The sequence below is a fragment of the Brevundimonas pondensis genome (assembly GCF_017487345.1).
Taxonomy (GTDB): Bacteria; Pseudomonadota; Alphaproteobacteria; order Caulobacterales; family Caulobacteraceae; genus Brevundimonas; species Brevundimonas pondensis.
This window is the reverse complement of the sequence record NZ_CP062006.1, coordinates 1,148,950-1,370,456: the sequence shown is the minus strand read 5'-3', so window position 1 is coordinate 1,370,456 and position 221,507 is coordinate 1,148,950. Positions and strand designations below refer to the sequence as shown.

Genomic DNA, 221,507 nt, shown 5'->3' with positions numbered 1-221,507 from the left:
CCCGAGGAAATGGGCGAGATCTGGGGCCGCCTGATCGAGATCGACGCCGACAGCGCACCCTCGCGCGCCTCGGAAATCCTGGTCGGCCTGGGTTTCAGCCAGGACGACATGCAGCGCCCGATGGCCGAGTTCTCGGGCGGGTGGCGGATGCGCGTCGCATTGGCTGCCGCCCTGTTCGCCGAGCCGGACATGCTGCTGCTGGACGAACCGACCAACTACCTCGATCTGGAAGGCGCCCTGTGGCTGGAACAGCGGTTGAAACGCTATCCGCACACGGCCCTGATCATCAGCCACGACCGCGAGCTGCTGAACGGCGTCTGCACCCACATCCTGCAACTGTCGAACCGCAAGCTGGACCTTTACACCGGCAACTACGACACCTTCGAAAAGACGCGGGCCGAACGCCTGCGGCTGATGGAGGCCAACAAGACCAAGCAGGAAGCCGAGCGCGCACACCTGCAGAAGTTCATCGACCGCTTCAAGGCCAAGGCGTCCAAGGCCACGCAGGCCCAGTCGCGCGTCAAGCGGCTGGAGAAGATGCAGCGCATCGAACTGCCGCCGGAAGAGCGCGTCGCCCCCTTCACCCTGCCTTCGCCCGAACGCCCCCTGCCCCCGCCGCTGATCCGGCTGGAGAAGGCCAACGTCGGTTATGAGTCGGGCAAGCCGATCCTGAAGAACCTAAACCTGCGGATGGACCTGGACGACCGCATCGGTCTGCTGGGCGTCAATGGGGCGGGCAAGTCGACCTTTGCCAAGTTGATCGCCAAGGCCCTGACCGTCGAGACGGGCGAGTTCCATCGCGACGGCAAGATGCGCGTGGGCTGGTTCCACCAGCACCAGATCGAGGCGATGGACCCCACCGACACGCCGTTGGAGATCATCCGCCGCGCCATGCCGGACGCCTCGGAGAGCAGCCGCCGCAGCCGTCTGGCCCAGTTCGGCCTGCCGTTCGAGAAGCAGGAGACCACCGTCGCGTCGCTGTCGGGCGGCGAGCGGGCGCGCCTGCTGCTGAACCTGGTGGCGATGGATGCGCCGCACATCCTGATCCTGGACGAACCGACCAACCACCTGGACATCGACAGCCGCCGCGCCCTGCTGGACGCGCTGAACGAATATACGGGGGCGGTCATCCTGATCACCCACGACCGCTCGCTGATGGAGCTGGTGGCCGACCGCCTTTGGCTGGCCGCCGACGGATCGGTGAAGCCCTTCGAAGGCGACATGGACGACTATCAGAAGTTCGTCCTCGACCGCGCCAAGCAGGCGGGTATGAAGCCGACCCAGGTGCGCGAGGAGGTCTCAGCCGCCGCCCCGGCGCCGGCCACGCCCAAGGCCGAAAAGAAGAAAGGCCCCTCACCTTCGACCCTGCGACATGCGGTAAAGAAGGCCGAGGAAAAAATGGCCCAGTTGACCGCCGACCTCGCCCGCCTGGACGATGACCTGGCCAACGCCGCCGTCAGCGACCCGAAGAAGCTGGAGGGCCTGACGCGTGCTCGCGCCAAGGCCCAAACCGATCTGGATCAAGCTGAAGCCGACTGGATCGCCGCCGAGGAAGCCCTGGCCGAGGTCGCATGATGAAGAAACCGGCCGCGACCGTCCTCACCCGCGAAGAACAGCAAGACGCCGCCAGCCGTCTGCGCGCCTATCTGCGTGATGAAATGGATGTCGAGGTCGGCCAGCTTCCCGCCGAAATGCTGGTCGAATTCATCGAGCGGGACATCGGCCGGCTCTTCTACAATCGCGGCCTGCGCGACGCCGAGACCGTTGTTCGCCAGAAGGTAGAGGACGTCGCCGACGCCCTCTACGGCCTGGAGCGCTGAGGCCTGATCAACCGCAGCTGACGCGCGTGATCAGATTGCTGCTGTCGTCATAGGTGAAGGTCACGCGGTTATCGCGATAATCCATCGTGGCCGCGCAGCTGCTGCACAGGACGCGGAAGATGCGGCCGCGCGGCGCATCGGCGGGAATGGTCGAGCGATTGCGGCCGACATATTCCTGATAGTCGCCGGCCTTGCAGGCCACGGGCGTCGCTTCCCCGCCCGGCGCGGGCGCGGCCTCCTAGGTCGGGGCGCAGGCCGACAGCGCCACGGCGCCTGCGAAAGCCGTCAACAGCAGCATGGTCTTCATGGGTATGTCTCCGTATAGGCCTAGCCGCAGCTCACGCGCTCGACGATGCCGGTTTGCTGATTGTAGAAAATATTCAATCGGTAAGGCGAATAATCTTCGGTGACAGGACAGGTGCTGCACGCCACCCGACGGTTCACCACATCGACCGGAACGGGAATCTCGCTTCTGGGTTTCCCGACCAGCCACTGAAGCTCCCCCGCCTTGCACATGTCGGCGTCAGCGGAACGCACCCCTGGCTCGGACAGATAGGGGCGCTCGGTAGAGGAGGCGCGCGGCGTGCTCGTCGGCTGACTGGGTCGCGCTGGCGGCGGAGAAGCACAGGCCGAAAGGGCGAACAGGCCCACGCCCAGAATCAGGCCGCCTTTTCCCAGCGCCCTTCGTCCGTCTGTTTCCAGTAGGCCAGATTGGCGTTCGCAGCCTTCAGCGTGCGCCAACGCTCGCGCGCCTGCTGCAACGCCTGTTCGTTGCGACCGTCGAATATGATGAAGCATCGCTCATACGCCTCCGTGGCCCCCAGCTCTGACTCATCGACGATGAACAGCGCCTGAGCACCATTCAGGTTCTCGCCTGATTCGGACAGGAGGATGGGCTGACGGAAGGCATGGTCATCCGACGCTCGGCCGTGCGGCAGGAAGCTGTCGGGGCGCCAGGTCCACAGGTGCTCGTCTATGTCGTCGAGGCGGTGCGAAACCGCCCCGCGCACAAGAGCGCGCCAGCCCCGCTGGAGGGTCTTCTCCAGCAGGCCCGGCAGCACCTGGTCCAGCGTCGAGCGCTCCAGGTGGTAGAACCAGATTTCCGGCTTGGCGTCAGACACCCGGTCCTACCCTCTGAAGACGTCGGATCAGGCTTCGTATTTGTCGGCGACCATGCGGTCCAGCAGACGCACGCCATAGCCCACGGCGCCATCCGGCACGGTCGGGTTGCGGCTGTCCTTGACCCAGGCGGTCGAGGCGATGTCGATATGCGCCCACGGCACGCCGTTGGTGAAGCGTTGCAGGAACAGGGCGGCGGTGATCGAGCCGCCGGCGCGACCGTTGCCGGTGTTCTTCACATCGGCGATCGGGCTGTCGATGTGACGCTCATAGGCGGCCGGGATCGGCAGGCGCCAGACGTTCTCGCCGACCTTGGGACCGGCGGCCAGGATGCCGTTCGCCAGGTCGTCGTTGTTCGAGAAGACGCCAGCGTATTCCAGACCCAGCGAGATGATGATGGCGCCCGTCAGGGTGGCCAGGTCGATCATGAATTTCGGCTTGAAGCGCTCCTGCGTGTACCAAAGCGCGTCGGCCAGAACGAGGCGGCCTTCGGCGTCGGTGTTCAGGACTTCAACCGTCTGGCCCGACATGGACACGACCACGTCGCCCGGACGCTGGGCCTTGCCGTCAGGCATGTTCTCGACCAGACCGAGGACGCCGACCACGTTGACCTTGGCCTTGCGGCCCGCCAGGGCGTGCATCAGGCCGGCCACGGCGGCGGCGCCGCCCATGTCCCACTTCATCTCTTCCATGCCGTCGGCGGGCTTCAGGCTGATGCCGCCGGTGTCGAAGCAGACGCCCTTGCCGACGAAGGCGATGGGGGCCTCGCCCTCCTTGCCGCCGTTCCACTGGATCACGGCCAGCTGGCTTTCACGCTCCGAGCCCAGGCCGACGCCCAGAAGGGTGTGCATACCCAGCTTTTCCATCTCGGCTTCGCCCAGGATCTCGACCTTGGCGCCCAGGGCCTCCAGTTCCTTCACGCGGCGCGCGAACTCGGCCGGGTAAAGGACGTTGGCCGGTTCCGACACCAGATCGCGCGAGAACAGCACGGCGTCAGCGACGGCCGACAGCGGCTGGAAGGCGGCTTCAGCGGCAGCGGCATCCGAGGTGACAACGCGCACGGTCGTGACCGAGGGAATCTTCTCGGCCTTCTGCTTGGTCAGATATTTGGCGAAGCGATAAGCGGCCAGACGCACGGCGAAAGCGACGCGAGCGGCCTGCTCGGCCGACAGATGGGCGGCGTCGATGGTCAGGACTTCAGCACCCGACAGCTTGGCGGCGTGATAGGCGGCGGCGGCGGCGGTTTCGACCGCCAGATCGTCGAACTTGTCGGCCGCGCCGGCGCCGACCAGCAGAACCGAGTTCGCATCGACGCCAGCCGGGGCCGCGACCGTCAGGTGGCTGTTGATCGCGCCGGTGAAGCGGCTGTTGGCCATGGCCTTGGTCAGAGCGCCCGAAGCGGCGGCGTCCAGGGTCGGCCCTGTGCCGGCCAGGGCGCGGCCATCGTGAACCAGAACGGCAAGGATTTGAGCGGCGCTGGGGGAAGCGACGAACTCGATTTTCATGAAACCTACTCCAGGCCGAGGTTCTGTGCCCCGGTCGTGCTTGAATCAGACATAACGCAGCGGCTGTTTCACCGTCGCGTTGGGATGTGTATTACATGGCCCGCATCGCTCGCGGCTGCAACCAAGTCGCTCCTCGAAACACTTCCTTTCCCGACCATGACGCTGATTCAGGGCTATCTTTTCCGCCAGATCGGTCTGCCCGTCGTGGCGGCGTGCGCGGCGCTGGCCGGAATCGGCCTGCTGAGCCAAAGCCTCGACCAGTTGGAAGTCATCGTCGAGCGCGGCCAGAGCGTCTGGGTCATGGCCAAGCTGACCCTGCTGGCCCTGCCGCAGCTGATCGCCGTCATCCTGCCCATCGGCCTGTTCGTCGGCGCCCTGATCGCCCTGACGCGGTTGCAGCGCGAACAGGAGCTGACCGCCGCCTACGCCGCCGGCGTCAGCCGCTGGTCGCTGATCCGGCCGGCGATCCAGATCGCGGTCATCGTCGCGGTGGTCGCCCTGATCACCAACGTCTTCGTCCAGCCCTGGGCCCAGCGCGAGGCGCGGCGTCAGGCCTTCGCCATCCGCACCGACCTGGCCGCCCTGCTGGTCGAGGAAGGCCGCTTCGTTCAAGGGCCCGGCGGCCTGACCGTCTATGTGCAGCAGATCGAACAGAACGGCCTGCTGAAAAACCTGTTCGTCTATCTGGACAACGGCAAGACAGTGACGACCTGGGACGCCGAAACGGCCCGCTTCGGCCGGATCGACGGCGTGCCGATCCTGACCATGCAGAACGGATCGATGCAGCGCTATTCGTCGCGCGACGTGCTGAACCAGCTGTCCTTCGACCAGCAGGTGTTCGATCTGTCTCCCTACGCCAAGACCAGCGAGCGCATCCGTTTCAAGCCGTCGGACCTGTGGCTGACCGAGCTGATCGACCCCACTCCTGCCCAGTTGGAAAGCGCGGGATCGCGCGGCGAACTTCTGGCCGAGGCCCACTCGCGTCTGTCCTCGCCTCTCTACGCCCTGGCGGCCATGGCCCTCGCCCTGACGGCCATCCTCGGCGGTTCTTTCAGCCGCACCGGCTATAGCGGACGCATCGCCAAGGCGGCCGGCGTCTTTCTGGTGGTGCGCGTCATCGGCTACGGACTGGTCGCCGCCAGCGCCTGGAACGGGGCGTTGAACCTGCTGCAATATCTGCTGCCTCTGGCGACCTGTTTCGTGGCCCTGCGGCTGTTGTTCCGCGCGCTGAAGCCGCATCGACGGCGCGTCTGGGCGCCCTATGAACGCTTCAAGGCGAGGTTCGCATGAGGATCCGTCTCGGCCGCATCGAACGCTACGTCCTCGCCCAGCAGCTCCGCGCCCTGGCTGTCGCCCTGGCCGTCATATCGGCCCTGGTGATGCTGATCGACTTTGTCGAGGTGTCGCGCGGCCTGAACTCGTCCGGCGAATTGTCCGGCGCACGCATCTTCGGCCTGGTGCTGCTGAAGTCGCCGACCGTCATCATCCAGCTTCTGCCCTTTGTCTTCCTGTTCGGAACCTTGGCGGCCTTTGTCGGCCTGAACCGGCGCAGCGAGCTGATCGCCATGCGCGCGGCGGGTGTCTCCGCCTGGCGATTCGTCTTGCCGGCCGCAGGCGCCGCCCTGGTGCTGGGCGTTCTCAGCGTCACCGTCTTCGGTCCCATGGCCGCCGCCGGCGACGGGCTATGGCAACGTGAGCGCGGCCGCATCTCAGGCTCGACGCCAGGGTCCGACGCGCAGCAGGCCGTCTGGCTGCGTGAAGGCGACGCCGCGCGTCAGATGATCATTCGCGGGGGCCAGCAGGACCCGGCCAGCGGACGCCTGCTGGACGCCAGTTTCTTCATCTACACCACCACAGCGGACGGCCGCCGCACCTTCTCCGAACGGATCGACGCCACTACAGCCTCGCTCACCGCCGGCCGCTGGCGTCTGACCAACGCCACGGGCGCCCAGACGGGACAGCGCGCGGTGCGCTACGCCACCCTCGACCTGCCGTCGAACCTGGCGGACGAGGAAGCCTTCCAGCGTTTCGCCCGGCCCCAGTCGACGCCCTTCTGGTCCTTGCCGAACCAGATCCAGCGAATCGAGGACGCCGGCTTCGCCTCGACCGCCTATCGTCTGCGCCTGCAACAGCTGTTGGCCACGCCGCTGATGTTCGCCGCCATGTCGATTCTGGCCGCCGCCTTTTCACTGCGCCTGATGCGCCTGGGTGACCTGGCCAAGATGACCGTGGCGGCTGTGGTGCTGGGCTTCGCCTTCTTCTTCGTGAACCAGTTTTCGTCGGCGATGGGCTCGGCCGAGGTTGTGCCGCCCTTCCTGGCGGCCTGGCTTCCACCGGTCTTGACGGCCCTCGCCGCCTTTACCTTGCTGTTCTATACCGAAGACGGCTAATCGGACGGTTTCCGGTCGCCCCGGCAATGAGTGGATTCCGCATGAGTGATCGCCGCATACCCCGAGAGGGAGCCCTGCGCGTCCGGCTCCTGGCCGGCGTGGCGCTGATCGCGTGCCTGCCCGCCTTGCCCACCCTGGCCCAGGACGCCAATGCGCCCGCGCCGACTCCGGTCCCCGTAGCCACGCCAGAGCCCGGCGCGGACGGGCTGACGCCCGGCAGCCTCTATGTCAACGCCGAGGCGGCCAGCCGCGAGGGCGACATCGTGACCGCCAGCGGCACGCCCGAGGATCGCGTCTTCGCCCGGACACGCGACCACAGCATCCGCGCCGAGGCGGTCACCTATGATCTGAAAAGCGGTGTCGCGACCGCATCCGGCCACGCCGAAGTGGTTGCGCCTGACGGTTCGGTTCTGCACGCCAGCCGCGTCGAACTGGATGGGGATTTCAAGGCCGGGGTGGCTACGGACCTGGCCATGCGCCTCGCCAACGGCGCCAGCCTGATGGCCGCTACCGCCGTACGCCGTTCTGAAAACGTCAGCGAACTGAACCGGGTGATCTTCACGCCCTGCCCGATCTGCGACGTCGACGGGCCGAAGCAGCCCAGCATCTCGATCGAGGCCGACAAGGCGGTCCAGGATCAGGACCTGCGGGCCATCCTGTACCGCGACGTCGTGTTCCGGATCGGCGGCGTGCCGGTCTTCTATCTGCCGGCCTTCGCGCATCCCGATCCCAGCGTCGATCGCGCCTCCGGCTTCCTAATCCCCCGCGTGGACTGGGACGAAGGCCGCGGCGGCTCGGTCGAGATTCCCTACCTGCTGGTGGTTTCGCCGTCCGAGGACTGGTTGTTCAGCCCGCAGATCAACACCAAGGTCGCCCCCTTGCTGAATCTGCAATGGCGACGCCGGTTCGACAACGGAACCATTGTGGCGCGCGGCGGCTACACCTACGGTCGCAGCTTCGGCGATTTCGATCTGGACGGCGACGGCGACACTGAAAGCAACGTCCGCTTCGGCGACCGCACCAGCCGCAGCTACCTGCTGGCCCACGGCAAGTTCGATCCTGAAGGTCCCTGGCGCTTTGGCTTCACCGCCGAACGGGTGTCCGACAAGACCCTCTTCGACCGTTATGACGTCAGTTCGCCCTATCAGGACAACGGCCTCTATTACGGCGATCGCCGCCGCCTGATCAGCCAGGTCTACGCCGAGCGCCAGAGCGAACGATCCTATGTGTCCATCGCCGCATTCTCGATCCAGAGCCTGCGCCTGGACCCGCGCTACTCGGCGACCGACTTCCGCGACCCCGACGGCTTCAAGGTCTTCGAGCGCGAGAACACGCTCCCGCTGGTGGCCCCCATCGTCGATGCTCGATGGGAGCCGGAAGGCCCGGTGTTCGGCGGACGACTGCGCCTGCGCGGGTCCGCCGTCGCCCTGACGCGCGACGCCTATGTCGGTTTTCCGACCCTGCGGCCGGAACTGATCCCGAACGGCCCGACCGACGGCTTGCCCGGCGTGGACAGCCGTCGCATCACCGGACAGGTGGATTGGCGCCGCACCATCATCACGCCCTCGGGCATACGGTGGGAACCCTTCGTGGACGGTCGCATGGATGTCTATTCCGTGGACGACCTGCCGCCGATGCTGGCCCAAAAATCCGACGTTCTCACGCGCGGCCGCGCCAGCGTCGGCGTGGACGTCAGCTACCCGCTGTACCGCCGGCTCAGCGCCTCCTCCGACCTGATTCTCGAACCGATGGCCCAGCTTTCGGCTTCAACCGACGCCGATCTGGACCCTCGCATTCCCAATGAGGACAGTCAGACGTTGGAACTGGACGAAACCTCCCTGTTCCGCATGGACCGCTTCCCGGGGCAGGATCTGATGGAAGGCGGACTGCGGTTTACCGCCGGCGCCCGCGCTACCCTGCACTGGGACGACGTGCGTTCGGCCAGCCTGTTCATCGGGCGATCCATGCGTGCGGACGATCAGCGAGAGTTTCTTACGCCTGTTCCCGACGATCCGGCGAAACTCTACGATCCTTCCGGCGTCGCATCACGGACAACGGACTGGGTTGTCCAGGCCACCTTCTCTCCATCCGACCGCATCCGCGGCTGGTTCCACGCCACCGTGGACGGCAATGCCGAGGTCCGCCGCGCGGAAACCACGGTCGATGGACGCTGGGGACGCCGCAACCTCGCCAGCCTGAGCTACATCATCGATCGCTCAAATCCGGTCAGCGGCCCGCTGAACCGCAACTATGAGTTCGTTCAGCTTTCCGGCCAGCAGTTCATCCACGGCAATTGGGGCGTCGCCGTAAACGGCATCGCCGACCTGGAACGGGATGTCGTCACACGGTCGGAGATCGGCCTGTTGTTCGACGACGACTGCTTCCGGTTCGAACTGGGATGGCGCCGGGATAATACGACCGTGCGCCCGACAGGGCCCTCGGAAGGCGTCTATATCAGACTTAACCTCGCCACTTTTGGAGGTTCAGGCTATGATCGAAATGATATGCGGTAAGCATGGCGTGCAGGGGCGTGCGCCCTACAGGGCCTGGAACGCTCGAGGGCGTCGCCGGGACCGGGTCAAGACCGCTTAGGGAATCAGGACTGAAGATGCGTTTGATGCGTTACACGACCGGCGTTGCAATGGCCGCGCTCATGGCCTGTACGGCTGTCGGACAGTCAGTGGCCCAGACGGCCCCGGCTCAGCCCGCTCCGGCTGCCGGCAATCTGAATCCCGCCGCTGAGGAAGCCCCGCAGCGCGTCGCAGCGGCCGCACCCCAATTCCGTATGGCGGACGGGATCATCGCCACCGTCAACGACCGCATCATCACCGGCTATGACCTGCGTCAGCGCATGCTGGTGCTGATGGCCATGACCCAGGTCCAGCCGACCGAAGAGAACATCGGCGCCATCCAGCAACAGGCGTTGAACGACCTCATCGAACAGCACCTGCAAGCGGCCGAAATCGCCAAGTTCGAGCAGCTCAAGATCAGCGACGCCGAAATCGATCAGGAAATCGCAGGCATGGCCCGTGAGGCCGGAGCCTCGCCGGAAAGCTACATGGCCTTCCTGGAACAGGGGGGCATTCGGCCTCAGCCCTTCCGGGAATTCCTGCGCACGGAGATCGGCTGGCGTGATCTGGTTGGCGGCCGTTTCCGTGATCGCGCCAAGGTGACCCGCGCCCAGGTCAACCAGGCGATGCGCCAGATGACGGAATCTGCGACCAAGCCCCAGTACTTGGTGGGCGAAATCTACATCGAAGCCAACCGCGTCGGCGGCATGCAGGAAGCCATGAACGGCGCCCGGCAACTGGTGCAGCAGATGATTCAGGGCGCGCCCTTCATGGCCGTGGCCCGTCAGTTTTCCGCAGCGCCGTCGGCTGCGCGCGGCGGCGATGCCGGCTGGGTGGTTCAGGGTTCGACCCAGCCCGCCCTGCAACAGGTCATGGAGACTCTCGAAGTCGGCCAGTTGTCAAATCCCATCCCCGTCGATGGCGGCGTCTACATCCTGTACATGCGCGACAAGCGTTCGGGCGCGGCCACCAGCTTGGTGCAGATGAAACAGGTCATGGTCGAATTGCCGGAAACCGCCAGTGAGGCTGATGTGGCCGCTGCGAGCCAGCGTCTGGAAACCATCCGCGCTGGCCTGACCTGCGATAACATCCTGGAACGCGCACGCACTGAGCAGGGTCTGCTGGGCGCGGATCTCGGTGAAAGCGATGTCGCCAATCTGCTGCCGCAGTTCCAACAGGTCGCGCGTTCGGCCGAGATCGGCTCGATCAGCAGCGTGGTGCGCAGCCCTCTCGGTGTTCACCTGCTAGCCGTCTGCGGCCGTCGCCTGGGCGGACCGGAAGCCCCCTCGGCCCAACAGGTCGAATCCCGCCTGCAAAATCAGAACTACGCCATGCTGGGCCGACGCTATCTGCGTGACCTGCGGGCGGACGCCCTGATCGAGATCAAGCAGTAATGACGATGCGGCCGCTCATCGTCACGATGGGCGACCCCGCCGGCGTGGGGCCGGAGATCATCGCGCGCGCCTGGCCCATCCTGGCTACGCAACCCGGTCCACTGGCCCCCGTCGTTCCCTTCGCCGTCATCGGCGACGCTGACGTCCTAACGGCCCAGGGCGCACCGGTCGAGCAGGTCTTCAGCCCCTCCGAAGCCGCCGCCGTCTTCGGTCGCGCCATCCCGGTCCTTCACGCCCCCGCCCCGGCGCCCGTGACGCCAGGACAGCCCGACCCGCGCAATGCTCCCGCCGTGGCCGACTGGATCGAGCGCGCCGTCGACCTGACCCTCTCTGGCGAGGCCTGCGGCATCGTGACGGCCCCCATCGCCAAGGCGCCCATGTACGCCTCGGGCTTCCGCTTTCCCGGCCACACCGAGTTCGTCGCCGAACTGACCGCCGACATGCCCTTCAACGGCACCCGCGGCCCGGTCATGATGCTGACGGCCAAGGATCTGCGCGCCTGCCTGGTCACCATTCATGTCGCCATTGATCAGCTTCCGGAACTGGTGACCGCAGAACGCGTCATGCGCGTCGCCCATGTCGTCCACGAATCCATGAAGCGCGATTTCGGCATTGCCGCCCCGCGCCTGGCCATGGCCGCCCTGAACCCCCATGCAGGCGAAGGCGGCTCGATCGGGCTTCAGGAAGTCGAGGTCCTGCGCCCCGCCGCCGCCGCCCTGCGCGCCGAAGGGATCGACATCACCGATCCGCTGCCCGCCGACACCCTGTTCCATGACGAGGCTAGAGCCCGCTATGATGCGACGGTCTGCCTCTATCACGATCAGGCCCTGATCCCCGTCAAGACGCTGGACTTCTGGGGCGGGGTCAACGCCACCCTCGGCCTGCCCATCGTCCGCACCTCGCCCGACCACGGCACAGGCTTCGACATCGCAGGCAAGGGGATCGCCCGCGCCGACAGCTTCATCGCCGCCGTGCGACTGGCTTCAGAGATGGCGGCGGCGCGCGCCACGCGCTAAGGCCTCCGTATGACGGACCTTCCCTCCCTTCGCGAAACGCTCGACGCCCACGGCCTGCTGGCCAAGAAGAGCTTCGGCCAGCATTTCCTGCTGGACCTCAATGTGACGCGCAAGATCGTCCGCTACGCCGGTCCCTTCGAGGGCCGGTCCGTGATCGAGGTCGGCCCCGGCCCCGGCGGCCTGACTCGCGCCATTCTGGAAAGCGACGCCGGCAAGGTGGTGCTGGTCGAGAAGGACCCCCGCTTCATCCCGTTGCTCAGCGAACTGGACGACGGCTCGGGCCGCCTGACCATCGTCGAGGGCGACGCCCTGAACGTACGCGAAGCCCAACTGGTCGAGGGCCCGGCCCATCTGGTGTCGAACCTGCCCTACAACGTCGGCACCCCCCTGCTGATCAAGTGGCTGACCGGCCCCTGGACGCCCTGCGCCCTGACCCTGATGTTCCAGAAGGAGGTGGCCGAGCGCGTCGTGGCCGCCCCCGGCGACGACGCCTATGGCCGCCTGGCCGTCATCACCCAGGCCGTGGCCGAGGCGCGCATCGTCATGCACCTGCCCGCCGCCGCCTTCACCCCCCCGCCCAAGGTGGCCTCTGCGGTTGTCCACGTCGTGCCGAAGGCCGAACGCCCCTCGCCCGAGCGGCTGAAGAAGCTGGAACGCGTCACCGCCGCCGCCTTCGGCCAGCGCCGCAAGATGCTGCGCTCCAGCCTGAAACAGCTCGGCGGCGCCGCCCTGTGCGAGGCCGCCGGCATCGAACCCGACGCCCGCGCCGAAGTCATCGACATCGCCGGCTTCCTGCGCCTGGCCGATGCCCTGGCACCCACTAAGCCGTGAAGCGATCCCCATCGTTGGGAGCTGGCATTCAGATCGCATCCTTCGTGCTGGTCATGATGGCGGTCGGCCTCCAACTTCTGGCAGAGTACGTTTTCTATGGAATGGGGTCGGGCTTCTCACGCGCAAGCAGCAGCTTCTCCATATGGCCTGTCATCCTTGCGCCGTCATTGGCGGTCGCCTTTCTCGGCTCCTTGCCTCAGGGGCGCAGGGCTGCGGTTCGCAGCCTCGGCTACGCCTTGGTTTGCCACACCCTCGCTGCGGCCTACATCTGGCTTTGCCTTTCCACGCCCTATGATGATTGGGTAGGCAACCCGGACTTCTGGCTGGATCAGAACCCCCGTATCGCGGGCGGTCTGCTTGCGGCTGGCGGCGCCGCCCTATTCCTGTTCTTGATCGCTACCGGACGTCTTCCGGGGAAGATTGCACGACGATGACCGCAGTAACCATTGACCCCTTCCGCGCCATTAGCGTCAGCCGTCTGGCCCATGAACTGAAGGCCCAGGGCCGCTCCATCATCCACATGGAGTTCGGCCAGCCCTCGACCGGCGCGCCCGCCGCCGCCATCGCCCAGGCCCACCGCATTCTGGACAGCGAGCCCGGCGGCTACTGGGAAAGCCCTTCCTTACGCGCCCGCATCGCCAAGCTGTACGACGACCGTTACGGCGTAAGCGTCGATCCCGAGCGGGTGGTCATGACGGCGGGCGCATCCCCCGCCCTGGTGCTGGCGCTGATGATGCGTTTCCAGCCTGGCGACCGGGTGGCCATCGCCCGTCCCGGCTACGTCGCCTATCGCAACACGCTGAAGGCCCTGCACATGGAGCCGGTCGAGATCGACTGCGGCCCCGAGGTGCGCTTCCAGCTGACCGCCGAGGCCCTGCGCGCGCTGGACCCGGCCCCCGCCGGCGTCATCATCGCCAGCCCCGCCAACCCGACCGGCACCATCATCCCCGAGGCCGAGCTGAAGGCCATCGCCGAGGTCTGCCGCGAGCGGAACATCTCGGTCATCTCGGACGAGATCTACCACGGCCTGTCCTATGTCGGCCCGACCCCGTCGATGCTGCAGTTCGAGCCGAACGCATTGATCGTCAACAGCTTCTCCAAATACTGGAGCATGGCGGGCTGGCGTCTGGGCTGGCTGATCCTGCCCGAGGCCGAGGTGCCCCAGGCCCGCGCCCGCGTCGGCAACATGTTCCTGACCCCCGCCACTCTCAGCCAGCACGCCGGCCTGATCGCCATGGACGAGGAGGAGGAGCTGGAGGCCAACATCGACGTCTATCGCGCCAACCGCGCCTTGATGCTCGACGCCCTGCCCGCCATGGGCCTGCGCTCCATCGCCCCGCCGGACGGCGCCTTCTACATCTACGCCGACATCGGCCATCTGACCGACGACAGCATCGGTTTCTGCGAGGCCCTGCTGCGCGAAACCGGCGTGGCAACGGCGCCCGGCGTCGACTTCGACCCTGTCAACGGCCACCGCTTCATCCGCTTCAGCTTCGCCGTCTCGACAGCGCAGGTTGAGGACGCGCTCAACCGCGTGAAGCCCTTCTTCGCGGCGCGAACGGCGGCTTCCGAGGAACGCCTCAGCGCCTAGGGACGTTCGACAAGCCCCGAAACCTTCGGAGCTTTCATGCTGAAATCGCGTCTCGTCGCCTCCGCCGCCCTGCCCTTCGCCCTGGTCGCCCTGACCGCCTGCGGATCACCCGCCGAGACGCCAAAGCCCGAACAGCCCGCCGCTGCCTCGACGGTTCCCGCCCTGTCGCGAGAGGCCATAGAGGCGGCGGTGTTCGAGGCCGCCCCTCCGCCCGCTGCGAACGGCGCAACTACGCCTGCCGCGCCCGATCCCGCCATCGCCCGCGCGCAGATCCTGCTGGACCGCGCCAACTTCTCGCCGGGCGTGATCGACGGTCTGGGCGGCGACAACACGCGTCAGGCCATCGCCGCCTTCGAGAAGGCCGCCGGCCTGCCTGAGGACGGCGTTCTGGACGCCGAGGTCTTCCGCCGCCTGACCGCAGGCGACAACGGCAAGGTGCTGGCCGACTACGTCATCACCGCCGCCGACCTGACCGGCCCCTTCATTGGTCAGGTCCCGTCCGACCTGCAGGCCATGTCCAAGCTGGCGACCGTCGGCTACGCCACGCCGCTGGAAGCCTTCGCCGAGAAGTTTCACATGACCGAGGGCCTGCTGCGCGTCCTCAACCCCGGCGTCGATTTCGGCAAGGCGGGCCAGACCATCGTCGTCGCCGCCGTCGCCCAGACGGACCTGACCGCCGACGTGGCCCGGATCGTGGTGGACAAGACCGAACGCTCGGTCCGCGCCTATGACGCCGACGACAAACTGCTGGCCTTTTATCCGGCCACCATCGGCAGTTCGGCCCGACCCGCGCCCTCGGGCGACCTGAGCGTGGTCGGCGTCGCGCCCGAACCCAACTACACCTACGACCCCGACCGGGTAGCTACGACCGGGGGGACCGCAAGGTCATCGTGCCGCCGGGGCCGAACAATCCGGTCGGTTCGGTGTGGATCGACCTGTCGCGCGACACCTATGGCATCCACGGCACGCCGGACCCGTCCAAGGTCGGCAAGACCTTCTCCAGCGGCTGTGTCCGCCTGACCAACTGGGACGCCGAGCAACTGGCGTCGCGGGTCAAGCCGGGCGTGCGGGTGGTCTTCCGCTAGGCGATCAGACCACTTCCTTCATCAGGGCGCTCTTGTAGGCGTCGACCCACAGGTTGCGATGACGACGGCTGCGCTCGGCGTGATAGATGTGGGCCAGCTCAGCGTAGGAACGGTCGAAGTCCTCGTTGACCAGGACGTAGTCGAACTCGTCGCAGTGCTCGATCTCGCCCTTGGCGTTGGCGACGCGGCGCTCGATCACGTCCTCGGCGTCCTGCGAGCGCGTCACCAGACGGCGGCGCAGCTCTTCCAGGCTGGGCGGCAGGACGAAGACGCGGACGGCGTCGCCAGGGCATTTCTCGGCCACGTCGCGGGCGCCTTGCCAGTCAATGTCGAACAGGACGTCGCGGCCCTCGGCCAGGGCCCGGTCCACGGGCGCGCGCGGCGAGCCGTAGCGGTTGCCGTGCACGTCGGCCCACTCCAGGAAGGCGTCGGCGTCGATCAGACGCTGGAATTCCTCATGGGTGACGAAGTGATAGTCGCGGCCGTCGACCTCGCCGGGGCGGATGCCGCGCGTGGTCATCGACACCGACAGCTCCAGCCCCTTGTGGTCGGCCATCAGGCGGCGGCACAGCGAGGTTTTCCCGGCCCCCGACGGACTGGCCACGATCAGCAGGACGCCACGGCGGGGGGTGCGGTTATTCGACATTCTGAACTTGTTCTCGAAGCTGCTCGATGACGGCCTTCAGTTCGAGGCCGATTCCGGTGAGCGGCGTGGTAGCGGATTTCGAGCAGAGCGTGTTCGCTTCGCGCATGAATTCCTGCATCAGGAAGTCGAGTTTTCGCCCGGCGGGGGGTTGCTGCAACAGTGTGCGGGCCGAGGCGACGTGCGCGCTCAGGCGATCCAGCTCCTCGCGCACGTCTGCCTTGGTGGCGAGAGCCGCGGCTTCGAGGAAGATTCGCTCGTCCAGACCCGGCGCGTCGGGGGCCAGTTCGCTGATCCGGCGGGTGAAGCGTTCGCGGATCGCCTCGGTCTGGCTGGAAGCCTCCAGCTCGGCGCGCGCCGTCAGGGCCTCGATGGTCCCGACGAAGTCGTGGATGACCGGGGTCAACTGCTCGCCCTCGCGCTGACGCGACAGCTTCAGGGCGTCCAGCGCCTGTTCGATGGTGGCTGTGATGGCGGCCTCGACGGCGGCGTGGGCCTCAGGGTCCTCGACCTCTTCGGCCGCCTCGATGACGCCGCGCAGGGAAAGAAGGCCGTCGGCCGAGGGCGGGGTCGCCCCCTCCTCCGCCAACTGGTTCGCCAGCTTCAGATAGGTCGCCAGAACGGCCTCGTTGACGCGCGGCGCGGGCTCGCCGCCCTCGGCCCGCTTGGCCTGAACGCCCAGCGTCACCTGTCCGCGATTCAGACGCGCCTGCGCCGCCGCCTTTGCCAGTCGTTCCAGGTTCTCGAAGGTTCCCGGACCGCGATAGCGGACCTCCAGCGAGCGTCCGTTGACCGAGCGCGCCTCGACCGTCCAGGTCCAGCCGTCCAGCGCCCCGTCGGCTCGACCGAAGCCGGTCATGCCCGAAATCGTGCTCATTGCGGGACCGCCGCGGGAACCGAGATCACCTTGGCGCCCGGCGGAATGACCACGGGCGCAGCCGCCGGCTCGCCCATCGGCGTCGGCGCGGCGCCGGGAACCGAGGCGGCCTGGCCCGGCGGCAAGCCCGCCTTACGGCGCTCGATCTCGCGCCAGCGCGCCACGTTCAACAGGTGCTCGGGATAGGTGCGGGCGAAGACGTGGCCGCCCGTGCCGTCGGCGACGAAGAAGACGTATTCCGAACGCGGCGGGTTCAGCACGGCCTTCAGCGCCTCTTCGCCGGGGTTGGCGATGGGCGTCGGCGGCAGACCGTCGATCAGATAGGTGTTCCACGGCGTCTGGGCGCGCAGTTCCGAGGCGCGGATGCCGCGTCCCAGCGGACGGCCCTTGGTCACGCCATAGACGATGGTCGGATCGCTCTCCAGCCGCATCCCCAACCGCAGACGGTTGGTGAAGACCGCCGCCACCTCGGGTCGTTCCGAGGCCAGGCCCGTCTCCTTCTCGACGATGGAAGCCAGAACAAGAGCTTCTTCCGGCGTCGTGACGATGCTGGCAGGCGAGCGCGTCGGCCACAGGGCGTCCAGCTTGGTCTTGGCGGCGCGCTGCATGCGGGCAATGACCGAGGCGCGTGTCTCGCCGCGCGAAACCTCATAGGTGTCGGGCCACAGGCTGCCCTCGGCGGGCACCTCGACCTCGCCGGTCAGGACCGGCTGCTTCATCAGGATATCGACCGCCTGGGCGCTGGACCAGCCTTCCGGAAGGGTCACGTAGTGGCGCACCGCCTTGCCGTCGACCAGCAGGCCCACCACCGTCGCCAGAGAGGCGCCCGACGGCACCTCATACTCGCCCGCGCGGATCTTGCGGTCGGCGCCGCTCAGGCTGACGGCGGCGCGGAACAGGTCGGTCGAGCGGATCACGCCCGCCGACTTCAGGCTCGCCGCGATGGCCGGAACGCCCGCGCCTGACGGCAGGGTGACCACGGTGGCGTCGCCCTCTTTCGCTGACGGGCCCGGTCCCCAGTAGACGACCCACAGGCCGATCAGGGCGGCCAGGACAAAGACGCCCAGCGTCCCGGCAGCGGTGATCAGGCCGACGCCCAGGCTGGATTTAGGTGCTCCGCCGCCCCGTTTCGGCACGCGGTTCTTGGGAATGCGAACCTTGGGGGTGCGACGCGACGGAGCCTTGGCCAAATCAGTCGACCTTCTTGAAGATCACGGCCGCATTGGTGCCGCCGAAGCCGAAGCTGTTGGACATGGCGACATCGATCTTCATCGGCTTGCCCTTGTGTGGGACCAGATCGATGACCGTCTCGTGCTCGGGATCGTCCAGGTTGATGGTCGGCGGGGCGATCTGATCGCGGATGGCCAGGACCGAGAAGATGCTCTCGATGGCGCCGGCGGCGCCCAGCAGGTGGCCAGTCATCGACTTGGTCGAGGACACGGCCACGTCCTTGGCGTGGTCCCCGACCAGACGCTCGATGGCCTTCAGCTCGATCCAGTCGGCCATGGTCGAGGTGCCGTGGGCGTTGACGTAGTCCAGGTCCGACGGCTCCATCCCGGCGCGCTTCAGCGCCATCTTCATGGCCCGCAGACCGCCGTCGCCGTCTTCCGACGGGGCGGTGATGTGATAGGCGTCGCCGCTCATGCCGTAGCCGACGACCTCGGCGTAGATCTTGGCGCCGCGCGCCTTGGCGTGTTCGTACTCTTCCAGCACCATGACGCCCGCACCCTCGCCCATGATGAAGCCGGCGTGGCCGCGGTCATAGGGGCGCGAGGCCTTCTCGGGCGTGTCGTTATAGGCGGTGCACAGGGCCTTGCAGGCCAGGAAGCCCGCGATGCCGATCGGCACGACCGAGCTTTCGGCGCCGCCCGCCACCATGACCTCGGCGTCGCCCAGGGCGATCATCCGGGCCGCGTCGCCGATGGCGTGGGCGCCGGTGGCGCAGGCGGTGACGACCGAGTGGTTCGGGCCCTTCAGGCCGTGACGGATCGAGATCTGACCCGAGGCTAGGTTGATCAGGGCCGAAGGGATGAAGAAGGGGCTGACCCGGCGCGGCCCCTGTTCCTTCAGCACAATGGCCGTGTCGGCGATGGGGCCCAGGCCGCCAATGCCGGAGCCGACCATGACGCCGGTCGCCTCCTTGTCGTCCTCGGTCTCAGGCTTCCAGTTGGCGTCAGCCAGAGCCTCGTCGGCGGCGGCGATGGCGTACAGGATGAAGTCGTCGACGCGCTTGCGGTCCTTGGCCGACATCACCTGGTCAGGGTCAAAGACGCCCGGCTGGTCCGGCGCGCCACGCCCACGCCCGTCCACGGACGGCACTTCGCCGGCGATGGTGCAGCCATAGCCCTCGGTGTCGAAGGCGGTGATCGGACCAATGCCCGAGCGGCCCTCGACGATGCCCTGCCAGACATGCTCCACGCCCGAACCGAGCGGAGTGACAAGGCCGAGGCCCGTGATGACGACGCGGCGCATGGTTCGCGCTCCTTGGACTGCAGAATCGTGACCGAAAACAATAATGGCCGCCGGACGGTCCCGCTAGGGGCCCGCCACGGCGGCCATCATTTAGGAAGTGCGACGGATCGCAGCTGAATTAACCAGCCAGCTTCTCGTCGATGAACTTCACAGCGTCGCCGACGGTCTGGATGTGCTCAGCGGCGTCATCCGGGATCTCGACGTCGAATTCTTCTTCGAAGGCCATGACCAGCTCGACGTTGTCGAGCGAGTCAGCGCCCAGGTCGTCGATGAAGGAAGCCTTTTCCGTGACCTTGTCCGGATCGGCGTCCAGGTGGTCGATAACGATCTTGCGGACGCGTTCGAGGGTGTCGGACATGAGTGTCTCTCTGCCTGTTTGTTGGTCGCCGTGAAGGCGGGGTCTCAGTGTTCGCCGTGTCACGGCAGCCCCTTGGAAGCAAGACCCGAAGGGACTCACCACCGCGAAGCGTTCCCGCCCTTTAGCACAGCCATCGGGGCGGGAAATAGATTGTTGCGCGTCGTGATCGCGACGCGCAACGCCTTAGATCATCGCCATGCCGCCGTTCACGTGCAGGGTCTGGCCCGTCACATAGGCGGCTTCGTCCGACGACAGATAGACGGCGGCGGCGGCGATTTCGTCGCCCGTGCCCAGACGGCCCGACGGAATCTTGGTCAGGATGGCCTCGCGCTGCTGGTCGTTCAGCACGTCGGTCATCGGCGAGGCGATGAAGCCCGGCGCGATGCAATTCACCGTGATCCCGCGCGAGCCGACTTCCTGAGCCAGCGACTTGGAGAAGCCGATCATGCCAGCCTTGGACGCCGAATAGTTGGTCTGGCCGGGGTTGCCGGTCACGCCGACCACCGAGGTCACGCCGATGATGCGGCCCGAACGGCGCTTCATCATCCCCTTCACCGCGGCGCGGGTCAGGCGGAAATAGGACTCCAGGTTGATCTGGATGACGGACTGGAAGTCCTCGTCCTTCATCCGCATCAGCAGGCCGTCCTTGGTGATGCCCGCATTGGCGACCAGGATGTCCAGCGGACCGCCGGCGGCGGCTTCAGCCGCAGCGACCAGATTGTCGACCGACTCGGGGTCCGACAGGTTGGCGGTGGCGAAGTGAGCGCGCTCGCCCAGTTCCTTGGCCAGATCAGCCAGCACCGCTTCACGCGTGCCCGACAGCACCACCGTCGCGCCCTGGGCGTGCAGCGAACGCGCGATGGCCCCGCCGATGCCGCCGGTCGCGCCGGTCACCAGGGCGATCTTTCCCGAAAGATTGAACATTGTTTCTATCCCTATGAAATCAGAGCGACTTCGCGAACGCTTCGAGGTCTTCCGGCGTGTTCAGCGCCAGGCTCTCGGCGTCGGGCGCGATGCGCTTGGCCATGCCGGTCAGGACCTTGCCCGAGCCGATCTCAGCGAAGCGGGTCACGCCGCCTTCCGTGGCCATCCACTCCATGCTCTCGCGCCAGCGCACGCGGCCCGTGACCTGCTCGACCAGCAGGCGGCGGATGACCTCGGCGTCCGTTTCCGGGCGGGCGGTGACGTTGGCGACCACCGGTACGGCCGGAGCCACGATCTTCGCATCCGCCAGAGCCGCAGCCATTTCATCGGCGGCGGGCTGCATCAGCGGGCAGTGGAAGGGCGCCGAGACGTTCAACGGGATCGCCCGCGCGCCCAGTTCCTTGGCCTTCTCGATGGCGCGGTCCACGGCGGCCTTGTCGCCCGAAATGACGACGTTGCCGTTGTTGTTGTCGTTGGCGACGACGCAGACGCCGACTTCCGAACCGGCCTTGGCCGCTTCTTCCGCCAGAGCCAGATCGGTCTTGGGCCCGATCAGCGAGGCCATCGCCCCCTTGCCCACCGGCACGGCGCGCTGCATGGCCTGACCGCGCAGTCTCAGCAGGCGGGCGGTGTCCGACAGGCTGATCGCCCCGACGGCGGCCAGAGCCGAATATTCGCCCAGCGAGTGACCGGCGACGAAGCCGGCCTTGGTCACGTCCACGCCGAACTCGACCTTCAGCACCCGCGCCGCTGCGGCGGACACCGCCATCAGGGCCGGCTGAGCGTTCTCGGTCAGGGTCAGCTGGTCTTCCGGGCCTTCACGCATCAGGTCGAACAGCTTCTGGTTCAGCGCGTCGTCGACCTCGGCGAAGACGTCGCGTGCGCTGGCGAAGGCGTCCGCCAGGGCAGCGCCCATGCCGACGCTCTGGCTGCCCTGACCGGGGAAGAGAAGCGCGAGGGTCATAGAGGAACGATCCGTGGTCCGTTGATTCAAGGCGCCGAGGGGTAGGCGAAACCCTCCCCTACGGCAAGAAGAACGGCGGATCGTCCTCTTCTAGTCCTTGATTTCAGCCGTACAGGGCCGGTCGTCCGGCCCTGCCGCGCCGTCGCAACGGCGCAGCGCCAGCAGGCTCTGATCGCTCTCGGTCAGCCGATTCCGACCGTCCGCGCCCCGCGTCAGGGTGAAGGCGTCATACAGCTGTCCCGTAGCGGTGAAGGCCCGGAACGACAGGCGATCCGCCTCAACGTCGATCAACTGATAGAGCTCTGTGTTCTCGGCTGCGCGCACCGGCTGGGTGTCCGCCCGGTCGTTCAGGCCGTACATCTTGGAGCCGGTGACCGAGACGACATAGACCGGCCCCTGCGGACGCCCCGCCGCGCTGTCGGCGTGAGAGGCCTCGGCCCCGGCGGGGTTGGAAACGCGGCCATAGCAGTGGTCGTGCCCCTGCAGCACCAGGTCGATGTTGCGAGCGTCGAAGATCGGCTTCCAGGCGGCTTTCAGCTCTTCCGTGTCCTGCGGTCGGGCGCAGGTGTAGATGGGCTGATGGAACAGGGCGACGTTCCAGCGCGCGGGGCTGCTGGCCAGGGTGGCGTCCAGCCAGCGCGTCTGCGTCTCCAGCCCGCCCAGATCCAGCGCCGCCGTGCCGTCCAGCACGATGAAGCGCACGCCCTGATAGTCGACGAAGTAGCTGGTCGCCTTCACCCCCTCGGCGCCGTTGTCCGGCAGGGCGAACTGCAGGGCCCAGTGCGGGCCCAGCACCCGCGATTCCTCGCCGCCGGGCAGGATGTGATCGACATATTCATGATTGCCGGTCGCCGGCAGCTGCGGCGTCATGGCGAAGGCGCGGCCGCCCGCCTCGGTCCACTCGCCCCACTCGTCGTCGTGAACCTTGACCTCGCGCTGAGCCACCAGATCGCCCGCATGGACGACCAGCGCCGCCGGCCCCGCCTCCTTGAAGGCCGAGCGGATCACCCGCGAGCCGATCTCCAGAATGTCGTTCTGCGTGTCGCCCAGATAGATGAAGCGGAAAGGTGCGAACTCCGCCTTGGCCGTGCGGAACGGCAGCCATTCGCTCCAGCCGTCGGCGGCGCGGACGCGATAGACGTAGCGGGTATCGGGCTTCAGGCCGTCGAAGCGGACCTGATGATAAAGGGCCTGACCGTTCTCGTTCTGGATCGGCCCCGTGGCGCCGGTCACCGTGCGAGCCGTATAACCCAGCAGAGGCCCGTCGATCTCCTCGGCGATCTGGGCTTCAGCGGCGGTCTGGCGGGTGTCGGTGCGCCACGCCACGCCTGCGCCGCGCGCGGCGTCGGCGGCAGGGCTCAGCACGATGCGATCAGCCCAGCCCTTGGCGGCCCAGCGTCCGTTCGGCGCGTGCAGCGGCGCCGGCAGCGGATCGGGGTCCGGCGGCGCGACGATCTGGGCCATCGACGGCGCGGCGGCCGTCAGGACAGCGGCGGCGGCCAGAAAGGCGGCGGACAGTTTCATGGAAGTCTCCCCGAGAGTCTGGGGCGAGGACCTAGCCGTCTATTGCAACGGTTCGCGGGGGATTTTGTGAAACTCCTGCGAGGATTGCACCGCCTACGACGGGATCAGGCCAATCAGTTCCTTGCCCGCCAGCACGGCGAACAGCAGGGCCGCCGCCGCCAGCAGCGTGTTGGACACCCAATGGCTGCGCCACTCCCTCGGCACGCGGTCGCTGTTCAGCATCCATAGCAACGTCCCAGCCAGGAAGGGCATGAACAGGCTGCCCAGCACCCCATAGGCCACGATCAGGCCGAACGGCCGCTCCATGAACAGCAGGGCCATGGGCGGAAAGGTCAGCCACAGGGCGTATCCCCGGAAGGCCCGGCTCTTGTCGCCGCGCACGGCCTCCTCGCCCGCCCTGCCCCGCACATGGGCGGTGAAGTCGGCGAATATCAGGCTGACGCCCTGCCAGACGCCCAGCAGGCTGGAGAAGCTGGTGGCCCAGAAACCGACCAGGAACAGGATGGAGACCGGCCGCCCGAACCGCTCGCCCAGCACCTGATCCAGGTCCAGCAGGCCCCGGTCGCCGCCTTGCAGGGCGATGCCCGCCGCGTGCAGCAGCTCGGCGCCCACGATCAGCATGGCCACCACGAAGACCCCGGTCACGACATAGGCGACCCGGTTGTCCAGCCGCATCACCGACATCCAGCCCGCCCCCTTCCAGCCCTTGGCGTTCAGCCAATAGCCATAGGCCGCCATGGTGATGGTCCCGCCCACCCCGCCGATCAGGCCCAGGGTATAGAAGACAGAGCCCTGCGGCAGGCTCGGCCACAGGCCAGTCAGCAGGGCCGGAATGTCCGGGGTCACGATCACGGCGAGGCCTACTACGGTGACGAACATCACCCCGACGCAGGCCGTCATCACCTTCTCGAACAGGCCGTAACCGCCAAACCAGACGAAAGTCAGCCCGATCAGGCCGCTCAGCATCCCCCAGGCCTTCAGGTCCAGCACCGGGAACAACGCCGCCAGTGGCAGAGCCGTCGCCGTCATGGCCGCCGCCCCGTACACAAAGCCCCAGATGACCACGTAGACGCCGAAATAAAGCCCGGCCCAGTTCAACCGTCCGCCGATGACGCCGGGCAGCAGCCCCCGCCCCAGGCTGGACCAGCCGTCGAAGATCGTTCGCTCGCTGGCCAGGGTCCATCGCCCCACGGCCTCGGCCAGGGCGATCTTCAGCACCGTCCCGATGATGGCCGCCCACAGCAGGGCGTAGCCAAAGCGTGACCCGGCGATCAGGGTCGCCACCAGGTCCCCCGCCCCCACGCCCGTCGCCGCGACGACAATGCCCGGTCCGATCAGGGACCAGCGCTTCTTGAGGGCGGCGTTCGGCTCGGACGAGGTCATGCGGCGTCTCCGGTCAGGTCGGAACCCTCCGCTGTTTCGGCCGCGCTTGGCAACGCCAGCCGGCCAGCCCTGCTCTATCCTTGCTCTCGCGGGCTTTTTCGCCTATACGCGCCGCCTTTCCAGGGCTTCGGTCCTGTTGCGGAACGCCAAAGGGTTCGGGAAGTCATCCCGGCCGCCGCTTCAGGAGCCATCGTGGGATTGGACTTTACCCGGTCCGCCCCGCGCCGATGCCCACAAGGGAGACTACCGCATGGCTCTTTACGAGCACACGGTCATGACGCGCCAGGATATCTCGGCGCAACAGGCCGAAGCGCTGAACGACACCATCAAGGCTCTGATCGAAGAAGGCGGCGGCAGCGTCGCCAAGATCGAGTACTGGGGTCTGCGCAACCTGACCTACCGGGTCAAGAAGAACCGCAAGGCTCACTATTCCCTGCTCGCTCTGGACGCCCCGGCTGCCGCCGTGGCCGAAGTCGAACGTCAGCTGTCGCTGAACGAAGACGTCCTGCGCTGGCTGACCGTCCGCGTCGAGGAACTCGACCTGGAACTGTCGCCCCTGCTGGCTCGTCGTGAACGCGAGCGTGACCGCGATCGCGGCCCGCGCGCCGACGAAGCTGCGGCCTCGGAATAAGGAACCGGATCATGACCGACACCACCGCTCCCATCCCGGGCGCCCCGGCCGGCTCCGGCTCGGCCGGCCGTCGCCCCTTCTACCGTCGCCGCAAGGTCTGCCCGTTCTCGGGCGCCAACGCGCCGAAGATCGACTACAAGGACGTGAAGCTGCTGCAGCGTTACGTCTCCGAACGCGGCAAGATCGTGCCCTCGCGCATCACCGCCGTTTCCGCCAAGAAGCAACGCGAACTGGCCAAGGCCATCAAGCGCGCTCGCTACCTGGCCCTCCTGCCGTACGTGGTGAAGTAAGATGAAGGTCGTTCTGCTGGAACGCGTCGAGAACCTCGGCGCCATCGGCGACGTCGTCACCGTCAAGGACGGCTTCGCTCGTAACTACCTGCTGCCGCGCGACAAGGCTCGTCGCGCGACCTCGGCCAACCTGAAAGCGTTCGAACTCGACCGCGCCGCCATCGAGCAGCGCAACGAGAAGAACAAGGCCGACGCACAGAAGGTCGCCGACAAGATCGACGGCCAGACCTACGTCATGATCCGTCAGGCCGGTGAAACCGGGCACCTGTACGGTTCGGTCGCCGGTCGCGACGTGGCTGAAGTCATTCAGTCCGAAGGCGGCAAGGTCGAGCGTTCGCAAGTCGTGCTGAACGTCGCGATCAAGGCCCTGGGCGTCCACGAAGTGCCGGTTCGCCTGCACCCGGAAGTCCGCGCCACGGTCAAGATCAACATCGCGCGCTCGGCCGAAGAAGCCGAACGTCAAGCCAAGGGCGAGGATGTCATCCGCGCCCAGTTCGACGACGAGCGTAACGCCGCCGAACAGGCCGCCCAAGAACTGATCGAAGGCGGCGCCGGTCAACAAGAAGGCTTCGGCGACGAAGCCTGATCTGTCGACTGACGGTATCGATCTAGGGGCGCGTCCTTCGGGGCGCGCCCCTTTTTCTTGGCCGATCCGTTTAGCTTTTCTAAGCGTCACGTCACAGATTCTCGATATGCCGCGCCGCTTTCGCACCGCAATATCGTCACAGCTCATCCTCCCCTTGATGAGCGGGAGATGACGATGCGAATGCGCTTCTACGCCGACATTCATCGTCCGGTCCTTCGACCGGCGCGATGTCCAGCCCGCCGTTGACCCCTTTCGGGCCGGTCCGCCGCCGGCCCTGACCACCCAGACAATCGATGCAGCCCCACGACGCCCTGCGGCGCCGTATGCGCCCTCGCGTCCAAATCAGAAAAGCTGACGTCTCGAGATGACCTTCGCCTACCGTTCCAGCCTGTTTCTCGCCGCCTCCGGCGCCGCCCTGCTGATCGCGGGTGCAGCTTCCGCGCAGGAAACGCCCGACGACGCCACCTCCGTCGACGACATCGTCGTCACCGGCACCCGCGTGCCCAACCGTTCGCGCCTCGACACCCTGGCCCCTGTCGACGTTGTTACCGCCGAGACCCTGTCCACGCGTGGCACGACCGAGTTCGCCGCCGCCCTGGCCCAGAGCGTACCCTCCCTGGTCTTCGCCCGCCCCTCGGTCGTAGACGGCACGGACTCCATTCGCCCCGCCACCCTGCGCGGCCTGTCGCCGGACCAAACCCTGGTGCTGCTGAACGGGACGCGCCGTCACGCCTCGGCCCTGGTCAACGTCAACGGCTCTATCGGGCGCGGCTCGGCCGCCGTCGACCTGAACGCCATCCCGACCGGCGCCCTGGATCGGGTCGAAGTCCTGCGCGACGGCGCCTCGGCGCAATACGGCTCGGATGCCATCGCCGGGGTGATCAACCTGCGCCTCAAGGAAGCCCGCGAGGGCGGCGGCGCCAGCGTCACTTATGGCCAGTATTTCACCACGGTCGAAACCGCGCGCGGCGAGCGCGACGAGACTGACGGCCGCACCGTCACCGCATCGGCCTGGCAGGGTTTCGGCCTCGGCTCCGACGGCTTCCTGACCCTGTCGGCCGAGTATCTGAACCGCGAGCCGACCAACCGCTCGGACTACGACCCGCGCGTCACCCCGACGGCGATCACCGCTCGGGCGGGCGACCCCAAGGTCGAGCAATGGACCGTCTTCGCCAATGCCGGCAAGTCGCTCAATGCGGATTGGGCAGCCTATGGCTGGGCCGGCTATCAGGACCGCGACAGCGAAAGCGCCGCCTTCCCGCGCCTGCCCAACAACGCCAACAACGTCGTCAGCATCTATCCCAACGGCTTCCTGCCCAAGATCGCCGTCAACTCGCAGGACCTGTCGCTGGCCGGCGGCGTGAAGGGCGAGATCGCAGGCTGGAGCGCTGACATCAGCCTGGTGTACGGCCGCAACGCCCTGGACTTCCGTACCGAGGACTCCCTGAACTCGACCTATGGATCGGCTTCCCCGACCAGCTTCGACTCCGGCGGCCTGACCTATGACCAACTGGTCTTCGGCGCCGACTTCACCCGCCAATTCGAGGTCGGCCTCACCGGCCCGCTGAACTTCGCCTGGGGGCTGGAAGCCCGCCGGGAAGGCTACAAGATCGACGCCGGTCAGCCGGAGTCCTGGAATCGCGGCCCGCTGGGCTCCAACACCGCCTTGGCCGGCGGCGCGCAAGGCTTCGTCGGCTTCCAGCCGTCGAACGAGGTGGACGACGACCGCGACGCCGTCGCCCTCTACGCCGACGTGGAAATCCCCCTGACCGAGAAGTTCACGGTCGAGGGCGCCCTGCGGGTCGAGGACTATTCCGACTTCGGCGACGCCCAGACGGGCAAGCTGGCCGCCCGCTACGATTTCAGCCCCAACTTCGCCCTGCGCGGCTCGATCTCGACCGGCTTCCGCGCACCGTCGCTGCAACAGAGCTTCTTCACCTCAACCTCGTCGGTGATCCAGAACGGCGCCGTGGTCGAGACGGGCACCTTCCCCGCGACGAGCGCCGTCGCCACGGCCCTAGGCGCCAAAGCGCTGAAGCCAGAGACCTCGACCAACTATTCGCTGGGCGCGGTCGTTCGCCTGGGCGACTTCGACCTGACGGTGGACGCCTACAAGATCACCATCGAGGACCAGATCGTTCTGTCGGAACTGATCAACCGCAGTTTCTCGGGGCAGGTCGCCGGTCTGCTGGACCCGCTGGGCGTTCAGGCCGCGCGCTTCTTCCTCAATGGCGTGACGACCGAGACCGAGGGCGTCGACATCGTCGGCCGCTATCGCCTGCGCACCGAAAGCGCCGGGAACTGGGACTTCACTGTCGCCGCCAACGTCAACGACGTCAGCGTGACCAAGCTGCCGACCTCCTCGTCGGTGCTGAACCCGGTTCCGACCCTGTTCGCCCGCAGCCGCATCCTGACCATCGAGGAAGGCACGCCGGACACGAAGGTGTCCGGTTCGGTTGACTGGAGCCTGGGCCGGTGGGGCGCGACAGCACGGGCCACCTATTACGCCGACGTCCTGCAGCCCGGCTCGACGGCGGCCAGTGACTATTCGACCGGCGCCAAGACGACGCTTGATCTGGAAGGTCGCTTCCAGGTCACAGACCGCGTCGGCCTGGCCGTAGGCGTGGACAACGTCTTCGACGAATATCCGGACTTCGTCCCCGAAACGCTGAACAGCAACGGCGTTCTGGGCTTCCCCTACTACTCTCCGTTCGGTTTCAACGGGCGCTACGGCTACGCCCGCCTGAGCGTGAAGTGGTGACGACAGCAGAGACCGGGCGCGAGGGAGCTCTCCCCTCCGCTTCGCGCCGGGCTCTGCTGGTCGGGGGCGGCGCAGCGGCTGCGGCGGCGACCGCCGCGGTCGCTGCGTCCCGTCCGGCCGAAGCCGCGGTTCAAGTGGGCGACGAGAGCACCCTCAGCCCCTGGGGCGCCAATCCGAAGGGTCCGCCCGAGCCGTTGCCACGCGGTATTGACCTGCCGCCTGCGCCGCGCGCCTACACCGAGATCAGCAGCTATCACGCGCACATCTATTTCAACGAGGACACGGCCTATCGCGCGGCGCAACTGCGCGACTGGGTCATCCATCGCTTCAAGGTCGAACTGGGTGAGTGGAACGAGGGGCCGCGCGGCCCCCACACCACGCCCTCCTTCTACTTCGGCTTCGCCAACGAGCAGGTCCCGACCGTCATCCCCTGGCTGATGCTCAATCACCTGGGGTTGAAGATCCTGATCCACCCGAACACCGACGATCCCTACGCCGACCACCTGATAAACGCCCTGTGGATCGGCGAGACCCAGCCGGTGAACGCCTTCCGCATGGCGCGCTCCGCCAAGGCGGCGGGCGGCGACATCGAGCGGGTCCATCCCAACACCTTGCCGACCGTCCCGCTGGAGACCTGACAGCGTTCATCGAGCATTCATCGCAAGAGCAACAAGCTGGGCCGTTCCAATCGGAGGGGGTCCGCATGAAGAAGGTCACGCTCATCCTCGCTGCTGTCGCCAGCCTCTGGGCAAGCGGCGCCAGCGCCATGACGGTTCAGGAGTTCCTGACCTCGGCCAGCCGTATCCCGCGCAATCCGACCGCCCTGCTGCGGTCGGACACGCGACGCCTGATGAATGAAGTCCAGCAGGCCTTCTCTGCCGTTCGCGGCGAACAGGACGCCGCGCGGACAGCCGGCCGCCGCCCCGCCACCTGCATGCCCGAGAAGGTCAGCCTGTCCGCAGACGCCCTTCTGGCCCGTTTCAACGCCATCCCGCCGGCCCGACGCAGCATCAGCGTGACCCAGGCCGTTCGCGAGTGGATGGCGGCGGAGCATCCCTGCCCTGACTGATCGCGCTCCGCCTCACTGATCTGACAGGGGTTTTCGGGACCGTCCACAGACGCTCATTGATGGTCCACGACCAAGGCGGCGCCCGCATCTGACGCAGGCCTCGCTTAGGTCTATGCAACTCTCATGAACGCCTTCGCTCCCATGCCCTACGGAAACACCGACCAGGTCTCCGTCTCGTCCATGCCCCATAACCTTGAGGCGGAGCAGGCGCTGCTGGGCTCGCTGATGTTCGACAACGCCGTGTTCGAGCGACTGAGCGACCGTCTGCGCGGCACGCATATGTACGAGCCTTTCCACCAGCGGCTGTTCGAGGCGATCGAGGACCACATCCGTCAGGGCCTGCTGGCCGAGCCGACGATCCTGATGGAGCGCTTCAAGCAGGACCCGGCCTTTCACGAGTTCGGCGGCCTGCGCTACCTGGCCGATCTGGTGGATCGGGCGCCGCCGGCGGCCAATGCGCCCGACTATGCCCGCGTCATCTACGACCTGGCCCTGCGTCGCGACCTGATCCGCATCGGCGGCGAGATGATCAAGGAGGCGCCCAACCCCGAGACGCCCGCCGACGAACAGATCGAACAGGCCGAGCAGACCCTCTATTCCCTGGCCGAGACGGGCAAGCCCTCGTCGGGCTTCGTCAACTTCTCGACCGCCCTGGCCGGCGCCGTCGAAATGGCAGGCGAAGCCTATCAGCGCGAAGGCAAGCTGGCCGGCCTGGCCACTGGCCTGATCGACCTGGACCGCAAGCTGGGCGGCCTGCACCCGTCTGACCTGCTGATCCTCGCGGGCCGCCCGTCGATGGGTAAGACCGCGCTCGCCACCAACATGGCCTTCAACGTGGCCCGCGCCTATCAGTGGGAGCCGACGCCGGAGGGCCGCAAGACGGTCAACGGCGGGGTGGTTGCCTTCTACTCGCTGGAAATGAGCGCCGAACAGCTGGCCATGCGTATTCTGGCCGACGCATCGGGCGTATCCTCGGACAAGCTGCGCAAGGGCGAGATCGACGCCTCTGACTTCGGCAAGCTGCGGGACGCGGCGGTGGAGATCGGCGAAAGCCCGCTTTATATCGACGCCACCGGCGGCATCTCCATCTCCAAGCTGGCGGCGCGTGCGCGACGCCTGAAGCGGATGGAGCATGGCCTGGACCTGATCATCGTCGACTACCTGCAGTTGGTGACCGTAGGCGAAGGCGGCGGTCAAAAGAACCGCGTCCAGGAAGTGTCCGAGATCACCGGCGGCCTGAAGGCCCTGGCCAAGGAACTGGGCGTGCCGATCATCGCCCTGTCGCAGCTGTCGCGTCAGGTCGAGCAACGCGAGGACAAACGGCCCCAGCTCTCCGACCTGCGGGAATCCGGCTCGATCGAGCAGGACGCCGACTGCGTCATGTTCGTCTACCGCGAGAGCTACTACCTGGGCCGTGCCGAGCCGCGGGAAGGGTCCGAAGAACACCTGCAATGGCAGCAGGACATGGACCGGCTGCAGGGTCAGGCCGAGGTCGTCATCGGCAAGCAGCGTCACGGCCCCATCGGCATCGTCAAGCTGGCCTTCGACGCCGACACCGTTCGATTTGGCAACCTGGCCCACGACGGTCGCTACGGCGGCGCCTATGCGGATATTCCCGAGTAATTCGCCCCAAAGGTCGTGGCGCCGCACAAATCTTGCGGCATAAGGGCTTCATGTCCCTCCCCGCCTCCCTCACCGTCGATCTCGGCGCCCTTGCGCGCAATTTCCACACCCTGCAGGGCCTGATCGGCGTGCCGGTCAATCCGGTCGTCAAGGCCGACGGCTACGGCCTGGGGGCTGGTGCGGTGGCTAGGCGGCTGATGGCCGAGGGCGCGCGGACCTTCTTCGTGGCGCGGGCGACCGAAGGCGTGCTGTTGCGTGACGCCATCGGGCCTGAGCCGGTCATCTATGTACTGGACGGCTGCCACGGATCGTCAGCGGCCATGATCAAGGCGACGAACCTGCGCCCCGTGCTGAACCAGCCGGCTCAGATCGCGGCCTGGACGGCGGCGGGCGGCGGCGCCTGCGGCCTGCAACTGGACACCGGCATGAACCGGCTGGGCTTCCGCGTCGAGGACGCGCCCGAGCCGTTCGCAGGGCTGGAGCTGGTGATGACCCACCTGGCCTGCGCCGACGAACCCGCCCATCCGCTGAACCGCATCCAGCGCGACGCCTATGCGGCGGCGGTCACGCGCTATCCAGGCGTGACGCGGTCCTTCGCCAACTCGGGCGGTTGCTTCCTGGGACCGGGCTTCGCCTTTGACGTGGCGCGTCCCGGCATCTGCCTGTTCGGTGGCGGTCCCGAGGGCAAGCCGGACGACCGCATTGCGCCGGTGGCCACCCTGAACGCCCAGATCATGCAGGTGCGCGACGTGCCGGCGGGCGAGACCGTCGGCTATTCTCAAGGCTATCGCGCCGAGGCGCCGATCCGCGTGGCGACCTGCGGGACCGGCTATGCCGACGGCGTGATGCGCGCCAACAGCCCGCGCGGTCAGGTCTGGGTGGAGGGCGAGCTTCGCCCCATCATCGGTCGCGTGTCGATGGACGTGCTGGCGGTGGACGTCACCGGCCTGGACGTGGCGGCCGGCGACACGGTCGAGATCTTCGGCGCCAATCGTCTGGTGGACGACGCGGCGACGGCGGCGGGAACCATCAGCTACGAGATGCTGACCTCGATCACGCCGCGCGTGCCGCGCCTTTACGTCGGTTGAGGGGTCAGCTGAGGGCCAGGGCGCCCAGGCCGACCGTACCGACCACGAAGCTGGCGACTACGCCCGCGGCGATGGCGCCGACCACCATCCACAGCACGATCGCCGAGACGACGACGACGGCCGTATAACCCAGGGCCTTGTCCTGCGGCGCCTTCATCACGACCGGCAGGCCGAGATAGAGCAGATAGAAGCCGTAGAGGCCCAGCAGCCCGCCCAACCAGGCCAGGGCCGGGAAGAGGTTGAAGATCGACGCGACCCAGGCCGCCGTCATCGAATAGACGGCCACCTTCATCGACTGCACCTTGTCCTTGGCGCCGTTGAAGGTCGGCGCCAGGGCGTCGATGATCAGGCCCAGCACGAAGACCGACAGCAGCGACAGACCCCAGGTGACGATGGCGCCCAGCAGGCCGCCGATCATCGGGGTGCGCATCACCGAACCGAAGATGTGGATCGGGAACAGCTGGCCGCCAATCAGGCTGGCGACCGGGCCGATCGCCGCCAGGATCATGGCGTAGCGAGCAAACAGGCTGCGCGTCGTGGCGTATTCGGCGTCGATGACCGGCCACTCCAGCTTGGGCCGCATCAGCAGGTTCTGCACGCGGGCGACAAGGCCCGGATCAATGGCGGGCGGGTTCGGAGCGTTCATAGAGGCCTCGGCGGGGGTTGAGTCGTAACGACGCTATAGCCTGGCAGGATGACGGGCATATGAGGCTCAATGCAACCCGCGCGCGTCGTCTTGCGTCAAAACCGGTCGCACGCCTGCGCATCCTCCCTCGCCCGCGCCGCGATTCCTGCTAGGTCAGGGTCATGGCGCGCGACACCCTTCTCTATGTCTGTCAGTCCTGCGGGGCGGTTCATTCGAAATGGGCGGGCCAATGCTCGGCCTGCGGCGAGTGGAACTGTCTGGCCGAGGAGTCCAAGTCGGCCCCGCCCGGCGCGATGAAGCCCGCCTCGACCGCGCGCGGACGCGGCCTGCAGTTCGAGACCCTGCAGTCCGACACGCCCGAGCCGCCGCGCATTGTCACCGGCGTGACCGAGTTCGACCGGGTCTGCGGCGGCGGCGTGGTGCCGGGCTCGGCCATCCTGCTGGGCGGCGACCCCGGCGTGGGCAAGTCGACCCTGCTGCTGGAGGTCACGGCCAAGGCGGCCCGCAACGGCGCCCGCGTGGCCTATATCTCGGGCGAAGAGGCCATCGAGCAGATCCGCGCCCGCGCCAAGCGCATGGGGGTGGCCGACGCCGCCGTGTCATTGGCGTCCGCGACGGCCCTGCGCGAAATCCTGACGACGCTGAAGCGCGACAGGTTCGACATCGTCATCATCGATTCCATCCAGACCCTGTGGTCCGACGCCCACGAGGCCGGCCCCGGCTCCGTCACCCAGGTCCGGGCCTGCGCCGCCGAACTGGTGCGACTGGCCAAGGACGGCGGCCCGGCCATCGTCCTGGTCGGCCACGTCACCAAGGACGGCCAGATCGCCGGGCCGCGCGTGGTCGAGCACATGGTCGACGCCGTCCTCAGCTTCGAGGGCGAGCGCGGCTATCCCTTCCGCATCCTGCGTGCGGGCAAGAACCGCTTCGGCGCCACCGACGAGATCGGCGTCTTCGAGATGAGCGACGTCGGCCTGCGCGAAGTCACCAATCCCTCCGCTCTGTTCCTGGGCGAAGGCAAGGACCGGGCGCCGGGCGCCGCCGTCTTTGCGGGCATCGAGGGCAGTCGCCCGGTGCTGGTGGAGATTCAGGCCCTGGTCGCCCCATCCGCATACGGCACGCCCAGACGGGCGGTCGTGGGCTGGGACAACGGCCGCCTGGCCATGCTGCTGGCCGTGCTGGAGGCGCGCTGCGGCCTGGGGTTCGGGGACAAGGACGTCTATCTGAACGTGGCCGGAGGTCTGCGGATCAACGAGCCCGCCGCCGACCTGGCCGCCGCCGCCGCCCTGATTTCATCCGCGCTGGACAAGCCCCTGCCGCAAGGTTGCGTCGTCTTCGGCGAAATCGGCCTGTCGGGCGAGGTTCGCGCCGTCAATCGCGCTGAAGCCCGGCTGAGAGAAGCGAAGAAGCTCGGCTTCGACCGCGCCCTCGCCCCATCCCAGGCCAAGGACAAGGTCAAGAAGGGCGACGTCGCCGTCACCGCCGCCGGCCTGCTAACCGAGGTGGTCGAGCGAATCTCGCAAAACCGCTATTGAGGCGGCGTCTTCTTCTCCAGCGATTGCAGCGCGCGTGACCGGCTACGACGTCTTCGTCATCCTTGTGCTTCTGGCCTCTGGCGCCGCCGGCTGGTTCCGGGGCGGCGTGCGCGAGCTGACGGCCTTCTTCAGCTTCTTCCTGGCTGGACTGCTGGCCCTGATCACCCTGCCCTGGACCGCGCCGTTCGGGCGGTCGCTGGTCGATCCTGACTGGGCCGGGTCGGTGCTGGCCGTGGGGCTGACGTTTTTGATTCTCTATTTCGGCCTGCGCTTCCTCGGCTCAGCCATTTCCAAGGGCGCGCGCGGCAACGCCCTGGGCGCCTTCGATCAGGTCTTCGGCCTGGCGCTGGGCGCCGTGCGGGCCCTGGCTCTGATCGGCGCCGTGCACCTGACCATCATGGGGGTCATGTCCGACAATCCCCCGCGCTGGCTGACCGGCGCGGCCCTGTCGCCGCTCAGCGAAGGCTCGGCCAAGGCCATTCAGGTCGTCCTGCCGACGCTTGGAAAGGGCGCCGACGCCCTGACGCCCGTGGTCGGTTCTTCCGTCCGCGAAGGGTTTTCCGATCAATGAGCCTTGCCCTCGACGCAATGGCGGACTACGTGCGCGGCGCCGCCGCCTGAGTTATCCTGTCCCGGTCATCGGAGCCTGACGATGCGCCACCATATCGCCGATCCCATCGTTCACCGCGAACACTGGCGCGAGCCGGAGGATGACCAGCTGCGGCTGGAATGCGGCGTCTGCGGCGTCTGGGGCGCGCCCGAGAACGAAGCCTCCTCTATCGTGGCTCTGGGCCTGCACGCCCTGCAGCACCGCGGCCAGGAAGCCTGCGGCATCGCCAGCGTCAGCGACGAACGCTTTTACACCGAGCGCCATCAGGGCCTCGTCGGCGAGGCCTTCGGCAACGCCGAATTGACCACCCGCCTGCCCGGCGGCGCCGCGGTCGGCCACACCCGCTACTCCACCGCCGGCGGCAGCTTCCTGCGCAACATCCAGCCGATGTTCGCCGATCTGGACCAGGGCGGCATCGCCATCGCCCACAACGGCAATCTGACGAATTTCAAATACCTGCATACGCAACTGGTCTCGGAAGGCGCGATCTTCCAGTCCACCTCGGACTCCGAGGCCATCCTTCACCTGATCGCCCGCAGCCGTAAGGCCAAGATCGTCGAGCGCTTCATCGACGCCCTGGGCCGGATCGAGGGCGGCTACGCCCTGGTGGCCCAGACCCGCTACAAGATGATCGGCGCCCGCGACCCACTGGGCATCCGCCCCCTGGTCCTGGGCAAGGTCGGCGAGGCCTGGGTTCTGGCGTCCGAGACCTGTGCGCTCGACACCATCGGCGCCACCTTCATCCGCGACATCGAACACGGCGAAGTGGTCGTGATCGACGAGGACGGCCTGACCTCGATCAAGCCCTTCCCAGCCCGCGCCGCCCGTCCCTGCCTGTTCGAGTATGTCTATTTCGCCCGCCCCGACAGCGTGGTGAACGGCCGCTCGGTCTATAACGTCCGCAAGGAAATGGGCCGTCGTCTGGCGCGTGAGTTCGAGGTCGAGGCCGACATCGTGGTGCCGGTGCCGGATTCCGGCGTTCCCGCCGCGCTCGGCTATGCTCAGGAAAGCGGCATCCCCTATGAAGTGGGCATCATCCGCAGCCACTACCTGGGCCGCACCTTCATCCAGCCCAGCCAGGGCGCCCGGCAGAAGGGCGTGCGCATGAAGCACAGCCCCAACCGCTCGGCCCTGGAAGGCAAGCGCGTCGTGCTGATCGACGACTCGATCGTGCGCGGCACCACCTCGCTGAAGCTGGTCCGCGCCGTCCGCGCGGCGGGCGCCAAGGAGGTTCACCTGCGCTCGGCCAGCCCGCAGATCCTCTTCCCCGACTTCTACGGCATCGACATGCCCGAGCGGACGCAACTGATGGCCGCGACCCATACGATGGACGAGATGCGCGCCATCCTGGAGGTCGACTCCCTGGGCTTCCTGTCCATCGACGGCCTCTATGACGCCATGGGCGCCGGGCCGCGCGATCCGGCCCAGCCGCAGTTCACGGACCACTATTTCACGGGCGACTATCCGACCCGGCTGCTGGACCGCGAAATCGCCGAGGGCGGCCGTGATGCGAAGGGCGGGCAACTTTCCCTGCTGGTGACCGCTTAAGGCGGTATGGTTCAACTCGGCTACTTCACGCTCGATACGCCCGACATCGAAAAGGCCCGCGCCTTCTATGCGGGTCTGTTCGGCTGGACCTTCGACGAAACCGCCTCGCACCCGACCTACGCCCACATCAGCGGCTCTGATCCCGCCTTCGGCATCACCAAGGGCGAGCATCGGGCCTTTCCCCATCTCTACTTCCGGGTGGACGACATTCACGACGTCTGCGCCCGCGTAAGGGCGCTGGGCGGACACGCGGCCATGCCGGCCCAGAGCCCGTCCGGCCTGTCCGTCGTCGTCGCCGACGACCAGGGCGTCAGCTTCAGCCTGTGGCAGCCGGCGCCGGGCTATTGAACTGAGCCTTTCGCCCGACGACGGGTCGCGCTATCAGCGGGCCATGCTCGAACACGCTTCCCTTCCCCTCGCCAACCGCATCGCCCTGGTCGTCGGCGCCTCGCGCGGGATCGGCTATGAGACCGCCCTGGCCCTGGCCAAGGCCGGCGCCCACGTCGTGGCGACCGCCCGCACCCAGGGCGGCCTGGAGGAGCTGGACGACGCTATCTTCGCCGCTACCGGCCAGCACGCCACCCTGGTCCCGTTCGACCTGGTGGACGGCGGCGCCATCGACCGCCTGGGCGGCGCCCTGTTCGAACGCTTCGGCAAGCTGGACATCTGGGTCCAGGCCGCCGCCACCATGGGCCCGTCGGGCCTGACGCCGGTCGCCCACGCCGAGCCGCGCGAGTTCGCCAAGGTCGAGAAGATCAACTTCACCGGCGTCTATCGCCTGATCCGCTCGCTGGAGCCGCTGCTGCGCGCTTCGGACGCGGGACGCGCCGTCTATCTGACCACCAGCGTCGCCGCCAACCCACGCGCCTTCTGGGGAATGTATGCGGCCACCAAGGCCGGGGCCGAGAACCTGGTCAAGTGCTGGGCCGATGAGGTCGAAAGCACGCCCATCCGCGTCGCCGTCGTCGATCCGGGCCGGATGCGGACCCAGATGCGCGCCCAGGCCTTCCCCGGCGAAGACCCGGAAGTCTTGCCGCATCCTTCGGAAATCGGCCCGCTCATGGTCGAACTGACCCGTCCCGACCTCACCCCGCCCCTGACCGTCAGCTTCAAGGACTGGAAGCAGAACTGACAGCAGATCGATCAGGCCGGATCAGAAAGCGATCAGGCCTTCCGGTCCGGCCCGACGACGCTCACATGCGGCGTAGCGCGTCGCTGCAGTGGCGTAGTCGTTCAGGTCAGCTGTGTAATTGTTCAGTTTGTCGACGTAGTCAGTGAATGCACGCCCAGCAGCGTCCATTTCAGCATTGTAGGCGTTGATGATGGCTGAGCGGCAGTTGTGGCGGCCCCGCGCCTCGTCCACGCAGGACGGCGCCGTGGGCCGGGTCGGCTTGATCGGACGGATTACTGCCGGAGGCGTCGGAACGGCGCAATCGGCGGGCGCGGCCTCTCCCGACGTCGCCTGAACAAATGCCGCCATAAACACTGCAAAAATCATCAACATAGCCCCCTCGAAGAAGGATTAGCTATCGACGTTCTTTGCATGTCGTCAAGCCATGGCTGGAACCGATCTGCGACTATGTCGTCACCAGGATCTGCGCTGTCATGGCCGCATGGAAACGACAAAAGTAGTCGAAGGTCCCCAAGGTCTGCATCACGGTCGTTCCGGTCCCGCCCGGCGGCAGGTCTACGTCAAAAGCGTGGTTCCGCGCCGTGGCCGAGTGCCGAAAGATGTCGCGGTTGACCCAGGTCACGGTGTCGCCGACGCGCACGCCCGTCGGCGCGGGCCCGAACTTCATTTTCTCGACAAAGATCGTATGCGTCCGGGGCGGAGCGATCGTCAGGAGCGCCGGCGCGACAGCCAACGCCCCCGCCGTCATCAGGAGCTGTCGCCGGGAGAGGCGCTCCGATCTCATGTCAGTGGAACTCATGGGCCAGGTGCTCGGCGTGGGCCTGATGCTGCTGGAACAGCTCCAAGCCGGTCTGCAGCAGGGACTTCAGCTCGGCGTTGTCGGCGTCGGGGATCAGGGTCCGGCGCAGGGCCTCGTTGACCGTGCGGTGATAGGCGACCTCGTTATCGACATAGGCCTTGTCGAAGGCCGCGCCCGACAGGCCGGCCAGCCTCTGGCGCGTCGCCGCCGCCGCGTCGCTGAGCGAGGTGCTGGTGGGATTGGCTTCCGGGGTGACGTGCAGACGCGTGACCAGGGCCAGGGCCTGCTGGTTCACCGCCGCATGGTCGCGCTGCATGGTCTCGGCGAAGGCGCGGACCTGGGGGTTGGTCGATTTCTCCAGCGCCTGCTTGGCCGCGTCGATGTCCAGCTGACCGGCGGTATAGGCGATGTGGGCGATCTGGGGGTCGGTCGGTCCGGCGCTCTGGGCCAGGGCGGGCGCGAACGGTGAGAACATCAGGACACCGGCCAGCAGGAGGGCTTTCGACATGGGCTTCTTCCTTTGCGGCGACGGCTTGAGCGCCATCGTCACAGCATTGGACTTCAGGCGGCGGGAAAGGTTCCCGCAGGCGCCAGCCGCCCTTCCCGTTCCATCCGGGCCAGCACCGCCTCGGTGATCCGCACGCACCGTGCGCCCAGGAAGGGAAAGACCCCGACCATGGTCGCGCCCAGCTGGGCGTCCAGGGCCTGTCGCAGCAGACGTCGCGCGCGGTGCAGGCGGGTCTTCACGGTTTCCGGCTTCAGTTGCAGGTTGGCGGCCGTCTCTTCGATGCTGCACTCCTCGATGTCGCGCAGGATGAAGACCATGCGGAAGGGTGCCGGCAGGTCGTCCACGGCCCGCTCGATCAGGCCCCGAATCTGCATCCGCGCCGCATCGACCTCGGGGCTGCCGCCGCCAAAGGTGTTTGGGAAAGGGATGACCTCGGCCTGCTGCTGCACCTGTTCGAGCACGTCCAGATCGACCGTCGGTCGGCGCCGCCGCACCCGGTCGCGGGCTTCGTTGAGGACGATGCGGGTCAGCCAGGTCTGGACGCCGGCCTCGCCGCGAAAGCCGCCGATAGCGGCGAAGGCGCGGGCGTAGGCCTCCTGCAGCACGTCTTCCGCCTCGGCGTCGTCGCGAACCACGCCGCGCGCCATGCGGAACAGGCGCTGATTGCCCTGCTGCATGATGACGCGAAAGGCCTCACGGTCGCCAGCCTGGGCCAGGCGCACCAGATCGGCCTGATCAAGCGCAACATAGTCGTTCGGTTTCCGCAGACTCATGACGCGCTCCATCCATGGACTTGGACGCGCGACGGGGCCGCAAGGTTCCCGAAAAGGAAAAGGGCGAGCCGTCATTCCCGACCGCTCGCCCTTCAACTGTCGCAGGCCGCTATCGCGGTCTGCCTATTTCTTCGGCGCGTGCTTCTGGCCGGTGCGGATACGACCCGAGCGCGACACCTGACGGGCGCCGCCGCGGGCCCCCTTCTGGACCGCCACGCTCTGCCCCGCCTTCTTGCTGGCGCCGGCCTTCAGCCCGCCCAGGGCCTTCACCTTGGGTTTGACGCCCGACTTCTTCTGCTCCAGCGCCTTGCCCGGCAGGTTGGACAGGGCCTCGGCGGCCTTCTCGGCCTTCTGCACCTTGCGCGGCGCGGTCTTGGCTGTGCCCTTGTAACGTTCGGGACCGGACTTGGCGCCGCCCTCGGCATAGGGGTTGGCCGAGCCGGACTTGACCGTCAGTCGGATCGGCGTGCCAGGCAGATCAAAGCTCTCGCGCAGGCTGTTCACCAGATAACGCTGGTAATGCTCAGGCATATCCGAGGCGCGGCTGGCCATCAGCACGAAGGTCGGCGGACGGGCCTTGGTCTGGGCCATGTATTTCGGCTTCACGCGCTTGCCGTTAACGGCGGGCGGCGGGTGCCTCTGGGTCGCCATGGCCAGCCAGGTGTTCAGGTCCTTGGTCTTGACCTTCACCGACCAGGTTTCATAGGCCTTGATGATGGCCGGCATCAGCCGCTCGACGCCACGCCCGTTGTGCGACGACAGGGCGACGAAGGGCGAACCCTTCAGCTGCGGCAGCTTGTCCTCCGCCAGGCGCTTCAGCTCGGCCATCTTGGACTGGGGTTCTTCTTCCAGGTCCCACTTGGACGCGACATAGACCAGGGCGCGGCCTTCGCGCTCGACCAGGTCGGCCAGTTGCAGGTCCTGGGTGTCGAAGGCGTCGTCCTTGTCCATCACCAGCACGACCACCTCGGCGAAGGTGATGGCGCGGATGGTGTCCGCGACCGACAGCTTTTCCAGCTTCTCCTGAACGCGGGCCTTGCGGCGCATCCCGGCGGTGTCGACGAAGCGGATGGCCCGACCTTCATATTCCCAGTCGACCGAGATGGAGTCGCGAGTGATGCCCGCCTCGGGTCCGGTCAGCAGGCGATCTTCGCCCAGCATACGGTTGATCAGGGTCGATTTACCCGCATTGGGGCGGCCGATGATGGCGATGCGGATCGGCTTATCCGGTTCGTCGATCTCTTCGATGAAGATGTCGGCCGAGGCCGCCAGCAGGGCCTGATACAGATCGGCCATGCCCTCGCCATGCTCGGCCGAGATGGCGACCGGCTCGCCGAAGCCCAGGGCGTGAGCCTCGCCCACGCCGCCGCCGCTTTCGCGGCTTTCGGACTTGTTGGCCAGCAGGATGATCGGCTTTTGCACCTTGCGCAGGCGATCGGCGAAGATGCGGTCCAGCGACGTCACGCCCTCGCGGGCGTCCATCATGAACATGACGACTTCGGCGTCATCCAGCGCAGCCTCGGTCTGCTCGCGCATCCGAGCTTCCAGGCTGTCGTCGGTGACGTCTTCGTAGCCCGCCGTGTCGATCAGCGTCAGATCCATGTCGCCGATATTGCCGTCAGCATAGCGACGGTCACGGGTCACGCCCGGGCGATCATCGACCAGCGCCAAGCGCTTGCCGACGAGGCGATTGAACAGTGTCGACTTGCCCACGTTGGGGCGGCCGACGATGGCGACCTTAAGAGCCATGTCGGCTTTCTAACTCAAATTCAGGAAAAAGATCAGCGAATGCTGACCAGTTCGCCCTTGTCCGTCAGGACATAGAGGGCGCCGTTGTAGGCGGCGGGAGCGATGAAGGCGGCGGACCCCAGGCGAATGCTGGACTGCTGCGCGCCGGTCTTTGGATCAAAGGCCACGGCCTCGCCGTCCGAATTGACCAGGACCAGACGATTGGAGGCCAGGATCGGCCCCGACCAGGTCGGACGCACTGTGCGTTTGCCGAACCCCAGGAAGCCGCCTTCGCGACGCACACGGCCCTCGTTGAGGTCGCGGGTCCAGTAGACCTGCCCCGAGTCGCGATTGACGACCGTCAGCTCACCCGACTTCGACACCACATAGACCACATCGCCGACCGGCAGGGGCGCGTTGACGCCCGCGACCGGAAGCGACCACTTGGGCTGACCAGAGCGCAGGTCCATAGCCTGAAGCACGCCCGAGTGGCTGACGGCATAGACGAAGCCGCGGCTGATCACGGGGCGGCCGGCGATGTCGCGCAGTTCGGACAGGGCGCTGGTGCGGCTGGTGCGCGACAGAACTTCCTGCCAGACAGGCTGACCGTTCGAGGCGCGCAAGGCCACCAGTTCACCCGAAGAGAAGGGCGCAACAACCGTGTCGCCGCTGACCGCCGGGCTGGAAGCGCGCATGATGCGAGCCGGCTCGGTGATGCCGCGATAGGACCAATCCTGCTGTCCCGTGCTCACGTTGAAGGCGATCAGCTGATTGTCGACGTCAATCACGAAGACGCGCTGGCCGACGACGGTCGGCGCACCATGGATCGGCAGATCAACCGAGGATTTCCAGACCACCGCGCCCGTTGCGGCGTCCAGCGCCGTCATCGTGCGATAGCCCGAAGAAACAAAGACCTTGCCGTCGCCGACGGCCACACCGCCGCCAAAGGCGCCGCCGCCCGAACCGCCACCGAAGCCGATGCCGAGGAAACGCGAGCCCTTGTCGCTCTCGTCGACCTTGACGTCAGCCTTCCAGAGGATTGCGCCGGAGGTCGCATCCACTGCGGTCACGCCGGCTTCACCGTCCAGAACGAAGACCTTGCCGCCGTCAGCCACCACCGGAGACATGACCTGACGCGTACGCCCCGAACCGACGCCGATATCGCGCTTCCAGGCGATGGCGAAGTCCTGGGCCGCGATAACGTGTTCGACGGAGTTTTCCGCATTGCCGCCGGGCTGCGTCCAGGCCGTTGCAGCCTGAGGCCCCGGCAGGAAGAAGTCACGGCCGGACAGAGCGGCCGAAGGCGCCAGTTGTTGCTCGAACTCCAGAACCGAAATGCGCTGCCCGTCCGAGGCCTTGGCGACATCCTCCTTGGCGCCGCCCAGACCAAACGGCAGAGCGTTGCGGACAGTACCGCACGAGGCGACGGTCAGGGCGAGGCCGCAGAGCAGGGCGACTTTCAGCGTACGATTCATGGATGAGGTCCTGAAAGCGTCGATTACTGGCGAGCGGCGGCGGGAGCCGGAGCCTGGGTTTGGGCAGGAGCGGCAGTCGGAGCCGGCGCCGCAGCGGCGGCGCGCACGATGGCGGCCAGCCCGGCGGCGGAACCGGAATCGACCGATTCGACGCCGATCTGGGCGCGCTGGCGAATCGAATCGGGCACGTCCTGACCCAGTTGCAGTTGGACAAAGATCTGGCGGGCGTCGGCGGCCTTGCCGTGTTGCAGCAGGGCCATGGCCTGGGCCTCCTGAGCGAAGGCGTGCAGCGGACGCTTGTCGTCAGCCAGCGGCTCCAGACGCTTCTGGATGTCGGCCAGCGGGGCCGTGTCCATGATCAGGAAGACCGCCTTCAGCGCGGCGGCGTCAGCGATGATGGGATCACCGGCGGCCTTGGCGGCGTCGTCGAACAGCTTGACGGCGTCCTCGGTCTTGTTGGCCGAAACGGCGATTCCGGCCTGCTGCATCAGGGCCAGGGCCTTGTAGGCGCCATTGCCCGACTTGGCGGCTTCGGCGAAGGCGGCGTCGGCGCCCGACGGATTATTGGCCTGCAGGGCGGTCATGCCGCGGTCATAGGCGGCCGAGGCCTTGTCGGCCTGATTGGTCTGATAGCTCTGCCAGCCCCACCAGGCCAGGGCGGCGACCAAGGCCACCACCAGAAGCCCCGCCACGATCGGCAGCCAGGTGCGGGCCATACGCTTGTATCGATCGGAGCGAAGCTCCTCCTCGACCTGTTCGAAGACATCAACCACGAAACGTCGCCCCAAAAACCGCTGCCAAGACTGGTCGCTAAACCGGCGCGACCCTAGAGGGTCGTCGTCCCGCCCGCAACGCAGGCGTTTACGCCGCGACCTGAAATTTCAGCAGTAGGTCGCGACTTCGTCAGGAAAACGGCGCTCAGATTTCCTGAGACAGCTTCACGACCCCGGCCGCCAGCAGCGCGACCAGCACCCCGGCGGTGGCCCAGAACAGCTGCATGCCGCCCATGGAGCCCATGTCCAGTCCCGACACGCCCACGCGATCCAGCAAGGATTGAACGGCCTGCGCGGCGTCCACGCCCGCCATGCTCAGACCCTGTGCGGCAGGCTGTGAACCCGCCGATGCGGATACGGACGACGAGGCAAAATCGAAGTTGACGCCGAGAACCTCGCGCACGGCGATCACGCCGCCTGCCAGGCCTGCGACCGAAAGAGCGACAGTGCGAAAACGCGACGACTTGTTCAGCTTCGCGGCCACGCCGGCCTCAAACTGGGCCGAATCGGCAAAGCCCGGCGCCCGCGCGAACAGGCGCTCGATGGCAGGGTCGAACTCATCAACCGACATGGGAGGCGCTCCCGTGAGCAACCGGTTCCGGCTGGAGCCGGGCCCGAAGTTTATCCAGACCACGCTTGACATGAGATTTCACCGTTCCAAGCGGCAAATTAATGGCGGCCGCGATTTCGGGGTGGGACAGGCCCGCCCCGTGGCACAGGGAGACACAAAGCCTCTCCGGTTCAGTCAGCCCCTTCATCGCCTCGTCCAGGTCCATACGCCCGGCGCTGTCGACATGGGGCGCTGCCTCGTCGTTCTCCACCTCGGCCACATAGCGAGCGTCCTTCGAGCGGCGCTTCAGATACAGGCGCGCCGCGATGCGCTTGATCCAGGCGCCGAAGGTCCCCTCGCCCCGAAACTCGGCGCATTTCTCGAACGCCAGCAGAAAGGCGTCCTGAGCCACGTCGTCGGCCAGGGCGGATTGCGCCCCCATCCGACGCAGCAGCCCGCGCACGGCCGCGCTGTGGCGGCGCACCAGTTCCCCGAACTCGCGACGCCCGCCCGCCGCCGACAGGGCGGCGAGCTCGACATCGTGCAAGTCACGTAAAGGCTTGGCCATGACGGTTTCCCCTCCCCGTCGCCCCTCAGCCCTTGTTCTTGTTGAAGAAGCTCAGGACGATGAAGGCCAGACCGATCATGCCCGGAACCGCCGCGCTGCCCGCGATCGGGTAGAAGGCGTCCATCTCGGCGAAGCTGACCATGTAGCCGAAGAGAGCGATGCCCAGGCTGACCGCCAGCAGGATGACGCCGACGCGCAGGTCGCGAGCCGCCGTCGCCGGGGGCTTGATGTTATCCTTGCTCAGCGAATCGATGACTTCCGGCGGCAGCGGCTGACCCTTTTCGATGGCCGAGCGCAGGGTCGCCTGCATCTCCTTGCGTTCCTTGCTCTTCAGCCAGTTCGGCACGATCACGATGGCGCCGATCATGATGAAGAATGCGATGGGAATGAATTCTTCCATGGGTTTCCCCCCTTCTTGAACAGTGGAGCCGAGCGTGACGCTGCGGCCTTCTGATCACAAGAGGCGGTGATCGCGCCGATCAGATGCAGAATCGCGCATGAACTCTTCGTAAGGCGCGTTTTTCAGACTCCGCCGCCATTTCAGGCCGTTGGCATGACCAGGAATTAACAAGCCTTGCCGTAAGAGCGCGCGCTTTGCGCCGTCCTGTTGACCGGCCCGGCCACGCCGGAACCAGGAGACACCATCATGATGATCGCCAGCCTCGCCCTCGCCCTGTCGGCGTCAGTCTCACCTGCGCCGGAGCTGAGGGTCCAGATATCCGATCTGGACTTTAGCCGCCCTGAGCAGGCCATGACCTTTATCCAGCGCGTCGATGCGGCCGCCCAGGTCTTCTGCGACCAGCACCGGGCCGTCGTCACCCCCCTGAGCCTGCAGGGAACTCGGGCCTGCGAGACCGAGATGCGCCGCTTCGCCGTCAACCGACTGGACCGCGAACGCTGGACCGCCGCTCACCGCGCCGCCCTGGAGCTGCGCCGGGAGCGCTAACGTCACCACAGCGTGACTCGACAGCGGCCCCGGGGCCGATCAACGGTGACAGTGCGACGTTGTTCGCGTGTGCAGTGGCCTTGATCCTTCCTCCTGACCCTGAGGTGTCCGCCATGCTGCCCCAACTGTCTGCACTGGGCTGGTTTCATACGCTCGGCAGCCTGCCCGCCGTGCCCATCGGCCTGATCCTGCTGCTGACGCATGGGCGGATCGATCCCGCCACACGGCTGGGCAAGGCCTATCTGGTCTTTATGTTCGTCGGCGCGATCTCGGCCGTCTTCGTCATCAAGAGCCCGCCGGGAGCCGCGGTCGCCGCGCTCAGCCTGATCTCCCTGACGGTCGGCGCCACGGTCGGCTACATCAGACCGTTGGCCCGCTATCGCTGGTCGATCGAGACCATTGCGCTGAGCATTTCCTATTTCACCCTGCTGCTGCCAAGCGTCACCGAGACCCTGACGCGGCTGCCGGCGGGCGATCCCGTCGCCTCCGGCGTCGAGGACCCCCTGGTGGTCGGCTTCCAGCTGACCACCCTGGTCCTGCTGGTCCTGGGCGTGACCCTGCAACTCCTGTCCCGCCGTCGTCGCCTGTCGTCGACGGCTCTTGCCTGAAGGAAACCGCGTGACCCGTATCGTTTATCGCATCGTCCCCCACGACGGCGGCTGGGCCTACAAGCTGGGCGACAGCTTCTCGGAAACCTTCGCCACCCATGACGCCGCGCGCGCCGCCGCCGTCGCCGTCTCGCGCGAACAACAGGTGCCGGACCGCACTTCATGGATCGAGTTCGAGGACACGGCGGGCCAGTGGATCACCGAGCGCGCCGACGGCCACGACCGCCCGGAAACCTCCGTCGAGGATTAGGCGACGAAGGCTTCGGCGTAACGCTCGGGCTTGAAGCCGACCAGGGTCCGCCCGTCGCCCAGATCCAGCACCGGCCGCTTGATCATCGACGGCTGGGCCAGCATCAGGGCGACGGCCTTGTCCGCGTTCAGGTCGGCCTTGTCCGCGTCCGACAGCTTGCGGAAGGTGGTCCCGGCGCGGTTCAGCACCGTCTCCCAGCCATGCTCGACCACCCAACGCTCCAGATCGACCTTGTTGGCGCCTGCGACCTTGTAGTCATGGAAGGCGTAGTCCACGCCCTGCTCGTCCAGCCAGACGCGCGCCTTCTTCATCGTGTCACAGGCCTTGATGCCGTACAGGGTGATGGTCATGGGGCGCTCCCTCGCTTTGCTGAGGGCCGCGATCTCGCATCGGGAGGCGGAGGGGTCAAATTTCCGCTGTCGGCTTGAAGCAAGTGCCAGCTTTCAACCCATAGCAGTCGTTGCCAATTCGGCTAAGCTTTCACCATGACCGCCCCAAATCGCAAACTTATTTACGGGCTGGAGCCCACCATCGCCGTTGTCGCCTTGGTCGTGGCGAGCATCGACGCTGTCATCATCCCGCTGTCGTTGTTCTCCCCGCTGCTTCCCTCTGCGTTGCTAAGGATGATCGCGATAGCTTCGGGCTCGGTTGCGTCCTTCGTGTTCCTGAGAATGCTATTCTCTCCCCAAATTCACTACGCGATCGACCGTGCCAATGACGCCATGAGTGAAGGTCAATGGCTCCGATCGAAACCCAAGAAACTCACAGATCAGGAATGGGGGCTGACGGGTGCAAAGATGGGAAAAGGCTATCTGATCCCTCTCCGGCTTGTTCTGATGGTAGAATATCTAGCCGTCGTTTTTCTCGCGCGCGAACAGTGGACATCACTCTTGGCGTTCAGTGGCGCCGCGCTGCCAATCATGCTTACGCTGAGCCAACTGACGGCCCACTTTCCCCGCCCGACGGAATTACCGCCGCTCACCCATTGCTGACTCTTGGAATGTCCGCAGACGGCCATCACCGTCCTGAAGGAGACGCCCATGAAGCTCTACGCCCATCCCTTCTCGTCCTACTGCCAGAAGGCGTTGATCGCGCTGTATGAGAACGACGCGCCGTTCGAGTTCCGGCTGCTGGAGGGCGAGGCCGCCTTCGTCGAGCTGGCGGCGCTGTGGCCGGTGCGGAAGTTCCCGGTCTTGCAGGACGGCGACCACACGGTCGTCGAGGCCACCGCCATCATCGAGCATCTAGCCGTGCATCATCCCGGCCCGGTGCGGCTGATCCCCGCCGATCCAGGCGCCGCCGTCGAGGTGCGGATGATGGACCGGGTGTTCGACCACTATGTCTCGACGCCCCAGCAGAAGCTGGTGGCCGACGCCCTGCGACCCGAGGGCGACCGCGATCCCTATGGCGTGGCCGAGGCCAGGCGGATGCTGGAAACATCCTACACCTGGCTGGACGAGCGGCTGGCGGGGCGGGAGTGGGCGACCGATCACGGCTTCAGCCTGGCCGACTGCGCCGCCGCGCCTGCGCTCTTCTACGCCGATTGGTCGCACCCGATTGATGAGCGCTTCAAGACGCTGAAAGCCTATCGCGCCCGGCTTCTGGCCCGGCCGTCGATGGCGCGAGCCGTGGACGAAGCTCGACCTTACCGCGCCTACTTCCCGCTGGGCGCGCCCGACCGCGACTAGGCCGCCTTCTGGCTCCACAGGTCCAGATCTGCCTCGCGTCCGATCAGGGCCAGGCCCGAGGCGATGGATTCGAACTCGCCGCCGGTCTCGATGCGGTCGGCGCCGAAGCGGCGGATGAAGATGTCGCGCACCGCCGGCACGAAGGAGGTGCCGCCGGTCAGGAAGACGCGGTCGATCTGCGTCCCGTCCAGACCCGACTGAGCCATGGCCTCATCGACCGCCGCCTCCATGGCCTGAAGCTCAGGCGCGATCCAGCCTTCGAAGTCGGTGCGCTTGACCGGCTTTTCGATCCGCACCGATCCGGCGATGAAGGAGAAAACCGCTTCCTCATCGCGCGACAGGGCCTCTTTCAGGGCGGACACCGCGCGATAGAGGGCATAGCCGTGGTTGTCGTCCAGCACCTCGATCAGGCGCTCGATCTTCTCGGGCTCCAGCGCCGTCGCGGCTAGGCCGCGAATGTCGCGCATATCCTTGGACGCCCGCAGCAGAGCCAGTTGGTCCCAGCGGGCGAAGGCGCTGTAGTAGCGCTGGGGGATCGGCAGGCGGTTGTCGAAAGCGCGGTACAGGCTGCCCTTGCCCAGTTCGGGCGACACCAGCTGATCGATGATCCGATAGTCGAAGGCGTCGCCCGCCACGCCCACGCCCGAGCGCGCCAGCGGCGTGGATTTCAGCGCGCCGTCCGCCCGCTCGAACCGCACGATGGAGAAGTCGCTGGTGCCGCCGCCGAAGTCGGCGACCAGGACATTGGCGTCCTGCTTCAACTCGCGCGCAAAGAAGAAGGCCGCGCCGACGGGTTCATAGGCATAGCGAATGTCGGTAAAGCCCAGACGGGCGAAGGCCGCCTCATACCGCTCCAGCGCCAGGGCCTCGTTGGGATTGCCGCCGGCGAAGGTCACGGGGCGGCCAACGATGATGCGCGGCGGCAGGTCGTCCATCGCCCCGTCCGCATGATACTTCAACCGCAGCAGGAAGGCCGACAACAGGTCTTCGAAGCGATAGCGACGGTTATCGATGCGCGTCTCGGTGAAGGCGGCGCTGGCGGCGAAGGTCTTGAACGACTGGATGAAGCGCGTCTCCAGCGGGTCCTCGACGTAGGATTCAATGGCCCAGGGCCCGGCCTCGATCACCCGCTCGGGCGAGCCGCCGTCGCGCGCTTCATGCAGTTGGAAGCTGAGCGCCGAGCGGAAGGCGAACAGGTCCTTCTCCTCGACCTGGAACCGCACCAGGGTCGCGGGGCCATCGCCGTGGGTCAGGGACACCACTGTATTGGTCGTGCCGAAGTCGATGCCGATGGTGGCGGGCGTCGCGGACGTCATGGGGAAGAACCTGCGGGGAGAGGGGTCGGGGTTCCTAGCCCCCTGCCCGCCCGCGTCAAGAGTGAACCGGTCTCCCGGACTAGAACCAAAGGCCTAGTCCTTGCTGGCAGGGGCGTAGTCACGTCCCGCGAAAGACCTAACCCGACTGGACAGATCGACGTTCTTCCAAATGAGCCGGATAGTCATCTCATAAGGGAGGCCTAGCGCCCGACCAACGATCTCGTCACTTCGACCGGACGCCGGGGACGTCTCGCCGCTGCCGACCTCGCTGAGCCCAGTGCTGGCCTTCCAGGCATTTTCGCCCGCTGGAGGCTATGATGGTCGCGCTCGTCAAACATGATCTTGAGTTCATCCTGAAGCAGATCAAGATCGCCGAGGCTCATGCCAACGGCATCCCGCTGACCGAAATCCGGCTGAACGCCGCCGGACAGGTCATCACGGATCGCGCCTGGTACACCTCGGCCGCTTTCGACTCCACGCTGCCTCTTGCCATTCCTGACGCCAAGACACCCTTCGGCCTGAGGACGGTCGACGGCAGCTACAACAACATCGTCGAGGGTCGTGAGCACTGGGGCGCTGCAGACCAGCCCATGCCCCGACTTCTAAACCCCAACTTCATCAATGAGGGCGACGATTCCATGGCCCTGGGCGGCGGCCAGACCGTCACCAACAATGACTACGGAACGGTCGGGACGCCCACGCCGGGGGCCAATGGCGGTCATTCGGGCAATGTCGTGGACGCCGACCCGCGGCTGATCTCGAACCTCATCGCCGACATGAGTTTCAACAACCCGGCCGCCATCGTCGCCGCCCTGACCTTCGCGGGATCAGCTGATGTCTATGCTGACCTGGCCGTGGTGCGCGCCGCCCATGCGACCCTGATCAGCACCATCGTCGCCATCAATGCCGACCCGGGCCTGGATGAGGCCGCCAAGCAGGCCGGGCGTGACGCGGCCCAGGCCGATTTCGATCTGGTGCTGGAAGCCAAGGGGATCGAAGCTGAAAACGGTTCGATCGTTCTGCCCAACGTCGCCGCGGACGAGGGCCTGACCGCACCGTTCAACAGCTGGATGACCTTCTTCGGCCAATTCTTCGACCATGGCCTGGATCTCATCACCAAGACCGACAACGGAACCATCTATATTCCTCTGGCGCCCGACGACCCTTTGCGCACCCATGGCGCGGACGGCATCCCCGGCACCGGAGACGAGGTCGGGCCGCAGAACGCCTTCATGGTCCTGAGCCGCGCCACGCCGGTCGCCGGACCCGGCGCTGACGGCGTCCTGGGTACCGCCGACGACACGTCTCACGAAGCCGTCAACGTCACCACGCCCTTCGTCGACCAGAACCAGACCTATACCTCGCATCCCTCGCATCAGGTCTTCCTGCGCGAGTACGCCACGGTGAACGGAAAGACGGTGGCCACGGGTCATCTGCTGGACGGCGTGACGGGCGGTCTGGGCACCTGGGGCGACGTCAAGACCCAGGCCCGCACCATGCTGGGCATCGAGCTGAGCGATCAGGACGTGTTCAACGTCCCCCTGCTGCGCACAGATCCCTATGGGCGCTTCATTCCCGACCCGATCACCGGCTACGCTCAGGTCATTGTCGGCCTCGGCGCCGACGGCACGCCCAACACCGCCGACGACATCGTCATTTCTGGCACCGCCGCCAATCCGATCAACCTGATCGCCATGGCGACCACGCCGATCAATATCGGGGGCGTCGACTATTTCGGCCCGATCCGCACATCCCACGCCTTCCTCGACGACATCGCCCATAACGCCGCGCCCGGCTCGGTGTTCGACGCCGATGGAAATCCCGCGACGCCCGGCGTTCTGGTCGTCCAGGCCGACGACGACGACGTGGCCGGCAACGCCATCGCCACCGACTTCCGCGGTCGCAAGGTCGCCTATGACGACGAACTGCTCGACGCCCACTTCGCCACCGGCGACGGGCGCGGCAATGAAAACATCGGTCTGACCGCCGTCCACCACGTCTTCCACTCCGAGCACAACCGTCAGGTCGAAGCCCAGAAGCTGACCATTCTCCAGTCGGCTGACATCGGCTTCATCAACGAGTGGCTGGCGAGCGACATCGCCGGACTGCCCTCCAACTTCGCCTCCTTGTCAGCCCTGGATCAGCTGGCCTTCGCCAACACCCTGAACTGGGACGGCGAGCGCCTGTTCCAGGCGGCCCGTTTCGCCACGGAAATGCAGTACCAGCACCTGGTCTTCGAGGAGTTCGCGCGTCAGGTGCAGCCGCTCATTGATCCCTTCGTCTTCAACAGCACGACCGACATCAACCCCAGCATCTTCGCCGAGTTCGCTCATACGGTCTATCGTTTCGGTCACTCGATGCTCACCGAGAACATCGGCCTCGTCGATCCCGGCACAGGCGTCCAGAGCGAAATCGGCCTGATCGAAGCCTTCCTCAACCCCGGCGCGATGAACGCCCTGGGCACAGCGGATGAGGCCACCGCCGCCATCGTCGCCGGCATGACCCGCGTGCGCGGCAATGAAATCGATGAGTTCGTCACCGGCGCCCTGCGCAACAACCTCCTGGGCCTGCCGCTGGACCTGCCGGCCATCAACATCGCACGCGGTCGGGACGCCGGAATTCCGTCGCTCAACGACGCCCGCGCCCAGCTCTATGCGGCGACCGGCTCAACCTTCCTCGAGCCGTACAAAAACTGGGTCGACTTCGCGGCCAACCTGAAGAACCCGCTGTCGGTCGTGAACTTCATCGCCGCCTATGGCACGCACGCCACCATCACCGGCGCCACGACCTCGGCGGACAAGCGCGACGCGGCCTGGGACCTGGTCTTCGGCGTGGCGGGCGAGACCGCGAGCGAAAGGGCGGCGCGCATCGCATGGCTCAATGGCCCGGCGGCCACCACCGGCGTCAACGCCATCGACCTGTGGATCGGCGGTCTTGCCGAAAAGAAGATGCCTTTCGGCGGCATGCTGGGCTCGACCTTCAACGCCATCTTCGAAGCCCAGTTGGAGAACCTCCAGGACGGGGACCGCTTCTATTATCTGACGCGCACCCAAGGCCTGAACTTCCTGAACCAGCTTGAGGAAAACTCCTTCTCGAAGCTGATCCTGAAGAACAGCGCCCTGTCTGATCCCGGCCCCGACGGCATTCGCGGCACCGGCGACGACATCGTCGACCGGCACCTGGGGGTCAATGTCTTCGCCAACTATGACTTCTATCTGGAAGTCAACGCCGCCATGCAACTGGGGGCCGACCCGACCGGCAACGACCCGGTTCTAGAAGGTCTGGGGCGAGGAAAGGTACAGCGTGATGACCCGCTGACTGCGGCGATTGAAACCAACTTCCTGCGCTTCACCGGCGGCGAGCACGTCTCGGTCGGCGGCACCAGCGGCGCCGACACCATCATCACCGACTTCGGCGACGACTCCGTCTGGGGCGGCGCCGGGAACGACCGGATCGAATCCGGCGCCGGCGTCGATCTGGTCAACGGCGGCGACGGCGACGACATCATCACCGACAGCGGCGACAGCGGCGATTTCCTCAAAGGCGAAGGCGGCAATGACGTCATCGCCAACTCCAACGGCCTCGACATCCTGATGGGCGGGACCGGCAAGGACGTCTTCTTCGTCGGCGTCGATGATACCGAGGTGTTCGCGGGACAGGGCGATGACTTCATCCTGGGCGGCGACGGCGTCGACTTCCTGATGGGCAACGAAGGCGACGACTGGATCGAGGCGGGCGCCGGTTTCGACACTACCGCCGGCGACAACTCGGAGCTCTTCTTCAACTCGACCATCATCGGCCACGACGTGATGTTCGCCGGCTCGGACGAGCATGACTTCGACGCCGAGTCCGGCGACGACATCATGGTCCAGGGCGAAAGCGTCATGCGCAGCGAAGGCATGTTCGGCTTCGACTGGGCCACCTTCCAGGGCGCCAATATCGACGGCTACGCCGATATGCGCATCAAGATCTTCACCACCGAACAACAGGACATCCTGCGCAACCGCTTCGACAAGGTGGAGGCCCTGTCTGGCTGGAGCCGCAACGACACCCTGATCGGCGACGACCGCACGGCGGCGGCGAACGACGGCCCCGTCGGCCCGATCACCCCCGATCTGGTCGCCGCCAACGAAGGCGTCTTCTTCAACGACGAGTTGACCCAGGCCGGGGTGAACCGCATCGACGGTCTGCGCGCGCTGCTCAGCGACCTGATCGACACAGCCCCGGTCGGCGCCACGGCCGAGCAACTGGAAGCCCTGGTCGCCTTCAACAGCGGCAACATCCTGCTGGGCGGCGGCGGCAGCGACCGGCTGCAGGGCAATGGCGGCGACGATGTTCTGGACGGCGACCGCTGGCTGAACGTGCGCATCCGCATCACCGCCCCCGATCAGGCCAACACGGCAGCCAACGAGATCGGCACGATCACCAGCCTGAAGCACGTCTTCGGCACGAGCGCCGACATCCCCGCCGCCTGGCAGGGCAAGTCGGTGTTCCAGTTGATGATCGACCGGGTGATCACGCCGACCCAGTTGCATATCGTGCGCGAGGTCCTGAACGGCGGGCAGACCGGCGACATCGACACCGCCGTCTTCTGGGATCTGCGCGACAACTATGAATTCACCCAGGCGGCGGACGGCGGAATCATCGTCACCCATGTGACCGTGACGCCCGGCCTGGGTCGGGTGTCCGACGGCGTCGACCGTCTGTACAATATCGAGCGGCTGCAGTTCGCCGACGTGACGCTGAACACGGCGGGCCTGTTCAACACCCCCGCCGTCGGCGCCCCTGTCATCAGCGACACGACCCCGACCCAGGGCCAGCCGCTGACCCTGAACTTCGCCGCCATCAGCGATGCTCAAGGGATCAACCTGTCCAGCCGCACGATCCAGTGGCAGGTGCAACTGCGCGACGGAAGCTGGGCCGATATTCCCGGCGCCACGACAGCGACCTTCACCCCCGGAGCCGGCCAGGTGAACCAGGTGCTGCGCGCCGTGGTCAGCTTCAACGACAATGCCGGAAATCCCGAGCAGGTCGTTTCGGCCCCAACCACGCCCGTGGGCCTGCTCTACAACGGCACCGGCGGCGCCAATAATGTCAGCGGCACCCTGTTGGGCGCCGACATCATGAACGGTCTGGGCGGCAATGACACGCTCAACGGCCTGGGCGGCGACGACCTGCTGAACGGCGGCGCTGGCAATGACACGCTCAACGGCGGAAACGGCGCCGACATCCTGAACGGCGAGGCCGGGACCGATACTCTCAACGGTGATGCCGGAGACGACACGCTCTCGGGCGGCACGGGCAATGACACGCTCAACGGCGGCGCCGGCGACGACACCATCATCTGGAACGTGGGCGATGGCCGCGACACCATCAACGGCGGGCTCGAAGGCCCCGGCGGCGACACTGTCGTGATCAACGGCGACGCCTCGGCCGAGACCTATCACGTCTGGACCCGCGCGGCCTGGGCCAGCTTCAGCCTGGCCAACGGCCTGGCCTCATTGGGCCTGGCGCCCGGGGTCGAGATCATCGTCACCCGCAACGGCACCAACTTCGCCTCGATCATCACCCAGATGTCCGAAATCGAGGAGATCGTGATCGCCGGCGGCGGCGGCGGGGACACCTTCGTCACTCACGGCGACTTCGCCCCGACCTCTCTGTCGACCAGCACCATCACGCTGAACGGGTCGGCCGGAAATGATGTCGTCGATATTTCGGGCCTGCAGTCCTCGCACCGGATCGTCTTCCGCTCACTGGGCGGAGACGACACCATCATCGGAACCTTGCGATCCCAGGACGTGCTTGAGCTGCCCGACGGCGTCAGCCTGCAGGACTGCACCCGGACCAGAAACGCCAACGGCAGCACCACCCTGTCGACCGGCGAACACAGCATCACCTACTTCGGCAACCCCAGCCTGGGCGGTGACAACCCACCGCCGCCCCTGTCCAACGGCGCCTTCGATCTGCCTCTGGACGGTGAGGACATCCGCGATCTGCTGCAGATGGTCCGTGACGGCCTGACCCGCGACGCCTCCGGTCTGGGCAACAACCAGGCGGATCCGACCCAGGCCAACGCTGGCCAGCCCTTCATCCGCCTGACCGACGCCTACTACACCGACGGCGCATCCGGCGTCCGTCAAACAACCCTGACCCCGCGCCAGATCTCTGACCTGATCTCCAATCAGGACAACAACGGCGACGGCGTCGAGGAAAGCACGCCCAACGCCTTTGGGGGGACGGCCCTTCTGACCGCCTTCGGCCAGTATTTCGACCACGGCCTGGACTTCCTCAGCAAGGGCGCGCCCGGCTCCATGCCGATCGGCTCGCCTTCCTTCCCGATCACGGCGCCACGCGGCAACATCATGCCCGGCACCGGTATCGACCCGGACGGCATCCCGAACAACGGCGATGAAATCGCCGCCCGGTATATCAACGACACCTCGCCCTACGTCGATCAGAACCAGGCCTACGGCTCGCACGAGGCCATCACCGACCTGCTCAGAAAATGGGAAATCGGACCCGACGGCCAACCCAGACAGACCGCCCACCTGCTGAGCGGCGGCCTGGACAGCACCGGTCGCCCCACCCTGCCGACACTGGACGACATCCGCGCCAACTACCGGATCATGACCGGCGGTCAGGAGCTGACAGCAGAGGACATCGCCAACTACGACGGCACCGGCCAGCCGCTGCTGATCGACTTCGTACCCGTCTACAAGACCGATCCCGGCACAGGTCAGCCGATCCTCGATCTGGACGCTATCGGTCACTACTACGTGGTCGGGGACGGGCGCGGCAATGAGAACCTGATGCTGACCTCGATCCATACGATCTGGGAACGCAACCATAACCACTGGGTCGACAGGCTGAAGGAGTCGACCAACGGCGCCTGGACCGAAGAGGAGTATTTCCAGGCCGCGCGCATCATGAACATCGCGGAATATCAGCGGGTCGTCTTCACCGAGTTCGCCCAGGCGATGGGCGGCGGCCTCGGCGACGACGAAGAGCATGGCTTCGAAGGCTATGATCCAACGGTCGACGCCTCCATCTCGCTGGAGTTCGCCCAGGCCGCCTTCCGTTTCGGCCACTCCATGCTGAACGAGACGGTCAGCTATGTGGATGCGAACGGCGCGCTGCAGCAGATGTCGCTGGTCAACGCCTTCCTGAGCCCACAGACCCTGGCGTCGCTAGGTGTGGACGCCATCCTGGCGGGAGCCGCCGCCACCCCGCATCAGGCCATAGACGTGGACGTGGTCAACGCCCTGCGCAATCAGCTGGTGGGTCGACCGCTCGACCTGGCCGCGCTCAACATCTTCCGCGGTCGCGACGTGGGCATCGCCCCCTTCAACACCGTGCGCGCGGATCTCTTTGAACAGACCGGCGACGCCCGGCTGCGCCCCTATTCGGGATGGGACGATTTCCAGGCCCGCAACCAGTTGAGCAATGCCTTCATCACCCAGTTGAAGGCCGCCTATCCAGAAGGCTTTGAAACGATGGACCTGTGGGTCGGCGGTCTGGCGGAGCGACCCATGCACGGTCAACTCGGCTCGACCTTCGGCTACATCTTCCTGGACCAGCTCAACCGGCTGCAGCATGGCGACAGGCTCTACTACCTCGAGATCTTCGACGACTCGATCTTCCAGGGCAACGCCCTCACCTTCTCCGAAATCATCATGCGGAACACCGGCCTGACCGATCTTCCGGAGTTCGTTTTCCAACCCGACGCGCCGCCTCAGGACGATGATGATGACGTTCCTGACGACGATGATGACGACGACGATATTCCTGGCGATGACGACGATGACGACGTCATCGATGATGATGATGATGACGATGACCACGTCCCCGACGACGATGATGACGACGACGACGACAGCGTGATCGTGCCTCCGCCCGCCGGCGTGGCTGGTCAGGTCATGACAGGAACCTCAGCCAATGATCAGATGACTGGGGGATCGGGCGACGACCAGTTGTCAGGCGGCTCCGGCGACGACGTATTGCACGGCGGATCCGGTGACGACCGACTGCTCGGCGGGTCGGGTGACGATCAGTTGTCAGGCGGGTCTGGCGACGACGCTCTCGAAGGCGGTTCGGGTGATGACCGGCTGTCGGGCGGGTCCGGCGACGACATGCTCAACGGCGGGTCCGGCGACGACGTCCTTGACGGCGGATCGGGCGACGACATTCTGACCGGCGGGTCCGGCGACGATATCTTCGTGTTCGGCGGCGGCGATCATGTCACCGACTTCGTCATGGGGCAGGACCGCCTTGACCTCAGCGCCATGGGTGTGACGGCGGCGAACTTCGCCTCCCAGGTCTCGATCACATCCACGGCGGCGGGCGCAGCCATCGCGATCGGCGCACAGACCCTGATCCTGGAAGGCGTCTCCGGAGCCAACCTGTCTTCCGGCGCCTTCATCCTGAACGGCCCCATCGCACCCATTGCCCCCGCCACGCCCGACGCGTCTCTGCCCACGGGCGAAACAGCAACTCCCGTGGCCCTGAATCCGACAGGCCAGGCAAACGGGGACTTCCTTCTCGCTCCCGGATTGGCGCTGGCTCGAATGCTCGACTGTGATCCCGCCGATCTCAACGAGCACCTGGCTCGCCCCCTCACGTCCAGGCATTTCCACTCCGACTCGACCTTGATGCTGATGAACGGCGTTCTGGATCCAATCCAGGACCCGGATGACGACGGCTACCTCATCAGCTGACCGCCCAAGGCCTGCGCGGTTTCCACCGCGCAGGCCGCCTGTGCTTCGGGGACCAAGGAGAGACCACCATGAAAATCCCGCTGGGCGGCATGCCGAAACCCTTCGAGGTCGCACTCAAGGCCTGCCGGCGCTACTTCTGGCTGGCCGCCTTCTTCAGCGCCATGGTGAACCTGCTGTTCCTGGCGCCGACCATCTACATGATGCAGGTCTATGATCGTGTGGTGCCGACCGGGGGCGTGCTGACCCTGTTGTGGCTGACCGTCATCGTCGGCGTCGCCCTGGCGACCCTGGCGGCGCTGGACGCCATGCGGGTGCGGATCATGACCCGCGCATCGCTTCGCCTTAACCGGATCCTGGCCGGCCAGATACTGAACCGCTTGATGATGCGCCCCCGCGTCGCACCGGGCGAGCCGTCCACCGCTCAGGCCATGCGCGAATTCGACACGCTTCGCACCACCCTGGCCGGACCCGCGGCCATCGCCCTGATGGATGTGCCGTGGACGCCGCTCTATCTGGTTGTGGCCTTCATGATCCACCCCGCGCTCGGCGGCCTCATCATAGGAGGCGGAGCCGTGCTCATCGCCCTGGCCCTGGCCAATGAAAGCAGCAGTCGCCGCCATGCTGCGCAAAATCACAGGGCCGCCACCCTGGCCCAGGCCGGGCATGACGACGCCGTCGGCATGGCCGAGGTGGCTCGCGCGCTGGGCATGCGCCAGGCTATGGTCACTCGCCAATTGGCCGCGCGGTCTGAAGCGCTCGCCGGCGGCGTCGAAATTCAGTTGCGCGGCAGCCGCTACAACGCCCTGGTCAAGTTTACACGAATGGCGCTGCAGTCCCCGGCCCTCGGCCTGGCGGCCTGGCTGGCCATACGCGGCGAGATTTCGATCGGCGCCATCATCGCCGGCTCGGTCCTCCTCAGCCGCGCGCTTCAGCCCATAGAGCAGACGGTCGGGGCGTGGCCGTCCATCGTCCAGGCGCGTCAGGCGGTCAGCACGCTTCGCAATCTGCTGGGTGAGAACGACGCTTTGGACCGTCCGCCCATGCTGCTGCCGCCGCCGGAAGGCTATGTCGAACTGACGAATGTCAGTATCCGCAATCCCGAGGGAACGGCTTACCTGCTCCGCGCAGTGTCTATCTGGCTTATCCCCGGTGACATTCTGGGGCTGATCGGCGTGTCAGGGGCTGGCAAGTCCACCCTGGCGCGAGTTGTCGCCGGAGCCTTGGCGCCGGACGGCGGCAATGTCCGCATCGACGAAGCAAACTACACCGACTGGGACCCGGAAGAACTGGCGCGCCATATCGGTTACGTTCCCCAGGACAGCGGTCTGTTCGCAGGGACGATCAGTGAGAACATCTGCCGCTTCGCCGCCGATCGCGGCGATCCCCAGGACGACATAGATCGCAAGGTTATCGACGCCGCGACCAAGGCGGGCGTGCATCAAATGATCCTGCACATGCCCGGCGGCTACAATGCACCGGTCGGTCCGGGCGGCCAGGGACTGTCCGGGGGTCAAGCCCAGCGTATCGCCTTGGCTCGCGCCCTGTACGACGACCCCAGGGTGCTGATCCTGGACGAGCCCAGTTCTGCGCTGGACGCCGAGGGCGAACAGGCTCTGGTCAGCGCCATGGACGCGGCCAAGGCGCGAGGCGCAGCCGTCCTGATCGTGGCGCATCGTGCATCCGTCCTGCGCAACGTCGATCGTCTGGCAGTGCTCAGCAACGGCATGATCGAGCGCCAGGGCCCTCAATCCGAAGTCCGCGCCGCGCTCGCGACGGTCACCGCCGCGGCCAACGTCGTCAACATGAAGGCTCGCTGACATGACCGCCGTCAATCAGACAAAGGCCGATACGGCTCTGGAGACCCTGGACGCGCCTCACCGAGAGGCGCGGATCGGCCTTTTCATCGCCGGCGCCTTCTTCCTGGGCTTCCTGGGGTGGGCCGCCTTCGTACCCCTGGATTCAGGCGCCATGGCCGATGGCGTGGTCGCAGTGTCCGGCAATCGTCAGGCCGTGCAGCACAGTGACGGCGGGGTCGTTACCGGCCTTTATGTCACGGAGGGGCAAACCGTCCGCACCGGTCAGCCCCTGCTGCGCGTCGCGACGCCTGAACTGATCGCATCCGAACGCGCCATGACCAGCGAAGTCATCTCGCTTCTGGCGCGACAGGCGCGTCTCAACGCAGAACAGGACGGGCGCGTCGCCATGACGCCGCCGCCGGAATTCGCCGCCCTGCCTCCTGGAGACGCGGCCCTGGCTGAAGAGGCCTTGGCTGGCCAGCAACAGTTGCTGACTGCACGGCGGGCTTCAATCCAGACCGAGCGCGCGGTCCTGTCGCAGCGCATAAGGCAACAATCGGAACAGATTGGCGGCCTGTCGCATCAGATGACCTCCAATCGTGAGCAGCAAAGGTTGCTGAGCGACGAGCTGACCGGCATGCGACGGCTGCTGCCCGAGGGCTTCGTCGCTGTGAACCGTATTCGCGCCATGGAGCGCAGCGCTGCGGAACTGGACGGGCAGTACGGCGCCCTGCGCGCCGATTCCGCACGCACCTCCGAAGCCATAGGCGAAACCCGTCTGCAGATGGTCTCTCTGGATCGCGCGCGACTGGAGGAAATCGCTGCCGAACTCGGTGTCATCCAGCAACGCCTGGACGAAACACAGCCCAAAATTTCCGCCCTTCGCGAACAAATCAGCCGTTCCGTCATACGCGCCCCATCCAGCGGCAGGGTGGTGGGTCTGACCACCTTCACCGTCGGCGGCGTGGTGGGGGCCGGTTCAGTTATCATGGAGATCGTGCCCCAGGACCGCGCACTGGTCGTAGAGGCCCGCGCCGCGCCGTCCGATGCCGACGATCTGAAACCCGGAATGAAGACCCAGGTCCGTTTCTCCGCGCTCCAGGAACGAAACCTGCCTATTCTCGAGGGATCCATCAGCCGTGTCTCCGCTGACAGCTTCGAAGACCCGCGCACCGGCGCCCGCTACTTCGAAATCGAGGTCGTCGTCCCGCCGACTGAACTGGAAAAGATCAAACAGGTGCGCGGTGACACAGGTCTGCGCGCAGGACTGCCCGCCGAAGTCCTGGTCCCCCTACGGTCACGCAGCGCCCTGACCTATCTTCTGGAGCCCTTGACTCAAACGCTCTGGAGGTCGGGCCGCGAGCACTAAAAGCCCAAACACCTGAAAGGCGAAAAAACAATCATTACCGCATCATTTGATACAACATAATAAAATGAATGTTTTCGCCGATCATTATCAAGCAGCAAACATATAACGAAAACAAAGACAGAAGCATAACGCTGCGATTTAATGATTGCGAATACTGATATATGTGGCAGCATTTTGTCAGCAAAACGGAACCGCATTCGAGTGATGGGCTGAGGGATGGAAACGATTATGGTGGCGGACGCCCAGCCCCTTTACCGCGCCGGGCTGGTCGCCACATTGCACAACCACCTGGCGGCTGCCGACATCCGTGAGGAGGCAGACTATGCGGGCGTCCTCCGCGGCCTGTTGGCCGCGCCGGACACCAGGATGCTCTCTGTGGACCTTGACCTGCCGGGCATGAACGCCCTGGACGGCGTGCGCCATCTTCGTCGCCATCAACCGGACCTCAAGGTGGTGGTGGTGGCCTGGCCCCAGGCCCGACGCTCAATCCTGAACGCCCTGGCCGCAGGCGCCCATGGTTATGTTCCCAAGCAGTTCGCCGCCGCCGAGATGGCTGCCGGCTTCCGCTCGGTCCTCGCTGGTCAAATCTATGTTCCGCCGATGGTCTGTGACCTTCCGTCAGACGCTCGTCCCGACGACATGTCGCCCGGTCACGCTGAGCTCCTGACCCAGCGACAACGCGAAGTCCTGTCCCTGCTGTCAGTCGGCAAGTCCAACAAGGAAATCGCTCGCAGTCTGCAGATCGCAGAAAGTACGGTGAAGGTTCACATCACCGCCGCGTTCCGATTGTTGGGCGTCCACAGCCGCATGGCGGCCGTTGCGGCGCTCCAGCGCCGGTCCATGTCAGGCGATCAGCCCGATCTGCCCGGCCTGTCCATTTCGGCCTGACCCGTTGCCGAAAACGAGAAACGCCCTCCAGATTTCTCCGAAGGGCGCGGCTCATCAGACGTTTGCAGCCCTGCTGCGGTGGATCATTCCCACTCGATTGCATAAATCGATTTATGATTTTGTATTTTCACGACTTTATTCATTACGAACCACCAAAGCCGATCCGGAGACCGACTGAATTTAAATATTCTGAAAACAATAACGAAATTAGCCGATGTAAAAAACGCGTGATGCAGTCACCTTTCGGTACATATTGACAACAGCGCATTTCCAATGCGCCAGCGGCATCAGCATGAGTCACCATAAATCTCAGAATATCATGCGACGCGTTACTTCAAAGAACATTCCCCACCCTTGACAACAACAACTGCGGCCCACGGGTACGGCGCGGGACGTGCGATCCAGCTTCTGTCGCTCACTGCAAGCCGAACCGGACCTCAAGGCCGTCCCATCCCCAGGCTCTTCGCATCTGTTGAGAACCGGTCGGCGCGCATCGACAGGGCTAGCGAACCACCTTCTACCCGCCGGATGAAACGACTGACGCCGATCGAACACGCCAGGGCCAAGGGCAAGACCGTCACCATGAGCATGCCGGATCGCGGGCCGGAAGCACGAGCCCGGATCTTGGCCTGGCTGCAGAAACGGCCCGGCGACGGCTGGTTCTTCGCCAACGGCGACAACTACTCGTTCGAGACGGCGGCGGATGCTGCAGCATTCAAACAATGGTTGATGGGTGCGATCATCGCCTGACTAGGAAAGAATGGGCAGCCCCCGGACACGGAGGACCGGCGAATTCACTGCCCTTCCCGGTCAGGCTCACCTCCCGGCAGCGCCTCGCCCCCGGCGGCCTCATCGAGTGAGGAGGCTGCGATGATGGCCCGGAATTCGTCCACCAGTTCTGGATGGCGATTCGTCAGGTGTCGCTCGATCGCCGGGTTGGACAACAGGCGGTTCAGGTAGCCGCTCGCAACCACCAGGTGGAGTACGTCGTCGCCGTAGGACGCCTCGATCGCCCGGAAGTCACTGGTAAGCGAAGCCATCTCCCGCTCCATGCGCGCCATCTGTTCCGGCGTCATGCCGCCGATGCGCTTCGGCTTGTCCTGGCGCAGGAGGTCGCCCTGCCTGGTGGCGGCCAGGAGGGCCTTGGCGTAGGCCGAGGTGAAATTGTTGGCCGACAACATCAGCTCCGCAGCCTCGACCTGGCGCATCGGCCGCATCTTGCGCAGCACGTCAAAGGTGACCGGATTGACGTTGCGGGTCTTCAGCAGGTCCACGACCTCAGGGGCCACCCCGTCGAGCAGGCTACGGCGTCGCTGGATCGCCTTGACGTCGACGTCGAGCGCCCGTGCCAGCTTCTGCTCTGGCACGCCGCGCTCAGGGGTTCGATCAGGTCCGGCCGCAAGGATCAGCGTGAAGCCGCCCCCGGGCGGGAACTCAACCGCCGTGTCCTGGATGGCGTAGCTGGCCTGCTCGTAAGAACCCGTCAGCTTCAGCACATGGGTCGCCAGGACGTCCCTCACATTGTGCGGCCCGTGGGGAAGCAGGCCCGGGATCGCCCCCCTCCCCGTGTAGGGGTTGTAGATCCCGTACCGCTGGATCACCTGGCGCCAGGCGCTGTAAAAGGTGTGCTGGTTGTAGGCGGCGTCGCGGCTCGAGGTCTTCACGGTCTTGACGAAGAAGGTGCCTGGATCGCGCGAGCCGTTCAACAAGGCCGGCCGATGGCGTCCGACATAGGCGTCGATCCAGCGATACAATCCGCCGAGGTCCGGCAACAGAAGCCGGAACGGGCGTTTGGAGAAGTAGGCCGAACCGGAGTTCTTGAAGGCCACGCAGGGAATGAAGACCTCCCAGCCGCCTTCCCTTTCGCTCCAACGCAGTTCGCCGCACCGCCGGACCTCCAGTTCCCTCTCGGGCGTCGGCGGGCTCCCCCGCGGACGCAGTTGGAGTTGCCGCAGGTTCTTCTGCCGTACGCCGAGGTGCAGACCCAGCCTCAGCATTAGGAAGGACCGGACCGCTTCTGCGGCGGCCCGGGGATAGCGCCTCTCTTCGGGCATGCGGCGCAGGATTTCTTCCGTGATCTTGCGATACTCGCCGACAGGGCTCGCCGCTTCGAGAATGGGCAGGATGGGTTCAAAGGGATCCCGATGGACCCTGGCGACCCGCTCGATCTCCTTGGACCTGGCCAGGGCATGACGATGCACCTGCTCGCAGGCGCCGTCCCAATCCCCACAAATTCGATCGATCTCCTCCTGCGCGACAAGGCCGGGAATGGGTCGGAGCCGATCCGCCACCCACGGGCTTTGCCTGAGCCACCCCGTCTGGCTGCGCGAGAAGGCAGCGCCCAGCAGGAGCATCTCGCTCTCCCTCCTAAGCCCGGTCGCCGCTGACGCAAAGCTTCGACCAGATCGCCGGAGCTGTGATCGTACGCAGCCCCAACAGGGCAGTCCCACGCCCTTCGCAGCACTGCGCGCATGTGTCGACCCGCAGCCTGGCGGGCGCAAAGCTGACGGCTGGCCGCTCCTTCAGCTTTCGCCTTCGATTCCCGAAGGCTTTTAAGGAGAGCGACGATGAACCGGTCCGACCCTCCGCTGACGCGGTCAATCAGAAAGGCGCAGCTGCTTCAGATGGTCCCCCTGGCGGACAGTACCATCTGGGAGATGGAACAGCGGGGCGAGTTTCCGAAACGCTTCCTCCTGACCCCGCGATGCGTCGTCTGGGATCTGGCGGAGGTCGAAGCCTGGCTGGCGTCGCGCCGACGTCGACCGATCCGCCCGGCGACGCCGCCGGACGTCCGCAAGCGCATCTCCCGCCCCGTCAGGGACGCGGATCGAAACGGGGTCCTTCCGTTTCAGGGATAGAGAGCGCGGGGGTCCATGACCGGCCCGCTTCCCAGGCGTCGACGGCGTTCGACCATTCCTGCGCCATGTGGCGCCGCTGCGCCTCGAACTCCGCCTTGTTGTAGACGCCCCGCGATGACCGCTCCTCATGAGCGAGACACTTCTCGATCCAGTCCGAGTTGAAGCCCATCTCGTGCAGCAGGGTCGAGGCCGTCCTGCGCAGGTCGTGGACCGTGAAGGGCTCCAGCGGCAGGTTCTGGTCGCGGGCGCGCTCAGCGATGGCCATGGTCACCCGGTTGAAGGTGGCCCGCGACATAGGCGCGTCGGCGTCGTAGCGCGACGGCAGGATGTAGCGGGAGTTACCGGAACAGGTCTTCAGGGCCACCAGGATGTCGAGCATCTGGCTGGACAGATAGACGTTGTGCGGCCGCGACCGCTTCATCCGTTCCTTCGGGATGGACCAGACCGCGTTCTCGAAATCCACCTCGTCCCAGGTCCCGTCCTGCAACTCGCTCTTGCGGACCATGCTCAGCAGGATGAACTTCAGGCCCAGGCGGATTGTCGGCAGTGTGGCCACCTCCCCCAGCAACCCGAGCATGATCCGGATCTCGGACGGCGACAGCGACCTGTCGCGGGGACGGAAACGCGCGATCGCAGCCGGCGCCACGCCGTCGGCCGGATTGTCGATTTTCTCGCCGTGAAGAATGGCCCAGGCATAGATCTGTTTGACGATGTCCCGGACATGGATGGCTGTCGCCGGAGCGCCCCGCTCCACGATGGACTTGCAGTGGGCCCGCAGGTCGTCCGGCGTGATCTCGGTCAGCAGCCGGTTGCGCCATTGCGGCAGGACCTCCCGGTTGAAGATGGACCGCCGCATGTTGCGCGTGCTGTCCGCCATGGGCGCCTCGTCCATCCACTTCTGCGCCACATGGGCGAAGTCGCGGGCTTCCCGGAGCCGCCTCTTGGCGCGCTGCTTTTCCAGAGCCGGCGACACGCCTTCCGCGATCATCCGCTTGGCGTCGATGAGCTTCTCCCGTGCCTTGGCGAGCGACAGGCCGGTCAGGCCGTAGGACCCGAAAGTGACCGTCTCGCGCCGCCCGTTGAAGCGGTAGTCGTACTTGAACGCGATGCCTCCTGACGGTGTTACGAGCACGTAAAGACCGTCTCTGTCGGTCTTTTTATATGCCTTTGATTTTCCTCGCGTATTCCTCAGTTCTGCGTCGGTAAGCATGCCATTTCCCCTTCCAAAAGACCGTCAGGCGTTTTCGGGGGCCTCGACGGTCATTTTTCGCAAACAATTCAGCAACTTGTTTCGAAAAAAAAACCGTCAGGACGCCCTTGATGGGGTGACGGTATGAATCAGGGGCGGCTGAGGCAACGGACGTGAGACCGTCAGGAAAGCCGTCATCACAAAAAAGAGACCCTCCGAAAGGCTTCGAAGGGTCTCGTCAAAATTCACTTTTACGTCAGTGACTTATAGGCGTCTTCGGAAGCGATACCGAAAGCTTCCGAAAGGCCTGAATTATTCCCACTCGATGGTGCCGGGGGGCTTGGAGGTGACGTCGTAGACGACGCGGTTGACGCCGCGGACCTCGTTGATGATGCGCGTGGCGGTCTTGGCCAGGATGTCCCAGGGGAACTGGTAGAAGTCGGCGGTCATACCGTCGGTCGAGGTGACGGCGCGCAGGGCCAGAACCTTTTCATAGGTCCGGGCGTCGCCCATGACGCCGACCGTCTTGACCGGCAGCAGGACAGCGAAGGCCTGCCAGATGTCGTCGTAGAGGCCGGCCTTGCGGATTTCTTCCAGATAGATGGCGTCCGCGTCCTGCAGGGTCGCGACCGCTTCCGGCGTGATCTCGCCGGGGATGCGGATGGCCAGGCCCGGCCCCGGGAAGGGGTGGCGGCCGACGAAGGCGTCGGTCAGGCCCAGTTCGCGGCCCAGGGCGCGGACCTCGTCCTTGAACAGTTCGCGCAGCGGCTCGACCAGCTTCAGCTTCATGAAGTCCGGCAGGCCGCCGACGTTATGGTGGCTCTTGATCACCGCCGACGGGCCGCCCGAGGCCGAGACGCTCTCGATCACGTCGGGATAGAGGGTGCCTTGCGCCAGGAACTCGGCGCCTTCGATCTTGGCGGCCTCGCGGTCGAAGATCTCGATGAAGACGCGGCCGATGGTCTTGCGCTTGGTTTCCGGGTCCGAAATCCCGGCCAGCTCGCCGAGGAATTCCTTCGACGCATCAACGTGAACCAGCGGAATGTTATAGTGCTCGCGGAACAGTTCCGTGACCTGCTTGGCCTCGTCCTTGCGCAGCAGGCCGGTGTCCACGAAGACGCAGGTCAGCTGATCGCCGATAGCCTCGTGGATCAGGACGGCGGCGACAGAGCTGTCCACGCCGCCCGACAGGCCGCAGACCACCTTGGCCGAGCCGACCTGCTCGCGGATCTTGGCGATCTGCTCATCGCGATAGGCGGCCATGGTCCAGTCGCCGGTCAGGCCGGCGATGCCGTGGGTGAAGTTCTTCAGGATCACGGCGCCGCGGGGGGTGTGCATCACCTCCGGGTGGAACTGCACGCCGTATATCTTGCGCTCCTCATTGGCGATGGCGGCGTAGGGCGCGCCTTCCGAGGTGGCGATGACGTGGAAGCCTTCGGGGATGGCGGTGACGCGGTCGCCGTGGCTCATCCACACGGTCTCGCGGTGATCGACGGCGCCGATGCCGGCGAACAGCGGGCTCTCGCGGGTGATGACGATCTCGGCGCGGCCGAACTCGCGATGGTGGCCGCTCTCGACCTTGCCGCCCAGCTCGGCGCAAATGGTCTGCTCGCCGTAGCAGATGCCCAGCACCGGCACGCCCGCCTCGAACAGGGCGTGATCAGCCTTGGGGCTGTCGGCGTCGGTGGTGGAGTTGGGACCGCCCGACAGGATGATGGCCTTGGGCGACACCGCCTTCAGCGCCTCGCCCGCCTTGTTGAAGGGGTGGATCTCGCAATAGACGCCGGCTTCGCGCAGGCGACGCGCGATCAGCTGGGTCACCTGACTGCCGAAATCGACGATGAGAACGGCTTCATGCGTATGGGGCGCGGTCATGAGGGCTCAGAATCCGAAGCGGGCGTTGATGGGGCGGGTTCTTGACGGGTGAAGACGTCGGGATCAAGTCGCGAAGCCGGGACATCGGCCAATGCGGCCAGGCCCTGCGTCGTCAGCACCTCGGCCAGACGGTCCCAGGCCTCGGCCAGATTGGCGTCGACCAGATGCAGGGTGGAGGTCCAGTCCTCCAGTTTCGTCAGCTCGCTCTTGCCATCGCTGACCCCGCGCAGGGCGACCAGAGGCACCCCAAAGGTCTGGGCCACGCGCAGCAGAGCGAAGGTCTCCATATCCACCATCTCGGCGTCGATGGCGTCATAAGCGGCGCCCGAGACGACATTGGCGCCGGTCGACAGGGTCGCGACCGGCACGCCGGGAATGGGGCAAGGCAGAGGCAGGACGGCGGGCAGCTCCAGCAGCGGCGTCCGGCCCTTCTCGAACCCCAGCGGACTGGCGTCCATGTCGCGATAGCTGACAGACGAGGCCTGATAGACCGCCGCATGCTCCAGATCACGCGATCCGCACGAGCCCAGCGAGACGATCAGGTCCGGCAGGGCGTCGTCTGCTTCCAGCCGCGTCAGGGCGGCGGTCAGGGCGATAGCCCCCTCAACCGGACCAATGCCGGTCATCAGGGGCGTGATCCGCGCCCGCAGGGCCGCGCCGTATTCCGCCGGCGCCGCCATGACGGGCAGGACCGTCAGGCCGTAGATGTCTTCTGAGCGCCCGTCGCTCATGCCGTCCGCTCATAGACGGCGGCGAAGAAGCCGTCGGTGCCGGTCGAGGCCGGCGACAGGCGCAGGCGATGACCCTCGGCCAGGGCGCCCAGACGCTCGCGCGCCGCGTCGGTCAGGTTCGCCGCCTTCAGGGCCTCGACCACCGGGAGCGGGCTGAAGGCGGGGTTGTTTTCCTCGAAGGCGTCGGCCGTGGCCTCGTTCTCGCCGCGCAGCATGGAACAGGTGACGAAGACCAGACGCCCGCCCGGCTTCACCAGCTCGGCGGCCCGGCCCAGGATCTGGACCTGCAGGGCGTGCAGGCGCTCGATCTCGGCGGGCTTCAGACGCCAGGCGTCCTCGGGACGACGACGCCAGGTGCCCGAACCGCTGCACGGGGCGTCGACCAGCACCACGTCGGCCTGACGCACCAGATCCTCCACGCCCCCGCCGTTCTGGCCCAGCAGGCGCAGGTCGGCGGACACCCCGGCGCGCGCCAGGCGCGGACGGATGTTGTCCAGGCGCTTCTGCACCACGTCATAGGCGAACAGGCGGATGCCGCTTTCGACAACCGGCTTGGCCTTGGGCTTGGGCTGGACCACAGCCCCCTGCCCGTCCCCGCCGACCGGCGACCAGACGGCGACCGGGGCGGCGGGCGCCTCGGCCACGGCGGCCTTGGTCGCCACCGGCTGTCCCAGCATAGCCAGGCCCAGGGTCTTGCCCCCGCCGCCGGCGCAGTAGTCGACGACGGTCATGCCGGGCTGAACGCCCGTCAGCCAGCAGGCGACCTGACTGCCTTCGTCCTGAATTTCGATATGGCCCTGCTTGAAGGCCTCCAGCGCCTGAACGTTCGGCGGCGGCTCGGCCGACAGACGCAGACCCGCGGCCGACCACGGCGTGCGCGTCGGCGACAGACCGGCCTCAGCCAGTTCCGCCTCGACACCCTCGACCGTCGTCTTGGCCAGGTTGACGCGCAGGTCGATGGGCGCGCGCGGCGCCATCAGCTCGTGGGCCTCTGCGGTCCAGCGGTCGCCGAAGGTGATCTTGAAGTCCTCGACCACGAACTCGGGCAGGCCCGCGGCGACCCAGCCCGGCAACTCGCCCGGCGCCGAGGTGATGCGGCCGCGCTCCTGCTTCGACAGCGGACGCGGGCCATAGCCGTCGCCCGAGTGCAGGGCCTCGATCTCGTCCAGCGGCAGGCCGTCGATCAGCGACAGCGAGCCGATGACCAGGGCGCGGCCGTCTTCACGCCCGCCCATGGCCCAGACCAGACGCCCACGGGCGCGGATGACCTTGTAAACGCGGTCGGCGATGGCGCGACGATCCTTCGACCCCGCATAGCGGTTGGCGGCGCCCCAGGCCTTCAGCACCACCTCGGCCGGCTGGCGGCTGTGGGCGATGCTGTCGAGGACGGAGGCGGCGGCGGCGAGGCGGGCTGCAGGGGTCAATCGGGTCTCGGATCAGATGAAAAGGGCCGTAAGGACCAGGATCAGTCCCACCAGAGAGACGATCCAGACCAGCGACCGGACAACGGGCACGCCCAGGGCGTAGAGCGGAATATAGGCGAGGCGCGCCCAGAAATAGAGGGCGGCTCCCCACAGGGTCAGGGCGCTCTCCGCGCCCGTGACATGGGCGATCAGGACAGCGCCGATGAACAGCGGAAGGGTCTCATAGAGATTGGCCTTGGCCCTTTCGAGGCGACCGAGGATCAGGTTCTTCGAAACCGGCGTGTGATCGCGTGACCCTGTGCCCCAGACCAGACCGAACTCCAGTTCCCTGATCCCCGCCGGGAGCAGAACCTGCGCCAGGGCCAGGATCAACGTCGCCGCCAGATAAATCAGTTCAATCGTCACGCCCTGCCCTCCCGGCTCAAATACGAAACCGCTCCCGATCCGAAGACCGGGAGCGGATCAGGGGATCAGCCCTGACGATAGTTCGGCGCTTCGCGTGTGATCATCACGTCGTGGACATGGCTTTCGCGCAGGCCCGCATTGGTGATGCGCACGAAGCGGGCGCGTTCCTGGAAGTCCTTGATCGTGGCGCCGCCGACATAGCCCATGGAGGCGCGCAGGCCGCCGACCATCTGGTGGATGACCGGTGCGATCGGCCCCTTGTAGGCGGTCTGGCCCTCGATGCCTTCCGGCACCAGCTTCTCGGACGAGACTTCCTTCTGGAAGTAGCGGTCCGCCGAGCCCGCGCCCATGGCGCCGACCGAGCCCATGCCGCGGTACGACTTGTAGCTGCGCCCCTGGTACAGGAAGACCTCGCCGGGGCTTTCGTCGGTGCCCGCGAACATCGAGCCCATCATGGCGACGCTGGCGCCAGCCGCGATGGCCTTGGCCATGTCGCCCGAATACTTGATGCCGCCGTCGGCGATGACCGTGGCGCCCGTGCCCTTGGCGGCGCGGGCCGAATCCATGATGGCCGTCAGCTGCGGCACGCCCACGCCCGCGACGATGCGGGTGGTGCAGATCGAGCCCGGACCGATGCCGACCTTCACGGCGTCGGCGCCCGCGTCGATCAGGGCGCGGGTGGCGTCATAGGTGGCGACGTTGCCGGCGATGATCTGAAGACGGTTGTTCTCGCGCTTGATGCGCTCGACCACCTGGGCCACCGAGGCCGAATGGCCGTGGGCGGTGTCGATCACCACCACGTCGGCGCCGGCTTCCGCCAGAGCCATGGCGCGCTCGTAGCCGGCGTCGCCGACCGTCGAGGCGGCGCCGACCAGCAGGCGACCCTGCTCGTCCTTGGCGGCGTTCGGGAAGGCCTGGGCCTTCTCGATGTCCTTCATCGTGATCAGGCCGACGGCGCGATAGTCCTCGTCCACGACGATGACGCGTTCGATCTTGCGCGTGCGCAGCAGGTTCCACGCCTCCTCACGACCGGCGCCCTCGCGCACGGTGATCAGGTCGCCCGTGGTCATCAGGGCCGAGGCCTTGATCGACGGATCGCCTTCGAAACGCATGTCGCGGTTGGTCAGCATGCCGACCAGCTTGCCTGTGGCCGGATCGACCACCGGGAAGCCCGTGATCTTCTTGGCGGCGACGATCTGGCGAACCTCGCCCAGGGTCGTGTCGGGCGAGACGGTCACCGGGTTGATGACCATGCCGCTTTCATAGCGCTTGACGGCGCGGACCTGCTCGGCCTGCTCCTCGATGGTCATGTTGCGGTGAAGCACGCCCAGACCGCCGGCCTGGGCCATGGCGATCGCCAACCGGCTTTCGGTCACCGTGTCCATGGCGGACGACAGCAGCGGGATGTTCAGTTTGATGTTGCGCGTCAGCTGGGTCGAGACATCCGCCATCGCAGGCATGATCTCGGACGGGCCGGGTTCGAGCAAAACATCGTCGAAGGTAAGGCCTTCGCGTATCTCCATGGGGAGTCTCCGTTTTGCGGGCCGCGTATAACGCCCGATGGCGGGGAACCGCAACCCCAAGCCGGAGCTATGCTGGGAATAAGAGGAATTGCCTTGCGCTTCGGCGCGCCCAGACCCAAGTATTGCGAATGGTTCGCACGTTGATCAGCACCGCCCGCCGCCTCGCGCTTAAGATCGCGAGCTATGGCGTCATGCACCTGATCGTCGCGATTCTGGTGGCCTTTGCACTGACCCGCGACTGGCGCATCGCCCTGGCGGTAGGCGTGGTCGAACCCATCGTCCAGACCCTGGCCTATTCGATCCACGACCGCGTCTGGCACCGCATCGAGCAGCGCCGGATGCTGTCAGGCTTCGAGGAGACCGCCGAGGCCGTCACCGCCCGCCTGGAGCTGATGAACGCCCATGAGCAGAACCGCGCCCACAACCACCACGGCCACCATGGCCACAGCCACGCCCTGCCCCGCAGCCTGAAACAGGTGGCGCTGAAGACCGTGACCTATGGCGTCATGCACTTCACCGTGGCGGTTCTGGTGGCCTTCGCCCTGACCCGCGACTGGCGCATCGCCCTGGCCATCGGCACGGTCGAGCCCCTGGTTCAGACGGTCTTCTTCACCCTGCACGACCGCATCTGGACCCGCATCGAAGCGAACAAGGCCCGTCGGGCGGCGGAAGCGGCGGCAGCCTGATCTTCGTCGCCGCGCTGGAGCGGCTCAGGGGTAGAAGTAGCCCGTATCGGTGCAGCCCGGCCGATGGTTGGTCGCTTGCCGCGATCGGTCCACGCACATCGCGGTCAACAGGCCCAGGCCGGCGGCCGCCCCGCCATCGGCCAGCCATACCACTCGCCCATCGCGCAAACCGACCAGAGCGGCGGCGTTCATACGCGCCAGATTGTTGCTGGCATCCGCCCCCATGTCGATCGACAACACCTCATAGGTCGGGTCTTCGGCATCGGCATAGCGGCGCACACCGGGGTTCTCGGCCGCGAAACGGGCGCCGCCCCCCGGGACGGCCTCCCCCAACCTCATCCGCGCGAACAGGGCCGCCCCCCGGACCTGGGCCTCGCGGCGCTGCTCGTTCAGGGCCGGCAGACGCCAGGCGAAGGGCAGCAACGCCAACCCTTGCAGCACGCCCGTCGTATCTGTTCGGGGTTCCGCAAGAATAGTCGGCGCCGTGCGACAGGCCCGCTTCACCACCGCCTCGGCGGGCGCTGCAAGATCAGGACGTCGCTCCAGAAAGCCGTCCAGATCCGACAGCGGCAGACGGCCGGGCGCAACCGACAGCCAGGGATCGCGATCCTTCAGCATCAGTCGCCTTGTGTAGCGCTCGGCGCTTTCACCTTGGGCGCGCGGTGGCTGAGAGCGCATCAGCGGATTGAGCACCTCGACCACCCTGCCGTCGCGCGCAACCACATAGATGGCGGCTGTGCGCGGATAGGCCCCGGCCCAGGCGTTCGGTCCATAGAGCTGAACGGAATCGTCGGCCCGTTCGGGCGGAACCAGCCGGGCCTCGCAGACCCCGCGATTGGGCGCTGTCGGCGTCAATGCCTGCACCGGATAGACATCGACCCGCCCACGCGGTCCGACCATGCTGATGGCCGGCGCAGGATCACGCGCCGCCCCCAGCCGCATCGCCGCACCGGCCACGCTCAAGCCGCGCAGCTCCGAAACCGGAACAGCCGACGCCTGCTCGTTCACGGCCCCGGTCAAGATCAAGGCGGCGATCATTTCAGTGATCATGTCCGGCTCCATCCCGCCACGGCGGTGCGACACCAGCTACAAGACCACGACAGACCGGAAAGGCCAATTCTACCGTTTGTTCAGCGCCACCAGAAACACCTCGGCGCTGCCCTTGCGGCTCGAATCCGGCTTCACGTATTTCACCGTCTCGAACTCTTCGCGCAGACGGGCAAGCACGCCCCCGGCGTCGCCGCCCTGGAAGTTCTTGGATACGAAATTCCCGCCCGGCTTCAGCGTGCGGATGGCGAAGTCAGCGGCGATCTCGATCAGGGCGATGATCTTCAGGTGGTCCGTCTGACGGTGGCCCACGGTGTTGTGCGCCATGTCCGACAGCACCAGGTCCGGTCGCCCGCCAATGGCGTCGATCAGTTGCTGGTCCACGCCCGGATGGGTGAAGTCGGCCTGAATCAGGGTCGCGCCGGGAATCGGTTCGATCATCAACAGGTCGACGCCCGCCACCGCCGTCGCGCCGCGATCCAGGGCCACCTGAATCCAGCCGCCCGGCGCCGCGCCCAGGTCGATGACCCGCGAGCCCTTCCTGATCAGGCGGAATCGGTCGTCGATCTCGATCAGCTTGAAGGCCGCGCGGCTGCGCCAGCCCTCGGCCCGCGCACGCTCGGACCACTTGTCCGACAGCTGGCGCTTGATCCACTGCTGGCTCGACATCGACTTCTTGTCGGCAGTCTTGATCTTCTGGCCCAGGCCGCGCCCAGCGGCGGTGCCGCCCGTGGGCGGGCGAACCATCCGGCGGCGTTCCGGCGGCTTGTCAGAGGGCTTTTCGTCGTCAGTCATGCTTCCCACATAGCCGTGACAGCGTTCAGCCGCTATGACCCGCGCACAATTCTAGTCCGCACACCCCAAGGAGAGCCCCATGGCCGACCAAACCCTGACCTTCACCCTGGACACCGGCGACGGCGAAGACCGCAACGTCGTCATCAAGCTGCGCGACGACCTGGCGCCGAACCACGTCAAGCAGATCACCGACCTGGCCAAGGAAGGCTTCTACGACGGCGTGGTCTTCCACCGCGTGATTCCGGGCTTCATGGCTCAGGGCGGCGACCCGACGGGCACCGGCACCTCGGGCTCGAAGAAGCCGAACCTGAAGCAGGAATTCTCGAAGGAGCCGCACGTCCGCGGCGTCTGCTCCATGGCCCGCACCGCCAACCCGGACAGCGCCAACTCGCAGTTCTTCATCTGCTTCGACGACGCCCGCTTCCTGGACGGCCAGTACACCGTCTGGGGCGAAGTGATCGAAGGCATGGACCACGTCGACGCCCTGCCCAAGGGCGAGCCGCCCCGCGCGCCGGGCAAGATCGTCAAGGCGACCGTCGCCTAAGGCGCCGGTATCAGCGGCGGGGGATCAGTCCCCCGCCCACCACCGCATCGATACGTTGTTAAAGGTCCGGTTTCCGACCTTGAGCGTCCCCTTCAGGACGACACCCTTGTCTCCCAGATTGCGCCGCGCCGTCGCCAGCGCGCCTTGGTCGAGCTTTCCATCGAACGAGACTGCGCCCAGCCCCCCCGACAGGGCCTGAACCCGCACCCGGCTCTCGGTCACGTCATAGGCCGCTGGAATCAGCCGCAGCCGACGCCGGTTCCCGTTTTCCAGCGGCGGCCCGACCATGTCCTCGAACTCGATCATCACCGGCGCAAAGCCCGCCGGTCGCTCGCCGTCCCGCCAGGCGATGAAGTCCGGAACCTGCCCCATGAAGACGTGGTGCAGCCGCCAGTTGTCGATCCGCACCTCTTCGGTCGGAATGTAGTAGCCGGACACGTCCTCGGGCAGATCGTGCCTGAAGGCAGAGGCCTTGGACGCCGCCGGCTCCTCCGGCCCCCTTGCCGGCCGGTCACAGGCCGCCAGCGCCATCAGGCCAGCCAGGGCCGCAACGGCGGCGAAATGCGCTCTGGTCACGAAACCTCGGCTCACGGCAGATGGATCAGGGCCGACAGCCAGCCGATGTCCTGCAACCGCTCCACCGACTCGAACAGCGGCACGGCCAAAAGGAAGACCAGACCGTCACGCAGCGTCGTCAGGAAAAAGCGCGGCCGCACGTCCAGCGATTCCGCATCCCGCCACCTCGAGAAGTCCGGCCCAAAGCGCGGCGTCCGCGCGCAATAGTCCAGATAGGTCTGACCAAACGCCCCCGTCAGCCAGGCCTCCTCTCGCTTCACTGTGGCGTAGAAGACCGCGACCGTCAGCAGCAGGAACAGGCTCGCCAGGGTCACGCTGCCCGTCTGGGCGCCCACGCCGAAGGCCCCCATGAAGCTGAAGACATAGAGCGGATTACGGCTGATCGAATAGGGCCCGCGATCCACAATCTCGGCCTTCTTGCGCCCGCCGATATAGAGCGCGCACCAGGCCCGCCCGACGATGCAGACGGCGATCAGCGCCAGGCCAAAGGCCTCCAGCCCTTCATGCAGGGCCGTCTCGCCGCCCATCGACCGCGTGAAGAAGGCCAGCGCCACCACGGCGACGATGCCGCCCAGCAGAGCCAGCTTGCGCAGTTTCTGGACCCGCTGAAGATCAAAACCCTGAACTGTCGACATCGGTATTTCCTCGACTGATGAGGGTGCGACAGAACGCCGCTCTGAAGGCGGATTCAAGGCCTATGTTTGCGAAGCCTTTGCAGCAGAGGCCCTATTGATCCAGCCAGGCGTCCAGCGCGCGGAACCCTTCAATGGCCAGCTCCGTCGAGGACTGGAAAGTGGCCGGAACCACCTTCTCGAAATCATCCGTCGGGCGGTGATAGTCCGCGTGATAGTTCACGCCGAAATAGAGGAAGGGCAGGCCCGCGCGGTGGAAGGCGGCGTGGTCCGACGCCTCGACCCAGTTGTCCGCGCCCTTGTCCTCGGGCGTGTCCTTGCCGAAGGCCAGGGACACGGTCCCACGCGGCGCGATCCGCTCCAGCACCGGGCGGAAATAGGGATGCTGATAGGTGCCAGTGACCCACAGCTTGCCGTCGCTGTCGGCCCGCGCCGTCATGTCGAAGTTGAGGTTCATCGAGATCGACGACAGCGGCACGGGCGGCGCCTCGACGAAATGCTTGGCGCCCAGCAGGCTGCGCTCCTCGCCGTCCAGGGCGACGATCAGGACGCTGTGCTCGGGCGGAGCAGCCTTCAGCCGCTTGGCCAACTCCAGCATGGTCGCCACGCCCGAAGCGTTGTCATCGGCGCCGTTGTAGATCTGGCCGTTGTTGACCCCGACGTGGTCATAGTGGGCCGTGACCACGATGTATTTGTCGGACACCCGTGTGCCGGGAATGACGCCGATGATGTTGGTCCCGTTGAAGGTCTTCGTCCCTTCGCGCGTCCGCCCCTGCATCTCCCAGGGCTGCAACCGCCCCATGGGCGACGGCTGGACGCCCAGGGCCTCCAGACGCCCGACAATGTACTCACGGGCCCTGGCCCCGCCTTCCGATCCGGTGTCGCGCCCCTGCATGTCGTCCGCCGACAGGATGCGCAGGTCATCCATCAGTTGGCTGTAGTCAGCGGTCGCCGCGACGGGCGCCGCCTCACTCGCCACAGGCGTAGTCGTCTCACAGGCGGCCAGCGTCAGGGCGGCGGCGATAGCGGTCAGGCTGGCGAAGACAGGACGCATGAAAGGCTCCGGGCAAAACGGTCGGCGGGACGCTAGCGGGCGTCGCGCCCGGCGTCAGATTACGTTTCTGTCATGGACGCTGCGATCTCGTGGCCGCCGATGCTAAACACCGCGACTGAACAAGGCTGACCGCGCGATTCCCATGTCCGAAACTCCCGTCGAAACCCTGACCGAAGACCAGGCCTGCGAGGAGTTGGCGCAGCTGTCGGCCGAACTGGCCCGCCACGACGCCCTCTACTATGCCGACGCCGCGCCCGAGATTTCCGACGCCGACTACGACGAGCTGAAGCGCCGCGCCCTGGCCATCGAGGCCGCCTTCCCCGCCCTGACCAGCCCCGTCTCCCCGTCGCAGCGGGTCGGCGCCCCCGTCTCCAGCCAGTTTGCCGAAGTCCGCCACGGCGTGCCCATGCTGTCGCTGGACAACGCCTTCGACGACGGCGAGGTGCGCGACTTCGTCGCCCGCATCGCCCGCTTCCTGAAACTGCCGGGCGACGAGCCCATCGCCTTCGTCGCCGAGCCCAAGATCGACGGCCTGTCCGCCAGCCTGCGCTACGAAAAGGGCGTTCTGGTCCAGGGTGCCACGCGCGGCGACGGCAAGACCGGCGAGGACGTGACCGCCAACCTGCGCACGCTCGCATCCATCCCCCAGACCCTGACCGGCTCAGGCTGGCCCGACGTCATCGAAATCCGGGGCGAGGTCTATGCACCCAACGACGCCTTCGACGCCTTCAACGCCGCCGCCGAGGCCGAGGGCCGCCGCACCTACGCCAACCCGCGCAACTTCGCCGCCGGTTCGCTGCGCCAGAAAGACCCGAAGATCACGGCCAAGCGCCCCCTGACCTTCTTCGCCTACGCCTGGGGCGAGACCTCGGCCCCGTTCGCGGAAACGCAAGCTGGCGCGCTGGAGGCCTTCCGCAGTTGGGGCTTCCAGGTCAACGACCGCTCCAACCGCGTCGAGGGCGCCGAGGGTCTGATCGACGTCTATCGCGGGCTGGAAACCGACCGCAGCGGCCTCGGCTACGACATCGACGGCGTGGTCTACAAGGTCGACCGGCTGGACTGGCAGCAGCGCCTCGGCTTCATCGCTCGCAGCCCCCGCTGGGCCATCGCCCACAAGTTCCCGGCGCAGCAGGCGACGACGGTTCTGGAAGGCATCGACATCCAGGTCGGCCGCACCGGCTCCCTGACCCCTGTCGCCCGCCTGCACCCCGTCACCGTCGGCGGCGTGGTGGTGCGCAACGCCACCCTGCATAACGAGGACGAGATCGCCCGCAAGGACGTGCGCATCGGCGACACCGTCATCCTGCAGCGTGCCGGCGACGTCATCCCCCAGATCGTCGGCGTGGTCGAAACCCTGCGCCCCGCAGACGCCCAACCCTTCGCCTTCCCCCACGCCTGCCCCGTCTGCGGATCGGAAGCCGTGCGCGAGGGCGACGAGGTCAAACGCCGCTGCACCGGCGGCCTGATCTGCGACGCCCAGATCGTCGAGCGCTTGAAGCATTTTGTCAGCCGCCGCGCCTTTGACATTGAAGGGCTTGGAGAAAAACAGCTTATCGCCTTCCATGCGCGTGGCTGGATCAAGGAGCCGGCGGACATCTTCCGGCTCGCCTGCGACGAGCAGAAGCTGGCCCTGCTGCGCGCCGAGGACGGCTATGGCGAGACCAGCGTCCGCAACCTGATCGCTGGCATCAACGCCCGCCGCACCATTAGCCTCGACCGCCTGATTTTCGGTCTGGGCGTGCCCGACATCGGCGAGCAGACCTCCCTGGTCCTGTCGCGCGCCTTCGGCAGCTGGACCGCCTTCAAGGACGCCTGCATGGCCGCCTCGAACGGTCTGGCCAGCGACGACTGGAAGGCCCTGGCCGCCACCCACGCCATCTCGACCCGCGTCCTGGGCCTGATGGCCGAAGCGACCCCGCCCGCCGACGATCCCTGGCCGGAAGCGCCCATGGATCAGAAGATCGCCCTCGCCTTCCCCGGCATGGCCGCGCTCGCCCGCCGCTCGCTGGCGGAAATCTCGGGCGGCTGGTCCGACCTGACCCGCTGGGCCAGGGTCGCCCGCCTTGAGGGCCCCTCCGAAATCCTGAACCAGATCGCGGGCGTCTCCGGCGTCGGCCCTGTCGCCGCCGACGCCCTGGCCCACTTCTTCCACGAGCCGCACAACCAGGCCGTCATGGACGCCCTGCTGGCCGAACTGGATGCGGTCGAGGACGTCGCCGCCCCGACCACCGACAGCCCCGTGGCGGGCAAGACGGTCGTCTTCACCGGCTCGCTGGAACGCTTCACCCGCGACGAGGCCAAGGCCCGCGCCGAAAGCCTAGGGGCCAAGGTTTCGGGCTCAGTGTCGAAAAAGACCGACTATGTCGTCGCCGGCCCCGGCGCGGGGTCCAAGCTGAAAGACGCCGAGAAACATGGCGTGACTGTCCTGACCGAAGACGAATGGCTGGAATTGATCGCCTGATGCACGCCGTCGCCATCGACTTCGAAACCGCAAACGAGCAGAGGTCCAGCCCCTGCTCGATCGGCCTCGCCTGGATCAACGACGGCGTCATCGAATCCGTCGAGCACCACTACATTCGCCCGCCGGGGATGCGCTTCGCCAGCTTCAACATCGCCTTCCATGGCATCGGCCCCGAACAGGTCGAGGACGCAGAGGAATTCCCCGCCGTCCTGGCCGCCATCGCCCCGCGCCTGCAAGGCCGGACGGTGCTGGCTCACAACGCCGCCTTCGACGTCAGCGTCATTCGCGGGACCTGCGACCACTACGGCCTCGCCTATCCCGAGTTCGACTACCTCTGCACCGTCAAGCTGGCCCAGATCACCTGGCCCGAGTTCGCCTCGCACAAGCTGAACAATGTCTGCGCCGAACTGGGCATCCAGTTCAAACACCACGACGCCGCCGAAGACGCCTTCGCCTGCGCCTCGGTCGCGCTGCAGGCGCTGCAAGTTCACAGGGCCGCCTGCGCCGCCACGCTCGCTGGGGCCACTGGCGTCAGCCTCGGCCGCCTGCACGCCGCTGGCTACAGCCCCTGCTCCTCGGCCGGGTCACGCCCGCGCCGCCAGCGCGCCGTTTGATGGGCGACAGAAAGCCCCGGAAATCCATCGCCTTAGTCGACCATCACGCTCAAATATTGACCTAAGGTCATGTAATCATTGATTGAACGTCACAATTTTGGGCCTTGTTTCGGACCGAAACCAGGATCACCCTTCACTCAAGGGATCGGCTCAACGGTCCGTGTGAAGGAATACGCCCGATGAAGTTCTCCGTCCTGGCCGCCGCCGCCATCGTCGCCGCCGCCTTGGCCTCCCCCGCCCTCGCCGGCGACCCGACCGGCCTGTGGCAGACGCCGACCAACGGCGGTCAAGTGCGCATCGCCCGCTGCGGTCAGGCCCTGTGCGGCACCCTGGTGACCTCCGACCATATCCGCGCCCAGCCCAACGCCCGCGACGAACACAACAAGGACGCCAGCCAGCGCAACCGCACCCTGCGCGGCCTCACCATGCTCAGCGGCTTCACGGGCGGCCCGACCGAATGGCGGGGCGGTTCGGTCTACAACCCGGCGGACGGCGGCACCTATCGCGGCACCATCACCATGACCAACGACAATTCCTTGCGCCTACGCGGCTGCATCGTCGCCCCCCTGTGCAAGACCCAAACCTGGACCCGCATCCAGTAGTCGGCCCTACAGCCCCAAATGCAGAACGCCTCCCCCGCGATCGCGAGGGAGGCGTTTCACATCAGCGGTTCAGCGAACTCATGCCGCCGGGCGCATAGCGCTCGCCCACCGCCGCCCCGCGCGGGAAGACGGCCTCGATCCGCGCCAGATCATCTGGCGTCAGCACGATATCCGCCGCCGCCGCGTTCTGCTCCAGCGTGGCGATGCGGCGCGTGCCGGGGATGGGAACCAGATCATCCCCCTGAGCCAGCACCCAGGCCAAGGCCAGTTGCGCCGCCGTCACGCCCTTGTCCGTAGCGATAGCGCCGACCGCACCGACCAGATCGAGGTTCTTCTGGAAGTTGTCGCCCGCAAAGCGCGGGTTCGTCCGGCGGAAGTCGTCGGGCGCCAGGTCGTCGATCGACTTGATGTCGCCCGACAGGAAGCCCCGTCCCAGCGGGCTGTAGGGCACGAAGCCGATGCCCAGTTCACGCACCACGCCCAGCAGTTCGTCCTCCGGGTCACGGCTCCACAGCGAATATTCGGTCTGCAAAGCCGTGATCGGATGCACGGCGTGGGCGCGGCGCAAGGTGGCGGGCGCCGCCTCGGACAGGCCCAGGAAGCGCACCTTGCCCTCCTTCACCAGTTCGGCCATCGCCCCGACCGTCTCCTCGATCGGCGTATTGGGGTCGATGCGGTGCTGGTAATAGAGGTCGATGTGATCGACGCCGAGGCGGCTCAGGCTGCCCTCGACCGCGCGGCGCACGTTGGCGGGTGAACCGTCCGTGACGGCCGAGCCGTCCGGCTGGCGGTTGATGCCGAACTTGGTGGCGATGAAGGCCTTGTCGCGCCGATCCTTCAGCGCCTTGCCCACCAGGACTTCATTGGTGTGGGGGCCGTACATCTCGGCCGTGTCGAACAGGGTGACGCCCAGGTCGAGCGCGCGGTGAATCACCGCGATGGATTGGGCCTCGTCGGCGCCGCCGTAAAAGGCGCTCATGCCCATGCAGCCCAGACCGACGGCCGAGACCTCAGGGCCGCCATGGCCCAGCTTGCGCATCTTCATTCGCGCATTCCTTCTGATGTGAGGGGGTCGGCGGCGCATCCGCCGACGCCTTTTAGATGGGCGCCGTATGGCCTTATTTCAAGGGGCGCGCCTCAGATCAGACTGGCCACGATGGACAGGATGGTCGCCGTCGCTACTGCATTCAGCGCCATGCCCAGACTGGCGAAGGCGCCCGCCGTCTGGTCCACCTGAAAGGCCCGCGCCGCGCCAAAGCCGTGCGCCGACACCCCGACTGCAAAGCCCCGCGCCCGCCAGTCCCTGATCTTCAGCAGGTTCAGCAACGGCGTCGCCGTCATCGCCCCGAACACCCCCGACATCAGCACGATCACCGCCGCCAGGGCCGGTATGCCGCCCAGCTGCGAAGCCACCGCCATCCCCACCGGCGTAGTCGTGGCGCGCGGGGCGATAGAGGCCATGATCTCAGCCGGCGCGCCGAACAGCCAGACAATGCCCACGGCGCTGACGATGGCCGTCACGGCCCCGGCCAGAAGGGCGCAGGTCAGAGGTTTTGCCAGACGCCGGATCGTCGCCCGCTGCGCCCAGATGGGCACGGCCAGCCCCACCACCGCCGGTCCCAGCAGAAAGCCCAATACCTGCGTCGCCTCGGCATAGGTGGCATAGGGCGTCTTCGTCGCCAGCAGCACCCCGATCAGCACCGGCGTCGCCAGCAGCACCGGATGGCACAGCGGATGACGCCTGCTGCGCCGCGACAGGGTGTCGGCCGCCTCGAACACCACCAGCGTCACCGCCAGCCAGAGCAGCGGCGTCGCGATCAGATCGCTCACGACGCGCTCTCCTCAGCTTCCGGCTCAGGCTCATCCCGCCCCGCCACGGCGCGGAACACCAGAGCCGTCACCGCCAAGGTCAGCAGGGTCGAAACCACCACCGCCACGACGATGCCGAGGCCATAGCGCGACAGGATCGCCCCCTCCTCCATCACGCCCACGGCGGCAGGGACGAACATGATCGACAGATGCGCCGTCAGCCAGCCCGTCACCTGCGTCAGCGTCAGCCGCTCTCTCGGCACAAAGGCCAGCCACGCCAGCAGCAGCACCATGCCGATCACCGACCCCGGCAGGGGCAGGCCCGTCAGCCGGTGGATCACCTCGCCCGCCAAGTGGCAGACGAGCAACAGGGCGATGGCGCCGATCATCGGCCTACAGCGGCGCCGTCTGCGCCTTCAGCCATTCCAGCGCCGCCTCGTCCTTCTGTACCCCCTCAGCCAGCAGAGGCCCGACCTTGGCCAGAACCTCGGCGTGATAGGCGTCCACATAGGCGCGCTCGTCGGCGGTCAGCAGAGCCACATCAATCAGACGACGATCCAGCGGCGCCAGGGTCAGCTGCTCGAAGCCGTGCATCGGCCGCTCGCCGCCCGGAACCTGCGTCGGGGCCGTGACGACCTGCAGCGTCTCGATGCGGATGCCCCACTCGCCTTCACGGTAATAGCCCGGCTCGTTCGACAGGATCATGCCGGTCAGCAACGGCTGGGTGTTGACATAGGGCGCGATGCGCTGCGGCCCCTCATGCACGCCCAGATACGACCCGACGCCATGGCCGGTGCCATGGTCAAAGTCGAAGCCGGCGTTCCACAGGGGCTGGCGCGCCACGGCGTCCAGTTGGTGGCCCGTCGTCCCGGCGGGGAAACGGATCACCGCCATGGCGATATGGCCCTTCAGGACCAGGGTGAACATCCGGCGCTGATCCGCCGTGCCCTCGCCGATGGCCATGGTGCGGGTCACGTCCGTGGTCCCGTCCAGATACTGACCGCCGCCGTCCACCAGCAGAAGCGAACCCGCCTCCATCGGCCGGATCTTGGCGCCGACCGGCTTGTAGTGCGGCAGGGCGCCGTTCGGCCCGACCCCGGCGATGGTGTCGAAGGACAGATCCTTCAGCATCCCCGTCGCCTCGCGGAAGCCCTCCAGCGCCTCGACCACCGCCCGCTCGTCGGGCAGGGTTTTCTGCGCGACCGTATCCACCCAATGCAGGAAGCGGGTCAGGGCCGCGCCGTCGCGAATGTGCGCCTGACGGCTGCCCTCGATCTCGACGTCGTTCTTCTGGGCGCGCGGCAGGGCGCAGGGGTCCATGCCGCGAACGATAGCCGCGCCCGCCGCTTCCAGCCGGTCGAAATACCAGGCCGAGGACACGGCCGGATCGATCATCACCTTGCGCCCTGACAGGGCGTCCAGCGCGCCGGGCAGCGCCTCGGACGTCTCCAGCGTCACGGCGTCGCCCAGCCAGCCGGGCAGCTCATTCGTCACCTTGGCCGGATCGAGGAAGACGCTGGCCGTCCCGTCCGCCTTCACCACGGCCTGTCCCAGCGGCAGGGGCGTGCGGATCACGTCGCCGCCGCGAATGTTGAACAGCCAGGCCAGCGACGACGGCGAGGTCAACACAGCCACGTCCGCGCCTTTTGCCTTGATGGCCTGACCGATGCGGACGCGCTTGGACGCCGCGTTCTCGCCGGTATAGCGGTCGTCGTGCGGCACGACCGGCGCCTGCGGCTGGGCCGGACGGGCGTCGCCCCAGGCCAGATCGATGGGGTTGGGCTCGACCGCTTTCAGCGTCGCCCCGGCCTTCTCAACCGCCGCGCGCAGAGTGGCGAGGGCGTCGGGGCTGTGCAGGCGTGGGTCATAGCCGATGACCGAACCGGCGCTCACGCCCTCCAGCCAGGCGGCCAGCTTGTTCAGTTCGACGCGCTCGAACAGGGCCGGATCGGTCTGGGCCTTGGCCTGTACCGTGTAGCGGCCGTCGACGAAGACCGCCGCGCGGTCCTTCAACACCACGCCCGCCCCGGCCGAGCCGGTGAAGCCGCTGACCCACGCCAGTCGCTCATTAGCGTCGGGCAGGTATTCGTTCTGATGCTCGTCCTCGTGCGGGACCAGCAGGCCGTCGAGGCCCTGCTTGGCCATCTCGGCGCGGAGCAAAGGCAGGTGCTTGGCCCCGAAGGACGGATCGGTGGTTTCGTCGAATGTCTGGCGCATGCGCTTCCTTACATCCCCCTATCCGACATGGGGAGGGCCGGCGACGCATTCGCCACAGGTTGTGGCCGCCGCCTCGCCGACGACGGCCCAACCCGCCATGCGCCTCAGAAGCGCAAGGTCAGGAAGGTCCCCAGATAGGACTGGTCCTCCGCCGTGCCGGTTTCCTTCAGGAAGTCGCCGGCCTTGGTGTAGTTGGCCACGCCCATCAGCGAGACATAGGGCGTCAGGGCGTAGCGGGCGAAGACGCCGGTGCGCCAGCCGACATAGGAGGACTGCCCCTCGTTGGCGCCGCGCAGCACCATGCCGGACAGGGCGTAGAGACCGTCGTCCTTGCTCTGGCGCCACAGGCCGGCGGTGTTGGCGCCGAGCGTCAGCTTGGGCGTCGGGCGCACCGTCACCTCGGGCTGCAGCAGCACCATGTTGGCGAAGCCCAGATCCGTGCGCAGGGCCGCCGGTTGCGGGAACAGGGGGTTGAAGCTGTTCAGCTTGCCGTCGTTGGGGTCCTTGTCGCCCGAGCCGACGTCCAGACGCACGGCGACGCGCGGCGACCACTTGACGCCCGAGAAGGTGCGCCCGCCGACCGCCGAGAAGAACCAGGCGTCGATGTCGAGATCGCGGAACGAGCCCCACTGCCTAACAGCCTTGATCTCATAGTCCCAGGGCGCGACCTTGCCGGTCAGACGCACCGACAGGGTGTCACGGTCGTCGCGGCCCGCCACCTGGCCATAGAAGGGCGTCACCAGCCGGTCGGTGTTGGCGTAGAGCAGCTCCAGCTTCGGCGCCGTCGCCCCCTGCCCCAGCGTCTTCGCAGCGGTCGCGCCGTAGAGGCGATAGTCGAAGTTGGTGGCGTCGTCCCACGAGGCCTTGCCTTCGCGCAGGGCGTAGCCGGCGAAGGCGCCGCCGCTCCAACCGGTCGGGCTGTCGTACATGACCCGGACCATGTCCAGGGCCACGCGGGCGTTGGCGCCCTCGCGCATGTCGAACAGGCGGAAGCCGCCCTGACCGAACTCCTGACGCCCGGCGCGGACGCGCAAGCTGCCCTCGCCCAGACCGGTCTTGGCCTCAAGGAAGGCCTGATGCAGATCGGTGCGGTTTTCCTCGATCACCGGTTCGCCGCTGGCCAGACCCGAGGTGCGGGCGTCCTGCACGTCGACAAAGGCCCGCAGCGAAGACCCCAGGTTCAGTTCGCCCCACAGGCGGGCGCGGGTCTGGAAGTCGCCGCCGGTGTCCTGAAGGCCGCGGCCGAAGCGCTCGTTGTCGCGGTGCTCGGCGCGGAAACGCAGTTCGCCGCCGAAGCTGGCCCAGACGGGACTGCCCTCGCCGCCGACCGGGACATATTTGAACTTCGACCAGGTCGAGGTGCGCTTGGCCGGATCGGCCAGGTAGGCATAGCTCTCGTCGTGATTGATCATCTTGAACGGCGGCGGCGCGGCCGGCGCCGTGGCAGGCCCGGCGGCCGGAGCCGCAACAGGCGCGGTCTGGATCGGCGCCTCGGCGTCCGCAGGCATGGGGGCGGGTATAGTGGCGTGCGAAAGCAATGCGGCGGCGGCCGCAGCGGCGATACTCATGGATGTCCTCCGGGAAAGGGCGCGGTTGGCTCCGCGCTCGGTTCGATTGGGATGATTATTCGGCGTCGAGCTGTTTGCCCGGGACCGCGTTCTGGAAGGCGGGCAGTTCGAGGCAGGCCGCTTCAATGGCCAGCAGGCGCGGCCAGCGCACCTCGACGCCGAAGCGACGGGCGTTGCCCAGTTGCGGCACGATGCAGAGGTCGGCCAGGGTCGGAGCATCGCCGAAGGCGAAGGGCCCCGGCTGGTCGGCCAGCAGCTTGTCGACCGCGTCGAGGCCTTCCTCGATGACGGTGGCGGCCCAGGCCTGAACCACTTCTTCGCCCAGACCGAGGTCGCGCAGGCGTTGCAGCACCTTGAGGTTCTGAACCGGGTGGATGTCGCAGGCGACGGCCTGAGCCACGGCGCGGACCCTGGCCCTTTGCACCGGATCGGCGGGCAGCAGCGACGGCTCGGGCGAGGTCTCGTCGAGGTATTCGATGATGGCCAGCGACTGGGTCAGGACCGCGCCGTCGTCGGTGACGAAGGATGGCAGCAACCCCTGCGGGTTGAGCGCCAGGTATTCCGGCGCCCGCTGCTCGCCCTTGCGCAGGTGGTGGATGACCTGCACGGCCTCCAGTCCCTTGAGACCCAGGGCGATACGAACCCGCCAGGAGGCCGTGGAGCGGAAATAACCGTGCAGGATCATGGGGTCAGACTCCGGCGCGACGACGCACGCCGCCGAGGGTGAAGACCGCGATCGAGGCGATCACGGCTGGGATGACAGCCAGCAGGATCAGCGACTGCGGCGTCCAGCCGGCGGCCAGCAGCACGCCGCCGACCAGAGGTCCGACGATGGCGCCGATGCGGCCGACGCCCAGGGCCCAGCCCACGCCCGTGGCGCGGATAGCGGTCGGATAGACGGCCGCCGTCAGGGCGTTGCAGCCGATCTGGGCGCCGACGACGCCGAAGCCGGACAGGGCTGCGCCGACCAGCAGAACCGTCAGGTTGGTGCCGCCGAAGGCCAGAAGGGCGATGAAGGCGGCCGAGGCGGCATAGGCCGAACCCAGGACGACATAGGGGCTGATCTTGTCGATCATCCGGCCCAGGACGATGGCGCCGACGACGCCGCCCATGTTCAGGGTCGCGGTCGACAGGATGGCCATGCTGAGCGGCAGACCGGCGCCCTTCAGCAGGGTCGGCAGCCAGTTCACCAGGAAGTACATGACCAGCAGGTTCATGAAGAAGGCGACCCACAGCAGCAGGGTCACCGGCGTGCGGCCCTCACGGAACAGCTGGAAGACCGAGAAGCCCTTGGCCGCCGACGACTGCTCGTGCTTCAGGCCGGCGATGAATTCGCTGACCGAGGCGTCAGCGTCGATCTTCTTCACGATGGGGGCGATCTTGTGCTCCGGCGCGCCCTTGGCGACCAGGAAGCGCACCGATTCCGGCAGCATGAACCAGAGCACCGGCAGCAGCAGCAGCGGCAGGACTCCGCCGACGACGAAGACCGAGTGCCAGTCGAAGTGGGCGATCAGCCAGGTCGAGATCAGGCCGCCGATGGTCGAGCCCAGGGGGAAGCCGCAGAACATGACCGTCACCAGGGTCGCGCGCAGGCGGGCCGGGCCGTATTCGCTGGTCAGGGCGATGATGTTGGGCATGGCGGCGCCCAGACCGACGCCGGTGATGAAGCGGTAGATCAGCAGCTCGTTCATCGAGGTCGAGAAGGCCGTCAGCAGGGCGAACAGGCCGAAGATGAAGGTCGAGATCAGGATGACCGTCTTGCGGCCGAACTTGTCCGCCGCCGGGCTCAGGGTGAAGGCGCCGACCGTCAGCCCCAGAAGGCCGATGGCGAAGATCGGGCCGAACGCCGACGGGGCCAGGCCCCAGTCCTCGGCGATCTTGGGCGCGACGAAGGCGATCGACTGGGTGTCGAAGCCGTCAAGCATGGCGATGATGAAGCACAGCGCCGTGACGCCGAACTGTAGCGGGCCGAATTTGGCCCGGTCGATGACGGCGTTGCCGCCCCCCTCACCCATGGCTGCCATTGATGTAGTCCTCCTGCGGAGGGCGCGTCTGTCGCGCGCCTCTCCGTGATTGATGATGCGTGTGAAGCGGATCAGGCGGCGGGCGGGCCGACCTTGATGTTGAGCGGGGTCAGGCCGTCGATGGCGACCGTCATGGCGTCGCCAGGAACCACCGCGCCGACGCCCGCGGGGGTGCCGGTGTAGATCAGATCGCCGGGCTGGATCTCCCACAGACCCGACAGGTAGGCGACGATGTCCGCCACCGGCCAGATCAGGTCGGCCAGGTCCGCCGACTGCTTGACCTCGCCGTTGACGGTCAGCTCGATCTTGCCGTGCTCGGGATCAAAGCCCTCGCCCGCCTTGTGGATCAGGCCCAGCGGCGACGACTGCTCGACGTTCTTGCCGGTGTCCCACGGGCGGCCCTGAGCGCGGGCTTCCAGCTGCAGGTCGCGGCGCGTCATGTCGAGGCCGGTGGCGTAGCCCCAGACGTGATCCAGCGCGTCCTCGACGGCGATGTTGCGACCGCCCTTGCCGATGGCGACGACCAGCTCGGCCTCATAGTGGAAGTTCTCGGTCTTGGACGGATAGGCGATGGTCGCCCCGTCCAGCACCACGGTCTCGGCCCAGGCTGTGAAGAAGAAGGGCGGCTCGCGGTCCGGGTCGCGGCCCATTTCGCGGGCGTGGGCGGCGTAGTTGCGGCCGACGCAGAAGATGCGGCGGACCGGGAATTCGTCCCCGGTGTTGGTCGGGGCAAGCACGGGCGCTTGCGGTTGGAACAGCAGGCTCATGCGTTCTCTTCCTTGTAGAGGTTCAGTTTTTCCTGACAGGCCTTGTCGGAGTATCCGAACAGGACCAGTCGGCTGGACGCCTTGAAGGCGACCGATTTCCACGACGGCACGACCACGATGTCGCGCGGCTTCAGAGCGATGGTCTCGCCCTCGATGACCGCCTCGCCCGTCCCTTCAACCACCACGAAGATGGTTCCGTCGGTCGAGCGGCGCGGCTTGCTCTCAAAGCCTTCCGGCAGCAGGCGGACATGGGCCGAGATGGTGGCCATGATCGGCCCGCCGTTGATCGGGTTCATGAACTCCAGCGCATGACCCAGATGCGGGTCGATCTCGGCCCCGCTCTCGGCCATGGCGTCCAGCGCCGGACGCCACTCGGCGTAGGGATAGTGGAACAGGGGCTGATGCGCCGGACGACGATCCGCCGTGTGGCCCTTCAGCGGACGCATGTTGCGGCCATAGCGGTTCAGGCTGTCGCCGGCCGGGGCCTGTTCGGGGAACTGGTCTTCCGAATAGCCCTCGGCGAAGCTGGCGTCGAAGTGGCGAACGGTGGGGATGTCCAGACCGTCCAGCCAGATCATCGGCGTCTCGGTCGGATTGCCGTGGTCGTGCCACTGGCCGCCCGGCGTCAGCACCAGGTCGAAGGGCTGCATCACCGCCTTCTCGCCGTCCACCGAGGTATAGGCGCCGCCGCCCTCCATGACGAAGCGCAGGGCGCACTGGGCGTGGCGGTGGGCCGGGGCGATCTCGCCCGGCAGGATCAGCTGCAGACCGGCGTAGAGGCTGGGCGTGATGCCCGAATGACCCGGCAGGCCGGGATTTTCCAGGATCAGCACCCGGCGCTCGGCCTGCTTGGCGCTGATCAGGTCGCCCGCCCGCATCAGGTAGTCGCGGGCGTTGTCATAGGACCACTTGTGGACCTTGGCCGGCGAGTCCGGCTTGGGCAGGACCAGGGCCGACAGCTTCTCCCACAGGGGATAGAGGCCTTCCGGCTCCATCTGCTCATAGAGGGCGTTCAGCTGGGACTGCTGGTCGTTGGACAGGACCTCGTGCATGGCTCAGCCCTCCATGCCGACGTGCAGCAGGCCGTCCTGCAGCTTCACCGGGAAGCTGCGCACGGCGACCGAGCACGGGGCGTCGACCGGCGCGCCGGTCTTCACGTTGAAGGTGCCCTGATGCAGCGGGCATTCGATCAGCTCGCCGTCCAGGAAGCCGTCCGACAGGCTGGCGGCGCCGTGGGTGCACAGGTCGGCGGTGGCGAAATACTCGCCGTCCACGACATAGAGGGCGACGTTCAGGCCGTTGGCGCTGGCCTTGGCCACGCCATGTTCTTCGAGGGCCGAGGGCGGCAAAGTCGCCACCCACGACAGGGTCGCGGCTTCGGTCATGCGGGATACACCAGACTGTTGGGGATCATTTCGGAATCGAAGACGACGACGCGTTCGACAAAGCGCAGGCGGTCGCCGTCGCGGACGATGCGGTCGTGGCAGACGGCGGACAGGATGATGTCCGACTGCTTGTCCACCAGGGTCTGCACCACCAGCAGGTTGTGGCGAACGCGCACGCCCTCCTCTGCCTGGGCCACGCCCTGCTCGACCACGCGCGGCGCGGTGGGGAAGCGGCGGTAGTAGCGCGGCGCATACATCTGGGTCCGCGTCAGGCCGGTCACCCGGTCCTTCAGCATCCCGCGGCTCTCGGCCTGCATGGTGCACAGGGTGTAGCCGGCCTCATAGTTCTCACGCGGGATCACCCGATACAGACAGTCCTCGGTGAAAAAGTCGGGCCAGGCGTGCAGATCGACGTCGTCCAGCACGCCGTAATAGGCGTCGTACAGGTCGCGGATCTCGTCGCGAGCAATGGTCATGGTCTCGCTCACAGGCCCATCACCTTGCGCCAATAGCGCCACATGCCGCGTACGGCGGTCTCGGTGACCTGGTGGTCGGTGGGGGCAATCTCGCGGCCGCCCATCTGCAGGATCATGTTGGCGTCCGGCGAACCGGCGGCGCCCTGCTGGGTCATTTCCAGAACCTCGCCGTCGTCAGCCGAGACGAAGCCCGCCGGGCCGAACAGGTTGGCCTGACGCGTGCGGCGCAGACGCATCTCCGGCGTGTCGTCGGCGTAGCACCAGTGGGTCCAGTGGAAGTCGAACCCGTTCGGCCCCTTGGGCACGATCTGGCGCGTGGTCAGGCTGTTGACCTGCTGCTGCAAGATCACGCTGGGGAAGATGGTGATCATCCCGACGGTCTCTTCGCCCGGGAACTCCTGCACCACGTCCATGACGCGGGGGTCCTCCAGCACCAGGTCGCCCTGGAAGTTGCGGATATCGGCCATGGCCTCGGTCTTTTCCTGCTCGCCCTTGCGCGAGATCAGGATGCCGTGGCGGCCCTCGTCGTCGATATCGACGGCGGATTTCTGATCGGCGCGGAACAGGCCGAAGGTGGCGAAGAACACATGCAGCAGGCCCGCATGATACGGGTCCTTGATGTTCTCCTGCATCTGCTTCCAGTTCGACGGAATGTGCTGGCGGTTGTAGCCCAGCACCTCCAGCTTCCGGCCGTCATAGACGCGAGTGTAGTGCTTCCAGAACTTTTCGCCGAGGTACTCGCGGAAGGGCGGCGTCTCGTCCGAGAAGGTGGCCCAGACCACGCCGTTGACCACCTCGACGCGCAGCTTGTTCAGGCTGTGGTCCCTGGGGTCGAAGTCCGACGGCATGCCGCCCTGACGCTTGACGCCGCGACGGAAGGGCACGCCCTGCAGGTCGCCGTTCAGCGCATAGGACCACTGGTGATAGGGGCAGATCAGCTCCTTGGAGTGGCCGGTGCGGGTCTGGCAGAACTTGACGCCCTTGTGGGCGCAGCGGTTCTCGACGACCGAGATCTCGTCCTCGCCCGAGCGGACCATGACGCAGGGCTTTTCGCCCAGGGTCGTCGTCTTCCAGTCGCCGACCTCGGCCAGCTCGCACTCCAGACCGACATAGAGCCAGTGCGGCCCGTACCAGATCTTCTGCAGTTCCTCGGCGTAGATCGCGGGGTCCGTATAGACCCAGTAGGGCACGGCGGCGTCGACATCGGCCGGCCATGCGCGGCTGTTGGCGCCCTCCGGCGGGCGTACGGGGATGTTCACTGAAAGCTCCCGGACAATGAATTCGAAGCAGCGATCTCATGTCGCCGTTGACCGCATTGGTGTCGTGGTTTTTGATCTATGTCAAATGCGTTGCACACTGTGCAGAGAAAAGCGGAGATCACAAATGGCTGAACGCATCCTCATCCTGGGAGCCGGGCACGCCGGGGGCGCGACTGCTATCACCTTGCGCGAGTTAGGTTTTTCCGGGTCTATCCTCGTCGTCGGCGACGAAACCCACCCCCCCTACGAACGTCCAAGCCTGTCCAAGGACTACCTGTCGGGCGAAGCGGTCGATCCAGTCTGGCTGGCGCCCGCCGAACGGTGGGCGGAGCTGGATGTGACCCTGAAACTGGGCGCCAAGGCGGTCGCCATCGACCGTGACAGAGGCGAAGTTCGACTGGCCGACGGATCGATCGAGGCCTTCGACACCTTGGTGCTGGCCATGGGCGGCCGCGTGCGCCGCCTGCCCCTGCCCGACCACCCCGCCGTTCGCTATCTGCGCACCGCCGACGACGCCCGCGCCATCGCGGCTGAGGCCAAACCCGGCGCACGCGCCCTGGTGGTCGGCGGCGGCGTGATCGGTCTGGAGGCGGCCTCGACCCTGCGCGGTCTCGGCCTGACCGCCACGGTGATCGAGGCGGGCGAGCGGCTGCTGGGCCGCAATGTCCCGGCCGAGGCCGCCGAATGGCTGGCCGCCGCCCACGCCCGCATCGGCGTGGAGGTGAAGCTGGGCCGGTCGCTGCAGGCGCTGGAAGACGCCGCCGACGGCGCGGTTCTCGCCCGCCTGGACGACGGTTCGACCGTCGAGGCCGACCTGATCGTCGTCGGCATCGGCATCATCCCCTCGACCGAAATGGCCGAGGCGGCGGGCCTGCCGGTTGCGGGCGGGGTTCTGGTCGGCGACGACTACCGCTCGCCCGCCGACGACCGCATCTTCGCCGTGGGGGATCTGGCCGCGCGCGTCCGCGACGGGGCCGCCGCCCGCATGGAGACCTGGGCCCACGCCCAGACCTCGGCTCGCGCCGCCGCCCTCGCCATCTTGGGCCGGCCCGCCGAGGCCGAACCCACGCCCTGGTTCTGGACCGCCCAGTGCGACCACAACCTGCAGATCCTCGGCGACCCGACGGCGGGCGACGCCGTCGTGGCGCGCGGCGAGGCGGTGCGCCTCTATCTGCGCGACGGCGCGCTGGTCGGCGCCGTCTGTCTGGATCAGCCGCGCGACTTCGCCACGGCGCGTCGCCTGATGGGCAAGACCCTGATCGCGGAAACGGCGGGCGATCCGGCCACCGACCTGCGCAAGGCCGCCGCCTGATCCGTCAGATCGACGGACGCACCCCGCCCGTCGCCAAGGTGATCTGATCGCAAACCTCGATCAGGCGTTCGCGCGCCTGATCGTCGTACTCGGTCTTGAATACGTCAGTGGCCAGAACCGTGGCGGTGAAGACCGCCTCGCCCTGCAGGTCGAAGATCGGCGCGGCGGTCGCGCGCAGGCCGGGGATCAGATCCCCCCGGATGGCCGAATAGCCATCGCGCCGCACCCGCGCGCGCAGGCCCTCGACGTCGACCGGCTGGAACTGCGGCTGGGTTTCGCGCTCGACCATCTGCCGCGTCGCCGCCTCCGGCCGGAAGGCCAGAAACACATGGCCCGTGGCCGAACTCAGCAACGGCAAGGGGGAGCCGACCATCAGCGAGGTCGAGATGGCGGGCGTGCCCATGATCCAGCGCACCACGATCGGGCCAGACGGCCCCAGGGCGCCCATCTGCACCGTGCGCCCCGTTTCACGGACATAGTCGGTCAAGGCGATCGCCGCCTCGCGGAAACTGTCCATCCGCGATAGCGCCGCGAGCCCAAGACGCAACGCGCCCGGGCCCAACTCATAGCGTCCTGTCGCCGCGTCCTGGCGGGCCATGCCGGCGGCGATCAGACTGGCCAGGTACCGGTGCGCCTGAGACGACGACAGATCCGAAGCCTGTGCGATCGCCCCCAGAGCCGCCGCGCCGTCCAACGACGCCAGCACGTCCAGAACCCGCAGGCCAATGCCCACGGACTGGATGCCATGCCGCCGATCGCTCGTTTCACTCAAGCCACGCGCCCCCGGAACCGGATCTCACCTCGTCCGTCGATCTCGACGAACAACCTGTTCGTGCCCGTCGTCCCGCAGCGCCGTCAAGCGACGCCCCGAACACGCGCCTACTTCTTGCGGAGTTGCAGCGCAGTCCACGCATCATGGTGGATGGTCTGCTCGACCACGAAGCCCAGCGGCACATAGGCTTCCAGCACCCGCTCCTCCTGCGTACGCAGCAGGCCCGACAGGATCGCCACCCCCCCCGACTTCAACGCAGCGCCGATCTCCGGCGCCAGGAACACCAGCGGGGCCGCCAGGATGTTGGCGAAGACCAGGTCATAGGGCGCGTGCCGGGCGATGCGCGCATCGCTGAGGCCATCGGCGAAGTAGAACTCGCACTTGGCGTCGTTGATCTGGGCGTTCTCGTTGGCGATGCGGGCCGACGGCTCGTCGATGTCGGTGCCGACGGCGATGGGCGAACCGGTCTTGGCGGCGGCGATGGCCAGAACGCCCGTGCCGCAGCCGACGTCCAGAACCTTCTCGAAGGTCTCGGTCGCCAGCAGATTGTCGAAGGCCTCCAGGCATCCGACCGTCGTGCCATGGTGGCCCGTGCCGAAGGCGGCGCCCGCGTCGATCTTCAGATTGACCCGGCCTTCGGGAATCTTGCCCTGGTCGTGCGCGCCATAAACGAAGAAGCGCCCGGCCTCGACCGGCGGCAGGCCCGACAGGCTCATGGCCAGCCAGTCGGCGTCGGCCAGCTTCTCGACAATGACCTCCAGACCCGGCGTCGCACGCAGGATGGCGGCGATGCCCTCGGCCTCCTCGTCCGAGGTCGGGAAGGCGTCGATGCGCCAGACGCCCCTGTCCTCGTCCTCTTCCAGGATCGAATAGGTCGCGTTTTCCAGCATGGGATCGGCGTCGATCATGGCGGCGGCGGTCTCCGCGGGCTCGCGCTCGCCGCGTGCGATTACCTGAAGAGCGGACTCGGACATTTCTCAAACACCGTTATTATAACGAATCGCAACGAGTGCGGGCGTACGGAATGCCCGTGTCCATTTAGGGGTCGGGGTATCCATGGCTAAAGCACCGTCTGAGTCGAAATCTTCTACGCCGAAAGCGGCGCCTGCCGCTTCCAAGCCGAAACCGGCGGCAAAGTCGAGCACTGCGGCGCCCAAGGCCGCTGCAAAACCGAAGGCCGCGCCCAAACCCGCCGCGCCCAAGGCGGTCGCCGCCAAGCCCGCCGTGAAGGCCGCTGCGCCCAAGGTCGCTGCGAAACCCGCCGCCAAACCGGCTGTAAAGGCTGCGCCGAAGGCCGCTGCGAAACCCGCCGCCGCCAAAGCCCCGGCCGCGAAGGCCGTTGCGCCCAAGGCTGCGGCCAAGCCCGCTGCAAAAGCCGCCGCTCCGAAAGCGGCCGCCAAGCCCGCCGCCCCAAAGAAGGCTGTAGCCCCCAAGGCCGCCGCTGCTCCGAAACCCGCCGCCAAGCCGGTCGAGGCGACCAAACCCGCCGCCGCTCCGGTTGCGGCTCCGGCCCCTGCGCCCGCGCCTGTCGCCGCCGCCCCGACGCCCAAGCCGGTCGAAGCGCCCAAGCCCGCCCCCGCTCCGGCGGCTGCGCAACCGGCGCCTGCCGCCGCCGCGCCTCAACCCGAAAAGAAGAAGGGCTTCTTCGCCCGTCTGTTCGGCTGGTGATCGCCTGAAACGACAAAAGGCCGGAGGGTTCGCCCCTCCGGCCTTTTTCGTGCGTGCTTTCCAGAGAAATCCCTGGAGGCGCGGCCTTAGTCCTGCGGCAGGTCTTCGGCCAGGATCGCCATCTCGAACATGAACGAGCCGGCCTCGTCCTCGTCCTCGAACACCACGCCGATGAACTCGTCATCGACATAGACTTCGGCGGAGTCGGCGACCTTGCGGGCCTTCACCTTGATGCCGCCGTGGTTGAAGGTGCGCTTCAGGTGCGTCTCGACGCGCTTCAGATCGGATTCTTTCACGGGGGTAGCCTCGTTGGTGTCGTTGACGGCGGAACCTAGAGAACACGCCCCCTCATGGGAAGCCCGCGTATCGGGCGTCCACAGGCGACGCAATCAGATCACGTAATCATAGGCGATGTCGGCCAGGGTGTGATCCATGGTCCGGGCGGGCGCCGCGTCGGTCGGACAGGCCACGACACGCGCCGGCACCCCGGCCACGGTGCAGCCCGCCGGCACCGGCTTCAGCACGACGGACCCCGAGGCCACCTTGGCGTAGTCGCCTATCACAATATTGCCCAGCACCTTGGCCCCCGCGCCCAGCAGGACGCCGCGGCCGATCTTGGGATGACGGTCGCCGCGCTCGGCCCCGGTTCCGCCCAGGGTCACGGCGTGCAGCATGGACACCTCGTCACCGACCACCGCCGTCTCGCCGATGACGATGCCGGTGCCGTGGTCGACGAAGACGCCCGAACCGATCCGCGCCGCCGGGTGGATGTCCAGCTGGAACAGCTCCGAAATCCGGCTCTGGAAGTGAAACGCCAGAGTGTCGCGCCCCTGCCCCCACAGCCAATGCGCCACGCGCCAGGCCTGCAGCGCCTGGAACCCCTTGAAATACATGAAGGGCTGCAACAGCGACCGGATCGCCGGATCGCGGTCCTGCACCGCCTTCAGGTCGGCCTCGGCCGACGTCAGGATACCGGGATCGGCCGCAAAGGCCGACAGGGCCACCTCGCGCAGCGACATGGCCCCCAGCTCGGCGTCGCCCAGCTTACGCGCGATCTGGAAGCTCAGCGCCCCCGCCAGATCATCATGCGCCAGCACCACGGCGTTCAGTTGCGAGGCCAGCCTCGGCTCCTCGCGCGCGGCCTCCTCGGCTGCGGCGCGCAGTTGCATCCACAGGTCCGGCTGTTGCGGCACGATTTCCAGCTTGGCCATCGGGCCTCCCGTTTCCTTGCAGGCGATCCTACGCCCCCAGCATGGCCTGCGCCAGCGCGGCGGGCAGCACGCCTTCGCGGGCCATATGGTAGGCCTTGTAGGCCGTCGCCACCGTCAAGCTGTCGCGCACCGCCCCGCGCTCGATCTCGGCCAACAGGTCGCGGAAGGGGACGCGCACCGATACGATCACCTCGGTCGGGTCCGGATCGACCGGAACCGCGCTCAACCCCCAGGCCACCCAGGTCATGGCCCGCTCGTCGGTGATCGAGTTCGACAGGTCCATGTCCAGCGCCGCGCGCCAGTGCTCGGCCGTCAGCCCCGCCTCCTCGGCCAATTCGCGGCGCACGGCGTCGAACGGGTCCTCGTCCATCGGCGCCCCACCCTCGGGCATCTCCCAGGAATAGCGCATCAGGCTGAAGCGATGCTGCCCCACCAGGGTCACGGTCCCGTCCTCATGCAGAGGCAGGACCCCGGTCCCCACGTTCTTGGGCCGCACCACCTGATAGTCAGCGGCCGCCCCCGTCGGCGCCGTCGCCGGGTGCCGCGTCACCTGCATCCACGGCGTGTCGATCAGGACGCTGTCGCCGTGGCTCTGCCATTTCGGCGTCTCGGGCAGGTCTTCCGCCCAGCGGGGCTTGATGTCGGGAATATCGTGCATGCTTCCGCTATGGCGCCGGACGCCGCGAAATCCTAGCTAGGCGGCATGACCGATCTGAACGCCGCCCTGCCCCTGCCCGTCCGTTCGGACGAAGTCCTGGCCCGTCTGGCCGTGCGCCGCTCGGCCTCGGCCCAGCTGCTAGCCGCCCCCGGCCCGTCCGAGGCCGAGATCGAGCAAATCCTGCATCTCGGCGCCCGCACCCCCGACCACGGCAAGCTCTTCCCCTGGCGCTTCGTCGTCCTGGGCCCGCAGAGCCGCGCCGACCTGTCCGAGGCCCTCGCCGCCCTTGCCGAAACGCAAGGCCGCGTCGACAAGGACCTGGCCGTCCTCGCCAAGCTGGCCAATCCGCCCCTGACCATCATGGTCGTCTCGACGCCTATTCAGGGCCACAAGGTCCCGGTCTGGGAGCAGCAGCTGTCGGCCGGCGCCGTCTGCATGAACCTGGAACACGCCGCCGACGCCCTGGGCTACTCGGCCAGCTGGATCACCGACTGGTATTCCTACGACCCCGCCGCCGTCGCCCTGTTCGGCGTCAAGGACGGCGAGACCATCGCCGGCTTCATCCACCTCGGCACCCTGAGCGAAGCCCCGCTGGAACGCCCCCGCCCGGTCATGGCGCACAAGGTCGAGCGTCGGCCGTAATCTCTTCTTCCGTCATCCTCCGGCAAGCCGCGCAGCGGCGCCGACCGGGGGACCCAGCGGCGCCGAAGGCGATCTTTGAAGCAGGCGTCGAGCGTGGAGCTTTCGCCCTACGGGCGCCGCTGGGTCCCCCGGTCTCGCTACGCTCGCCGGAGGATGACGAAAGAGAAGATCAGCGCGGCTCCTCCTCCGGCCGGTGCACGATCGACACCAGCACCACCGAAATGATCATCAGCAGGAACCACGCCCCCAGCTTGTTCAGGCTGACCATCTCCCAGCCGTCCGCCTGCCCCGGATAGACCCAGGCCCGCGCAAACGTCCCCAGGTTCTCCGCGAACCAGATGAACAGGGCCACCAGGAAGTACCCCAGCAGCAGCGGCATCGACCGCCGCCGCCGGTCCGCCGTGAACCAGAACCAGCCCCGCCCGAACAGCAGCACCGTCGCCGCAAACAGCGCGATCCGCACGTCCGGCAGCCAGTGATGGGCGAAGAAGTTGACATAGATCGCCGCCGCCAGCAGCCACGTCGTCCACAGCGGCGGATACCCCCGCACCCGGATATGGAAGATGCGCTGCACCCGCGCGATATAGCTGCCCACCGCCGCATACATGAAGCCCGAGAACAGCGGCACCGCCCCCGATCCGCCCACGCCTCCGCGCGGGTCATCAAGCGACGGCCCCAAGCTTCGAGTGGGAGACGGGGGGATGGGGTCATGGGCGCTTGAGCCAATCGACGAAGAGGCGGACGTGAGCGGGAATCGCCCTTTAGTGTGCCGTCAAATAATGCACATCCCTGCTACACTCGGAATCAGGACGCACTCTGCAAATGATAGAGGAACTGAAGCACATCTCAGCCGAGATGAACGCCATCCTCCCCCTATTCTTGGAGGGCAACAGCGTCACCGGCCTCTTTCTTCCAACCGGGCCAAGCGCTAAATTCAAAGCGCTAGCCATCGAAGCGAAGTCGATCCTCGATGAAGAGTTGGGACGTCTAAACAACTATTCCACTGGCCTCATGAATGCCGCCAGCTCTGGGTCACAGAGCTTCATAGGTGGACCTTCGTATGCCACGGTAGAAGAAGCATCCGAGCTTGTCCTAGCTGGAGCTCGCGCCGTAAGCCGAAAATACAATCGAGCGACGGTTTCAGATAACCCGCAAAATAGTCGCTCATACGTGCATCAAGATCGCATCTCAGCATTGATTGCCATCAATGAAAGCGCATGGGATTTTCGCAGGCTAGTTGAGCTCTGTCGCGAATTAAATGTCGTCGCTGCAAATCGCTGCCACCTCTCGACAGCAATGCTCCTTCGAACCATCCTAAATCACGTTCCTCCAGTTCTAGGATGCGAGACTTTTGATCAAGTAGCCAACAACTACGGGGGCCCCAAGAAAGACAAATCGTTTAAAGAAATTATGCAACGCTTGCAGGGCACGATACGCAAAATAGCGGACATGCATCTACACTCGCCGATCAGAGATCGAGAGGACGTCCCTACGGCTGTCCAAGTGGATTTTGCATCGGAACTAGACGTTCTACTTGGCGAGGTTATTCGAGTGGGAGGCTCTGGCAAAGGAACCAAGTAGCATCAAGCAAGCCTCACCCCCGCCCGCGATAGGTCGCGACGCCCTGATCCGGCAGCCAGACGCCTTCGATGGGTGCGCCGGTTTGCCAGAAGACGTCGATGGGGATGCCGCCGCGCGGGTACCAGTAGCCACCGATGCGCAGCCATTTCGGTTGCAGCAGGTCGGCCAGGCGCTTGCCGATGGCGACGGTGCAGTCCTCGTGGAAGGCGCCGTGGTTGCGGAAGCTGGTCAGATAGAGCTTCAGGCTCTTGCTTTCGACCAGCCAGTCGCCCGGCACATAGTCGATGACGATATGGGCGAAGTCGGGCTGGCCCGTCACCGGGCACAGGCTGGTGAACTCGGGCGCGGTGAAGCGCGCCACATAGAGCGTGTCGGCGTGCGGATTGGGCACGCGTTCCAGCACCGCCTCTTCGGGGTTGGTCGGGGCGGCGGTCTGGGCGCCGAGCTGGGACAGGCTGTCGGTATAGTGCGTCATGCCCGCCATTTAGGCGTTTGGTCCGCCAAAGAAAATCCTGCCGCCGCGCGGGGATTTCCACAATCGACCTGGCGCCCCTCCCCGCCGTGGTAGGATGCGGGTCGCGGAAGGATGAGCCTGAGGGGGGTTTCAGACGATTCAGACGAATTGGACTCTGTTTTTTTCTGCGGGCTGCTTTTCGCGCCACCACCCCAAAATCCGCTCATCCCCGCGGAGGCGGGGACCCAGTGCTTTGGCTGCAAGCGCCTCGCTGAAATTGAAGGGCGCCATTCCGAACGCGGTGCCTGAGGCTCTTACTGGGTCCCCGCCTCCGCGGGGATGAGTGGAAGTAGAAGGACCTGAGCGTGAGCGGGATCATTGTTTGCCTTCCCTGACGACACCCGGTTAGCGTCCCTTAAAACAACCCGCATCATCCGAGGAAACGACCCGTGGCCATTCCCGCTTCCCTGCAGTCCGGCCTGAAGCTGCCGGTCATCGCCTCGCCCATGTTCCTGGTGTCTGGCCCGGATCTGGTGGTCGAGGCCTGCAATGCGGGCGTGATCGGCACCTTCCCCTCGCTGAACCAGCGCACGACCGAGGGCTATCGGGACTGGGTTCAGGAGATCAAGTCGCGGCTGAAGCCTGACGCCGCCGCCTTCGGCGTCAACCACATCGTCCACCCGACCAATCCGCGCCTGATGGCCGACATGATGGTCTCGGTCGAGGAAAAGGTGCCGCTGATCATCACCTCCCTGGGAGCCGTGCGCGACGTGGTGGATGCGGTCCACGGCTACGGCGGCGTGGTCTTCCACGACATCGCTAATGTTCGCCACGCCCGCAAAGCCGCCGAGGCCGGCGTCGACGGCCTGATCCTGGTCGCCAACGGCGCGGGCGGCCATGCGGGCGTCGTGAACCCCTTCGCCCTGATCAACGAGGTGCGCAGCTTCTATGACGGGACCATCATCCTGGCGGGCTGTCTGTCGACGGGCCAGGACGTGGCCGCGGCCCTGATGATGGGCGCCGACTTCGCCTATATGGGCACCCGCTTCATCGCCACGGCCGAGAGCGCGGCCCAGCCGCATTACAAGGACCTGATCGTGGCCTCAGGCTCGGCCGACATCACCTATACGCCCGCCGTCTCGGGCATCCCCGCCAACTTCCTGACCCCGTCGCTGGTCGAGAACAAGATCGACCCGAAATCCCTGCCCGAACACAAGCTCGACATGGGCGAGGAAGCCAAGGCGTGGAAAACCATCTGGTCGGCGGGCCAAGGCTCTGGCTCGATCCACGACAGCCCCACAACGGCTCAGCTTGTGGCGCGGTTGGCGGACGAGTTTTCACAGGCCTGTGATAAATTCGACAAGAAGCGTCTCTAGGAGCGGCCTCGTCGCTTCACGAGGCTTTTCATGCTCCGCACCCTGACGAACGCCGCTCTTCTCGCCGCCGCGCCCCTGGTCCTGCTGGCCTCCGGCGCCCATGCCCAGGATGCGGGCAAATGGTCCTTCTCGGCCGGCGCCGCGACCGACAACCGCTCCAAGGCGGCGTCCAAGTCCGATGGAAACCCCTTCGTCTACGGGGCTGCGGAATGGGAGAGCGCCAGCGGCCTGTTTTATGGTTCGGGCGGCCTGGAGACCATCGACGGCGGCGGCTCCAAGCTGGAGTCCGAGCTGGTGGCGGGCGTCCGTCCCGAGTTCGCCGGCTTCGACTTCGACCTGAACGTGGCCCACAAGAACCGCTTCGACGCCGACCCCGGCTATGACAACGACGCCTGGGAATTCACCGCCGACATGAAGCGCTCGATCGGCCCGGCCGGCGCCCGCCTGCGCCTGCAGCACTCGCCCGACGGCACCGGCTCGACCAAGGCCTGGACCTGGGTGGCGCTGCGCGGCGGCTGGGACTTCACCAACAAGCTGAACGTCTCGGCCGAGGTCGGCCATCGCGATCAGGAAAACAGCATCGACTACACCGGCTGGAATGTCGGCGGTTCCTACGCCCTGACCCCCAAGGTCGAGCTGGACCTGCGCTGGCATGACACCGACGCCGACGTTCCGGGCGAGCAATACAAGGGCGCCCTGGTGGCCGGGATCAACTTCTCGTTCTGATCTTGTGACCGATCAGCGGTGGCTAATCGGCGGAAAGTCCTTAGGTTAAGGCCATGACTTTCCGCCCCACCACCCTGGAACGTGCCTACCAACTGGCTGAAAGCGGCGCCTGTCGCACTGTAGGCGAGGTCAAGCAGGCCCTTCAGAGCGAAGGCTACGACCGCATTCAGGACAGCCTCTACGGCGGCACCGTGACCGCCGCCCTGCGCAAGCTCTGTCAGGAAAATTTCGCAGGCGGCCCCGATGCTCCAGCCGCCCAGGAAGACGCCTGAGGCCAAGGGGTCTTGCGCTGGACACGATTGCCGTCCATTTTATCGCCGTCGATCTCTCTGCGTAACGCTGCTGACTCTTTGCTCTGCGCACCGAGGACTAGGCCGATCCATTCAGACCCGACAGGCCAAGGGGGCTGTTCCCTGAGGCCAACGACTAGCGGAGGTCCTGAAAATGGCTACCGGCACTGTGAAATGGTTCAACTCCACCAAGGGCTACGGCTTCATCCAACCGGATGACGGCGGCAAGGACGTCTTCGTCCACATCTCGGCCGTCGAGCAAGCTGGCCTGCGTGGCCTCGACGAGAACCAAAAGGTCTCGTACGAAATCGAGCGCGACCGTCGCTCGGGCAAGGAATCGGCCGGTCAACTGAAGACCGAAGGCTGATTTCTCGCGCCGTTCATTCGGCGCGGATTTCGAACGGCGGCGACGGCTTCGGCTGTCGCCGCCGTTTTCGTTTCTGACGACCTCTTGAGGCTTTTGAGGCCCTGCCCATTGCTAAAGGGCGGCAAAGCGCCCACCTCTAAGTCGTCGATCTCTCTGCGAAACGCTGCTGCCCCTTTGCATCGCGCACCGAGGTCCAAAGCCGATCCCATTCAGACCCGACAGGCCATCAGGATATCCTTCCTGCGGCCACTCAAACGGGGAGTCCTGAAAATGGCTACCGGCACTGTCAAATGGTACAACTCCACCAAGGGCTATGGCTTCGTCCAGCCTGATGATGGCGGCAAGGACGTCTTCGTTCACGCCACGGCCGTCGAAGCGTCCTCGCTCGGCATGCTGAACGAAGGTCAGAAGATCTCCTACGAAATCGAACGCGACAGCCGTAGCGGCAAAGAGTCCGCCGGCCGACTTCAGGCGGCTGACTGATCTCAGCCCTTATCGGCGACCGTCAGGCCGCTGAGCTCGCTTTCTATCTGCTGAGGGGCCGGCCGCATGCGCGCCGGCCCTGACGCCATCTGGAGACGCCCATGACTTCCCTGGCCGACAAGATTCCCACCCTGAACGAAGCCGACCTCAAGGCCCTGCGCGCCAACGCCGCCCGCCTTCTGGAAACCGGCTCACCCGTTCAGGTCACAACCGCCGCCGACATCATTCCGCTGATCGACGCCCGGCTGGCGGAAATCGCCGCCGAGCCCAAGCCCGTCGTCGTGCGCAAGCGCGCCGCCCCCAAGCAAAAGCTGGCGCCCGTCACGGGCCATCAGACCGCCCTGCCCGACAAGACGGCCTGACTTCAGGTCAGACGCTTCAGCTGAGGGCCTGATCCAGGTCGGCGATCAGGTCTTCCACATCCTCGACCCCGACCGAAAGACGGATCAGGTTGTCGGTGACGCCGCCGGCCTCGCGGACTTCCTTGGGCACGCTGGCGTGGGTCATGATCGCCGGGTGGTTCACCAGGCTTTCGACCCCGCCCAGCGACTCCGCCAGGGTGAAGACCCGCACCCGCTCCAGCACCCGCTTGGTTCGCTCCAGATCGCCGTCGATCAGCACCGTGACCATGCCGCCGAAACGGCCGTTCATCTGGCGCGCGGCCAGTTCGTGCTGCGGGTGGCTGATCAGGCCCGGATAGATGACCTTGGCCACGCCTGCCCGGTCTTCCAGCCAGCGGGCCACGGCCATGGCGTTCTCATTGTGCGCCTTCATGCGCAGGCCCAGGGTCTTCAGCCCCCGGTTGGCCAGGAAGGCGTCGAACGGCCCCATGACGCCGCCGATCGAGTTCTGCAGGAACTTCAGCTGCGCCGCGATCTCGGCGTCCTTGGCCACCAGAACCCCGGCGACGATGTCGGAGTGACCGTTCAGGTATTTGGTCGCCGAATGCATGACCACGTCTGCGCCCAGGGCCAGCGGCTGCTGGCTCCACGGCGTGGCGAAGGTGTTGTCGACCGCCAGGATCAGCTTGTGCGCCTTGGCGATCTTCGACAGGGCCGCGATGTCGGCCAGCTTCATCAGCGGGTTGGTGGGCGTCTCGACCCACAGCATCCGCGTCTTGTCCGTGATCGCCGCTTCGACGGCAGCTAGGTCGGTCAGGTCGATGTAGCTGAAGTCCAGCCCCATCGAGCGCCGCCGCACCCGCTCGAACAGCCGCCACGAACCGCCGTACAGGTCGTCGCCGGTGACAATGTGCGACCCGGCGTCCAGCAGCTCCAGCGCCGTCGAGGTCGCCGCCATGCCCGAACCGAAGCCGAAGGCCTGAACCCCGCCTTCCAGATCAGCGATGCAGGCCTCAAAGGCCTCGCGCGTCGGGTTCTTGCCGCGGGCGTATTCATAGCCCTTGTTCACGCCGGGACTTTCCTGGGCGTAGGTCGAGGTGGCGTAGATCGGCGTCATCACCGCGCCTGTCGTCGGGTCGGGCTTCTGGCCGGCGTGGATGGCGCGGGTCGAGAAACCCTGGCTGTTCTTCAGTTCAGACATGGGCTTACCGGTTCAGGCTGAGGTGGTTGATCAGGTCGGTGCGGGCGATCAGGCCGACGAAGGTCTCTCCGTCCAGCACGATGGCCACGCGATCGCGATCAAAGACCGGGATCAGGGCGTCCAGGGATTCCGACACCTGCAGGGTGTCCAGATCGCGCGTCATGGCCGAGGATACCGGTTTGGCGAAGCGCTCCTTACGGGTGATCTCGTCGGTGTTCATGATGTGGACGATGTCGCTCTCGTCCAGAATGCCGACCAGACGCCCCTCCTGAATGACCGGCAGTTGCGACACGCCGTCGCCCTTCATCCGCTTGAAGGCGGTGTCCAGGGTGTCGTCGGGGCCGATCACGACCACGTCGCCGTTGGCGTATTTGCGCGTGATCAGGTCCGACAGGTCGCCGTGCAGTTCACGCTGGGTCAGGCCCTGATCGGCCAGCCAGGCGTCGTTATAGACTTTGGACAGATACTTGGCGCCGGTGTCGCAGACGAAGGTCACGACCCGCTTCGGCTCGGTCTGTTCGCGGCACCAGCGGAGAGCCGTGGCGATCAGGGTGCCTGACGATGATCCGGCCAGAATACCTTCCTTCAACAGCAGCTCGCGCACCGTGGCGATCGCCTCGCTGTCGGGGATAGAATAGGCCACGTCGATCAGATCAGCGTCAGCCGTGTCGGGCATGAAGTTCTGGCCGATGCCTTCGACCGCATAGCTGCCGTCCGGACCCGCCACGCCCTCATTGACCAGACCCGCCAGGGCCGAGCCGACCGGGTCGGCCAGAATGATCCTGGCGTTCGAGCCCTGCGACTTGAAGTATTGGGCGTTGCCCGTGATCGTCCCGCCCGAGCCGATGCCCGCGACGAAGGCGTCGATGTCACCGTCCATCTGCTCCCAGATCTCGGGACCGGTCGTCTTGAAGTGGGCGGCGGTGTTGGCGTCGTTGGCGAACTGGTTGACGAAGTAGCCGCCAGGGATCTGCTGGGCCAGACGCTCGGCCATGTCGGTATAATACTCGGGGTGGCCGTGCGGCACGTCCGAACGGGTCAGGCGCACGTCGGCGCCCATGGCGCGCAGGTGCTGGATCTTCTCCTTCGACATCTTGTCGGGGATGACCAGCAGGACCTTGTAGCCCTTCTGCTTGCCGACCAGGGTCAGGGCCAGGCCGGTGTTGCCCGCCGTGGCTTCCACGATGGTGCCGCCCGGCTTCAGCCAGCCGGCCTTCTCTGCAGCCTCGATCATCGACAGGGCGATGCGATCCTTGATGGAACCGCCAGGGTTCTGGCTCTCCAGTTTCAGGAACAAGCGGCAGGGGCCGGTGTCGATCCGCGTCACCTCGACCATCGGCGTCTTGCCGATCAGGTCCAGCAGCGAGCCCACGGGGCGGGTCAGGACAGGGGCGTCGGACATCGACATGCGGAAGGCTCCGAAGAAGGCGTGTTCAGGGGCGGAAGCTGGGCGTCGGCAGGCGCTTGGTCAACTCACGCAAGTTTTCACCTATTTGGCTCGAAGCGCATTACATAGGACGCAATGACCAAGACGCCGAAACGCCCCGCTGCGGGCCTGCCCGACCGTGACACCCTGATCGCCTTCCTGCGCGAAGCCGGCGAGGCCGAGAAGGCCGACATCGCCCGCGTCTTCGGATTGAAGGGCATCGAACGCCGCCAGTTGCGCGAAATGCTGAAGACGCTGGAGGCCGAAGGCGTCCTGGGCAAGCGCGGCCGCAAGGGCTTTTCCGAGGCCGGCGCCCTGCCCCCGGTCGGCGTGGCCGACGTGGTGGATCGCGACGCGGACGGCGAGCTCTATGTCGAACTGGTCAAGGGCAGCAACGATGCGCCGCGCGCTCTGCTGCTGCCCGACCGCGAGGGCAAGACGCCGGCGCCGGGTCTGGGTGACCGCCTGCTGGTCAAGTTCGCGCGCGGGGCCGAGGGCTGGGAAGCCCGCCTGGTCAAACGGCTGGACGCCGGGACCAACCGCGTCCTGGGCGTGATCCGCAAGTCGGCCCGCGAGACCCGTGTCGAGCCGGTCGACAAGCGCTCCAAGGACGTGCTGCTGATTCCGAACGCCGTGGCGGGCGACCTGCGCGACGGCGACCTGGTCCTGGCCTCGATCGAAAAGGGCGACCATCGCTACGGTCCCAAGCGCGGCAAGATTCTTGAGTCCATCGGCCGCGAGGATGATCCCCGCGCCGCCTCCATCATCGCCATCCACGCCCACGGCCTGCCGACCGGCTTCTCGGACCTGGTCGAGCGCGAGGCCGAGGATCAGGCCCTGCCGACGCTGAAGGGCCGCGAGGATCTGCGCGAGGTCCCCTTCATCACCATCGACCCGGCCGATGCGCGCGACCATGACGACGCCGTCTATGCCGAGCGCGACACGGACCCCAAGAACCCCGACGGCTGGATCGTCTGGGTCGCCATCGCCGACGTCGCCGCCTATGTCCGCCCCAACTCGGCCCTGGACCGCGAGGCGCGCGACAAGGGCAACTCGACCTACTTCCCCGACCGTGTCGAGCCGATGCTGCCGGAAGTCCTGTCCAACGGCCTGTGCAGCCTGAAACAGGGCGAGAACCGCGCCTGCATGGCCGTACGGATGGTCTTCGACAAGGATGGCAAGAAGACCGGGCACAAGTTCATGCGCGGCCTGATGCGCTCTCAGGCCAAGCTGTCCTACGAACAGGCCCAGTCCGCGATCGACGGCCAGCAGGATGACGTGACGGGTCCGATCATGGACGCCATCCTCTATCCCTTGTGGAACGCCTATTCGACCATGCTGAAGGGCCGCGAACGCCGCAGCCCCCTGGCCATCGAAAGCGCCGAGCGCCGTATCATCATGGCCCCCGATGGCGGCATCGCGGCCATCGAGCCGCGCAAGTCGCTGGAGGCCCACCGCCTGATCGAAGAAATGATGATCCAGGCCAACGTCTGCGCCGCCGAGACGCTGGAGAAGACGCGCACGCCGCTGATCTATCGCGTCCACGAAGCGCCCAGCCAGGAGAAGATCTTCAACCTGGCCGACTTCCTGCACACCATCGCCAAGCCCTGGAACAAGGGGGAGGCGCCGACCACCAAGCGGTTCAACAAGCTGCTGGACGAGATGCGCGACACGCCCCACGCCGAGGTGGTCAACGAAGTGGTCCTGCGCACCCAGATGCAGGCCGTCTATTCGCCGGACAACGTCGGCCACTTCGGCCTGCATCTGGACCGCTACGCCCACTTCACCTCGCCGATCCGGCGCTATTCCGACCTGATCGTGCACCGGGGCCTGATCCGCGGCCTGAACCTCGGCTCGGACGGGCTGACGGACCGCGAGATCGCTGAGCTGACGGCCATCGCCGAACAGGTGACCTCGACCGAACGCCGCTCCATGGCCGCCGAGCGCGACGCCATGGACCGCTACATCGCCGCCTTCCTCGAAGACCACGTCGGCGCGACCTTCAGCGGGCGCATCACCGGCGTCACCCGCTTCGGCCTGTTCGTGCGGCTGGACGAGACGGGCGCCGATGGTCTGGTGCCGGTCTCGACCCTGGGCAGCGAGTATTTCACCCACGACGACCGCGCCCACGCCCTGGTCGGCGAACGCACCGGCAAGCGCTTTACCCTGGGCCGGCGCGTCGAGGTCAAGCTGATGGAGGCCACGCCGGTCACCGGCGGTCTGGTGCTGGAAATGGTGTCCGAGCCGGACCCGCGCGATCCCAACGCCCCCGCCCCGCGTTACGGCATCCGCGGGCGCGGCGGAGACGGCCCTCCCAAGCGCGGGCCAAAAACCAAAAATGGGGGCCGCCCCGGCGGTCCCAAGCCCCGCAACGGCGCCAAGCCCTCCGGCGGCTTGAAGGGGGTTCGCAAGGGCAAGCGGCGGTGAAACCTCAGCCCTTCGACGCCGCTCAGGACCTGGCCGACGCCCCGCGCACGGGCGGCGGCCAGAAGCCCAAGGACGCCGCCACCCTGATCCTGACGCGTGGCGGAGACCGGCCCGAGGTCTTGATGGGCCGGCGCGCGCCCGGCCATGTCTTCATGGCATCGAAATGGGTCTTCCCCGGCGGACGCATCGACCGCTCCGACTTCACCGCCGCTTCATGCGGCGAGCTGTCGTCCGACGTGGCCCGGCGGCTGGAGGCGGAAATGCCCGCCCGCCGCGCCCGCGCCCTGGCCCTGACCGCCGTGCGCGAGACCTTTGAGGAGACCGGGCTGATCCTGGGCCGCCCTGCGCCGCCCGCGTCCGTCGCCGGACCGTGGCGCGAGTATCGTCAGGCGGGCGCCCTGCCCGATCTGTCAGTGCTGTCCTACGTGGCCCGCGCCATCACGCCGCCAGGACGCACACGCCGCTTCGACGCCCGCTTCTTCATGGCCCCGGTCGAGGCCCTGCGCGATCCCGACCGCATCGAGGGCTCGGGCGAACTGGACGAGATCGCATGGCTGCCGCTGGACGAGGCCCGGGCGCTGGACCTGCCCGCCATCACCCGCTTCGTCCTGGGCGAGATGGCCGAGCGCCTGACCCACCCCGACCGCCCCCTGCCCTTCGTGCGCATGGTGCGGGGCCGGCATGTGGTCGAGCACCGGGACTAAGACCATGGCCAAGCAGACCATCACCCTGCGCCTGACCATCAAGGACCCCGTCCCGGGCGTCTGCTACAGCCTGCAGGGCAAGGAGGGCGAACCCATCGACGCCGTGACGGCGACCGAGGCCCCGCTGTCGCTGGACGCGCCCGTCATTCTGAACGACGACAACCGCCTGACCGGCCCCTTCGTTCGGCGCGAGGGACCGACGCGCCGCTTCGTCTACATCGGCATCGGAACCCATGCGGGCTTTCCCGGCCCCACCTGGAGTCGCCGGGCCAAGATCGACATCCACGACATCACCGCTGACCTTCTGGACGCCGCGCGTCAGGGCCGCACGCTGGAGGTCCGCCTGCCGGGGCGAGCGAAAGACGGCGGCCCGGCTTGCGCCACCGTCCGTCCTCTCGTCCCATGGAAAGCCCTCTAGACCTTATTGCGCGACCGGTTTGGTCAGATCGAACTCGACGCGGAAATGGCGGTTCGGGCGGCGCAGCTCATAGGCGAACATGTGGCGAGGATGGACCTCCATCGCCCAGACATTGGTGGTCGAAACCGAGGCGTTGTTGGCGTTGAACAGGTCGATGGATTCCTGGTCGACCGGGAACTCCTGCCGTTCAGCCGTGCCGGCTCCCGCCGTGTCGCCGCCGTACCAGTGAAGCGTGTCGGTCGTGCCGTCGTCATGACGGTGATCATGCTTAAGCCGCAGGCCCGTGGCGGTGCGCGTCACCACCCAGGTGCGCGAACGGTCGGCGCCCACCCAGAAGGGAATGCGAATCTCTTCGGCCGAGCAGTCACGCACATGCATCAACAGCCGCTGACTGGCGAAATCCGAATCGGCGGCTTCGGTAGTAACGACCTTGCCCTCGAATCTCTGACCGCATAGGGCGCTGAGGTTCTTGAAGAAGGCGTCCTGGGGCGTGTCGGCGCGAGCGGCGACGGGCAAGGACGACAGGGTCAGGGCGGCGGCCGCAAGGGCGATCGAGGTCAGGGCTTTCATTTCATCACCCTAACCTTTAGGAGCCTTTCCTCAACGCGACATCGCGGGCGTTGACTTTGGTCAGCGCCTGAGTATGTTCCGCGCCTCTCGTTTCATGCGGCTTTCGCCGTCGCAAAGGTAATTCCGATGGCCAAACCGGCTTCCATCAAGATCCGCCTGAACTCCACCGCCGACACCGGCTTCTTCTACGTGACCAAGAAGAACGCCCGTACGATGACCGAAAAGATGGTCGTCAAGAAGTACGACCCGGTCGTCCGCAAGCACGTCGAGTTCAAGGAAGGCAAGATCAAGTAAGGGCCTGAGCGCCTCGAACCCCCGGGTTCGCTTGACTGCAGAATTCGAAACGCCCGGCTTTTCAGCCGGGCGTTTTTCGTTGCTTGATCAACAGGATCGCCCTGTTAGGCGGCGCGGGCGACGACCTTGTTTCGTCCCGAAGCCTTGGCCTCGTAGACCCCCTCATCCGCCCGCTTCAACAGGGCTTCGGGCGTATCCTCCGCTCCCATGGTAGCGGCCACCCCCACCGAGACGGTGATGTTCAGATGCGCCTTGCCGTCCATGACGCGGAAGGGCGCCGCGCCCACGTCACGTCGGATACGTTCGGCGATGCGATGGGCGTCCTCCAGCGTCGTGCCGGGCATGACGACCACGAACTCCTCGCCGCCGAATCGGCACGGCAGATCGACGGCCCGGACATTGGTCGCCAGCCGCACCGAGAACTCGCGCAAGACCTCGTCGCCGGCGTCATGACCAAAGCCGTCGTTCACAGCCTTGAAGTGGTCGATGTCTAGAACCAGCACCGCCACCGGCTCGCCGCCGCGATTGGTGCGCGCCACCAGGGGCTGAAGCTGATTCGACATGTAGCGGCGATTGTGCAGCCCGGTCAGGGCGTCGGTGACGGCCATCTCCAGGCTGTGATCCAGCTTTTCACGCAGGAAGTCGCCGTAACGCTTGCGTCGCACCTGGGTCCGCACCCGCGCTGACAGCTCCTCGGGATCCACCGGTCGGGTCAGAAGATCATTGGCGCCCAGTTCCAGCGCCTTGAGCAACCGGGGTCGATCCTGGGAATCAACCAGGGCCAGAATCGGCAGCCGCCGCGTCGGCTCCTTGGAGCGGGCCTGAGCGATCAGGCGCAAGCCATCGAAGCCGTCCGAGGTCACGTTGATAATCATCAGATCAACCGGCCCACGCGCAGCATCCAGGGCCGCCATCGGGTCGGCCTCGATCAAGGGACGGTGCTCCAGCGCCAATTCCTGAGCCACCTTGGCGGCCTGCAGGGCATTGTCATCCACCACCAGAACACGCCCGCCCGAACCCTTCAGTCGCGCCACGCCGGCGGTGTCGACACCGACGCGCCGACCGCTCTCCTCACGCTCGCGCAGTTCGTCCATGACCATCTTCAGACGGGTCAGGCTCTTGACCCGCGCCATCAGGATCACGTCGTCCAGCGGCTTGGTCAGGAAGTCGTCAGCGCCGGATTCCAGCCCCTTGATCCGGTCATGTCGCCCGTCCAGCGCCGTCACCAGCACCACCGGTATATGGCGCGTCCTTGGATCTTCCTTCAGCCGACGACAGGTCTCGAACCCATCCATGCCCGGCATCATGACATCGAGAAGGATCAGGTCCGGCTGTTCCGAAGTCGCCAAGGCGATGGCCGTAAGCCCGTCACCGCAGGTCAGGACGTCGTAGTATTCAATTGTCAGCTTGGCTTCGAGCAGTCGGACATTGGTCTCGACGTCATCCACCACCAGGATACGCGCGCTCATGCCGCCCTACCCCAGATGCTTGCGGATCGTCTCAAGAAACGACACCACCGAAATGGGCTTGGAGATATAGGCCTCGCAACCACCCTGCCTGATCCGCTCCTCATCACCCTTCATGGCGAAGGCTGTAACGGCGATGACGGGGATATGGTTCAGCTCTTCGTCGTCCTTGAGCCATTTGGTGACTTCCAGTCCGGAAATCTCCGGCAGCTGAATGTCCATCAGGATCAGGTCCGGGCGATGCTGGCGCGCAATGGCGAGCGCCTGCAGCCCTTCGCGGGTCTGCAGGGTCTCGTAGCCCTGGGAATCGAGCAGATCATGAAAAAGCTTCATGTTCAGCTCGTTATCCTCGACGATGAGGACTTTCTTGGACATCCGCCACCCGGCTGTTTCGCCAAAATTCGCGCTGTTGCGCAGGGCTTTTCGCCTTCTTCGGATGCACCTTGTGCCGCGCAGTCTTAAGTTGAAGTGAAGCTGCCATCTCTCATTGCGCTATCGTGCTTCGCACTGCTTGAGCGCCGACGGAGTTCATTTTGGCCCTGAAGGCCGTTTGCCGCGACTGTCTGTGGACCGGCGACCGCAAGGTCGAGCGGTGTCCTTCGTGCGCCTCGCGCCGCGTCATCAGCCATGACGAGCTGGGCGACCTGACTATCGCCCATCTGGACTGCGACGCCTTCTACGCCTCGGTGGAAAAGCGCGACCGGCCTGAACTGCGCGACAAGCCGGTCATCGTCGGCGGCGGCAAGCGCGGCGTGGTTTCCACAGCCTGCTATGTGGCCCGCCTGCACGGCGTCGGCTCGGCCATGCCCATGTTCAAGGCGTTGAAGGCCTGTCCGGACGCCGTGGTCATCAAGCCCGACTTCCGAAAATACGTGGCCGAGAGCGAGCGCATCTTCGGCGCGGTCGGCAAGCTGACGCCCCTGGTCCAGACCCTGTCTCTGGACGAGGCCTGGATCGACCTGTCGGGCACCGAACGGCTGAACGGCGGCCCGCCCGCCTTCCAGCTGATCAGGCTGCAGAAATGGATCGAGGACGAGACTGGCCTGACCGTCTCCATCGGCCTGGCCCCCAACCGCTTCCTGGCCAAGGTCGCGTCCGAACTGGACAAGCCGCGCGGCTTTTCCGTCATCGGCGTAACCGAGGCCAAGGGCCTGCTGGCGCCCCGCCCCGTCAACATCCTGCCCGGCGTCGGCCCGGTGTTCGGCCGCACCCTGCGTTCCGACGGTTTCGCCACCGTCGGCGATCTGGCCGCCGCCGACGTCAAGGATCTGATCCGGCGCTACGGCGAGACGGGCCTGCGTCTCTACGACCTCAGTCATGCCCGCGACGCGCGCCCCGTGCGGCCCGACCATGACCGGCGCGGCATGAGCGCCGAAACCACGTTCAACGACGACCTGACGACCGCCGAGGATCTGGAGGCCGAGCTGTGGCCCCTGTGCGAGAAGCTGGCGTCCAAGGCGCGGCGCGACGGCGTGGCCAGCCGCGTCGTGGTGCTGAAACTGCGCAAGGCCGACTTCAGAATCGTCACCCGCCGCATCACCCTGGCCGAGCCGGTGCAGACGGCGCGGGTGCTGTTTTCGGCTGGACGCGACCTGCTGAAACCCGAACTGGGCGAGCCCTATCGCCTGATCGGCATCGGCCTGGCCGAGATCGCCGAAGCCGGGGCCGCCCCCGCCGACCTGTTCGCCACCGCCGAGACTCGCGCCCTGAAGACCGAGACCGCCATCGACGCCCTGCGCGAGAAATTCGGGGCCAAGGCCGTGGTTGCCGGGCGCGCCCTCAAGAAGCCCGGATGACGCGGCCCGCCCGGCGCGCTACACCCCCGCTCGAACCCCTCAACGGAGTCTCCGACATGAGCATCCACGCCCGCATCGCCGAACTCGGCATCACCCTGCCCGAGCCCGCCAAGCCGGTCGCCAGCTACGTTTCCTACGTCCGCACGGGCAACCAGATCCTGATCTCGGGCCAACTGTCGAACGATGCCAATGGCGGCATCAAGGGCACCGTCGGCGTCGATGTGACGCCGGAGCAGGCCGCCGAGGCCGCCCGCCTGTGCGGCATCAACCTGCTGGCCCAGATCAACGCCGCCGTCGACGGCGACCTGGATCGCGTGGTCCGCATCGTCAAGCTGGGCGCCTTCGTCCAGGCCGGCCCGGACTTCGAAGCCATCCCCGCCGTCGTCAACGGCTGCTCGGACCTGATGGTCCAGGTCTTCGGCGACGCGGGCAAGCACGCCCGTTCGGCCGTCGGCGTCTACAAGCTGCCGCTCGGCTTCGCCGTGGAAATCGACGCCATCATCGAGGTGAAGTGAGCTTCACGCTTCAGGTTCACGACGGGATCGCCGCAATAGGCCGGGACGCGTGGGACGCCTGCGCGGCCCCGACCGGCGATCCCTTCGTCTCCTACGACTTCCTGCACGCCTGCGAGGCGTCCGGCAGCGCCGTCCCGTCCCAGGGCTGGGCGGCGCGCCACCTGTCCTTGCACGACGAAGACGGCGCCGTGATCGGCGTCATGCCCCTCTATCTGAAGGGCCACAGCCAGGGCGAATACGTCTTCGACCACAGTTGGGCCGACGCCTATCAGCGCGCCGGCGGACGCTACTACCCCAAGCTTCTGGGCGCCGTGCCCTTCACGCCGGCAACGGGGCCGCGCTTTCTGAACGCGCCCGGCACGGACGCCGCGACGGTGCGCGAGGCCCTGTTGCAAGGCGCGCAGACCTTGGTCGAGCGCCTCGGCGTCTCGTCGCTGCACGTCAACTTCCCGACCGAGCCGGAATGGCGCGCCATGACCGAGGCGGGCCTGCTGCCCCGCCGCGACATCCAGTTCATCTGGCGCAATGAGGGCTATCGGACCTTCGACGACTTTCTGGCCGCCCTGTCGTCCAATCGCCGCAAGACCATCCGGCGCGAGCGACGTGAGGCCCAGGCCGATCTCGACATCCGCGTCCTGACCGGCGCCGAGATCACCGAGGTCCATTGGGACGCCTTTTTCGAATTCTACATGGACACCGGCGACCGCAAATGGGGCCGGCCCTATCTGACGCGCGACTTCTTCTCTCGCGTCGGCGCCGCTATGGCCGACCGCATCGCCCTGGTCATGGCCTTCCGGGACGAGACGCCCATTGCCGGCGCCCTGAATTTCATCGGCCGCGACGCCCTCTATGGCCGTCAGTGGGGCGCGCTGGAGGAGGTTCCCTTCCTCCATTTCGAGCTCTGCTACTATCAAGCCATCGACTTCGCCATTGCGCGCGGCCTGTCCCGCGTCGAGGCCGGGGCCCAGGGCGAGCACAAGATCGCCCGCGGCTATCTGCCCTCCCCGGTCTATTCCGCCCACTGGATCGCCGATCCGGCCCTGCGTGATCCCGTCGCCCACTACCTCGACAACGAGCGCCCGGCGGTCGAGGCGGAGATGGAAGCCATGACGGCGGACCTGTCGCCCTATCGCCGCACCTGATGTCGCATCGCGACATGCTGCGGAACTTGCGGCGCCGCGACACGCTTCCAATGTGAGTCTCCTCCTCACATTTCAGGGATCACCATGACCGATCAACGTATCGAAGGCGTCGCGACGGAACTGAAGGGCAAGGCCCAGGGCGGCATCGGCCGCCTGACCGGCGACAGCAAGCTACAGGTCGAAGGCAAGCTGAACGAGGTGAAGGGCAAGGCCTTGAACGCCTATGGTCGGGTCATCGACGGTCTGGACGGCATGGTCGACAAGGCCCCCGCCGATCTTCAGGAACCCGCGCGCAAGGGCCTCGACTTCGCCCGCCGCAAACCCCTGCTGACCACAGGCATCATCGCTGGCGCGGCAGTGCTCCTCGGGGCGCTGGGCCGTAAGCGCTAAACCTCAGCCGTTGTCGGCCGCCTGTGCGAACAGGCGGCTGATTTCGGCGTCCACCTGATCAGCGGCGTCCAGTTCGACCGTGGCCGTCAGCCGCTCGGACCAGCTTTCACGCCGCGCCGACGGCGCCAGGCGCGGCGAGACCTCGGGCGCCAGCTTCAATCCCAGCAAGGCCCGGCCGCCCTTCAGCGGACGCATGGCCGCAAACTGCACGCTGCGCGAAAACGACGTGTAGCCCTTCCTCTGGCCCGCGATGACGCCCTCGACGCCGTCCGCGACGCGCTCGACCGCTTCAAGGATCACCAGCGACGCCGCGTCCTTCCACAGGGCCGCGCGCAGGGCCTCGGGATCGTCCCAGCCGGGGCCGCCGGCGGGGCGACAGGCGTCGAGGATCTGCGCCGCGTGGTTCTGCCCCACGCCGTGTTCCGCCTTCAGCCACGCCGCTTGAGCGCGCGGCGCGCTCTCGGGACAGGCCGTCATGATGGCGACCCAGTCGGCCAGCGGCTTGCCGGTGTTCTTCTCCAGATTGGCCTGGACCGTGGCGAACCACTTCTTCTGCCGCTCCGTCAGCACTGCGGTCATGCGTCCCTCCGTTAAGACCAAGCCTATCCCTCCGCTCATCCCCGCGGAAGCGGGGACCCAGCAAGAACGGCGCGCACCAGGGCCAGGGTTGCGTATGCAGCCAAAGCACTGAATCCCCGCTTCCGCGGGGATGAGCGGGTTGGGGGTGCAGGACAGAAAAGGCCCGGGCGCTTCCACCCGGGCCTCCAACCTCAAACCTGAGCGAAATCAGGCCGTTTCTTCTTCCTCTTTCTTCACCGCCGCGCCCTTGGCCGGGGTGATGTCGAAGGCGATCTTGCCGTCCTTCAGCTCGACCTTGACGTGTCCGCCGTGGGTCAGGCGGCCGAACAGGATGTCGTCGGCCAGCGGCTTCTTGATGTGTTCCTGAATGACGCGGGCCAGGGGCCGTGCGCCATACAGTTCGTCGAAGCCGTTCTTGGCCAGCCAGTCGGTCGCTTCGTCGGTCAGTTCGATGGTGATGTTGCGGTCCGCCAGTTGGGCGTCCAACTGCATCATGAACTTGCCGACCACCGAACGGATCGTCTCGGCGCCCAGCGGCTTGAAGGCCACGATGGCGTCCAGACGGTTGCGGAACTCCGGCGCGAACAGGCGCTGGATGGCCTTGTCGTCCTCACCCTCGACCTTGCCCCGGCCGAAGCCGATGGAGGCGCGGGCGTTGTCGGCGGCCCCGGCGTTGGTGGTCATGATCAGGATGACGTTCCTGAAGTCGACCTTCTTGCCGATGGCGTCGGTCAGGGTCCCGTTGTCCATCACCTGCAGCAGGATGTTGTAGACGTCGGGGTGAGCCTTCTCGATCTCGTCCAGCAAGACCACCGAGTGCGGGTGCTGGTCGACGGCGTCGGTCAGCAGGCCGCCCTGGTCATGCCCGACATAGCCCGGAGGGGCGCCGATCAGACGGCTGACCGTGTGCCGCTCCATGTACTCGGACATGTCGAAGCGCTGCATCTCGATGCCGAGCGTGGCGGCCAGTTGCTTGGCCACTTCGGTCTTGCCGACACCGGTCGGGCCGCTGAACAGGAAGGCGCCGATCGGCTTGTTCGGGTCGCGCAGACCCGCCCGCGCCAGCTTCATCGCCGCCGAGACCTGATCGATGGCCTGCTCCTGACCATAGACGACGCGCTTCAGATCGGTCTCCAGCTCGCGCAGGGATTCCGTGTCCGACTTGCTGACCGACTTGGGCGGGATGCGAGCCATCTTGGCGATGACGGCCTCGACCTCCTTCTGGCCGATGACCTTCTTGCGCTTCGATTCCGGCAGCAGCATCTGCGACGCCCCTGCTTCGTCAATCACGTCGATGGCCTTGTCCGGCAGCTTGCGGTCGGTGATGTAGCGCGCCGACAGATCGACCGCCGTGCGGATGGCCGAGTCCGTGTAGCGCAGCTTGTGATGCGTCTCGTAGGTCGTCTTCAGACCCTTGAGGATCTTCACCGTGTCCTCGATCGTCGGCTCATTGACGTCGATCTTCTGGAAGCGACGCACCAGGGCGCGGTCCTTCTCGAAGTGCTGACGATACTCCTTGTAGGTGGTCGAGCCCATGCAACGCAGGCTGCCCGAGGCCAGGGCCGGCTTCAGCAGGTTGGACGCATCCATCGCCCCGCCCGAGGTGGCGCCGGCGCCGATCACCGTGTGGATCTCGTCGATGAACAGGACCGCGTTCTCGTGCGTCTCCAGTTCCTTGACGACCTGTTTCAGCCGCTCCTCGAAATCGCCGCGATAGCGGGTGCCGGCCAGCAGCGCCCCCATGTCGAGCGAGTAGATGGTGGCGTCCTTCAGGACCTCGGGCACCTCGCCGTTGACGATCTTGCGGGCCAGCCCTTCCGCGATCGCGGTCTTGCCGACGCCCGGATCGCCGACCAGCAGCGGATTGTTCTTGGTCCGGCGGCACAGGATCTGGATCGAACGCTCGACCTCGGCCTGGCGGCCGATCAGAGGATCGATCTTGCCGTGACGCGCCTTCTCGTTCAGGTCGACGCAATAGGCCTCGAGCGCCTCGCCGCCTGATTTCACGGCGGCGGCGTCCTCGGCCTCCTCGGGCGAGCCCTTGGCGGGACGGGTCTCGGTCGCGCCAGGCTTCTTGGCGATGCCGTGGGCGATGAAGTTGACCGCGTCATAGCGCGTCATGTCCTGCTCTTGCAGGAAGTAGGCGGCGTGGCTTTCGCGTTCCGAGAAGATGGCGACCAGGACATTGGCGCCCGTCACCTCTTCCCTGCCCGACGACTGGACATGGATGACCGCGCGCTGGATCACGCGCTGGAAGCCCGCCGTCGGCTTGGCGTCGTCGCCGTCGGCCGTAGCCAGGGCGGCCAGGTCGTTGTCGACATAGAGGGTCAGCGCCGTCTTCAGCGCGCCGAGATCGACATTGCAGGCCGTCATGACCGCGGACGCATCGGTGTCGTCGATCAGGGCCAGCAACAAGTGTTCAAGCGTGGCGTACTCGTGCCGGCGCTCGTTCGCATAGTGGACCGCGCGGTGCAGGGTCTCTTCGAGAGGACGAGAAAAGGAGGGCATGGGAGATCCTCTCAGTCTTTTTCCATCGTGCATTGCAGAGGGTGCTGGTGACGGCGCGCCGTCTCGACCACCTGGGCGACCTTGGTTTCGGCCACTTCGTAGGTGAAGACGCCGCAGACCCCGACGCCATGCTGGTGCACGTGCAGCATGATGCGGGTCGCGTCTTCCCGGCTCTTCTGGAAGAACCGTTCCAGCACGTAGATGACGAACTCCATCGGGGTGTAGTCGTCATTCAGGATCAGCACTCGATAAAGCGAGGGCCGCTGAAGCTTCGGCTTTGTTTCGGTGACGACGGCGGCGCCTGCGCCTCCGCCTTGTTCACCTGGCCGTCTTGTAGGCATTCGTCATCCGTCTTCGGGGGAGTTCGATGGATCAGATAGGTGATGATGGCCTGATTTGTAGGGGCGTCCAGTCACGCGTTGCGTGAACAGACGTCTTGTCGCGCTGGAAGCGGCGCCGGACGCAAAAAGGCCCCGGCGTTTCCGCCAGGGCCTGATTGTACGCTTACTGAAACTTGTCAGGCTTAGCGGGCGGCCTGGAAGCTTTCCACGGTCGCGGTGACGCGCTCGTTGATCGGCTTGAAGCTGTCCTTCACCGAGGCGGTGAAGATCTCGGTGGTCTTGCCGAACTGGGCCAGATAGGCCTCGGCGGCCGACTTGGCCCACGAGGTCTGCAGTTCGACCAGTTCCTGCACCGAGCGGGCCTGGCTGATCGACTGGGCGGCGGCGACGCCGTCTTCCCAGGACTTCTTCGAGAAGGCGATGGCTTCCTGCGACAGAGCCTCGGCGCCCTTCTGGGCGGCGGCGGCCGACTCGACGACGGCCTCGAGGTTCTTCTTGCCGTGGGCGTTCAGCTCGGTCAGCGAAGCGACCGACTTGTCCACGCCTTCGCGGAAGGCCTTGGCGCCGGCGGCCTGGATGGATTCAGCCTGGGCTTTCGCCTTGGCGGTGGTCTGTTCGACGGTCTTCTTAACAGTCTCTGCGGCGTCGGCCATGGGGACTCTCCTGAAGCGATGAGGGGTTTCACGACGAACAGGGTTCATCGCGACAGGGGTCATATGGTGCAAGTGCGAAATGACTTCAAGTGAATTTTGTGCGATGCAACATATGAACGCCGATCACCTGCGGCGGCCAAACCGATCACAACTCCGTTGACGCCTTGTTAACCCTCTCGAAACCCGTGAGTCCGATGTTAGCCTTTGTAACGCGCGGTGATCACGGTCGTCTTCGCGCCACAGTGACGAGGCTAGTAGATTGACCATGAACGCTGCATTCCGACGCCGCTTCCTGGCCGCCCTTGTTCTGGGCGGCGTGGTCCTCACGCCCGCTCTTGGCGCGCCCCCGCCGGTCGCCCAGTCCTCGGATAACTCGCGCTACGCGTCGATCGTGGTCGATGCCGCCTCGGGCGAGGTCCTGTTCTCACGCTTCGCAGACGCACGGCGCTATCCCGCCTCGATCACCAAGGTCATGACCCTGTATCTGGTCTTCGAGGCGCTGGAGTCCGGCAAGGTCAAGCTGACCGACAACCTGACCGTCTCGCCACGCGCCGCCTCGCAGCCCCCTTCCAAGCTGGGTCTGGCGGCCGGTCAATCGATCAGTCTGGAAGACGCCATGAAGGCCACAGCGGTCCGCAGCGCTAACGACATGGCTGTGGTCCTGGCCGAACACATCGGCGGTTCCGAAGCCCAGTTCACCGCCCGCATGACGGCGAAGGCCCGCGAGTTGGGCATGGATCACACCCGTTTCACCACCGCCAACGGCCTGCCCGACACGCGTCAGGCGACCACCGCGCGCGACCTGTCGATCCTCAGCCGCGCGGTGATGCGCGACTACCCGCAATACTACCGCTACCTTGGCCTTCACGACTGGTTCTACAACGGCCGCGACTACCGCAACACCAATGGCCTGCTGGCTACGGGTCGCGGGTATGACGGCATCAAGACCGGTTTCACCAACGCCTCGGGCTATAACCTCGCCGCCTCCTCGGTGCGCGACGGCAAGCGGATCATCACCATCGTCATGGGCGGTCGCTCGACCAAGAGCCGCAACGACCACGTCGCGGAGTTGATGGACACCGGCTTCGAGGTTCAGCGCCGACGCGGCCAGGGCGAACGTATCCAGGTGGCCCAGACCTTCTTCGAGCAGCGCGGTTACGGCGTCAGCGTCGATCCCAACCCGCCTGTCGAGTACGCCTCGGCCTCGGACGAGGATGGCGAAGGCATGGGTTCGACCGCTGTAGCCTATGTCGCCGGCCCGCCGCCCGCCAGCCTGCCGACCGAAATCACGCCGCCGCCCTCGGCCCGCACCACGACAGCCACGCCTCGCGCCACGGCGCCGATCCAGCGCGCCGAAGCCCCGCGCACGCCTGAGAACCTGACCGCCTCGCTGAACGGAGGTTCGTCGTCGACGGCGCGCCGTACATCGTCCGCAAGCACGCCGTCGCGCGCTCCGGCGCGTGAAGCCTCCCGCCCGCCCGCCGGCCGCTGGACGGTTCAGGTCGGCGCCTTCCGCGACGAGGCTGTCGCCCGCAACTGGCTCAACGAGGTCAGCCGTCGCTTCCGCACCCAGTTCACCGAGGCGCAACGCGATGTTCAGAACGCAGACGGCTGGTATCGCTCGCGCTTCACCGGCATGACCCAGGCCTCGGCTGAGGCCGCCTGCGAGGCCCTGGGCGAGCGCCGCGTCACCTGCATGGTCATCCGCCCCAGCTAGGGCGCACCGCGACCATTGCGCCAACTTCCCTCGGCCAGCCGACGGGCATAGTCGCGCACGTCTGACGGCCAGACCTTGATCGCGGCGTCGAAGGCGACCCAGTCGCCGGCGAACAACATCCGCGTGGCCTCCTCATAGCCAGGCTGATCGCCAGCCACGGCGGTCATGAAGCGATAGGCGGCCTCGCGACTGTGGCGCACACGATCCGGCCCCTCGGCCTCTCGCAGGGCGTTCTCGACCAGCTTGCGCAGCGCTACCGAAGCCCCGCCCGGCTGGGACGCCAACCAGTCCCAGTGGCGCGGCAACAGGGTCACTTCGCGCGCTGTGACTCCCAGCCTGGGCCGTCCCGGCCCGCGCTTCTCGACAGGCTCGACCGGCAGACGCGCCAGCACGGCGGCCAGATCACCGCGCAGGTCAAACTCCACGGGCCGGGCGTCGGCGTCGTCGAACACCAGCACCGCGTCGCCCGCGTCATATGCAGCCTTCACCACAGCCACGACCTCAGACGGCGCGCCCGAAGCGATCAGACGGTTTCCGGCAAAGGCGGTGCAGGTTGCAGAGGGCATCATCAGCTCCTTAGGGTCGCGATGATTTACCCGGACAAAATATTTGCGTCAATATTACCCGGACTTATTCAGCGCGCCCGCTCGCCCTCGCCGAACAGGGAGGCCGCGATCCAGCTGACCACGCCCGTCACGATCGCCGCCCCGATCCCGGCCCACAGACCGTTGACCGAGAAACCGCCCAGGAACCAGGCTGTCAGTCCGATCATCGCCGCGTTCACCACCAGCAGGAACAGACCCAGGGTCACGATCGTCAGCGGCAGAGTCAGGATGACCATGAGAGGCCGCACGATGGCGTTGACCAGGCCCAGCACCACCGCCGCCGCGACCAGCGACCCGGTCGAGGTGAAGTCCACCCCCGGCACGACCTTGGCCGACAGCCACAGCCCCAAGGCGGTGACGATAGCCTGAACAATGAAACGCAGCATGGAACGCAATCTCCGTGAACCTTGACCATATAGTGCGCCAGATCAGGTTTCGCTCCCGTGCGAAATCCGCCCTGCCCTGCTAGCCTGACGCCGACACCTCTGACGGAGCCTCCCCATGAGCCTTCACGGCGCCTACGACCCCGACAACATCTTCGCCAAGATCCTGCGTGGTGAGATCCCCAGCGTAAAGGTGTGGGAGGACGACGACGTCCTGGCCTTCATGGACGTCTTCCCCCAGTCCGAGGGCCATGTCCTGGTGGTGTCCAAGACATCCACGGCGCGCAATCTGCTGGAGATCGAGCCGGACGCGCTCGCCAAACTGACCGCCGCCGTCCAGCGCACCGCCCGCGCCGTCGAAAAGGCGCTGAAACCCGAGGGCCTCAGCCTGATGCAGTTCAACGGCGAGGCCGGCGGCCAGACCGTCTTCCACCTGCATTTCCACATCGTGCCGCGCTGGGCCGACCGCGCCATGAAGGGCCACGGCCACGCCCCCATGGCCGACGCCGAACAGCTGAAGGCCCTGGCGACCCGCATCGCCGCCGAATTGGACTGACTAAAGCGGGCCTTTGAAGATGAAGAAGGCCCCGCCCGCGATCAGCGAAAAGCCGACCAGATGGTTCAGGGTCAGCTTCTCGCCAAGGTAGAGCACCGAGAAGACGGCGAAGACCAGCAGGGTGATCACCTCCTGCATGGTCTTCAGCTCGGCCGCCGAATAGACCTGATGACCGATGCGGTTGGCGGGCACGGCCAGGCAGTATTCGAAGAAGGCGATGCCCCAGCTCAGGATCACCACGATCCACAAGGGTTTGGCCCCGAATTTCAGGTGCCCATACCAGGCGAAGGTCATGAAGACGTTCGACAGGGCCAGCAAAAGGATCGGCGTGAGATAGGGCGTCATCGGCATGGCCGGACTGTGCTTGCGTCCCGACGATTCCACCAGCATAAGGCCCGCAGCGCCGGTTTAGCTCAGTTGGTAGAGCGCCAGTTTTGTAAACTGGATGTCGCGGGTTCGATTCCTGCAACCGGCACCATCCATTGAATTATCGATCAATGTTCGACAAACTTCCTTCTTTCGGAGGGAAAAGTCATGTTCGCCACCCTGGTCGCCATTGTTGCTTTGCAGACCACTGCGCCTGCCGGAACGCCTGAAGCACGAACCCCGCCCCGCCCGGCTGCGACCGCACGGACCAACTCCCGACGTCCCGACCAACAGCGCCCGGTCTGCGAGCGCCGCGCACGCACCGGATCGGTGCTGAGACGCGACATCTGTGTCACCGCTCAACAGGCCGCCGACCAGCAGAGCATCGCCAAGCAACAGATCGAGCAAGCCACGGCCGGCGTCGCCCATGAGGAACTGCCCCTGACCGACCCCAACTGACCGGTCGCCGCGTGTCCGAACGTCGCACCCGCTAGCCTTTGCCGCAAGGCGAGGTCTATGGCTGCTGCAAACAGTATGGCAGCGGTCGCCGAATGGCATCTTCCGAAAGCGAAATCTCCTTCCGTCGCATCACCTCGGAAAATGTTTCCGAAGTCTGCGAGCTGAGTGAAACCTTGTCTCCCGAGCAACGCGAGATGGTGGCCGACAACGGCGTCTCCATCGCCGAGGGCTTCTGCTCGCAGGCTGCCTGGTTCCGGGCGATCTATCTGGACGAGACCCTGGTGGGTTTCGTCATGGTGAACGACGGCGACGAGTGGGATGACGGCATCGAATGCGACGGCCCCTATCTGTGGCGGCTGATGATCGCGGGCCCGCATCAGAGCGCCGGGGTCGGCCGCCGTGCGGTCGAAATGGCGAAGCAAAGGCTGCGTCGGCGCGGCTATGCAGCGCTCTACACCAGCTACGGCCTGGGCGAAGGCAGCCCCGAAGCCTTCTACAAGGCGCTGGGCTTCGTTCCGACCGGCGGCTATTTCGGCGAGGAGATCGAGGTCAGTGTCGCCCTCTAGGTCCATCGCAGGCCGAGACGCGCTTGTGACCGGCACGAGAACCGACTAGGCCTTGCCCTCTCCTTCCCACGCCCCCTGCCTTATGTCCAAGACGACCAACAAACTGGGCCACAAGATCGGGACGCGTGGCGCGCGAACCCGTCGCGCCATTCTCGACGCTCTGCGAGGACTGCTGAACCACAAGCATCTGGGCGAGATCCGCGCCGCCGATGTGGCGCTGGCGGCGGGCGTCTCGGCGCCGACCTTCTACACCTATTTCAAGTCGGTCGAGGAAGGCTTGCTGATCCTCTGTGAGGAAGCCGGCGAGGACTTCCAGCGGCTGGCTCGGCACATTCACGCCGACTGGACCGCCGACCGCGCCTTCGAATCCGTGCGCGCCTATGTGCTGGAGGTCCTGGCCCTGTGGAACGACCACGGGCCGGTGCTGCGGGTCGAGCACATGCTGGCGGACAAGGGCGAGCCCGGCTTCGCAGAGAGCCGGATCAAGCGGATGCGCCGTCTGCACCTGGCGCTGGAACGCCGCATCGCCCAAGCCAAGGCCAACGGCGCTCACCCCGAAGGACTGAGCCCGCGTCTGACCTCCTATGAGACCGCCAACCTGGTGGAATCCGTCGCCGCCGGCTTCGCCCTGATGCGCCGCGCCGACACACCCGAGGCCATCGTCGACACGACAGCCCATATCGTGGTCAAGCTGACGACGGGGCGCTGAAGACCGAGCCGGTCGTCAACGCCCCTGCATTTTTGTGGGTCCCGGTCAGAAGGCTCCGCCTTCTCGACCCGACGCGGAACATTCCTGCCGGCCGCGGTCAGAAGGCTCCGCCTTCTCGACCCGACGCGGCCTGACGGCCTCAAGCAGCGCGCAGCGCGTTAGGCCACTAAGATGTCTAGCCCCCGCCCAGCGCCACAGCGACGTGATAGACGATGAAGGCCGCCAGATAGGCCAGGCCGAACAGATAGCCGACCATGATCATGGTCCACTTCATCGAGCCGGTCTCGCGACGGACCACGCCCAGGGTGGGCAGACATTGCGGCGCGAAGACATACCAGGCCAGGAAGGCCAGGCCCGTCGCCAGCGACCAGTCGGCCGACAGGACCGAGGCCAGGGCGCCGACGTTCTCCTCGGCGCCGGCGATCGAATAGACCGTGCCGAGGACCGCCACGGCGACCTCGCGCGCAGCCATGCCGGGCACCAGAGCCACCACCATCTGCCAGCTGAAGCCGATGGGGGCGAAGACAGGTTCCAGCGCCTTGCCGATCATGCCGGCGAAGGAATAGTCGATGGCCGGACCTGTCGCCCCTTCCGGCGGATAGGGGAAGGTCGCCAACGCCCAGACGATAATCATCAGCGGCAGGATGATCTTGCCCGCACGACGGATGAAGATCTTGGCCCGCAGCCACAGATTGAACAGGACGCTCTTGATGTCAGGGATCTTGTAGGCCGGCAGTTCCATCATGAAGGGTTCGACCGCGCCGCGCCAGAAGACCCGGCGGATCACCAGCGACACCAGCAGCGCGCTGACGATGCCCGCCGCATAGAGGCCGAACATCACCAGGCCCTGCAGACTGGCCCAGCCCCAGACCGTCTCATTGGGAATGAAGGCGGCGATGATCAGCGTATAGACGGGGATGCGCGCCGAGCAGGTCATCAGCGGCGCGATCAGGATGGTGGTCAGACGGTCGCGCTTCGCCTCGATGACTCGCGTCGCCATGATGCCGGGAATGGCGCAGGCGAAGCTGGACAGCAGAGGGATGAAGGCGCGGCCGTGCAACCCCGCCCCGCCCATGATCTTGTCCATCAGAAAGGCCGCGCGGGCCATGTAGCCGAAGTCTTCCAGCACGATGATGAACAGGAAGATGATCAGGATCTGCGGCAGGAAAACCAGGACGCTGCCGACCCCGCCGATCAGGCCGTCGACGATCAGGCTTTGCAGCAAGCCCGTGAAACCCTGATCCGGCAGGACTGTCGCCACCCAGCCGCCGACCAGGGCGAAGAAGGCCTCGATGCTGTCCATCGCCGGGGTGGCCCAGGTGAAAACGGCCTGGAACATGACGAACAGGATGCCCAGCAAGATGGCCAGACCGGCGACGGGATGCAGCAGGACGCTGTCGATCTTGCCGGTCAGGGTGTCCGGCCGCTCGGGCGGGCGAACACAGGCCTTCATGATGCGCTCGGCCTCGCGGTGAGCGGCGCGGATTTCAGCAGCGGACGGAGCGTGCCATTCGCTGGGTGTCTCACCCACGGCCAGATCGGCCTGGGCCTGGGCTGCAGCGACCAGCTCAACGATGCCGCGCTTGCGCGTGGCTACGGTCGTGACAACCGGGGCGCCGATCTCAGCCGACAGTTTTTCCAGGTCGATACGCAGCCCCTGGCGCTGGGCGATGTCGTACATGTTGAGCGCCAGCACCATCGGCCGCCCGACCTGTTTCAGCTCCAGCGCCAGTCGCAGCACCAGACGCAGGTTGGTGGCGTCGGCGACGCAGACCACCACGTCCGGCGGGGTCTCGCCCGGCAGGGCGCCGAGCACGGCGTCGCGGGTGACTTCCTCGTCCAGACTGCGGGCGCGAAGGGAATAGGTGCCCGGCAGGTCCAGCACCGACAGGGTGCGGCCGTCGGCGGCGTGGATGCGCCCCTCCTTCCGCTCGACGGTGACCCCGGCGTAGTTGGCGACCTTTTGGTGAGCGCCGGTCAGGGCGTTGAACAGGGCGGTCTTGCCGCTGTTGGGGTTGCCGACGAGAGCAATACGGGCGGTGCGAACGGCCATGTCCATCAGACGGCTCCCCCATTCTGGTGGTGACGGTCCAGACGGATCATCAGACTGGCCGCCTCATGCCGGCGCAGGGCCACGCGCATGTCGTCCACCTTCATTGCGATGGGGTCTCGTCCGAAAAGACCTTCGTGCAGCATCTCGATACGGGCGCCCTCGACGAAGCCCAGTTCCAGCAGGCGGCGCTCCAATTCGACCTCGTGGTCCTGGTGGTGGCAATGCGTGCCGACCTGAACGATGACGCCGCGATCGCCGCGTCGGGCCTGGCTGAGTTTGATGGTGTCGGTCATGGCGCTCATTACGACGGCGCCCGGCGCCGCTCACTTAAGTTGACAGTGATTATCAGCTGCGAACCATTCGCGTCCAGTAAGGATAACCGCTGCAGTTGCGACTAAACGCCCATCGGCTATCAGGAGGGACTGGCCTAAGGAGTTCGCCATGCGCACCCAACTGATGCTTTTCGCCGCCCTGACCGCCACGCTGGCTCTGGCCGCCTGTGGGGATAACGCCGCCCCGCCGCCACCGATGCGACGCCCAAGGCCCCCCCCCGCCCGTGCCGACCGAGGCCGAAAAGGTCGCCATGCTGGCCGCCCTGCCCGCCCCATATAACGCCGGCGATCTGGAGAACGGCCGCCGCGCCTTCGCCCGATGCCGGTCGTGCCACACCATAACGCCCGGCGGCCCGAACATGGCGGGCCCCAATCTCTATGGCGTCTTCGGCCGTCAGGCCGGGGCCCTGGACAAGTACAGCTACTCCCATGCCCTGCGGTCGGCCGGCTTCACATGGGACGCCGATAAGCTGGATCACTGGCTGGAAAACCCCAAGACCTTCCTGCCCGGCAACAAGATGACCTTCGCCGGCCTGCGTGACGCCACGGACCGCCGCGACGTCATCGCCTTCCTCAAGGTAGAGACCGGCTACGCCCCGGAAACGGCGAAGGCCGCCGCTACCGCGACGGCCCCCGCTTCCTGACCCTCGGGCGCCGGGTGGATCAGCCCGGCGTCATGTCCGGCGTCTTGCCATCGGCGATTTCCTGGGCCTCCCACTCCTCGATCTTGCGCGCCGTGTACTCCGGCGACCTGGTGAAGCGCGCCAGCACGCCATAGATGACCGGCACCACGAACAGGGTCAGCATGGTGGCGAACATCGCCCCCGTGAAGATGACCACGCCGATGGTCTGGCGGCTGCCGGCGCCCGCGCCTTGCCACAGCATCAGCGGCAGGGCGCCGAAGGCCGTGGCGATCGAGGTCATGATGATCGGGCGCAGACGAAGGGACGACGACTCGATGATCGCCTCGCGGATCGTCCGTCCCTGATCGCGCAGCTGGTTTGCGAACTCGACGATCAGGATGCCGTTCTTGGCCGCCACCCCGATCAGGATGATCAGGCCGATCTGACTGTAGATGTTTAGGCTGGAGCCCGCCATCAACAGGCCGAACAGCCCGCCAGCCGCCGCCAGAGGCACGGTCAGCATGATGACCGCCGGCGTGATCCAGCTCTCGAACTGAGCCGCCAGCACCAGGAAGACCAACAGCAGGGCCAGGGCGAAGGCCCAGCCCACGGCGCTGCCCGCCTCCTGCTGATCACGCGCCGCCCCGCCCCAGCGGATCGTGGTCACGCCCTGCGGCTGCTTGGCCGCCTCGGCGTTGAGGAAGGCCACGGCGTCGTCGATGGTGGTGCCGGGGTTCAGATCGGCTTGGAGCGAGATGGCTCGCTGGCGGTCCAGACGACGACGGTCGGGGGTGTCGCCGGAGGTCTGGGTGGTGACCACCGCAGACAGCGGCACCAGTTGGCCCGCGCCAGTCGAGACATAGAGCGCCTGCAGGTCAGCAACTCCGCGGCGGTTGTCGCGCTCGGTCTGCAGGATGACGTCATATTCCTGACCGCCCTTGATGTAGGTGGTGGCGCGGCGGGAGCCGAACATGGTTTCCAGGGTGCGGCCGATCTGTTGCGACGACACGCCCAGCGCCGCCGCCTTCTGCGGATCCACATCGACCAGCAGGCGTGGCGCGTTGGGCTCATAGTTGAGGCGAGGACGCGAGAAGCCGGGGTTCTCCTGCGCCGCCGCCAGGATGGGTTGCAGCCAGTTGTAGATAGCGCCGTATTCCGAACCCATGACGATCATCTCGACCGAGTTGGAATTGCCGCCGCCACGCTGGAAGGCGCCGGGGGTCGAGGCGTTGACCTGGGCGTCGGTCTGGCCACGCAACTTGCCGTTCAGCTCTTGCGCGATCTCGTCGGCCGAACGCTTGCGTTCCGACCAGTCCTTCAGCGTCAGGCTGGCGTTGCCCGAGTTGTAGCTGCCGCCCCCAAAGCCGGGCGCCGAGACCAGATAAGAATCGACCTCGCCGTTGGCCTTGTACTCGGCCAGGATCGGCTCCAGGCCCAGCATGATCTTGCGGGTGTAATCAAAGCCCGCGCCTTCCGGCCCCTGGACCCGGACGCCGACGCGGCCCCTGTCCTCAGGCGGCACCAGCTCGTTAGGCAGAATCAGGAAGATGCCCCCCGCCCCGGCCGCGACCAGGACGATCAGTCCCACCACCCCGGCCACCGCAATGCGCCGCCCCAGCAGAGCGTTCAGCGAGTTGGCGTAGGAGGTCTTCAGCGCATCCATGGCCCGATCGACACGGCGCGCCACCCAGCCGCCAGAATGCGCCGGCTTCAGAATTTTCGACGCCAGCATGGGCGACAGGCTGAGCGCCAGGAAGGCCGAGAAGGCCACAGCCGCAGCGATGGCCGCCGCCAGTTCGACGAACAGGCGCCCGACATATCCCGGCAGGAACAGCAGCGGCGCAAACACCGACAGCAGGACAACGGTCGTCGCCACGACGGCGAAGAAGACCTGACGCGCGCCGCGCTCGGCGGCGATCAGCGGCGGCTCGCCGTGATCCAGTCGGCGCTGGATGTTCTCGACCACGACGATAGCGTCATCGACCACCAGACCGATGGCCAGCACCAGGGCCAGCAGGGTCAGCAGGTTCAGCGAGAAGCCCAACGGGGCCAGGACGATGAAGGTCGCCAGCAGGCAGATGGGCGCCACAACCGATGGGATGATCGCCGCCCGCAGACTGCCCAGGAAGATGAAGTTGACCAGGGCCACCAACGCCATCGAAATGCCGATGGTGATCCAGACCTCGTCGATGGCGTGCGAGGTGAAGACCGAGTTGTCGGACCCGACCTCCAGCGTGGTGCCGGGCGGCAGGGTCGGCTTGACCTGCTCCATCAGAGCGCGCGCGCCTTCGGAAATGGCCAGGTCGTTGGACTGGGCCTGACGGGTGACAGCCAGGCCGATCTGGTCGATGCCATTGCCGCGGAACAGGCGCCGCGCCTCGGAGGGCGCCTCCTCGATCCGGGCGATATCGCCCAGGCGCGTGACATAGGCGGCGTTGCCCACAAGGGCGCCGGTCACGCCATTGGTCATGGAGGTTGACGCCGCCGCCAGGGTGCCGGACGACTGGGCTCCCGTCGCGGTCGAGGCCGAGCCGCGCGTGCCGATCGGCAACTGGGCGAAGTCAGCGGGTCGCGCATAGGTGCGGGCCACGCGGACGGTATAATCCTTCTGCGCCGACTCCAGCGAACCGGCGGGCAGTTCGACGTTCTGATTGTTCAGCGCGGTTTCCACGTCGCTCACGGTCAGGCCGCGCGCGGCCATGGCGGCGGCGTCCAGCCAGATGCGCATGGCGTAGCGCTGCTCGCCATAGATCTGCACCTGGGCCACGCCCGGCACGGTGGCGAAGCGATCGACCAGATAGCGGTCCGCGTAGTCCGTCAGCTCCAGACGGTTCATCGTCGTCGAGCGCAAGAACATGACCATGATCGGCTGGCTGTCGGAATCGGCCTTGGCCACCTCTGGAGGGTCCGCCTGATCCGGCAGACGCCCGACCACGCGCGAGATGCGGTCGCGCACGTCATTGGCCGCGTCGTCGATGTTGCGGTCCAGCGAGAACTCGATGTTCACATTGGAGCGGCCGTCGCGGCTGGACGAGTTGATGCGCTCGACGCCCTGGATGCCGGCGATCTGCTGCTCGATCGGCTCAGTGATCCGGCTCTCGATGACCTCGGCCGAGGCCCCGGCATAGCTGGTGCTGACCGAGACGACCGGCGGATCGACGTCCGGCAACTCGCGCACCGGCAGGAAGAAGAAAGCCGCCAGGCCGATGACGCACAGGACGATGGCGCCCACCGCCGCAAAAACGGGGCGGCGGACTGAAACATCGGACAACATCATTAGCGGGCCGCCTGAGCCGCGCGCGCGCCGCCCTTCTGAGCCCCGCCGCCGACCGTGACCGGCGCGCCGGGCTGGATGCGATTCAAGCCTGAAGCGACAACGTGGTCGTTGTTGTCCAGACCCGACAGGATCTCGACAAAACCGCCCTCGACGGCGCCGGTCTGCACCTCGACCCTCTGGGCGGTCGTGCCGTTCTCGCCGCGCGCGATGCGATAGACGAAAGCGCCCTGGCCTTCATACTGAACGGCGGCCTCGGGCACCGACAGGCTCTGGCGGCGGCCCTGATGCACGGCGACGCGCATCATCATGCCGGGACGGATCCGGTTTCCCGGATTGGCGAACTCGGCCCGGGCGATGACCGCGCGGGTCTGTTCATTGACGCGCGTATCCACGAGGGCGATGCGCCCGTCGAAGGTCTCGCCCGCATAGGCGTCTGCCGTGGCGCTCAGCGGCGTGCCGATCTGCAGCGCGCCCAGATAGCGTTCCGGAAGGGGGAAATCGACGCGAATGGCGCTGGTGTCGTCCAGTGTGGTGATGACCGATCCAGGCGAGATCAGCGTGCCCGGCGTCACCGTCGTCAGGCCCAGAACCCCGGCGAATGGCGCACGCAGGATGCGATCGCCGCGACGCGCTTCCGACGCAGCGACGGCGGCGCGGGCGCTCTCCAGAGCGGTTTCCGCCTGCTCGGCCGTGACCCGCGGGGCCACCCCGCGCTCGGCCAGAATCCTGTAGCGATCATATTCACGCTGGGCCTGAAGAAGTTGAGCCCGCGCCTGGATCAGGTCAGCGTCTTCCTCGCGCGCCTGAAGCTCGACCAGGGGCGCGCCGGCGGCGACACGCTGGCCGTCAGCGAACATGACGCGAGTGATCAGTTCGGTCGTGCTCGAGGTGATGTTGACCGAGCGCTTGCTGCGCGCCACGCCCAGGACCCGGATCTGATCTGCGAACTCACGCGGTGTCGCGATGGCTTCAGCCACGGCCTGACCGCGCCCGCCGCCGGGGCCGCCACGACCGGGGCCGCCTGCGCCGCCCTTGTCGTCCGCCAGGGTGACCTTCAGCACCGCCGCCAGGACCATCAGCCCCACCAGACACGCCGCCACGAGAATGAAAAAATGGCGTTTGAACACGCGACGCAGTCTCCCCGACAACAAGCGGTCCCGCTTAGCGGGTCATGGCCGTTACGCAAATAAAGTATCTGTAACGTTGGGAGGGCTGGGTTCCGTCGCGGAAATCCGGATCAAAAACGCCGCCAGATCCCGATGACTGGCCCGCCGGCCACGGGCGTGTCTCGTCCCGCCACGGCCTGCCGCCATCCTCCCTGCAGGCTCCAGACGCCGAGGTCGCGAACGGCTGTGACTTCGACCGACAACCAGCGCGCGCCGTCATCGTCGACGGCTCCGCCGAACCCCTGGGCCATCACCATCCAGGTTTCGCCCAGATGCACGCCCGCCGTCAGATCGACGCGCACCTCGTCTGGCAGCCCGTCTCGCCAACGCCGAGCCACCTGGGCCTCGACAAAGCTGCGTCGCGGCGCCCAGTTCACGCCCGAACCGTCGATGGAACGCCCGGCCAGAAGCCGCATCTCCCAGTCGTGGTCGCCAGCGCCTGGCGGGGCATAGCCAGCGTTGCGCCCTGATCCGGCCTGGGCGTAGCCCCCATAGATCGCCACCACGCCGCTGTCGTCGCGCCAGGCCTGCCAACGGGTGCCGATCTCGATCGGCCCTCGCCCCTCGTAGTTGGCGTAGTCGTCACGCCCCGACTGCCAATCGCCCTTGAATTGCACATTCAGCCGATCGCTCAGGCCGTACTCCACCAGCAGCGACGCCGCGCGATCCACGCGTTCGGCCGCCAGGTCGATCTTGCCGCCAGTCACGAAGCTCTGATCGGCGCGCATGTCCTCATATTTGACGATGGCCTGGCCCTGCCCCCTGGGCAGATTCCAGGCGCCGGCGAAGGCGGAAGTCCCCGCGCCCGCCAGCCCCAGGATGATCAACAGCCCCCCGACCGCCCTCACACGTCGTAGCCTGGTGATTTTCGTTCGAGCTGCCGCAGGGCGCCAGGCCAGGCCAGGGCGGAGACGAAGCCGATGCCCCGCCCCTGATCTTTCGTCTCGGCCTGAGCCGCATCCGGAGCGGTCAGAACATGCTCGCGACCGCCGGAGAGAGCCGCCACCTGCTGGGCGCAGGCCCGTTCCAGGAAGAAGATCCCGACCCAGGCCTGGGCCGCCGTTTCGCCCACCGCCATCGTGCCGTGGTTGCGCAACAGCATCAGCGGCTTGTCGCCCAGATCGGCCACCAGCCGTTCCCGCTCGTCGTGGTTCAGCGCCAGACCTTCGTAGCCATGATAGGCGACCTGATGTTGCAACAGGCAGGCGTTCTGGCTGATCGGCAGCAGACCGTCCTTCTGAGCTGCCACCCCGACGCCGTTCACCGTATGCAGGTGGATGACGAACCTGGCGTCCTCGCGCGCCGCGTGAACCGCCGAGTGGATGGTGAAACCCGCCGGATTGATGAAGTTGGTCGTGTCCTGAACAATGTTGCCGTCCAGATCGACCTTCACCAGAGAAGAGGCTGTAATTTCGTCGAAATACCAGCCGTAAGGGTTGATCAGGAAGTGGTGTTCGGGTCCAGGCACACGGGCCGAGATGTGAGTGAAGATCATATCGTCCCACCCGTGCAACGCCACCAGTCGATAAAGCGCGGCCAGTTCGACCCGCACCTGCCATTCAGCCTCCGACACCCGCGTCTTCAGCGACGCCGCCGATCCGTCCGCCATGACGACCTCCCTTCATTCCTTATCGTTGTTCTGTTGAAGGTCGCGCTGCGTCGCGCTCGCGTCAAGCGGCGCGGATGCCCCGGCCGAAGGTTTCGTTAACCCTGTTTTCACGCGCCCGGACGACTATGCCGCACGGCCGAAGCGGCCGCCTTTCGAGCCGCGGAGCCGCCGGTGTCCACAGTCGTACCGCTTGAGCCGGCCAAGCCTTCGCAAGCCGTGCCCTTGTCCGGGCTGGATCAATTGCTCGACCTGGCGAAGAAGCGCTCGCCCGACGACCAGAACCGTCTGCTGATGGGGGTGGCCGGCCTCTATGAATCCGCCGGCGCCCACGGCGGTGCGCCGGAAGCCCTGGCCGACATCTTCATCGCCCTGACCCGCAGCGCCGAACGCGAAATCCGCCAGGTCCTGGCCCAGCGCCTGGCCAGGGCCGATTGGGCGCCCGCCGCCCTGGTGCGGATGCTGGCCGCCGACGAGATCGAGATCGCCCGTCCGGTCATCGCCGCCAGCCCGCTGCTGCTGGACGACGATCTGCTGCAGCTTCTGGCTGACTGTTCGATCGAGCATCAGATCCAGGTCGCCCTGCGCCCCGACATAGGCCCTGCCGTAGCCCGCGCCATCGTCATCGGTCGCGACCCGGCGGTGATGACCGCCCTGGCCACCAATCGCAGCGCCCGGATCGACGCCGCGACCTTCGCCGATCTGGTGGGCCAGGCGCAACAGCTTGCCGCCCTGCGCGCGCCCCTGACCCGCCACCCCTCGCTGGATGAGACCCTGGCCCTGCGGCTGTTTCAATGGGTCGGAGAGGCCCTGCGCCAGGCGATCAGCGACCGCTTTCCGATTGATCCCGCCCGCCTGGCCGAGGCTGCGCGCGAGGCGACCCATCAGGCCGCAGCTGTCGAATGGGGCGCGATCGCCGCGCCGCCCGCCGCCGACGACCTCGACGCCCGACTCGTGGCCAAGCTGCACGCGGCGGGCCAACTGCGCCCCGCCTATCTGATCCGCGCCCTGCGCGAGGAAAAGCTGGGTGTCTTCGCCCACGGTCTGGCGGTTCTGGGCCGGTTCGACGTGGCGCAGGTCTGGCGCGCCCTGCGCGGCGACACTGCCCGCCCCCTGTTTCTGGCCTGCATCGCCGTCGGCCTGGATCGCGCCGCCTTCCCCGCCCTGCTGACCGAAATCCGTAAGCTGAACAAGGGCTTTCCTCGCGATCCCGACAGCTCGGCGTGGCGCCTGGCCGAACGTTCGGCGGATCAGGCGGCCTATGAGTTTCGCTTGCTGATGGCCGAAATCGGCGACGCTTCCGTTTGACACGAGCCTTCCGCTCCGCTTGCCTAGCGCCGTGACCACCTCCCTCGCCCTCACCTTCGTCGCCAGCGACCGCCCCGAGGCGGAACGAGCCCGCCTGCGCCTGACCGAACGCTACGGCTCGGTTCCGGTGAGCGAGGCGGACGTCATCGTGGCCCTGGGCGGCGACGGCTTCATGCTGGAAACCCTGCACAACAACCTGCAGCTCCGCACCCCGGTTTATGGGATGAACCGCGGCTCGGTCGGCTTCCTGATGAACGACTATGATGAAGACGAGCTGCTGACCCGTCTGGCCGAGGCCGACCGCACCGTCATCCACCCCCTGCAGATGGACGCCTGGGTCGAGAGCGGCGAGGTCCACAGCGGCCTGGCCATCAACGAGGTCTCCTTGCTGCGCCAGACGCGCCAGACCGCCAAGCTGCGCGTCAGCATCAATGACAAGGTGCGGCTGGAGGAGCTCAGCTGCGACGGCTGCATGGTCGCCACGCCCGCCGGCTCGACCGCCTACAACCTGTCGGCTCACGGCCCCATCATCCCGCTGGATGCGCCCAGCCTCGCCCTGACACCGATCAGCGCCTTCCGCCCCCGGCGCTGGCGCGGTGCCCTGCTGTCGCACACGGCGCGCGTCCGCTTCGAGGTGCTGGAGCCCGACAAGCGCCCGGTCAGCGCCACCGCCGACAACTTCGAGGTCCGTCGCGTGACCCGGGTTGAGGTGCGCGAGCGCCGCGATATCAGCCTGACCATGCTGTTCGACGCGGGACGATCCTTCGAGGAACGCGTCATGGCCGAGCAGTTCGCCAGCTGAAACGTCACGGGTTTTTAAGGCTCAGCATCTAGACTCGGCTTCAAGAGTTCAGGAGCCGTATCGTGAGCAACCCTCCCCAGGTCATTCGCCCGCCCAACCCGCTGCGCGCCAAGGTCGGCGGCTTTGGCGGCATCGACGCCGACGCCATCGCCAAGGCCGAGGCGGCCCTCAAGGCCATGTCGGCCCAGTTCGGCCAGTGGCTGAACGACGAGATCGTCAAACTGGACCAGGCCCAGGCCGACATCCGCGCCAAGGGCTACACCCCGGAAACCGCCGAGGGTCTCTATTTCCGCGCCCACGACCTGAAGGGTCTAGGCGCCACCTACCAGTACCCTCTCGTCACCCGCATCGCCGGCTCCCTGTGCCGCATGATGGACGACGCCGACAAGCGGATGCAGGCGCCCGCCGCCCTGCTCGACGCCCACATCGACGCCATTCGCGCCGTGGTGCGGGACGAGATCCAAACGGATGAGCATCCGACCGGACGCGCCCTGGCGGAGACCCTGGAAGCCCGCGTCGCCGAACATCTGGCCTGACGCCAGGCCCAGATACGCGAAAGGCGCCCTCGATGCCGGGGGCGCCTTTTTTGTCGAACCATGCTCGCTTCAGGCGGCGCTGACCGCCGCTTCGACACCCTGGACCGGATGCTGATCCAGCCGCTCCAGCAGATAGGCCAGATCCTCACGCGAGGTGTTGGGGCGCTGGCTCAGGAAACGTTCCAGCATGCGTTGGCGGAAATCGTCGCTCGCGGTGTCGCCGCCTTCAGCCTGGAGAGCGCGCCAGGTGTCGACGCCGGCGCGAAATGCCTGGAACAGGCGCGGCGGCAGCCCGGCCCGGTCATAGATGGCCTTCAACCCCAGGGGGCCAGCGTCATGCACCATCAGCCAGGCGCGATGGTGCGGCGTACCGGCCAACTCCGCCAAGGCATGCTCGAACAGAGCCATCTGGCCCCGCGCCAGGGCCCGCAGCAACAAGGAAGCAGTCAGGGCTTTGCGAGCGTTCAGCCCGGCGACGAAAGCCGGCAGATCGTTGCTGACCCGCGCCTGATCCACCAGATCCACCGTCGCCCGTTCACGTGCGAAATGAGCGAACTGGATCGCCGTCTCGGGCGCCACCGCATGACGCGTCACAAGATGCTCACGCACCGCATCGCTGGCCAGAGCCACCAGCCGCTCGGTCACCGACAAAGGCAGAACCTGGCGATAGGCGATGGCCGAGACCACTTCCGAAGCCTCGCCGAAACGATCGATAGCCACGCCCAGGGCCGCTTCAGAGATGTCAGCATTGTCGTTTGCCGCCAGAGCGCGCACCGCTGACTGGCATCCCTCGGCCGCCAGGACCGTGGCGACGTCGCGTGGCACACGGTCACGCGCAGCCACGGCGTTCTGACGCACGGCCGAGCCGCTGCGGACGATCTCGATCAGGTCATCATCAGTGAAAACCGGCGAGCTGGCGATCATGGGCAAGGCCACGCTGTCGGCGTCAGCAACCAGACGACGCGCCACCTCCCGCGGCATCAGGTCGGAAGCTTTCAGCGTCACCGCCAGGGCGCGGCGCACCAGCTCGGCCGCGTCGTTGGCCATGACGGTCAGGATTTTCTGCGCGGCTTCTCGTTCGATGTCGTCCAGAGGCATCCGGTCGATGCTGCGGCACAGCTTGTGCGCCGCTGCGGCCCGCTCGTCTTCGGCGTCAGACTTGATCAGGCGCCGAATGTCGCTTTCCGTCAGTCGGGCGCGGTAGGCGGTCATGCGAGAGCTCGTGAGCTAGGCGGGCGAAGAATCAATCGTCACGCTTAGCTTTACATAGTTAACGCTCCGTTAGGAGTGCGTCGAAACCATGTTCACTCAGGCCGTGGTCGCCGGCGGCGGCGCAAAGGCGCCGCCAAAGCCGCTGCTCTTGCCCCCTTGGCCATCCTGACCCAACAGCAGGGCCAGCAGGCTCTGATCCTGCTTCAAACGGTCCAGGCGCGCCGCCAGAAGTCGGTCCTTCTCACTCAGATCCGGCGCCGTGACACTCTGGATCGAACCCGTGCTTGCCGCCGGCGCCCCCTCGCCTGCCGTGCGCTGCAGGTTGGCGTGCACCTCGGCCACCGTGGCGTGACGGCCGTTGCGATAGAAGATCGAGCGGTTGGCAGAGGCCGCGTCGGGGAACAGCGAGGCCGCGCTGGCGCCCGGCCGCGACTGCATGGCCTCCATCAGCTTGGCGGCGCCTGCTGGACCGAGAAAATGCGCGGCGTAGAGGTCGCCGGCGCCTGGCTCCTGCCCCGTTCGGCCACGCAGATAGGCGGCGTTGGAAGCCGTCAGCTCAGCCGCCATGGTCGAGGCGGCTTGAGGATCGAAGCGCAAGTCCAGCACCACATTGCGGGCCGAGCCCTGCACCCGCCAGCGGCCGTCGTCGCCGCGATGGATCAGGTCGGCGTACTGGCCGTATCCGTGCTTGGCGCCATGCTGCTTCACCGTGGCCAGCCAGGTCTGCTCGATGAACTGGAACAGGCCCGAGGCGGACGAGGTCGAGGCCCGCGCAGACGGGTTCATCGCACTCTCGCGGCGCGCCGTCTTCATCAGGAAATCGAAGTCCACGCCGGTCGTGCTGGACGCACGTCGGATGGCCGCCTCAACCCCGCCGGATGATGGAATCGCTCCTACGCTCATAGGGTGAACGGTCGCTAACCAAGGTTAATGAAAGCCTAATAAACAACCGCCGCAATAAAGCCGCAAGCTGAGCGCGACCATTGTTCCGTGGGCGCTGGGGAGGGCCGACGACAGGAGGCGTTGAAGGCCATGATGATCAGAACCGCGGGCGGCCCCGGACTGGTGAGCCCGATAGACTTTTCCGAGCGCAAGAAGCCGATTCCGCGCTGGATGTGGGCGGCCATCGGTGTGTCCGCCCTGGTCCATGTCGGCGTTGGGGTGTGGTTGTACAATCAGCGTTTTGAACTGGCGGATATTCCCGTCGAAAGCGAAGGCCCGGTGACGCGGATCGACATCCTGCCCATGCCCAAGCCGCCCGAACCGACCGTCGCGCCCAAGGCGCCGCCCGCGCCGACGCCGCCGATTCACCGCACGGAAAACGTCATCGCGTCCGATGTGAAGCCGCTGGTGGTTCCGATCGCGCCTGTCACCTCGACGGATACCGGGCCGGCGATCAACATCAGCGCACCCGCCAGCGAGCCCTCGACTGGGACGGCTGTCGCCGCCGACCCGGTGCGCACGCCCCCGGTCATCACCAACCCCGACTGGGTCAGAAAGCCATCGGCGGACCAGATGATGCGGGCCTATCCGTCAGCCGCTGAGGCGCGCGGCGTCAGCGGCGTCGCCAACCTGTCCTGCCTGGTGAAGGTCGACGGGAGCCTGACCGGCTGCTCGGTGTCGTCGGAAACGCCGGGCAATCAGGGCTTCGGGCGGGCGGCGCTGAGCCTGACGCGCTACTTCCGTCTCAGCCCCCGCACGGTGGACGGTCAGGCCGTCGACGGCGCCCGCGTCAGCATGGCCATTCGCTTCACCCTGCCCGAGTAGGCTCGAAAGCTAGGTGAAGCGACGGGGGGCGAGGGTCGGTTCTTTCGAGGACCGGCCCTCGACTTCGTCGGCCACCACCCTGGCGACCAGCGGCCCCAACAGCCAACCGTTGCGGCGCGGCCCCAGCGCCAGATGCAACCCCTGCCCCGCCGCGCCCGCCATCGGCAGGCCGTCGGGCGTGGCGCCGCGCACGCCGGCGCGCCAGTCGACCTGAAGCGGTCGCGGCGTCTGGCCCAGCACCGCCCAGGCCGCGCCCAGCATCTGCGCACACCGTTCGGGATCCGGCGTCAGCGACCGCTCGCCCGCTTCCATCGTGGCCCCGATGACGCAGCCCTGGCCCATCGGCGCGACATAGGCGCCGGGACCGCGCACGACGTGATCCACCAGCCCCTCGGCCACCAGACCGATCTGGCCCCGGATCGGGCTGATCAGGGCCAGCAGGCGGGTGGCGGCTTCCGGCAGGCCGTCCGGCGCCGCCTCCGCCCCGATCGCCAGCACCACCTGATCCGCCTCGACCGATCCCGCCGTGGTCTCGACATGCCAGCGCCCGTCCGTCCTCGACAAAGCCGTCGCGCGGCCCTCCAGCCTCCGAACGCCCTGCGTCAGAGCCGCCAGCGCCTGGGCCGGTTCGACCTTCCAGTCTTCCCGCGTGGTCAGCCGTCCAGCCTCGCGGTCGTAGACCTGTTCAAAGCCCAGGGCGGCTAACCGCCCGGCCAGAACCTCGACGTTCCCGCCGCGCCACTCGGCTGGATCGCGATCCAGCCTGACGCCGGTCGCCGCCGCGAAATCGACCCAGGCGTCGCGGGCGCGGCGCAGCAGGGCGGCGTGTTCGGGGCTCAGGTCGTCGACGGCGCTTTCCATCGCCGGCGCGATCATCCCCGCCGCCACCGCCGAGGCGTTCAACCCGCCAGGATCAACCACGGTCACGACATGGCCGCGCCGGGCCAATTCCGCCGCCGTGCACAGGCCCAGAACGCCCGCGCCGATCACTGCGATGTCTTGAGAATTGAAAAGGGGCACGGGCTGTCCTTCGACCTCCCGCGCCCCGATTTCAACCCGGCTTTTGTCCTACTCGGCGGCGAGCTTGGCCGCGCGGGCTTCTTCCAGACGCTTGGTCAGGGCCGTGTGCTGGCCCCACAGGGCCTTGGGCAGGCGGTCGCCGAACTTCTCGTAGAAGGCGGGGATCAGGGCCGCTTCCTCGGTCCAGACGTCGGCGTCGACGTCCAGCAGGATCTTCAGGTCGGCGTCCGACAGGGTCAGGCCCGACAGGTCCAGCGCCGCCTTGGTCGGCAGGCGGCCGACCGGGGTGTCCACGGCCTCGGCCTGACCATCCAGACGCTCGACGATCCACTTGAGCACGCGGGCGTTGTCGCCGAAGCCCGGCCAGACGAACTTGCCGTCCTCGTTCTTGCGGAACCAGTTGACGAAGAAGAGGCGCGGCAGCTTGGCCGCATCGGCCTTCTCGCCCATCTTCAGCCAGTGACCGAAGTAGTCGCCCATGTTGTAGCCGCAGAAGGGCAGCATGGCGAAGGGATCGCGGCGCAACTCGCCGACCTTGTTCTCGGCGGCGGCGGTGCCTTCGGAGGCCACGGTCGAACCCATGAAAACCCCGTGCTCCCAGTCGAAGGCTTCCGTCACCAGAGGCACGGCCGAGGCGCGACGGCCGCCGAACAGGATGGCGTCGATCGGCACGCCCGCCGGGTCTTCCCATTCGGGCGCGATGGCCGGGCACTGGCCGGCGGGGGCGGCGAAGCGGGCGTTCGGGTGAGCGGCGGGCTCGCCCGAGGCCGGATCGTGCGGCTGACCCTTCCAGTTGGTCAGGCCCGCAGGCGCCTCCTTGGTCAGGCCTTCCCACCAGACGTCGCCGTCAGCGGTCAGGGCGACGTTGGTGAAGATGGTGTTCTTCGCCAGGGTCTCGAGCGCGTTGTGGTTGGTGTTGCGGCTGGTGCCCGGCGCCACGCCGAAGAAGCCCGCTTCCGGGTTCACGGCGTACAGACGGCCGTCGTCGCCGAAGCGCATCCAGGCGATGTCGTCGCCGACCGTCTCGGCCTTCCAGCCGGCCAACGCCGGTTGCAGCATGGCCAGGTTGGTCTTGCCGCAGGCCGAGGGGAAGGCGGCGGCCACATACTTGGACACGCCCTCGGGGCTGGTCAGCTTGAGGATCAGCATATGCTCGGCCAGCCAGCCCTCGTCGCGGGCCATGATCGAGGCGATGCGCAGGGCGTAGCACTTCTTGCCCAGCAGTGCGTTGCCGCCGTAGCCCGAGCCATAGGACCAGATTTCGCGCGTTTCGGGGAAGTGGACGATCCACTTGTCGTCGTTGCAGGGCCAGGCCACGTCGGCCTGACCTTCAGCCAGCGGGGCGCCCAGGGTGTGAACGGCGGGGACGAAGACGCCGTCGGCGCCCAGCATGTCCAGCGCGCCCTTGCCCATGCGGGTCATGACGCCCATCGACACGGCCACATAGCCGCTGTCGGTGATCTCGACGCCCAGGGCGGAGATCTTGGAGCCCAGCGGGCCCATGCAGAAGGGCACCACATACATGGTGCGGCCCTTCATGCAGCCGTCGAACAGGCCATCCAGGCGGTCGCGCATTTCAACGGGGTCGGACCAGTTGTTGGTCGGGCCGGCATCGGCCTCGTCTTCCGAGCAGATGAAGGTGCGGCTCTCCACGCGGGCCACGTCCTTGGGGTCCGAAGCGGCGTAGTAGCAGCCGGGGCGCTTGGCCTGGTCCAGTTCCTTCAGCGTACCCTTGCCGATCAGGTCGGCGATGATGGCCGATTTCTCGGCTTCAGAGCCGTCACACCAGTGAACCCGGTCCGGCTTGGTCAGGGCCGCAATCTGGGCGACCCAGCTGACCAGGCCCTTGTGTTCGGTGGGCGCCGGATAGAGTCCGGGAATCGATACGTCTGCAGTCACAGTTATGGTCTCCTGAACCGGGCCGCCCGACGATCTGACGCCGTCGTGACGAGTCGGGCGCCGATCACGCCCTGTTACAGGCGCAATGCCACCAGAGGCGACGCAAGGTCAACCGTTGCCGGAATTCACCCTGCTCGGAATAAAATTGCTGCGTCGCAGCATGCTTTCCGGTCGCCCGTCGCGTCGTGCGGCGATAACACGGTCAGATGCGCACCATGGACACCCTGACCGCCCGTCCTGACGGGGCCCTGGCCTCCCCGGCCTCGCTTCGCAACGCGGAGTCGATCCTGCGCCTGCTACGCGCCCATCTGCCGAAAAGCGGTCGGGTTCTGGAAATCGCCGCCGGCTCGGGCCAGCACGCCGTCTTCTTTTCCGGCGCCCTGCCGGGCCTGGACTGGACGCCCAGCGACCCCAGCGCGGACGCGCGCGCCAGCATCGCCGCCTGGGCCGCCGAGGGGGGAACGGATCGCCTTCAACCGCCGCTAGCGCTGGACTGCCTGGACGAAACGACCTGGCCCGCAGACGGCTTCGACGCTGTGGTCTGCATCAACATGGTCCACATCAGCCCCTGGGCGGCGACCGAAGGCCTGATGAAACTGGCCGAACGCGCCCTGCCCCGGCCTGGCGGCCTGCTGTATCTTTATGGCCCCTATCGAGAAGCCGAGGTTCCTCTGGCGCCGTCGAACGAAGCCTTCGACACCAGTCTGAAATCCCGCGATGCGGCCTGGGGCCTGCGTGACCGGGACACGGTCGTCGCCCTGGCCCGATCGCATGGTCTGGCGCTGACCCTGCGCACGGAAATGCCCGCCAACAACATCAGCTTGCTGTTCCGCCGGGTCTGAAGCTTGCCGCGACACCGTGCAGACCTCTACAGAGCCGCATGGCTTTCACTCGCACCTATGACGGCCCAGAGCCGGTCCGCATCAACAAGTGGCTGGGCCAGACCGGCGTCTGCTCGCGACGCGAGGCCGAGGCCCTGATCGCCGCCGGCATGGTCAGCATCGACGGCGAGAGCGTCACCGACGCGGGCCGCAAGATCGAACCGGGTCAGACCCTGACTTTGAACGACCGGGGCGAGGCCGCCCTGGCGTCCGGCGTCACCATCCTGATCCACAAGCCGCTGGGCTATGTCTCGGGCCAGCCCGAGCCGGACAAGATCCCGGCCGTGCGCCTGCTGACCGAGGCCAACCGCGTCGGCGACGGCGCCGTCCCCGCCGAGGACGCCTCCCTGCCCCCCATCGGCCGTCTGGACGAGGATTCGCGCGGTCTGCTGCTGCTGTCGTCGGACGGCGTGGTGGCCAAGGCCGTGATCGGGCCGCAGTCGCACCTGGACAAGGAATACCTGGTCCGCGTGGTGGGCGACGTAACCGAGAAGAAACTGGCCCTGCTGCGCCGCGGCCTGATGCTGGACGGGCGCATCCTGAAATACGCCCGGGTGTCGCGCATGGAGCAGAACCGCCTGCGCTTCATCCTGACCGAGGGCCGCAACCGTCAGATCCGCCGCATGTGCGAGATGGTCGACCTGGAGGTCACGGACCTGCTGCGCATCCGCGTCGGCCCGATCCACCTGAACAACCTGCCCGAAGGCAGTTGGCGGATGATCACGTCCGAGGAGCGCGAAGCCCTGATCAGCGGCTCGGCGGGCTGATCAGGCCCGCAGCGCCTCGAACCACCGCTGCAACAGGGTCGCCTCGTCGCGATGGGCGGCCACGCGGGCGGCGGCTTCCTCGTCCACGCCCCAGCGTTCCTCGGTGAAGGCCTCGTCCAGACGCGACAGGTCCAGCGCCTCCGCGCCCGACAGGGCCCCGCGCTGCACCGCCAGACCCAGCACCGCCGACCCCAACAGGGGCACCGCCGTCGCCAGCCCGGTCAGGGCATGGTCGTCCATCTCCAGGGCCAAGGCCTTGACCCGCTCCAGCGCCTCGGGCGACTGCGCCCGGTGTACGATGCCCTCGGCGGCATGCAGGGTCACGCCCAGTTCACGCGCCGCCCAGTCGCGCCACGGTCCCCACTCGGCCTGCTGACGTTCAATCAGGGCCGCCGGATGTTCGGCCAGGTAGCACAGGACATCCGACCCGGCGTAGGCGGCGATCTCGGCGGCCACCGGCTCGCGCGTCTGGCTGACCCGGTCGATGGCGGTCGAGGCCAGGCGGGTGGCGGGCATGGTTCCGGGAACCAAGAATTCACCCTGCGCCGCCCATTCATCCGCGACCAGCCGCGCGGCGGCCTCGGTCGGCAGGGTCAGGGTGTTTCCCGCCGGAGTCTTGGGCGTGCGGCCGTCCAGGCGCACGGTCCAGCCGCCTTCGTCTTTCGAGACGTCAACGACCGTCCAGAAGCGTTTGATGCGCTCCTCGGATTCGCGGAAACCCTTGCGGGCGGCGACATTGGGATCAAGCGGCGGAATGTGGGACATGACGGTCTTCTAAGCAGCGATAGCGGTTGAGGCGAAGCGGTCCAGCGCCGCCTCCAGATCGGGGCAGTCGACGGCGACGTGATGCGCGCCCGCCGCCATCTGTTCCCCATGGGTATGGAAACCCCAGCCGACGCCCAGAGGATGCACGCCGGCGTTCAGGGCCATCAGGATGTCGTGGCTGGTGTCGCCGATCATGACGGTAGAGGCGGCGTCGGCTCCACAGGCGGTCATGGCGGCGAACAGCATGGCCGGATCGGGTTTGCCCGGACCATCGGCGGAGCAGTGGCTGGACAGGAAAAGCGTGCTCCATTCCGGCCGCGCCAGATTGCGAGCCACGCCGCGTCGGTTCTGCCCCGTCGCCAGCGACAACCGCCAGCCGTCGCGCTTCAGACGACGCAGGGTGTCCATGACGCCGGGATAGAGAGGCTCTTCGTGGCCGGCGTCGTACATGGCGCGGAAGCTGGCCTGAAAGGCGGCGACAAAGTCCGCCAACTCCGCCAGCGTCAACCCGGGCTCCAGCACGTGTAGCGCCTTGTCCAGCGTCAGCCCGACAATCTGGCGCACCCGGTCATAGGAGGGCTCGGCCAGGCCCAGCTCGCGCGCAGCTTCGCAGCAGGCGCGGTGGATCGAGGCCCGGCTGTCCACCAGGGTCCCATCGATATCGAAGACGGCAAGCGGGCGGGTCATGCGGGAACCACGTCAAAGGCGATGGTCAGGCGGGTCTCCTCACCAGAGAACGGCACGGTCCCGTGCCACATATAGGACGGAAACAGCACCAGCTTGCCCGGTTCCGGCTTCTCGTAGTGTTCAGGCGGCGTGGGCGTGGCGCAGACGAACGGCGGCGCGCCAAAGCCGATCCAACCCTCTCGACCGCCCGCCTCCACCGCCGTCGGCAGATCGATATAGCAGGCCGAGGACAGCCAGCCTTCGGGGTGGACGTGCGGCGCATGATAGCCGCCGGGGACCAACTGCACCGACCAGCAGCCCACGATGCGATAGGCGCCGGTGTTGCGCCGCCGCAAGGGATCATCGCCGTTCCCCAGCCGCTCCAGATAACGCCCGATCGGACCATCGATGGCGCTGAAAAAGGCGCGAATGGCGGGATCCTCGCTGGCCCGCAGATCGACATGGGTCTGCGTCCCGTGCCGCAGACTTTGGCCCACGGGATGCGTCTGGAACGTGTGCAGCCGGCGCAACGCAGCCGCGAGATCGTCGAGATAGGTGATCAGATCAGACCAGCCCTCCGGCGTATCAATGACCTGGCCTTGCACGAAAGCCTCGTAGTCATTCAACGCCGGGCCGTCCGACGCGCCTGATAACCGCTCAAACGTGGCCTTCAGCGACAGCCAGTTCTGATCCTCTGCCGGCTCGTCGGTCCCGGCGAGCAGAACAGCGGCCTGATCCAGTTCGCCCCGCGCCAGTCTGATCTCGGCCAGCTTCAAGGCCACAAACGGGTGGCCCGGCGCGGCGGCCGCGGCCGCAAGTGCATGATCGAGCGCCAGATCCCGATCGAACGACAGGGCGGCGGAGGCGGCGGCCAGATCAAGGGCTGGATCACGGCGCGTTTCGCCTTCAACCAGCGCGCTCCACACCTCGCGCGGCGTCGAGCCCGTGTAGTCCATCAGTAGACCCAACAGACAGCGCACCCCGCTGTCGCCGGGTGCACGATCCAGCGCCTCGCGAACCGGCGCCAGGGCACGCGTGGCGTCGGCGGTTCGCATCCAGATCAGTTGCGCCAATTCACGCAGGGCTTCGACATGGGTCGGACGACGCGACACTGCCTGACGATAGGCCTGTTCCGCGTCGTCGCCCTTCTCCTGCCCTGCCAGCGACCGAGCCAGCACCAGCCAGGTTTCCGGCGCGTCACCGCCCTTGGCGAAAGCGCGACGGACTGCGGCCTCGGCCTCAACGTGTCGATGCATGTCGCCCAGGAGCGCCGCCAGATTATGCTCCGACACACTGCTAGTCGGTCGAGCCTTCACCTGGGCGAAGCGCAACGCCAGAGCTTCGTCCAAACGCCCCAGTTGCTTGAGAAGGTCAGCCTGCAAAGGCCAGGTCGCCGCCGCATCCGGCGCCACGCGCAACGCGGCCAGAGCCTCATCAAGGCGGCCAGCAGCAATCAAACGGTCGATGGCCGCGCGCTCAGGGCTGGAACGACCGTCATGGCTCATCGCTGGCGCTTGACCCCTTCGAAGGGGTCCACGTCGCTTTCATCCTCGGAGAAACCGAAGTGGGCGAAGCCAGCCTTCATTTCAGGACTCAGCGGCGCCTCGACGATCAACTTGCCGCCGCGCGGATGGTCCAGCTCGATCCGGCGGGCGTGCAGTTGCAGCTTCAGCACGCCGGACAGCTCGCGCGACTTCTCGTCCCCATACTTGGGATCGCCCAGGATGGGGTGGCCTATGGCGGCCATGTGGGCGCGCAGCTGGTGCGTGCGACCAGTGAATGGACGCAGCGCCATCCAGGCCGCGCGGTGGGCGGCACGGCTGATGGTGGCGAAGGCGGTCTCGGCCGGCTCGCCCTTGGGGTCCTTGGGTTCGGCGGGACGCATCATCTCGAAGTCGTTGATGCCGGTCTTCTTCAGCGCCATGTCGATCTGACCGTGCGTCGGCTTGGGGTTGCCGATGACGATGGCCCAATAGGTCTTCTTGGCCTGACGCCGGGCGAAAGCCCCGGCCAGACGCTTGGCCGCCTCGGGCCCCTTGCCCAGCAGCAGCACGCCCGAGGTGTCGCGGTCCAGACGGTGGACCAGACGCGGCCGGTCCATCCCCTCGCCCCAGGCCGACAGCAGACGGTCGACGTGCTTGGTCGTCTTGGTGCCACCCTGCACGGCCAGGCCGTGCGGCTTGTTCAGGGCGATGACCATGTCGTCTTCATAGAGGACCAGCGACTTGGCGTAGGCCACGTCGCGCTCGGTCAGTTCATGCAGGTCGCCCGGCTTGCGCGGATTGGCTTCGGGCAGAGGCGGCACGCGCACGGCGGCCCCGGCGGTCAGACGATCCTGCGGCTTGACCCGCGAACCATCGACGCGGATCTGGCCGCTGCGGGCCATCTTCTCGACCTGGATGTGAGTCAGATGCGGCCAGCGGCGCTTGAACCACCGGTCCAGGCGGATGTCGTGCTCGTCTTCGGCGACGTAGAGGGTCTGGACTTCGCGGCTCATGCGCCCACTCCGGTAAACAGTTTGCGCGCGATCATCAGGCCGACGAACAGGGCGGCGATGGAAACAACCACCGAACCCGCCACATAGACGAAAGCCGTGGCCAGTTCACGGCGTTCGATCATCAGCGCCGCTTCCAGCGAAAAGGCCGAAAAGGTGGTGAAGCCGCCCAGCAGGCCAACGGCGGCGAACAGACGGATGCTCTCCTGCCCCGCGCCCGCCTTCAGCGCCAGCCACCCGGCCAACAGCCCCATCAGCAGGCCGCCGGTGATATTGGCGGTCATGGTCGCCCATGGCCACGCTGCGCCCGGCGCGAACCGCCCGACCGTCAGACCCAGCCCATAGCGGGCCATGGCCCCCAGGGCGCCGCCGGCGGCGACAAGAAGAATTTGCATCATGCCGGGCTTCTACACCGCGTGGTCAGGTTTGGCGAAAATCATGCAGGCGATGGAGAAACCCGCTCCGGCTCGGCGGCTCCCCGGAATCAAAAAGGGCGGCGGGTCGAAACCCGCCGCCCTCTCTTGAAACTGACCGGGCTTAGAAGCGCGCGGTCAGGCCGACGTAGTAGCGGCGGCCGAGCACGTCGTAGGTCGACGGATCGGTGTTGGCCTGAACGCCCGGCGAATAGGTCCGGGGATCTTCGTCGGTCAGGTTGTTCACGCCTGCACGCAGGACGACCGTATCGTTGACCGCCCACGACCCGTTCAGGTCGAAGTAGTGCAGCGGCTCCAGCACCGTGGTGGTGCCGAACTGGGTCATCTCACCCACGCGACGCCAACGGACGCCGGCGCCAAACGCCCCCATCGACCAGTTCAGCGACGACAGCATCTTCCACTCGGGGAAGGTGTTGCCGAAGACGCTGTCAATGGTGCCCGTGCGGTTGATGAACGGACCGCCAGCGGTGTCCTGGCGCTGCCAGTCGCTCAGCCAGCCAACGACGACGTTGGCGCTCAGCGCACCCCAATCGGGCAGACCGGCGTCAGCCAGTTGCACGCGCCAGTCGAACTGGGCATCGACGCCCGAGGTCTTCAGCGTGGCCAGGTTCTGGTTCAGCTCGCGGGCCTGCGTCACGTTGCCGGTCAGCGGGTCACGCGCGAACAGCTGGCAGTAGCCGTTGTTCGGATCGTAGGTCGGGTTTTGACCTTGAGCGTTGTAGCAGCCCTGCAGCTGGGCCGCAGCGCCGACGGTGCCGATCACGTTGGTGATCTCGATGTTGTAGTAGTCGATCGAGGCCGAGAAGCCCGACAGCAGCGGGTGCTGGAAGCGCGACTGATAGACGAGACCGGCCGACCAGGTGTCCGCGGTTTCTTCTTCCAGGTTCACGTTGCCGCCCGTGATGCCCGACACCTGGTTGTTGCCGAACTGGTAGCTGTCGATCGAAGCCGACGAGATGCCTTGAGCCAGGCAGAGATCCCGGACCTTGGCGGCGTTGGCGCCGTTGCGGTAGCTGCTGCGAATATCGCAGGGGTCGCCCGACAGGCCCGTAGCCGAAGGCGTACCGACCGAGGGGAAGCTGGTGTTGGTCGGCGCGAACAGTTCGCCGATCGACGGAGCACGAACGGCGCGGTTGGCGCCGCCGCGGAAGCGCAGACCGTCCACGATCTGCCATTCCACGTCAGCCTTGTAGGCCGAAACGCCGCCGATCGTGTTGTAGTCCGAGTAGCGGTAGCCCAGCGTCAGGTCGAGCTGCTGGATGAACGGCAGGTCAGCCAGAACCGGCACCAGAACTTCGGCGAACACTTCCTTGGAGTTCGTCGAGCCGCTCAGAGCCTGCGAGGGGTTGAAGCCAGCGATTTCCGAACCACCGTTGGAACCGCCGTCCGGACGGGCCACGACAGGGTTGCTCTGGGCCAGCGAGGCGTCCGGACGGAAGGCGTAGTTGTCCTGACGATATTGCACGCCGAAGGCGCCGCGAACTTCACCCGCCGGAAGCGTGAACAGCTGGCCTTGCAGCGAGCCTTCAACGACCGTCTGCTCCGACACGGTGGTGTTTTGACCCGTGCGCGAAATATAGGCCACGCACGACGGCGACAGGTTGGATTCGCCGAACGGGTTGAAACCGCCGGCGCAGAGGCTGGCGCCGCCGTCGGGCGCATCCAGCAGACGCTGAACCGCCGAGCGCGACACGTTGCCCATCTGGGTGGTGGTGTTGTCGACGCGGCCGTACTGGGCGTAGACGTCATAGGTCCAGCGGCTTTGCGGCACTTCACCACGAATGCCGGTCGTCAGCTGATAGACGTTATACCGATCGTTGCCGATCCGGCCGCCGACTTCGGTGAAACGCTTGTTCAGCAGGAACGAGCTGTTCGGATTCGGACGCGAGTTCAGGAAGGAACGCAGCGTCGCGCCGATGAAGGGGTTGGTCGAGGGGACGCGGAAGCCCGTGCCAGGAACGTTGTTCGCGGCGGGCGTGGCGGCCAGTTCCTGCTGCGCTTCGTACTGCGTGAACAGCAGGTTCGAATAGACCTCGGCATTGTCGTTGATCGTGTAACGACCACCGGCATAGGCGCTCCAGCGATCCAGCGGCAGTTGCAGCGAGTTCAGAGCGCCGGTGTTGAAGGCATAGGTGCCCACGCCAGGCTGAGCGAAGCCATCATAGGTGATGCCGCCCGGGCTCTTGAAGTTACGCGTCAGCACATAGCTGAACAGCGAGCCGTCGTTGTTGAAACCGAACTGGCTCGAGTTACCGATGCAAGGCGCCGTCGGGTTGGTGCCCGTCGGGCAGACGGTCGGGGTGCCGAAATAGCCGTTGACGAAGGCCTGCGTGGGCAGGTTGTTGGCGTCGAACGTGGTCGAGCCCAGCGGCGTGGTGCCCGAAGCGCCCGAGATCGAGGACCAGTCACGAGCACCGTTGTAGATCTGGGCGCGGGTCGAACGGCTCAGCGACAGGACCATGTTGCCCCGGTCGTCGGCGAAGTTGCCGCCGACAGTCAGCGAGTAGCTCTCGGTCGTTCCGTCGCTGCGATCGGTTTCACCGTACTGGACGTCGACCTGAACGCCTTCGAAGCTGTCGTTCAGGATGAAGTTGGCCACGCCGGCCAGAGCGTCCGAACCATAGGCCGCCGAGGCGCCGCCGGAAATGACTTCGATGTTCTTGATCAGGGCGGTGGGCAGGATGTTGACGTCAACCACGCCACTGGCGTTCGACGGCACGACGCGACGGCCGTTCATCAGCACCAGGGTGCGAGCCGTGCCCAGACCGCGGAGGTTCAGGTTGGCCTGACCGCCGTTCGAGGGGTTGTTCGAGGTCGAGCTGATCGACGGCACGAACTGCGGCATGTCGTTCAGCAGGCTGTCGATCGTGACCGAACCCGTCGCCTGGAAGTCCTGGGTGTCGACCGTCACGATCGGGCTGGTCGATTGATAGTCCTGGCGCGCAATCCGCGAACCGGTGACGACGATTTCGCCGACCTGGGTCGTCTGCTCTTCAGCAGTCTGGGACTGGGCCATGGCCGGCGCGGCGAGGCCCGCCAGCGCAAAGCCGGCGATCATCGTCGTGGCCAGAAGCCGCTCACGTTTGTTGGTCAAGTTTAACCCTCTCCTGACGAAGGACGATAAAGCAAAGGTTCCTGCTACCGCCCGGAATTCTGATGGGAACCAAGTCCTAGACTCGCCCATCAATAGGCAGACGGATTACGACAAGCAGTCCAATTTACGCCACGAAATTACTTAGCTGTAAAAACATGGCGCCCCATATGTCGCAAAGTAGACACGCTTTAACGACAGGTTGCGCAAGGTAAACTTGAAGCGCCATTCGCCGGATTATCGACAAGGAACACCACATGAACGCCGTTACGAGAAAAATTCTCGTCGCATCCGGACTGTTTTTTGCGGTTTCGCTGCATACAGATCAAGGTTATGCGCAGAGCGCGAGCTCGCCGACGGCCCCGGCGATGCAACGGCTGCTCGACTGCCGCTCATTGGCCGAAACCAGCACGCGGCTCGCCTGCTACGATGCAGCAGCTGATTCCTTGCGCCTCGCCGAACAGACGGGAGAAATCGTCGTTGTCGAGCGGCGGCGCGTGCTGGAGACGAACCGCGCGCTTTTCGGCTTCGCCCTGCCAGACGTATCCAGCCTTCTGGGCGGCGAACGCAGCCAGCTGGACGAGGTCGAAACCACCCTGGAACGGGCCTCCTACGTCGCCGGCGCAGGCTGGACCTTCTATCTCGCCGATGGATCAACCTGGCGTCAGATCGACACCACGCCTCTACAGTTCCGCGCTTCCGCGGGTCTGCCCGTCAAAATCCGTCGGGCCGCCATGGGCAGCTATATGCTCAAGGTCGCCAACAACCCCGCCGTCCGGGCCAAGCGTCAGTAATCGCGGCAGCCATCCGCCCGCCGCCCGGCCTTCTCGAGCTCGCGCCTTCGTGCGGCTATAGCCGCGACCGGATCGCGTCCTGAACCCGGCGCGCGTCATAAGCGTCGGGCCGATCCGGCTTGGCGCCGCGTCCCATGACGATCTCGAGCGTGGTCGAGGTCGGCTGCGGCCCGCTGAGATCGAAGCCCAGGCCGACACCGACGCCCGATGAGCGATAGCCGCCGTACCGGCTGGACCCCGCCCCAATCGAGACGCTGGGGCGCACGCCGCCGGCGCTGTCGGGACGGCCGTCGATCCAGCGCTGCGTCACCTCGAACCAGTCATAGCCCTGATCCACGGTCAGTTGCCCCGCGCGAAACAGGGCGCGATCGACCACCGGGCCGGCTGCGCCGACGCCGTTGTAGGTGACGCGGAAACGGTTGGATTCGATCTGCTGCTCGCTGAACCCCTGCCCCCGCGCCGATTGCTGCGGGCCATAGGGGGCCAGGCTGGCGCAGGCGCTCAGCGCCAGAGCCGAAACCGCGATCAGGCCGAAGGTCAGACGTTTCATGCCGTTCTCCCTGCCCGATTAGCGCCGGGCCCGTCGGGATGTTCCGCCGTGAAGCTGAACAGAGGCTGAACCGGCTAGAGCCCCGCCGCCGCTTTCAAGGCGGCAAAATCCTCGGGCGGAGCCGCTTCCAGCGTCACGCGCTCGCCGCCTTCGGGGTGCGGGAAGGACAGTCTGGCCGCGTGCAGCATCAGGCGCGGAGCGCCGCGACCGGCGAAGGTCAGCGCGCCGCCATAGCGCACGTCGCCAACCAGTGGCCGACCGATCGAGGCCATATGGACCCGCAGCTGGTGCATCCGCCCCGTCTCGGGCGACAACTCGACCAAAGCGCCATCCTCGCTGGCGGCCAGGGTGCGATAGCCGCTGACGGCGCCCTGCGCGCCCGGGGCGTCGAACTCGACCACCCGCATATAGGATTCACGCCCGATCTCTTCACGGCGCAGGGCGGCGGTGATGCGACCCGACTTCGGCTCGGGAGCCGAGGACACCAGGGCCAGATAGGTCTTCTGGAAGCGGCGCATCTGCATGGCCTTGCCCAGGAACCCGGCGGCGGGCTTGGTCTTGGCCGCCAGGATGACGCCCGAGGTGTCGCGGTCCAGCCGGTGCACCAGCTCAGGCCGCTTGCCGTTTGAGCGCGCAAAGGCCCACAGAAGGTCGTCCAGGGTATGGGCCTGGATGCGTCCGCCCTGGCTCGACAGGCCGGACGGCTTGTTGAAGGCGATGATGTGCGCGTCCTCGTGGATGACCCACGAACGGACGGCGGCGATGTCTTCTTCGGTCAGGGAAGCGGGCTGGCGGGTTTTCACCCGCCGAGCCTTTAGCGGAGGACGCCCTTCTTCGCCATGGTCCAAGCGTACCAGAGCAGCAACAGGGCGATGACCACGATGCCATAGGGCATCCATTCCATCATCTTCACCGCCTCCGGCAGCGGCGGCGGCGGATTGAGCGCCTTCTGATAGATCAGACTGACCACCGCCCCGATCAGGGAGACGGCGTAGGCGGGGACCGCCCAACGGCTGCGCGCCAGCAAGAGCAACGACCCCAGAACCGCGCCCCAGACCCCCATGATCCACGGCGCATACATCCACGTCGGCATGGCGGTGAAATAGGCGATCATGGCGTCGTCAAAGCCGGACGCCCGCATATAGGCCTCGCCCCGCGTCGTGGTCTGGATGAAGTCGAACGCGCCATAGCCGTTCCAGGCCAGTGACAGCAGGCCTACCAGCCACAGATGCCAGGGCGTCGCCGCCCGTCGTGCGATATCGGTCATTGTTCCCTCCCCAGGTTGCCGATGAGGGACAGGCTAAGCCCGAACGGCCATGCTTAACAATGAACGGCGATCACTCTGCCTTTCCTCCCCATGAGGAGGAAAGACTCAGCCTTCCCTCTGCGCCCGTTCCCGCAAGGCCGCCCAGCGTTCCAGTCGCGCCTTGACCTTCTCTTCGTGGCCCTCGCCTTTCGGCTTGTAGAAGGTGCGGCGTTCCATCTCGTCGGGGAAGAAGTTGGCGCCGGAAAAGCCCTCGGGCGTGTCGGGATCGTACTGGTACCCCTTGCCGTAGCCGAGCTGTTTCATCAGCTTGGTCGGGGCGTTGCGGATATGGGCGGGCGGCATCAGGGAGCCGGTCTCATGCGCCGCCTTCTTCGCCGCCTTGAAGGCCTCATAGACCCCCACCGACTTGGGCGCCGTGGCCAGATGGACCACCGCCTGGGCCAGGGCTAGTTCGCCTTCGGGGCTGCCGAGGAAGTCGTAGGTGTCCTTGGCGGCGTTGGCGACCAGGATGGACAGGGGATCGGCCTGTCCGATGTCCTCGACCGCCATCCGCACGATCCGCCGCGCCAGATAGAGCGGGTCCTCGCCCCCGTTCAGCATCCGCGCCAGCCAGTAGAGGGCCGCGTCCGGGTCCGATCCGCGCACCGACTTATGCAGGGCGGATATGAGGTTGTAGTGCTCCTCGCGCGACTTGTCGTAGGCGGGCGCGCGTTTCTGAAGCACGCCGGCCAGGCCCTGAACGTCCAGCAACTCGCCCTCGGGCAGGTCGAACAGAACCTCGGACATGGTCAGCAGATAGCGGCCGTCGCCATCGGCCAGGGCCAGCATGGCCTGACGCGCCTCGGACGTCAGCGGCAGAGGCCGCTCCATCAGGGCCGCCGCCCGGTCCAACAGTTGATCCAGCGCCGCATCGTCCAGACGCTTCAGCACATAGACTTGGCTCCGCGACAGCAGCGCCCCGTTCAGCTCGAAGCTCGGGTTCTCGGTCGTGGCGCCGACCAGGGTGACGATCCCTTCCTCGACGAAGGGCAGGAAGCCGTCCTGCTGGGCGCGGTTGAAGCGGTGGATCTCGTCCACGAACAGCAGGGTCTGCTGACCCGCGGCGCGGCGCATCCGCGCGGCCTCGAACGCCTTCTTCAGGTCGGCGACGCCCGAGAAGACGGCGCTGATCGACTGGTATTCATAGCCCGCCGCCTTGGCCAGAAGCCGGGCGATGGTGGTCTTGCCGGTCCCCGGCGGCCCCCACAGGATCATGGAGCCCAGACGCCCGGCCTCGATCATGCGGCGGATCGGCCCGCCCTCGCCCAGCAGATGGTCCTGGCCCACCACCTGCTCCAGCGTCTGCGGGCGCAGACGGTCGGCCAAGGGGGCGTCAGGGGCGTGGATGCCGGCGGCTTCAAACAGGTCAGTCATGGAACAGCCTAGATAGGCGTTCGTTCAGGCGAATACACGCACTTCTACCGTCCCGAACGGAGGAACCATGTCCGAACCCCAGCCGAACCAGGGTCCCACGGGCGGCGTCACGCCCCATCTGACCATTCCCTCGCGCGGCGGCGCGGCGGCCATCGAGTTCTACGGCCGGGCCTTCGGCGCCGAGGAGATCATGCGGATGCCCGCCGAGGACGGCGAGCGGCTGATGCACGCACACCTCAAGATCAATGGCGCCAGCCTGATGCTGGCCGACGAGTTCCCCGAATGGACCGGCGAGGCCGACATCACGCCCAAGGGCGTCACCCTGCACCTTCAGGTCGATGATCCCGACGAATGGTGGAACCGCGCTCTGGTGGCGGGCGCCATCCCCGTCATGCCGCTGGAGGATCAGTTCTGGGGCGACCGCTATGGTCAGCTCCGCGACCCCTTCGGCCACACCTGGTCCATCGGCGGCCGGAAGAGGAGCTGAGCTCCGTCACCGCCCTTCTACGGCAACCGCCCCGTCAGCTTGCGGCCGCCGCGCACGATGGTCAGTTCTGAGCCGCGTTGCGCCCGCGCCAGGGCGGCGACCGAGGTCGCCGGACGGCCGTCCACCTGAACGATCAGGTCGTTGGGGCGCAAGCCGATGCGCGCGGGGACGCTGTTGCGCTGCAAGCCGGTCACGACCACGCCGCTGGTGAAGGGATCGCCGCCCAGACGGTCGGCCAGGGCCGGATTCAACGCCACGCCCTGCAGTCCGGCCAATGCTCCCTGCCCCACGGTCGCGCCCTGACCGGGGTCGGCGTCGCCCGGCAGGGTCGAAACACGGGCGTTGACCGTCTGGGTGCGTCCGTCACGCAGGATGGTCACGGCCACCGTGTCATTGGGCGAGCGGGTGCCGACGCGGAAGTTCAGGCCGCCCTGGTCATTGATCTCGGCCCCATCGACGGCGGTGATGACGTCGCCCTGCTCCAGCCCGGCGCGCGCACCCGGTCCCTGGGGATAGACCTCGGTGATGATCAGGCCCTGAGGCCGCGACAGGCCCAGGCTGCGGGCAATGTCGGCGCTGACGGTGTCGCCCTTCACGCCCAGCCACGGCCGCACGACGGACTTGGCCCCGCCAATGGCGGAATCCACCACCCGCTTCACCATGGTCGCCGGCACCGCAAAGCCGACCCCGGTCGAGGAGCCGGTGCGCGAGAAGATAGCGGTGTTGATGCCGATCAGGTCGCCGTCCATGTCGACCAGGGCGCCGCCCGAATTGCCAGGATTGATCGCCGCGTCGGTCTGGATGAAGGAACCGGAATCACTGATCCCCGTCTCGGTGCGATTCACCGCCGAGATGATGCCGTTGGTCACCGTCTGGCCGACGCCGAACGGATTGCCGATGGCCAGGACCAGATCCCCGACCTGCTGCTCTTCCTGATCGTCGATACGCAGTACCGGCAGGTCGCCGTCCACCTGTTCCAGTTGCAGGACGGCGATGTCGGACCGCTCGTCGGCCAGCAGAACGCGCGCCGGATATTCGCGCCGGTCGTTCAGGGTGACGCGGATCTGCTGCATGTTCTGGATGACGTGGTTGTTGGTCACCACCACCCCGTCCGCGCGCACGATGACGCCCGAACCGATCGAGCCGGTCACCCGCGACTGCGGTCCGCCGCCGAACAGCTCGAAGAAGGGATCGCGAACCTGCTGCACGCCACGCGCCGAGATATTGACCACGGCGGGCGCGGCCTCGCGCACCACAGGCGCAAAGCTGGACTTCATGGTTCCGGCGTCGCGCGGGGCCTGACGCGGCTGCTCGGCGAAGATCCCCTCCTGCGCCTTTGACGGTTGCGGCTGGCCGCAGGCGGACAGCATCAAGGCGGCGGCGATGGCCAGTCTGGAAGTCTTCATCTCGTCCCGGTCTCGTTCGGAAGGCTGAGTTTACAAGGCATTGCGCAACGGTTTTGGGACAGGATCAAGGCCAACGGCCAAGCCTGACGCCACTCGCGATCAAACGACCGTGACCTCGTCCCGTTCCGCCCTGCGCGCGGTGATCCAGCCGATCAGCGCCGCCAAGGCCAGGGCGACAGCTGCTAGATAGAAGGCTAGGCCAGGCGTCGAAATGGCGTCCACCGCCGCGGACGCCAGTTTCGCGTCGATGCCGAGGCCCCGCAACCATGCCGTCATCGGCCCAAAGCCCTCGCCCACCGACACCGAATAGACCCAGCCGAAGAACAGCGGCGAGGCCACGCCCGCGATGGAGGCGACGCTCATGTTGGCGCCTTGCAACTGGCCCTGCTCGCTCTCGCTGACGCGCCGGGTCATCAGGGATTGCAAGGTCGGCATGGCCAGGCCCCACAGGGCGTTGGGCAGCATGGCTATGATGAAGGCCACGCCTGTCGGCGCCCACCCCATCAGGGCGATGCCGACCGTCCCGCCGCAAAGGCCGAACACCATGGTCGCCCGGTCGCCGAACCGCTTCGACACCGGCCCGACGAGGACACCCTGAACGATCATGTCCAGCACCCCCACCAGGGCCAGCAACATTCCCACCTGCCACGGCCCCCAGTCGTATCTCAGACCGGCATAAAGGACGAAGACCGCCGAGAAGACGTGGTGGGCGAAATAGAGCAGGAAGTTCACGACCGCGAGGCCGGTCAGTTCGGCATGCCGTTTCAGCAGGATCATGGCTCCGACAGGATTGGCGCGCCGCCAGCTGAAGGGCATGCGTTTTTCGGGCGCCAGGCTCTCGGGCAGAATGAACAGTCCATAGAGGAAGGCCACGCCCGACAGACCGCCCGCCACCCAGAAGGGCACGCGCGGCCCGAACTCGCCGAGGAACCCACCCAGCACCGGCCCCAGCACGAACCCACCCGAGAAGGCCGCCCCGATCAGGCCATAGGCCCGCGCCCGCTTTTCCGGCTCGGTGATGTCGGCCATGTAGGCGTAGATGGTCGTGAAACTGGACGAGGTGACGCCCGCGATCAGCCGTCCGACCGCCAGCCACCACAGATTGGGCGCCAGCGCCATCAGCACATAGTCCGCCGCCAGCCCGGCACAGCTGATCAGAATAACCGGACGACGCCCGTACTGATCCGACAACGAACCGATGACCGGCGAGGCCAGGAACTGCATCCCGGCCCACAGGGCCACGAAGACCCCGTTCAGCAGTCCCGCCCGCGCATTGGAGCCGACAAACTCCTCGATCAGATGCGGCAGGACAGGGATGACAATCCCCATGGCCACGATGTCGAGCACCGCCGTGACGAAGATGAAGGCCATCGCCGCGCGGCGGACCTTGGGGTGATGCAGGGACATGGAACGCCGATCTGTTGGAGCGCTCTTTTACGCGGGGATCAGCGTGACGTCACCGATAGCGTGTCTTCCGGTCGACCATCGCCTAGTGGGGCGTCCACGCCCAGAATACGGGCCAGGAAGGGCTGCACATCGACGCTGTCCAGATCACGCAGTCGCCGCCCCTGAACCACCCCCGGTCCACGGGCGATGAAGATGGCCGCCATGTCCGGCGAGAAATTGTCATAGCCGTGCGCCCCGCCCGCCCTGGTCACGGGACGCGCCTTCGTCGTCAAGGTCCAGCCCGGCTCCGAGGCGCAGACAATGGCCGAAACACGCGGGTTGGAACCCAGGACGAACCGGGCCGGGATCTCGCTCTTCTTCCAGCAGTCCAGATGCGGGCGCGAGCCCAGCAGCGCCGCCTCAACCTCGGCCTCCCGGCCCGGGGCGGGGTTCAGAAAGCTGACGGCGCCGGAATAGACGATCTGGATCGCCGCCGGGTCAATCAGGTCGTCGATCCAGGTCACGCGCTCGGGCGAGGTGGCGGCCATGCCGTGATCGGACACCACCACCAGAACCGTGCGTTCATACAGACCCCGCGCCTTCAGCCCCTCGACCAGACGGCCGATGGAGGCGTCGACCGAACGGATGGCCTCGGCGGTCTCGGGCGCGTCGGGGCCGTTGTGGTGGCCCTGGGTGTCGACGATGTCGAAATAGAGGGTGGTCAGCTGCGGCCGCTGATCCGCCGACAGGTCCATCCATCCCAGCACGCGATCCACACGCGCGTCACCCGGCATGCCCTGGTCGAAGGTCGTCCAGTAGGTCGGACGCACGCCGCGAATATCGGCCTCAGATCCCGGCCAGAACATGGTGGCGGTCTTGACGCCCGCCTTCTCGGCCGAGACCCAGATCGGCTCGCCCTGATCCCACCAGCGGCGGTCGGTGACGGCCTGCTTGTTGCCCAGCGAGAAGCGACCCAGCTCGGCATCCACCATGTTGTTGCCGACAATGCCGTGGTGGTCGGGGTGCAGGCCCGTCACCAGCGTATAGTGGTTGGGGAAGGTCACGCTGGGAAAGGACGGCCGCATCGGCCCCGTCGCTCCCTCGCCCGCCAGTCGCGACAGGTTGGGCGTGATCCCCCGGTCCAGATAGTCGGCGCGGAAACCGTCAATGGAAATCAGCATGACCAGAGGCGGTTCAGCCGACCTGGGCACGACGACCGGCGTAGTGGCGCAGGCGCTCAACAGCAGGGCCAGACACAGACCCGCGACGCGAGAAAACATGGGGAACTCCGAAGCGACTTCGGGAAGATTGCCTAAGCTTAATCTGCAACAGGCGGAAGACGGCTTGTCGGCTTGTCCCCACCGGGCCAAGCTCTGCCGCATGACCGCTGTTATCGAAACGACCGGCCTGAGCAAGACCTATGGCGCCGTGCGCGCCCTGGACGGATTAAGCCTGAGCATCCCGCGCGGCGGGGTTTACGGCGTGCTGGGCCCGAACGGCGCCGGCAAGTCCACCCTGTTCCGCATCCTGCTGGGCCTGATCAGGCCTACCGCCGGACAGGTCCGGGTGCTGGGCCAGCATGCGGGCGATCCCGCCGTCATGCGCCGTGTCGGCTCCATGATCGAGACGCCGCGCTTCCCGCCCTACATGACCGCGCGTCAGGTGCTGGAATGGCTGGCCCTCGCGCATGGCATGAGCAAGGACGCCGCCATCGACGCCTGGCTGGACCGCGTCGGCCTGACCGAGGCCGCCAACCGCCGGGTGCGCGGCTTCTCGGTCGGCATGCTGCAGCGCCTCGGCGTCGCCGCCGCCCTGATGACCAGGCCGGATCTCGTCATCCTCGATGAACCGACCAGCGGCATGGACCCGCCCGGCATCCAGGAAATGCGCGCCCTGATCCGCAGCCTGGCCGACGACGACGGCGTGACCATCATCCTGGCCAGCCACCAGTTGCTCGAGGTCCAGCGCATCTGCGACCGGGTGGCCATCTTCAATCGAGGCGCCCTGGCCGCCGAAGGCAAGGTCAGCGAACTGACAGCCTCGGGCGAGCGCCTGCGCCTTTCCGCCACGCCGCTGGCCAAGATCATGGCAGTTCTCGGAGACAAGGCGACGCTGGACGGCGACGCCGTTCTGGCCGCCATTCCCCGCACCGAGGGTCCCGCCCTGCTGCGCGCCCTGATCGAACAGGGCGTGGATATCGACGAGGCCCGCTGGGTCGGCGCCGATCTGGAAAGCGTCTTCATGGCCGAGACCGGCCCCGCGCGCACCGATGCTCAGGTCCGGGAGGCCCTCCATGCTGGCTGACGCCATCCGCTCCGAAACCTATCGCCTGCTTCAGAACCGGACTGCGGTCTTCTGGAGCGTCTTCTTCGTGCCGGTCATGGCCCTTGCGATCTCGATCATCGGTCAGCTCGTGATCCAGTCCAGGGCGGTCAAGATAAACGGCGCCAACCTGCCCCTCGGGCTGGGCGGCCCGCTGGACCTGGGACAGGCCCTCGTCAGCAGCACCGGCGACCTGGCCAATCCAGCCATCCTCGCCTTCCTGCTGATCGGCGCCGCCACCCTCTATGCCGGCGACTATCGCTGGGAGACCTGGCGTCTGATCAGCGCCCGCAACAGCCGCCCCAATCTTCTGCTAGGCAAGGTCGGGGTGGTGAAGCTGCTGACGCTGGCCGCCATGCTGGTCTTCTTGCTGGCCGCTTCAATGGCCGACGTCGCCAAGGCCACCATCCTAGACCGCCCAATGACCTTCACCTTTGGCGCCGAACAGGCAACCGACTTTGGTCTGCTGTTCCTGCTGTCCTTCGTTCGCGTGGTCCAATTCCTGATGGTCAGCCTGCTGGTCGCCACCGTGACGCGATCGTTGCTGGCCGCGCTCTTCGTTCCTCTGGTGCTCGGCGTAGGCCAGGCCTTTCTCGGCGGCCCTCTTGCCGGCCCCCTGGGATTGGAACCCGGCGACTGGCTGATGCAACTTCTGGCTCCCGGCCTGGCCTTCGACGCCTTGAAGGCCACTATTCAGGGCGGCATGGAAAGCGCGGCCCTGCCGGACGGTATCGCCATCAAGGCCGTCACCAGCCTGGTCCTGTGGACGCTGGCTCCCTTGGCCGGAGCCATTGCCTGGTTCTCGCGTCAGGACCTGTCGAAGGAATAGCGGCTTCTACAGCCGCTTTTCCATCCATACATCTGCGCGCGCATAAGGCGTCGGCTGCGGCGGCAGATGCACGAAGCCGAAGCGGGCGTAGAGCCCCAACGCCGGCCCCAGCGTAGAGCTGGTTTCCAGATAGAGGCGGTGCGCCCCGGCGTCACGCGCCGCCGCCTCGCAGGCCTGCAGCAGACGCAGCGCCAGGCCCCCGCCCCTCGCCTCAGCCCGCACGGTCATCTTGGTGACCTCATAGCCGCCGTCGGCCATGGCGATCAGGCCGCAGCAGCCGACCGGAAGCCCGTCGCGCTCGGCGAAGAAGATATGACCGCCCCTGGACAGAATCTGCCCCTCGGGATCATCCAGCGTCAGATGATCCTTGGCCTCCAGCGCGAACCCGCCTTCAATCAGCCAGTCGGTGTTCAGCCGCTTCCACGCGTCCCGATGAGCGGGGACGAAAACAACGATGCGGTCCTGATGATGGGTCATGGGGCCTGTATCGCGGCAAGTTCTCTAACTGACAATCGGTCAACCGCCCCCGCCCCTGGCCAATCGCTGCTCCAGTTCCGCCAGATCAGCGACGAACCAGACATGCCCGCTTGCATTTGCCTCTCGGACAAAATCACGCAGGGCGTCGCTGGCCGCTACCGCCTCCGTGATGTCGCCCATCACGGCCAACCTCAGACGATAGTTGACGAACTTCTGCACGACCCCGCCCAGGACGCCCGTCCTCAAATGCAGGAAGTCCTCTCCCAGAAGGGTGGTCGGTACGGCCACCCAGTCCGCGTCCAGCCCCCACAGCCGCCCCATCAGGTCCAATGCGGCGGCCTCGCCGTCCAGACGCGGTCCGTCCTCGGGGCAGACGAACACCCGCTGGCCTGCCAACACCCTGATCCCGTCATCCATCGGCCGCCCCCAAGCAAAAAGGGCGGCGGGTCCGAAACCCGCCGCCCTTCTTTCATTCTACACCGGAAACGGTGAAGCCGATCAGGCTTCGTCGCCCTCGATGGCGAAGACCGGACCGGAGTCCTTGCCCTTGGCATCAACGTCGCGATCGACGAACTCGATCACGGCCATCGCGGCGTTGTCGCCGTGACGGAAGCCGGCCTTCATGATGCGGATGTAACCGCCCGAACGTTCGGCGTAACGCGGGCCGATCGTCTCGAACAGCTTGCCGACTTGCGGCACGTCGCGGACGGCGCTGATGGCCTGACGACGAGCGTGCAGGTCGCCCTTTTTAGCCAGCGTGACCAGCTTCTCGACGAAGGGACGCAGTTCCTTCGCCTTCGGCAGGGTGGTCGTGATCTGCTCGTGCTTGATCAGCGAGGCGGCCATGTTGGCGAACATGGCTTGGCGGTGGCTGACCGTACGGCCGAGCTTGCGATAGGCGGCGCCGTGGCGCATCGGGGTCTCTCCTACTCAACCCTGGTTTCCGGCCCTGAACTAGGGGGGCGGGACCTGGGGCCTTTTCATTCTAACCGCCCCATCCGCGCCGACTGGCGCTGGGCGGAGGGTTGATGATCAGATCTGGTCGTCGAACTTTTTGGCCAGATCTTCGATGTTTTCGGGCGGCCAGTTCGGCACGTCCATGCCGAGCGACAGGCCCATCGTCGCGAGAACTTCCTTGATCTCGTTCAGCGACTTGCGGCCGAAGTTCGGGGTGCGAAGCATTTCGCCCTCGGTCTTCTGGATCAAGTCGCCGATGTAGACGATGTTGTCGTTCTTCAGGCAGTTGGCCGAGCGGACCGACAGCTCCAGTTCGTCAACCTTCTTGAGCAGGGCCGGGTTGAAGGGCAGGTCGGGCTTGCCGTCCGTCGCCTCAACAGCCTTGGTCGGCTCATCGAAGGTGATAAAGATCTGCAGCTGGTCTTGCAGGATGCGGGCGGCATAGGCCACCGCGTCAACCGGCGAGACGGCGCCGTTGGTTTCAACTTCCAGGATCAGCTTGTCGTAGTCCATCGACTGCCCCTGACGGGTCGGCTCGACGCGATAGGCGACGCGCTTGACCGGCGAGTACAGGGCGTCGACGGCGATCAGGCCGATCGGCGCATCTTCCGGACGGTTCAGTTCGGCGGCCACGTAGCCCTTGCCGTTCTGGACAGTCAGTTCCATGCGAATCGAAGCGCCGTCGTCCAGGGTGCAGATGACGTGATCGGGGTTCAGGACCTCGATGTCAGCCGGGACTTCGATCTGGCCAGCCGTGACGACGCCGGGGCCCGTGGCGCGCAGAGTCATGCGCTTGGGGCCTTCGGCGTGCATGCGCAGCGCCAGTTGCTTGATGTTCAGGACGATATCGACCACGTCTTCACGAACGCCTTCCAGCGACGAGAACTCGTGGACGACGCCGTCGATCTGGATGGCGGTGACAGCCGCGCCTTGCAGCGAGGACAGCAGAACGCGGCGAAGCGCGTTGCCGAGCGTCACGCCGAAACCGCGCTCGAGAGGCTCAGCGACCAGGCGCGCCTTGCGCAGCGGGTCGGAGCCACCCTCAACTTGCGGCTTCTCGGGACGGATCAGCTCTTGCCAGTTTCTTTCGATCATAGAGTCCCTCGAACGGGTTTCGTCGGCTCCGGCCTTGTCGACGAGGCCATGGTGGAGCCGACGGAGATTGGGGGTGCCTGAAACGCTGTCGCGATTAAACGCGACGACGCTTGGGCGGACGGCAACCGTTGTGCGGCATCGGGGTGACGTCGCGGATGGTGGTGATCGTCATGCCCACGGCCTGAAGAGCGCGAAGAGCCGACTCACGACCGGAACCCGGGCCCGAGACGTTGACTTCCAGCGTCTTCACGCCGTGCTCTTGAGCCTTCTTGCCAGCGTCTTCAGCAGCCATCTGGGCGGCGTAGGGGGTCGACTTGCGCGAGCCCTTGAAGCCCATGTGACCAGCCGACGACCAGGAAATCGCGTTCCCCTGAGCGTCCGTGATCGTGATCATGGTGTTGTTGAAAGAGGCGTTCACGTGAGCCACGCCCGACGTGATGTTCTTGCGTTCGCGGCGCTTAACGCGACCCGGTTCCTTAGCCATCGGTCAGCTCTTTCTCTTACTTCTTCTTGCCGGCGATCGGCTTGGCCGGGCCCTTGCGGGTGCGGGCGTTGGTGTGCGTGCGCTGACCACGGACCGGCAGGCCCTTGCGGTGACGCAGGCCGCGATAGCAGGCCAGGTCCATCAGGCGCTTGATGTTCATCGAGGTTTCGCGACGCAGGTCGCCTTCGACGGTGTGGTCCTTGTCGATCGTTTCACGGATCTGCAGGATTTCAGCATCAGTCAGCGAGTTGACGCGGCGAGCGGGCTCAATGCCGACCTTCGCGGTGATTTCCTTGGCGGCGTGCGCGCCGATGCCATGGATGTACTGAAGCGCGATTTCGACGCGCTTGTTGGTCGGAATGTTGACGCCAGCGATACGGGCCACGAGAATCTCCAGATACGCTTAAACAGACGCGGAAACCGCTCCGGTCAACAGACCTGGAACGTGTGCGCCCTTCGCGGAAGCGGCTCTTATACAGGGGATTCTATCGGCGTCAACGGGCGCCCGGTCTTCCGCCGATCTCACGGACCAAACTCCACGCCCACGGTGATCTCGCGCCCCTCGACAGGGCGCCCGTCACGCGTAGGAGGACGAAAGCGGAAATGAACCGAGGCCGCAAGGGCCGCCGCACCGAATCCCCTGCCCGGCGGCGTCTCATCCACAAGCCGGCAATCCTCGAGCCGGGTGTCGAGACGAATGCGGCAAGCGATGCTGGCCCGGCCGTTCAAACGCTGACGGAAGGCCTCTGGCGGATGCAGTTGTCGCAGCTGCCCCCTGGAAGGGCCTTGCAGCAGCCGCGGGGGCCGTCGCCCGTCCCAGGCCCAGCGCCGGCGCCCGCGCCCTCACCCGCCCCGGTCCCTTGCCCTCCCAACCCCTGCCCCGGCGCCGGGCTGGAGGTCGGCGCGACGCCGACGACCACAGACGGCTCGGGCGCAGGCATGCGCGGCGCCGCCAGTTCCGGCGGACGTTTGTCCTTCATCGGCGGCAGATGAACCCTCGACGGGGCGGCGGGCGCCCCGCCCCCTGTCGATGACGCTGGCTTCGGCGGCGGCGGATCCGACGGAGGTTGAACGGGCGACGGCCGGACGAGTTCTACCTCGACCGGCCGCGAAAAGGGCGTGGGTGTAATGGCAGGCCGCAGATGCCCCAGCAATCCGAACAGCATCAGATGCGCCGCGCCGACGCCGATCGCCACGCCCGCCATGCCAAACCTGGCTTTTCGTGACGGCGGCCTGCTGTTCATCTGCGCCCCTGGAAGCCGATACCCAGACCCTAACGCCTGAACGCCCGCTTCAGATCAAAGGCGTGTCAGGCCAGGGCGCCGTCAATGGCGGCGGCGACCGTGGCGATATCGCCCATGCCGTCGATCTCGGTCAGCTTGCCCTGGGCTTCATAGTAGGGAAGCAGGGGGGCGGTCTGGGCGTTGTAGACTCCCAGACGATCCTTGAAGGTCTCGGGATTGTCGTCCGGGCGGCCCTGCTCGGCGAAACGCTTGCCGATACGGGCGGTCAGGGCGGCGTCGTCGACCTTGAGACGAACCACATGGTCGATCTTGGCGCCGCGCTTGGCCAGCATGGCGTCCAGGGCTTCGGCCTGGGCCACGTTGCGCGGGAAGCCGTCGAAGATGGCGCCGCCGGCGGCTTCGGCCTCCGGCAGGCGATCCTCGATCAGGGCGATGACGATCTCGTCGGTGACGAGGTCGCCGCGGGCCAGGACGTCCTTGACCTTGAGGCCCAGTTCCGAGCCGGAGGCGATCGCCGCGCGCAGCATGTCGCCGGTCGAGAGCTGGATCATGCCCCGCTCCTCGACCAGACGCTTGGCTTGCGTGCCCTTGCCGGCCGCGGGCGGCCCGAACAGGATCAGGTTCATCTTGCGGGCTCCCCTACCCGATTAGCGTCGGGCGGGGGCGGCGCCGCCCCGACCGCCACGACCACGCAGCTTGGCCTTCTTGATCAGGCCCTCGTACTGGTGCGCCAGCAGTTGGGACTGAATCTGGGCCACAGTGTCCATCGTGACCGAAACGACGATCAAGATAGACGTTCCTCCGAAGTAGAGGCTGTTGCCCAGGCTGCTGACCAGGAACTCGGGCAGCAGGCAGACCGCGGTGATGTAGGCGGCGCCGATCACCGTCAGGCGCGTCAGGACATAGTCCAGATACTCGGCCGTGCGCTTGCCCGGACGGATGCCCGGCAGGAAGCCGCCGTACTTGCGCAGGTTCTCGGCCGTGTCCTCGGGGTTGAAGGTGATCGAGGTGTAGAAGAAGCAGAAGAAGACGATCAGGACCGCATACAGGATCATGAACAGCGGCTGGCCGTGCGTCAGTTGCGCCGTCACCAGCGGCAGCCAGCTCATCCACTCGGGCAGATTGGCCTGGGCGGTGAAGGTGGCGACCGTCGTCGGCAGCATCAGCAGCGACGAGGCGAAGATGGCGGGGATGACGCCGGCGGTGTTGACCTTCAGCGGCAGGAACGAGCGTTCGCCGCCCGTCATGCGGTTGCCTTCCTGGCGCTTCGGATACTGGATCAGAAGGCGGCGCTGGGCGCGCTCCATGAAGACGATGAAGACGATCACGGCCACGGCCATGACGGCGATGAACAGCAGGGTGAAGGCCGACATCTGGCCTTGCTGGGCCAGGCCCAGCAGACGGGCCACGGTAGACGGCAGAACCGCCACGATGCCCGCGAAAATGATCAGCGAGATGCCGTTGCCGACGCCGCGCGCCGTCACCTGCTCACCCAGCCACATCAGGAACATGGTGCCGCCGGTCAGGACAGTGACCGTTGAGATGATGAAGAACAGGCCCGGCTGGTCGATCAGGCCAGGCTGGGCGTTCAGGCCGACGGCGATGCCGAACGACTGAGCCAGAGCCAGGAAGACCGTCAGATAGCGGGTATACTGGTTCAGCTGCTTGCGGCCGCTTTCGCCGCCTTCCTTCTTCAGCTTCTCCCAGGGCGGATAAACCGCGCCCATCAGCTGGACGATGATCGACGCCGAGATGTACGGCATCACGTTCAGCGCGAAGACGGCCATCCGTTCTACTGCGCCGCCCGAGAACATGTTGAACATGTCCAGGATGCCGCGCTGGCCGTCCGGGTTCTGGAAGAAGGCCAGGAAGGCCTCGGAGTTAATGCCCGGAATCGGAACATAGGTGCCGATCCGGTAGACCAGCAGCGCGCCCAGCGTGAACAGCAGGCGTTTGTGCAGCTCGGTCGCTTTCGCGAACGAGCCCATGTTCATATTGGCGGCGAGTTGTTCAGCGGCCGAAGCCATTAGGCGGTCCCCACGACTATGCCCGTCGTCAGATAGGCGGAAAGCGGCCGTCTTGCGAGGGCCGCTTTCATGATTTTCGTCATCCCGGTTCGGACGATCCCGGCGAACGCCGCTTCAGCAGCGTCCGCTCGGGATGACGATATCGATTTTAGGCCTTGGCGGCGGCGCGCTTGGCGCGAGCCGAGACCTTGTTGGCGTCGCCCAGCGGCGCCTTGGCGGCCGGAGCCTTGCCCTTGGCGGCGTTGCGCTTCTCGACGCGAGCGGCAGCCTTGGCTTCAGCGGCGATGCGCTGCTGCTCGACCTTGCCGCCAGCGGCTTCGATGGCCTTGATGGCGCCGGCCGAGGCCGACCAGACGACCAGGTTCAGCTTGGCCTTCAGTTCGCCTTCGCCCAGAATGCGGACGCCGTCCTTGACGCGACGGATCACGCCGGCGGCCACCAGGGCGGCGCCGTTGATCTCAGCCTTGGCGTCCAGCTTGCCGGCGTCGATGGCTTCTTGCACGCGCCACAGGTTCACTTCAGCCAGCTTCAGCGCGTTCGGGTTGTTGAAACCGCGCTTCGGCATACGCATGTACAGCGGCATCTGGCCGCCTTCGAAGCCGCCGATGGCGACGCCCGAACGCGACTTCTGACCCTTGACGCCGCGACCCGCGGTCTTGCCCTTGCCCGAACCCGGGCCGCGGCCGACGCGCATACGCTTCTTGTGGGCGCCTTCGTTGTCGCGAATTTCGTTCAGTTTCATGTGCCTGATCCTTTCGGGTTCTAGCGCCAGGCCGCGAAGGCGATCCTGACTCGGCGTTGGAAAAATTGAAGGGCCGCTTCTAAGCGGCCCATCGCAGCATCGCAAGATGCTTCTTCAAAGAGAAACGCCCTCCCCCGGATCGGGAGAGGGCGCATCTGCTTATTTTTCGACCACTTCGACCATGTGGGCGACCTTGGCGATCATCCCGCGGACCGAGGGGGTGTCTTCCAGCGTCGACTCACGACCGACGCGGTTCAGACCCAGACCCGTCAGAGTGGCGCGCTGATCCGACTTGCGACGGATCGGGCTGCCCGTCTGGCGGACCGTGACGGTGGCTTGTTCTTTCTTGGCCATGTCTATCAGCCCTCGACAGCTTCAGGCGCCGAGGCGCCGTCGTTGCGGCGGCCCATCAGGTCAGCGACCTTCTTGCCACGCTTCGAAGCAACCTGACGCGGCGACGATTGAACCTTCAGAGCTTCGAAGGTCGCGCGGATCATGTTGTACGGGTTCGACGAGCCGGTCGACTTGCCGACGACGTCCTGGACGCCGAGGGTTTCGAGGACCGCACGCATCGGACCGCCGGCGATGACGCCGGTGCCGGGAGGGGCAGCGCGCATCATGATCTTGCCAGCGCCCCAACGGCCGTTGCCGTCGTGGTGCAGGGTGCGATTTTCGCGCAGCGGAACGCGGATCATCGTCTTCTTGGCTTCTTCGGTCGCCTTGCGGATGGCTTCCGGCACTTCGCGCGCCTTGCCATGACCGAAGCCGACGCGGCCCTTGCCGTCGCCGACGACCATCAGGGCCGCGAACGAGAAACGACGGCCGCCCTTAACGGTAGCGGCGACGCGGTTGATGTGCACCAGCTTCTCGACGATGTCCGAATCCGGGCCGTCGACAGCGGGGGCGTTACGGTCGCGGCGGTCGCGGTTCTGACCACCTTGTCCGCGTTGGGGTTCACGAGCCATGCTTCTCGATCCCTTAGAAGTTCAGGCCGGCTTCACGCGCGGCCTCCGCCAGCGCCTTGACGCGGCCGTGATAGATGTAGCCGCCACGGTCGAAGACGACGTCCTTGACGCCCTTCTCGATGGCGCGTTCGGCGATCAGCTTGCCGATGAGCGCAGCAGCGGCGACGTCCGAACCCTTGGAGCCCTTGCCGCCTTCCAGCGACGAGGCGGCGGCCACCGTGACGCCCTGGGCGTCGTCGATGATCTGGGCCGAGATGTTCTTGTCCGAACGGAAGACCGACAGACGCAGACGACCGTTGGCGACAGCCTTGAGGCGACGACGGTTGCGTTCGGCGCGGCGCTTGGCTTGTTGTTGCAGAGAAAGAGCCATGACTTACTTCTTCTTGCCTTCCTTGCGCCGGACGGTTTCGCCCTGGTAGCGCACGCCCTTGCCCTTGTAAGGCTCCGGCGGACGCAGCTTGCGGATGGTGGCGGCGATTTCACCGACGACTTGCTTGTCGTTGCCCGAGATCTTGATCTCGGTCTGCTTGGGCACGACGAAGGTGATGCCGGCCGGCGGCGCGACGTCGACTTCATGCGAGAAGCCGAGCTGCAGCGACAGCGACTGACCCTTCAGGGCAGCGCGGTAGCCGACGCCGACCAGTTCCAGGGTCTTCTCGAAGCCCGTGGTCACGCCGGTGACCATGTTGTCGACCAGGGTGCGCGACAGACCCCACATCGCGCGAGCGCGAGGCGTGTCCGAACGCGGGGTCAGCGACAGTTCGTCGCCTTCCTGCTTGACTTCGATTTCTTCGGCCACGGTCCAGGTGCGTTCGCCCTTGGGACCCTTGACCGAGACGGTCTGGCCGTCGAGCGTGACAGTCACGCCCTTCGGCACAGCGATGGTTTTCTTGCCAATACGGGACATATCAGTAGACCCTGCAGAGGACTTCGCCGCCGACGTTAGCGTCGCGAGCGGCGGCGTCAGACATGACGCCCTTCGAAGTCGAAAGGATCGAGATGCCGAGGCCGTTCTTGATCGGCTTCAGATCGTTGATGGCCGAGTAGACGCGGCGGCCAGGCTTCGACACGCGGGCGATCTCAGCGATCACCGGCTGGCCGTCGAAGTACTTCAGCTCGATCTCGAACTGCGGGAACTCGCCGGGGTTCTGAACCAGCGAATAGCCGCGGATGTAACCTTCGTCCTGCAGCACGTCGAGGACGCGCTGACGCAGACGCGAGGCGGGGGTCAGCACCTTGGAACGCTTGCGGGTCGCCGCGTTCTTGATGCGAGCGATCATGTCGCTCAGGGGATCGTTGATCATCATGTCTGTTCGCTCCCCTTACCAGCTCGACTTGGTCAGGCCGGGGATCTGCCCCAGGTTGCCCAGCTCGCGCAGCGCGATCCGGCTCATCTTGAGCTTACGATAGTAAGCCCGCGGACGGCCCGTGACTTCGCAACGGTTGCGAATACGGGTCGGCGCGGAGTTGCGCGGCAGCGAGGCCAGCTTCAGGCGAGCGTCGAAACGCTCTTCCAGCGGCAGGCTCTCATCATTGGCGGTCGCCTTCAGGGCGGCCCGCTTCGCGGCATACTTCGCAACCAGGGCCTTGACGGCTTCGTTACGGTTTACGGCGCTTTTCTTAGCCATTGTTCTCTTCCCTTCCCGCTCAGTTCTTGATGAACGGGAAATTGAACTCGGTGAGGAGAGCCTTGGCTTCCTCATCGGTCTTGGCCGTGGTGCAGACGACGATGTCCATGCCCCACATCTGATCGATCTGGTCGTAGTTGATCTCGGGGAACACGATGTGCTCCTTCAGACCCGTGGCGTAGTTGCCGCGACCGTCGAACGAGGTGCCCTTCAGACCACGGAAATCCTTCACGCGCGGCAGCGCGATCGTGATGAAGCGGTCCAGGAACTCATACATCTGGGCGCCGCGCAGCGTGACCTTGCCGCCGATGACCATGCCTTCGCGCAGCTTGAAGCCGGCGATGGAGTTACGAGCCTTGGTCGGCACAGCCTTCTGACCGGCGATGGCCGTCAGATCCTTGAGGGCCGCGTTGACCTTCTTGGAGTCCGCGACAGCTTCACCGACGCCCATGTTCAGGACGATCTTGTCCAGCTTGGGGATCTGCATCTCGTTCGTGTAGCCGAACTTTTCCTTCAGGGCGCCGCGGATGCGGTCCTGATATTCGGTCTTGAGACGCGGCGTGTACTTGGTGTCAGCCATTAGATGACGTCTCCCGTGGTCTTGGCGAAGCGAACCTTCGTGTCGCCTTCGACCTTGAAGCCGACGCGGGTCGCCTTGCCGTTGGCGTCGGCGATCGCGACGTTCGACAGGTGAAGCGAGGCTTCCTTGTTCTTGATGCCGCCTTGCGGGTCAGCCTGGGTCGGGCGCGTGTGGCGCTGAACCATGTTGACGCCTTGCACGACGACGCGGTTTTCGGTCGGCAGGACTTTCAGCACCTGGCCGGTGCGTCCCTTGTCCTTGCCGGTCAGGACGACGACGTTGTCGCCCTTCTTGATCTTGGCGGCCATGGTTACAGAACCTCCGGAGCCAGCGAGATGATCTTCATGTGGTTCTTGGCGCGCAGTTCGCGCGGAACCGGGCCGAAGATACGCGTGCCGACCGGCTCGTTCTGCTTGTTGACGATGACGGCGGCCGACTTGTCAAAACGAATGACCGAGCCGTCCTTGCGCTGGATGTCCTTGGCGGTGCGAACGACGATGGCGCGAACGACGTCGCCCTTCTTCACGCGACCGCGCGGGATAGCTTCCTTCACCGAGGCGACAATGGTGTCGCCCACCGAGGCGTAGCGGCGCTTCGAGCCGCCGAGCACCTTGATGCACATGACCCGGCGAGCGCCCGAGTTATCGGCCACCTCCAGGTTAGTTTGCATCTGGATCATGGGATCCGATCCTTTTCTTTAGGAAGCCGAGGCGGGGGAAACGACTTCCCAACGCTTCAGCTTGGACTTGGGGGCGCACTCGACGATGCGCGCGACGTCGCCGACTTTGAGGCCGTTGGCCTCATCGTGGGCGTGGTACTTCTTGGACAGGCGAACCGTCTTTTTCAGGACCGGGTGCAGCAGAGTGCGCTCGACCTTCACGACGACGGTCTTGTCGCCCTTGTCGGACACGACCACGCCTTCGAGAATACGTTTGGGCATAGGTGTTTCCTTAACCCGCCGCGCGGTTCGCACGCAGAAGCGTGGAAATACGGGCGATGTCCTTGCGCACTTCCGAGACCCGATGGGTCTTTTCCATCTGGCCGGTGGCGGCCTGGAAGCGCAGGTTGAACTGTTCCTTCTTGAGCTTCAGCAGCTCGTCGGCCAGTTGGTCCGGGGTTTGAGCCCGCAGATCAGCGATCTTGGTCATCAGGCGGCTTCCTCAACGTGAGCGATGCCGGCGTCGAGGCGGGTGACCACCTTGGTGCGGACCGGCAGCTTGGCGGCGCCGAGGCGCAGCGCTTCACGAGCCACGTCGTCCGGCACGCCGTCGATTTCGAACAGGATACGGCCCGGGTGGCAACGCGCCGCCCAGTAATCCACCGCGCCCTTGCCCTTACCCATCCGGACTTCAGCCGGCTTGCCCGTGACGGGCAGGTCGGGGAAGACGCGAATCCAGACGCGGCCCTGACGCTTCATCTGACGCGTGATCGCGCGGCGAGCCGCTTCGATCTGACGCGCGGTGATGCGCTCGGGTTCCACCGTCTTCAGGCCGTAGGAGCCGAAGTTCAGCGAGAAACCACCCTTGGCGGCGCCATGGATGCGGCCCTTGAAGGCCTTGCGGTACTTGGTCTTTTTCGGTTGCAACATGGCCTATCAGCCCTCACGACCACGGCGCGGACCGCGATCACCGCGGGGGCCGCGCTCACGGCCTTCGTTGGACGACGGACCCGAAGCTTCCTGGGCCCAGCGCTTGTCCTGAGCCATCGGGTCGTGCTCGAGCACCTCACCCTTGAAGACCCAGACCTTCACGCCAATGATGCCGTAGGTCGTCTTGGCTTCGTAGAAGCCGTAGTCGATGTCGGCACGCAGCGTGTGAAGCGGCACGCGACCTTCGCGGTACCATTCCATACGAGCGATTTCAGCGCCGCCCAGACGACCCGAGACGTTGATCCGAACGCCCTTGGCGCCCAGACGCATCGCCGACTGCATCGAACGCTTCATGGCGCGACGGAAGGCGATCCGGCGCTCCAGCTGCTGTGCGATGTTTTCAGCGATCAGCTGCGCGTCAGTTTCCGGCTTGCGGACTTCGACGATGTTCAGGTGAACTTCGCCTTCAGTGCGAGCCGAGATGTCCTTGCGGAGCTTCTCGATGTCAGCGCCCTTCTTGCCGATCACGACGCCCGGACGGGCGGCATAGATCGTCACGCGGCACTTCTTGTGCGGACGCTCGATGATGATGCGCGACACGCCAGCGGCGGCCAGGCGTTCCTTCAGCCACGTACGCAGCTTCAGGTCCTGGTGCAGCAGGCGAGCATAGTCGGCGCCGCCGGCGAACCAGCGGCTGTCCCACGTGCGGTTCACGCCAAGGCGCAGACCGACCGGATTGATTTTCTGTCCCATCAGGCGGCCTCGCCGGCTTCACGGACCACGATCGTGATCTCGCTGAACGGTTTCAGGATGCGCGACGAGCGACCGCGAGCACGGCTCGCGAAGCGCTTCATCACCAGGTTCTTGCCCACGAAAGCCTCGGCGACAAACAGGTTGTCGATGTCGAGGTTGTGGTTGTTCTCAGCGTTCGAGATCGCCGAGTACAGGACCTTGCGGACGTCGCCAGCGATGCGCTTGTGGCTGAATTCCAGCTCGTTCAGCGCCTTCTGGACCGGCAGACCGCGGATCGAGGCGGCGACCAGGTTCAGCTTCTGAGGGCTGATGCGAACGTTGACCAGCTTGGCGCGAGCCTCGGTGGCCTCGACGCGACGGGCGTTTTTGGTCTGGGCCATGGATTACTTCCTCTTGGCCTTCTTGTCCGCCGCGTGACCCGGGAAGTTCCGGGTCGGGGCGAACTCGCCGAACTTCATGCCGACCATGTCTTCGTTGACCATCACCGGCACATGCTTTTGGCCGTTATGGACACCGAAGGTCAGGCCGACGAACTGCGGCAGGATGGTGGAACGACGCGACCAGGTCTTGATCACATCCTTGCGGCCCGACGTTTGAACGGCGTCGGCCTTCTTGAGCAGATACCCGTCGACAAACGGGCCTTTCCAGGAGGAGCGGGCCATTCTTAGCGAGCCTTCTTAACGTGACGGGTACGGATGATGTACTTGTCCGTAGCCTTGTTCTTGCGGGTGCGGGTGCCCTTGGTGTCCTTGCCCCACGGCGTAACCGGGGTGCGACCACCAGAGGTCCGGCCTTCACCACCACCATGCGGGTGGTCGATCGGGTTCATGGCGACGCCGCGAACGTGCGGACGCCAGCCCATGTGACGAACGCGACCGGCCTTGCCGAGGTTCTGGTTCATGTGGTCCGGGTTCGACACGGCGCCGACGGTGGCCATGCACGAGTCCAGGACCATGCGCAGCTCGCCCGAGCCGAGACGGATCTGGGCGTAGCCCTGATCGCGGCCGACCAGCTGGGCGTAGGCGCCGGCCGAACGGGCCAGCTGAGCGCCCTTGCCCGGCTTCATCTCGATGTTGTGAATGATCGTACCCACGGGCATCGAGCGCAGCGGCATGGCGTTGCCAGGCTTCACGTCGACCTTTTCACCAGCGACGACGACGTCGCCAGCCTTCAGGCGTTGCGGCGCGATGATGTAGGTCTTCTCGCCGTCGGCATAGGTCACCAGGGCGATGAAGGCCGTGCGGTTCGGGTCGTATTCCAGACGCTCGACCGTGCCGATGGCGTCGAACTTGCGACGCTTGAAGTCGATCTTGCGATACAGGGTCTTGGCGCCGCCGCCGCGGAAGCGAACAGCGATGCGACCGCCCTGCCCGCGACCGCCCGACTTGGTCAGGCCTTCAACGAGCGACTTTTCCGGGCGGCCCTTGTGGAGCTCGGACCGGTCGACCAGCACCAGGGCGCGGCGGCCCGGCGACGTCGGATTGTAGGTTTTCAAGGCCATCGTCTTAGAGCCCCGTCGTGACGTCGATCGACTGGCCGTCAGCCAGCGTCACGATCGCTTTCTTGATGTCCACGCGGCGACCGAGAATGCCCCGGAAGCGCTTGGTCTTGCCCTTTTGAACCAGGGTGTTGACCTTGAGGACGTTGACTTTGAACAGGCTTTCGACCGCAGCAGCGATCTCGTCCTTGGTCGCCGTGCCGGCGACGCGGAAGACGACCTTGTTCTGTTCCGACAGGATCGTGGCCTTTTCCGTGATGATCGGAGCCAGGATGGTGTCGTAGTGTTTGGCGGTGGGTTGAGCGGCGGCCATTATGCGGCTTCCTTCTCAGCGAAGCGCGCCTCGATGGCCTCAACAGCCGCCTTGGTCAGCACCAGTTTGTCGGCCCGCAGGATGTCATAGACGTTCAGGCCGGCGTTCGGCAGGACGTCGATGTGCGGGATGTTGCGAGCGGCCAGGCCGAAGTTGGTTTCGACTTCCGGACCCGCGATGATCAGGGCCTTGGTCCAGCCGAGCTTGCCGAAGGTCTCGCGCAGCGAGGCCGTCTTGGCTTCCTTGACCGAAACGCTGTCGACCACGATCAGATCGCCGGCCTTGACCTTCGAGCTGAGGGCGTGACGCAGGGCCAGGGCGCGGATCTTCTTCGGCAGCGAGAAGCCGTGATCGCGAACGACCGGGCCAAAGGCGCGCGAACCGCCGACGAACTGCGGTGCACGGCGCGAACCGTGACGAGCGCCGCCGGTGCCCTTCTGCTTGTACATCTTCTTGCCCGTACGAGAATTCTCGTTGCGGGTTTGAACCTTGTGCGTGCCGGCGCGGCGCTTGGCCAGTTGCCAGTTCACGGTACGAGCCAGCAGGTCGCCGCGGATGTCGGCGATGCCGAAGACGGCGTCCGACAGCTCAACGTCGCCAGCAGCCTTGCCGTCGAGTTTGATGACCGAGAGTTTCATTACGCTTCACCGCCTTCGGTCGCTTCAACGGCCGGAGCTTCTTCAGCCGGCGTCGAGGCGGGTTGAGCGGCCTTCGTCGACTTGACGGCGCCCGGGAAGGGAGCGTCGGCCGGACGGGCCTTCTTGATGGCGTCACGAACCTTGACGTACGCGCCGTCATGACCCGGGACAGCGCCCTTGATCAGGATCAGGCCACGCTCGGCGTCCACACGGACGACGGTCAGGTTCTGCTGAGTGACGATCTCGGTGCCGTAGTGACCGGCCATCTTCTTGCCGGGGAACGTACGGCCCGGGTCCTGACGGTTACCCGTCGAACCGTGCGAACGGTGCGAGATCGACACGCCGTGCGTGGCGCGCAGACCGCCGAAGTTCCAGCGCTTCATGGCGCCGGCGAAACCCTTACCGATGGTCTCACCCTGGATATCGACCTTCTGACCCGCCACGAAGTGGTCAGCCGACAGTTCGGCGCCCACATCCAGCAGACCTTCCGCGTCAACGCGGAACTCGGTCACATAGGCCTTCGGCTCAACCTCGGCCTTCGCGAAAACTTCGCGTTGAGCCTTGGCCGTGTTCTTGGCCTTCTTAACGCCAGCGCCCAGCTGCAGGGCGACGTAGCCGTCCCGCTCCTGGGTTCGTTGGCCGACGACTTGGCAGCCGTCGAGCTGAAGGACAGTGACCGGAACGTGTGCGCCGTCTTCGGCGAACACGCGGGTCATCCCCAGCTTCTTGGCGATCACGCCCGTGCGCATGTCGGATCCCGCCTCTTTCTTTCTTAAATCTTGATCTCGACGTCCACACCGGCCGACAGGTCGAGCTTCATGAGCGCGTCCACGGTTTGCGGGGTGGGGTCGATGATGTCGAGCACGCGCTTGTGCGTGCGGATTTCAAACTGCTCACGCGACTTCTTATCGACGTGCGGCGAGCGGTTCACGGTGAACTTTTCGATCAGGGTCGGCAGCGGGATCGGACCACGAACGGTCGCCCCGGTGCGCTTGGCGGTGTTGACGATCTCGCGCGTCGAAAAGTCGAGGACGCGATGGTCGAAGGCCTTGAGCCTGATGCGGATGCTTTGATCCATATCGGTTGTTATTCCCAAGCGGTCGGAACCGCGTCCCTGTGAACCATTTCAAAGACCGGAGCCTCGGGGCGACACCCCCAGGAAACGCAAATCCGCAAAAACGATCGGCCCACGCAGATATCCGCGAAGGCCGTAAAATCCCAAGAATGCTGCAAAGAACAGTAACTTAGGTCGTTCCTGCGAACCGCGTCTGCACCCGAAAGTGCACAGCCGGTCCAACAAGAGGGGCGCTTATGCCCTCTGATTCCGTTTCCGTCAAGCGTCGAAACCGCCACGCAGCAAGGGTTTGCGACTCATCGATCGCCCGCCGCCGATCTTGCCCGCCGTTCACATTATAGGGGCTACGAAAGATCGAACCCGCCCGTCCAATTAACGCCTGGGGCGAAAGCGCGGCCACATGACCGCTGCGTTAAGGGTCTGCCGCAATCCCGCCCCGCGTGGCGACGCAAACGTGCCGCAATGCGTCACACTTCGGCAACATCGCCCCCAAACCGCTGAAAGATGACAAGTTCGTTACAGCAAAGCGCCGATTGCGGGCCTATCTCCGCATCGCCGCCACGGTTGTGAACCGGGCGGCGCATAAAAAGGATACTCATAATGAAAACCGTCTTCCTCGCCTCCGTCGCCGCCGCGACCCTGATCGCCGCTCCCGCCTTCGCCCAAGACGCCATCGGCTCGGTCGGCGTCGCCTACAACTACGCTGACGTCGACGGCACCGACATCAACCGCGGCGTCATCGACGGCGTCGTCGCTTCGCCGGTCTTCGGCGACTGGACTGTGACCTTCAACGCTGAAGGCGCTTACACCGACGTCGAGAACGGTGGCGACGAAACCACCCTGGCCGGCGCCGTGCACCTGACGAAGAAGATCGAAGACATGCGCTTCGGCGGCTTTGTCGGCGCTTCGGAATTCGCCAACACCACCATGACCAACTTCGGTCTGGAAGGTCAGAAGTACCTGGACCGCGCCACCCTGACCGGCGTCGTCGAGTACGGCACCGCCGCTGACGCCGACATGTGGACCGTTGCCGGCGACGTCGCCTTCTACGCCACGTCGCAGCTGCGCCTGAACGCCGGCGCTTCGTACACGAACATCGACGCCGACAACATCTTCCTGGGCGCCGGCGACGTTGACGCCTGGTCGGCCGGCGTGGGCGCCGAGTACCAGTTCGCCAACTCGCCCTACTCGGTCTTCGGCGGCTACGACTACGTCAAGTCCTCGGACCTGGACGTCGACGCCAACGTCTTCAAGATCGGCATGCGCTACAGCTTCGGCGGCGGTCTGCAAGCCCGCGACCAAGCCGGCGCAAACCTGGGCCGCACCAGCAACGCCTTCACCGGCCTGTTCGCGAACTAAGTCTTCTTCGCGATCTCCGGATCGCCAGATGATGGGAAGCCCCGGCGGAGCAATCCGTCGGGGTTTTTTCTTGCCTGGAATCCAGATGCGAAAAAGGCCCGGGGGGTTCCACGCTCCCGGGCCTTCTCTCAGGGCGATGCGGGCCGGATCAGCGTCCGACGCGCACCTCGCCCGAACCCACGATTGAACGCGACACCGGTCCGGTCACCTCCGCCACCCGGACATCGCCTGAGCCGGCGATCGACGCGTCAAGACTGGCTGCAGTTCCATCAAAGCGCACGTTTCCGGACCCCGCCACGGCCACGTCCATGGTCGAGGCGCGCCCGCCCCGAATGGTCACATCCCCCGACCCGCCGATGGAGACGTCCGCAGGACCATTGATGCTGGTCACCACGATGTTCCCCGAGCCCCCGACATTGGCCTCGAGCCCTCCTGTCGCACCGGCGATGATTGAACCCGATCCGCCGACCGAGGCTTCCAGCGACTGCGACGTGCCTGCACGCACCGTGCCGGATCCACCCAGACCGATATCGAGGCGGCCATCGACATTGGCCACGGTCCAGGCGCCGCAGCCGCCGGCGCCCAGTTCCACGGAGCGCGCCCCCCGCCCCACTGCGCCGTAGACGCCGCTTTCCGAGCTGACATCCACGTTGCGCGGGGTGCGCAGCACCACCAGAGGGGCGTCTTCCATGCGAATACGGCCCTTGCCGGCCACGACGACCGTGGCGCCTTCGCCCGGCTGACGCGCGTCGGCGCGACCGCTATTGCACTCACGGACGCTGTCGTTGCTGAACTGCAGCAGGCTGCGCCGACGCCCCAGCCCACCGTCAATGCGAACCTTGTCGCCACGACGCTCGACTGTCAGTTGCGGCAGGTCCGCCGCGCCCGGCGTGATCTCGACGGCGATGTCTGCGCGATCCTCGGGAATGACGATGACTCGGGCGACCGCATTGCGAATCTCGGCGTCCTGGGCGGCGGCCGGTTGTGCGGCGGCCAAGGCGGCGAGAACGGCGGCCGAGGCGGCGGCGTAAACGGCGATCTTCATGACGGTGTCCCTCTCCAGATGTGAGATGAAACTGGCCCCGCCGACGCCGCGAGTCATTTTAAATCGAGGTCATGAAGTCCTTGTAAGAAAACGCCTTCGACACCTCAGGTCTTCAAGGCGCCTGCTCCGTCGGTCGCGCCGACCTCAGGTTCGAACTGCCGCTCGTAGGCGGCGATACGGCTTTTCAGCGCGCCGGTTCGTTTCAGCGCCAGGGAAGCCGCCCAACGCAGGGCCAGCTCCCCCTGCCCCATCCGGTCCGTCTGACGCGGCGAGCCGCCTCGACTGCGCAAGACCGCGTTGGTGTAGAGTGCGCCGTTGCGGAAGCGCGACGGCCAGGTCTGGAAATCCATCGACAGGGAGACGCAGAAACGGTCCAGATTTTCGACCCGATGCGGCGCATAGAGCGGCCAGGTCAGCGCCTGTCCCGGCTCCAGGTCCACCACCTGGGCGTCATCCTCAAAGGCCAGGGTGTAAGGGAGTTCCTCGGTCGTCTGGCGCGCCACGACCTGTTCCATGTCGCGCTCTGGCAGATGGCCCTCGTCGCCCGGATAGACAAAGATCCGCTTGCGGCCGCGCAGGTGAAACAGCACCACCCCGGCGGCGTCGAAATGATAGGGCACCCGCGCCTTGGGCGACGACAGGATCAACTGGCCCGCATTCTTGACCGCCTTCAGGCCGGGATAGCCCGCCTCGACCGTCTTGAACTCGGCCATGGCCGCCGCCCACAACTCGGGCCAGCCGGTCTCCACATCGCGCAGATTGACCCACAGCCTTCCCTGCTGGATCGCCTCCAGCAGTTGCGCCCCGTTCAGACGTCCGCGCGCTCCGGTCCGCAAGGACACCTGCCCCTCATCGTCGTAGTCGTACAGGTTGATGTCGAACAGCTCGGCCGGATAGCGGTCCAGCAGGTCCGCCAGCGCGGCGTCTTCGGCGAATCCCTGGGCGATCAGACTGTGCGGGTGGACGCCCGCCCGTGCGATCGGGCCGGCATAGCGTGTGCGGCGCTCGGACATGGTCATCTCCCTCATCACGACGCGGCCTTGGCGCGTCCAGCCGCCTTGGACAGGGCGGTTCGCGCCGCCAGGGCGGCCCCCCTCAGCCGTCCGGCCGTATCGGTCTCACAGGCCTCGATGACGTTCCATCGCCGCCGCACGCTGTCAATCAGCGCCGGCTTGCCCGCCAGGGCCAGCAACGAGGCCCCCGCCTCCCCCAGAACCGCGTTCAGGCCGGGCTTCATGATGCTTGCCTCGGCCACCGTCTGCACGGTGTCGCAAAAATAGCGCTTGTAGGTCTCGCCGCCGAAACCATAGTCGAAATCCCGATAGCCCAGCTCCGCCCCGAGACGGATGGTCTCCATGCTCAGCATGATGCCCGGCGAGCAACGCGCCAGCTCAGGAACATAGGCCGGGAACCAGAAATGGAACCGCCGGCCAGCGTGCAACGAATACTCCATCGCCGCAATTCGCCCTCCGGCCCTCAACACGGCCAGCGAGGCGCCGAAGTCTGGATAGTCAGCCGCCATCAGGGCGTGCAACAGATCTCGCGTCCAGCCACAGGCGAAGATGTCGTGCCGCCCGGTGCGCCTGTACTGCTCACGCTTCAACACGATCAGTTCATCCAGCAGGGCGCCGTCACGCAGACCGATCTGCACCTCGACGGCGCCGAACTCGGCGGCCATGCTGCGCCGGGCCCGTTCCTTGTCCTTGAAGTACTTGCCGAAGGCCTGGCGCCGGGCGGCGTACCAGGCGTCATAGCCGCCTTCTTCGGGGATGGTGGTGCGAAAGCTCTCGCCGAGCATCGCGCCCTCCGCCTCACCCACCCATCCGCTGACGCTGAACCGTGCGCCGCCCAGCAGATGCGCGACCTCCGCCAGGCTCGGTCTTTCCGCTTTCGGGCCGATGACGCCATGATAGTCGTTCATCGGCGCAGCAATCGGCAGGACAGCCCCGCCGCGCTTCTGGAAGGGGAAGTAGCCGACGACTTCGTCTCCGCGCCGGAACACGGCTACGGCGCTGTCCGGGCTGACCTGCGCCGCGATCTCGGCGAACTCGACGCGGAAGTAGGGACTGGCCAGATCAGGGTCCGCAGCCTGCCAGGCGGCCCACTGCACGCGTTCATCCGCCGTCAGTCGTTCCAGATCGCGAGTTTCAACCGTCAGTGCGCCGGACATGGCTCCTCCTTGCTCCAATGGAACAGCAAGTTCCATTCCGCCGGCCTGCTCTAGATCGAGCCGGTTTCGACACCGTTTAGAAGTCGCAGCCGCAACCTCGGCGCTTCGCCTGTCTCAACCAGAGACCGCTGCAAGGGCGGAGGTTTTGTCCGGACGGCAAAACGGCCCCCGGAGATCCGGAGGGCCGCTCTGTTACGCTTACTGTTCGGGTCCGGGGACCCGGATCGATCGATTACTCGACGATCTTGGCCACGACGCCGGCGCCGACGGTGCGGCCGCCTTCACGGATGGCGAAGCGCAGCTTCTCTTCCATCGCGATCGGCGTGATCAGTTCGACGTTCAGCTCGGCGTTGTCGCCCGGCATGATCATCTCGACGCCTTCCTTCAGGTGCACGATGCCGGTCACGTCGGTCGTGCGGAAGTAGAACTGCGGACGATAGTTCGTGAAGAACGGCGTGTGACGGCCGCCCTCTTCCTTCGTCAGGATGTAGGCTTCGGCCACGAACTTGGTGTGCGGCGTGATCGAACCCGGCTTGCACAGCACCTGGCCGCGCTCGACGTCTTCACGCTTGGTGCCGCGCAGCAGCACGCCCACGTTGTCGCCAGCCTGGCCCTGGTCCAGCAGCTTGCGGAACATTTCGACGCCCGTGCAGGTCGTCTTCTGAACCGGACGGATGCCGACGATTTCGACTTCCTCACCGACCTTGACGATGCCGCGCTCGACGCGACCCGTCACCACGGTGCCGCGGCCCGAGATCGAGAAGACGTCTTCCACCGGCATCAGGAACGGCAGGTCGATCGGGCGTTCCGGCTGCGGAATGTAGGCGTCGACCGCCTCCATCAGCTTCAGGATGGCTTCTTCGCCGATGGCGGCGTCGCGGCCTTCGACGGCGGCCAGGGCCGAACCCTTCACGACCGGGATGTCGTCGCCCGGGAACTGGTAGGACGACAGAAGCTCACGAACTTCCATCTCGACCAGCTCGAGCAGCTCTTCGTCGTCGACCATGTCCACCTTGTTCAGGAAGACCACCAGGGCCGGAACGCCGACCTGACGCGACAGCAGGATGTGCTCGCGCGTCTGCGGCATCGGGCCGTCAGCGGCCGAGCACACCAGGATCGCGCCGTCCATCTGCGCCGCGCCCGTGATCATGTTCTTCACGTAGTCGGCGTGGCCGGGGCGTCGGCGTGCGCGTAGTGACGGTTGGCCGTCTCATATTCCACGTGCGCCGTGTTGATCGTGATGCCGCGGGCCTTTTCTTCCGGCGCGGCGTCGATGTCGGCGTAGTTCATCGCCTTCGCGCCACCGGCCTTCGCCAGCGTCATCGTGATCGCCGCCGTCAGCGTCGTCTTGCCGTGGTCAACGTGACCAATCGTGCCGATGTTGCAGTGCGGCTTAGTGCGTTCGAACTTTTCCTTGGCCATTCTCTAGCTCCTGGAGGCTCCCCGAACCGGGGGTCCATTTAAGTTTGGGGATAGGTGGGGCGATTTGTGATCAAACCGCCCCTTTTTCAAGTGCATCCGTCGAAACGACGGACTTAGGCGTACTTCTTGATCACTTCGTCGGCGACGTGTTGCGGCACCGGCTCATAGTGATCGTATTGCATGGTGAACTGGGCGCGACCTTGCGACATGCCCCGCAGGGTGTTCACGTAGCCGAACATGTTCGCCAGCGGGACGAAGGCGTTGATGACGATGGCGTTGCCGCGCATGTCCTGTCCTTGGATCATGCCGCGACGGCCGTTCAGGTCGCCGATGACCGAACCGAGGTATTCCTCGGGGTCACGACCTCGACCGCCATGATCGGCTCGAGCAGCTTGGGCGAACCCTTTTCCTTCAGCTCGCGGAAGGCGGCGCGCGAAGCGATTTCGAAGGCCAGGACGCTGGAGTCGGCGTCGTGGAACTTGCCGTCCGTCAGAGTCGCCTTGAAGTCGATCATCGGGAAGCCGGCCAGCAGACCGTTTTCCTTGGCCGATTCAGACCCTTCTCGACGCCCGGGATGTATTCCTTGGGCACCGCGCCGCCGACGATGGCGTTTTCGAACACGAAGCCCGAACCCGCTTCACCCGGCTCGAAGGTGATCATGACGCGGGCGATCTGACCCGTACCGCCGGTCTGCTTCTTGTGCGTGTAGTCGATGTCGACCTTGCGGCCCAGCGATTCACGGTAGGCCACCTGCGGCGCGCGCCGATGTTGGCTTCCACCTTGTAGGTGCGCTTCAGGATGTCGACCTTGATGTCCAGGTGCAGCTCGCCCATGCCCTTCAGGATCGTCTGGCCCGACTCGTGGTCGGTCGAGACGGTGAACGAGGGGTCTTCGAAGCCAGCTTGGCCAGGGCGACGCCCAGCTTCTCCTGGTCGGCCTTGGTCTTGGGCTCCACCGAGATCTCTCGATCACGGGCGCCGGGAATTCCATCTTCTCGAGGATGATGGGCGACTTGATCGGGTCGCACAGGGTGTCGCCCGTGCGGGTTTCCTTCAGGCCGGCCAGGGCGACGATGTCGCCAGCGTAGGCTTCCTTGATGTCCTCGCGGTTGTTCGAGTGCATCTGCAGCATGCGGCCGACGCGCTCCTTCTTGTCACGCGACGAGTTCAGCAGCGACATGCCGGTTTCCATCTTGCCCGAGTACAGGCGGCAGAAGGTCAGCGAGCCGACGAAGGGGTCGTCCATGATCTTGAAGGCGAGAACCGACAGGGGCTCGTCGTCCGAGGCCTTGCGCGTGACCGGCTCTTCCGTACGGAAGTCGATGCCCGGCGTAGCCGGAATGTCGGTCGGCGACGGCAGGTAGTCGATGACGGCGTCGAGCAGGGGCTGAACGCCCTTGTTCTTGAAGGCCGAGCCGCCGAGGATCGGATAGAAGGCGCCGGTCAGAACAGCCTTGCGGATGCACTTCTTCAGCACTTCGACCGAGGGCTCTTCGCCGCCCAGGTAGGCTTCCATGGCGTCGTCGTCCAGTTCGACGGCGTTGTCGATCAGGTACTGACGAGCGGCGGCGGCTTCGTCGGCCATGTCGGCCGGGATGTCGCGGATGTCGGCGTCGGCGCCGACGGTGTCGGTTTCCCAGACGTAGGCCTTCATCTCGACCAGGTCGACCACGCCCTTCAGCAGGTTTTCAGCGCCGATCGGCAGTTGGATCGGCACGGCCTTGGCGCCCAGGCGGTCGCGGATCGACTGGACCGAAGCGGCGAAGTCGGCGCCGATCTTGTCCATCTTGTTGACGAAGACGATGCGCGGCACGCGGTACTTGTCGGCCTGACGCCAGACGGTTTCCGTCTGCGGCTCGACGCCGGCGTTGCCGTCCAGCACGGTCACGGCGCCGTCGAGGACGCGCAGCGAACGCTCGACTTCAATGGTGAAGTCCACGTGGCCGGGGGTGTCGATGATGTTGAGGCGCTTGCCCTTCCAGAAGGCGGTCGTCGCGGCCGACGTGATGGTGATGCCGCGTTCCTGCTCCTGGTCCATCCAGTCCATGGTGGATGCGCCGTCGTGGGTCTCGCCCATCTTGTGGTTACGGCCGGTGTAGAACAGGATCCGCTCGGTCGTCGTCGTCTTGCCCGCGTCGATGTGGGCCATGATGCCGAAGTTGCGGTAGTCTTCGATTTTATGTGTGCGGGGCATTGGAGTTGCCTTCGGGCTGCTTCGCGGACGCGGCGAGCGCCCATGGGTGTCGGATATGACGGCGCGGGCGGTTCAGTCTGAACGCCCGCGCCGGATCGTCTAGAACGCCGCCGTCCCCATAGATGCAAAGGGGGACGGTTTTAAGACGCTTACCAGCGGTAGTGGCTGAAGGCGCGGTTCGCCTCGGCCATCTTGTGGGTGTCTTCGCGCTTCTTGACCGCGGTGCCGCGGTTGTTGGCGGCGTCCAGCAGCTCGGCCGCCAGCTTTTCCGTCATGGTGTTTTCACCGCGCTTGCGAGCGGCGTTGACCAGCCAACGGATGGCCAGGGCGCGGCGACGGTCGGACGGACTTCGACCGGCACCTGATAGGTGGCGCCGCCGACGCGACGCGAGCGGACTTCGACCGACGGGGCGACGTTGTCGAGAGCGTTGTGGAAGGTCTCGACCGCAGTCTGTTCCTTCTTCTTGTCAGCCAGGATGTCGAAGGCGCCGTAAACGATGTTTTCGGCGACGGCCTTCTTACCTTCGTACATGACGTAGTTCATGAACTTGGTGACGATCAGATCACCGAACTTGGGATCCGGCAGAACTTCACGCTTCTGGGCGCGGTGACGACGCGACATAGGTTATTCCTTGCAGTGCCCGACAGACGCCGGGAAAATCTCTGAGGGTCCAGGCCGGCAGGCCTGAGACGATTTCGCTTACTTCGGACGCTTGGCGCCGTAGTGCGAACGACGCTGCTTGCGGTCCTTGACGCCTTGGGTGTCGAGCACGCCGCGCAGGATGTGGTAGCGAACGCCGGGCAAGTCCTTCACGCGGCCGCCGCGGATCAGAACAACCGAGTGCTCTTGCAGGTTGTGGCCTTCGCCGGGGATGTAGCAAACGGCTTCGTAGCCGTTCTTGGCCAGACGGACCTTGGCGACCTTACGCAGAGCCGAGTTCGGCTTCTTCGGGGTCGTGGTGTAGACGCGGGTGCAAACGCCGCGACGCTGGGGCGAACCTTCCAGAGCCGGGACCTTGTTACGGGTGGGCTTGGGCTTGCGCGGCTTGCGGATCAGTTGGTTGATCGTAGGCATACGATTAGTCTCTTTTCGATATGGAGGCGTGTGCCTGTCGGCCGGGGCGCCTCATGAGCCTTCTTTTGGACCGCGCCGAAGCGCCGCCCGGGTGTTGTTTTCGAGCGAGCCGGAACAGCCAAACGAAAAAGCCGGAACGCGCGCTTTGGGCGTTCCGGCGGGCACAGCCCGTCCGTTCAATTGTCACGATCTCAACAGACGGCGGACCGCCCACGTCTCGAAAGTGCGCGCCGTTTACGCCTTGGCCACGCTCAGGTCAAGGCCGCCGATGAACGCGCCCGACGCCCACCGCCCATGGCGCGCCCGGTGAAGAAGGCAGATCAGTCGTCAACGATCAACGTTCCGCTTTTGGCAAGACTCGCCGCAATATTGTCGCGCTTGCCCTGGCATCATTCTCAACGACGATTGGGGAGCCGCTATGAGCCTTGCCGTTCTGGCCCGCACGCCGGGTCGGCGTCTGCGTCCAGGAACACAGCGCGCCCTTCTGGCGGGGGCGTCGTTCCTGTTGCACGTCGCCGTCCTGGCCCCGATGATTCTTCTGGCGGCGGGCGAGGAGCACGCCTTCCCCCTGCCGACCCAACCGCCGATCATCCAGTTGGAGATCGAACCGCGTCCAATCCCGCCAGAACCGCGAGTGCGTCCTCTTCCGCAGAGGCCGACGCCGCCTGTCACAGCGTCTGCGCTCCCCATTCCACTCCGGCAACGGAGCCGCCGCGCTCGGCGCCGATCCCCGCGCCCCAGGTGTCGCCCCAGGCCTCGCCTCAACCTGCCCCTCAGAGCGCGCTGCGCCCCCTGCCTCAGACCGCGCCCATCGCCCCCTCGACCGACGCCGGCCGCCGCCGAACGCGCTTCGCCCGCCCCCTCGCCTGTCTTGCCGATCCGTCCGCGCAAAAAGGACGAGGATGAAGCACGTGACGGGCTCCCCTCACCCCCCGCGCCGCGCATTGCGGCGCCGGCTCCCGGCGCGCCGCCGGCGGCGGCTTCGGGCGTGGAGGGCGTGTCCGACGCCTGGCGTGTCGCGCCCGAGGGTCAGGCCGGACGCAATGCGCGCGCCCTGCGCGTGTCTCCCGCAGGGTGTCCGGCAGGAGAGATCCTGACGCGCGGCGAACGCATGATCTGCGACGAGCGGTTCAATGCACGGGCGGCCGAAGGCGCCACACGTCCCATCACCGGAAGCGGCAATGCTGAACGCGACGCCCGTTTCGCGCGCGAAGGCGCGCGAGAAATGCAGCGCTATGAAGCACAAAGACGCCCCTTGTCCGGCGGCACGGGGGTCGTCGGCCCCGCTGACTGTGTCGGCTCCAACCTTGGTACAGGCTGCGCTGGCGCGCACCTGCGCGACCTGCCAGGCGTCGACATGCGCCAGGGCGCGCGCAGCACCGTCAACGAAGGGGAGCGCCGCAACAGCGGCTTTTCCGCCAGCGTCGGCGGCCTGAGAGTCGGCGGCGACTGATCCTGCAGCCACCGCCTTCTCGACCGTCCCGAGGGTGAAGACCCAAGAAAAAGGCGGCGCTGTCGCCAGCGCCGCCTTCTTCAGTCTCAGGGTCCGAAACGGATCAACCTTCCGGCTGCTCCAGTTCCAGGGCCAGGTCGGCCGGCAGCGGCTCGATGGCGTCTTCGCGGGCCTGAGTCAGTTCCGCGTCGCGCTCGTTCGCCAGCTTCTGCAGCGACCGCAGATAGGCGCCCGTGCCCGCCGGGATCAGACGGCCGACGATGACGTTTTCCTTCAGGCCTTCCAGCAGGTCCTTCTTGCCGTGGACCGAAGCCTCGGTGAGGACGCGCGTGGTTTCCTGGAAGGACGCCGCCGAGATGAAGCTGCGGGTCTGCAGCGACGCCTTGGTGATGCCCAGCAGGACCGGCTGCGTGACAGCCAGACGGCCGCCGCGCTTCTCGACCTTGGCGTTCTCGAGCGCCGCCTCGGCCACCTCGACCGTGTCGCCACGGATCAGGGTGGTCTCGCCGGAGTCGATGACCTCGACCTTCTGCAGCATCTGACGGACGATGACTTCGATGTGCTTGTCGTTGATCGGCACGCCCTGCAGTCGGTAGACCTCCTGCACTTCGTTCACCAGATACTCGGCCAGCGCTTCGACGCCCTGGATGCGCAGCAGGTCGTGCGGATCCGGGTTGCCGTCGATGATGTAGTCGCCCTTCTGGATCAGATCGCCGTCGTGGACGGAGATGTGCTTGCCCTTCGGGATCAGGAACTCGACCGCCTCGGCCTGGTTGCCATCGGCGTCCACTTCCGGAGTGATCTTGATGCGACGCTTGTTCTTGTAGTCGCGACCGAACTCAACGCGGCCATCCATTTCAGCGATGACGGCGCAGTCCTTCGGACGGCGGGCTTCGAACAGTTCAGCAACGCGCGGCAGACCGCCGGTGATGTCGCGGGTCTTGGCGCCTTCGGTCGGAACACGGGCGATGATCTCGCCCGGCTTGACCTCGTCGCCGTTGGACACGGACAGAACGGCGCCCACGGGCAGCAGGTAGCGGGCGTCAGAGCCCGAGGCCAGCTTGGCGTAGGTGTCGCCGGTCGTGACGCCCATGGCCGGACGCAGGTCCGAACCGCGGGGGCTGGCGCGCCAGTCGGAAACCACGCGCTGGGCGATGCCCGTCGCTTCGTCGGTTTCCTCGCGGACCGACAGGCCGTCGACCAGGTCCTCGAAGCGAACCACGCCGCCGACTTCGGTCAGGATCGGCGTGGTGTAGGGGTCCCACTCCGCCAGACGTTGGCCCTTGGCGATGTCGGCGCCTTCCTTGACGCGGATGCGAGCGCCGTACGGGACCTTGTGGGTTTCGCGGTCCTTGCCGTCCACGACCACAACCACGACCACGTTGCGGCTCAGGGCCACCAGGTCGCCGTGCGCCGCGACGACGGTCGGGCCCACGATCTTGGCCTTACCGGCGTTGGTCGCCTCATAGAAGGAGGTTTCCGCCACCTGGGCCGTACCGCCGATGTGGAAGGTACGCATCGTCAGCTGGGTGCCCGGCTCGCCGATCGACTGGGCGGCGATGACGCCGACCGCTTCACCGATGTTGACGTTGGTGCCGCGCGCCAGGTCACGACCATAGCACATGCCGCAGATGCCCGCGTCGGCTTCACAGGTCAGGGCCGAACGGACCTTGATCGACTGGACGCCGGCCGCGTCGATGGCCTCGACTTCTTCTTCCTGCAGATAGGTGTCGGCGGGGAAGATGACGTTGTCGGTGCCCGGCTCCTTGATGTCCTCGGCCGCGTAGCGACCCAGGACGCGTTGGCCCAGCGAGACCAGGACGTCACCGCCTTCAACCACGGCGCGCAGGGTGATGCCGCGCGTCGAGCCGCAGTCTTCCTCGGTGACGATGGAGTCCTGCGCCACGTCCACCAGACGACGGGTCAGGTAACCCGAGTTGGCGGTCTTCAGCGCGGTGTCGGCCAGACCCTTACGGGCGCCGTGGGTGGAGTTGAAGTACTCAAGGACGGTCAGGCCTTCCTTGAAGTTCGAGATGATCGGCGTCTCGATGATCTCGCCCGAGGGCTTGGCCATCAGGCCGCGCATGCCGCCCAGCTGCTTCATCTGGGCCTGCGAACCACGGGCGCCGGAGTTGGCCATCATGAAGACGGAGTTGATGTCCGGCTCCTGGCCCGCGATCAGGACGCGAGGCTGGGCGATTTCGCCCATCATCTCGTCAGCGATCTTGTCCGTGGCCTTGGCCCAGGCGTCGACGACCTTGTTGTACTTCTCACCCTTGGTGATCAGGCCGTCAGCGTACTGTTGCTCGTACTCCTCGACCTGGGTGCGGGTTTCGTTGACCAGTTCTTCCTTCTTGGCGGGAATGACGATGTCGTCCTTGCCCACCGAGATGCCGGCCTTGGCCGCTTCACGGAAGCCCAGTTGCATCATCTGGTCGGCGAAGATGACCGTCGCCTTCTGACCGCAGTGACGATAGACCTGATCGATCAGGTTACCGATTTCCTTCTTGGTCAGGTTCTTCTCGAGCAGACGGTAGCCGATGTTCGGGTTCAGCGGCAGCAGAGCGCCCAGCTTCATCCGGCCCGGCGTCGTATCGATCACCTTGGTGATCTCCTCGCCGGCGGCGTTCATCTCGGTCCAGCGGGCCTTGATCTTGGTGTGCAGCTTGACGACCTGGGCGTCCAGGGCGGCGTCGATTTCACCCATGTTGGCGAACAGCTTGCCTTCGCCCGGCTGGTTATCCTTGACCAGCGACAGGTAGTACAGGCCCAGGACGATGTCCTGCGACGGCACGATGATCGGCTTGCCGTTGGCGGGCGACAGGATGTTGTTCGTCGACATCATCAGGACGCGCGCTTCCAGTTGCGCCTCCAGCGACAGCGGGACGTGAACAGCCATCTGGTCGCCGTCGAAGTCGGCGTTGAAGGCGGTGCAGACCAGCGGGTGCAGGCGGATGGCCTTGCCCTCGATCAGCTTCGGCTCGAACGCCTGGATGCCCAGGCGGTGAAGCGTCGGCGCGCGGTTCAGCATGACCGGGTGTTCCCGGATCACTTCTTCCAGGATGTCCCAGACCTGCGGCTGCTCGCGCTCGACCATGCGCTTGGACTGCTTGACGGTGCCCGACAGGCCCTTGGCGTCCAGACGCGCGTAGATGAAGGGCTTGAACAGCTCCAGCGCCATCTTCTTCGGCAGGCCGCACTCATGCAGCTTCAGCTCGGGGCCCACGGTGATGACCGAACGACCCGAGTAGTCAACGCGCTTGCCCAGCAGGTTCTGACGGAAGCGACCCTGCTTGCCCTTCAGCATGTCGGCCAGCGACTTCAGCGGACGCTTGTTGGCGCCCGTGATCACGCGACCACGACGGCCGTTGTCGAACAGGGCGTCGACCGATTCCTGCAACATCCGCTTTTCGTTACGGATGATGATGTCCGGCGCGCGAAGCTCGATCAGGCGCTTCAGGCGGTTGTTACGGTTGATGACCCGGCGATACAGGTCGTTCAGGTCCGACGTCGCAAAGCGGCCGCCGTCCAGCGGCACCAGCGGGCGCAGTTCGGGCGGGATGACCGGGACGATCGTCAGGATCATCCACTCGGGCTTGTTGCCCGATTCCAGGAAGGCCTCGATCAGCTTCAGGCGCTTGGACGCCTTCTTGGCCTTCATTTCCGACGGGTTGTCGGCCAGCTCTGCGCGGTGCTTTTCAGCCTCGGCGTTCAGGTCGATGCCCATCAGCAGGTTGCGGACGGCCTCGGCGCCGATCTCGGCCGTGAAGCCGTCATCGCCGTATTCTTCCTGATAGCGGTAGAACTCGTCTTCCGTCAGCAGTTGGTTCTGCTTCAGCGGGGTCAGGCCCGGCTCGGTGACGATGTAGTTCTCGAAATACAGGACGCGCTCGACGTCCTTCAGCGCCATGTCCAGCATCAGCGAGATGCGCGACGGCAGCGACTTCAGGAACCAGATGTGGGCGACCGGGGCGGCCAGGTCGATGTGACCCATGCGCTCGCGGCGGACGCGAGCCAGCGTGACTTCAACGCCGCACTTCTCGCAGATGATGCCCTTGTACTTCATGCGCTTGTACTTGCCGCACAGGCATTCGTAGTCCTTGGTCGGGCCAAAGATACGGGCGCAGAACAGGCCGTCACGCTCGGGCTTGAACGTGCGGTAGTTGATGGTTTCCGGCTTCTTGATCTCGCCGAACGACCACGACCGGATCTTCTCCGGCGAGGCCAGGGCGATCTTGATCTGGTCGAAGGTCGGCGTGACCGGGACCGGGTTGAAGATGTTCAGGACTTCCTGGTTCATCTTTTTTCCTTCTGCGGGGCTGCCCCGCGAAAATCATTCAGAGAGGAGAACGGGCGGACCGCCCTCCCCCGCCGGGGCGAGGAAGGGCGCTTGATCCGGTCAGCCGTTTTCCAGCTCCACATTCAGGCCCAGCGAACGCATTTCCTTGATGAGCACGTTGAAGCTCTCGGGAATGCCGGCTTCGAAGCTGTCGTCGCCGCGGACGATCGCCTCGTAGACCTTGGTGCGGCCGGCCACGTCGTCGGACTTCACCGTCAGCATTTCCTGCAGGGTGTAGGCGGCGCCGTAGGCTTCCAGAGCCCAGACCTCCATTTCCCCGAAGCGCTGACCGCCGAACTGCGCCTTACCGCCCAGCGGCTGCTGGGTGACGAGCGAGTACGGGCCGATGGAGCGGGCGTGGATCTTGTCGTCGACCAGGTGGTGCAGCTTCAGCATGTACACATAGCCGACCGTGACCGGACGCTTGAACTGCTCGCCCGTCTGACCGTCGAACAGGATCGACTGGCCCGAACGGTCCAGACCGGCCGAAGCCAGCAGGTCCTCGATGTCCGAGATGTGCGCGCCGTCGAAGACCGGGGTCGCGAAGGGCACGCCCTTGGCCAGGTTCTGCGCCAGCTCGATCAGGTCCTCGTCCGATTCCGGCAGAGGCGTGTCGGCGCCGTAGATCTCGGTCAGACGCGTGACCAGGGCCTCGCGCAGACCGCCGTCCATCCAGTTATCGAGCAGGCCCTTGATCTGCTTGCCGAGGCCCGCAGCAGCCCAACCCAGGTGGGTCTCGAAGATCTGGCCGATGTTCATGCGCGAAGGCACGCCCAGCGGGTTCAGAACGATGTCGACGTGCGTGCCGTCGTCCAGGTGCGGCATGTCCTCGATCGGCAGGATCTTGGAGATAACGCCCTTGTTCCCGTGACGGCCGGCCATCTTGTCGCCCGGCTGAAGCTTGCGCTTCACGGCCACGAAGACCTTGACCATCTTCATGACGCCCGGCGGCAGTTCGTCGCCGCGCTGCAGCTTCTCGACCTTGTCTTCGAAGCGACGGTCGAGCGCCTTACGGGCGTCCTCGAACTGCTTCTTCATGGCCTCGAGTTCGCCCATCGCCTTCTCGTCGTCGAGGGCGACCTGCCACCACAGACCCTTGGACACTTCGGCCAGCTTCTCTTCGGTCACTTCGCCGCGGCCCATGCCCTTCGGGCCCGAGACGGCGTCCTTGCCGAGCAGCAGCGGCTTCAGGCGGCCATAGACGTTGCGCTCAAGGATCTTGAGCTCGTCGTCGCGGTCCTTGCCGAGGCGTTCGATTTCGGCGCGTTCGATCGCGACAGCCCGCTCGTCCTTGTCGACGCCGTGACGGTTGAAGACGCGCACGTCGACGACCGTGCCGGCGACGCCGGGCGGCAGACGCAAGCTGGTGTCGCGGACGTCCGAAGCCTTCTCGCCGAAGATGGCGCGCAGCAGCTTCTCTTCCGGCGTCATCGGGCTTTCGCCCTTCGGCGTGACCTTACCGCACAGGATGTCGCCCGGCTGGACTTCAGCGCCGATGGCCACGATGCCCGCTTCGTCGAGGTTGCGCAGAGCTTCCTCGCCGACATTCGGGATGTCGCGGGTGATTTCTTCCGGCCCAAGCTTCGTATCACGCGCCATCACTTCGAATTCCTCGAGGTGGATGGAGGTGAAGATGTCGTCGCGCACGATGCGCTCGGAGATCAGGATGGAGTCTTCGAAGTTGTAGCCGTTCCAGGGCATGTAGGCGACCAGGACGTTACGGCCCAGAGCCAGTTCGCCCAGGTCCGTCGACGGGCCGTCGGCGATCACGTCGCCGGCCTTCACTTCATCGCCCACGCGCACGATCGGGCGCTGGTTGATGCAGGTCGACTGGTTGGAGCGCTGGAACTTCGACAGGCGGTAGATGTCGACACCCGAACGACCGGCGTCCACATCACCGGTGGCGCGCAGAACGATACGGGTGCCGTCGATCTGCTCGACCACGCCGTCACGACGGGCGATCACGACAGCGCCCGAGTCCACGGCCACGACCGCTTCCATGCCGGTGCCGACCAGCGGCGCGTCCGACTGCACCAGAGGCACGGCCTGACGTTGCATGTTGGCGCCCATCAGTGCGCGGTTGGCGTCGTCGTTTTCCAGGAAGGGGATCAGGGCCGCAGCGACCGAAACGACCTGCTTCGGCGACACGTCCATCATGTCAACGTCGGCCTTGGTCAGCAGCTGGGATTCACCGTTGATTCGGCCGGGGACCAGGTCCTCGACGATCTCGCCCGCCTTCAGCTCGATGTTGGACTGGGCGATGACGTGCTTCGCCTCTTCCATGGCCGAGATGTAGACCACCTCGTCCGTGGCCTTACCTTCCTTCACGCGACGGTACGGGCTCTCGATGAAGCCGTACTTGTTGACGCGCGCGTGGGTGGCCAGCGAGTTGATCAGACCGATGTTCGGGCCTTCCGGCGTTTCGATCGGGCAGATGCGGCCGTAGTGCGTCGGGTGAACGTCGCGGACTTCAAAGCCGGCGCGCTCACGGGTCAGACCGCCCGGGCCAAGCGCCGAAAGGCGACGCTTGTGGGTGATCTCCGACAGCGGGTTCGTCTGGTCCATGAACTGCGACAGCTGCGACGAGCCGAAGAATTCACGCACGGCGGCGGCAGCCGGCTTGGCGTTGATCAGGTCGTGCGGCATGACCGTGTCGATATCGACCGAGCTCATGCGCTCCTTGATGGCGCGCTCCATGCGCAGCAGACCGACGCGGTACTGGTTTTCCAGCAGCTCGCCGACCGAACGCACGCGACGGTTGCCCAGGTTGTCGATGTCGTCGATCTCGCCGCGGCCGTCCTTCAGGCCGACCAGGATCTGCAGCACCTTCAGCACGTCGTCCTTTTGCAGGACGCGGATTTCGTCGGAAACCTCGGGGGTCTCCAGACGCATGTTCATCTTGACCCGGCCCACGGCCGACAGATCGTAGCGCTCGCTGTCGAAGAACAGCGAGTTGAACATGGCTTCGGCGGCTTCCGGGGTCGGCGGCTCGCCCGGACGCATGACGCGATAGATGTCGAACAGGGCGTCTTCACGGCCCGAATTCTTGTCCACGCGCAGGGTGTTGCGCATGTAGGCGCCGACCGTGACGTGGTCGATGTCCAGCACGTCGATGGTGGTGAAGCCATGCTCTTCCAGCAGGGCGATCGTTTCCGCGTCCAGCTCGTCGCCAGCCTCGGCGTAGATCTCGCCGGTCTCGTAGTTGACGGCGTCGGCGGCCAGATACTTGGTCAGCAGGGCGTCAGCCGCCAGCGACAGCGACGTCAGGCCGCCGTCGGCCAGCTTCTTGGCGGCGCGGGCGCTGATCTTCTGGCCAGCCTGGGCGACCACTTCGCCGGTGTCGGCGTCGACCAGGTCGAACTCCGGCTTCACGCCGCGCCAGCGTTCCGGCTTGTAGGGGGTGACCCAACCTTCACCGCGCTTCTCGTAGGGAACGGTCTCGTAGAAGGTCTTGAGGATCTCCTCGCCGTCCATGCCCAGAGCCATCAGGAAGCTGGAAGCCGGCAGTTTACGGCGACGGTCGATGCGGACGTAGACGATGTCCTTGGCGTCGAACTCGAAGTCCAGCCACGAGCCGCGATACGGAATGACGCGGGCGGCGAACAGCAGCTTGCCCGACGAGTGGGTCTTGCCCTTATCGTGGTCGAAGAAGACGCCCGGCGAGCGGTGCATCTGCGAGACGATCACGCGCTCGGTGCCGTTGACGATGAAGGTGCCCTTGTCCGTCATGAGCGGGATATCGCCCATGTAGACGTCCTGCTCCTTGATGTCCTTGACCGAACGGGCGCCCGTTTCTTCCTCGGTCTCAAAGACGATCAGGCGCAGCTTGACCTTCAGCGGCGCGGCATAGGTCATGTCGCGCTGAATGCATTCTTCGACGTCGTACTTGGGGTCCTCGAACTCGTAGGACACGTACTCCAGGACGGCGCGCTCGTTGAAGTCCTTGATCGGGAAGACCGACTTGAAGACCGCCTCGATGCCCTGGTCCTTACGCAGACCGCTGCGCACTTCGCGCTGCAGGAACTGCTCGTAGGAAGCGCGCTGAACCTCGATCAGGTTCGGCATCTTCACCGCTTCGGGGATACGCCCGAACGAGTGACGAATACGCTTCTTTCCGGTGAACGAGGTGGCGGAGGCGATCTTACCCAGGGCGAGACCGTCAGTGGAGTTTGCCATTCTGTTTTCCCAATCGCGAGCCGATAAGGGCCCGACGTCAATGCAGCAGCCACGGCCCGCCATTCAGCGATCCGTGACCGTAAGTTCTCTCGGCGTCCACCCTCGACCCGCTACGGGATCAGGACGCCTGAAATATGCTCGCCCCTTGGGAAAGGGACGGCGCCTTCGCTCCGGTCGGAGGGCGACAAACCGGGCCTCGGCGCTTTCGCGCGGGATTCATGGAATCTGCGGGAGGCGCATATATACGCCGATCTCCGGCGAAATAAAGGCCCCAACGCGGGCAGGTGACAGTTTCGATCGGCGTGATAAGCCTAGCCGTTATGAACCGCATCGCCCTGCCCGCGCTCGCCGCCACCGCCCTCGCCCTGACCCTGTCGGCCTGCGCCTCGGCGCCCGCCACAATCGCCCAGGTCGTCCCCCAAGGCCCCGCCACCCAGGAAAACTGGGAGGTCGGCCAGGCCGCCTATCTGATGTGGAACGGCCAGCAGCGCGGCTGGACCACCACGCCCTCGGGCCTACAGTACCGCCGCGTCGGCAAGGCCAAGCCGAATGGCGTCCAGCCGACCGCGACCGATACGGTCAAGGTCCACTACCGCGGCACCTTCATCGACGGGCGCGAGTTCGACAGCTCCTGGTCGCGCAATGAACCGGCCAGCTTCCCCCTGAACCGCGTCATCAAGGGCTGGACCGAAGGCGTCGCCCTGATGCGCACCGGCGAGACCTATGAGTTCGTCATCCCTGCCGATCTGGCCTATGGTCCCCGCTGGATGGGAACCGAGATCCCCGCCAACTCGGTCCTGCGCTTCACGGTCGATCTGCTGGAAGTGAACCCCGCGGGCTGACACAGCTTCGTCATACGGCTTGACGCCGGGTGCGACACATTGTGGTCTGCGCCCGCATCAGGCCGCGTGGGCGCGGCTGTTTCCGGACTTCCTGAAATGAAGCGTTTCGCCCTGGCCGTCAGCGCCGCCGCCCTGCTGATTTCAATGGGCGCGCCCGCGCTCGCTCAGGTGGGCGCGCCCGCCCTGCCCGTGACCCTGACGCCCATCCCGGCCCCGCGCGATGTCGCCTATCCCGGCGTCATCAGCATCGACGTGGACGCCACCGACATCGACCGGCGGCTGATTCAAGTACGCCAGACCATTCCCGTGACCCAGGCCGGGCCGATGGTCCTGCTCTATCCGCAATGGCTGCCCGGCAACCACAGCCCCGCCGGTCCCGTCGCCAACGTCGGCGGCCTGACCTTCACCGCCAACGGCCAGCGGCTGGAGTGGGTGCGCAACACGGTCCAGCCCTGGGCCTATCAGATCGAAGTCCCCGCCGGCGTCAGCCAGATCGAGGTCGCCTTCCAGTGGCTGACCCCGATCGAAGGCAATCAGGGTCGCGTCGTCGTCACGCCCGAGATGCTGAACATCCAGTGGGAGAAGGCCCTGCTCTATCCGGCGGGCTACTACTCGCGTCAGATCACCTTCAAGCCGACGTTGAAACTGCCCGCCGGCTGGAACTACGGCGCAGGCCTTGACACCATCAGCTTCGAGAACGGCCTGGCGACATTCGCTCCCATCACCTTGGACCACCTGGCCGACAGCCCCGTCTTCGCCGGTCAGCACTATCGCCAGATCGACCTCGATCCGGGCGGCCGTTCGCCGGTTCGCCTCAACGTCGTGGCCGACACCGCCAAGATGCTGGAGGCCAGCGACGAGCATATCCAGCTGCACCGCAACCTGGTGGCCCAGGCCGACCGCCTGTTCGGCGCCCGCCATTTCAACCACTACGACTTCCTGCTGGCCGTGACGGACAAACTGGGGGGCATCGGCCTGGAGCATCAACGCTCGTCCGAGAACAGCGTCGATCCGAAGTACTTCACCGACCGCGAAGACACCCTGGCCGACCGCGACCTGCTGGGCCACGAATACACCCACAGCTGGAATGGCAAGTGGCGCCGCCCCGCCGACCAGATGACGCCCAACCTCAACGAGCCGCTGCAGAACTCCCTGCTGTGGGTTTATGAGGGCCAGACTCAGTACTGGGGTCTGGTCCTGACCGCCCGCGCGGGCCTGATGAACAAGCAACAGGCGCTGGACGTCCTGGCCATGACCGCCGCCAGCTTCCAGAACATCCCCGGCCGCCAGTGGCGCGCCATGCAGGACACCACCAACGACCCAATCATCAGCCAGCGCCGTCCGCAGCCCTGGGGCAGCTACCAGCGCAGCGAAGACTACTACCGCGAGGGCTCGCTGATCTGGCTGGACGCCGACACCCTGATCCGCGAGCAGACCGGCGGCAGGAAGTCGCTCGACGACTTCGCCAAGGCCTTCTTCGGCGTCGAGGACGGGAACTGGAACCCGGCACCCTACACCTTCGACACCGTGACCTCGACCCTGAACGGGGTCCAGGCCAACAACTGGCCCGCCTTCCTGCGCGAGCGCCTGGACGCGGTCGGCCCGACCTCGCGCGGCCCGCTGGACGGCATCGAGCGCGGTGGCTACCGCCTGGTCTTCAAGGAGCAGCCGTCCGGCTACATGGGCGCGCTCTACAAGGAACTGGGCCGCAACGACTTCACCTATTCGCTCGGCTTCATGATGAACAAGGCGAACAAGATCACCTCGGTTCTGTGGGGTGGTCCGGCCTTCGAGCAGGGGCTCACCTCCGGCTGGGAAGTGGTCGCCGTCGGCGGCCGCGCCGCCTCGGCCGACACGCTGAAGGACGCCGTCACCGCCGCCAAGGGATCGACCGATCCGATCGAGCTGATCCTCAAGAACGGCGACGTCTTCAAGACCGTCCGCTTCGACTACCACGACGGCCTGCGCTACCCGCATCTGGAGCGCATCGAAGGCACGCCGGACCGGCTGGGCGACATCCTGTCGCCTCGCCGTCGCTGACGCCGCCTGCCAAGCCTTACGCCTGATTACCTCTGAGTTCTGGATACCCGATGACCCGACGCCTGCCTGCCGCCGCCCTCGCCCTGTTGCTGACCTCGGTCGCCTCGACCGCCCTGGCTCATGCCCCGCAGGCCTGGACCGGCCCGCAGGCGCCGGCCGCGCCCACGCCCCAGAACACGCCCCTGGGCCTGCCCCGCGCCCTGCCGCCGATCCCAGCTCCGACCGCTGAGACCTACCCCGGCGTCATCAAGTATGAGGTCGACGCCACCGACGTCGAACGCAAGATCGTCCGCGTCCGTCAGACCATCCCGGTCACGGCCGGCCCCCTGGTCCTGCTCTATCCCAAGTTCCTGCCCGGCAACCACGCCGCCACCGGCCCGATCCAGCTGATCTCGGGCGTGACCGTGACCAGCGGCGCAACTCGCATCGACTGGCTGCGCGACACCATCGACCCCAACGCCTTCCATATCGATGTGCCGCAGGGCGTCAGCGAGATCGTGGTCGAGTTCCAGTGGCTGACTCAGCCGGACAACTCGACATGGCGCGTCGTCATGACGCCGGAAATGATCAACCTGCAGTGGGAAAAGGCCCTGCTCTATCCCGCCGGCTACCGCTCGACCGGCATAACCTTCGCCCCCTCGATCCGCCTGCCCGAGGGCTGGAAATACGGCGTGGCGCTGGACACCGAGCGCTATGAGAACGGCGTGGCCACCTTCCGCCCCACCGACCTCTATACCCTGATCGACAGCCCCCTGTTCGGCGGCGCCCACTTCCAACGCATCGAAATCGACCCGCGTGGCGAAGCCGTCCACCTGAACATCGTCGCCGACGAAGCCAAGAACATCGCCCCGACGCCGGAACAAATCGCCTGGTTCGAGAACCTGGTGACCCAGACCGACCGCCTGTTCGGCGCCCGCCCCTATGACCGCTACGACTTCCTGGTGGCCGCCACGGCGAAGATGGGCGGAATCGGGCTGGAGCATCACCGCTCGTCCGAGAACTCGGTCCCGACCGATTTCTTCACCAACTGGGGCAAGAACATGGGCGCGGTCGGCCTGCTGCCGCACGAGTTCGTCCACGCCTGGAACGGCAAGCGCCAGCGCCCCGCCGACGAGCTGACCGCCAACCACAACATCCCGACGCAGAACACGCTGCTGTGGGTCTATGAAGGCCAGACGGAATACTGGGGCGACGTGCTGACCGCCCGCTCGGGCCTGGCGTCGAAGGAAGACATTCTGGTCACCGTGGCCGAGAACGCCGCCTTCTATGACAACCAGCCGGGCCGCGAGTGGCGCCCGCTGCAGGACGTCAACAACCACAACCTGCTCGGTTACCGGACCAGCAATCCCTATTCGTCGTGGATGCGCGGCACCGGCGACTACTACCGCGAAAGCCTGCTGATCTGGCTGGACGCCGACACCCTGATCCGCGAGGCGACGGGCGGCAAGAAGTCGCTCGACGACTTCGCCAAGGGCTTTTTCGGTGGCGACGACGGTTCCTGGGCCCCGCGCGGCTACACCTTCGACGACGTGGTCGCGGCCCTGAACGCCGTCCATCCGCACGACTGGGCCAGCTTCCTGCGCACACGCCTGGACGCCAGCGGCCCAGACGCCAAGGCCCCCTTGGATGGTCTTGCGCGCGGCGGCTACCGCCTGACCTACACCGACAACCTGACCGCAGGCGAAAAGCGCGTCCAGTCGGGCTGGGCCACCGACTTCCAGTATTCGCTGGGCTTCACCCTATCCTCGTCGAACAAGCTGACCGGCATCCGCTGGGGCGGTCGCGCCTTCGAGGCCGACATCGGTCCCGGCTGGGAACTGGTCGCTGTCAACGAGCGCGCCGCATCGGCCGAGGTGCTGCGTGACGCCGTCACCGCCGCCAAGGGGACGGACAAGCCGATCTCGCTCCTGCTCAAGAACGGCGACCGCTACCGCACCGTGGCCTTCGACTACCACGACGGCCTGCGCTACCCGCGCCTGGAGCGTATCCCCGGCACGCCGGACCGGATCGGCGACATCCTCAGCCCCCGCCGCCGCTGAACAGAGCGTCGCTAGAACTGAAAAGGCCCGGGAGCGATCCCGGGCCTTTCTTCTGTCGTCAGGCCTTCAACAAGGCCAACAGCGCATCGGCTGCCTCGCGCGACGAGGCCGGATTCTGACCGGTGACCAAGGCGCCGTCCGTCAGGACATAGGAGGCCCAGTCCGCGCCCTTGCTGTAGCGCCCGCCCTTGGCCGTCAGCATGTCCTCGACCAGGAAGGGCACGACCTCGGTCAGGCCCACAGCCGCCTCCTCGCTGTTGGTGAAGCCCGTCACCGCCCGCCCCTTCACCAGCGGCTGGCCGTCCGCCCCCTTCACGTCCTTCAGCACGCCCGGCGCGTGACAGACAAAGCCCGTCGGCTTGCCGGCGGCGGCGAAGGCCTCGATCAAAGCGATAGAGACCGGATCATTGGCCAGGTCCCACAACGGCCCATGCCCGCCGGGATAGAAGACGGCGTCGAAATCTCCGGCCTTCACCTCGGCCAGTTTCTGCGTATTGGCCAGCGCGCCTTGCGCCTCGGCGTCAGCCTTGAAGCGATGGGTGTCCTCGCTCTGGGCGTCCTCGGCGTCGCTCTTGGGGTCCAAAGGCGGCTGGCCGCCCTTGGGTGAGGCGATGACGATCTCGGCCCCCGCATCCTTCAGCGCGTAATAGGGGGCGGCGAACTCTTCCAGCCAGAAGCCGGTCTTGTGGCCGGTGTCGCCGAGCTGATCGTGCGACGTCAGGACCATCAGGATCTTCATAGGGGCGTATCCTTGTGTGAGGGGGCTGAGATGGTCTCGCCCTCCCCGCCTCGCCAGTCGCGCCCAAAAGAAAACGGGCCGGAGGTTTCCCTCCGACCCGTTCCTTGAAGTCTGAGCCTCGGCCCGAGGGCCGAAGCGCAAAATCCGATCTTACTTGATCTGGATCTTGGCGCCGGCTTCTTCGAGCTTCTTCTTCAGCTCTTCAGCGACTTGCTTCGAGACGTTCTCGACGACGTTCTGCGGAGCGCCTTCGACCAGGTCCTTGGCTTCCTTCAGACCCAGGTCGGTGCGGACGCCGCGGACTTCCTTGATCACGTTGATCTTCTTGTCGCCGCCGTCAACCAGGACAACGGTGAACTCGGTTTGCTCTTCAGCGGCTTCAGCCGGAGCAGCGGCGCCACCGGCGACGGCGACGGCGACCGGAGCGGCGGCCGAGACGCCCCACTTGTCTTCCAGCAGCTTCGACAGTTCAGCGGCTTCCAGGACGGTCAGAGCCGACAGTTCTTCAACGATCTTGGCGAGATCAGCCATTTTAGTCTTCCTTCGGTAGGATGAGGTTCAGAGAGATATGCAGAGATGACGAGGCTTAGGCGGCGTCTTTGGTCGCGTACGCGTTGAAGACGCGAGCCAGTTGGCCGGCGGGTGCTTGCAGGACGCCAGCAACCTTGGTCGCCGGGGCTTGCAGCAGGCCGATCAGCTTGCCACGCAGTTGGTCCAGCGACGGCAGCTTGGACAGGGCGTCGACGCCAGCAGCGTCCAGCACCTTGTCGCCCATGAAACCACCGATGAGCTTGAACTTGTCGTTGCCCTTGGCGAATTCAGCCGCGACCTTCGCAGCGGTGACCGGATCAGCGGCGTAGGCGATGCCCACCGGACCCTTGAACAGATCGTGGTAGGCAGAGCCTTCCTCGACGCCCAGCGCCTTCAGCGCCAGACGGTTCTTCACCACCTTGAACGCGCCGCCTTCTTTACGAAGGCGACCACGCAGGTCTTCCATCTCCGCAACGGTCAGACCCAGGTTGTGGGTCACGACCACGGCGCCCGCGTCGGCGAACACGCTCTTCAGCGATTCGATCGACTCGGCTTTTTGTGCGCGGTCCATTGCGGTCTCCAGTTTTGGTATTCGCCGCCAGGCTAATTCCCGACGACGGATTTGGCTTAAGCGCCATGCATCGCTGCACAGCGTTCAGGCCGGTCTTATTGTCCGAAGGAAGCAGGCCCGCCCGCCGCAAACGGCAGGGCAAAAGGTCTTTGCATCCCCATCTCCCCACGGCGCCAGAGGGCTCTCTGGACGATTATGGCGCGGGTGACCCCCACGCCCCGAAGTTCTCGGACAGGATCCGCCAAGGCCGAGGCCCTGACGAGAAGCGGGCTCTATACACTGATGAGCGAGGAAATCAACGGCGTGACGGCTTTCCTGCGGCGTCCCCTTTGGGCGCCGCGCCCTCGCAATCGAACTGAGCGCAGAACTTGGTCATCAGGTCTGTCAGGTATGCAACTTCAAACTGCTGCAGCAGCTCCCCCTGCTCCATACCCGCCTCCATCTGCTTGCGCGCGATGCCACGCCCCATGGGCGTTTCATAAAAAGCGACCAGCGCACCCAGTTCTGCTTCCGTAAACCGTTCAGCGTAGTCGCTCGTCATCGCGACGATCATGGGCTGCATGTGGGTTTCCATGATCGGCAATGCATGACGACGGAACCAGCGGGCCTGCTCGGCCGGAACAGAGGCGTCCCATTGCGCGATCTGGGCATCAAGCTGTTCCTGCATCATCTTGTCCATGCCGATGAGCGACAGCTGCACATAACGTTCGGCCAAGGCCTGCCGTCCGGACGTCTGGGCCGCCACCGGCCCCGCGAACACAAGCCCGACGATCGCGGCGATGATGTAGATATGACGCATGGTGTCCCCCTCCCTCAATGATAGCGTCAACGAACATCGTTCGTCACGCCTTCAGCTTCAAAGGGGACGAAATTCCCGGATCAACTGGGCCAGATCGGCCTCATGGACCGCTTCCGCCGCCTCGGCCTGAGACATCCAGCGACGTTGACGTTGCTGATCCTCGGGCCATGCACCGAGCTGGATGAGGACTTCCAGCGGATAGACAGCCACGACACAGGCCTGGACGGCTCCCGTCTTCAGCCGCTTGCCATAACGGAAATGTCCGATGACCGTGTCCAGGGTCTCGCCCTGCACCCCCGCCTCCTCATAGGCTTCCTGGGCGGCCGCCTGCGGGTCGGTCTTGCCGACCATGCGCCCACCCTTGGGGATGACCCAGCGCCGGGTCTCGCGCGAGGTGATCATCATCACCTCCACCCCTGCATCCCCTCGACGCCATGGCAGGACAGCGACCTGACGGGCTTCCGAAGTTTCCGTGCGAACCGGGCCAGCCATCAGGTCAGAAACAGCCCGCCAAGGAAGTAGAAGATCGCGCCGATAGCGGCGGCGGCGGGCATGGTGATGAACCAGGCGGTGACGATGCTGCGCGCCACGCTCCAGCGCACGGCCGAGACCCGCTTTGCCGCGCCCACGCCGACGATAGCGCCGGTGATGGTGTGGGTGGTCGAGACCGGAATGCCCATGCTGGTCGCGGCGAACAGGGTGATGGCCCCGCCCGTCTCGGCGCAGAAACCTTGCTGAGGGCTGAGCCGCGTGATGCGCGAGCCCATGGTGTGGACGATCTTCCAACCGCCGAACAGGGTGCCGAGCGCGATGGCCGCCTGACAGGTGATGACCACCCAGAAGGGCACGTGGAACTCGCCGCCCAACATCCCACGCGAGTAGAGCAGGATAGCGATGATCCCCATGGTCTTCTGCGCGTCATTGCCGCCGTGGCCCAGGGAATAGGCTGAGGCCGAGACGAACTGCAGCCCCCTGAAGATACGATCCGCAAAGTTCGGATTCGCCTTGGCGAACAGCCAGGACACGATCAGCACCAGCAACAGGGCCAGCAGGAAGCCGATCGCCGGCGACATGAAGATGGCGCCCACCGTCTTCAGCACCCCCGCGATCACCACGGCGCTGGTTCCCGCCTTGGCGATGCCCGCGCCCAGCAGACCGCCGACCAGCGCGTGCGAGCTGGAAGACGGAATCCCGGCCAGCCAGGTGATGACGTTCCAGCTGATGGCCCCCATCAGGGCGCCGAAGATCACCTGATCCGAGATCACGTCGGGCGAGATGATCCCCCGCCCGATCGTGTCGGCCACGTGCAGGCCGAAAAAGAGGAAGGCGATGAAGTTGAAGAAGGCCGCCCAGCCGACCGCATAGATCGGCGGCAGGACGCGCGTCGCGACGATGGTGGCGATCGAGTTGGCCGCGTCGTGCAGACCGTTCAGGAAGTCGAACAGCAGGGCGACGCCGATCAGGAAGATCAGGATCAGGAGGGCGTGATCCATCGGGCCCTACAGGTGCTCGACCAGGACGCCGTTGATACGGTTCGCGACGTCCTCGAACCGGTCGATGACCTTCTCCAGGTGGTCATAGATCTCGCCGCCGATGATGAACCACAGCGTATTGCCGCCCGTCATGTCGTGGCGGTGCAACTCATAGAGGGCCTTCATGCCTTCGTCGTAGAGGGTGTCGCTCTGGCTCTCCAGACGGGCGATCTGTTCGGTCAGCTCGTTCAGGCGATCGTGGTTCTTGCGCATGGCCGGCAGCAGGGACACGGCCTCGGCCGTCAGGGCGCCGCACTGGACGGCGATGTCGGCCAGCTCGCGCATCTTGGGAGCAAAGTCGCGCATCTCATACAGGGTGACGACCTTGGCCGTCTTCTGCATCTGGTCGATGGTGTCGTCCAGCGAGTTGGTCAGGCCGCGAATGTCCGAACGGTCGAACGGGGTGATGAAGCTGCGGCGCACGGCGAACAGGACCTCGCGCGCGACCTCGTCGGCCTCATTTTCATGGTCGACGATCTTCTGGCACCAGCCGGGCGTGGCCTCGCCGCCGTCCAGCATGCCGCGCAGGGCCTCCGCCCCCTTCACCAGGGTCGCGGCGTGGGCGTCGAACAGGCGGAAGAAATTGTCTTCCTTGGGCAGCAGCGCCTGGAACCAGCTCAGCATCAATCGTCTCCGCAAATGGGCCGCGCGAGGCGACAGCGCCCCAAGACCGGATTCCGCTCCCCTTCGTCAAGTCGTCCGAACACGGAATTCGATTTCGCGAAACGATTCATGATCCGCGCGCGTCGTAGGCGGCCTGCGCCGCGGCGACTTGCGGCATACGCGTCTCGGCCCAATCGATCACCGGCTGAAGCGCCTCGACCAGGGTCCGCCCCAGAGGCGTGATCGCATAGGTGACGGATACGGGAACCGTGGCCTCTACCGACCGGGTCGCCAGGCCATCGCGCTCCATCTGGCGCAGGGTCTGGCTGAGCATCTTCTGCGACACGCCCTCGATGCGGCGCTTCAGGGCGTTAAAGCGCATCGGCTCATCCGCCAATGTGGTCAGCAACAACACCGTCCACTTGTCCGCGATCCGGTCCAGCAGCAAGCGGGTCGGGCAGTTGGCGGCGTAGACGTCGCCGCGCCATTCGGCCGCTGCGGTTACCGACGGGTGACCAGATGAGATTTCGGTGCCTTCTTGCATGGTCGCTTCCCATAGCACACCTGGTCTCCATTGGTAACCAACTGGAGAACCCGCCATGAAAGTCACAGTCCTCGGCGCCAGCGGCCGCGCCGGATCGGAAATCGTCAAGGAACTGGCCCGTCGCGGCCATCAGGTGACGGGCGTGGCCCGTAACCCGGCCCGCATCCCGACCGGCGAAGGCATCACCGCCGCCAGCGGCGACGCCAACGACGCCGCCGCCCTGCCCGCCCTGCTGCAGGGCGCAGACGCCGTGGTCAGCGCCATCATGTTCGTCGACACCAACCCCGAAACCCTGATCGCGGCAGTCAAGTCGGCGAACGTTCCCCGCTATCTGGTGGTCGGCGGCGCCGGCAGCCTGGAGGCCGCACCAGGCCTGAAGGTCATCGACACCCCGGACTTCCCGGAAGCCTACAAGGCCGAAGCCTCGGCGGGCGGTCGCTTCCTGGATCGCCTGCGTCAGGAAGGCGATCTGGACTGGACCTTCCTCTCGCCATCGGCGGTCTTCGACGGCAGCGAGCGGACAGGCCAGTTCCGCCTGGGCGACGACAGCCTGCTGGTCACGGCTGACGGCCGCAGCGCCATCTCCTTCCCCGATTACGCCATCGCCATGGCCGACGAAATTGAGGTGCCGAAACACAGCCGCCTGCGCTTCACGGTCGGCTACTAACCCCTCAGGTTCAGTCCAAGCTCGCGGGCCTCAAGTAGCGCGAAGCGCGATAGGCCCCAAGGCAAAGAAAAAGACCCCGGAGATCGCTCTCCGGGGTCTTCGTCATTTCAGCGCAAGGCTTGAGATCAGACCAGCGAAGCCGGATCGACCTTGAAGCCCGGGCCCATCGTCGACGACAGGGTGATGCGCTTCACATAGGTGCCCTTGGCGCCCGACGGCTTGGCGCGGTTCAGAGCGTCCACGTAAGCCTTGACGTTGGCTTCCAGGGCTTCCTGCGTGAAGGAGACCTTGCCGATGCCGCCGTGAGCGATACCAGCCTTCTCGACGCGGAACTCCACGGCGCCGCCCTTGGCGTCCTTGACGGCTTGGGCGACGTTCGGGGTCACGGTGCCGACCTTGGGGTTCGGCATCAGGCCGCGCGGGCCCAGCACCTTACCCAGACGGCCGACCAGGGCCATCATGTCGGGCGAAGCGATGACGCGGTCGAAGTCCATCAGACCACCGTTGATCTGCTCGTACAGATCCTCGGCGCCAACGTATTCAGCGCCGGCGGCGCGGGCTTCATCAGCCTTGGCGTCCTTGGCGAAGACGGCGACGCGAACGTCACGGCCGGTGCCCGACGGCAGGTTGACCACGCCGCGGACCTGTTGGTCGGCGTGACGCGGGTCGACGCCCAGGTTGACGGCGATTTCCATCGACTCGTCGAACTTGGCCTTGGCGTTGTCCTTGACCAGCTTGATGGCGTCGGCGAACGGCAGGAGGTCCTGCGTGACGCCGGTGCGGGCCTTGTGAGCCTTGGTTTGCTTAGCCATGGATTAGCCCTCCACCACTTGGATGCCGATCGCGCGAGCCGAGCCTTCGATGATGCGCATGGCGGCGTCGATGTCGTTGGCGTTCAGGTCTTTCATCTTCGCTTCAGCGATCTCGCGGACTTGCGCCTGCGTGACCTTGCCGGCGATTTCGCGACCGACGAGCTTGGCGCCCGACTTAATGCCGGCGGCCTGCTTCAGGTAGAAGGTGGCCGGGGGCGTCTTCGTGATGAAGGTGAAGGACTTGTCCTGGTAGACCGTGATGACGGTCGGCAGCGGGGTGCCCTTGGCGACCTTCTCGGTGCGCGCGTTGAACTCCTTGCAGAAGCCCATGATGTTGACGCCGCGCTGACCCAGTGCCGGGCCGATCGGGGGCGAAGGCGTGGCCGAACCGGCCGCAACTTGCAGTTTGATATAGCCGAGAATCTTCTTGGCCATTGGTCTCTCCTATGGATGACCCCGCCAGAGACTGAAGGGGCCGGTGAGCCGTGGTCTGGCATGGCTGCCTCCCACGGATTTGCCGCCGAACGACTCGAAGGCCGTCCAGCGAAGGCGCGCGTTTAGCAGGGAGACCCCGGAAACGCAAACGAGGGCCGCGAACGCGGCCCCCGAATGTCTGCATCTGGAAGGTTCGGCTTAGCCGCTGACCTTCTCGACCTGATTGTATTCCAGGTCCACCGGGGTCGGACGGCCGAAGATCGAAACGGCCACACGCAGGCGGGCGTTGTCTTCGTCGACGCTTTCGACCTGACCGTCGAAGCTGGCGAACGGGCCATCGGTGACCTTGACGGTTTCGCCGATGTCGAAACGGATGGTGGGCTTCGGACGCTCGACGCCCTCTTCCACGGCGCCGATGATGTTCTGGACCTCACGTTCCGAGACCGGCAGGGGCTTGGTGCCGCCCGCGGCGCCCAGGAAGCCCGTGACCTTCGGCGTGTTCTTGACCAGGTGGTAGGCGTTGTCGGTCATCTCCATCTTCACCAGCACGTAGCCGGGGAAGAATTTGCGTTCCGAGTTCACCTTGCGGCCGCGACGGATCTCGACGACTTCCTCGGTCGGAACCAGGATTTCGGAGAAGGCGTCTTCCAGGCCTTGCTGCTTCGCCTGCTCGCGCAGCTGCTCCGCGACCTTCTTTTCGAAGTTCGAGTAGGCGTTGACGATATACCATTTGTGGCGGGGATTGGCCGCCGGCTTGGGCGCTGCATCAGTCATATGCGCGTCTCCTTTATTGGCCGAGGCCGAGAATGAAGCGGGACGCGAAGCCCAGCCCCGTATCGACGATCCAGAAGAAGGCCGAAGCGATCAGCACCATGATGAAGACCATCACCGAGGTGATCCAGGTCTCCTTGCGGCTGGGCCAGACGATCTTGCGGGCTTCAGCGCGAACCTGGCTGAAGAACTGGGCAGGCGACGTCTTTTTCTTGGGTGCAGGCGCGTCTACGGCGACCGTGGCTGCGCCGGATGCGGCGGCTGCGGTCTGGTTTCCCACGGTGCGGCGACCGCCGGGGGTCTTCGCCTTGGCCATATGACGTCTCTTCAACCTCTGGAACCTGTCGCCTCACATGGGAACTCCCAAGCGACTGCGACAGGGGGAATGGCAGGAGCGGAGGGACTCGAACCCACGACCCTCGGTTTTGGAGACCGATGCTCTACCAGCTGAGCTACACTCCTAGTGTCCCGGACAAAGATCAATGCGCCGTGAGCAAGCTCGACGGCGCTAACCTCGCCAGAGGGGCGCATATGCCTGAGGGCCGAGGGCATTTCAAGGGGCGTTTCGCGATAACCGTCGATAGATGCGCAGCTTTGTTCAGAACAGCCGCGCCACGGCGCTGGGCTCGTAGCTGACGCCGTGCACGACACGGTCGGGATCGCCGATCGAGAAGGTCTGGGCGCGGCTGCGGCCGTCGATCACGGCCACCGCCTCGACCTGATCGGGAATCACCTTCACCACCGCCACCGAGTCGCCGCCGGGGGCCCAGGGGCTGATTTCCGGCGAGCGTTTCATGATCAGATCGTTCAGGCGCTGAACCTCGTCTCCGTCTGTCACTTCCTCGGCCTGACCGTCGATGGAGACGCCGACCGCCTCCCCCTCCCCGGCCACGCCGCGAATGGCCACGCCCACGCGAGGGTCAGCCGTGATGTTACGCAGCTTCTCGCTGTCGCGCGCCGTGACGAAATAGAGGTTCAGACCGTCGTTCAGATAGCCGAGCGTGCTGGCCTGAGGTCGCCCGTCGGCGCGATTGGACGCCAGGGTCATCAACCTCTGACCGTCCAGCAGCTTCAGGATCGCGGCCACCGCCGCGCCGTGGATAGGGATCACGCTGGATGCGGCTGTGGTCATGACCGGAACTCCTTGGCTTGAGAACCTGCGGCGAGCTTGCCGGGTTCACCTTGACACAGATCAAGGCGGCCTGGTCCCCGGCGCGTGAAATGGCCGCATGATCCAGTCCCGCCTCATGCCAGACGCGCCGCGCCTGGATGTCGTTCCCTTGACCGAGGCGGAGGCCCCGGCCGAGTTCGCCCTGGCCCGGATGTGGCGGCCCGATCTGGGCGCCGACCAGTGGCGAACCTTTCTGCACGACTGGCGCGCCGCCCCGGACAGTCGCGGCATCCTGAGCGCCCGCAGCCAGCGCGGCGGGGTGCTGGGCTTTGTCAGCTGGTGGCGGCAGCCGGATCTGGAGTTCGGCGAGACCCTGTGGGCCGGGCCCTTCGTGGTGCGCGAGATGGGCGTGCGGCCCCTGGTGCGGCAAAGCCTGGCGGTCGAGCTAACCGCCCTGGCGCATCGGTTGGGCGCAAAGCTGCGATACGCCGAAGACGTCGCCTAGGACAGCCTGCCCACTTCGAAAGCGATCCGCGTTCAGCTAGGCTGCAGCGCAATGCTGGAGCCCGCCATGACCGTCCGTAACGCCGCCCTGGCCGAGACCGCCGCCGCGCCTGCCGACGTTCGTCTCGAAGACGTCCACCCCTGCTCGACCTGCGGGGCGCGTCCTCTGGGCGTCTGCGCCGACCTGAAGGGTCACGAGTTGCAGAACATGGCCTGCGCCAGCGAGACGATCACCACCCAGCCGGGTCAGGCCCTGTTCCATGAGGGCGATCCCAACCCCTTCGTCTTCAACGTCGTGGATGGGGCGGTGAAGCTGTATCGCCTGCTGCCCGACGGCCGGCGTCAGATCACCGGCTTCCTGTTCCAGGGCGATTTTCTAGGGTTGGGCGGACGCGGCCCGTCCAGCTTCACCGCCGAGGCCCTGACTCCCTTGAGCGCCTGCCGTTTCCGGCGCGGCGACTTCGATCAGTTGCTGAACGCCCTGCCCGCGCTGGAGCACCGCCTGGTGGCCATGGCGGGTGACGAGCTGATGGCGGCGCAGGAACAGATTGTGCTGCTGGGCCGCAAGACGGCGCGTGAACGGATCGCCAGCTTCCTGACCCGTCTATCGGCGCGGCAGGTGCAACTGGGCGGCACAGAGGGCCGGGTCCATTTGCCAATGACCCGCCTGGACATCGCCGACTATCTGGGCCTGACGATCGAGACGGTCAGTCGGGTCTTCACCCAGTTCAAGACCTCGGGCCTGATCCAGTTGCTGCCGAACAATGAGGTGGCCCTGCCCGATCCCGAGGCGTTGAAGGCCCTGGGCGAAGGCGCGGCCTGATCCTAAAGAATGATCGACGGCGCGGGCTGACTTGGCGAGCGTAGGGGTGCGGGCTGACGACCCGCACCCCCGCCCCGCATCGACGCGGAAGTCCTAGAACTTCCGGCCGACGCCCACCGACACGACCCACGGATCAAGGCTGACGCTGCTCTTCAGCGCGCCGTTGTTGATCCTGGCGTCCGTGTCGAACCAGATCTTCTTGGCGTCGAGGTTCACGGTCCACGGCCCCGACAGGTTCCAATCGGCGCCGGCCTGCAGGGCCACGCCGAACCCATCATCCAGATCGACCTCGAAGCCGTTCTTATCCTTGCCGTCGAAGAAGGCCATGTAGCTGACGCCGGCCCCGACATAGGGGCTGATGGTCGCATTCGGCGTCGGACGGTATTGCAGCGTCACCACCGGCGGCAGGACCCAGGTCTCGTGCACCGCCACGTCGGTCGTCCCGCCCTTGGCCCGGACCTCGTGCTGGGTGGCGCCCAGGATGGCCTCCACCGCCCAGTGGTCGGCGACAAAATAGGTGAAGCCCAGGGTCGGCATCCAGTCGTCGCCCACATTGACCTTCAGGCCGCTATCGGCGCCTGCGGCGGTGACGATGGCGTCGTCGGCCTGGGGCAGGACGCCGGTCATGCGGGCGGTGACGATCAGCGTACCCTTGCCAACGGGTTCAGGCGCGGCGTCCATACCCAAGGAATTTTGGGCCGAGGCGGCGCCCGCCAGGGTCAGGACGCTGGCGGCGGCCAGCAGGGCGGCAGTGGTCTTCATCGGTATCAATCCCCGACAATCGCCGGATCAGGGGAGGTCCGGCTTCGATGTCGAAAGCACCGTCCCACGCCCTCCCATGCACCGCCTTGATCCAGAGCAAGCCATAGAAAATACGCATGAAAAAGCCTCCCCGATCGAGGTCGAGGAGACTTTTCCATCGATCGAAGGATCAGGGCTCGGAACGGCCCTCATCCCCCTCGTCGTACAGATGGAACTCGTGCCAGAGGCCGTTCAGGACGCCGAAGGCCACCGCCAGGCCGAGGCCCAGGATCCAGGCGAAATACCACATGAGATGATCTCCTTTCGCGGGATCAGTAGAGGTCGGGGTTGGTCTTCAGCGCCGCCGTGCTCGAGCGGCCCCACAGCACCTTGTAGACCCAGGCGGTGTAGAACAGGACGAAGGGCAGGAAGACCGCGACCACAATCAGCATGATGAACAGGGTCGTATGGCTGGACGAGGCGTTCCAGACGGTCAGGCTGGACTGCGCATTGATCGAGCTGGGCAGGATGAAGGGGAACATCGACAGGCCGACCGTCGAGATGATCCCCACCGCCGAGGCCGAGGAGCCGCCAAAGGCCAGCGCCGCCGACTTGCGCCACATCCCCAACAGGCCGACAGCCGCGCCGAGGAAACCCAGGACCGGAGCGATCACCATCCACGGATAACGGCCGTAGTTGTCCAGCCAGGCGCCGGGCGCGGCCTCGACCGCCGTGCGAAGGGGGTTGGACACGCCGCCCGTATCGACCGCGCCTGTGATGCGGAAGCCCATGTCGCCAAAGGCCACCATGGCGCCGCCGACGGCGAACAGGACCAGGCTGGCCAGGCCGGCCGCCGTGCCGATGGCGCGGGCGCGTTTCAGCACCACGCCTTCCTCGCCCTTGACCGACAGCCAGGCCGCGCCGTGCAGGACCAGCATGGAGACGGACAACAGGCCGCAGACCAGGGTGAAGGGGGTGAACAGGCCCAGCAGGCTGCCTTCGTAGAAGCTGCGCAGGTCGCTATCCAGACGGAAGGGCGCGCCCATCAGGACGTTGCCGACCGCGACGCCGAAGACCAGGGCCGGGACGAAGCTGCCGACAAACAGGCCCCAGTCCCACATGGAGCGCCAGCGCGCCTCGGGCCGCTTGGAGCGGTACTTGAAGGACACGGGCCGCAGGATCAGGGCCGACAAGACCAAGAACATGGCCAGGTAGAAGCCCGAGAAGCTGACGGCGTAGACCTGCGGCCAGGCGGCGAAGATCGCTGCGCCGCCGACGATGAACCAGACCTGGTTGCCCTCCCAGGTCGCGCCGACGGTGTTGATCACCATGCGGCGTTCTTCGTCCGTCTTGGCGACGAAGGGCAGCAGGGCGCCGACGCCCATGTCGAAGCCGTCCGTCAGGGCGAAGCCGATCAGCAGCACGCCCAGCAGTCCCCACCAGATCAGGCGGAGCGTGGTGTAGTCGAGGGGAAGTTCCATCTCTCTTTTCCTTCAACGACCGGGGTCAGGCGACCGCCGGTTCGCCTTCCGTGCTGGCGTCGGCTTCGCGGGCTTCCTGTTCGGCGAACGGGCCCTTCTTGACGGTGCGCAGGATCAGGCTGACCTCCACCACGGCCAGGGCTCCGTAGAGCAGGGTGAAGCAGACGATGGTGGTCCACAGTTGCGGCACGCTGAGGCTCGAGGCGCCGAGGAAGGTCGGCAGGACGCCCTCCACGGCCCAGGGCTGACGACCCACCTCGGCCAGAAGCCAGCCGGACTCGATGGCGATCCACGGCAGGGGAATGGCCAGAACGGCCAGACGCAGGAACCACTTGGTCTCGTGCTTGCGCAGGGTGCACAGGACGAAGGCGGTGGCGAACAGGCCGATCATCAGGAAGCCGATCCCGGCCATGATGCGGAAGACCCAGAACATCAGCGGCACATTGGGCACCGTGTCCCAGGCGGCCTTCTTGATCTGCTCAGGCGTGGCCTGACGCGGATCGGCGACATAGCGTTTCAGCAGCAGGCCGTAGCCCAGGTCGCCGCGCGCGCTCTCGAACTGGGCGCGGGCGGCCATGTCGGTGTGGTCGGCCTTGACCTTCTCCAGGGCGTCATAGGCGACGACGCCGCGTTCGATGCGGTCCTCGGCCACGGCGACCAGCTCAAGGATGCCGATGACAGGCTTGTCGATGCTGCGCGTCGAGATCAGGCCCAGGACGTAGGGAATCTTGACCTCGAAATGGGTGTGGCGGTCCTCCAGGCTGGGCAGGCCGAAGGCGGTCAGGCCGGCGGGCGCCGGCTCGGTGCGCCACATGGCTTCCAGGGCGGCCAGCTTCATCTTCTGGTTGTCGGTCAGGGCATAGCCCGACTCATCGCCCAGGACGACGACCGACAGCGACGACAGCAGGCCGAAGGCGGCGGCCACCGTCATCGACCGTTTGGCGAAGCCGACGTGCTTGCCCTTCAGCAGATAGAAGGCCGAGATGCCCAGCACGACCACGGCGGCGCAGACATAGCCCGCCGACACGGTGTGGACGAACTTGGCCTGGGCCACCGGGTTGAAGATCACCGCCATGAAGTCGGTGACTTCCATACGCATGGTGTCGGGGTTGAAGGCGGCGCCGACCGGGTTCTGCATCCAGCCGTTGGCGGCCAGGATCCACAGGGCCGACAGGTTGGTGCCGAGCGCGACCAGGAAGGTGACGAACAGGTGGGCGTGCGGCTTCAGCTTGTCCCAGCCGAAGAACATCAGGCCGACGAAGGTCGCCTCCATGAAGAAGGCCATCAGGCCCTCGATCGCCAGGGGCGCCCCGAAGATGTCCCCGACATAGTGGGAATAGTAGGACCAGTTCATGCCGAACTGGAATTCCATGGTCAGGCCCGTGGCCACGCCCAGAACGAAGTTGATGCCGAACAGCGTGCCCCAGAAGCGGGTGATGGTCCGCCAGATGGGCCGCCGCGTCATCACATAGATGCTCTCCATGATGACCAGCATGAAGGAGAGGCCCAATGTGAGGGGCACGAACAGAAAGTGGTATAGCGCCGTCAGTGCGAACTGAAGGCGTGACAGGTCTACGACCGCCAGGTCGATCATGGGCTCAGGCTCCTGACCGCCAGCCCCCATCGACCGGCGTTCTACTATAACCTAAGGCAACGCTCCTTGGCGCGCCTTGATCCTGATCAAAGCCCGTCAGGCGGACTCGCTCTAGACGGCGTTTCGCCCAAGGCTGTTTCGTCACAAGGACGATTCACCCAATGCGCCTTCGCGCTGGTCTATGTCTGGTCACGCGGATGGAGCAGGAAACACGATGACGGCCCAGCCGATCGAAGCAGACGCCGCCCCGGCCAAATGGCTGAAGACAGCCCTGTCGCCGCGCAAGCGGATCATGGCCCTGGCCAGCGGACTGGTGATCGCCGATGCGATTCCCGCCGTGGGGCTTGCGGCGGGCCTGGGTCTGGCGGTCGGCGCCCTGCCGCAGGGGTTCAGCCATGCCCTGCCCGGCGCCGCCCTGGCGGTCGCCTCCCTGCTGGCGCGCGGCGCCCTGACCCAGATCGCAAGCGTGACAGCCGCCCGCGCCGCCCGCGCCGTCAAGGGCGACCTGAGACGTCAGGCCCTGAACGGCGCATTCTCAGGCCGTCTATCCGACGCTGAGACCATGACCGCGACCGTCGAGGGGGTCGAGGCGATAGACGGTCATGTCTCGCGCTTCGGGCCGGCCCGCACGGCGGCGGTCGTGACGCCCCTGCTGCTGATCGCCGTCGCCGCCGTGGTCAGCCCCTTCACCGCCGGCATCTTCCTGTTCACCCTCGCGCCCTTTGTCGTTGGCATGGCCCTGACCGGCATGGCGGCGGGGGCCGAGAGCCGGCGTCAGTTTCAAGCACTGGAACGGCTGTCCGGCCTCTTCCTCGACCGCGTCCGCGCCCTGCCCGCCATTCTCGCCTTCCAGGCCGAGACGCAGCAGACGGCGGTGATCGCCCGCGCCTCGAACGACCTGGCCCGCCGCACGGGCAAGGTGCTGAAGATCGCCTTCCTGTCCTCCGCGATTCTGGAGTTCTTCTCGGCCCTGGCCGTGGCCCTGGTCGCCGTCTACTGCGGTTTCAACCTGCTGAAGCTGCTGCCCTTCCCGGCCCCCGAGCAACTGAGCCTGACCCGCGCCGTCTTCCTGTTGGCCCTGGCGCCCGAGGTCTATGCGCCGATGCGCCGCCTGGCCGCCGCCTATCACGACCGGCAGGCCGCCGAAGCCGCCGTGCCCAGCCTGAAGAAGCTGACCGAGGACACAGCCCCCGTAGCGGTGCGCCCGTCGGTTCCCGCCAGCGCTCCGGCCGTCGCCTTCCGCGACGTGGCTATCGCCTATGAGGCGGGCGCGCCCGTCCTGACCGGCTTCAATCTGAATGTCGCGCCCGGCGCCACCGTGGCCCTGCTGGGCGCCAGCGGATCGGGCAAGAGCAGTCTGCTGCATCTCTTCCTCGGCCTGTCCCCCCTGAGCGACGGCGAGGTCGAGGTCGGCGACCTGCGCCTGTCCGATCATCCCGACCTGACCGGCTGGATCGCCTTCGCCGGTCAGGCGCCGGTCGTCGTGCCGGGAACCCTGGCCGAGAACATCGCCCTGGCCTGGCGCGCCGCGCCGTCGTCGCGCGTCATGCAGGCCGCCGCCCGCGCGGGTTTCACCGGCGACCTGAACCGCATCATCGACGAACGCGGCGGGGGCCTGTCGGGCGGCGAAAGGCGACGCCTAGGTCTGGCCCGTGCCTTCCTCAAGCCCGCGCCGATCCTGCTGCTGGACGAGCCGACGGCCAATCTGGACGCCGCGTCCGAGGCCGCCCTGCTGCCGATCATCCGCGTCGCTACTGAGGGCCGCACCACCCTGATCGCCACCCATTCCGAGGCCGTCGCCGAACTGGCCGACGTCGTGGTGCGACTGTGAGCCCCGTGACCGTTACGGGCGCGGCCCGCCTCAAGACCCTGATCCGAGCCCAGGAACGTCAGCAAGGCGCGCGCCTGCTGACCGCTGCCGTGACCGCCGCCCTGGTGTCGGCCGCCGCTGTCCTGCTGCTGGGCGTTTCCGGCTGGTTCATAACCGCCTCGGCCCTGGCCGGACTGGCGGGGCCGATCGTGGCCCACAGCTTCAACTTCATGGTGCCCAGCGCCCTGATCCGCTTCTTCGCCATCGTCCGCACAGGCTCGCGCTACGCCGAGCGCGTCACCGGCCATGACGCGGCGCTCAAGGCCCTTGCCGCCCTGCGCCCGCAACTGTTCGAAGCCATCGCTCGCGGCCCCGCGACCCGCGCCCTGGGTCTTGCGGGCGGCGAAGCCTCTTCACGGATGGTGCAGGACGTGGACGCCATCCAGAACCGCTTCGTGCGCCTGTCCGCGCCCTGGGCCGCCGCCGCCGGTCTGATCGCGGGCCTGGGGCTGGCCCTGCTGACGGGCTGGACGACGGCCCTGGCGATCGCCGCCGCCAGCGCCCTCGGCGTCCTGAGCGCGGCCCTGGTCGGTCGCTGGCTGGCCGAACCCGCCGGACACGCGATCCAGGCCGCATCGGGCGCTCTCAAGACGGATTTCGCCGCCTTCGCCGCCGCTGCGCCCGAGCTTCAGGCCTATGGCGTCAAGCCTTGGGCCGTGGATCGTCTGGCCGAACGCGGCGCGGAGCTGGAGCGCGCGACCGAGCGCCTGGCCTCGGCCGGCGGCTGGATCATGCTGACCCAGTCGGTCGCCATGGCTCTGGCTGTCGTCGGCGTCATGGCCACGGCCGGCGCCGCCTCTCCGCCCCTGATCGCCCTGGCCATCCTCGCCGCCGTCGTCACGGTCGAGAGCGCCGGCGCCCTGTTGACGGCCTTCCGTCACAACGGCGCGGTCGAGGCGGCGGTCGAGCGCCTGGGCGAACTGCTGGAAGCGCCGCCCGCCGCCTCAACCGCCGGCGGTGCGCCGATCCTCGGCCTGCCCTCCGCCGAACTGACACTGGCCCCGCCGCAACGTCTGGCGATCACCGGCCCCTCGGGCGCGGGCAAGACCACCCTGATCGAGCGCTGGATGCATCTGCGCGCG

At 66.3% G+C, this 221,507-nt stretch carries 229 protein-coding genes, 2 tRNA genes and 6 pseudogenes (2 of these 237 only partly in view); 87 read left to right on the top strand and 150 right to left on the bottom strand.

Features of this window, described 5'->3' with window-relative positions:
• Together IFE19_RS06915 and IFE19_RS06910 are read left to right on the top strand one after the other, a co-directional pair.
• Window positions 1-1,575, top strand: the 3' portion of a protein-coding gene (locus IFE19_RS06915; protein ID WP_207826730.1) for an ABC-F family ATP-binding cassette domain-containing protein. The gene continues 306 nt to the left of window position 1, outside the view; only the last 1,575 of its 1,881 coding nucleotides appear in the window; the start codon falls outside the window, past its left edge; its stop codon occupies window positions 1,573-1,575.
• Complete coding sequence (locus IFE19_RS06910) at window positions 1,572-1,820, top strand: DUF2164 domain-containing protein (RefSeq protein ID WP_225910439.1); 249 nt, start codon at window positions 1,572-1,574, stop codon at window positions 1,818-1,820. The genes IFE19_RS06915 and IFE19_RS06910 overlap by 4 nt, the downstream gene beginning before the upstream one ends.
• Window positions 1,821-1,827: 7 nt before the next feature.
• On the opposite strand, the gene IFE19_RS06905 is transcribed toward IFE19_RS06910, so the two are convergent.
• The 4 genes from IFE19_RS06905 to IFE19_RS06890 all read right to left on the bottom strand — a co-directional run bounded on the left by IFE19_RS06905 (window position 1,828) and on the right by IFE19_RS06890 (window position 4,444).
• Window positions 1,828-2,022 (bottom strand): serine protease inhibitor, encoded by a 195-nt coding sequence (locus tag IFE19_RS06905; protein ID WP_225910438.1) that lies wholly within the window; start codon window positions 2,020-2,022, stop codon window positions 1,828-1,830.
• A 125-nt stretch (window positions 2,023-2,147) separates the two neighbouring features.
• Window positions 2,148-2,471: a hypothetical protein gene (locus IFE19_RS17590; protein ID WP_225910437.1), complete on the bottom strand. Its 324-nt coding sequence runs from the start codon at window positions 2,469-2,471 to the stop codon at window positions 2,148-2,150.
• Between the two features lie 8 nt (window positions 2,472-2,479).
• The gene (locus IFE19_RS06895) at window positions 2,480-2,941 is read right to left on the bottom strand and encodes a DNA polymerase III subunit chi (protein ID WP_207826728.1); all 462 of its coding nucleotides are present in this window, start codon (window positions 2,939-2,941) and stop codon (window positions 2,480-2,482) included.
• Window positions 2,942-2,968: 27 nt separating this feature from the next.
• Window positions 2,969-4,444: a leucyl aminopeptidase gene (locus IFE19_RS06890; protein WP_207826726.1), complete on the bottom strand. Its 1,476-nt coding sequence runs from the start codon at window positions 4,442-4,444 to the stop codon at window positions 2,969-2,971.
• A 156-nt stretch (window positions 4,445-4,600) separates the two neighbouring features.
• Between IFE19_RS06890 and IFE19_RS06885 the strand changes: the two genes are divergently transcribed.
• From IFE19_RS06885 to IFE19_RS17580, 10 genes and pseudogenes are all read left to right on the top strand, one after another.
• Window positions 4,601-5,734 (top strand): LptF/LptG family permease, encoded by a 1,134-nt coding sequence (locus IFE19_RS06885; RefSeq protein ID WP_207826725.1) that lies wholly within the window; start codon window positions 4,601-4,603, stop codon window positions 5,732-5,734.
• A complete protein-coding gene (gene lptG / locus IFE19_RS06880) occupies window positions 5,731-6,834 on the top strand; it encodes an LPS export ABC transporter permease LptG (protein ID WP_207826724.1) in 1,104 nt (367 codons plus the stop codon). The genes IFE19_RS06885 and lptG overlap by 4 nt, the downstream gene beginning before the upstream one ends.
• A 41-nt stretch (window positions 6,835-6,875) precedes the next feature.
• On the top strand, window positions 6,876-9,347 hold the full coding sequence (locus tag IFE19_RS06875; RefSeq protein WP_207826723.1) for an LPS-assembly protein LptD: 2,472 nt from the start codon (window positions 6,876-6,878) through the stop codon (window positions 9,345-9,347).
• Between the two features lie 104 nt (window positions 9,348-9,451).
• Window positions 9,452-10,798 (top strand): peptidylprolyl isomerase, encoded by a 1,347-nt coding sequence (locus IFE19_RS06870; RefSeq protein WP_225910436.1) that lies wholly within the window; start codon window positions 9,452-9,454, stop codon window positions 10,796-10,798.
• Window positions 10,798-11,814, top strand: a complete 1,017-nt coding sequence (gene pdxA / locus IFE19_RS06865; protein ID WP_207826721.1) for a 4-hydroxythreonine-4-phosphate dehydrogenase PdxA — start codon at window positions 10,798-10,800, stop codon at window positions 11,812-11,814. Before IFE19_RS06870 ends, pdxA begins: the two co-directional genes overlap by 1 nt.
• Before the next feature lie 9 nt (window positions 11,815-11,823).
• Window positions 11,824-12,645: a 16S rRNA (adenine(1518)-N(6)/adenine(1519)-N(6))-dimethyltransferase RsmA gene (rsmA, locus tag IFE19_RS06860; protein ID WP_207826720.1), complete on the top strand. Its 822-nt coding sequence runs from the start codon at window positions 11,824-11,826 to the stop codon at window positions 12,643-12,645.
• Between the two features lie 14 nt (window positions 12,646-12,659).
• Window positions 12,660-13,079: a hypothetical protein gene (locus tag IFE19_RS06855; RefSeq protein WP_207826719.1), complete on the top strand. Its 420-nt coding sequence runs from the start codon at window positions 12,660-12,662 to the stop codon at window positions 13,077-13,079.
• Window positions 13,076-14,236 carry a pyridoxal phosphate-dependent aminotransferase gene (locus IFE19_RS06850; RefSeq protein ID WP_207826717.1) on the top strand — a complete coding sequence of 387 codons (1,161 nt, stop codon included), beginning with the start codon at window positions 13,076-13,078 and terminating at the stop codon, window positions 14,234-14,236. The genes IFE19_RS06855 and IFE19_RS06850 overlap by 4 nt, the downstream gene beginning before the upstream one ends.
• Window positions 14,237-14,272: 36 nt before the next feature.
• Window positions 14,273-14,590: pseudogene (locus tag IFE19_RS17585) on the top strand (peptidoglycan-binding domain-containing protein); the annotation flags it as partial.
• A 536-nt stretch (window positions 14,591-15,126) separates the two neighbouring features.
• On the top strand, window positions 15,127-15,321 hold the full coding sequence (locus tag IFE19_RS17580; RefSeq protein WP_263972819.1) for a L,D-transpeptidase: 195 nt from the start codon (window positions 15,127-15,129) through the stop codon (window positions 15,319-15,321).
• Window positions 15,322-15,325: 4 nt separating this feature from the next.
• On the opposite strand, the gene gmk is transcribed toward IFE19_RS17580, so the two are convergent.
• The 9 genes from gmk to IFE19_RS06800 form a co-directional block, all read right to left on the bottom strand.
• Entirely contained in the window at window positions 15,326-15,967 is a 642-nt protein-coding gene (gmk, locus tag IFE19_RS06840; protein ID WP_207826715.1) for a guanylate kinase, read from the bottom strand.
• The gene (locus IFE19_RS06835) at window positions 15,957-16,841 is read right to left on the bottom strand and encodes a YicC/YloC family endoribonuclease (protein ID WP_207826713.1); all 885 of its coding nucleotides are present in this window, start codon (window positions 16,839-16,841) and stop codon (window positions 15,957-15,959) included. Before IFE19_RS06835 ends, gmk begins: the two co-directional genes overlap by 11 nt.
• Entirely contained in the window at window positions 16,838-18,031 is a 1,194-nt protein-coding gene (gene mltG, locus IFE19_RS06830) for an endolytic transglycosylase MltG (RefSeq protein WP_207826711.1), read from the bottom strand. The genes IFE19_RS06835 and mltG overlap by 4 nt, the downstream gene beginning before the upstream one ends.
• Window position 18,032: 1 nt before the next feature.
• The gene (gene fabF, locus IFE19_RS06825; RefSeq protein WP_207826709.1) at window positions 18,033-19,313 is read right to left on the bottom strand and encodes a beta-ketoacyl-ACP synthase II; all 1,281 of its coding nucleotides are present in this window, start codon (window positions 19,311-19,313) and stop codon (window positions 18,033-18,035) included.
• A 118-nt stretch (window positions 19,314-19,431) separates the two neighbouring features.
• Window positions 19,432-19,671, bottom strand: coding sequence for an acyl carrier protein (locus IFE19_RS06820; protein ID WP_105564338.1), 240 nt, complete (start codon window positions 19,669-19,671; stop codon window positions 19,432-19,434).
• 183 nt (window positions 19,672-19,854) lie between these two features.
• A complete protein-coding gene (gene fabG, locus IFE19_RS06815) occupies window positions 19,855-20,595 on the bottom strand; it encodes a 3-oxoacyl-[acyl-carrier-protein] reductase (protein ID WP_207826707.1) in 741 nt (246 codons plus the stop codon).
• 19 nt (window positions 20,596-20,614) lie between these two features.
• Complete coding sequence (gene fabD, locus IFE19_RS06810; RefSeq protein WP_207826705.1) at window positions 20,615-21,559, bottom strand: ACP S-malonyltransferase; 945 nt, start codon at window positions 21,557-21,559, stop codon at window positions 20,615-20,617.
• Between the two features lie 90 nt (window positions 21,560-21,649).
• The gene (locus tag IFE19_RS06805) at window positions 21,650-23,083 is read right to left on the bottom strand and encodes a purple acid phosphatase family protein (RefSeq protein WP_207826704.1); all 1,434 of its coding nucleotides are present in this window, start codon (window positions 23,081-23,083) and stop codon (window positions 21,650-21,652) included.
• A 93-nt stretch (window positions 23,084-23,176) separates the two neighbouring features.
• On the bottom strand, window positions 23,177-24,466 hold the full coding sequence (locus IFE19_RS06800) for an Nramp family divalent metal transporter (protein WP_207826702.1): 1,290 nt from the start codon (window positions 24,464-24,466) through the stop codon (window positions 23,177-23,179).
• A gap of 250 nt (window positions 24,467-24,716) precedes the next feature.
• Here IFE19_RS06800 and rpsF point away from each other — a divergent pair, with 250 nt between their 5' ends.
• The 8 genes from rpsF to alr all read left to right on the top strand — a co-directional run bounded on the left by rpsF (window position 24,717) and on the right by alr (window position 32,514).
• Window positions 24,717-25,097 (top strand): 30S ribosomal protein S6, encoded by a 381-nt coding sequence (rpsF, locus tag IFE19_RS06795; protein WP_207826701.1) that lies wholly within the window; start codon window positions 24,717-24,719, stop codon window positions 25,095-25,097.
• Window positions 25,098-25,108: 11 nt separating this feature from the next.
• Entirely contained in the window at window positions 25,109-25,387 is a 279-nt protein-coding gene (rpsR, locus tag IFE19_RS06790) for a 30S ribosomal protein S18 (RefSeq protein ID WP_105564333.1), read from the top strand.
• Between the two features lies 1 nt (window position 25,388).
• Window positions 25,389-25,973, top strand: a complete 585-nt coding sequence (gene rplI / locus IFE19_RS06785; RefSeq protein ID WP_207826699.1) for a 50S ribosomal protein L9 — start codon at window positions 25,389-25,391, stop codon at window positions 25,971-25,973.
• 364 nt (window positions 25,974-26,337) lie between these two features.
• Entirely contained in the window at window positions 26,338-28,734 is a 2,397-nt protein-coding gene (locus IFE19_RS06780; protein WP_207826696.1) for a TonB-dependent receptor plug domain-containing protein, read from the top strand.
• Window positions 28,728-29,372 carry a DOPA 4,5-dioxygenase family protein gene (locus IFE19_RS06775; protein ID WP_207826693.1) on the top strand — a complete coding sequence of 215 codons (645 nt, stop codon included), beginning with the start codon at window positions 28,728-28,730 and terminating at the stop codon, window positions 29,370-29,372. The genes IFE19_RS06780 and IFE19_RS06775 overlap by 7 nt, the downstream gene beginning before the upstream one ends.
• A gap of 65 nt (window positions 29,373-29,437) precedes the next feature.
• Complete coding sequence (locus IFE19_RS06770; protein WP_207826691.1) at window positions 29,438-29,803, top strand: hypothetical protein; 366 nt, start codon at window positions 29,438-29,440, stop codon at window positions 29,801-29,803.
• A 123-nt stretch (window positions 29,804-29,926) separates the two neighbouring features.
• The gene (locus tag IFE19_RS06765; RefSeq protein WP_207826690.1) at window positions 29,927-31,426 is read left to right on the top strand and encodes a replicative DNA helicase; all 1,500 of its coding nucleotides are present in this window, start codon (window positions 29,927-29,929) and stop codon (window positions 31,424-31,426) included.
• A gap of 50 nt (window positions 31,427-31,476) precedes the next feature.
• Complete coding sequence (alr, locus tag IFE19_RS06760; protein ID WP_207826688.1) at window positions 31,477-32,514, top strand: alanine racemase; 1,038 nt, start codon at window positions 31,477-31,479, stop codon at window positions 32,512-32,514.
• 4 nt (window positions 32,515-32,518) lie between these two features.
• On the opposite strand, the gene IFE19_RS06755 is transcribed toward alr, so the two are convergent.
• Entirely contained in the window at window positions 32,519-33,160 is a 642-nt protein-coding gene (locus IFE19_RS06755; RefSeq protein ID WP_207826686.1) for a YIP1 family protein, read from the bottom strand.
• Window positions 33,161-33,321: 161 nt separating this feature from the next.
• Here IFE19_RS06755 and radA point away from each other — a divergent pair, with 161 nt between their 5' ends.
• From radA to IFE19_RS06730, 5 genes are all read left to right on the top strand, one after another.
• Window positions 33,322-34,695 carry a DNA repair protein RadA gene (radA, locus tag IFE19_RS06750; protein ID WP_207826684.1) on the top strand — a complete coding sequence of 458 codons (1,374 nt, stop codon included), beginning with the start codon at window positions 33,322-33,324 and terminating at the stop codon, window positions 34,693-34,695.
• Window positions 34,696-34,729: 34 nt separating this feature from the next.
• Window positions 34,730-35,266 (top strand): CvpA family protein, encoded by a 537-nt coding sequence (locus tag IFE19_RS06745; RefSeq protein WP_207826683.1) that lies wholly within the window; start codon window positions 34,730-34,732, stop codon window positions 35,264-35,266.
• Window positions 35,267-35,347: 81 nt separating this feature from the next.
• Window positions 35,348-36,853, top strand: a complete 1,506-nt coding sequence (gene purF, locus IFE19_RS06740; RefSeq protein WP_207826681.1) for an amidophosphoribosyltransferase — start codon at window positions 35,348-35,350, stop codon at window positions 36,851-36,853.
• A gap of 6 nt (window positions 36,854-36,859) precedes the next feature.
• Complete coding sequence (locus IFE19_RS06735) at window positions 36,860-37,201, top strand: VOC family protein (protein ID WP_207826679.1); 342 nt, start codon at window positions 36,860-36,862, stop codon at window positions 37,199-37,201.
• Between the two features lie 43 nt (window positions 37,202-37,244).
• Window positions 37,245-37,985 (top strand): SDR family NAD(P)-dependent oxidoreductase, encoded by a 741-nt coding sequence (locus IFE19_RS06730; RefSeq protein ID WP_207826677.1) that lies wholly within the window; start codon window positions 37,245-37,247, stop codon window positions 37,983-37,985.
• A gap of 21 nt (window positions 37,986-38,006) precedes the next feature.
• Here IFE19_RS06730 and IFE19_RS06725 read toward each other — a convergent pair whose 3' ends face one another.
• The 10 genes from IFE19_RS06725 to IFE19_RS06680 form a co-directional block, all read right to left on the bottom strand.
• Window positions 38,007-38,351 carry a hypothetical protein gene (locus IFE19_RS06725; protein WP_207826675.1) on the bottom strand — a complete coding sequence of 115 codons (345 nt, stop codon included), beginning with the start codon at window positions 38,349-38,351 and terminating at the stop codon, window positions 38,007-38,009.
• 79 nt (window positions 38,352-38,430) lie between these two features.
• Window positions 38,431-38,652: a cupredoxin domain-containing protein gene (locus tag IFE19_RS06720; RefSeq protein WP_207826673.1), complete on the bottom strand. Its 222-nt coding sequence runs from the start codon at window positions 38,650-38,652 to the stop codon at window positions 38,431-38,433.
• A gap of 118 nt (window positions 38,653-38,770) precedes the next feature.
• Window positions 38,771-39,292 (bottom strand): DUF4142 domain-containing protein, encoded by a 522-nt coding sequence (locus IFE19_RS06715; RefSeq protein WP_207826671.1) that lies wholly within the window; start codon window positions 39,290-39,292, stop codon window positions 38,771-38,773.
• Between the two features lie 53 nt (window positions 39,293-39,345).
• Window positions 39,346-40,065 (bottom strand): RNA polymerase sigma factor, encoded by a 720-nt coding sequence (locus IFE19_RS06710; protein WP_225910435.1) that lies wholly within the window; start codon window positions 40,063-40,065, stop codon window positions 39,346-39,348.
• 123 nt (window positions 40,066-40,188) lie between these two features.
• Window positions 40,189-41,814 carry a ribosome biogenesis GTPase Der gene (der, locus tag IFE19_RS06705; RefSeq protein ID WP_207826667.1) on the bottom strand — a complete coding sequence of 542 codons (1,626 nt, stop codon included), beginning with the start codon at window positions 41,812-41,814 and terminating at the stop codon, window positions 40,189-40,191.
• A 32-nt stretch (window positions 41,815-41,846) separates the two neighbouring features.
• Window positions 41,847-43,268 (bottom strand): PQQ-like beta-propeller repeat protein, encoded by a 1,422-nt coding sequence (locus tag IFE19_RS06700; protein WP_207826665.1) that lies wholly within the window; start codon window positions 43,266-43,268, stop codon window positions 41,847-41,849.
• Between the two features lie 23 nt (window positions 43,269-43,291).
• The gene (locus IFE19_RS06695; RefSeq protein WP_207826663.1) at window positions 43,292-44,041 is read right to left on the bottom strand and encodes a tetratricopeptide repeat protein; all 750 of its coding nucleotides are present in this window, start codon (window positions 44,039-44,041) and stop codon (window positions 43,292-43,294) included.
• Window positions 44,042-44,186: 145 nt separating this feature from the next.
• On the bottom strand, window positions 44,187-44,612 hold the full coding sequence (locus IFE19_RS06690; protein ID WP_207826662.1) for a hypothetical protein: 426 nt from the start codon (window positions 44,610-44,612) through the stop codon (window positions 44,187-44,189).
• Window positions 44,602-45,159 (bottom strand): RNA polymerase sigma factor, encoded by a 558-nt coding sequence (locus tag IFE19_RS06685; protein WP_207826660.1) that lies wholly within the window; start codon window positions 45,157-45,159, stop codon window positions 44,602-44,604. Before IFE19_RS06685 ends, IFE19_RS06690 begins: the two co-directional genes overlap by 11 nt.
• 25 nt (window positions 45,160-45,184) lie before the next feature.
• On the bottom strand, window positions 45,185-45,559 hold the full coding sequence (locus IFE19_RS06680) for a DUF6249 domain-containing protein (RefSeq protein WP_207826657.1): 375 nt from the start codon (window positions 45,557-45,559) through the stop codon (window positions 45,185-45,187).
• Window positions 45,560-45,805: 246 nt separating this feature from the next.
• Here IFE19_RS06680 and IFE19_RS06675 point away from each other — a divergent pair, with 246 nt between their 5' ends.
• From IFE19_RS06675 to IFE19_RS06665, 3 genes are all read left to right on the top strand, one after another.
• The gene (locus IFE19_RS06675) at window positions 45,806-46,105 is read left to right on the top strand and encodes a UrcA family protein (protein WP_207826655.1); all 300 of its coding nucleotides are present in this window, start codon (window positions 45,806-45,808) and stop codon (window positions 46,103-46,105) included.
• A 113-nt stretch (window positions 46,106-46,218) separates the two neighbouring features.
• On the top strand, window positions 46,219-46,713 hold the full coding sequence (locus tag IFE19_RS06670) for a DUF2306 domain-containing protein (protein WP_207826653.1): 495 nt from the start codon (window positions 46,219-46,221) through the stop codon (window positions 46,711-46,713).
• Between the two features lie 10 nt (window positions 46,714-46,723).
• Window positions 46,724-46,963, top strand: a complete 240-nt coding sequence (locus IFE19_RS06665) for a DUF2188 domain-containing protein (protein WP_207826651.1) — start codon at window positions 46,724-46,726, stop codon at window positions 46,961-46,963.
• Here IFE19_RS06665 and IFE19_RS06660 read toward each other — a convergent pair.
• Window positions 46,960-47,313 carry an ArsC family reductase gene (locus IFE19_RS06660; protein ID WP_207826649.1) on the bottom strand — a complete coding sequence of 118 codons (354 nt, stop codon included), beginning with the start codon at window positions 47,311-47,313 and terminating at the stop codon, window positions 46,960-46,962. The genes IFE19_RS06665 and IFE19_RS06660 overlap by 4 nt on opposite strands.
• A gap of 135 nt (window positions 47,314-47,448) precedes the next feature.
• Between IFE19_RS06660 and IFE19_RS06655 the strand changes: the two genes are divergently transcribed.
• Window positions 47,449-47,955, top strand: a complete 507-nt coding sequence (locus IFE19_RS06655; RefSeq protein ID WP_207826648.1) for a hypothetical protein — start codon at window positions 47,449-47,451, stop codon at window positions 47,953-47,955.
• Between the two features lie 48 nt (window positions 47,956-48,003).
• Entirely contained in the window at window positions 48,004-48,651 is a 648-nt protein-coding gene (locus IFE19_RS06650; RefSeq protein WP_207826647.1) for a glutathione S-transferase family protein, read from the top strand.
• Here the strand turns inward: IFE19_RS06650 and IFE19_RS06645 are convergent.
• A complete protein-coding gene (locus tag IFE19_RS06645; protein ID WP_207826646.1) occupies window positions 48,648-49,967 on the bottom strand; it encodes an Hsp70 family protein in 1,320 nt (439 codons plus the stop codon). The two genes, IFE19_RS06650 and IFE19_RS06645, sit on opposite strands and share 4 nt — an antisense overlap.
• Window positions 49,968-50,281: 314 nt before the next feature.
• Between IFE19_RS06645 and IFE19_RS18090 the strand changes: the two are divergent.
• The 6 genes and pseudogenes from IFE19_RS18090 to IFE19_RS06620 all read left to right on the top strand — a co-directional run.
• Window positions 50,282-54,283 (top strand): annotated as a pseudogene (locus IFE19_RS18090) (peroxidase family protein); the annotation flags it as partial.
• Window positions 54,284-55,090: 807 nt separating this feature from the next.
• Window positions 55,091-58,681 (top strand): peroxidase family protein, encoded by a 3,591-nt coding sequence (locus IFE19_RS18085; protein ID WP_404822165.1) that lies wholly within the window; start codon window positions 55,091-55,093, stop codon window positions 58,679-58,681.
• Window positions 58,682-58,749: 68 nt separating this feature from the next.
• Entirely contained in the window at window positions 58,750-60,498 is a 1,749-nt protein-coding gene (locus IFE19_RS06635; RefSeq protein WP_207826644.1) for a type I secretion system permease/ATPase, read from the top strand.
• A gap of 1 nt (window position 60,499) precedes the next feature.
• A complete protein-coding gene (locus tag IFE19_RS06630; RefSeq protein ID WP_207826643.1) occupies window positions 60,500-61,846 on the top strand; it encodes an HlyD family type I secretion periplasmic adaptor subunit in 1,347 nt (448 codons plus the stop codon).
• Between the two features lie 216 nt (window positions 61,847-62,062).
• Window positions 62,063-62,734, top strand: coding sequence for a LuxR C-terminal-related transcriptional regulator (locus IFE19_RS06625; protein ID WP_207826642.1), 672 nt, complete (start codon window positions 62,063-62,065; stop codon window positions 62,732-62,734).
• A 528-nt stretch (window positions 62,735-63,262) separates the two neighbouring features.
• On the top strand, window positions 63,263-63,484 hold the full coding sequence (locus IFE19_RS06620; protein ID WP_207826640.1) for a hypothetical protein: 222 nt from the start codon (window positions 63,263-63,265) through the stop codon (window positions 63,482-63,484).
• 44 nt (window positions 63,485-63,528) lie between these two features.
• Here IFE19_RS06620 and IFE19_RS06615 read toward each other — a convergent pair whose 3' ends face one another.
• On the bottom strand, window positions 63,529-65,088 hold the full coding sequence (locus IFE19_RS06615) for a plasmid partitioning protein RepB C-terminal domain-containing protein (protein WP_207826638.1): 1,560 nt from the start codon (window positions 65,086-65,088) through the stop codon (window positions 63,529-63,531).
• A 213-nt stretch (window positions 65,089-65,301) separates the two neighbouring features.
• On the opposite strand from IFE19_RS06615, the gene IFE19_RS06610 reads away from it, so the two are divergent.
• Entirely contained in the window at window positions 65,302-65,592 is a 291-nt protein-coding gene (locus IFE19_RS06610; RefSeq protein WP_207826637.1) for a helix-turn-helix transcriptional regulator, read from the top strand.
• On the opposite strand, the gene IFE19_RS06605 is transcribed toward IFE19_RS06610, so the two are convergent.
• From IFE19_RS06605 to guaB, 6 genes are all read right to left on the bottom strand, one after another.
• Entirely contained in the window at window positions 65,549-66,802 is a 1,254-nt protein-coding gene (locus tag IFE19_RS06605) for a tyrosine-type recombinase/integrase (protein ID WP_207826635.1), read from the bottom strand. The two genes, IFE19_RS06610 and IFE19_RS06605, sit on opposite strands and share 44 nt — an antisense overlap.
• Window positions 66,803-67,093: 291 nt before the next feature.
• Window positions 67,094-68,656 carry a glutamine-hydrolyzing GMP synthase gene (guaA, locus tag IFE19_RS06600; protein WP_207826633.1) on the bottom strand — a complete coding sequence of 521 codons (1,563 nt, stop codon included), beginning with the start codon at window positions 68,654-68,656 and terminating at the stop codon, window positions 67,094-67,096.
• Entirely contained in the window at window positions 68,653-69,387 is a 735-nt protein-coding gene (locus tag IFE19_RS06595) for a 5'-methylthioadenosine/S-adenosylhomocysteine nucleosidase (protein WP_207826631.1), read from the bottom strand. The genes guaA and IFE19_RS06595 overlap by 4 nt, the downstream gene beginning before the upstream one ends.
• Entirely contained in the window at window positions 69,384-70,811 is a 1,428-nt protein-coding gene (locus tag IFE19_RS06590) for an RsmB/NOP family class I SAM-dependent RNA methyltransferase (protein WP_207826629.1), read from the bottom strand. The genes IFE19_RS06595 and IFE19_RS06590 overlap by 4 nt, the downstream gene beginning before the upstream one ends.
• Window positions 70,812-70,823: 12 nt before the next feature.
• Window positions 70,824-71,216 carry an MAPEG family protein gene (locus IFE19_RS06585; RefSeq protein WP_207826627.1) on the bottom strand — a complete coding sequence of 131 codons (393 nt, stop codon included), beginning with the start codon at window positions 71,214-71,216 and terminating at the stop codon, window positions 70,824-70,826.
• A 65-nt stretch (window positions 71,217-71,281) separates the two neighbouring features.
• Window positions 71,282-72,739: an IMP dehydrogenase gene (gene guaB, locus IFE19_RS06580; RefSeq protein ID WP_207826625.1), complete on the bottom strand. Its 1,458-nt coding sequence runs from the start codon at window positions 72,737-72,739 to the stop codon at window positions 71,282-71,284.
• Between the two features lie 128 nt (window positions 72,740-72,867).
• On the opposite strand from guaB, the gene IFE19_RS06575 reads away from it, so the two are divergent.
• Window positions 72,868-73,425, top strand: a complete 558-nt coding sequence (locus IFE19_RS06575; protein ID WP_207826623.1) for a DUF2061 domain-containing protein — start codon at window positions 72,868-72,870, stop codon at window positions 73,423-73,425.
• Window positions 73,426-73,449: 24 nt separating this feature from the next.
• On the opposite strand, the gene IFE19_RS06570 is transcribed toward IFE19_RS06575, so the two are convergent.
• Together IFE19_RS06570 and IFE19_RS06565 are read right to left on the bottom strand one after the other, a co-directional pair.
• On the bottom strand, window positions 73,450-74,475 hold the full coding sequence (locus IFE19_RS06570) for a hypothetical protein (protein ID WP_207826622.1): 1,026 nt from the start codon (window positions 74,473-74,475) through the stop codon (window positions 73,450-73,452).
• Window positions 74,476-74,544: 69 nt separating this feature from the next.
• Window positions 74,545-75,267, bottom strand: coding sequence for an RlmE family RNA methyltransferase (locus tag IFE19_RS06565; RefSeq protein WP_207826620.1), 723 nt, complete (start codon window positions 75,265-75,267; stop codon window positions 74,545-74,547).
• 79 nt (window positions 75,268-75,346) lie between these two features.
• On the opposite strand from IFE19_RS06565, the gene IFE19_RS06560 reads away from it, so the two are divergent.
• Window positions 75,347-75,811 (top strand): peptidylprolyl isomerase, encoded by a 465-nt coding sequence (locus IFE19_RS06560; protein ID WP_087140057.1) that lies wholly within the window; start codon window positions 75,347-75,349, stop codon window positions 75,809-75,811.
• A gap of 24 nt (window positions 75,812-75,835) precedes the next feature.
• Here IFE19_RS06560 and IFE19_RS06555 read toward each other — a convergent pair whose 3' ends face one another.
• From IFE19_RS06555 to IFE19_RS06545, 3 genes are all read right to left on the bottom strand, one after another.
• A complete protein-coding gene (locus IFE19_RS06555) occupies window positions 75,836-76,387 on the bottom strand; it encodes a hypothetical protein (protein WP_225910434.1) in 552 nt (183 codons plus the stop codon).
• A gap of 11 nt (window positions 76,388-76,398) precedes the next feature.
• Entirely contained in the window at window positions 76,399-77,022 is a 624-nt protein-coding gene (locus tag IFE19_RS06550) for a methyltransferase family protein (RefSeq protein WP_207826618.1), read from the bottom strand.
• 91 nt (window positions 77,023-77,113) lie between these two features.
• Complete coding sequence (locus IFE19_RS06545; RefSeq protein ID WP_207826616.1) at window positions 77,114-78,073, bottom strand: M28 family peptidase; 960 nt, start codon at window positions 78,071-78,073, stop codon at window positions 77,114-77,116.
• A 142-nt stretch (window positions 78,074-78,215) separates the two neighbouring features.
• Here IFE19_RS06545 and ligA point away from each other — a divergent pair, with 142 nt between their 5' ends.
• The 3 genes from ligA to IFE19_RS06530 all read left to right on the top strand — a co-directional run bounded on the left by ligA (window position 78,216) and on the right by IFE19_RS06530 (window position 81,750).
• The gene (gene ligA / locus IFE19_RS06540) at window positions 78,216-80,534 is read left to right on the top strand and encodes an NAD-dependent DNA ligase LigA (RefSeq protein ID WP_207826614.1); all 2,319 of its coding nucleotides are present in this window, start codon (window positions 78,216-78,218) and stop codon (window positions 80,532-80,534) included.
• Complete coding sequence (locus IFE19_RS06535) at window positions 80,513-81,148, top strand: 3'-5' exonuclease (protein ID WP_207826612.1); 636 nt, start codon at window positions 80,513-80,515, stop codon at window positions 81,146-81,148. The genes ligA and IFE19_RS06535 overlap by 22 nt, the downstream gene beginning before the upstream one ends.
• 179 nt (window positions 81,149-81,327) lie before the next feature.
• Complete coding sequence (locus IFE19_RS06530) at window positions 81,328-81,750, top strand: DUF2147 domain-containing protein (RefSeq protein WP_207826608.1); 423 nt, start codon at window positions 81,328-81,330, stop codon at window positions 81,748-81,750.
• A 61-nt stretch (window positions 81,751-81,811) separates the two neighbouring features.
• On the opposite strand, the gene IFE19_RS06525 is transcribed toward IFE19_RS06530, so the two are convergent.
• From IFE19_RS06525 to IFE19_RS06470, 12 genes are all read right to left on the bottom strand, one after another.
• On the bottom strand, window positions 81,812-82,795 hold the full coding sequence (locus IFE19_RS06525; RefSeq protein ID WP_207826606.1) for an aldo/keto reductase: 984 nt from the start codon (window positions 82,793-82,795) through the stop codon (window positions 81,812-81,814).
• 92 nt (window positions 82,796-82,887) lie between these two features.
• Window positions 82,888-83,580: an LrgB family protein gene (locus IFE19_RS06520; protein ID WP_207826604.1), complete on the bottom strand. Its 693-nt coding sequence runs from the start codon at window positions 83,578-83,580 to the stop codon at window positions 82,888-82,890.
• Window positions 83,577-83,948, bottom strand: a complete 372-nt coding sequence (locus IFE19_RS06515; RefSeq protein WP_207826602.1) for a CidA/LrgA family protein — start codon at window positions 83,946-83,948, stop codon at window positions 83,577-83,579. The genes IFE19_RS06520 and IFE19_RS06515 overlap by 4 nt, the downstream gene beginning before the upstream one ends.
• 4 nt (window positions 83,949-83,952) lie before the next feature.
• Window positions 83,953-85,776: an aminopeptidase P family protein gene (locus tag IFE19_RS06510; protein ID WP_207826600.1), complete on the bottom strand. Its 1,824-nt coding sequence runs from the start codon at window positions 85,774-85,776 to the stop codon at window positions 83,953-83,955.
• Between the two features lie 104 nt (window positions 85,777-85,880).
• Window positions 85,881-87,344 (bottom strand): alginate export family protein, encoded by a 1,464-nt coding sequence (locus tag IFE19_RS06505; RefSeq protein ID WP_207826598.1) that lies wholly within the window; start codon window positions 87,342-87,344, stop codon window positions 85,881-85,883.
• Between the two features lie 55 nt (window positions 87,345-87,399).
• Window positions 87,400-88,029: a maleylacetoacetate isomerase gene (gene maiA / locus IFE19_RS06500; protein WP_207826596.1), complete on the bottom strand. Its 630-nt coding sequence runs from the start codon at window positions 88,027-88,029 to the stop codon at window positions 87,400-87,402.
• A gap of 4 nt (window positions 88,030-88,033) precedes the next feature.
• On the bottom strand, window positions 88,034-89,368 hold the full coding sequence (locus IFE19_RS06495) for an MFS transporter (protein WP_207826594.1): 1,335 nt from the start codon (window positions 89,366-89,368) through the stop codon (window positions 88,034-88,036).
• A 71-nt stretch (window positions 89,369-89,439) separates the two neighbouring features.
• Entirely contained in the window at window positions 89,440-90,135 is a 696-nt protein-coding gene (locus IFE19_RS06490; RefSeq protein WP_207826592.1) for a fumarylacetoacetate hydrolase family protein, read from the bottom strand.
• Window positions 90,132-91,187: a gentisate 1,2-dioxygenase gene (gene gtdA / locus IFE19_RS06485; protein WP_207826590.1), complete on the bottom strand. Its 1,056-nt coding sequence runs from the start codon at window positions 91,185-91,187 to the stop codon at window positions 90,132-90,134. Before gtdA ends, IFE19_RS06490 begins: the two co-directional genes overlap by 4 nt.
• Before the next feature lie 3 nt (window positions 91,188-91,190).
• The gene (locus IFE19_RS06480) at window positions 91,191-91,520 is read right to left on the bottom strand and encodes a non-heme iron oxygenase ferredoxin subunit (RefSeq protein ID WP_207826588.1); all 330 of its coding nucleotides are present in this window, start codon (window positions 91,518-91,520) and stop codon (window positions 91,191-91,193) included.
• On the bottom strand, window positions 91,517-91,996 hold the full coding sequence (locus IFE19_RS06475; RefSeq protein WP_207826586.1) for an aromatic-ring-hydroxylating dioxygenase subunit beta: 480 nt from the start codon (window positions 91,994-91,996) through the stop codon (window positions 91,517-91,519). The genes IFE19_RS06480 and IFE19_RS06475 overlap by 4 nt, the downstream gene beginning before the upstream one ends.
• An 8-nt stretch (window positions 91,997-92,004) precedes the next feature.
• Window positions 92,005-93,255 carry an aromatic ring-hydroxylating dioxygenase subunit alpha gene (locus IFE19_RS06470; RefSeq protein ID WP_207826584.1) on the bottom strand — a complete coding sequence of 417 codons (1,251 nt, stop codon included), beginning with the start codon at window positions 93,253-93,255 and terminating at the stop codon, window positions 92,005-92,007.
• Between the two features lie 124 nt (window positions 93,256-93,379).
• On the opposite strand from IFE19_RS06470, the gene IFE19_RS06465 reads away from it, so the two are divergent.
• Window positions 93,380-94,567, top strand: coding sequence for an NAD(P)/FAD-dependent oxidoreductase (locus IFE19_RS06465; protein ID WP_207826582.1), 1,188 nt, complete (start codon window positions 93,380-93,382; stop codon window positions 94,565-94,567).
• Window positions 94,568-94,571: 4 nt separating this feature from the next.
• Here IFE19_RS06465 and IFE19_RS06460 read toward each other — a convergent pair whose 3' ends face one another.
• Entirely contained in the window at window positions 94,572-95,339 is a 768-nt protein-coding gene (locus IFE19_RS06460; RefSeq protein ID WP_207826580.1) for an IclR family transcriptional regulator, read from the bottom strand.
• Window positions 95,340-95,446: 107 nt separating this feature from the next.
• Window positions 95,447-96,313, bottom strand: coding sequence for a 50S ribosomal protein L11 methyltransferase (locus tag IFE19_RS06455; RefSeq protein ID WP_207826578.1), 867 nt, complete (start codon window positions 96,311-96,313; stop codon window positions 95,447-95,449).
• 82 nt (window positions 96,314-96,395) lie between these two features.
• Here IFE19_RS06455 and IFE19_RS06450 point away from each other — a divergent pair, with 82 nt between their 5' ends.
• Complete coding sequence (locus tag IFE19_RS06450; protein WP_207826576.1) at window positions 96,396-97,007, top strand: hypothetical protein; 612 nt, start codon at window positions 96,396-96,398, stop codon at window positions 97,005-97,007.
• A gap of 86 nt (window positions 97,008-97,093) precedes the next feature.
• On the opposite strand, the gene IFE19_RS06445 is transcribed toward IFE19_RS06450, so the two are convergent.
• From IFE19_RS06445 to IFE19_RS06435, 3 genes are all read right to left on the bottom strand, one after another.
• On the bottom strand, window positions 97,094-97,303 hold the full coding sequence (locus IFE19_RS06445; protein WP_105564438.1) for a DUF3126 family protein: 210 nt from the start codon (window positions 97,301-97,303) through the stop codon (window positions 97,094-97,096).
• A 93-nt stretch (window positions 97,304-97,396) separates the two neighbouring features.
• Window positions 97,397-98,218, bottom strand: a complete 822-nt coding sequence (gene cysE, locus IFE19_RS06440; protein WP_207826574.1) for a serine O-acetyltransferase — start codon at window positions 98,216-98,218, stop codon at window positions 97,397-97,399.
• 28 nt (window positions 98,219-98,246) lie between these two features.
• Entirely contained in the window at window positions 98,247-98,876 is a 630-nt protein-coding gene (locus IFE19_RS06435; RefSeq protein ID WP_207826571.1) for an NUDIX domain-containing protein, read from the bottom strand.
• Window positions 98,877-98,921: 45 nt separating this feature from the next.
• On the opposite strand from IFE19_RS06435, the gene IFE19_RS06430 reads away from it, so the two are divergent.
• On the top strand, window positions 98,922-99,518 hold the full coding sequence (locus IFE19_RS06430; protein ID WP_207826569.1) for a nitroreductase family protein: 597 nt from the start codon (window positions 98,922-98,924) through the stop codon (window positions 99,516-99,518).
• 169 nt (window positions 99,519-99,687) lie between these two features.
• Here the strand turns inward: IFE19_RS06430 and IFE19_RS06425 are convergent.
• Window positions 99,688-100,158 (bottom strand): annotated as a pseudogene (locus IFE19_RS06425) (DUF817 family protein); the annotation flags it as partial.
• Between the two features lie 182 nt (window positions 100,159-100,340).
• Between IFE19_RS06425 and IFE19_RS06420 the strand changes: the two are divergent.
• Window positions 100,341-101,099, top strand: coding sequence for a hypothetical protein (locus tag IFE19_RS06420; protein ID WP_207826567.1), 759 nt, complete (start codon window positions 100,341-100,343; stop codon window positions 101,097-101,099).
• A 13-nt stretch (window positions 101,100-101,112) separates the two neighbouring features.
• On the opposite strand, the gene queF is transcribed toward IFE19_RS06420, so the two are convergent.
• Entirely contained in the window at window positions 101,113-101,574 is a 462-nt protein-coding gene (queF, locus tag IFE19_RS06415; protein ID WP_207826552.1) for a preQ(1) synthase, read from the bottom strand.
• Between the two features lie 428 nt (window positions 101,575-102,002).
• Here queF and IFE19_RS06410 point away from each other — a divergent pair, with 428 nt between their 5' ends.
• The 6 genes from IFE19_RS06410 to IFE19_RS06385 all read left to right on the top strand — a co-directional run bounded on the left by IFE19_RS06410 (window position 102,003) and on the right by IFE19_RS06385 (window position 105,157).
• Window positions 102,003-102,929: an NAD(P)H-dependent flavin oxidoreductase gene (locus IFE19_RS06410; RefSeq protein ID WP_207826551.1), complete on the top strand. Its 927-nt coding sequence runs from the start codon at window positions 102,003-102,005 to the stop codon at window positions 102,927-102,929.
• A 30-nt stretch (window positions 102,930-102,959) separates the two neighbouring features.
• Complete coding sequence (locus IFE19_RS06405) at window positions 102,960-103,655, top strand: TorF family putative porin (protein WP_207826550.1); 696 nt, start codon at window positions 102,960-102,962, stop codon at window positions 103,653-103,655.
• A 53-nt stretch (window positions 103,656-103,708) separates the two neighbouring features.
• Window positions 103,709-103,927: a hypothetical protein gene (locus tag IFE19_RS06400; RefSeq protein ID WP_207826548.1), complete on the top strand. Its 219-nt coding sequence runs from the start codon at window positions 103,709-103,711 to the stop codon at window positions 103,925-103,927.
• 172 nt (window positions 103,928-104,099) lie between these two features.
• Window positions 104,100-104,312: a cold-shock protein gene (locus IFE19_RS06395; RefSeq protein ID WP_003164457.1), complete on the top strand. Its 213-nt coding sequence runs from the start codon at window positions 104,100-104,102 to the stop codon at window positions 104,310-104,312.
• Between the two features lie 270 nt (window positions 104,313-104,582).
• Window positions 104,583-104,795, top strand: a complete 213-nt coding sequence (locus IFE19_RS06390) for a cold-shock protein (RefSeq protein ID WP_114816421.1) — start codon at window positions 104,583-104,585, stop codon at window positions 104,793-104,795.
• Window positions 104,796-104,896: 101 nt separating this feature from the next.
• Window positions 104,897-105,157: a hypothetical protein gene (locus IFE19_RS06385; RefSeq protein WP_207826546.1), complete on the top strand. Its 261-nt coding sequence runs from the start codon at window positions 104,897-104,899 to the stop codon at window positions 105,155-105,157.
• Between the two features lie 16 nt (window positions 105,158-105,173).
• Here IFE19_RS06385 and IFE19_RS06380 read toward each other — a convergent pair whose 3' ends face one another.
• The gene (locus tag IFE19_RS06380; RefSeq protein WP_207826544.1) at window positions 105,174-106,337 is read right to left on the bottom strand and encodes a cystathionine gamma-synthase; all 1,164 of its coding nucleotides are present in this window, start codon (window positions 106,335-106,337) and stop codon (window positions 105,174-105,176) included.
• A gap of 4 nt (window positions 106,338-106,341) precedes the next feature.
• Complete coding sequence (locus IFE19_RS06375; protein WP_207826543.1) at window positions 106,342-107,745, bottom strand: pyridoxal-phosphate dependent enzyme; 1,404 nt, start codon at window positions 107,743-107,745, stop codon at window positions 106,342-106,344.
• A gap of 114 nt (window positions 107,746-107,859) precedes the next feature.
• On the opposite strand from IFE19_RS06375, the gene rnr reads away from it, so the two are divergent.
• Genes rnr through IFE19_RS06360 form a run of 3 tightly spaced genes read left to right on the top strand, consistent with a single transcriptional unit; the run spans window position 107,860 to window position 111,312 of the window.
• The gene (gene rnr / locus IFE19_RS06370; protein ID WP_207826541.1) at window positions 107,860-110,190 is read left to right on the top strand and encodes a ribonuclease R; all 2,331 of its coding nucleotides are present in this window, start codon (window positions 107,860-107,862) and stop codon (window positions 110,188-110,190) included.
• Window positions 110,187-110,894, top strand: a complete 708-nt coding sequence (locus IFE19_RS06365) for an NUDIX hydrolase (RefSeq protein WP_207826538.1) — start codon at window positions 110,187-110,189, stop codon at window positions 110,892-110,894. The genes rnr and IFE19_RS06365 overlap by 4 nt, the downstream gene beginning before the upstream one ends.
• Window positions 110,895-110,898: 4 nt before the next feature.
• Window positions 110,899-111,312: a DUF5990 family protein gene (locus tag IFE19_RS06360; protein WP_207826536.1), complete on the top strand. Its 414-nt coding sequence runs from the start codon at window positions 110,899-110,901 to the stop codon at window positions 111,310-111,312.
• 3 nt (window positions 111,313-111,315) lie between these two features.
• Here IFE19_RS06360 and IFE19_RS06355 read toward each other — a convergent pair whose 3' ends face one another.
• Window positions 111,316-111,882 (bottom strand): hypothetical protein, encoded by a 567-nt coding sequence (locus IFE19_RS06355; RefSeq protein ID WP_207826534.1) that lies wholly within the window; start codon window positions 111,880-111,882, stop codon window positions 111,316-111,318.
• Window positions 111,883-112,008: 126 nt separating this feature from the next.
• Here IFE19_RS06355 and rpmG point away from each other — a divergent pair, with 126 nt between their 5' ends.
• Entirely contained in the window at window positions 112,009-112,176 is a 168-nt protein-coding gene (rpmG, locus tag IFE19_RS06350; protein ID WP_003164451.1) for a 50S ribosomal protein L33, read from the top strand.
• A 104-nt stretch (window positions 112,177-112,280) separates the two neighbouring features.
• On the opposite strand, the gene IFE19_RS06345 is transcribed toward rpmG, so the two are convergent.
• Complete coding sequence (locus tag IFE19_RS06345) at window positions 112,281-113,645, bottom strand: PleD family two-component system response regulator (RefSeq protein ID WP_207826531.1); 1,365 nt, start codon at window positions 113,643-113,645, stop codon at window positions 112,281-112,283.
• A 6-nt stretch (window positions 113,646-113,651) separates the two neighbouring features.
• Window positions 113,652-114,017, bottom strand: a complete 366-nt coding sequence (locus IFE19_RS06340; protein ID WP_184273318.1) for a response regulator — start codon at window positions 114,015-114,017, stop codon at window positions 113,652-113,654.
• Between the two features lie 158 nt (window positions 114,018-114,175).
• Here IFE19_RS06340 and IFE19_RS06335 point away from each other — a divergent pair, with 158 nt between their 5' ends.
• From IFE19_RS06335 to IFE19_RS06320, 4 genes are all read left to right on the top strand, one after another.
• Window positions 114,176-115,438: a DNA polymerase IV gene (locus tag IFE19_RS06335; protein WP_207826530.1), complete on the top strand. Its 1,263-nt coding sequence runs from the start codon at window positions 114,176-114,178 to the stop codon at window positions 115,436-115,438.
• A gap of 56 nt (window positions 115,439-115,494) precedes the next feature.
• Window positions 115,495-115,953: a RidA family protein gene (locus tag IFE19_RS06330; protein WP_207826529.1), complete on the top strand. Its 459-nt coding sequence runs from the start codon at window positions 115,495-115,497 to the stop codon at window positions 115,951-115,953.
• Window positions 115,950-117,095 (top strand): GNAT family N-acetyltransferase, encoded by a 1,146-nt coding sequence (locus IFE19_RS06325; RefSeq protein ID WP_207826528.1) that lies wholly within the window; start codon window positions 115,950-115,952, stop codon window positions 117,093-117,095. Before IFE19_RS06330 ends, IFE19_RS06325 begins: the two co-directional genes overlap by 4 nt.
• A gap of 84 nt (window positions 117,096-117,179) precedes the next feature.
• Window positions 117,180-117,485 (top strand): CsbD family protein, encoded by a 306-nt coding sequence (locus tag IFE19_RS06320; RefSeq protein WP_207826527.1) that lies wholly within the window; start codon window positions 117,180-117,182, stop codon window positions 117,483-117,485.
• Between the two features lie 3 nt (window positions 117,486-117,488).
• On the opposite strand, the gene IFE19_RS06315 is transcribed toward IFE19_RS06320, so the two are convergent.
• From IFE19_RS06315 to IFE19_RS06300, 4 genes are all read right to left on the bottom strand, one after another.
• On the bottom strand, window positions 117,489-118,064 hold the full coding sequence (locus tag IFE19_RS06315; protein ID WP_207826526.1) for a DUF4287 domain-containing protein: 576 nt from the start codon (window positions 118,062-118,064) through the stop codon (window positions 117,489-117,491).
• A gap of 207 nt (window positions 118,065-118,271) precedes the next feature.
• On the bottom strand, window positions 118,272-120,572 hold the full coding sequence (gene clpA, locus IFE19_RS06310) for an ATP-dependent Clp protease ATP-binding subunit ClpA (RefSeq protein WP_207826525.1): 2,301 nt from the start codon (window positions 120,570-120,572) through the stop codon (window positions 118,272-118,274).
• A gap of 11 nt (window positions 120,573-120,583) precedes the next feature.
• On the bottom strand, window positions 120,584-120,913 hold the full coding sequence (gene clpS / locus IFE19_RS06305) for an ATP-dependent Clp protease adapter ClpS (RefSeq protein ID WP_105564763.1): 330 nt from the start codon (window positions 120,911-120,913) through the stop codon (window positions 120,584-120,586).
• Window positions 120,914-121,095: 182 nt separating this feature from the next.
• Window positions 121,096-121,566: a phasin family protein gene (locus tag IFE19_RS06300; protein ID WP_207826524.1), complete on the bottom strand. Its 471-nt coding sequence runs from the start codon at window positions 121,564-121,566 to the stop codon at window positions 121,096-121,098.
• Window positions 121,567-121,831: 265 nt separating this feature from the next.
• On the opposite strand from IFE19_RS06300, the gene IFE19_RS06295 reads away from it, so the two are divergent.
• Entirely contained in the window at window positions 121,832-123,283 is a 1,452-nt protein-coding gene (locus tag IFE19_RS06295) for a serine hydrolase (protein ID WP_207826515.1), read from the top strand.
• Here IFE19_RS06295 and IFE19_RS06290 read toward each other — a convergent pair.
• Together IFE19_RS06290 and IFE19_RS06285 are read right to left on the bottom strand one after the other, a co-directional pair.
• Window positions 123,280-123,849, bottom strand: a complete 570-nt coding sequence (locus IFE19_RS06290; RefSeq protein WP_404822158.1) for a DUF2239 family protein — start codon at window positions 123,847-123,849, stop codon at window positions 123,280-123,282. The two genes, IFE19_RS06295 and IFE19_RS06290, sit on opposite strands and share 4 nt — an antisense overlap.
• A 68-nt stretch (window positions 123,850-123,917) precedes the next feature.
• Entirely contained in the window at window positions 123,918-124,274 is a 357-nt protein-coding gene (locus IFE19_RS06285; RefSeq protein WP_207826511.1) for a phage holin family protein, read from the bottom strand.
• A gap of 115 nt (window positions 124,275-124,389) precedes the next feature.
• Here IFE19_RS06285 and IFE19_RS06280 point away from each other — a divergent pair, with 115 nt between their 5' ends.
• Window positions 124,390-124,827, top strand: coding sequence for an HIT family protein (locus IFE19_RS06280; protein ID WP_207826509.1), 438 nt, complete (start codon window positions 124,390-124,392; stop codon window positions 124,825-124,827).
• Here IFE19_RS06280 and IFE19_RS06275 read toward each other — a convergent pair whose 3' ends face one another.
• On the bottom strand, window positions 124,828-125,178 hold the full coding sequence (locus tag IFE19_RS06275) for a DMT family protein (RefSeq protein ID WP_105564781.1): 351 nt from the start codon (window positions 125,176-125,178) through the stop codon (window positions 124,828-124,830). It lies immediately after the preceding gene.
• A 51-nt stretch (window positions 125,179-125,229) separates the two neighbouring features.
• Here IFE19_RS06275 and IFE19_RS06270 point away from each other — a divergent pair.
• The 4 genes from IFE19_RS06270 to IFE19_RS06255 all read left to right on the top strand — a co-directional run bounded on the left by IFE19_RS06270 (window position 125,230) and on the right by IFE19_RS06255 (window position 126,927).
• Window positions 125,230-125,305: transfer RNA gene (locus IFE19_RS06270), tRNA-Thr, on the top strand.
• A 56-nt stretch (window positions 125,306-125,361) separates the two neighbouring features.
• Window positions 125,362-125,652, top strand: coding sequence for a hypothetical protein (locus IFE19_RS06265; RefSeq protein ID WP_207826507.1), 291 nt, complete (start codon window positions 125,362-125,364; stop codon window positions 125,650-125,652).
• A 92-nt stretch (window positions 125,653-125,744) separates the two neighbouring features.
• A complete protein-coding gene (locus IFE19_RS06260) occupies window positions 125,745-126,218 on the top strand; it encodes a GNAT family N-acetyltransferase (RefSeq protein WP_207826505.1) in 474 nt (157 codons plus the stop codon).
• An 82-nt stretch (window positions 126,219-126,300) separates the two neighbouring features.
• On the top strand, window positions 126,301-126,927 hold the full coding sequence (locus IFE19_RS06255) for a TetR/AcrR family transcriptional regulator (RefSeq protein ID WP_207826504.1): 627 nt from the start codon (window positions 126,301-126,303) through the stop codon (window positions 126,925-126,927).
• Between the two features lie 175 nt (window positions 126,928-127,102).
• Here IFE19_RS06255 and feoB read toward each other — a convergent pair whose 3' ends face one another.
• Both feoB and IFE19_RS06245 read right to left on the bottom strand, forming a co-directional pair.
• Window positions 127,103-128,986 (bottom strand): ferrous iron transporter B, encoded by a 1,884-nt coding sequence (feoB, locus tag IFE19_RS06250; protein ID WP_207826503.1) that lies wholly within the window; start codon window positions 128,984-128,986, stop codon window positions 127,103-127,105.
• Window positions 128,986-129,273 (bottom strand): FeoA family protein, encoded by a 288-nt coding sequence (locus IFE19_RS06245; RefSeq protein ID WP_207826502.1) that lies wholly within the window; start codon window positions 129,271-129,273, stop codon window positions 128,986-128,988. The genes feoB and IFE19_RS06245 overlap by 1 nt, the downstream gene beginning before the upstream one ends.
• Window positions 129,274-129,536: 263 nt before the next feature.
• Between IFE19_RS06245 and IFE19_RS06240 the strand changes: the two genes are divergently transcribed.
• Entirely contained in the window at window positions 129,537-129,956 is a 420-nt protein-coding gene (locus IFE19_RS06240) for a c-type cytochrome (protein WP_318780468.1), read from the top strand.
• A 19-nt stretch (window positions 129,957-129,975) separates the two neighbouring features.
• Here the strand turns inward: IFE19_RS06240 and IFE19_RS06235 are convergent, their stop codons facing one another.
• The 4 genes from IFE19_RS06235 to IFE19_RS06220 all read right to left on the bottom strand — a co-directional run bounded on the left by IFE19_RS06235 (window position 129,976) and on the right by IFE19_RS06220 (window position 135,987).
• Window positions 129,976-133,209, bottom strand: a complete 3,234-nt coding sequence (locus IFE19_RS06235) for an efflux RND transporter permease subunit (protein WP_207827444.1) — start codon at window positions 133,207-133,209, stop codon at window positions 129,976-129,978.
• Between the two features lie 2 nt (window positions 133,210-133,211).
• Window positions 133,212-134,339 carry an efflux RND transporter periplasmic adaptor subunit gene (locus IFE19_RS06230; protein ID WP_207826501.1) on the bottom strand — a complete coding sequence of 376 codons (1,128 nt, stop codon included), beginning with the start codon at window positions 134,337-134,339 and terminating at the stop codon, window positions 133,212-133,214.
• Window positions 134,340-134,449: 110 nt separating this feature from the next.
• A complete protein-coding gene (locus IFE19_RS06225; RefSeq protein WP_225910433.1) occupies window positions 134,450-135,226 on the bottom strand; it encodes a hypothetical protein in 777 nt (258 codons plus the stop codon).
• Window positions 135,223-135,987 (bottom strand): class II aldolase/adducin family protein, encoded by a 765-nt coding sequence (locus tag IFE19_RS06220; protein ID WP_207826500.1) that lies wholly within the window; start codon window positions 135,985-135,987, stop codon window positions 135,223-135,225. Before IFE19_RS06220 ends, IFE19_RS06225 begins: the two co-directional genes overlap by 4 nt.
• A 171-nt stretch (window positions 135,988-136,158) precedes the next feature.
• Between IFE19_RS06220 and IFE19_RS06215 the strand changes: the two genes are divergently transcribed.
• From IFE19_RS06215 to IFE19_RS06205, 3 genes are all read left to right on the top strand, one after another.
• Complete coding sequence (locus tag IFE19_RS06215) at window positions 136,159-137,292, top strand: DUF2336 domain-containing protein (RefSeq protein WP_225910432.1); 1,134 nt, start codon at window positions 136,159-136,161, stop codon at window positions 137,290-137,292.
• Window positions 137,293-137,323: 31 nt separating this feature from the next.
• Window positions 137,324-138,094 carry an NAD kinase gene (locus IFE19_RS06210; RefSeq protein WP_225910431.1) on the top strand — a complete coding sequence of 257 codons (771 nt, stop codon included), beginning with the start codon at window positions 137,324-137,326 and terminating at the stop codon, window positions 138,092-138,094.
• Window positions 138,095-138,156: 62 nt separating this feature from the next.
• Window positions 138,157-138,630: an Hpt domain-containing protein gene (locus IFE19_RS06205; RefSeq protein ID WP_207826495.1), complete on the top strand. Its 474-nt coding sequence runs from the start codon at window positions 138,157-138,159 to the stop codon at window positions 138,628-138,630.
• Between the two features lie 69 nt (window positions 138,631-138,699).
• On the opposite strand, the gene IFE19_RS06200 is transcribed toward IFE19_RS06205, so the two are convergent.
• Together IFE19_RS06200 and IFE19_RS06195 are read right to left on the bottom strand one after the other, a co-directional pair.
• Window positions 138,700-139,842, bottom strand: a complete 1,143-nt coding sequence (locus IFE19_RS06200; protein ID WP_207826494.1) for a DUF2336 domain-containing protein — start codon at window positions 139,840-139,842, stop codon at window positions 138,700-138,702.
• Between the two features lie 96 nt (window positions 139,843-139,938).
• A complete protein-coding gene (locus IFE19_RS06195) occupies window positions 139,939-140,745 on the bottom strand; it encodes a transglycosylase SLT domain-containing protein (RefSeq protein ID WP_207826492.1) in 807 nt (268 codons plus the stop codon).
• A gap of 129 nt (window positions 140,746-140,874) precedes the next feature.
• On the opposite strand from IFE19_RS06195, the gene IFE19_RS06190 reads away from it, so the two are divergent.
• Window positions 140,875-141,609, top strand: coding sequence for a TonB family protein (locus tag IFE19_RS06190; RefSeq protein ID WP_207826488.1), 735 nt, complete (start codon window positions 140,875-140,877; stop codon window positions 141,607-141,609).
• Window positions 141,610-141,618: 9 nt separating this feature from the next.
• Here the strand turns inward: IFE19_RS06190 and IFE19_RS06185 are convergent, their stop codons facing one another.
• Both IFE19_RS06185 and IFE19_RS06180 read right to left on the bottom strand, forming a co-directional pair.
• The gene (locus IFE19_RS06185) at window positions 141,619-142,629 is read right to left on the bottom strand and encodes an NAD(P)/FAD-dependent oxidoreductase (protein ID WP_207826487.1); all 1,011 of its coding nucleotides are present in this window, start codon (window positions 142,627-142,629) and stop codon (window positions 141,619-141,621) included.
• A gap of 48 nt (window positions 142,630-142,677) precedes the next feature.
• On the bottom strand, window positions 142,678-144,528 hold the full coding sequence (locus IFE19_RS06180) for a phosphoenolpyruvate carboxykinase (GTP) (RefSeq protein ID WP_207826486.1): 1,851 nt from the start codon (window positions 144,526-144,528) through the stop codon (window positions 142,678-142,680).
• Window positions 144,529-144,743: 215 nt separating this feature from the next.
• Here IFE19_RS06180 and IFE19_RS06175 point away from each other — a divergent pair, with 215 nt between their 5' ends.
• On the top strand, window positions 144,744-145,370 hold the full coding sequence (locus tag IFE19_RS06175; protein ID WP_225910430.1) for a DUF938 domain-containing protein: 627 nt from the start codon (window positions 144,744-144,746) through the stop codon (window positions 145,368-145,370).
• A 38-nt stretch (window positions 145,371-145,408) separates the two neighbouring features.
• The gene (locus tag IFE19_RS06170) at window positions 145,409-146,176 is read left to right on the top strand and encodes a pseudouridine synthase (RefSeq protein WP_207826484.1); all 768 of its coding nucleotides are present in this window, start codon (window positions 145,409-145,411) and stop codon (window positions 146,174-146,176) included.
• Here IFE19_RS06170 and IFE19_RS17840 read toward each other — a convergent pair whose 3' ends face one another.
• The 6 genes from IFE19_RS17840 to IFE19_RS06140 form a co-directional block, all read right to left on the bottom strand.
• Complete coding sequence (locus IFE19_RS17840; RefSeq protein ID WP_207826483.1) at window positions 146,177-146,941, bottom strand: ATP12 family chaperone protein; 765 nt, start codon at window positions 146,939-146,941, stop codon at window positions 146,177-146,179.
• 9 nt (window positions 146,942-146,950) lie between these two features.
• Window positions 146,951-147,628 (bottom strand): HAD-IA family hydrolase, encoded by a 678-nt coding sequence (locus tag IFE19_RS06160; RefSeq protein ID WP_207826482.1) that lies wholly within the window; start codon window positions 147,626-147,628, stop codon window positions 146,951-146,953.
• Window positions 147,625-149,112, bottom strand: coding sequence for a 2OG-Fe(II) oxygenase family protein (locus IFE19_RS06155; RefSeq protein WP_207826481.1), 1,488 nt, complete (start codon window positions 149,110-149,112; stop codon window positions 147,625-147,627). The genes IFE19_RS06160 and IFE19_RS06155 overlap by 4 nt, the downstream gene beginning before the upstream one ends.
• Window positions 149,109-150,104 (bottom strand): RluA family pseudouridine synthase, encoded by a 996-nt coding sequence (locus IFE19_RS06150; RefSeq protein ID WP_207826480.1) that lies wholly within the window; start codon window positions 150,102-150,104, stop codon window positions 149,109-149,111. Before IFE19_RS06150 ends, IFE19_RS06155 begins: the two co-directional genes overlap by 4 nt.
• Window positions 150,101-150,499, bottom strand: a complete 399-nt coding sequence (gene crcB, locus IFE19_RS06145; RefSeq protein ID WP_207826479.1) for a fluoride efflux transporter CrcB — start codon at window positions 150,497-150,499, stop codon at window positions 150,101-150,103. The genes IFE19_RS06150 and crcB overlap by 4 nt, the downstream gene beginning before the upstream one ends.
• A gap of 139 nt (window positions 150,500-150,638) precedes the next feature.
• The gene (locus IFE19_RS06140) at window positions 150,639-153,629 is read right to left on the bottom strand and encodes a TonB-dependent receptor plug domain-containing protein (protein WP_318780467.1); all 2,991 of its coding nucleotides are present in this window, start codon (window positions 153,627-153,629) and stop codon (window positions 150,639-150,641) included.
• A 254-nt stretch (window positions 153,630-153,883) separates the two neighbouring features.
• On the opposite strand from IFE19_RS06140, the gene IFE19_RS06135 reads away from it, so the two are divergent.
• Window positions 153,884-154,420 carry a hypothetical protein gene (locus tag IFE19_RS06135; RefSeq protein WP_207826473.1) on the top strand — a complete coding sequence of 179 codons (537 nt, stop codon included), beginning with the start codon at window positions 153,884-153,886 and terminating at the stop codon, window positions 154,418-154,420.
• A 55-nt stretch (window positions 154,421-154,475) separates the two neighbouring features.
• On the opposite strand, the gene IFE19_RS06130 is transcribed toward IFE19_RS06135, so the two are convergent.
• The 4 genes from IFE19_RS06130 to IFE19_RS06115 form a co-directional block, all read right to left on the bottom strand.
• A complete protein-coding gene (locus tag IFE19_RS06130; RefSeq protein WP_207826471.1) occupies window positions 154,476-154,970 on the bottom strand; it encodes a CC0125/CC1285 family lipoprotein in 495 nt (164 codons plus the stop codon).
• Between the two features lie 74 nt (window positions 154,971-155,044).
• Window positions 155,045-155,773, bottom strand: coding sequence for an RluA family pseudouridine synthase (locus IFE19_RS06125; RefSeq protein WP_207826468.1), 729 nt, complete (start codon window positions 155,771-155,773; stop codon window positions 155,045-155,047).
• Between the two features lie 11 nt (window positions 155,774-155,784).
• Complete coding sequence (locus IFE19_RS06120; RefSeq protein ID WP_207826467.1) at window positions 155,785-156,237, bottom strand: hypothetical protein; 453 nt, start codon at window positions 156,235-156,237, stop codon at window positions 155,785-155,787.
• A 105-nt stretch (window positions 156,238-156,342) separates the two neighbouring features.
• Entirely contained in the window at window positions 156,343-157,650 is a 1,308-nt protein-coding gene (locus tag IFE19_RS06115; protein ID WP_207826465.1) for a replication-associated recombination protein A, read from the bottom strand.
• A gap of 67 nt (window positions 157,651-157,717) precedes the next feature.
• Between IFE19_RS06115 and IFE19_RS06110 the strand changes: the two genes are divergently transcribed.
• Window positions 157,718-158,137: a VOC family protein gene (locus tag IFE19_RS06110; RefSeq protein ID WP_207826463.1), complete on the top strand. Its 420-nt coding sequence runs from the start codon at window positions 157,718-157,720 to the stop codon at window positions 158,135-158,137.
• 17 nt (window positions 158,138-158,154) lie between these two features.
• Here the strand turns inward: IFE19_RS06110 and IFE19_RS06105 are convergent, their stop codons facing one another.
• The 3 genes from IFE19_RS06105 to IFE19_RS06095 all read right to left on the bottom strand — a co-directional run bounded on the left by IFE19_RS06105 (window position 158,155) and on the right by IFE19_RS06095 (window position 162,209).
• Window positions 158,155-159,543: a trypsin-like peptidase domain-containing protein gene (locus IFE19_RS06105; protein WP_207826460.1), complete on the bottom strand. Its 1,389-nt coding sequence runs from the start codon at window positions 159,541-159,543 to the stop codon at window positions 158,155-158,157.
• Window positions 159,544-159,642: 99 nt separating this feature from the next.
• Window positions 159,643-160,950 carry a TCR/Tet family MFS transporter gene (locus IFE19_RS06100; protein WP_207826459.1) on the bottom strand — a complete coding sequence of 436 codons (1,308 nt, stop codon included), beginning with the start codon at window positions 160,948-160,950 and terminating at the stop codon, window positions 159,643-159,645.
• A 38-nt stretch (window positions 160,951-160,988) separates the two neighbouring features.
• Window positions 160,989-162,209 (bottom strand): alkaline phosphatase family protein, encoded by a 1,221-nt coding sequence (locus IFE19_RS06095; protein ID WP_207826457.1) that lies wholly within the window; start codon window positions 162,207-162,209, stop codon window positions 160,989-160,991.
• 100 nt (window positions 162,210-162,309) lie between these two features.
• Here IFE19_RS06095 and IFE19_RS06090 point away from each other — a divergent pair, with 100 nt between their 5' ends.
• Window positions 162,310-163,233, top strand: a complete 924-nt coding sequence (locus IFE19_RS06090) for an ABC transporter ATP-binding protein (RefSeq protein WP_207826454.1) — start codon at window positions 162,310-162,312, stop codon at window positions 163,231-163,233.
• Complete coding sequence (locus IFE19_RS06085; protein WP_225910429.1) at window positions 163,223-164,080, top strand: ABC transporter permease subunit; 858 nt, start codon at window positions 163,223-163,225, stop codon at window positions 164,078-164,080. The genes IFE19_RS06090 and IFE19_RS06085 overlap by 11 nt, the downstream gene beginning before the upstream one ends.
• 6 nt (window positions 164,081-164,086) lie before the next feature.
• On the opposite strand, the gene IFE19_RS06080 is transcribed toward IFE19_RS06085, so the two are convergent.
• The 30 genes from IFE19_RS06080 to rpsJ all read right to left on the bottom strand — a co-directional run bounded on the left by IFE19_RS06080 (window position 164,087) and on the right by rpsJ (window position 180,147).
• The gene (locus tag IFE19_RS06080) at window positions 164,087-164,557 is read right to left on the bottom strand and encodes a GNAT family N-acetyltransferase (RefSeq protein WP_207826450.1); all 471 of its coding nucleotides are present in this window, start codon (window positions 164,555-164,557) and stop codon (window positions 164,087-164,089) included.
• A gap of 39 nt (window positions 164,558-164,596) precedes the next feature.
• On the bottom strand, window positions 164,597-164,974 hold the full coding sequence (locus tag IFE19_RS06075; protein ID WP_207826448.1) for a DUF4180 domain-containing protein: 378 nt from the start codon (window positions 164,972-164,974) through the stop codon (window positions 164,597-164,599).
• Between the two features lie 81 nt (window positions 164,975-165,055).
• Window positions 165,056-165,472: a 50S ribosomal protein L17 gene (rplQ, locus tag IFE19_RS06070; RefSeq protein WP_207826447.1), complete on the bottom strand. Its 417-nt coding sequence runs from the start codon at window positions 165,470-165,472 to the stop codon at window positions 165,056-165,058.
• A 117-nt stretch (window positions 165,473-165,589) separates the two neighbouring features.
• Window positions 165,590-166,609, bottom strand: coding sequence for a DNA-directed RNA polymerase subunit alpha (locus tag IFE19_RS06065; protein ID WP_207826445.1), 1,020 nt, complete (start codon window positions 166,607-166,609; stop codon window positions 165,590-165,592).
• Between the two features lie 94 nt (window positions 166,610-166,703).
• A complete protein-coding gene (gene rpsK, locus IFE19_RS06060) occupies window positions 166,704-167,093 on the bottom strand; it encodes a 30S ribosomal protein S11 (protein ID WP_207826443.1) in 390 nt (129 codons plus the stop codon).
• A 16-nt stretch (window positions 167,094-167,109) separates the two neighbouring features.
• Complete coding sequence (gene rpsM / locus IFE19_RS06055; RefSeq protein WP_105563653.1) at window positions 167,110-167,478, bottom strand: 30S ribosomal protein S13; 369 nt, start codon at window positions 167,476-167,478, stop codon at window positions 167,110-167,112.
• Window positions 167,479-167,615: 137 nt separating this feature from the next.
• Window positions 167,616-167,852, bottom strand: a complete 237-nt coding sequence (locus IFE19_RS18080; protein WP_225910485.1) for a TonB family protein — start codon at window positions 167,850-167,852, stop codon at window positions 167,616-167,618.
• Window positions 167,853-168,402: 550 nt separating this feature from the next.
• Window positions 168,403-168,963 (bottom strand): adenylate kinase, encoded by a 561-nt coding sequence (locus tag IFE19_RS06045; RefSeq protein ID WP_207826434.1) that lies wholly within the window; start codon window positions 168,961-168,963, stop codon window positions 168,403-168,405.
• Window positions 168,964-168,984: 21 nt separating this feature from the next.
• On the bottom strand, window positions 168,985-170,364 hold the full coding sequence (gene secY, locus IFE19_RS06040; protein ID WP_207826431.1) for a preprotein translocase subunit SecY: 1,380 nt from the start codon (window positions 170,362-170,364) through the stop codon (window positions 168,985-168,987).
• Window positions 170,365-170,512: 148 nt separating this feature from the next.
• The gene (gene rplO / locus IFE19_RS06035) at window positions 170,513-171,106 is read right to left on the bottom strand and encodes a 50S ribosomal protein L15 (RefSeq protein WP_207826429.1); all 594 of its coding nucleotides are present in this window, start codon (window positions 171,104-171,106) and stop codon (window positions 170,513-170,515) included.
• 159 nt (window positions 171,107-171,265) lie between these two features.
• Entirely contained in the window at window positions 171,266-171,460 is a 195-nt protein-coding gene (gene rpmD, locus IFE19_RS06030) for a 50S ribosomal protein L30 (protein ID WP_207826427.1), read from the bottom strand.
• 5 nt (window positions 171,461-171,465) lie between these two features.
• A complete protein-coding gene (gene rpsE / locus IFE19_RS06025) occupies window positions 171,466-172,071 on the bottom strand; it encodes a 30S ribosomal protein S5 (protein ID WP_207826425.1) in 606 nt (201 codons plus the stop codon).
• A 13-nt stretch (window positions 172,072-172,084) separates the two neighbouring features.
• Window positions 172,085-172,441 (bottom strand): 50S ribosomal protein L18, encoded by a 357-nt coding sequence (rplR, locus tag IFE19_RS06020; protein WP_207826423.1) that lies wholly within the window; start codon window positions 172,439-172,441, stop codon window positions 172,085-172,087.
• A 3-nt stretch (window positions 172,442-172,444) separates the two neighbouring features.
• Window positions 172,445-172,978 (bottom strand): 50S ribosomal protein L6, encoded by a 534-nt coding sequence (gene rplF / locus IFE19_RS06015; RefSeq protein WP_207826421.1) that lies wholly within the window; start codon window positions 172,976-172,978, stop codon window positions 172,445-172,447.
• Window position 172,979: 1 nt separating this feature from the next.
• Complete coding sequence (gene rpsH / locus IFE19_RS06010) at window positions 172,980-173,378, bottom strand: 30S ribosomal protein S8 (protein ID WP_207826419.1); 399 nt, start codon at window positions 173,376-173,378, stop codon at window positions 172,980-172,982.
• 15 nt (window positions 173,379-173,393) lie between these two features.
• Window positions 173,394-173,699 (bottom strand): 30S ribosomal protein S14, encoded by a 306-nt coding sequence (rpsN, locus tag IFE19_RS06005; RefSeq protein WP_207826417.1) that lies wholly within the window; start codon window positions 173,697-173,699, stop codon window positions 173,394-173,396.
• Window positions 173,700-173,718: 19 nt separating this feature from the next.
• Complete coding sequence (gene rplE, locus IFE19_RS06000) at window positions 173,719-174,279, bottom strand: 50S ribosomal protein L5 (RefSeq protein ID WP_207826408.1); 561 nt, start codon at window positions 174,277-174,279, stop codon at window positions 173,719-173,721.
• The gene (gene rplX / locus IFE19_RS05995) at window positions 174,279-174,587 is read right to left on the bottom strand and encodes a 50S ribosomal protein L24 (protein WP_207826405.1); all 309 of its coding nucleotides are present in this window, start codon (window positions 174,585-174,587) and stop codon (window positions 174,279-174,281) included. Before rplX ends, rplE begins: the two co-directional genes overlap by 1 nt.
• Window positions 174,588-174,589: 2 nt before the next feature.
• A complete protein-coding gene (gene rplN / locus IFE19_RS05990) occupies window positions 174,590-174,958 on the bottom strand; it encodes a 50S ribosomal protein L14 (protein WP_021698481.1) in 369 nt (122 codons plus the stop codon).
• 18 nt (window positions 174,959-174,976) lie between these two features.
• Complete coding sequence (gene rpsQ, locus IFE19_RS05985) at window positions 174,977-175,219, bottom strand: 30S ribosomal protein S17 (protein ID WP_207826403.1); 243 nt, start codon at window positions 175,217-175,219, stop codon at window positions 174,977-174,979.
• A 10-nt stretch (window positions 175,220-175,229) separates the two neighbouring features.
• Window positions 175,230-175,427, bottom strand: a complete 198-nt coding sequence (gene rpmC, locus IFE19_RS05980) for a 50S ribosomal protein L29 (RefSeq protein ID WP_207826400.1) — start codon at window positions 175,425-175,427, stop codon at window positions 175,230-175,232.
• Window positions 175,427-175,867 (bottom strand): 50S ribosomal protein L16, encoded by a 441-nt coding sequence (gene rplP, locus IFE19_RS05975; protein WP_207826397.1) that lies wholly within the window; start codon window positions 175,865-175,867, stop codon window positions 175,427-175,429. Before rplP ends, rpmC begins: the two co-directional genes overlap by 1 nt.
• A gap of 6 nt (window positions 175,868-175,873) precedes the next feature.
• The gene (gene rpsC, locus IFE19_RS05970; RefSeq protein WP_207826392.1) at window positions 175,874-176,620 is read right to left on the bottom strand and encodes a 30S ribosomal protein S3; all 747 of its coding nucleotides are present in this window, start codon (window positions 176,618-176,620) and stop codon (window positions 175,874-175,876) included.
• Window positions 176,620-177,000, bottom strand: coding sequence for a 50S ribosomal protein L22 (gene rplV, locus IFE19_RS05965; protein ID WP_207826389.1), 381 nt, complete (start codon window positions 176,998-177,000; stop codon window positions 176,620-176,622). The genes rpsC and rplV overlap by 1 nt, the downstream gene beginning before the upstream one ends.
• A gap of 3 nt (window positions 177,001-177,003) precedes the next feature.
• Complete coding sequence (gene rpsS / locus IFE19_RS05960) at window positions 177,004-177,282, bottom strand: 30S ribosomal protein S19 (protein ID WP_184272436.1); 279 nt, start codon at window positions 177,280-177,282, stop codon at window positions 177,004-177,006.
• Between the two features lie 2 nt (window positions 177,283-177,284).
• Complete coding sequence (rplB, locus tag IFE19_RS05955) at window positions 177,285-178,121, bottom strand: 50S ribosomal protein L2 (protein WP_207826381.1); 837 nt, start codon at window positions 178,119-178,121, stop codon at window positions 177,285-177,287.
• 4 nt (window positions 178,122-178,125) lie between these two features.
• Window positions 178,126-178,431, bottom strand: coding sequence for a 50S ribosomal protein L23 (locus IFE19_RS05950; protein ID WP_105563633.1), 306 nt, complete (start codon window positions 178,429-178,431; stop codon window positions 178,126-178,128).
• Window positions 178,431-179,069 carry a 50S ribosomal protein L4 gene (gene rplD / locus IFE19_RS05945; RefSeq protein ID WP_207826378.1) on the bottom strand — a complete coding sequence of 213 codons (639 nt, stop codon included), beginning with the start codon at window positions 179,067-179,069 and terminating at the stop codon, window positions 178,431-178,433. The genes IFE19_RS05950 and rplD overlap by 1 nt, the downstream gene beginning before the upstream one ends.
• Entirely contained in the window at window positions 179,069-179,818 is a 750-nt protein-coding gene (gene rplC, locus IFE19_RS05940; RefSeq protein WP_207826376.1) for a 50S ribosomal protein L3, read from the bottom strand. Before rplC ends, rplD begins: the two co-directional genes overlap by 1 nt.
• Window positions 179,819-179,841: 23 nt before the next feature.
• Window positions 179,842-180,147, bottom strand: a complete 306-nt coding sequence (gene rpsJ / locus IFE19_RS05935) for a 30S ribosomal protein S10 (protein ID WP_105563630.1) — start codon at window positions 180,145-180,147, stop codon at window positions 179,842-179,844.
• Between the two features lie 597 nt (window positions 180,148-180,744).
• Between rpsJ and IFE19_RS05930 the strand changes: the two genes are divergently transcribed.
• Window positions 180,745-181,503, top strand: a complete 759-nt coding sequence (locus tag IFE19_RS05930) for an outer membrane protein (RefSeq protein WP_207826374.1) — start codon at window positions 180,745-180,747, stop codon at window positions 181,501-181,503.
• 148 nt (window positions 181,504-181,651) lie between these two features.
• Here IFE19_RS05930 and IFE19_RS05925 read toward each other — a convergent pair whose 3' ends face one another.
• The 8 genes and pseudogenes from IFE19_RS05925 to rpsL all read right to left on the bottom strand — a co-directional run bounded on the left by IFE19_RS05925 (window position 181,652) and on the right by rpsL (window position 189,408).
• Window positions 181,652-182,548 (bottom strand): GIN domain-containing protein, encoded by an 897-nt coding sequence (locus tag IFE19_RS05925; RefSeq protein ID WP_207826366.1) that lies wholly within the window; start codon window positions 182,546-182,548, stop codon window positions 181,652-181,654.
• A 104-nt stretch (window positions 182,549-182,652) separates the two neighbouring features.
• Window positions 182,653-183,561 (bottom strand): cupin domain-containing protein, encoded by a 909-nt coding sequence (locus IFE19_RS05920; RefSeq protein ID WP_207826364.1) that lies wholly within the window; start codon window positions 183,559-183,561, stop codon window positions 182,653-182,655.
• Window positions 183,562-183,575: 14 nt separating this feature from the next.
• Window positions 183,576-184,718 (bottom strand): GNAT family N-acetyltransferase, encoded by a 1,143-nt coding sequence (locus IFE19_RS05915; protein ID WP_207826362.1) that lies wholly within the window; start codon window positions 184,716-184,718, stop codon window positions 183,576-183,578.
• Between the two features lie 232 nt (window positions 184,719-184,950).
• Window positions 184,951-186,140, bottom strand: a pseudogene (gene tuf / locus IFE19_RS05910) (elongation factor Tu).
• A 113-nt stretch (window positions 186,141-186,253) separates the two neighbouring features.
• The gene (locus tag IFE19_RS18000; protein ID WP_318780466.1) at window positions 186,254-186,445 is read right to left on the bottom strand and encodes a hypothetical protein; all 192 of its coding nucleotides are present in this window, start codon (window positions 186,443-186,445) and stop codon (window positions 186,254-186,256) included.
• A 14-nt stretch (window positions 186,446-186,459) separates the two neighbouring features.
• Window positions 186,460-188,288, bottom strand: a pseudogene (locus IFE19_RS18170) (elongation factor G).
• A 194-nt stretch (window positions 188,289-188,482) separates the two neighbouring features.
• Window positions 188,483-188,955, bottom strand: a pseudogene (gene rpsG, locus IFE19_RS05900) (30S ribosomal protein S7).
• Window positions 188,956-189,033: 78 nt separating this feature from the next.
• A complete protein-coding gene (rpsL, locus tag IFE19_RS05895) occupies window positions 189,034-189,408 on the bottom strand; it encodes a 30S ribosomal protein S12 (RefSeq protein WP_008260482.1) in 375 nt (124 codons plus the stop codon).
• A 997-nt stretch (window positions 189,409-190,405) separates the two neighbouring features.
• Between rpsL and IFE19_RS05890 the strand changes: the two genes are divergently transcribed.
• Window positions 190,406-190,861 carry a hypothetical protein gene (locus IFE19_RS05890; RefSeq protein ID WP_207826360.1) on the top strand — a complete coding sequence of 152 codons (456 nt, stop codon included), beginning with the start codon at window positions 190,406-190,408 and terminating at the stop codon, window positions 190,859-190,861.
• A 103-nt stretch (window positions 190,862-190,964) separates the two neighbouring features.
• On the opposite strand, the gene rpoC is transcribed toward IFE19_RS05890, so the two are convergent.
• Window positions 190,965-195,161: a DNA-directed RNA polymerase subunit beta' gene (gene rpoC, locus IFE19_RS05885; RefSeq protein ID WP_207826357.1), complete on the bottom strand. Its 4,197-nt coding sequence runs from the start codon at window positions 195,159-195,161 to the stop codon at window positions 190,965-190,967.
• 99 nt (window positions 195,162-195,260) lie between these two features.
• Window positions 195,261-199,376 carry a DNA-directed RNA polymerase subunit beta gene (gene rpoB / locus IFE19_RS05880; protein ID WP_207826356.1) on the bottom strand — a complete coding sequence of 1,372 codons (4,116 nt, stop codon included), beginning with the start codon at window positions 199,374-199,376 and terminating at the stop codon, window positions 195,261-195,263.
• A 320-nt stretch (window positions 199,377-199,696) separates the two neighbouring features.
• On the opposite strand from rpoB, the gene IFE19_RS05875 reads away from it, so the two are divergent.
• From IFE19_RS05875 to IFE19_RS05865, 3 genes are all read left to right on the top strand, one after another.
• Window positions 199,697-200,218 (top strand): FKBP-type peptidyl-prolyl cis-trans isomerase, encoded by a 522-nt coding sequence (locus tag IFE19_RS05875; RefSeq protein ID WP_207826354.1) that lies wholly within the window; start codon window positions 199,697-199,699, stop codon window positions 200,216-200,218.
• A 96-nt stretch (window positions 200,219-200,314) separates the two neighbouring features.
• Window positions 200,315-202,258: a M61 family metallopeptidase gene (locus tag IFE19_RS05870; protein ID WP_207826351.1), complete on the top strand. Its 1,944-nt coding sequence runs from the start codon at window positions 200,315-200,317 to the stop codon at window positions 202,256-202,258.
• Window positions 202,259-202,308: 50 nt separating this feature from the next.
• Window positions 202,309-204,297 (top strand): M61 family metallopeptidase, encoded by a 1,989-nt coding sequence (locus tag IFE19_RS05865; protein WP_207826349.1) that lies wholly within the window; start codon window positions 202,309-202,311, stop codon window positions 204,295-204,297.
• 58 nt (window positions 204,298-204,355) lie between these two features.
• Here IFE19_RS05865 and IFE19_RS05860 read toward each other — a convergent pair whose 3' ends face one another.
• From IFE19_RS05860 to IFE19_RS05825, 8 genes are all read right to left on the bottom strand, one after another.
• The gene (locus tag IFE19_RS05860) at window positions 204,356-205,036 is read right to left on the bottom strand and encodes a type 1 glutamine amidotransferase domain-containing protein (protein ID WP_207826346.1); all 681 of its coding nucleotides are present in this window, start codon (window positions 205,034-205,036) and stop codon (window positions 204,356-204,358) included.
• Window positions 205,037-205,186: 150 nt separating this feature from the next.
• Window positions 205,187-205,567 carry a 50S ribosomal protein L7/L12 gene (gene rplL / locus IFE19_RS05855; protein ID WP_207826344.1) on the bottom strand — a complete coding sequence of 127 codons (381 nt, stop codon included), beginning with the start codon at window positions 205,565-205,567 and terminating at the stop codon, window positions 205,187-205,189.
• 55 nt (window positions 205,568-205,622) lie between these two features.
• Window positions 205,623-206,138 (bottom strand): 50S ribosomal protein L10, encoded by a 516-nt coding sequence (rplJ, locus tag IFE19_RS05850; protein ID WP_207826342.1) that lies wholly within the window; start codon window positions 206,136-206,138, stop codon window positions 205,623-205,625.
• Between the two features lie 295 nt (window positions 206,139-206,433).
• A complete protein-coding gene (locus IFE19_RS05845; protein ID WP_207826341.1) occupies window positions 206,434-206,937 on the bottom strand; it encodes a DUF2059 domain-containing protein in 504 nt (167 codons plus the stop codon).
• Window positions 206,938-206,994: 57 nt separating this feature from the next.
• The gene (locus IFE19_RS05840) at window positions 206,995-207,342 is read right to left on the bottom strand and encodes an NUDIX hydrolase (protein WP_263972818.1); all 348 of its coding nucleotides are present in this window, start codon (window positions 207,340-207,342) and stop codon (window positions 206,995-206,997) included.
• A gap of 86 nt (window positions 207,343-207,428) precedes the next feature.
• A complete protein-coding gene (locus tag IFE19_RS05835; protein WP_207826330.1) occupies window positions 207,429-208,430 on the bottom strand; it encodes an inorganic phosphate transporter in 1,002 nt (333 codons plus the stop codon).
• A gap of 6 nt (window positions 208,431-208,436) precedes the next feature.
• Window positions 208,437-209,093, bottom strand: coding sequence for a DUF47 domain-containing protein (locus IFE19_RS05830; protein WP_207826328.1), 657 nt, complete (start codon window positions 209,091-209,093; stop codon window positions 208,437-208,439).
• Window positions 209,094-209,199: 106 nt separating this feature from the next.
• Complete coding sequence (locus IFE19_RS05825; protein ID WP_207826326.1) at window positions 209,200-209,616, bottom strand: winged helix-turn-helix transcriptional regulator; 417 nt, start codon at window positions 209,614-209,616, stop codon at window positions 209,200-209,202.
• A 55-nt stretch (window positions 209,617-209,671) separates the two neighbouring features.
• Here IFE19_RS05825 and IFE19_RS05820 point away from each other — a divergent pair, with 55 nt between their 5' ends.
• The gene (locus tag IFE19_RS05820) at window positions 209,672-210,283 is read left to right on the top strand and encodes an NAD(P)-dependent oxidoreductase (protein WP_207826323.1); all 612 of its coding nucleotides are present in this window, start codon (window positions 209,672-209,674) and stop codon (window positions 210,281-210,283) included.
• A 125-nt stretch (window positions 210,284-210,408) separates the two neighbouring features.
• Here the strand turns inward: IFE19_RS05820 and rplA are convergent, their stop codons facing one another.
• From rplA to IFE19_RS05790, 6 genes are all read right to left on the bottom strand, one after another.
• Window positions 210,409-211,095: a 50S ribosomal protein L1 gene (gene rplA, locus IFE19_RS05815; RefSeq protein ID WP_207826321.1), complete on the bottom strand. Its 687-nt coding sequence runs from the start codon at window positions 211,093-211,095 to the stop codon at window positions 210,409-210,411.
• Between the two features lie 3 nt (window positions 211,096-211,098).
• Entirely contained in the window at window positions 211,099-211,530 is a 432-nt protein-coding gene (gene rplK, locus IFE19_RS05810; RefSeq protein ID WP_207826319.1) for a 50S ribosomal protein L11, read from the bottom strand.
• Between the two features lie 198 nt (window positions 211,531-211,728).
• On the bottom strand, window positions 211,729-212,304 hold the full coding sequence (gene nusG, locus IFE19_RS05805) for a transcription termination/antitermination protein NusG (protein WP_207826317.1): 576 nt from the start codon (window positions 212,302-212,304) through the stop codon (window positions 211,729-211,731).
• A gap of 13 nt (window positions 212,305-212,317) precedes the next feature.
• Window positions 212,318-212,617 carry a preprotein translocase subunit SecE gene (secE, locus tag IFE19_RS05800; protein ID WP_105563605.1) on the bottom strand — a complete coding sequence of 100 codons (300 nt, stop codon included), beginning with the start codon at window positions 212,615-212,617 and terminating at the stop codon, window positions 212,318-212,320.
• Window positions 212,618-212,687: 70 nt separating this feature from the next.
• Window positions 212,688-212,763, bottom strand: a tRNA-Trp gene (locus IFE19_RS05795).
• A 136-nt stretch (window positions 212,764-212,899) separates the two neighbouring features.
• Window positions 212,900-213,433 (bottom strand): pyridoxamine 5'-phosphate oxidase family protein, encoded by a 534-nt coding sequence (locus tag IFE19_RS05790; protein WP_207826314.1) that lies wholly within the window; start codon window positions 213,431-213,433, stop codon window positions 212,900-212,902.
• A gap of 97 nt (window positions 213,434-213,530) precedes the next feature.
• On the opposite strand from IFE19_RS05790, the gene IFE19_RS05785 reads away from it, so the two are divergent.
• Window positions 213,531-213,917, top strand: coding sequence for a hypothetical protein (locus tag IFE19_RS05785; RefSeq protein ID WP_225910428.1), 387 nt, complete (start codon window positions 213,531-213,533; stop codon window positions 213,915-213,917).
• Window positions 213,918-213,983: 66 nt separating this feature from the next.
• Window positions 213,984-214,739, top strand: coding sequence for a Crp/Fnr family transcriptional regulator (locus tag IFE19_RS05780; RefSeq protein WP_207826308.1), 756 nt, complete (start codon window positions 213,984-213,986; stop codon window positions 214,737-214,739).
• A 93-nt stretch (window positions 214,740-214,832) separates the two neighbouring features.
• Here IFE19_RS05780 and IFE19_RS05775 read toward each other — a convergent pair whose 3' ends face one another.
• The 4 genes from IFE19_RS05775 to IFE19_RS05760 all read right to left on the bottom strand — a co-directional run bounded on the left by IFE19_RS05775 (window position 214,833) and on the right by IFE19_RS05760 (window position 218,552).
• Entirely contained in the window at window positions 214,833-215,501 is a 669-nt protein-coding gene (locus tag IFE19_RS05775; RefSeq protein WP_207826306.1) for an OmpW/AlkL family protein, read from the bottom strand.
• 169 nt (window positions 215,502-215,670) lie between these two features.
• Window positions 215,671-215,790 (bottom strand): cytochrome bd-I oxidase subunit CydX, encoded by a 120-nt coding sequence (cydX, locus tag IFE19_RS05770; protein ID WP_105563602.1) that lies wholly within the window; start codon window positions 215,788-215,790, stop codon window positions 215,671-215,673.
• 22 nt (window positions 215,791-215,812) lie between these two features.
• On the bottom strand, window positions 215,813-216,961 hold the full coding sequence (cydB, locus tag IFE19_RS05765; RefSeq protein ID WP_207826305.1) for a cytochrome d ubiquinol oxidase subunit II: 1,149 nt from the start codon (window positions 216,959-216,961) through the stop codon (window positions 215,813-215,815).
• 25 nt (window positions 216,962-216,986) lie between these two features.
• A complete protein-coding gene (locus tag IFE19_RS05760) occupies window positions 216,987-218,552 on the bottom strand; it encodes a cytochrome ubiquinol oxidase subunit I (RefSeq protein WP_207827437.1) in 1,566 nt (521 codons plus the stop codon).
• 217 nt (window positions 218,553-218,769) lie between these two features.
• Here IFE19_RS05760 and cydD point away from each other — a divergent pair, with 217 nt between their 5' ends.
• On the top strand, window positions 218,770-220,386 hold the full coding sequence (cydD, locus tag IFE19_RS05755; protein ID WP_207826304.1) for a thiol reductant ABC exporter subunit CydD: 1,617 nt from the start codon (window positions 218,770-218,772) through the stop codon (window positions 220,384-220,386).
• Window positions 220,383-221,507: the 5' portion of an amino acid ABC transporter ATP-binding/permease protein gene (locus IFE19_RS05750; protein WP_225910427.1), read on the top strand. 537 nt of this gene lie beyond the right edge of the window; 1,125 of the gene's 1,662 nt are visible here — the first part of the coding sequence; the start codon lies at window positions 220,383-220,385; the stop codon falls past the right edge of the window. The genes cydD and IFE19_RS05750 overlap by 4 nt, the downstream gene beginning before the upstream one ends.

Bases quoted from the DNA above. Each gene is read 5' to 3' on its own strand.
- crcB (WP_207826479.1), bottom strand. From the start codon at position 150,499: ATGATGCAAATTCTTCTTGTCGCCGCCGGCGGCGCCCTGGGGGCCATG.
- rpsQ (WP_207826403.1), bottom strand. From the start codon at position 175,219: ATGCCCAAACGTATTCTCGAAGGCGTGGTCGTGTCCGACAAGGGCGAC.
- rplR (WP_207826423.1), bottom strand. From the start codon at position 172,441: ATGGCTCTTTCTCTGCAACAACAAGCCAAGCGCCGCGCCGAACGCAAC.
- IFE19_RS06710 (WP_225910435.1), bottom strand. From the start codon at position 40,065: ATGAGTCTGCGGAAACCGAACGACTATGTTGCGCTTGATCAGGCCGAT.
- rpsJ (WP_105563630.1), bottom strand. From the start codon at position 180,147: ATGGATCAAAGCATCCGCATCAGGCTCAAGGCCTTCGACCATCGCGTC.
- IFE19_RS06320 (WP_207826527.1), top strand. From the start codon at position 117,180: ATGACCGATCAACGTATCGAAGGCGTCGCGACGGAACTGAAGGGCAAG.
- IFE19_RS06770 (WP_207826691.1), top strand. From the start codon at position 29,438: ATGAAGAAGGTCACGCTCATCCTCGCTGCTGTCGCCAGCCTCTGGGCA.
- rpsL (WP_008260482.1), bottom strand. From the start codon at position 189,408: ATGCCTACGATCAACCAACTGATCCGCAAGCCGCGCAAGCCCAAGCCC.
- IFE19_RS06405 (WP_207826550.1), top strand. From the start codon at position 102,960: ATGCTCCGCACCCTGACGAACGCCGCTCTTCTCGCCGCCGCGCCCCTG.
- IFE19_RS06130 (WP_207826471.1), bottom strand. From the start codon at position 154,970: ATGAAACGTCTGACCTTCGGCCTGATCGCGGTTTCGGCTCTGGCGCTG.
- IFE19_RS06120 (WP_207826467.1), bottom strand. From the start codon at position 156,237: ATGACCGATATCGCACGACGGGCGGCGACGCCCTGGCATCTGTGGCTG.
- rpsN (WP_207826417.1), bottom strand. From the start codon at position 173,699: ATGGCTAAGAAAAGCGCCGTAAACCGTAACGAAGCCGTCAAGGCCCTG.
- IFE19_RS06150 (WP_207826480.1), bottom strand. From the start codon at position 150,104: ATGAGCCGCGAAGTCCAGACCCTCTACGTCGCCGAAGACGAGCACGAC.
- IFE19_RS06360 (WP_207826536.1), top strand. From the start codon at position 110,899: ATGGCCAAGCAGACCATCACCCTGCGCCTGACCATCAAGGACCCCGTC.
- ligA (WP_207826614.1), top strand. From the start codon at position 78,216: ATGTCCGAAACTCCCGTCGAAACCCTGACCGAAGACCAGGCCTGCGAG.
- IFE19_RS06465 (WP_207826582.1), top strand. From the start codon at position 93,380: ATGGCTGAACGCATCCTCATCCTGGGAGCCGGGCACGCCGGGGGCGCG.
- IFE19_RS06570 (WP_207826622.1), bottom strand. From the start codon at position 74,475: ATGATCACTGAAATGATCGCCGCCTTGATCTTGACCGGGGCCGTGAAC.
- IFE19_RS05825 (WP_207826326.1), bottom strand. From the start codon at position 209,616: ATGCAAGAAGGCACCGAAATCTCATCTGGTCACCCGTCGGTAACCGCA.
- IFE19_RS06135 (WP_207826473.1), top strand. From the start codon at position 153,884: ATGAACGCCGTTACGAGAAAAATTCTCGTCGCATCCGGACTGTTTTTT.
- IFE19_RS06450 (WP_207826576.1), top strand. From the start codon at position 96,396: ATGGCTAAAGCACCGTCTGAGTCGAAATCTTCTACGCCGAAAGCGGCG.
- IFE19_RS06200 (WP_207826494.1), bottom strand. From the start codon at position 139,842: ATGACCGCCTACCGCGCCCGACTGACGGAAAGCGACATTCGGCGCCTG.
- cydD (WP_207826304.1), top strand. From the start codon at position 218,770: ATGACGGCCCAGCCGATCGAAGCAGACGCCGCCCCGGCCAAATGGCTG.
- rplK (WP_207826319.1), bottom strand. From the start codon at position 211,530: ATGGCCAAGAAGATTCTCGGCTATATCAAACTGCAAGTTGCGGCCGGT.
- lptG (WP_207826724.1), top strand. From the start codon at position 5,731: ATGAGGATCCGTCTCGGCCGCATCGAACGCTACGTCCTCGCCCAGCAG.
- IFE19_RS06550 (WP_207826618.1), bottom strand. From the start codon at position 77,022: ATGTCGACAGTTCAGGGTTTTGATCTTCAGCGGGTCCAGAAACTGCGC.
- IFE19_RS05930 (WP_207826374.1), top strand. From the start codon at position 180,745: ATGAAAACCGTCTTCCTCGCCTCCGTCGCCGCCGCGACCCTGATCGCC.
- feoB (WP_207826503.1), bottom strand. From the start codon at position 128,986: ATGGACATGGCCGTTCGCACCGCCCGTATTGCTCTCGTCGGCAACCCC.
- IFE19_RS05835 (WP_207826330.1), bottom strand. From the start codon at position 208,430: ATGGATCACGCCCTCCTGATCCTGATCTTCCTGATCGGCGTCGCCCTG.
- IFE19_RS06255 (WP_207826504.1), top strand. From the start codon at position 126,301: ATGTCCAAGACGACCAACAAACTGGGCCACAAGATCGGGACGCGTGGC.
- IFE19_RS06280 (WP_207826509.1), top strand. From the start codon at position 124,390: ATGAGCCTTCACGGCGCCTACGACCCCGACAACATCTTCGCCAAGATC.
- cydB (WP_207826305.1), bottom strand. From the start codon at position 216,961: ATGGAACTTCCCCTCGACTACACCACGCTCCGCCTGATCTGGTGGGGA.
- gmk (WP_207826715.1), bottom strand. From the start codon at position 15,967: ATGTCGAATAACCGCACCCCCCGCCGTGGCGTCCTGCTGATCGTGGCC.
- IFE19_RS05925 (WP_207826366.1), bottom strand. From the start codon at position 182,548: ATGAAGATCGCCGTTTACGCCGCCGCCTCGGCCGCCGTTCTCGCCGCC.
- rnr (WP_207826541.1), top strand. From the start codon at position 107,860: ATGACCAAGACGCCGAAACGCCCCGCTGCGGGCCTGCCCGACCGTGAC.
- IFE19_RS05820 (WP_207826323.1), top strand. From the start codon at position 209,672: ATGAAAGTCACAGTCCTCGGCGCCAGCGGCCGCGCCGGATCGGAAATC.
- IFE19_RS06420 (WP_207826567.1), top strand. From the start codon at position 100,341: ATGATAGAGGAACTGAAGCACATCTCAGCCGAGATGAACGCCATCCTC.
- cysE (WP_207826574.1), bottom strand. From the start codon at position 98,218: ATGGCCAAGCTGGAAATCGTGCCGCAACAGCCGGACCTGTGGATGCAA.
- IFE19_RS06650 (WP_207826647.1), top strand. From the start codon at position 48,004: ATGAAGCTCTACGCCCATCCCTTCTCGTCCTACTGCCAGAAGGCGTTG.
- IFE19_RS06780 (WP_207826696.1), top strand. From the start codon at position 26,338: ATGACCTTCGCCTACCGTTCCAGCCTGTTTCTCGCCGCCTCCGGCGCC.
- IFE19_RS06765 (WP_207826690.1), top strand. From the start codon at position 29,927: ATGAACGCCTTCGCTCCCATGCCCTACGGAAACACCGACCAGGTCTCC.
- rsmA (WP_207826720.1), top strand. From the start codon at position 11,824: ATGACGGACCTTCCCTCCCTTCGCGAAACGCTCGACGCCCACGGCCTG.
- IFE19_RS06105 (WP_207826460.1), bottom strand. From the start codon at position 159,543: ATGAAGACTTCCAGACTGGCCATCGCCGCCGCCTTGATGCTGTCCGCC.
- IFE19_RS06385 (WP_207826546.1), top strand. From the start codon at position 104,897: ATGACTTCCCTGGCCGACAAGATTCCCACCCTGAACGAAGCCGACCTC.
- IFE19_RS06595 (WP_207826631.1), bottom strand. From the start codon at position 69,387: ATGAGCGACGGGCGCTCAGAAGACATCTACGGCCTGACGGTCCTGCCC.
- IFE19_RS06475 (WP_207826586.1), bottom strand. From the start codon at position 91,996: ATGACCATTGCTCGCGACGAGATCCGCGACCTGTACGACGCCTATTAC.
- IFE19_RS06835 (WP_207826713.1), bottom strand. From the start codon at position 16,841: ATGAGCACGATTTCGGGCATGACCGGCTTCGGTCGAGCCGACGGGGCG.
- IFE19_RS06300 (WP_207826524.1), bottom strand. From the start codon at position 121,566: ATGGCCGACGCCGCAGAGACTGTTAAGAAGACCGTCGAACAGACCACC.
- nusG (WP_207826317.1), bottom strand. From the start codon at position 212,304: ATGACTGATGCAGCGCCCAAGCCGGCGGCCAATCCCCGCCACAAATGG.
- rplA (WP_207826321.1), bottom strand. From the start codon at position 211,095: ATGGCTAAGCAAACCAAGGCTCACAAGGCCCGCACCGGCGTCACGCAG.
- IFE19_RS05875 (WP_207826354.1), top strand. From the start codon at position 199,697: ATGAACCGCATCGCCCTGCCCGCGCTCGCCGCCACCGCCCTCGCCCTG.
- purF (WP_207826681.1), top strand. From the start codon at position 35,348: ATGCGCCACCATATCGCCGATCCCATCGTTCACCGCGAACACTGGCGC.
- rplC (WP_207826376.1), bottom strand. From the start codon at position 179,818: ATGCGCACGGGCGTGATCGCCAAGAAGCTGGGGATGACCCGCGTGTTC.
- IFE19_RS06605 (WP_207826635.1), bottom strand. From the start codon at position 66,802: ATGCTTACCGACGCAGAACTGAGGAATACGCGAGGAAAATCAAAGGCA.
- IFE19_RS06395 (WP_003164457.1), top strand. From the start codon at position 104,100: ATGGCTACCGGCACTGTGAAATGGTTCAACTCCACCAAGGGCTACGGC.
- IFE19_RS06680 (WP_207826657.1), bottom strand. From the start codon at position 45,559: ATGGAAGAATTCATTCCCATCGCATTCTTCATCATGATCGGCGCCATC.
- IFE19_RS06655 (WP_207826648.1), top strand. From the start codon at position 47,449: ATGACCGCCCCAAATCGCAAACTTATTTACGGGCTGGAGCCCACCATC.
- IFE19_RS06340 (WP_184273318.1), bottom strand. From the start codon at position 114,017: ATGTCCAAGAAAGTCCTCATCGTCGAGGATAACGAGCTGAACATGAAG.
- IFE19_RS06110 (WP_207826463.1), top strand. From the start codon at position 157,718: ATGTCCGAACCCCAGCCGAACCAGGGTCCCACGGGCGGCGTCACGCCC.
- rplB (WP_207826381.1), bottom strand. From the start codon at position 178,121: ATGGCCTTGAAAACCTACAATCCGACGTCGCCGGGCCGCCGCGCCCTG.
- secY (WP_207826431.1), bottom strand. From the start codon at position 170,364: ATGGCTTCGGCCGCTGAACAACTCGCCGCCAATATGAACATGGGCTCG.
- rpsR (WP_105564333.1), top strand. From the start codon at position 25,109: ATGACCGACACCACCGCTCCCATCCCGGGCGCCCCGGCCGGCTCCGGC.
- IFE19_RS06875 (WP_207826723.1), top strand. From the start codon at position 6,876: ATGAGTGATCGCCGCATACCCCGAGAGGGAGCCCTGCGCGTCCGGCTC.
- rplL (WP_207826344.1), bottom strand. From the start codon at position 205,567: ATGGCTGATCTCGCCAAGATCGTTGAAGAACTGTCGGCTCTGACCGTC.
- rpoC (WP_207826357.1), bottom strand. From the start codon at position 195,161: ATGAACCAGGAAGTCCTGAACATCTTCAACCCGGTCCCGGTCACGCCG.
- IFE19_RS06235 (WP_207827444.1), bottom strand. From the start codon at position 133,209: ATGTTGTCCGATGTTTCAGTCCGCCGCCCCGTTTTTGCGGCGGTGGGC.
- IFE19_RS17840 (WP_207826483.1), bottom strand. From the start codon at position 146,941: ATGTCCCACATTCCGCCGCTTGATCCCAATGTCGCCGCCCGCAAGGGT.
- rplV (WP_207826389.1), bottom strand. From the start codon at position 177,000: ATGGCCCAGACCAAAAACGCCCGTCGCGTCGAGGCCACCGAGGCTCGC.
- IFE19_RS06315 (WP_207826526.1), bottom strand. From the start codon at position 118,064: ATGACCGCAGTGCTGACGGAGCGGCAGAAGAAGTGGTTCGCCACGGTC.
- IFE19_RS06850 (WP_207826717.1), top strand. From the start codon at position 13,076: ATGACCGCAGTAACCATTGACCCCTTCCGCGCCATTAGCGTCAGCCGT.
- cydX (WP_105563602.1), bottom strand. From the start codon at position 215,790: ATGTGGTATTTCGCCTGGATCCTGGGCCTCGGCCTGGCGGTGGCCTTC.
- IFE19_RS05920 (WP_207826364.1), bottom strand. From the start codon at position 183,561: ATGTCCGAGCGCCGCACACGCTATGCCGGCCCGATCGCACGGGCGGGC.
- guaB (WP_207826625.1), bottom strand. From the start codon at position 72,739: ATGGAGATACGCGAAGGCCTTACCTTCGACGATGTTTTGCTCGAACCC.
- IFE19_RS06275 (WP_105564781.1), bottom strand. From the start codon at position 125,178: ATGCCGATGACGCCCTATCTCACGCCGATCCTTTTGCTGGCCCTGTCG.
- IFE19_RS06345 (WP_207826531.1), bottom strand. From the start codon at position 113,645: ATGAGCGCGCGTATCCTGGTGGTGGATGACGTCGAGACCAATGTCCGA.
- alr (WP_207826688.1), top strand. From the start codon at position 31,477: ATGTCCCTCCCCGCCTCCCTCACCGTCGATCTCGGCGCCCTTGCGCGC.
- IFE19_RS06265 (WP_207826507.1), top strand. From the start codon at position 125,362: ATGTTCGCCACCCTGGTCGCCATTGTTGCTTTGCAGACCACTGCGCCT.
- IFE19_RS06330 (WP_207826529.1), top strand. From the start codon at position 115,495: ATGAGCATCCACGCCCGCATCGCCGAACTCGGCATCACCCTGCCCGAG.
- IFE19_RS06525 (WP_207826606.1), bottom strand. From the start codon at position 82,795: ATGAAGATGCGCAAGCTGGGCCATGGCGGCCCTGAGGTCTCGGCCGTC.
- IFE19_RS05870 (WP_207826351.1), top strand. From the start codon at position 200,315: ATGAAGCGTTTCGCCCTGGCCGTCAGCGCCGCCGCCCTGCTGATTTCA.
- IFE19_RS06685 (WP_207826660.1), bottom strand. From the start codon at position 45,159: ATGGCCAAGCCTTTACGTGACTTGCACGATGTCGAGCTCGCCGCCCTG.
- IFE19_RS06155 (WP_207826481.1), bottom strand. From the start codon at position 149,112: ATGAGCCATGACGGTCGTTCCAGCCCTGAGCGCGCGGCCATCGACCGT.
- rplP (WP_207826397.1), bottom strand. From the start codon at position 175,867: ATGTTGCAACCGAAAAAGACCAAGTACCGCAAGGCCTTCAAGGGCCGC.
- IFE19_RS06430 (WP_207826569.1), top strand. From the start codon at position 98,922: ATGACCGATCTGAACGCCGCCCTGCCCCTGCCCGTCCGTTCGGACGAA.
- IFE19_RS06575 (WP_207826623.1), top strand. From the start codon at position 72,868: ATGGTTCGCACGTTGATCAGCACCGCCCGCCGCCTCGCGCTTAAGATC.
- IFE19_RS05915 (WP_207826362.1), bottom strand. From the start codon at position 184,718: ATGTCCGGCGCACTGACGGTTGAAACTCGCGATCTGGAACGACTGACG.
- IFE19_RS06670 (WP_207826653.1), top strand. From the start codon at position 46,219: ATGCTGCCCCAACTGTCTGCACTGGGCTGGTTTCATACGCTCGGCAGC.
- rplI (WP_207826699.1), top strand. From the start codon at position 25,389: ATGAAGGTCGTTCTGCTGGAACGCGTCGAGAACCTCGGCGCCATCGGC.
- IFE19_RS06755 (WP_207826686.1), bottom strand. From the start codon at position 33,160: ATGAACGCTCCGAACCCGCCCGCCATTGATCCGGGCCTTGTCGCCCGC.
- IFE19_RS06635 (WP_207826644.1), top strand. From the start codon at position 58,750: ATGAAAATCCCGCTGGGCGGCATGCCGAAACCCTTCGAGGTCGCACTC.
- IFE19_RS06910 (WP_225910439.1), top strand. From the start codon at position 1,572: ATGATGAAGAAACCGGCCGCGACCGTCCTCACCCGCGAAGAACAGCAA.
- rpsE (WP_207826425.1), bottom strand. From the start codon at position 172,071: ATGGCTCGTGAACCCCAACGCGGACAAGGTGGTCAGAACCGCGACCGC.
- IFE19_RS06090 (WP_207826454.1), top strand. From the start codon at position 162,310: ATGACCGCTGTTATCGAAACGACCGGCCTGAGCAAGACCTATGGCGCC.
- IFE19_RS06380 (WP_207826544.1), bottom strand. From the start codon at position 106,337: ATGTCTGAACTGAAGAACAGCCAGGGTTTCTCGACCCGCGCCATCCAC.
- rplJ (WP_207826342.1), bottom strand. From the start codon at position 206,138: ATGGACCGCGCACAAAAAGCCGAGTCGATCGAATCGCTGAAGAGCGTG.
- rpsS (WP_184272436.1), bottom strand. From the start codon at position 177,282: ATGGCCCGCTCCTCCTGGAAAGGCCCGTTTGTCGACGGGTATCTGCTC.
- IFE19_RS06495 (WP_207826594.1), bottom strand. From the start codon at position 89,368: ATGGCAGCCATGGGTGAGGGGGGCGGCAACGCCGTCATCGACCGGGCC.
- IFE19_RS06505 (WP_207826598.1), bottom strand. From the start codon at position 87,344: ATGAGTATCGCCGCTGCGGCCGCCGCCGCATTGCTTTCGCACGCCACT.
- IFE19_RS06730 (WP_207826677.1), top strand. From the start codon at position 37,245: ATGCTCGAACACGCTTCCCTTCCCCTCGCCAACCGCATCGCCCTGGTC.
- IFE19_RS06075 (WP_207826448.1), bottom strand. From the start codon at position 164,974: ATGGATGACGGGATCAGGGTGTTGGCAGGCCAGCGGGTGTTCGTCTGC.
- IFE19_RS06400 (WP_207826548.1), top strand. From the start codon at position 103,709: ATGACTTTCCGCCCCACCACCCTGGAACGTGCCTACCAACTGGCTGAA.
- IFE19_RS06885 (WP_207826725.1), top strand. From the start codon at position 4,601: ATGACGCTGATTCAGGGCTATCTTTTCCGCCAGATCGGTCTGCCCGTC.
- IFE19_RS06700 (WP_207826665.1), bottom strand. From the start codon at position 43,268: ATGAATCGTACGCTGAAAGTCGCCCTGCTCTGCGGCCTCGCCCTGACC.
- IFE19_RS06625 (WP_207826642.1), top strand. From the start codon at position 62,063: ATGGAAACGATTATGGTGGCGGACGCCCAGCCCCTTTACCGCGCCGGG.
- rpsH (WP_207826419.1), bottom strand. From the start codon at position 173,378: ATGATGATCAACGATCCCCTGAGCGACATGATCGCTCGCATCAAGAAC.
- IFE19_RS06725 (WP_207826675.1), bottom strand. From the start codon at position 38,351: ATGATTTTTGCAGTGTTTATGGCGGCATTTGTTCAGGCGACGTCGGGA.
- IFE19_RS06610 (WP_207826637.1), top strand. From the start codon at position 65,302: ATGAACCGGTCCGACCCTCCGCTGACGCGGTCAATCAGAAAGGCGCAG.
- IFE19_RS05780 (WP_207826308.1), top strand. From the start codon at position 213,984: ATGACCGTCCGTAACGCCGCCCTGGCCGAGACCGCCGCCGCGCCTGCC.
- IFE19_RS05775 (WP_207826306.1), bottom strand. From the start codon at position 215,501: ATGAAGACCACTGCCGCCCTGCTGGCCGCCGCCAGCGTCCTGACCCTG.
- IFE19_RS06045 (WP_207826434.1), bottom strand. From the start codon at position 168,963: ATGAACCTGATCCTGTTCGGGCCGCCCGCGGCCGGCAAGGGCACGCAA.
- rplO (WP_207826429.1), bottom strand. From the start codon at position 171,106: ATGAAACTGAACGAAATTCGCGACAACGAAGGCGCCCACAAGAAGCGT.
- IFE19_RS06715 (WP_207826671.1), bottom strand. From the start codon at position 39,292: ATGTCGAAAGCCCTCCTGCTGGCCGGTGTCCTGATGTTCTCACCGTTC.
- der (WP_207826667.1), bottom strand. From the start codon at position 41,814: ATGGCTCTTAAGGTCGCCATCGTCGGCCGCCCCAACGTGGGCAAGTCG.
- IFE19_RS06510 (WP_207826600.1), bottom strand. From the start codon at position 85,776: ATGCGCCAGACATTCGACGAAACCACCGATCCGTCCTTCGGGGCCAAG.
- rplQ (WP_207826447.1), bottom strand. From the start codon at position 165,472: ATGCGCCACGGCGCCGCCTATCGCAAGCTCGGCCGTACGGTCAGCCAC.
- IFE19_RS06805 (WP_207826704.1), bottom strand. From the start codon at position 23,083: ATGAAACTGTCCGCCGCCTTTCTGGCCGCCGCCGCTGTCCTGACGGCC.
- IFE19_RS06480 (WP_207826588.1), bottom strand. From the start codon at position 91,520: ATGACCGAAGCCGCGACCCTGTCGTGGGTGGCGACTTTGCCGCCCTCG.
- IFE19_RS06870 (WP_225910436.1), top strand. From the start codon at position 9,452: ATGCGTTACACGACCGGCGTTGCAATGGCCGCGCTCATGGCCTGTACG.
- fabG (WP_207826707.1), bottom strand. From the start codon at position 20,595: ATGTTCAATCTTTCGGGAAAGATCGCCCTGGTGACCGGCGCGACCGGC.
- rpmC (WP_207826400.1), bottom strand. From the start codon at position 175,427: ATGACCAAGATCGCTGATCTGCGGGCTCAAACCCCGGACCAACTGGCC.
- IFE19_RS05830 (WP_207826328.1), bottom strand. From the start codon at position 209,093: ATGCTGAGCTGGTTCCAGGCGCTGCTGCCCAAGGAAGACAATTTCTTC.
- IFE19_RS06260 (WP_207826505.1), top strand. From the start codon at position 125,745: ATGGCATCTTCCGAAAGCGAAATCTCCTTCCGTCGCATCACCTCGGAA.
- IFE19_RS06560 (WP_087140057.1), top strand. From the start codon at position 75,347: ATGGCCGACCAAACCCTGACCTTCACCCTGGACACCGGCGACGGCGAA.
- rpmG (WP_003164451.1), top strand. From the start codon at position 112,009: ATGGCCAAACCGGCTTCCATCAAGATCCGCCTGAACTCCACCGCCGAC.
- IFE19_RS06220 (WP_207826500.1), bottom strand. From the start codon at position 135,987: ATGGCGGACGGATCGGCGGCGTCGCTGAAGACGCGGGTGTCGGAGGCT.
- IFE19_RS06800 (WP_207826702.1), bottom strand. From the start codon at position 24,466: ATGACCTCGTCCGAGCCGAACGCCGCCCTCAAGAAGCGCTGGTCCCTG.
- pdxA (WP_207826721.1), top strand. From the start codon at position 10,798: ATGACGATGCGGCCGCTCATCGTCACGATGGGCGACCCCGCCGGCGTG.
- IFE19_RS06455 (WP_207826578.1), bottom strand. From the start codon at position 96,313: ATGTCCGAGTCCGCTCTTCAGGTAATCGCACGCGGCGAGCGCGAGCCC.
- IFE19_RS06375 (WP_207826543.1), bottom strand. From the start codon at position 107,745: ATGTCGATGTCCGACGCCCCTGTCCTGACCCGCCCCGTGGGCTCGCTG.
- IFE19_RS06615 (WP_207826638.1), bottom strand. From the start codon at position 65,088: ATGCTCCTGCTGGGCGCTGCCTTCTCGCGCAGCCAGACGGGGTGGCTC.
- IFE19_RS06620 (WP_207826640.1), top strand. From the start codon at position 63,263: ATGAAACGACTGACGCCGATCGAACACGCCAGGGCCAAGGGCAAGACC.
- IFE19_RS06100 (WP_207826459.1), bottom strand. From the start codon at position 160,950: ATGTCCCTGCATCACCCCAAGGTCCGCCGCGCGGCGATGGCCTTCATC.
- IFE19_RS06435 (WP_207826571.1), bottom strand. From the start codon at position 98,876: ATGCACGATATTCCCGACATCAAGCCCCGCTGGGCGGAAGACCTGCCC.
- IFE19_RS06190 (WP_207826488.1), top strand. From the start codon at position 140,875: ATGATGATCAGAACCGCGGGCGGCCCCGGACTGGTGAGCCCGATAGAC.
- guaA (WP_207826633.1), bottom strand. From the start codon at position 68,656: ATGACCGCGCCCCATACGCATGAAGCCGTTCTCATCGTCGATTTCGGC.
- rplF (WP_207826421.1), bottom strand. From the start codon at position 172,978: ATGTCCCGTATTGGCAAGAAAACCATCGCTGTGCCGAAGGGCGTGACT.
- gtdA (WP_207826590.1), bottom strand. From the start codon at position 91,187: ATGCACGAGGTCCTGTCCAACGACCAGCAGTCCCAGCTGAACGCCCTC.
- IFE19_RS06290 (WP_404822158.1), bottom strand. From the start codon at position 123,849: ATGCCCTCTGCAACCTGCACCGCCTTTGCCGGAAACCGTCTGATCGCT.
- IFE19_RS06645 (WP_207826646.1), bottom strand. From the start codon at position 49,967: ATGACGTCCGCGACGCCCGCCACCATCGGCATCGACTTCGGCACGACC.
- IFE19_RS06690 (WP_207826662.1), bottom strand. From the start codon at position 44,612: ATGTCGGTTGATGAGTTCGACCCTGCCATCGAGCGCCTGTTCGCGCGG.
- IFE19_RS05785 (WP_225910428.1), top strand. From the start codon at position 213,531: ATGATCCAGTCCCGCCTCATGCCAGACGCGCCGCGCCTGGATGTCGTT.
- clpA (WP_207826525.1), bottom strand. From the start codon at position 120,572: ATGCCCTCCTTTTCTCGTCCTCTCGAAGAGACCCTGCACCGCGCGGTC.
- IFE19_RS06085 (WP_225910429.1), top strand. From the start codon at position 163,223: ATGCTGGCTGACGCCATCCGCTCCGAAACCTATCGCCTGCTTCAGAAC.
- IFE19_RS06175 (WP_225910430.1), top strand. From the start codon at position 144,744: ATGGACACCCTGACCGCCCGTCCTGACGGGGCCCTGGCCTCCCCGGCC.
- IFE19_RS06820 (WP_105564338.1), bottom strand. From the start codon at position 19,671: ATGTCCGACACCCTCGAACGCGTCCGCAAGATCGTTATCGACCACCTG.
- IFE19_RS06295 (WP_207826515.1), top strand. From the start codon at position 121,832: ATGAACGCTGCATTCCGACGCCGCTTCCTGGCCGCCCTTGTTCTGGGC.
- IFE19_RS06535 (WP_207826612.1), top strand. From the start codon at position 80,513: ATGGCTGGAATTGATCGCCTGATGCACGCCGTCGCCATCGACTTCGAA.
- IFE19_RS18000 (WP_318780466.1), bottom strand. From the start codon at position 186,445: ATGATCCAAGGACAGGACATGCGCGGCAACGCCATCGTCATCAACGCC.
- IFE19_RS06545 (WP_207826616.1), bottom strand. From the start codon at position 78,073: ATGCGTCCTGTCTTCGCCAGCCTGACCGCTATCGCCGCCGCCCTGACG.
- fabF (WP_207826709.1), bottom strand. From the start codon at position 19,313: ATGCGCCGCGTCGTCATCACGGGCCTCGGCCTTGTCACTCCGCTCGGT.
- rpsC (WP_207826392.1), bottom strand. From the start codon at position 176,620: ATGGGACAGAAAATCAATCCGGTCGGTCTGCGCCTTGGCGTGAACCGC.
- IFE19_RS06660 (WP_207826649.1), bottom strand. From the start codon at position 47,313: ATGACCATCACCCTGTACGGCATCAAGGCCTGTGACACGATGAAGAAG.
- rplN (WP_021698481.1), bottom strand. From the start codon at position 174,958: ATGATCCAGATGCAAACTAACCTGGAGGTGGCCGATAACTCGGGCGCT.
- rpsK (WP_207826443.1), bottom strand. From the start codon at position 167,093: ATGGCTAAGGAACCGGGTCGCGTTAAGCGCCGCGAACGCAAGAACATC.
- IFE19_RS05845 (WP_207826341.1), bottom strand. From the start codon at position 206,937: ATGCGTCATATCTACATCATCGCCGCGATCGTCGGGCTTGTGTTCGCG.
- IFE19_RS05790 (WP_207826314.1), bottom strand. From the start codon at position 213,433: ATGACCACAGCCGCATCCAGCGTGATCCCTATCCACGGCGCGGCGGTG.
- IFE19_RS06245 (WP_207826502.1), bottom strand. From the start codon at position 129,273: ATGACCGACACCATCAAACTCAGCCAGGCCCGACGCGGCGATCGCGGC.
- IFE19_RS06565 (WP_207826620.1), bottom strand. From the start codon at position 75,267: ATGACTGACGACGAAAAGCCCTCTGACAAGCCGCCGGAACGCCGCCGG.
- IFE19_RS06160 (WP_207826482.1), bottom strand. From the start codon at position 147,628: ATGACCCGCCCGCTTGCCGTCTTCGATATCGATGGGACCCTGGTGGAC.
- IFE19_RS06490 (WP_207826592.1), bottom strand. From the start codon at position 90,135: ATGAGCCTGCTGTTCCAACCGCAAGCGCCCGTGCTTGCCCCGACCAAC.
- IFE19_RS06285 (WP_207826511.1), bottom strand. From the start codon at position 124,274: ATGCTGCGTTTCATTGTTCAGGCTATCGTCACCGCCTTGGGGCTGTGG.
- IFE19_RS06890 (WP_207826726.1), bottom strand. From the start codon at position 4,444: ATGAAAATCGAGTTCGTCGCTTCCCCCAGCGCCGCTCAAATCCTTGCC.
- IFE19_RS06065 (WP_207826445.1), bottom strand. From the start codon at position 166,609: ATGATCGAAAGAAACTGGCAAGAGCTGATCCGTCCCGAGAAGCCGCAA.
- rpoB (WP_207826356.1), bottom strand. From the start codon at position 199,376: ATGGCAAACTCCACTGACGGTCTCGCCCTGGGTAAGATCGCCTCCGCC.
- IFE19_RS05840 (WP_263972818.1), bottom strand. From the start codon at position 207,342: ATGATGATCACCTCGCGCGAGACCCGGCGCTGGGTCATCCCCAAGGGT.
- IFE19_RS18085 (WP_404822165.1), top strand. From the start codon at position 55,091: ATGAACGGTCTGGGCGGCAATGACACGCTCAACGGCCTGGGCGGCGAC.
- rplE (WP_207826408.1), bottom strand. From the start codon at position 174,279: ATGGCTGACACCAAGTACACGCCGCGTCTCAAGACCGAATATCAGGAC.
- IFE19_RS06530 (WP_207826608.1), top strand. From the start codon at position 81,328: ATGAAGTTCTCCGTCCTGGCCGCCGCCGCCATCGTCGCCGCCGCCTTG.
- clpS (WP_105564763.1), bottom strand. From the start codon at position 120,913: ATGCCTACAAGACGGCCAGGTGAACAAGGCGGAGGCGCAGGCGCCGCC.
- IFE19_RS06195 (WP_207826492.1), bottom strand. From the start codon at position 140,745: ATGAGCGTAGGAGCGATTCCATCATCCGGCGGGGTTGAGGCGGCCATC.
- maiA (WP_207826596.1), bottom strand. From the start codon at position 88,029: ATGATCCTGCACGGTTATTTCCGCTCCACGGCCTCCTGGCGGGTTCGT.
- IFE19_RS06095 (WP_207826457.1), bottom strand. From the start codon at position 162,209: ATGTTTTCTCGCGTCGCGGGTCTGTGTCTGGCCCTGCTGTTGAGCGCC.
- IFE19_RS05950 (WP_105563633.1), bottom strand. From the start codon at position 178,431: ATGGCCGCCGCTCAACCCACCGCCAAACACTACGACACCATCCTGGCT.
- radA (WP_207826684.1), top strand. From the start codon at position 33,322: ATGGCGCGCGACACCCTTCTCTATGTCTGTCAGTCCTGCGGGGCGGTT.
- IFE19_RS06080 (WP_207826450.1), bottom strand. From the start codon at position 164,557: ATGACCCATCATCAGGACCGCATCGTTGTTTTCGTCCCCGCTCATCGG.
- queF (WP_207826552.1), bottom strand. From the start codon at position 101,574: ATGACGCACTATACCGACAGCCTGTCCCAGCTCGGCGCCCAGACCGCC.
- IFE19_RS05865 (WP_207826349.1), top strand. From the start codon at position 202,309: ATGACCCGACGCCTGCCTGCCGCCGCCCTCGCCCTGTTGCTGACCTCG.
- IFE19_RS06675 (WP_207826655.1), top strand. From the start codon at position 45,806: ATGATGATCGCCAGCCTCGCCCTCGCCCTGTCGGCGTCAGTCTCACCT.
- rpmD (WP_207826427.1), bottom strand. From the start codon at position 171,460: ATGGCCAAGAAAGAACAAGCCACCGTCACGGTCCGCCAGACGGGCAGC.
- secE (WP_105563605.1), bottom strand. From the start codon at position 212,617: ATGGCCAAGGCGAAGACCCCCGGCGGTCGCCGCACCGTGGGAAACCAG.
- IFE19_RS06720 (WP_207826673.1), bottom strand. From the start codon at position 38,652: ATGAAGTTCGGGCCCGCGCCGACGGGCGTGCGCGTCGGCGACACCGTG.
- IFE19_RS06630 (WP_207826643.1), top strand. From the start codon at position 60,500: ATGACCGCCGTCAATCAGACAAAGGCCGATACGGCTCTGGAGACCCTG.
- IFE19_RS06735 (WP_207826679.1), top strand. From the start codon at position 36,860: ATGGTTCAACTCGGCTACTTCACGCTCGATACGCCCGACATCGAAAAG.
- fabD (WP_207826705.1), bottom strand. From the start codon at position 21,559: ATGACCCTCGCGCTTCTCTTCCCCGGTCAGGGCAGCCAGAGCGTCGGC.
- IFE19_RS05860 (WP_207826346.1), bottom strand. From the start codon at position 205,036: ATGAAGATCCTGATGGTCCTGACGTCGCACGATCAGCTCGGCGACACC.
- IFE19_RS06115 (WP_207826465.1), bottom strand. From the start codon at position 157,650: ATGACTGACCTGTTTGAAGCCGCCGGCATCCACGCCCCTGACGCCCCC.
- rpsF (WP_207826701.1), top strand. From the start codon at position 24,717: ATGGCTCTTTACGAGCACACGGTCATGACGCGCCAGGATATCTCGGCG.
- IFE19_RS06170 (WP_207826484.1), top strand. From the start codon at position 145,409: ATGGCTTTCACTCGCACCTATGACGGCCCAGAGCCGGTCCGCATCAAC.
- IFE19_RS06515 (WP_207826602.1), bottom strand. From the start codon at position 83,948: ATGATCGGCGCCATCGCCCTGTTGCTCGTCTGCCACTTGGCGGGCGAG.
- rplD (WP_207826378.1), bottom strand. From the start codon at position 179,069: ATGAAACTCTCGGTCATCAAACTCGACGGCAAGGCTGCTGGCGACGTT.
- rplX (WP_207826405.1), bottom strand. From the start codon at position 174,587: ATGGCCGCCAAGATCAAGAAGGGCGACAACGTCGTCGTCCTGACCGGC.
- IFE19_RS06355 (WP_207826534.1), bottom strand. From the start codon at position 111,882: ATGAAAGCCCTGACCTCGATCGCCCTTGCGGCCGCCGCCCTGACCCTG.
- IFE19_RS06390 (WP_114816421.1), top strand. From the start codon at position 104,583: ATGGCTACCGGCACTGTCAAATGGTACAACTCCACCAAGGGCTATGGC.